We start from the raw sequence: 230,686 nt of genomic DNA on the forward strand, positions 1-230,686 counted from the left end.
CGCGATCTTGGGCTAAGGGACCGCCAGAATATACTGGGCGTTGCAACGAGGGGCTATTATCAGGCACCACGATTTCTAGTTTGGTGAGTAAATCTTCCACACTAAGTTCAACCGGCTGATTAATCACCAAACCCATAGCCCCGTCTTTATTGTGCTCGCAAATATAAGTCACTGAGCGGGCAAAGAAAGGGTCGTCCATGGTTGGCATGGCAATTAAAAAGTGATTCTGTAAACTCTCTAGTGTTTCCATGAACTCACTACTCCTCAACACAAACCTAGCTGGCGCTCAATAGCATCAAATACTTTGGCGGCGATGTTAATAGAATATGCGTCCTCAATTTCGCGCATACAAGTGGGGCTGGTGACATTTATTTCTGTAATACGGTCGCCAATCACATCTAGCCCAACCAGCAATAAGCCACGGCGTTTTAGTTCAGGCCCCACGGCTTTGGCTAGTTCCCAATCGGATTCACTCAAAGGTTGTGGTCGACCGCTACCTCCGGCGGCAAGATTACCGCGAGTTTCGCCGGCTGATGGAATCCGAGCTAATGCGTATGGCATAGGCTCGCCATCAATGATAAGGATGCGCTTGTCGCCATCTTTAATAGCCGGTAAATAACGTTGCACCATGGCAAAGCGTTTGCCGTGGTCGGTGAGGGTTTCGATAATGACCCCAAGATTATTACCGTCAGCACCGACTCGGAAAATAGAGGCTCCACCCATGCCGTCCAGTGGTTTCAGGATGATATCTTGATGTTGCTGATGGAAGGCCCGAATCTGCTCCGCTCGCCGGGTGACTATCGTAGGAGGAGTTAACTCATTAAACCAAGCTGTGAATAGCTTTTCGTTACAATCGCGCAAGCTTTGTGGTTTGTTGGCAACCAATACGCCACGTCGCTCAGCCAGTTCTAGAATGTAAGTTGCGTACACATATTCGGTATCAAAGGGCGGATCTTTGCGCATCAAAATGATATCAAACTCAGCCAACGGCACCTCTTTAGCTGGTTCAAGATCGTAAAAATCTTCGGCTTGGTCGCGTACCGTCACTTGTCGAACAGTGGCCATGGGCTCGCCGGCCACAATCGATAGGTCACTCATTTCTAAATAAAAGCATTCATACTCACGAGCTTGAGCCTCCAGCAAGAGCCGAAAGCTGGTGTCTTTATATGTCTTGACCTGGGCGATTGGGTCCATAATCATGGCTAGTTTCATAAAACCTCCATTAACAGCAACACCGGCGTTAGGCCAGGTCACCAAATTGGTATTGAATAACGGTGATGGCAGCTAAGGCTGCGGTTTCAGTACGTAAAATTCGTGGTCCTAGTTTTACCGGTTGGAATGTATAAGCTTGTGCGACACCAACTTCCGTTTCCGTGAGCCCGCCTTCGGGACCTATCAGCAAACTCACATCAGTCGTTGCTGTCGGATTTAACTGCGCTAACGGAGTCGTAGCGTAGGGGTCTAAAGTTAACCTAAGGCCAGCGGTAAGTTGCTCACACCACTGCGCTAGTGACAGCGGTAAACACACCTCGGGTATGCTACTACGGCCACTTTGTTCGCAGGCAGCGATAACGATCTTTTGCCATTGCTGGCGCTTTTTTTCCAAACGCTCGCCACTGAGCTTAACACCGCAACGCTCGGTAAACAGTGGCGTGATTTTAGTCACTCCCAGTTCGACTGATTTTTGTAGCACAAAATCCATCCGGTCGCCGCGTGAAATACCTTGCCCTAGATGGATCGAAACCGCCGACTCGCTAGGATTGGGCTGCACCGCCTGGATTTCTGCCTGTACTTCTTTTTTGCTTACCAAAGTGAGAGCAGCCAGGTAGTTATTGCCATCGCCATTAAAGAGCTGCAACTGCTGGCCTACGGTCATGCGCAGGACTTTACCTACATGATGAGCCGCATCTTCTGCTAAGGTAATAGCGTTGCCAACCGTCCACGGCTGCTCGCTAGAAGTATAAATTCGCGGAATGCGCATAGGTCGCTGGTATCCTAAACTATCAAAATAAAATCATCTGGCGGTTATCTTAGCACTGCAAAAGCGCCATTGGCAGCGGGAAAATATTTGATTTTGTTGGCTGCGCAGTCGATCATGAAGCACGTGTGATTATTGGAGAGTTATCTATGTTGTTTAGTAAGCAATGGTTTTTGTTCATAGCTATGGCTATTGTCGGGCTATTTTCAAGCACTGCAGCAGCCGAAGATGCGCACAGTTATGCGCGTTTAGATGAAGTATCGACCCCACATTTAGAACTTGATTTAGCGATAGATTTTGATCGTAAACAGCTACGTGGTTTTGCTGAGTATAGTCTGCAACGTCATAGTAACAGTAACTTGCTGTATTTAGATTCGAGCCAGCTCACTATCGACAAAGCAGAAATTTGGCAACATGATCAGTGGCAGCCAACCAAGTTTAGTTTGGGCGACGTTCATCCAAGCCTTGGACAAGAATTGATCGTTGATATCGGTAGCACTGCCACTAAGGTTAGAATTCACTATCACACAGCAACCACTGCCAGTGGTCTACAGTGGCTCACGCCAGCACAAACGGCAGGGAAAAAGCATCCGTTTATGTTTAGCCAATCTCAGCCGATTCACTCACGTAGCTGGATTCCTATTCAAGATACTCCAGCGCTGCGACTCACCTACAATGCCCGCTTAACAACGCCAGCAGGTTTGCTAGCAGTGATGAGTGCAGACAATAGTTTGAGTGATAATCGCGACGGTGAGTACTTTTTTAGTATGCCGCAAGCTATTCCGCCTTATTTGATTGCGATTGCTGCCGGTGATCTTGCTATTCAAGCCATTAGCGACAAAGTCGCGGTGTTTGCAGAGCAATACATTGTCGACCAAGCTGCATGGGAATTTGCTGACACCCCTGCCATGATTGAAGCTACGGAAGCCATGTACGGTCCGTACCGCTGGGATCGCTATGATTTATTGATTCTACCGCCAAGTTTTCCCTTCGGCGGGATGGAAAACCCACGCTTATCTTTCATAACACCCACGGTAGTTTCTGGCGATCGTAGCCTCATCAACCTGATTGCGCACGAATTGGCCCATTCTTGGTCAGGTAATTTAGTGACGAACGCTAGCTGGCGCGACTTATGGATTAACGAAGGTTTTACCAGCTACGTTGAAAACCGCATTATGGAAGCTTTATTCGGTACTGAGCGAGCAGTGATGGAACAGGCTTTAGGATACCAAGACTTGTTGGCAAACTTAGAACTGCTGGAGCCGAATGACACCATTCTTAATATCGATTTAGGTACTCGCCATCCAGATGATGTGTTCTCGCAGGTACCCTATGTGAAAGGCCAATTGTTTTTGATGTATTTAGAAGAACAGTTCGGCCGCGAAACCTTTGATAAGTTTTTACGCCAGTATTTTGATGACTTTGCCTTTCAGAGTATTTCTACGGCGCAGTTTAAGGCTTATCTACAACGTGAGCTGCTGGCAAAGCATCCGCAAGTGGTAAGCATGGATAAAATTAATGAATGGATCCATCAGCCAGGGTTACCGGAGGATGCACCTAAACCGCAGTCAGATGCCTTTGCGAAAGTTGAGCAGCAAATGAATCGTTGGCTCAAAGGCGGCGCATTACAAACCGACAGCTGGACCACGCATGAATGGTTACATTTTATCAATAACCTGCCGCTCGATATTTCTGCTGACAATATGGCGCGCTTGGATCGTCAGTTTAATTTAACCAGTATTCAAAATAGTGAAATTGCTCATGCTTGGTTAAAGCTCTCCATCATTAAAAAATATGAACCAGCTCGCGATAGATTGCGTAGTTACTTGCTAACTATTGGGCGCAACAAATTAGTCAGCCCGCTTTACCGTGAGTTAGCCAAAACACCGGATAACTTAAAGTGGGCTAGAGCCGTGTACGAGCAAGCTAAACCGGGTTATCACCCGCTGACGCAAACCGTTAACGAAGCCTTGCTTTACAACAAAGATTAGGAGTTTTACATGCCAAAAGCTATTGGATATGCAGCAAAAGCCGCTGATCAAGCCTTAGAATATTTTGAATTTGAACGCCGTGACCCAACCGCAACTGATGTTGAAATTGACATCTTATACTGTGGCGTTTGTCACTCAGATTTACACCAAGCCCGCAATGAGTGGGGTGGGACAGTTTTTCCGTGTGTACCGGGACACGAAATTGTCGGTAAAGTAACACGGGTGGGTAACCAAGTTAGTAAATTTAAAGTGGGCGATACCGTAGGTGTCGGCTGCATGGTCGATTCTTGCCAAAGTTGTGCCAATTGCGATGCGGGTTACGAGCAGTATTGCGATAACGGGTTTGTAGGTACTTACAATGGTGCAGACAAACATTCCGGTGGGCAAACTTTTGGTGGTTATTCAAATCGCATCACAGTCACCGAGAAGTTTGTGCTTAAAGTAGCTGACCATCTTGATTTAGCCGGTGTTGCACCCTTATTGTGCGCAGGTATCACAACCTACTCACCGTTGCGCCACTGGGGCGTAACTGAAGGCCATCGGGTTGGCGTAGTGGGCTTAGGTGGCTTAGGCCATATGGCTGTTAAAATTGCCAAAGCCATGGGTGCAGAAGTGGTGTTGTTCACCACGTCGCCAAGCAAGATTGATGATGGCAAGCGCCTAGGTGCCGATCATGTGGTGATTTCCAAGGATGCAGAGCAAATGCAGGCTTGGACCAATCAACTTGATTTTATTCTTAATACAGTAGCGGCGCCCCATGACTTAGACGCGTATCTAAGTTTATTACGCTTAAATGGCACCATGACTTTAGTTGGGGTTCCAGCTGAAGCGCACCCGTCACCAGCCGTTTACAATTTAATTGCGAAACGTCGTAGCTTAGCCGGTTCGTTAATTGGCGGCATCGCGGAAACTCAGGAGATGCTGGATTTTTGTGCCGAGCACAACATCATTTCTGATATTGAAATGATTGATATTGATAACATCAACGAAGCTTATGAACGGATGTTGAAAAGCGACGTGAAGTATCGTTTTGTTATCGACATGGCAAGTTTGAAACAGAAATAAAGACTTTTAGACGTCTAAATGTGGAAAAGTGGGCGAAGCTTAGGTAAACTACGCCCACTTTTTTGTTCAGTTTTGTATATCGTCCACTTATAGAGAAACGTAGCAATGGCACAGCACTTATTTACATCAGAATCAGTTTCTGAAGGTCATCCAGATAAAATCGCAGATCAAATTTCAGATGCGGTATTAGACGCGATTTTAACGCAAGATCCGCGTGCACGCGTGGCCTGCGAAACCTTCGTTAAAACCGGTATGGTGTTAGTGGGTGGTGAAATTACGACCAGTGCCTGGGTGGATATTGAAGAAATTACTCGTAATACCGTACGTGAGATTGGCTATGTTCACTCAGATATGGGATTTGATGGCTCATCTTGTGCTGTATTAAATGCCATTGGTAAACAGTCACCTGATATCAATCAAGGTGTTGACCGTGCGAACCCAGAAGAGCAGGGCGCTGGTGACCAAGGTTTAATGTTTGGTTATGCATCCAACGAGACGGATGTGTTGATGCCAGCACCTATTACCTACGCACACCGATTGGTACAACGCCAAGCAGAAGTTCGCAAAAGTGGTGAGCTTAGCTGGCTACGTCCGGATGCCAAAAGCCAGTTAACCTTTATTTACGAAGACGGCCGCCCAGTAGGTATCGATACCGTGGTGTTGTCTACTCAGCATGACGAACAAATCAGTCAAGCTGAGTTACGCGAAGCGGTGATTGAAACTATCATTAAGCCGGTGTTGCCCGTCGAATGGTTCCCAGCCAGCCAAGAACGAATTTTTATCAACCCCACGGGTAAATTTGTGATTGGTGGCCCGATGGGTGATTGTGGTCTTACAGGGCGCAAGATTATTGTTGATACCTACGGTGGTATGGCACGCCATGGAGGTGGTGCGTTCTCGGGTAAAGATCCTTCTAAAGTGGATCGTAGTGCCGCTTACGCCGCTCGTTACGTGGCGAAAAATATTGTCGCAGCAGGCTTGGCTGAGCGTTGCGAAATCCAGATTTCTTATGCTATCGGTGTGGCTGAACCAACCTCTATTAGTTTGGAGACCTTTGGTACCAGTCCTTACAGCGAAGAGAAACTGATTGCCTTAGTGCGTAAGCATTTTGATTTACGTCCGTATGGGTTGATTCAGATGTTAGATTTAGAGCGTCCGATTTACCAAGCTACCGCTGCATATGGACATTTTGGCCGCGCGGAGTTCCCGTGGGAGAAAACCGACCGCGCTGAAGCCTTACGCGCTGATATCTAATTTGCTTACAAGCCCCGAATTGTGGACAATACGCGCACCTTTTGTGCAAATATTCTTACCAGCTAATTCGGGGTTTTGTTATGACTACAGCAGTATCTGAGCGTAAGCACCTTGCCAATGCTATCCGTGCCCTTAGTATGGATGCGGTTCAGCAAGCAAATTCAGGCCATCCTGGCGCACCTATGGGTATGGCCGATATTGCTGAAGTTCTATGGCGCGACTTCCTTAAACATAATCCAGCCAACCCCAATTGGGCCGACCGTGACCGCTTTGTGCTGTCTAACGGCCATGGCTCGATGCTGATCTACTCGTTGTTACACCTCAGTGGCTACGATCTCAGCATTGACGATCTTAAGCAGTTCCGTCAGTTACATTCAAAAACGCCGGGCCATCCTGAGTACGGTTATGCGCCTGGAGTTGAGACCACAACAGGGCCGCTGGGACAAGGGATTACCAACGCGGTAGGTATGGCTTTAGCTGAAAAAGTTTTAGCGGCACAATTCAATCGTCCACAGCACCACATTGTCGACCACTACACCTATACCTTTTTAGGTGACGGGTGCTTAATGGAAGGTATCTCACACGAAGCCTGCTCGTTAGCTGGTACTCTCGGCCTGGGTAAGTTGATTGCTTTTTATGATGATAATGGCATTTCTATTGATGGCGAAGTTGAAGGCTGGTTTACGGATAATACTGAGCAACGTTTTCATGCGTACAACTGGCATGTGATTGCCGATGTTGATGGTCACGATGCCGAAGCTATCAAAGCGGCTATTCATGCTGCCCAAGCGGTAACAGATAAACCTACGCTAATTATTTGCAAAACCATTATTGGTTTTGGTGCGCCCAACAAACAAGGCACAGAAAGCTGCCACGGCGCGCCATTAGGTGCCGATGAAATTACTGCGGCACGGGAGCAATTAGGTTGGTCGTACGGGCCGTTTGAAATTCCCGCCGATGTGTATGCTGCATGGTCTGCTAAAGCATCAGGTGCGGCCGCCGAACAACAATGGCAACAAGCCTTTGCTGCGTATGCACAAGCCTACCCTGAGCTGGCGGCAGAACTAGAACGTCGTTTAGCGGGCGAGTTACCGGTCGATTTTGCCGCCCAAGCGGATGCCTATATTGCTAGTTTACAAGCGGAGCCAGCTGCTATCGCTAGTCGTAAAGCTTCGCAGAATGCATTGAATGCCTATGGCCCTATGCTGCCAGAATTGCTTGGTGGTTCAGCAGATTTAGCTGGGTCAAACCTGACGCTTTGGAGCGGCGCTAAAGGTGTGAGCGCTGATGATGCCGCGGGTAACTATGTCTATTACGGGGTCCGTGAGTTTGGCATGTCGGCAATCATGAATGGGATTGCGTTACATGGTGGTTTTGTACCTTATGGCGCTACCTTCTTGATGTTTATGGAATATGCACGTAATGCGGTGCGTATGGCTGCGCTAATGAAGCAACGCAGTATTTTTGTTTACACTCACGATTCAATTGGTTTAGGCGAAGATGGCCCAACGCACCAACCGGTAGAGCAAACAGCGAGTTTGCGCATGACCCCAAACATGAGTACCTGGCGCCCGTGTGACCAAGTTGAGTCTGCGGTTGCTTGGAAAGCGGCTTTATTGCGTACCGATGGCCCTAGCGCTTTGATTTTTAGTCGTCAAAATTTAGCTCAGCAAATTCGTACCGAGGAGCAGGTTGCGGCGATCGAGAAAGGCGGTTATATCCTCCTTGATAGCGCTGGTCCGGCTGATTTGATTTTGCTGGCGACGGGCTCAGAAGTTGAACTAGCGATGCAAGCAGCACAGCAATTACAACAGCAAGGAACACAGGTACGCGTAGTATCTATGCCTTGTACCGACCTGTTTGACGCACAAAGTGCCGATTACAAAGAGTCGGTGTTACCTGCTCGGGTAACCCGTAGAATTGCTATTGAGGCAGGTATTGCTGATTACTGGTACAAGTATGTAGGGCTGCAAGGCCGCGTGGTTGGCATGACCAGCTTTGGCGAATCTGCTCCAGCCGGTGATTTGTTTAAGTTCTTCGGTTTCACGGTAGAGAATATTGTGAACCAAGCACAAGAGCTATTATCTGCATGAGCCAACCCCTAACCGAGCTGTTGAACGCATCGGCAAGCCAGCCTAAACGCATTGCTATCAATGGGTTTGGGCGTATTGGCCGCAGTGTGTTGCGAGCTTTGTACGAGCGCGGCTATCGTGACCAACTGCAGGTGGTTGCCATCAATGAATTAGCACCAGTTGCCAGTATGGCTCATTTACTCAAATATGATACCAGCCATGGCCGGTTCAGCGAGCAGGTTAGTGTTGCAGAAGATCAAAGTTTGCAGGTGGCCAAGGATCGAATTGAGGTTTCTTCTGCAGCTCAGTTAGAACAGCTCGAGTGGCAAGCGCTGCAGTTAGATGCCGTGCTTGATTGTACTGGCGTATTTGGTACCCGAGACGATGGTGCTGCGTATCAACAGCAAGGCATTCCGCGGGTACTGTTTTCACAGCCTGGTGCTGCAGATCTCGATTTTACTGCTATTTATGGCGTGAATCATCAAGCCATCAAGGCAGACCATCAGTGGGTCTCGAACGGTTCTTGTACGACCAATTGTATTGTGCCGGTCATTGCTGTTTTAGATCAGGCCTTTGGTATCGACAGTGGTGCAATTACCACCATTCACGCAGCCATGCATGATCAGCAAGTGATTGATGCTTACCATACTGATCCGCGTTTAGCTCGAGCTGCTGGGCGCTCGATTATTCCTGTCGATACTCGATTAGCGCGCGGCATTGAACGGATCTTGCCGAAATTTGCCGGACGGTTTGAGGCTATTCAGGTACGGGTGCCAACCACTAACGTAACAGCTATGGATTTGAGTGTAACTGTGCATGCTGAGGTGAGTATAGAGCAGGTTAATCAAGTATTAGCAGAGGCCGCACAGGGCGCTTATGCTAACGTGCTAGGTTACACCGATGAGCCGCTGGTATCGATCGATTTTAATCACGACCCGCGCTCAAGCATTGTTGATGGCACCCAAACTCGGGTCGCCGATAAACGTTTAATTAAAGTGTTGTGCTGGTGCGACAACGAGTGGGGCTTTGCCAACCGCATGTTAGATACAGTGCAAGTGATGTTAGCAACAGATTCAAAATAATTAAGAAGGATTTTTTTATGGCTGCAGTCATTACTATGTCAGATTTAGATTTAGCCGGTTTACGGGTACTGATTAGAGAAGATCTGAATGTTCCAATTCAAGCTGGCAAAGTTAGTTCAGATGCACGTTTGCGTGCTGCGTTACCAACCATTCAAGCAGCCGTAGCGGCTGGCGCAAAGGTGATGGTGATGTCGCACTTAGGGCGCCCGGAAGAAGGTGTCTACGACGCCGAGTTTTCATTGCAGCCGGTGGTAGATTGGTTAAACGAACATCTTGATGTACCGGTTCGTTTAGCCACTGATTATCTGAACGGCGTAGACGTGGCTGTAAATGAAGTTGTGGTGTTTGAAAATATTCGCTTTAATGTAGGTGAGAAGAAAAACGATGATGCTTTAGCACAAAAGTTAGCCGCTTTGTGCGATGTCTTTGTGATGGATGCATTTGGTACCGCGCACCGTGCTCAAGCATCTACTCACGGTGTTGCTAAATACGCTGATGTGGCTTGCGCCGGACCGTTACTTGCAGCCGAATTAGATGCGCTAGGTAAAGCATTAGCAAATCCTGCGCGGCCGTTAGTGGCTATTGTTGGTGGCTCGAAGGTTTCGACCAAGTTGACGGTATTAGAATCGTTATCTACGGTAGTAGATCAATTGATTGTCGGTGGTGGTATTGCCAATACCTTTATTGCCGCAGCCGGACACGGGGTTGGCAAATCTCTGTATGAAGCCGATTTACAAGCAGAAGCTAGTCGCTTAGTAGCTGCGGCACAATCCAAAGGTGGTGATATTCCACTTCCTTCAGATGTGGTTACCGGTAAAGAATTTAGTGCCACTGCAACAGCAGAAACCAAGCCGGTAACAGCTATTGCAACGGACGACATGGTGTTTGATATTGGTCCGGATACCGCTCAAGCTTTTGCCAAGATGTTAGAACAGGCTGGTACCATTGTTTGGAATGGCCCCGTTGGCGTATTTGAGTTCGACCAGTTTGGTGAAGGTACGCGAGTTTTAGCTGAAGCTATTGCTAACAGTAAGGCATTTTCGATTGCTGGCGGTGGTGATACTCTAGCTGCCATTGATAAATACGGAATTGCCGACAAAATCAGCTATATTTCTACGGGTGGCGGCGCATTTTTAGAATTTTTAGAAGGTAAAGAACTGCCGGCTGTGGCGATTTTGGAAGAACGCGCACAACACGGCTAAGCAGCTATCTATAAGCCAAATTACACAAAAATATTAGGAGAGATATTACATGGCTTTGATTTCATTACGTCAGTTGCTCGACCATGCAGCTGAGCAAGGCTACGGGGTACCGGCCTTTAACGTCAACAACTTAGAACAAATGCGGGCCATTATGATGGCAGCTGATGCTACCGATAGCCCGGTAATTGTACAAGCGTCTGCCGGTGCTCGCAGCTACGCTGGTGCACCTTTTTTGCGTCACTTGATTTTAGCCGCAATTGAAGAATGGCCACATATTCCTGTTGTTATGCACCAAGATCACGGCACCTCACCGGCGGTTTGTCAGCGTTCGATTCAATTGGGTTTTAGCTCAGTAATGATGGATGGCTCATTGCGCGAAGACGGTAAGACTCCGGCGGATTACGACTATAACGTACAAGTTACTCAGCAAACGGTAGCTATGGCGCATGCCTGTGGCGTATCGGTTGAAGGTGAGTTGGGTGTATTGGGTAGTTTAGAAACTGGTGAAGCTGGTGAAGAAGATGGCGTAGGTGCTGAAGGCAAGCTCACACACGACCAGCTGTTAACGGACCCAGAAGAAGCAGCACAGTTCGTTCGTGCCACTAATGTAGATGCGTTAGCTATTGCTTGTGGTACGTCGCACGGTGCCTATAAGTTTTCACGCCCACCAACCGGTGATATTTTAGCGATTGATCGAATTAAAGAAATCCACAAACGGATTCCAAATACCCACTTGGTCATGCACGGTTCGTCGTCAGTACCGCAAGAATGGTTAAAAGTTATCAATGAATTTGGTGGTGAAATCCCAGAAACTTATGGGGTTCCGGTTGAGCAAATCGTTGAAGGTATCAAACACGGCGTACGTAAAGTAAATATTGATACCGATTTACGTTTGGCATCAACGGGTGCTATCCGTCGCCACTTGGCACAGAACACCAGCAATTTTGACCCACGTAAATATTTAAAAGCTTCGACCGATGCTATGTACGAGATTTGTAAAGCTCGCTATGAAGCCTTTGGTTGTGCCGGTCAAGCAAGCAAAATCAAGGTTATTTCGCTAGAAGATATGTTCGGGCGCTACGAACGGGGCGAATTAGACGCTAAAGTAAATTAATCCAGGGTTTAGAATGCCATATCAAGAGGTTATACTAAGGGTATGGCTTTCTTTAGGATTGAAGTACTACCAAAAGGGGAAAATATGCGCTTAACTCAAGCTACTATTGCGATAATTAGTTTATTTGCCGTTGCTGGAACTGCACAGGCAAGTATTTTTATGTACGATGATGCCAGTGATTTAGATACCACGGCAAAAAAAGAGTGGGATGCAAGTGCTGAGTTAGGTCTGTTATTCACCTCTGGTAACACCGAAACTGAAACACTAAAGGCTAAATTGAATTTAGCCCGCGATTTTGAGAACTGGCGTCATAAAGGCGTGATTGATTATTATCGCTCGGAGCAAGTTGATCAAAATACTGGCGATACCATCACGACGGGTGATAAAACCTTTTTGTCCGGCCAAAGTAACTATAAATTTAGTCCTGAAAGCCGTTCTTCGTTATTTGTGTTCGGCTCTTACGAAGAAGACAAGTTCAGTGGTTATGAATACCAAGGCACGTTAGCTATTGGTTACGGTGCTCGTTATCGTTACAACGAAAAAATTTATGCCGACTACGAGGTAGGTCCTGGTTACTCGATGAGCAAGCCTATTGTTGGCGGCTTACCACAAGAACAAGAAACCAGCGCAATTTTGCGTTTGGCTGGTAACTTGGTGTGGGATGTGAGCAAAAACTCTAAATTCAATGCATTGGCTTCTACGGAAGTGGGTTCTGATAATACTAAAACCCGTGCCGAGGCTTCTATTTCTGCCAATATTAATAGCTCGTTGGCACTGAAGCTTTCTATCGCAGGTACTCATAACTCATTTTTAGAAGACTCTACGAAAGAAAAATTAGATACCGAAACTGCTGTTACTTTGGTTTATACCTTCTAACTTAGTTGTACTAAGTGATTATAATGGCGTGAATAAGACTGGGCCTTGATTAACTATCATCGCCCAGTCTTTTTTTGAGGTGAACCGGCTCTCGCGCTTTTCTTATTTTAAGGTTAAGTAGCTCCACCACCAAACTGAATGCCATAGCAAAGTAAACATAGCCTTTAGGAACATGAAAGCCGAGTCCTTCCCCCGTGAGCGTGAAGCCAATTAAGATCAGGAAGCTTAGTGCTAACATTTTTATGGTTGGATGATTATCCACAAAATCACCGATAGCTTTGGCGGCCACCATCATTACTAACACCGCAATAATAATAGCAATAATCATCACGGTCACGTAATCAACTAAACCGACCGCAGTAATGACTGAATCAAGTGAAAAAACGATATCAATCAGTGCAATTTGCACAATAATGGCACTGAAAGTAGCAGCTTTCGGAGTTTTTGTTTGATCGTGAGTGCCTTCTAGCGAGTGATGTATCTCAAGGGTACTTTTGGCTAATAAAAATAGGCCGCCACCAAACAAAATAAGATCTCTTCCTGAAAAACTTTGCCCGATGAGGCTGAACAGAGGTTCAGTTAACCCCATCACCCATACAATAGCTAGGAGCAAGGCAATACGCATGCCCATGGCCAGCATAAGTCCTAATTGCCTCGCGCGTTGTCGCTGCGCTGGCGGCAATCGACCGACCAAAATTGAAATAAAAATGATGTTATCTATGCCCAGAACTATCTCTAAAGCTGTGAGCGTGATTAGGGCGAGCCATGCCTCAGGTAGTAAAATCCATTCGAACATGATGAATTCTCTTTGTTGATTTGTTTTTAAATTACCATAAATCGGTTACTCTTTAAGCACAACTTTAATTTTTGCTTTGCGTGTACGAATAATCTTCGTTAGTATTCGCGCACCTCAAAGAGGTTGTATAAAACGTTTATTTCAGCAGCAACAAAGGCGAACTTTTATGTCTGCAAATTCGTTTCTTGGTATGTTTGCCAAGTCTCCGATCAAACCTATGATCGATCATATTGAGCAAGTGCACGATTGTGCCATGACGCTTAAACCCTTCTTTCAAGCCGTGTACTCAGGAAACTGGGACGAAGCAGAAATTCATCGCAAAGAAATCGTCAAAAAAGAGAAAGCAGCTGACGATATGAAGCGTGATATTCGCTTAAACCTTCCTAGCGGTTTGTTTATGCCGGTGGAACGTACCGATTTACTTGAGTTGGTATCGCAACAAGACCGCATTGCTAATAAAGCAAAAGATATCTCAGGCCTTATGACCGGCCGTGAAATGCAAATCCCTGCAGCTATGATAGAAGGCTTTGATGCTTATTTATCACGTTGTCTAGATGCTACCGATAAAGCAAAAGAAACCATTGGTGAATTTGACGATTTATTAGAAGTAGGCTTTAAAGGTCGTGAACGTCAAATCGTCGATAAAATGATTTCTGAGCTTGATGAAATTGAACAAGATACGGATGCCCTACAGGTGAAGTTACGTCGTCAATTGCGTGCTCTCGAAAATGAAATGAGCCCGTTAGATGCAATGTTCTTGTATCAAATTTTGGATTGGGTCGGTGACCTTGCAGATCTTGCTGAGCGCGTGGGTGCTCGCTTTGAATTGATGCTAGCCCGCGTCTAAGCCGGAGAATAATCAATGGATATTTTAACAACGTATAGCACGACGTTGATCTTGCTCGCCGCCGGTTTCGGCTTTTTTATGGCGTGGGGGATTGGTGCCAACGATGTCGCAAATGCGATGGGTACCTCGGTAGGTTCTAAAGCTTTAACCATCAAGCAAGCCATCATTGTAGCTATGATTTTTGAATTTGCTGGGGCTTACTTAGCTGGTGGTGAGGTTACCTCAACCATTCGTAAAGGTATTATCGACTCCGGTTATTTTGTCGATACACCAGAACTTTTGGTGTTTGGTATGATCGGCTCTTTGCTGGCAGCGGGAACCTGGCTACTTATCGCCTCTTGGGCCGGTTGGCCTGTATCAACCACTCATTCTATTATTGGCGCTATTGTTGGCTTCGCCGCAGTAGGTGTTGGCGTAGATTCAGTCTCTTGGGGCTCGGTGGTTGGTATTATCGGTAGTTGGGTTATTACCCCGATGATTGCCGGTTTAATTGCATACTTTGTATTCTTGAGTGCGCAAAAGCTTATCTTTGACCAAGAAAATCCGTTAGCTATGGCAAAACGCTATGTGCCTTTCTATATGGCTCTCACCGGTTTTATGATTTCGTTGGTGACCATCAAAAAAGGCTTAAAGCACGTTGGTATCGAAATGACCAGTACCGAAGGCTACTTAACGGCAATAGCCGTGGCAGCGGTGGTTGGGGTGCTAGGTAAAGTTGCCATTAGCCGCTTGAAATTTGATCCTGCTGCAGACAGGAATATGCATTACACCAACGTTGAGAAAGTCTTTGCGTTGTTAATGGTTGTTACTGCCTGTGCTATGGCCTTTGCCCACGGCTCAAACGATGTAGCCAATGCTATTGGTCCTGTTGCTGCAGTAGTAAGTATTGTTTCTAGTGGTGGCGAGATCTCCTCAAAAGCTGCATTAGCTTGGTGGGTGCTGCCGGTAGGTGCTGTAGGTATCGTGCTAGGCTTGGCCATGCTGGGGCGCCGTGTTATTGCGACTATTGGTAAAGGGATCACCCATTTAACCCCAAGTCGTGGCTTTGCGGCTGAGTTAGCTGCAGCTACCACCGTGGTCATCGCATCGGGTACTGGCTTACCTATTTCTACTACGCAAACTTTAGTTGGCGCAGTATTAGGGGTAGGCATGGCGCGTGGTATTGCGGCACTTAATTTAGGTGTGGTGCGCAATATCGTGGTGTCATGGGTAGTGACGCTACCTGCTGGTGCTATTATGTCGATTATTTTCTTCTATATTATTAAAGCTGCATTCGGCGCTTAATACTATTTTGAAAATAAACTGATAATCAGGTGATCTAATTGAATTGCCGTGAGCGTAATTAAAGCAACCGGTCTTGTATCGGTTGTCATCTCGTTTTAGCGCATCCTTAGTGATGCGCTTTTTTTTGCCCTGTTTGCAATGGCTAATAGTATGTCGTTCAGCCAAGGTTTGTGCGCGCTAAGTACCCGCCCGAGTTTTTTTTCTGCGATAAAAACGGTAAAGTACGCGCAATCTTAAACCGCCGTTCTTGATTGACGACGTATCGCCAAGGGTTTGGCCTAACTTAAATAAGTAACAGCTATGAATGTAAAAGATTTTGCCTTTGAATTACCCGATGAGCTAATCGCACGCTATCCACAACCCGAACGCAGTGCCAGCCGTTTGTTATGTTTAGATGGTCCTACGGGGCAAGTGCAGCACCAGCAGTTCAAGCAGATTGTAGAGCAACTGCAAGCCGGAGATTTACTGGTTTTCAATGATACTCGAGTTATTCCGGCACGGTTACTGGGCGAAAAAGTTTCGGGTGGCAAAGTTGAAGTCTTGGTTGAGCGCATTATCGATGAGCATCGAGCCTGGGTGCATTTGCGAAGTAATAGGTCACCGAAAGCGGGCGCACGAATGATTTTAGAAGGTGCGGTAGAAGTAGAAATGCTAGGGCGCAACGATGCCTTATTTGAATTGTACTTTCACACCGAGCAGCCGTTGTTAGAAGTGCTTGAGCAGTTCGGTCATATGCCCTTGCCACCTTATATTGATCGGCCTGACGAAGCGAGTGATAAAGAGCGCTATCAAACGGTCTACAATAAAAAGCCAGGAGCGGTGGCGGCGCCTACGGCTGGCTTACATTTTGATGAGACCATATTGCAGCAACTACGTGCTAAGGGAGTCGAGTTTGCTTATGTGACTTTGCACGTTGGGGCCGGAACTTTTCAGCCAGTACGAGTAGACAATATCACTGAACATCATATGCATAGTGAGTATGCCGAAGTGCCAGAGCAAACAGTGGCAGCGATTGCTGCTACCCGAGCTCGTGGTGGCCGTGTGATTGCCGTAGGTACCACCTCGGTACGGTCCTTAGAATCGGCAGCGCAAGCAGCAAAACAAGCGGGTACAGAGTTAGCGCCATTTTTTGCGGATACCGATATTTTTATCTATCCAGGTTATGAATTCCAACTAGTAGACGCCATGATTACGAATTTCCATTTACCGGAATCGACCCTGATCATGTTGGTTTCGGCATTTGCTGGGCAAGCTCAGGTGATGGCCGCTTACGCCGCAGCAGTAGCGGAAAAATATCGCTTCTTTAGCTACGGTGATGCAATGTTTGTGACCCGTCGCACCAGCTAAGGTATACTAAGCGCCTCGGACTGTTTTTCCGTGAACTACATAGATAGCGGTGATTAAATGAAATTTGAATTGTTAACAACCTCGGGCAAAGCGCGTCGTGGGCGTATGGTGTTTGAACGTGGCGTGGTGGAAACCCCAGCTTTTATGCCAGTAGGTACTGCCGGTACCGTTAAAGGTATGACCCCAGAAGAAGTTAAAGCAACAGGGGCCCAAATCTGTTTGGGTAATACCTTTCACTTAATGTTAAGACCAGGTACCTCAATCATCAAACAGCATGGTGATTTGCACGATTTTATGAATTGGGACAAACCGATTCTGACCGATTCTGGCGGCTTTCAGGTATTTAGCTTAGGTGAATTGCGCAAAATTACTGAAGAAGGTGTCACCTTCCGTTCGCCCATTAACGGTGAGAAAATTTTGCTGACCCCAGAAAAATCGATGGAAGTACAGCGTGATCTAGGCTCGGATATTGTCATGATCTTTGACGAATGTACTCCGTACCCAGCTACTCAAGCCGAAGCCCGTTCTTCGATGGAGCTGTCATTGCGCTGGGCTGAGCGCTCAAAAGCTGCGCACGGTGATAATCCTTCGGCGTTATTTGGCATCATTCAAGGTGGTATGTACGAAGAGTTGCGTACCATTTCACTTGAGGGGCTTACTGATATCGGTTTTGATGGCTATGCCATTGGCGGGCTATCGGTTGGTGAGCCGAAAGAAGATATGATGCGGGTGTTAGATTATATTACTCCTGCGATGCCGATTGATAAGCCTCGTTATTTGATGGGTGTTGGTAAGCCTGAAGATTTAGTTGAAGCTGTTCGTCGTGGTGTCGACATGTTTGATTGCGTGATGCCAACCCGTAACGCTCGTAACGGTCATTTATTTATCAGTACCGGAGTGGTAAAAATTCGTAACGCAGTGCATCGCACCGATACCGGGCCATTAGACCCTGAGTGCGATTGCTACACCTGTAAGAATTATTCTCGCGCCTACTTGCATCATTTGGATCGTTCCAATGAAATGTTAGGTGGTCGTTTGAATACCATTCACAACCTGCATTTTTATCAAAAAGTAATGCAGGATTTACGTGATGCTATAGAAGCCGATCGGCTAGAAGAACACGTCGCTGAATTTTATGCTAAGCGTGGTCTACCTGTCCCAGAGCTCAAGTAAGTTGGTTTTGTAACCGCTTCTTGTAAGCTAAAAGAAAGCCCCGCCAGTGTCACCACTGCGGGGCTTTTTAGTTGGTGCTTCGCGCATCAAGCACTAGATAGCGCGCGCAATATCTAAGATATAAGGCTTGATACCGGCAAAGAAGAATTCAACAGCAATCAGCATCACAATCAGGCCCATCAATCGCATCAAAATCTTACTGCCACTGCGTCCGAGTTTTGCCATAAATTGACGCCCACTAGCTAGAACGAAAGCAGTGAGAATACAAACTGCAACGATAGCAGCGAATAAGCTAATGGTGTTGCTAGTTGCGGGACTTTCCTGAATAAATAGAATCACCATGGTAATGGCGCCCGGGCCAGCAACCATGGGAATGCCGATTGGAGTTACCGCAACGTCAGAACCAAAATCAGCTTCGCTTTCACCATCAACGCGTTTAGGTACAGTGCGCCCACGCAACATTTCAAAGCCCATCACAAAGAATAAAATACCGCCGGCTACGCGCAATCCGTTAACAGATATATTAAAAAAGCTAAAAATAGCTTCGCCCACTAAGGCAAAAGTACAAAGTGCGATACAGGCTGTTATTGAGGCGCGCATGGCTACCCACCGAGCAGCCTTAGGTGTCATGGCTTCAGTTAAAGCAATATAAATGGGAATCGCCGCTATGGGATTGATCATGGTAAATAGCGAGGTAAACTGAAAGAGAAAGGTTTCTAGCATGGTGGCACTCCGGCAAATGGGTTGAGCTATTCTACCTGTTGCTCACAAAGTTAACAAAAAAATCATTCAATTCAGCAGGATTATCTTTGCTCCGACATTGTGTGTCGTAAGCTGATGGCATACTAACACGCAAGTCAGTTCTTTGGAGGTGGTAGGTTAAACTTCACCAGCTTTGTTCAGCCTTCGCTGATGAAACTACCACTTCCAATCCTCCCAAACGGTCAGCTGTGATTTAAATGCCAGATAGGCTTTACATCGCGATCTTAACTCGCTACAATTCAGCACCAATTTTGATCATCGTGGTTATATTTTAACCAGTACCGATAACCAACAACCGAATTTTCATTGAGGTGAGATTTTAATGCCAGTTGTTAAAGTAAAAGAAAACGAGCCGTTTGACGTAGCTTTACGTCGTTTTAAGCGCTCTTGCGAGAAAGCAGGTGTATTGTCTGAAGTACGTAGCCGTGAATTCTACGAGAAGCCTACTTCAGAGCGTAAGCGCAAGAAAGCCGCTGCGGTTAAGCGTCACGCGAAGAAATTATCTCGCGAGAACGCACGTCGTACTCGTCTGTACTAAGTAACTGGTACCGTAGCGGCGCAGCCGACGGCGGTGTCACTACAGCACAGACCTCAAAAGCCGGATTGAGTCTTCTCAGTTCGGTTTTTTTGTGGGCGTCATTCTCGAAGCTCTAACATCTAGATAAAGCGATTCAACCGTTACAACGAGTTAGTAGTTGGGGTACACTGACGCCATGATCTGAACTACCTCCACAGCAATGGTGTGCAGTACTTTTTACCTACTATGCTGTGCTTTAGGTGATGCCCAAATGGAACCTTTATGGCTGGTCTGATTCCCAAAAGCTTTATCCATGATCTATTGGATCGCGCTGATATTGTCGAGATTGTCGATAGCCGAGTGCCACTTAAGCGGGCTGGTAGAAATTACCAGGCCTGTTGTCCCTTTCATAGTGAAAAAAGCCCCAGTTTTACGGTGGCTCCAGACAAACAGTTCTATCACTGTTTTGGCTGTGGTGAACACGGTAATGCCATTGATTTTTTGATGAAATTTGATGGTCTCGAGTTTCCTGAAGCGGTTGAAGAACTAGCTGGAATCATGGGGGTTGAAGTGCCTCGCGAAACCAGCGCTAATCCACAAGCTGATGCCCGCCAACGAGCGCAAGCCGCTGATGATTATCAGCAAATGGAACAGGCGGCAAAGTATTTTGCGCATCAGTTACGTCATCATGCCAAGAGTAGCCAAGTTATCGACTACTTGAAAGGTCGTGGTTTAAGCGGTGCTGTGGTGAAAGACTTTCAGATCGGTTATGCCCCTGATGGCTGGGATGGACTACTACTCAGTTTGGCGAAAAATCACAAAGATCGTCAGCAGCTATTTGATCTTAAATTAGTGAATCGTAATGAAAACCAGCGCTACTACGACTTTTTTCGGGACCGCATTATGTTTCCGATCCGCGATCGTCGTGGTCGGGTGGTCGGTTTTGGTGGACGGATCATCACGGGTGACGGACCGAAATATTTGAACTCGCCAGAAACACGAATTTTTCATAAAGGACGCGAACTCTATGGCTTTTATGAAGCCAAGAAAGCGCACAAACAATTAGCTCAGGTGGTCATAGTTGAGGGTTATATGGATGTGGTTGCCTTGGCTCAAGCCGGAATCACTTACGCGGTAGCATCCCTCGGTACGGCCACAACAGCAGACCAGTTACAGCTGTTATTTCGTGCCACCACACAAGTCACCTGTTGTTATGACGGTGATAGAGCTGGCCGAGATGCTGCTTGGCGGGCGCTAGAAAATGCACTGCCATTATTAAACGATGGCTTAGCGTTAAACTTTTTGTTTTTACCCGATGGTGAAGACCCCGACACTATTGTGCGTAAAGAGGGAGCGGAGGCATTTAGCGCACGCTTGCAACAAGCACAGAGCTTCATAGACTACTTTTTTAGTCACCTCACAGAAACTATTGATGTGAGTAGTGATGCCGGCAAATCAATGCTATTGAAGCAAGCAACACCGTTGATAGAAAGAGTAGCAAGCGAATTTTATCGGGAAGAATTACTGAATCGATTGGCACGTTTGTTACGCCGCGAAACCTCGCAGCTTAAACAACAAATAAAAGCACCTACCAGCCAACACCGCCGCCCCGAGCAGCTTAAAATGACGCCTATGCGGCGCGCTATCGGGTTATTGGTACAGCACCCGCAGCTAGGGCGAGAGATTCCTTTGCATAAAGAGCTGATTGAATTAAAGCAACCAGGTATTGAATTGTTATTAGCCCTGCATGAACAGACACAGCAGCAACAGTTAACTACTGCGCAGTTACTCGAGTTGTGGCGCGATCAGCCCGAAGAAAAAGCATTGCGACAATTAGCAAGTTGGGAACATCACCTAGATGAAGAGCACGTTGCGCAAGAATTCTTTGATACCTTTCTCTATTTTATTGATCAATATATGGAACAGCGTGCTAGTGAGTTACTGGCCAAAGAGCAACAAGCACCGCTAAGCAAAGAAGAAAAGCAAGAGTACATGGTGTTATTGCAATACCGTTCGGATCGTGGAAAACGCTAATAAGTGGTGGAATAGCCTATTCCATGGCTCTTTATTTTAAACAAAAACGATGAAAAACAAAATGTTATTAGAGTTGGCACAAGCTTTGCTTTAGTTATCAAGTCAGTTTGACTTACTCACTTTATTAATAAAAAACAGATTACTAGGAGATGTTATGAGATCTTTTGTGGCACCTAAGCAGGTCGTTGCTTTGATGACTGTCGCGGCACTAAGCCTTGGTTTAAGTGGTTGTATTATCGTGACTGAAACCGAGCACCGGCAGAGTTCATCTGAAGTTGCAGATAAAGAGCAGCGTAATCGCCAGATTATTGCTTCATTGCAAGAAAATACCAGTGTGGCTACCGTAGAAGCTGAGCTAGGTGTACCGGAATTTTCAGATCTAGTGACTCGTGATGGTAAGCGCTATCGAGTCCTTTACTATCGTACTCAACGGGTTCATGCTGATGGTAATACCACCCGCGATGAGTGTACTCCGCTGGTATTTAAAGATGGCCAGTTAATAGGCACAGGGGAACTCGCTGTCGCACAAATCCCCACAAACAACTGATTAATTTCTGGCTCAAAACGACAGTATCTGCTACAATTTCCGGTCTTGAATTTTACACCTCACGCACTTATTTAATTAAGGTAGTGGTCATACATTAATTAAGTTGCCGAAGTGAAGACCGGTTACTTTTCTATTTAATAACAGGTGGTAGATCTGTATGCAGCAGAGTCGTCAATCACAACTCAGACTTCTTATTGCCAAAGGCAAAGAGCAAGGGTATCTCACTTTTTCAGAAGTGAATGATCACCTTCCTTCTGAGATCGTTGATTCGGATCAAATCGAAGACATCATCGGCATGATCAATGATATGGGTATTCAGGTGTTCGAAAGTGCCCCTGATGCCGATGAATTGATGATGAGCGAAGATACCGCCGACGAAGATGCGGCAGAGGCTGCTGCGCAAGCTTTAGCAAGCGTTGACGGCGAGCTTGGTCGCACCACTGACCCCGTACGTATGTACATGCGTGAGATGGGTACCGTTGAGCTGTTAACTCGTGAAGGCGAGATTGACATTGCTAAGCGTATTGAAGATGGGATTAACCAAGTTCAGTGCTCAGTAGCAGAATATCCTGAAGCCATCAACTTCTTGCTAGAGCAATGGGATTCGTGTGAAGCGGAAGAAATGCGCTTAACCGATATTATCTCTGGTTTTATCGATCCTAACGAAGTGGATGCAGCGCCGGTTAGTGCTACTCACATCGGCTCAGAATTAAGCGAAGACGAGCTTGAAGACGATGATGATGATGCCGATGAAGACGACGATAGCGATGACGATAGCTCTGATAGCGGTATAGATCCTGAGTTTGCTCGTCAAAAGTTTGCCGAATTACGTGAACAGTACGAAAAAACTCGTACTGCTATTAGCAAGCATGGTCGTGAGCACGCCAAGGCCCGCACTGAAATTGAAGCCTTAAGTGAATTGTTTAAGCAGTTCCGCTTAGTGCCTAAGCAGTTTGATCGCTTAGTTAAAGACATGCGTGACATGATGCATCGAGTGCGAGTGCAAGAGCGCTTGATCATGAAGATGTGTGTAGAGCAAGCGGCTATGCCAAAACGCTCATTCATGAAGGTTTTTGCCGGTAACGAAAATAGTACCAGCTGGTTAACAGCAGCGATTGCAGAAGGTGAGGCCTACTCGGCCGTCTTACAAGAGCTACAACCAGAGGTAGAACGTTGTATTCATAAGTTAGCCGAAGTTGAAGTTGAAACTGGGTTAACTATTGCCAAAGTAAAAGATATTAATCGTCGCATGTCGATTGGCGAAGCCAAAGCGCGTCGTGCTAAAAAGGAAATGGTTGAAGCTAACTTACGTTTGGTTATTTCCATCGCGAAAAAATACACCAACCGCGGTTTGCAGTTCCTTGATCTCATTCAGGAAGGGAACATCGGTTTGATGAAGGCCGTTGACAAGTTTGAATATCGCCGTGGTTATAAGTTCTCAACTTACGCTACATGGTGGATTCGTCAGGCGATTACTCGTTCAATTGCTGACCAAGCCCGTACCATCCGTATTCCTGTGCATATGATTGAGACTATCAATAAACTCAATCGTATTTCACGTCAAATGTTGCAAGAGATGGGACGTGAGCCAAGTCCGGAAGAGCTTGCCGAACGTATGGTGATGCCTGAGGATAAGATTCGCAAAGTTCTGAAAATTGCGAAAGAGCCGATCTCAATGGAAACTCCTATCGGTGATGATGAAGATTCACATTTAGGTGATTTCATCGAGGATACTACCCTTGATTTACCAGTGGACTCGGCTACTTCAGAAAGCTTACGTAATGCCGTTCGCGAGGTGCTAGGTGGTTTAACTCAGCGCGAAGCGAAAGTTCTACGGATGCGTTTTGGGATTGATATGAATACCGATCATACCTTGGAAGAGGTAGGTAAGCAGTTTGACGTAACTCGTGAGAGGATTCGTCAAATAGAAGCTAAGGCGCTTCGTAAATTGCGTCATCCAAGTCGTTCAGAACAGTTGAAATCCTTCTTGGACGAATAACACGGAACGACTGAGATTTATATCGGTCATAAGAAGCTCTAGAGCTAGCTCTAGGGCTTTTTTTATTTTTGCGGCTAAATTTGCTAAAATAGCGGCAACTTCGCTGAAAAGGATGAATCATGATCGATATAGATCAGAGTAAAACCGTAACCCAGCAACCAGGACGCATTGTTGATGCGCACTTTCATATCTACAATGACGCATTTCCTTTAATCGAGAATCAAGGTTTTTTGCCATCGCAGTTTTTGATTGAAGACTACCTGCATCGTACTAAGCATTTTAACATCGTAGGTGGGGTGATTGTCTCTGGCTCGGTGCAAGGTTTTGACCAGAATTACTTGAAGGCCGCTTTAGCAGCCATGGGACCGAATTTTGTGGGTATCACTAATTTACCGAGTTCAGTCTCCGATGCCGAAATTTTGAAACTGCGTGAGCATCGTATTCGCGGTATCCGTGTTAATTTAAAACGTGGCGTGGTCAGTGGTTTAGATAATCTAGTAGATTTTGGGAAGAGGATATGGGATCTCGCTGGCTGGCATCTTGAAATGTATGTTGATAGCCGCGAACTCGATGAAGTGGTGCCGAAATTGATCAAATTGCCGAAGGCCTCGATAGACCATTTAGGTATGGCTCGGTCAGGTTTGTCGCAAGTGCAAAAGCTCGCCGAGCATGGGGTTAAGATTAAAGCGAGTGGTTTTGGTCGCACTGAAGTAGACGTAGCCAAAGCTGTTAAGGCTATTTATAGCGTTAATCCAGACAGTTTAATGTTTGGTACAGATTTGCCTTCAACCCGAGCAGAACGGCCATTTAATGTGCGCGATATTGAGACTGTGTGTGAAGCCCTAGGCGATACGAAAGCTATCGACAAAGTCTTTGCTCAAAACGCAGCTGATTTCTACCATTTAACCTTATAAAAAACTCGGCAAGGGTCATGACAAGCGGGTCGAAATTTCATATACTTGCGCCCGCTTTGTTAATCGCATAGGTTAACAACCATGTCTCGTATGGCCCCTTAGCTCAGTGGTTAGAGCAGCCGACTCATAATCGGTTGGTCCCCAGTTCAAATCTGGGAGGGGCCACCATTTTTAAAGCCTTTATGGCTGATGTTATCCGCGTACTTCAAATGCCCAGACTACTTTCGTACCACAATGGTGCTGTAACCATTTGTGCATGGCCGCGCTAACGAATAGTGGATTTAGCGTTGCAAACTCAAATGCGTCCATTCATTCGGCGGCGGGAGGCCAAGTAGGAGGGTGTTCAATATTCTGTGTCAGCGAAGTTTTCATACCCGAACCTCACCGGGCAAGATAATTGTCGCTGAGGTGAACCTGTTTTACTCCGTTGCCACCGTATTCATGCTTAACGAGATATTCCACGGTAGTAGGTGCTCAAGATCATCTCCATCGCTTATCAGTGGTAATTGCTTGAATAGAGCCATAAGGTAATCTACCAGTATCAGGCCGTTGGCTTTGGCGGTTTCTAGTACGCTGGAAAGCGAAACCTTGACCGTACCGGGGCACAGTCAACCGTTCACCGTTGATTATCGCTATAACAACGGCCTTGACCGACTCATTGGTACGTCGGGCAACCGTAAGGCGGGTAATGCATCAGTTGACTATGATGCACTGGGCAACATCACCAACAACAGCCATGTTGAGATGAGTTACAACCTAGCCAACCAGATGACCGCAGCGCTTGGCAAGAGCTATACCTACGACGGCCACAACCGCCGCGTTAAGGTGGCGGGCGATGGTGATACCCGCTACTATCTCTACAGCCAGTCGGGGCAGCTGTTATTGAGCGAAGATAACGGCGTTCAAACGAACTACATTTACCTTGGCAATAGGCTTATCGCTGAAGACCGCCAGGCAACAACCACCTTTATCCATACAGATAGGTTGGGCAGCCCGGTAGCACGAACTAACAGCGCAGGAAGGGTAGAGAGTCGCCGGCATTACCAACCTTTTGGTGACACTTACGAAGCGCCAAGCGACGACATCGGATACACTGGCCATAAGTACGATAATGACTCAGGCCTGAGTTATATGCAGGCACGATACTATGATCCAGTTATAGGGCGGTTTTATTCGAATGATCCGGTTGGATTTGATCCTAACAATATCGATAGCTTTGGCAGATATACCTATGGGAATAATAATCCCTATAAGTACAATGATCCTGATGGAAGAACTGCACACCCCGTAATTGAATTACCTGACTTAAGTACGATGATGGCTAAAGCATTTGGTTATGAGTCTACTACACAAGGGAACCAAAATTTTGCGAAAGATATGGGAAATGCTGCACAGCAAATAGGAATGGATGTTGCACACGGAACTACTGATATTTTAACTAGTAAACCTGTCCAGAATCTGGGTGATAAACTAGGCTATGTACCAATACCTCAAGCGCAAGCAGTTTCAACGGCTATTAACACTGCGGCTCTAGTTTTTGATGGAGATGCGGCTGGTTTATCGGGTGATTTGGCTGGTAATGCTGCTGGTGTTCAGGCTGAAAAGACTCACGCAGGTAGAGGCGGGAGCCTCAAAGCTCAAGCGTACAATTATGTTGTCGATAAAGCTGTCGGGACTGTTGTTAGTTCAGGGGTTGAAGTACTTCAAAACAATGACGACGAAAGGCAAAAATAGTTATGAGCTCAAAAAAATGGGTTTCACTAATAGCTTCAATTGTATTAGTAGGCCATGCAATTTTAGGACTTATTAATGGCGAGTTAATGCTTAAAGGTGGAGAAACCATTGAGTTTGATGCTGAACCATTATCGTTTTTGGCAATTGTAGCAATAGAAATCGCTGTTTCAATATATGTAGTGTGGGCATTTTTAATCGCAAAAGACGATAGTAGTAAAGAAAAAGAGTAGAGCGCAACATTAAAGTTAAAACATTTGAATCCAAAGCCTCGCCTCGCGGGGCAGGCAAAGTACCAAGTTTACAATTGGACATGAATCTTTGCACAATGCTGGATTAACACACCCTAAACATATCGGATTTGTGCCTTATCGGTTTGGTAGTTTTGGTCAAAGAATGTCCTACAAAAACCTACCAAAACACAAACAAGTTACAAATCCAGATCACGTTATGAGTCAGGTATTCCCATGATTAAGCTTACTTTTCTAATTTTAGTTAGCCTTATTAGTTTCGGCTGCAATGCAACAAATTGTGTAATTAGTGAGAAGTCTGTTTTCGAACAAAGCAAAAAGTACAAGAGTCTTGTTCAAATAGAAATTACTAAGAATGACGCTTTGCTAACCGTCGTTTTAAATGCGCCCCGTGAAATTGAGGGGGAAAGACTAGAAAGTGTTATCTTGCACAAGGAAATAAGTGACGACGGCGATGCTGTTTTTTCTATTCCGTTAAGAGCCACAGTTGAAGAGAGCAAAGCAGTGGCTTGGTTTAACATTGATGAAAAAACGGCAAATCATACTTTTTTGTCATTAGATTATGGCGAAGGATGTGGGACATCAATACGGTACAATATTTCCAATTAATTTAAATCCAAAGCTTCGCCCTCGTGGAGCTTTTTTTCTCACATCAAGACAAGTAGCAGATCAATATTCAGATGAAATGATGCAAGGTTTGGTGTCAATGCCATGCTTGGTGGCAAAAGCCATCAGTTTCTTATCGTAAAAGTTCATATCCCGTTGGTAGCGGCAAAAAAATTTAACGAAGGTGTTTTCTTGGTCATAGATAGCCCGAATATCATTTTCCCCGGCATCAATGGAGTAAGAGCCATCGTCTAGCTGATAAGCTGCACGGCCACCGACAAAGCATTCTCTCGTGAAAGTAGACAGCACGTTTTTAACCTGCTCTGGCTTCACAAGCTTAAATTCGGTGCGGCAGTAAGGCATGACTCAGGTCTCTTTTTATACTTATACTTGAGTATAGCAGAAGGAAATATTGCTCGGTGGATATGCGGAGCTTTTGGAACATTCTGTGAGCGAGACGGAACGCGCCAATGAGTTTTGCCGGAACATTTGAAGAGTTCAGGTGAACGTTTTCATGAGCGTAATCATGTGAGTAGGCTTCTCGTTTGTCCCGTCTGGGCTTTTTTTCATACGCCACCAGACTTTTTTGTACGTTCCGTTTAAATTCTGAAATGTTCCACGTCTGCTATGGTTAGTGGCGGTGATAAGAAGCGATTAAGCCCAATTCGATAGATTGCCTTTGGGAAGAGAGCGTGATGAGTTGGAAACAGATACTTGGCCCTTTCCTGTTTGAAGTCTTATACCGTTACCCGTTGCCGCAAGTAGTGCGAGTAATCCTGACTTGCTCTGGAAATCGTGTGAATCCCTCATTCCGTAAACAAAATCAAGATCCGCTATTAGCTCGCTCATATCGACAAAAAATAAGCTCAGGCGAAGGCAATTAACCTATGAGCTGGAACGCTCTATTGATTACGCACCCGACAGGATTTTAACGGTTATTGACAGCACTTAGCCGTTGCTCATCTTTTTTTCTTTGATAACTATCAAACAAGTCTATTCATTCGTGCAAAAAATCTCTAAAGTGTAGCCTCAATAAAGCGCAGTAAGCACTGCCATGCACATAATAAATACAATAATAAAGAGTTGATAGCTATGACGGTAATGACTGATAACCGCGGATCTTGGGGATCAAAAATAGGATTTATCTTTGCTGCAGCGGGGTCTGCGGTGGGCCTAGGCGCCATTTGGAAGTTTCCATACATTGCCGGCCAAAATGGTGGCGGGGTGTTCTTATTGGTCTATTTGGCCTGCGTCTTTACCGTGGGTGCCGTGATGATGCTCTCGGAGATGATGATTGGCCGTCGCGCTAATAAATCAGCCACCTCAGCCTATCGAGCTTTAGGCGGCGGTTATTGGCATGTAGCAGGGTGGATCTCGGTACTCTGTGTCTTTTTGATTCTTGGCTTTTATTCAGTAGTCGGTGGTTGGACCATTGCTTACGTTTTTGAAGCCGTGCGAGGCGATGTACTGACAACTGACGGGGCTGCACTTGAAGCCGCCTTTGGACAATTTATTGGCGACCCTTTGCCTGCACTAGTTTATACCTTCTTATTCCTATCTATTACAGCTGGTATTGTTATTGCTGGGGTACAATCTGGTATCGAACGAATTTGTAAGATATTGATGCCAACGTTGTTTGTATTGATGTTGTTTTTGGTGGTGCGCAGTTTAACATTGCCCGGCGCTATTGACGGGTTACTCTATTTAATTACACCTGACTGGAGCAAACTGAGCATCCGGATGGTGTTAGACGCCCTCGGTTTGGCGGTATTCTCATTATCGGTAGGAGCTGGCTTAATGATAGCTTATGGCTCTTATTTAAATACAGAAACACGGGTGATCAACTCAGGCCTGTGGATTGCTTTTTTAGCTATCTTAGCATCGGTTTTAGCGGGCTTGATGATTTTGCCGGCGGTCTTTGCCTTTGATGTGGACCCAGCTGCGGGTCCAGGCTTGACCTTTATTACTATGCCAGCATTATTTGCACAGATGGCAGGTGGGCAGTTCCTTGCCATTATTTTCTTCTTATTGTTGTTATTTGCAGCAATCACCTCAGCTATTTCTATTCTAGAGCCGGTAGTGGCGTTTTTGATTGATGAATACAAGGTGTCGCGTAAGAAAGCCACTTTGTGGGTTGCGGCCGTTAATTTCATTTTACTTGGAGTGCCGGCGGCGTTGAGTTTTGGTGGCGCAGCAGATAACTTAAGTCTGTTTGGCAAAACACCTTTTGATTTAATGGATTTTATCGCATCGAATTTATTGATGCCTTTAGGTGGTATGTTAGCTGCAGTGTTTGTTGGCTGGCGTATTTGGCCGGTTATTCGAGCTGAGTTAGAAAAAGAATGCCCGAATTGGTGTATTAAATTATTCCGCTTTGTTGCCGGTATACTGTCGCCGGTACTCATTGCAGCTGTGGCTTATTTCTTGATTTTGTCTTAGCTTAGCAGCTAAGCGATAGCTCTATATGAGTTAACAAGGCCCTTAATCTAAATAGGTTAAGGGCCTTTTTTGTGGTGCTTTCTGTAACAACTTTTACAAATGGTTACCATGCGCACCTGTATGCCTTGTGGCCTAAATGCTACATTGTTGCGTAATCGTTAGCATCATCAGTAACCAAAAGGTTTGCTCCTATGTCTCGTGTGTTATTAGTCACCGTAAGTTCGCTAAGTATCCTAGCTAGTCAATTTTGGTTCAGTGCAGCTTCCGCTGTGCCTCGGGTTGATGGCCAAGCTGCCTCCACTGAAGCTGTTTCTATCTGCAAAAGCGGTGATTGTGATAAAGAGCTCTCGGAACTTGAGCGTTTGGCCCGAAAAGGTAGTGGCGATGCGGCAGCTGTCGTTGCTTTAGCTTATGCCAGTGGTGATGGAGTCGAGCAAGATTTCGGTAAAGCTAAAGAGTTTATCGAGCATGGTGTACGTAAACGGAATCCATTGGCGATGTTTGTGATGGCTGATTGGTATGCGCGTGGTTTTGTGTTACCACAAAATACTGAGCAAGCTCAGCTGTGGTTAGATAGAGCTGCAGAAAAAGGCTATGCACCAGCCCAATATGATAAAGCCGTTAAGCTACTGGGCAGTACTGATAATGCCGAACAATTACAGGCATTACCGCTGTTACAAGCAGCTGCCGAGGCAAATTTAGTGAGCGCTATGTATGCACTGGCAAGGTTGCAGCATACTGGTACGTTGGTTGAGCAAGATCTTCCTGCAGCGGCAGAGCTCTATGCAAAATTAGCGCGCACAGGCCATACGGAAGCGCGTAACCATTTAAAACAAGTGAACCAACAGCTACAAGGCACCGAACTGATGAATTCCGCTAAAGGCAAAAGCTTATTAGCGGCAGAACAAGCTATGGAACGTATTAGCGTCACAGCCGAAGCAAATCGTTATCGTAGTCAGTTAGGTCGTTTGATTGACCAGATTGATGCTTCTGGTAGCTATGATAATCGCTCCATTGGTTCACGCATTAACGGCGTAGGTTGTGGTGACACTGGTAGCCCTTGTGGTATTAGTAAACCTAGCCGTGGCCAAGGTAGCCTCAATGATGTGTTAACGGGCGGCCAAGGTAATAATTAATGACGTGACTCGGCGCTGGTGGGTAATGCTGCCAGCGCTTTAGCTAAAGCCGGTTCAAAATTGCTAAACACCGAAGTAGCTCCTACTAAAGTAACAATCCCAGCTCGTTCAAGTTTCTTAAGCACCCGTTCATTAGTGCCCGAAATGAGTACTTGGGTATGTTGACGTTGAAAGCGCTGAATGACTTCTTCTAAGGTTTGTAGTGCCGTAATATCCATAAAGGGCACCCACTTAAACCGAAGGATCAATATATGTGGGCGTGCATGAATCGCGCCAAGGGTGCGCTCAAAGGTTTCTGCTGCAGCAAAAAAGAACGGTCCTTCAAGGGTATAAACTGAAATTCCTGGGGGTAATTCGGTTAATTGATGCTGCGCCAAAGCGGGTGCCAATTCTGGTTGAGTCTCAGCTTTCACTTCCACACTGCTAGCCATGCGCCGCACAAAATGTAACATGGCAATGATGACTCCAATGTTCACAGCTACCACCAGATCTGCAAACACGGTGAGTGAGAACGTGATTAATAAAATGGCGATATCAGCGCGCGGAGCACGGCGCAGCATTTTAAGAAAGTGAGGAGCATCGCTCATGTTCCATGCCACTACAAACAAGATGGCACTGAGCGCTGCTAAAGGGATAGCATCTGCCAGTGGCGCTAACGCCAGCAAAATGATCACCAACACTAGGCCATGTACAACACCTGCAATCGGACTATTACCGCCGTTACGAATATTAGTTGCCGTACGGGCAATGGCACCCGTTGCAGCAATACCGCCAAACAAGGGAGCAATGATGTTAGCAGCACCTTGGCCCATCAATTCTTGGTTAGAGTGGTGCTTGGTTCCTGCCATGCCATCAGCTACAACCGCTGATAATAGAGATTCAATCGCACCCAACATGGCGATGGCAAATGCTGGCCCAATAAGTGTCACTATCTGGCTGAAACTTAACTGAGGCAAGCTAAATTCTGGTAACCCCTGCGGAATGCCACCAAAGGCGGAGCCAATAGTTCGTACGCTGGCAAAATTGAATATCAGCTGTAGCAGGGTAGCCAGCACCAGAGCGATTAAAGGTCCGGGAACTTTTCTTAAATATGGAATTTTGGGAGTCACCAGTACTGCTAGAAGTGCGGCAATCGCGATACCAGTGGTGGCTAGGTCAAGCTGAGGTAATTGCTGTAGCAAGCCCCAGATCTGTTGATGGAAATGTTCAGCAGATACAGCGGTCACCCCAAAAAACTCTTGCCACTGTCCTACAAAGATAATCATTGCAATGCCGCTGGTGAAACCAATAATCACTGGGTCCGGAATATAACGAATGATGCTACCGAGTTTAGCTGCTCCTAAGATGAGCAAGATCACACCAGCCATCATCGTGGCCACTTGTAAGCCAACGATGCCATGTTCAGCGACGATTCCAGCCAAAATAACAATAAAGGCCCCGGTAGGGCCTGCTATTTGTACCCGAGAACCACCGGCTAGGGAGACGATGATGCCGGCAATGATCGCGGTGTAGATACCTTGCTCGGGTTTAACTCCACTAGCGATAGCAAAGGCCATCGCTAGCGGCAACGCCACAATACCAACAATAACCCCAGCCAGAATATTCTGTGGCCAATGTCTAGCTTGCAATAATCCGGCTTGGTAGGCCTCTTTGATCGCGAACATGGGGTATTCCTTTGGTTAATTCCCTTGCTGGCCTCAACTCAGTTTAGCAGCAGCAGCTGCGCGTGCGTTATGCAGTTTTTGATAACTTTCTAGGAGGCGTAAATGACGGTCTAACCCTTCTAATTGAGAATTAGTTGGGGTGAGGCCGTAGAAACGCACGGTGCCATCGACACTACCGACAACCGCAGCCATGGTTTCTTCACCAAACATGCGTTGTAGATTTGGTAAATAATCGGCCAGCTCTAACTCATCATCTAAAGTGATATCTAACACGGCACTTACAGCGCGATAAAAGAGACCGCGGGCCACGGTGTTGTCATTGTACTGCAAAAAGGCTTCAACCAAATCATAAGCTTCTTCTGAACGGCCTAATGCTAAGTAGATCAAGATTTTTAGCTCTAAAATGGTTAATTGACCCCAGACTGTGTTTTCATCAAATTCAACCCCAATTAGGGTAATGATATCAATGTAGTTGTCTAATTGGCTTGCTTCTAAACGATCCACTAAATCGGTTAATTCAGCATCACTTAAACGATGTAGATTTAGAATATCATGACGATAATCTAGCGCTTTATTGGTGTTGTCCCAAATTAAATCTTCAATGGCGTAAACTTCAGAATAACCGGGCACTAAGATGCGACAGACTGGAGCACCAAGATCGGTATGCACCGCCATGTACGCCTCTAGTCCTAATTCAGCTAAAATACCAAATAACGCTGTAACCTCTTCGCTATTGCTGCCAGAAAAATCCCATTCAACAAACTCGTAGTCACTGCGGGCACTGAAGAAGCGCCATGAAATGACCCCAGAAGAATCGATAAAATGCTCGACATAGTTATTGGGTTCAGTTACCGCCATCGAATTGAAGGTAGGAGGCATAAAGTCATTCAGGCCCTCAAAACTACGCCCTTGCAACAACTCGGTAAGGCTGCGTTCTAATGCCACATGCAAACTAGGATGGGCGCCAAAGGAGGCAAACACACCACCAGTGCGGGGGTTCATTAAGGTGACACACATGACCGGGAATTGTCCGCCCAGCGATGCATCTTTCACCAACACAGGAAAGCCTTGTGCTTCTAATGCTTGAATACCTTCAACAATCGCTGGATATTTAGCCAGCACTTCAGCGGGCACATCAGGTAGCGCAATTTCCTCTTCTATAATGTACTTTTTGACCGCCCGTTCAAAAATCTCAGATAAGCATTGTACTTGAGCTTCTGGTAACGTATTGCCGGCGCTCATACCATTACTTAGGTAGAGATTTTCAATTAAGTTTGAAGGGAAATAAACAGTCTCACCATCACTCTGGCGCACATAGGGCAGAGCACAGATACCACGATCACGGCGTCCTGAGTTTGTGTCAATTAGATGAGAACCAAGGAGTTCGTCATCTGGGTTATAAATCGTTAAGCAATACTCATCAAGTAGCCCTTCTGGCAACTCATCGTTTGGTCCTGGCTGAAACCATCGTTCATTGGGATAGTGCACAAAATCTGCGTTAGCAATGGTTTCACCAAAATATTGGTCGTTGTAAAAGAAGTTGCAATTCAGACGCTCAATAAATTCACCCAAGGCTGAGGCTAGGGCACTTTCTTTGGTGGCGCCTTTACCATTGGTAAAGCACATAGGAGAGGCTGCATCGCGAATATGTAACGACCAAACATGCGGTACTATATTGCGCCACGAGGCGATTTCTATTTTCATACCCAAATTAGCAAGGATCTGGGTCATATTCGCAATGGTTTGCTCTAAAGGTAGATCTTTACCTTCAATATAAGTCAGGCTGCCACCCTCTGGGGCACCCATTAATAAGGCTTGAGCATCTTCATCCAGATTCTCCACCACCTCAATTTGAAACTCAGGCCCAGTTTGCACTACTTTTTTGACGGTGCAACGATCGATAGAGCGTAAAATACCTTGGCGATCTTTGTCTGAGATATCTTCTGGTAGCTCAACTTGGATTTTAAAAATTTGGTTGTAGCGATTCTCAGGGTCAACAATATTGTTCTGTGATAAACGAATATTATCGGTCGGAATATTGCGGGATAGGCAATAAACTTTCACAAAATAGGCAGCGCACATGGCTGAAGAGGCAAGAAAATAATCAAAGGGGCTAGGAGCTGAACCATCACCTTTGTACCGTATCGGTTGATCGGTCACTACGGTGAAGTCATCAAACTTCGCCTCAAGCCGTAAGTTATCGAGAAAGTTAACTTTAATTTCCATGGGTAGCCACCTAACCAACAAAAGAATGTATTTAGGTGGCTATTATCCCTTATTTAGCAAGTTTTGCTATGTTCAAGCTAGAATTAAGCTGAACTAATCAGCGTTGTTCGGATCCTTGTCGGCATAGCCGCTACCAATGGCACTGAAGGGTAACTGCAAGCCAAGCTCGGGTACTTGTTTCGCAATCCAAGCCGGAAAGGTATTACTATTAGGTCCAGGCACTGCGGTGTATTCATTGGCCCATGGATAACGCTGTGCCGCTGCGGCGATTTGCGGTATCAACTGAGCTGCATTAGCACCTCTTAGTTCTAATAATTTTTCTGGCTTAGCACCGTACCAATAACGATCTGGGGTAGGGGTTTGATAGCTGTAGAGTGCCGGTTGCCCTCTATCCACGCGCCAGCCCACTACTTCATGTACGGTATACTCACGGGCATTTTCTGGCTTCACGGCAATCCAGGTATGCACGGCAAACCAGCCGCGCCAACCAAAAGCATCAGCCGCGTAAACTTCGATCACAGCCTCTGGATGTTGAGTTGGGTCGACAGCCAATCCGGCTGGCTCACGTGATGCGGTGCGCCAATCCGACCCAGAACAGCCAGCTAATAGCACAGTCAAAACTAGTAGCGTAATACGTAACAACATGATTCACCCTTGATCTCAGCTTTAATAACAATCAATCTATCAGCTATCTTATACGGTGATAACAGCATAAAGGAGTAGGAGCCGATGAAAAAAGTTGCAGTGATACTAGCTGGTAGCGGTGTTTTTGATGGCAGTGAAATTAATGAAGTGGTGTTAACTTTGCTGCATTTAACGAAAGCTAGCGCCAGCTACCAATGCTTTGCCCCTGATAAACCCCAGCATCATGTATTAAACCATCTGACAGGAGCTACCGAAGCTAGCTCACGGAACGTACTACAAGAATCAGCAAGGATTGCCCGAGGCGAGGTGCAGGCATTGACAGAATTGCAGGCAGAGGAATTTGATGCATTGATTATTCCAGGAGGCTTCGGGGTGGCGAAAAACTTGTGTGATTTTGCGCTGCAAGGCGCTGCTGCAACCCTTGATACTGAGGTAAAACGCGTGTGTACTGAGTTTGCGGAGCAAGGCAAGCCGGCTGGATACATGTGTATTGCCCCTGCGCTGCTTCCTCTAGTTTATCCGGCTGGAATTAAGTTAACGATAGGTAACGATGCTGATACTGCGGCTGCCTTGCAGCAAATGGGAGCTGAACATATTGAATGCACAGTAGATGACATAGTGGTGGATGCGGACCACAAGGTAGTAACGACGCCTGCTTATATGCTGGCGCAATCGGTCGCTGAAGCTGACGTGGGCATTGGTAAATTGGTCACGCAAGTACTGGCTTGGAGCTAATGTAATAGGTCATTTATGAAGATTGATTATTTCAGCCGTACCGCGGCCGCAGCCGTGTATATCACTATTACCAGTTTGTTCTGGATCGTCGGCTTGTTGGGCTTGGTCGAAGCGCTGGTTTATCAATGGGATCTGCTCCTCCATCTTATCCCTTTACCGTTAGCAACAGCTTGTTTGTTAGTTTCCTTTGGGTTTTTCTTTACGCTGCTGCAATGGCGTTGGTGGGCGCGTTTAAGTGGTATTTTATTGTTAGCAACTGGCGCTATCAGTTTCTACTTGGTGATTGCGGGAGATAATCAATTATTAGCTAGTGCCCCGATGGGGCTGATCATCAGTTTAATCATGGGGGCAGCAGTGTCCTTTGTGGTGCAAGCAACAAGTGCTAGCGGTCGTATGATTTGGCGCCTTACAGCCGTGGCGGCGATGCTTGGTGGTTGCTACATGCAACTGCAATTGTGGTTTCCTATCCTGGCGCTTAAACCAGCTAATCCAATTACTATCTCGATTCTAAGCGTGGTGGTGCTATTAGGCGGAGTAGCGCTATGGATTCATTCACGATACAAACTATCAAATAAGCAGCAGCGTTTATCCAAAACTGCATTGATAGCAGCCTTGGTGATGCAGGCTGGCTATGCCATTTGGTTTGTGTTAACGCTCTTTAATGTGCAACATGAAACGACCCAAGCCGAGCTGAAAATTGCGACTGTATCGCAAGCTATTGTGGATAGATTAGAGTCAACCACACAGATGTTCCGCCGCGCCCAAGAGCGTTGGCAACAAGCCAGTGCCACTGAATTGCCAGCTATTATCAGCCGTGATGGTGAAGCTCTTAGCAGTGATTATCCTCTAATTGATGGGGTGTTATTACTTCGTCAAAATGGTGAACTAGTGCAAGTTCATGGTTTGAGTGATAGTGCGCTCGAACTGGATATGTTTAAAACCGATATGTTTGTAGGTTGGTTGCAGGATGCTGATAATAGTGTGCAACGAACCCTTCATGGCGGTTCTCTGCAAACTCCCCAGCCGTTGTTATTAATCAAGGTTCCGTTGCCAGCAGTAGCTGCCGAACCGCTGGTGGTGGTGGCGTTGATAAATGTTCAAAGGATTACAAATTTAGATTATTTACGCGGTTTTTCTGGGTTAAATACATATATCCAATTAACTCAAGATGTGTTGGTTCCTCTTGATGCGGCTAGCTTCAAAACTTTCACTTTAAATGAATTACAGCAACAGTTTCCTTATTATCTGAGTAGGTTAGCCCCCGTCACTTACAACGCCGAACTGAATTTTGTTGCTTTTTTAACAAGCCAAGCAAGCGTGCGTGGCTTTGCCCAACTAAACCAACTAATTTTGTGGGCTAGCTTGGCATTCTGTTTCACTTTTATTTTAGCGGCAGATAGGTCCAAACAATTACGTCATGAAAAAAGTCGGTTTTACCAGTTAGCGCGCTACGACGAAATTACGGGGCTATTGCGTCGTGATGCCCTGCGCGAAACTATGAACTCGAGTTTTGCGCAAGCCAACAATCAAAGCATGATTTTATTTATTGATCTTGATGGTTTTAAACCAGTTAATGACAGTTTAGGCCACTCGTTAGGTGATCAAGTATTAAAGATTATCGGCGCTCGGATCAGCCAGCAGTGCCCAAATAACTGTTCTATTGCTCGTTTCAGTAGTGATGAATTTATTGTATTTTCGGACCAGTTAGACGAGCAACAAACCCAACACCTAGCAGAAAATTTACTAGCTGCAGTGCGTCAACAAATTGATGTGGAAGGATTTGAATTACATCTTACCGCGAGTATTGGGATTGCTCATACAGCCATTGCCGCTCAGTCGCAACAACAGCTGATTCAATTAGCCGATGTAGCTATGTCGGCAGCCAAGCAAGCAGGTGGCAACACCTATCGCTTTTTTGTGGAAGAAATGGCAGATAATTATCGCACCATAGTATCCATTCGAAATGAACTTCAGAAAGCCCTGGATAGACGCCAGCTGAAAGTAGTTTATCAACCGATTATTGATCTCCAAACAGGAGCCATCGTTAGTGTTGAAAGTCTAGTTCGTTGGCAAACCGACACCGGTAGCCATATTTCACCCGCTGTATTTATTCCTATTGCAGAACGAACCGGTCAAATCATCCAACTAGGTGAATTAGTGGTACAGCAGGTATTAGCCGATATAGGGAGCCATAGCTGCTTACAATTACTGACTGTGGCGATAAACGTATCATCGCAGCAATTAAAGCGTTATCCATTTGCTGATTTCTTGGAGGTTCAGCTGCAGCGCTATGGAGTTAACGCAAACAAGCTAGTGCTTGAGCTCACAGAAAGTGACTTTATTGAGCACTCGGCAGGTTCGCAAACCAGCTTAGCATCGTTAACTGAGCTGGGATGTAGTATTGCTATTGATGATTTTGGTACCGGTTATTCAAGTCTATCTTATCTGTACCAGCTACCGGCTGATTGTATTAAGTTTGATCGGTCGTTCACGCAAGATGTTCTGGTAGATGCTAAACAGGCGCGAATTGTTACCATGCTGGTTACCATTTGCCAGGAAATTGGCAAACAAGTGGTCATAGAAGGCGTTGAGACGGCGGCTATGGCTAATTACTTTCGTGAGATTGGTTGCAACCGGGCTCAAGGTTATTTTTATGCGCGCCCAATGCCCATTAACGAACTTGAAGTCTTTTTGCAGAACCATTCAGCAGCAGCCGGGGGATCGTCGAGCTGATGCTGACATTCCCCTTTGCAGTTACGAGCTGAATCTTGCCTCAATGGCCTGATGCAGTGGTTTTTTTAAACCGAGCATGAAAACCACTTCAGCAACGACGAATAAAGGCCCGATAGCTAAGCCCATAATATCGTCTACGAATGCTGGTTTGCGTCCTTCGTAATAATGGCCAATGAACTGAAATACCCAGCCGATCACAAATAAGCCGATGCCCCAGCTGAGCCAAGCACTGGTAGGTAACAAGGCAACATGGCTGCCTAACCATACGGCTAAGCCTAGCAGCAACGTCATCAGTATTCCTAAAAACACATCTAATTTAAGATAGAAGAGTGCAGCTAGGGCACTGACAAGAATAGCAGGGGAGAGTGGTACCCCCATGATGATACCGCTGGGTCGCGACAGTAAGATCTCGATAGCGATAACAATCATCGGAATCCCTACCAAGTGAGTGTATATGTTTCTGCGATCGCGATGGTACGCAGCATAGCCGGCTAAATGGTCTGTTATTGTTTTCATAGCTTGCTCATCTCAAGGAATATTGCCAATATTAACTGTATTCTTTTACCCAACAAGGCGCAACCATGCGAGAAAAATTAGAATTTAGATCCTTTATTATTTTACTCATAGCAGTGACCTTCGCCTTTGGTATTATTCTCGAACCCTTTTGGTCCGCTATTTTTTGGGCTTGTGCCGTTGCTGTTATTTTTTCTCCGTTGCAGTTGCGCTTACGCGCTAAATTTGGTCATTATCCTAATACCCATGCATTTATCACCCTATTGATTTGCATGACCATAGTGGTGTTACCGTTGGTTTTTTTAGCTACTGCGTTTGTACAAGAAGGCCTCAAGTTTTACCAGCAACTAGATTCCGGTGAAATTGACCCGCGTGCTATCTTGCAGCAGCTGCGGGATGCTTATCCGTTTGTAGACCAAGCGCTAGAAGAGCTGGGTATTAATCCTAATGATATTCGGGAACAAGTGGTCAGTGCTATCCAAGCGGTAAGCAAGTATCTTGCCAAAGAATCGTTGGTGATTGGGCAAAACACCTTTAGCTTTTTAATCAGTACTGCCTTAATGATGTACTTAGCATTTTTCTTATTACGAGATGGCCGTAAGTTACGGCGTTTGTTAATTAAAGCCTTGCCGCTAGGGGATGAACGTGAGCATCAGTTATTTCAAAAGTTTGTTGAAGTAACGCGAGCAACGGTAAAAGGTAATCTGGTGGTGGCCATCGTACAGGGAGCACTTGGCGGCATTATCTTTTGGATTTTGGATATTCCTGGCCCCTTGTTGTGGGGCGTTATTATGGCGTTTTTATCGCTGATTCCTGCGGTCGGAGCAGCACTTATTTGGCTGCCGGTTAGCCTTTATTTATATGCCACCGGAGCTTGGATAAGCGCCACCATCTTGCTTGCCTATGGCGCCATTATTATTGGCTTAGCGGACAATGTGTTACGCCCCATTTTGGTGGGCCGAGATACCAAGTTACCAGACTACATTGTGTTGTTTTCTACCCTAGGCGGAATTACTCTGTTTGGTATTAATGGGTTTGTGATTGGGCCACTCATTGCTGCTTTGTTTATGGCAACTTGGCAGATTTTTATGCAAGACTATAATAACAATACCCTGTAGGAGAGCTCCTACAGGGCGTTATCGTTACTTGGTTTTGCCGTAAACAAATTCAGGGTAGGCCTCAACTCCGCAATCAGCAATATCGGCGCCGCTGTATTCGTGTTCGGCACTTATCCTAGTACCCATGGTGACCCGCAATAGCCACCAAATAAGTAGGCTTAGGCTAAACACCCAAACAAAAATCACCGCAATACCGTACAGCTGAGTTAGTAGAGTGGCTTCAGGATGGGTCATGCTGACCATCAGTAGGCCGTAGATGCCGCAAACCCCATGAACAGAAATGGCACCAACGGGGTCATCAATATGAGCTCGGTCAAGCCCAATGATGGCAACCACAACCAACACCCCAGCACCCAAGCCGATGAGGCTAGCGGTTATCGCTGAACTGGCACTTGGCTCAGCAGTGATAGCTACTAACCCAGCGAGAGCGCCGTTTAAGATCATAGTCAGGTCTGATTTACGCCAGATGATACGCACCAGCAGAAATGCGGCAAGAGCTCCCGCTGCTGCCGCAGTATTAGTATTCACAAAAATTTGAGCTACCGCAGAGCTGTTGTTTTGGCCGACAATACTTAGTTGAGAACCACCGTTAAAACCAAACCAGCCTAACCACAAAATCAAGGTTCCAAGGGCTGCAAGAGGCATATTGGCACCAGGAATGGCATAAATATTGCCGCTGTGTCCGTATTTACCTTTGCGTGGGCCGAGTAGTAACACCCCAGCTAGAGCAGCTGCGGCGCCGGCAAGGTGAACAATACCCGAGCCAGCAAAATCAATAAAGCCAGCGTTAGCTAGAAACCCGCCACCCCAACTCCAAGACCCTTGAATAGGATAAATGAAGCTAGTCATGACGACTGCAAAGAGTAAAAAACTAGTTAATTTCATTCTCTCGGCAACTGCACCAGATACAATCGACATAGCGGTTGCCACAAAAACGACTTGAAAGAAAAAGTTCGCCTGTGGCGCAAAGTCGGTGACATCTGGGCTGCCGTACATTAGCGTATAACCGACAAGTAAATAGCAGAGGCAGGCAATCGCATAAAGTAGGATGTTTTTTACTAGAATCTCGGTGGTGTTTTTGCTGCGCACGAGGCCAGCTTCGAGCATGGCAAATCCAGCTGCCATCCACATGACTAGGGCAGCACTTACCAGTAGATAAAAAGTATTAAGAGCGTAACTTAAATCGGTGACTGTCATTGTCGGTTTCTCCTAAATAGCACTGCGGTCAGTTTCGCCAGTGCGAATACGAATCACATGGGTCAGTGGGCAGACAAAAATTTTGCCGTCGCCAGTATTACCGGTAAAAGCTGCATCACGGATGGTTTCCACCACGTTTTCTAGTTGTTCGTCGGTCACGGCAAGATCAATCCGTAATTTGGGTAAAAAATCGATGCGGTATTCAGCGCCCCGATATAATTCGGTATGCCCTTTTTGCCGACCAAAGCCTCGCACTTCGGTAATGGTCATGCCCTGACAACCAAGCTCAGCTAATGCTTCACGCACGTCGCTTAGCTTAGCGGGCTTGATGATTGCAATAACAAGTTGCATGGTGTAGCTCCTGTTTAGGTGAATAAAGGTTTACTGAGTTCATACAGCCTGTTGCAAGCCATGTGCCAAGTTTTAGAAAACATCAGCGCGTGCTGTTGCGGTGGGGCGTGGCGAGAAATAGTGAGGTGCAGATGAAGATAAAGGAAGATAACGCGTTGCTCACAAATCGAGCACGACTACCCGGAGAATAGGCGAATTCGCACCATTACAGTGCAGCGATCCGCTTGCCAACAGGTCTTTGTTAGTAGTGATTGCACTAAGATATAATCAAATAAACTAGATTAATTTAGCCGCAATGACTGTATGCGCTGCGTAGCTCACGTTATGATAAGTCAACAGATTTGGTTGCAAACTAACTTACTCGTATAGGAGTAGTGATGAATATCATTCATGCCATAGGGTTAAGCTTGATGCTGGCGCTAGTCGTTGCCATCAGTGGTTGCGCCGCACCCGTCCCTGATACCACAGCACAGCAGCAACAGCTGCAGGATACGGTTGAGTTTATTCGACCTTACGAGTTATCTCGCACTGATGTTAGTTTTACGAGTTTAGGCGCTGTTGCTGGCGAATCTTGCCAAGCGCATTTTTGGAACCAAGAACCGAGCCAGCAGCAAGCTTTGTTGCAGTTAAAGCAAGCGGCTGCGGAGTTAGGAGCCAATGCACTAGTATTAAAGCAATGCATCAAAGCCGAATCAGCACAGTGTCGCTTGCGTTGGTTGTGTGAGGGTGACGCCTATCAAATGCAGCCACTAAACTAAAAGTGAAAAGAAGTAAGGAGCCATCATGAAAGTAGCAAAACGTAATGCTGATTTGATTGGACAAACCGATATGCTGCGTTTGAATGGTCTATCCGAGTTAACCGGCTGTGAGATTTTAGTGAAATTAGAATCACAAAATCCGGGTGGCTCGATAAAGGATAGAGCGGCATTGCAGATTATTAAAGATGCCCTAGCCAGCGGCGAATTACAGCCGGGTATGACTATTGTTGAAGGTACCGCAGGTAATACCGGAATCGGCTTAGCATTGGTTGCTAGTTCGTTTGGTTTGAAAATGTTGGCAGTGATGCCAAACGACCAGTCGAAAGAAAAAGAACGCATGATTACTCTACACGGCGCCCAGTTAAAAACCGTGGACCCAGTGCCTTTCAAAAATGACAATCACTTTTATCATACGGCGCGTCGCTTAGCTGAAAGCCGTGAGGATTATTGGTGGGCTAATCAGTTCGAAAATACGAGCAACGCCAGAGCGCATTACCTGATGACCGGGCCCGAAATTTGGCAGCAAACTCACGGGCAAGTGGATATTTTTGTTTCGGTAGCCGGTACCGGTGGCACCATTGCAGGTAACTCCATGTACTTAAAAGAGCAAAATCCAGATCTGCAAGTATGGTTAGCGGACCCGGATGGCTCAGGTATCTACAGCTATTTAAAACAAGGTGAGTACATCAGCCAAGGAAGTTCATTTACCGAGGGCATTGGTATCATGCGTTTGGTCGAAAACTTCAAGCAAGCACGAATAGACGCTGCCGTAAACTTACCTGACCAAGACCTCGTGAGCTTATCGCGCTATATTCGGGATACGGAAGGCTTAGTACTGGGTAGTAGCTCTTGTTTGAACGTTGCCGGCGCTTTGCAAGCTGCGGCGTTGCATGGTCCAGGTAAAACCATCGTAACTTTTGCTTGTGATTTGGGTGAGCGTTCAGCGAGTAAGTTGTACAACGATGATTATTTGCAGCAGCGTGGACTCGCGCTGCAGCCTGAACCTATCCATGAGTTGTTAGCTCGCTATCGCGACCAGGGAGATAAGGTATGGTATCGACAAGCGTGAAAGCATTGCCAGCTTTGGCAGTCACTTGGATGGGCCTTCTGAGTCTTTTTATTCTGCCTAGTTATGCCGCGATTTATGAAGCTGAGAATCAACCGCAAGCAGCGGCCGAGTCAGTTAAGAAAGGTGCGCCTTTAACCATCATCGCTCATCGCGGTGCATCTGGTTACGCACCGGAGCATAGTTTGGCTGCGGTTGCCATCGCATTTGCCCAGGGTGCGGACTATATTGAACAAGATGTGGTTTTAACCCGTGATCATGTGCCCGTGGTATTACATGACTTGCAATTAGACGCGGTGAGCAATGTTGCTGAGGTTTTTCCAGATAAAAAGCGCCCTAATGGTCACTACTATGCATTAGATTTTACCTTCGCAGAACTGCAGCAGCTTAATTTTCATGAACGTAGTGAGCATACTAAAGCCGGCGCAAAAGGCTCCGCTAAGCAACAATATCCTGCGCGCTTTCCTCACAATAAAGGGCGCTTTAGGGTGATGTCATTAGCTGAAAGTATTGAATTGGTGCAAGGCTTAAACCATAGTTTTAAGCGCAATACCGGCATCTATGTTGAACTAAAGAATGCGCCTTGGCATCAGCAACAGAACTACGACCTACCCGCGGCAGTGATGCAAGTGCTAGGTAAGTACGGTTATACTGATCCTGTACCCGCAACTCCCATTTATTTACAAAGTTTTGACCCTGAAGTTTTGCGCCGCTTGAAGCGCGAATTTTTGACTGAGATTCCGCTGATTCAATTGATTGCTGACAATCGTTGGAACCAAAGCTCGGTCGATTACAATCTTATGCTAACGGCTGCTGGCCTAGAAACATTGAGTTCGTACGCCGATGGTGTTGGCATATGGCTTGACCATTTGTATCAAGGGCCAGCGGTGCAAAGCACGGATGCGTTAGCACCGGCCGCCACTGCACAATCCTCAACAGCTCAGTCGTCATGGTTAGCAGCTGCCCAACGCTGGCGTTGGCGAGAAGTGGTGCCACACGCTCATCAAGCAGGTTTAAAAGTGCACGTGTATACCTTGCGAGCAGATCAACTGCCATCAGGGTTTGCTTCCTATGAAGAGCTAAAAAAAGCGTTGACTGAACTGGGTGTAGACGGGATTTTTACTGACTTTCCTGATTTATAGATCTATGAAAACTTGGCTGACACAGAATATTGACCACCCTCAGGGTTAATCCGCTAATTCGGCAAAAGTCACTTGCATTCGGTAGCCGTCGTTGCTGGCCTCAGTGCTGTCACCATCATCATAGTATCCCGGCAGCACATCAACGACCGCAAAGTGGTGCGCTTGATAGAGCCCGATAGCTGCATGATTATCGGTACGTACCTCAAGACTCAGCGCACTAGCGCCGGCTTGCTGCGCTAAGTGCATGGCGTGACGGAGCAAGGCTTTGCCAAGACCCGTACCACGTGCAGCTGCCGCAGTGGCAATAGAATAAATGCGCCACTTGCGGCTGTTCTTGCGAGTTAACAACAAATAATATCCCAACAGTTGCTGGCCATCATTGTAAGCAACATAGACTCGAGCGCTAGGGCGCTGAACCAAACGTCGAAAACTAGCTCGACCAATTCTGCTATAGTCAAACACTTGATGTTCTAGGGCGACTAGAGCAGGTACATCAGCCAACAGTGCTTGGCGAATGTGCCAAGCGCTGCTGTTGCGTGTGGTCGCAGCCGTCGCGGTTGATTTATTTTTCATCTAAACGCCGGGCAAAATCGCGCATAATAAGATGATATAACTCATCACCAAGCAGAAGATCCTCAACTCCCGAGTCGATGGACGGGTTATCGTTAATTTCTATTACTACCGGCCCTTTGTTGCTGAGTTTCATATCCACTCCATACAACCCATCCCCAATTAAGCGTGTTGCTTGCAGGGCTGTTTTGACCACATCCCGAGGTACTTGATGCACGCCTACGGTCTCAAAACCACCCGATTTAGCACGACTGGTGCTACTGGCATGGTTGTAAATTTGCCAATGATTACGTGCCATAAAGTATTTGCAAGCATAAATCGGGCGATTGTTGAGGACGCCAATGCGCCAGTCAAAATCGGTTTTGACAAATTCTTGAACCAGCAAGATGGTCGATTTTTTAAACAGTTCTAGCGCTACACGCCTAAATTCTTCAGCATTTTCTGCTTTTTCGACACCAATAGAAAACGACCCATCTGGAATTTTTAACACCACCGGATAGCCCAAGCGCTCACCGATCTTCTCGTAGTCAATCGCTTGTTGGCTCAATAATAGTTCAGTGCGAGGCGTAGGTATCTCGTGCTTATCGAGTAATTCTTTTAAAAACACTTTATTGGCGCACTGCAAGATGGAGTGGGGTGCATCAATAACCACCATGCCATTAGCCTCTGCTTTCTTGGCAAAGTGATAGGTGTAATGGTTGATCCGAGTCGTTTCTCGAATAAACAAAGCATCAAACTCTAATAGCCGATTAAAGTCATTAGCAGTAATCAACTCAGCTTCAATATCGGCATCTTTTGCCGCCCGAATAAACTTTTGCAGCGCCTTTTTATCGCTGGTAGGAATAGGCTCATCAGGATCGTGCAAAATAGCTAAATCGTAGCGATATTCTTTACGTGTGCGGGCTTTGCGCCAGACGCGCTTGCTAAAGCTATCAAGTGAATTACCAAAAAATGTCTGTTGCTGATCACTTAAATCAGCCAAGCTACCGGCATGTAACTGATTAATAAACCAACGGCCCTGATAGCTAAACTCGACCCAAATAATCGGACATGGGTAACGGTCAAATATTTGCCGCGCAAAATTATTAAGCAAGCTATGCTCGCTTTGTCCAAAGCAAATCAATACTTTAAAGGAACTGCTGCTGTCAGCTTTAGCTAAGAACTTATTGAGTTGTTTATCAGTATTGGCCAACAGCAATTGGTAATGAGAAAAGTTCGCTAGGTCGTTAATGGTCATCACTGAAGGTAAGACTCGCTGACCGCGTGCTTCAGCCAATAGACTAACGTAGTAACCGGTTGATAAATAGCTCAGGTCACCACATAAATTTAGAATTTGCGTGCGCGTTTTACTTGACTGTTGAAGTAAGTATTCACTAGCGGTAACAGTTGATTGGCTAGGGTAGTAGGGTTGCCAATCAGTAATATCATCAAGGATGATTAAAGCCGAGTTTTGCATGATAGCTCCAGTGCGAATTTGCTGCGCATATTTAGGCTTAATTTAGCAAAAATACAAGAGGTAAAAATGGGTATTTTTGGTAAATATTGTTTGTTTCCTTAGCTCTTAGATTTTAGTTAAGCTATTCTTGAGATTACCAATATAGCTTGGAGCTTAGATTATGTTGACGTTGTTAGCGAAATTTTTAAAGGCGCTCAACTCTGAATCGGGAGTATGGGCGCTCGCCTTCGCTTTTGTGTTAGGGATGATGATGGGGTTCACACCATTGTGGCGGGTGCATAATTTAGTGATTTTACTGATCGCTTTAATCTTTCGAGTAAACCTCACCGGTTTTATTTTAAGTTTTATCCTGTGTTCAGGCATTGCCTTTTTGCTTGATCCCCTGTTTCACCAATTTGGTTATTATTTACTAGCTCACGAAAGCTGGCAGCCACTTTGGCAAGCCATGTATCAATCGGCCTTTTGGCGGGTCGTACAATTCCAGCACACCATTACCTTGGGTAGCTTGTTACTCAGTTTAGCTTTTGCGCCAATTTTAGCCGTGGTTAGCGCTGTAATTGTGACCCAGTACCGGCATCGTATTCAGGCTTGGTTTAATAAGTTACGCATTGTGCAACTGCTGAAAGCAAACAAGTTCTGGACCATTTACGCAAACTTGCGAGGGTAAGCTGATGACGACTAAAACAACTGCCAAACCCGTTCGTAAAAGTGCTATTCGTTGGCCTGGCTTAGCTGCTTTCGTGGTCATTTGTGCGCTGCTGGTGGCCTTTTCGTGGCTGCTGCTAGATACCATTTTGCGTTGGACATTGGAACGCACGGTGGGCACTCTCAATGGCGCAGAAGTGAATATTGCTAAGGTCGAACATAGCTGGTCACCGCTCGGTCTAACAATAACTGGGATTGAAGTGACGGATCCTGGTCAGCCAGAGTTCAACCGTCTGCAAATTGGCCAAATCAGTGGCAATTTGAATGTCGAGCAATTGCTGTTGGGGCGGTTTCATTTTGAAGAAGTGGTGAGCAGTGGTATTCGGGTTCATCAACAACGAGCTAGTGCCGGTGAAGTTTACCAAGCACCAAGTAAAGATGAGCTGTCTACGTGGGCGAAACAAGGCTTAGACTCGCTTAATGTGAAATTGCCAGACGTTGACGAGATAGTGGCGCGGGTCGATTTACAGACACCGGCTGCGATTGCTGCAGCCAAGACAAACTTCGCTGAGCAAAAGGAGCGAGTCAAACAGGCGCAAGCTAATATTCCCAGCGAAGAAGACTTAAAGTCTTACCAAGCAGAACTAAAAGCACTTACAGATACCAAGGTCGAGACGCCCCAGCAATTACAACAATTGCGAGATAAATTAAAGGCGTTACAAGCTAGGTTTAAGGCCGATCGTGAGCGCTTGGTAGAGTTCAAAGCGGTAGTTGAGCAATCGGTAGAGGTGTTAAAAGCCGATGTTGAGCGCGTTAAAGATGCACCGGAACAAGATTTAGCGCGGGTTGAGCAACTGATTCAGCTCAATAGTGAAGGGTTGAATGAAATTACCGCAGTGTTATTTGGTGAACAAATGCGTCAGTGGAGCCAATATATTTTATTAGCTTACGAACAGTTGGCGCCGATGTTAGCCAAATCAGCAAATGAAGAATTGGTTAAACCACAACGAGGTGAGGGAATTTGGTTTGAGTTTACGGATAAGTCAGAGCCACCAAGCTTTTTAATCAAAAAAGCTATCACCGAATTTGTCTGGAATGACACCCTACTCGACGTGAATTGGAGCAATATCACGCATCAACATGAACAATTGGGACAGCCTACCACCTTTATTGCTCGAGCTGATAACTCGGCCTTGTGGCAAGCACTTAGTCTTAATGGTGAAATGGCCTTTACTGCGGATGGATTAGATGCCAAACAACAATGGCAAGTGCAAGGGATTCAACTGCAGCAATTGGCGCTGAGTGAGCGTAGTGAATTTATCGCTTCTATTGCATCAGCGTTGCTTGATAGTGAGGGCTCTATTGGCTTGCGTAATAATCAGTTTGATGGGGGCGGGGTCGTTAAGTTAACCCAACTTGAGGTGCTCGCTGAAGCTGATAATCGCTGGACCCAAGTGGTTGCTGACGCACTGAAGACTTTACAACGGTTGGATATTCGTGCGGATATCAGTGGTGAATTATTGCAGCCGTCGTTTAATTTAAGCTCAGATTTAGATCGTCAGTTAGGCGATGCGCTCAAGAGCTCAGTTATGGCCGCTGGTAGAACCCAATTGGCTGAGTTTAGTGGAAGCTTGCAGCAGCAAAGTGATGGATTTTTAGGTGAGAATCAGGCGGATCTAGAGCAATTAATAGGCCTGCTTGGTGATGCCGAGCAACGTGACCAGCAACTGCAAGAGATGCTACAGGCCAAAGTGGAAGACAAGCTCAAAGATTCGGTCAAGGATAAGCTAAAGGGCCTGTTTGGCGGCTAATGCCTTAACTAAGCCAGAAGTTTGTGACAATAAAAAGCCAGCTTGCCTGATGAGCTCGCTGGCTTTTTTATTGCGCATCTACTCTTTAGTTGCTAGTTGCGGTTGGAGAATTAATAAACTCAGCGAGCAGGTCTGCTTTACTGCTAATACTGTAAATACCATCTAAGTGTCCCCAAATACCTTCGATTTCAGCATACTGAGGATCTTTGCCTTGCGCTTGTAACAATTTAACGCTCTGCTGCGCCATATACGGCTGTAATAGCAAATCATTTTTGGCCGGTAAGAATAAGGTTTTAGCTTTGATTTTGGCCAGCCCAGTTGCTAAATCTTGTTCGTGCCCAGCTACAAACAATTGGTTAGCTCGTACAAGATAGAGAATATGGTTAGCATCGGCTAAGGGTGCTTGCCCAGCTGCAGCATTAAATAGAAAATCTAAGGCCGGTAAACTGTTGGTTACGCTGGCTAGACCTGCCTCAGGTAACACTGGCTGTTGTGGTGCTCGCATGTTCATACTTAGTGGATGCATGGCTTGCTGAGTGATCATAGCTAAGGTACTGGTGAGCCCTACTAGGGGTTTCTCGCCTTCATAATAGTCGCCTTGGTTCCAGTTTGGGTCCGCTTTGATCGGACGCGCCCAATGTTCAAGGGCTGTTATGGTCCAAGCATCCATAGCTCCGGTACCAATCACCGAAACCATACGTTCAACCATATCTGGATAGGCAGCTGCCCACTCAATCGCCTGCAAAGAGCCCATCGAGGCACCAATTACTGCGTGCAGCGAGGTTACTCCGAGGCTCTCTAATAACGCATGTTGTACATTAACAAAATCACGAATGGTGACCACCGGAAAATCTAAACCATAGGGCTTACCGGTAGCAGGGTTAAGCGAGGCTGGGCCGGTAGTAATCACATGGGGCAAGCCCGGAAAAGCATTGGCTAAAGTATCTGAGCTAACCACATAATACTTATTGGTATCAATGGCTTTGCCTGGGCCTATGATAGCGTCCCAATAACCCGGTAGGGGGTCTTCAGGAGTGTATTTGCCGGCGGCATGACTGTTACCTGAAAAAAAGTGGGTAATAAGAATCACATTGTCTTTGGCTGCATTGAGTTCGCCGTATGCTTCCCAGCCTACGGTTACTTCAGGAATCACCTCACCACTTACTGTAGCAAAATTGCGAGTAGTAAAGCTTTTCTTTTCAACCAGTAATGGCTCCGCAGCATCGGCGTTTGGGCTAACAGCGAGTAGCGCAACTGTTAGTAGCAAACCAACTACCGCAGTTAGGGGGGAACTTACACGTATACTTGCATTCATCATGAAGATTGCTCCATTAAGTAATATTGATACTGTCTGCGTAGCTCATTTTTAACGAGCTTGCCGGTACCGGTATGGGGTAGCTCTGTAACAATCAGAATATCATCAGGCAGCCACCACTTGGCAATGCGGTCTTGTAAGAATTGGTAAATGTCTTGCTTGTTCAACTCAGTATTGGCTTTGGGGACCACCAGCAATAACGGCCGTTCATCCCATTTCGGATGCTTGACGCCGATCACACAGCTTTCGTTGACGGCGGGATGTTGGCTGCAAATGTTTTCAATTTCTAATGAACTGATCCACTCACCGCCACTTTTGATCACATCTTTTTTGCGATCCACTACCTTCATGTAGCCATGCGGATCTATTACTGCGATATCGCCGGTGGCTAACCAGCCATCAACAAACACCTCAGGGTCTTCGCGTTGGTAGTAGCTAGCAGCAATCCAGGGGCCACGCACCCGTAACTCACCGCTACTTTCGCCGTCGTGAGGTAATGGCTTGCCGTCGGCATCGACGATGATCATATCAACCCCAAAACAGGCTCTACCAGCAGTGGTCTGAATGGCATAACGTTGCTCTTTGGGTAATGCCATAAGCTCCGGCTCTGGTGGTGCCGAACAAGCTAATGGACCCGTTTCAGTCATCCCCCAAATAGGTTGCCAGTAAATGTTATACCGCTCTGCGAAGGTTTTTACTAAGCCCAAGGGTGATGCAGCACCACCAACACAAACTCGCTGTAGTGATGGTACCGAGGCTTGCTGCTCGGCAAGATAATTATGCAAGGTTAACCAAATAGTAGGCACCCCGAGACCAAGCGTAACCTGTTGCTCAGAAATAAGCTCATACATGGCTTCGCCGCTCATGCCAGCGCCAGGGAGGACTAATTTACAGCCGGCTAGCGGAGCTGCGTAGGGCGCACCCCAAGCCCCAGCATGATACATGGCTACCATCGGCATCAGTACGCTGTCACTTCGCAAGTCTAGCAGTTCATGGCTGACGGTAGCTTGGGCATGCAGCACCATAGCGCGATGAGAATTAAGCACGCCTTTGGGATTGCCTGTGGTGCCTGAGGTGTAACACAACAAAGCAGCACTATCTTCATGCAGCGCTGGCCAATCAAACTGGTTGGGTTGCGGTTGGATCAGTTGCTCGTAGTTGAGGACCTGTTGCGGTACTTTGGTGAGCGCAGGCTGGTGGGCGCTATCGGCTAATACGATAATCCCTTTGATACTACTAAGCTGGCTGGCTATCTCAGTGACTAAATCGATAAAGCTCAAATCAACAAACAACCAAGTATCTTTAGCATCATTGATAATCCAGCTGATTTGTTCAGCAAACAGGCGTGGGTTAACAGTATGCAAGACGGCACCGATACCACTAACACCATAATAGAGTTCGATATGCCGATAAGTATTCCATGCGAGGCTCGCAATGTTATCGCCTGGCTGCACACCTAATTCGGTTAAAGCATGAGCCAACTGACAACTACGCTGATAACAGTCGACATAAGTGTAGCTATGAATATCTCCTTCTAATCGGCGCGATACAATCTTTTGCTGTGGATGACGCCGACAGGCGTGCCGGAGTAGATCGATAATAAGCAACTGGCTGCGTTGCATGGCAGCTGGGTGTTGCGGGGTTGCGTGAGTTGTTGTTTCAAACATAGTTATTCCTGCTTATCCTACCACCAAATGAATAAACCAATAGCCACCGCTAGCCCCATCAACGGCACCGCCACAGTGACGGCGGCAACCGGCCAATAGGCAGCTTGATGAGTTTCTTTACAGATACCGCGAATGGTCGTGACCACGTAACCGTTGTGTGGCAAAGAGTCGAGTGCGCCAGAAGAAATCGCAACAATCCGGTGGAGTTGATCCGGATTAACGCCAGCGTCGATGTAGTGGGGGCCTAGTACCGGTAACGCAATAACTTGGCCACCAGAGGCAGAGCCTGTTAAGCCAGCGATAACACTGACAGCTACCGCGGCACCCACCAGTTCGTTGCCGGGTAAGTTGGTCATGATGGCAACTGCTTGGTCAAAAGCTGGGGTGATTTTTGCAATGCTACCAAAGCCCACCACAGCTGCCGTGTTACCGATAGCTACCAGAGCGCCGGTTGAAGCTTCACTGATAGCATTGGAAAGGTTCTGAAAGAATTTACGATTGATGATAGCAATGCTTAAGACGCCACCGGTAAGGGCGATGATTAACGCATTTTGTTTAAGCTCATCATGAAAAATAAAGCTTAACGTCAATACCACAATTAAGGGCACTAAACCGCTCAGCGGTGATGGTAATTCACGCTCTTGTTGCTGTGGGTCATCAGCGCGGCTATGAAAGGTTTCACCATTAGCAACGGCTTTGTTGATCAGGCGATTGAGCCACCAATAACCAAAGCTTGCCATCAACACGGCTACTAATAAGCTCACTTCCCAAGCGGCATAGGGAGAGGTGCCAAGGTATTGAATCGGGATCCAGTTTTGAATTTCTGGTGAGCCGGCCGAGGTCATGGTGAAAGTAACCGAGCCAAAAGCTAATGCTGCGGGAATAAATCGGCGCGGCAGATTGGCATCTTTAAACAGTGATAGAGCCATCGGATAAACCGAAAAGGCAACCACGAACACACTCACACCACCGTAAGTTAAAATAGCACAAGCCAGCACCACTGCCAGCATAGCTTGCTTGCGCCCGAGTTTGGTGATGATCCATTTGGCCACACTATCGGCGGCGCCGGTATCTTCCATGAACTTACCGAACATTGAGCCCAATAAAAACATAAAGAACCAAGCAGCGACAAAACTAGCGAAACCACTCATATAGGCGCTAACAAAGTTTACCTCGCCTTGAAACAATGGCACATTGCTGCACAAGGCCACGACCACCGCGCACAAAGGTGCGCTGATAAATAAATTCATTCCCCGCAGGGTGAGAATAATAAGCAGAGCGAGCCCGCCTACTAAACCGATCATGCTTAACATGCAGTTACCTCGTTATCGAGTGAGCTATCAGGAAGGCCATGACCTGATGGACTTTGCACTTATGTGGCTGATGATGCGATATTGCCTTACTAAATAACATAGTACTAACGTACAGAATACAAAGCTCAAACTTTAAGCTAGTTTAATCAGGCCATGACCTAACAATGCATACAAGCATCAGGTTGTAGCCAGCTTTCGCTCAACGGAGCCAGCAGCTACCACCGGGTAAATAAAATAACAATCTATCAATACAGCAACATAGACAACCGGGAGATCGACATCATGAGTCAACCCAAGTTTCGCCGCTCATTAGTAGCAGTCGCCATTACATCGGTGATGATGATGCCAGCTATGGCACAGCAAGCCGATACCGCTGCTAGTGACGAGTTTAAAGGTTTAGAACGTATAGAAGTAACCGCACGTCGCAAGACAGAGAACCTGCAAGAGGTGCCCGTTTCAGTAAGTTCATTTAGTGCGAACGACTTAGAAGAGGTTGGTGTCGAGGATATTACCGAGCTCCAACAACGAGTTCCGAACGCTACCATACAGGTAAGCCGTGGTACTAACTCCACTCTAACTGCTTACATTCGTGGGGTGGGTCAGCAAGATCCGTTGTGGGGATTTGAGCCTGGTGTTGGCGTCTACATCGACGATGTTTATGTTGCGCGTCCACAAGGTGCGGTGTTAGAAGTGTTCGATCTTGAGCGTATTGAAGTATTGCGCGGTCCCCAAGGCACTTTGTACGGTAAAAACACCATCGGTGGTGCGGTGAAATATGTCACTAAAGAGTTGACTGGCTACAACGAGCTCAGCGTGCAGGGTACTGTGGGTAGCTTCAATCAACGTGACTTAAAACTATCCGGACAAACCGCCCTAAGCGATAATTTCTTTGTTGGTGGCGCACTAGCTTCGTTGCAGCGCGATGGTTTTGGTGAATTCCGCAATACTGGTGAAGAAAACTATAACAAAGACTTAATGACGGGGCGCTTGAGTGCGAAGTGGCTAGCCACCGAAGATTTGAGTGTGAAGTTTTCTTACGACAAAACCAAAGATGAATCAAATTCTAAAGGCGGCCATCGCCTAGTGACGAGTTTAGTGACCGGGCAAACTCCTTACGATAACGTGTATGATTCAAATACCGCTATGCCTACGGATAACTTGGTTGAAACTGAAGGTTACTCGATGGTTGTTGATTGGGATATCAATGCCAATTGGGGCTTTAAATCAGTGACAGCCCGCCGTGAAGGCTACACTAATACCAATATTGACTTTAACTCTACCGGCGAGCCGATTTTCATGGTGCCTGCCATTTATGAAGATGACCAAACCACGCAAGAGTTTCAGTTAAACTACAGTAACAATGATAATTTTGACTTTGTGGGTGGAGTTTATTTCTACGATGGCGAAGCCTGTGGTGTGTTTGGTACCGTACTCCCCATGTACTTAGCCGCGTTGGGTGGGGTTACCATCGATAACGGCGGTTGTGTACAGACTGATAGTGTGGCGCTGTTTGGTCAAGGTAACTATCGCTTTACCGACCAGTTGACTCTGACCTTGGGTGGCCGTTATACCAAAGATGAGAAAGAGGCTGATGTATCACGGATCACCTACCTAGGTGTGCACTACATTAACCGAGATGACCAAAATATTGGCACACCTTTTGCCGTTAACTCAGACTTTACCACTAAAGCTGACTGGAGCCGTTTTTCACCGCACGTAGCGCTTAATTATAAGCTCAACGACGATATGATGGTGTACGGTAGCTACAGTAATGGCTTTAAGTCTGGTGGTGTTGACATGCGTGCTGACCAATCGCTAAACCCAACCATTTCTGAGCCTTATGATCCAGAAATCGTAGATACCTTTGAAGTAGGTATGAAATCTGAGTTAATGGATGGCATGATGCGCTTGAATGCCTCCGTGTTCTATTCAGATTACCAAGATATGCAAGTGACAGTGCAGCGCGTGGTGCCATCAGGGGTATCTTCGCAAGTGCTTAATGCTGGTCAAGCAACGGTGCAAGGTTTTGAAGTGGAGAGTGTGATTGCGCTTTCTGACACCTTCAATATCACTGCTATGTTGGGTCATATCGACGCTGAATTTGATTCAGTCGTCTATACCGAGCCAGCCACGGGTGATACCACCGATGTTACCAATGCTTGGTCATTTGCCAATACGCCTGAATGGACCGGTAGCTTAGGTTTCAACAAGACCTTTGATACGGAAGTGGGCCAGATCGTGTGGTCAGCTAACTATTCTTATCGTGGCAAAACCCAAATGTTTGAAGCGCCATCAATGTTAGACCAAGGCAGTTACAGCTTAGTTAACACCAGCCTAGTTTGGTATCAGAACGGTGGTAACTGGCATGTGGGGCTACACGGTAAGAACCTAACCGATGAAGAATATCGTGTTGGTGGTTACAACTTTGGGCCAACCTTTGGCGATGATGCGATTGTTGCCTATTACGGCGACCCAAGAACAGTCTCCCTGACTGTGGGATACAAATTCTAATCCCACTTGGCGGTTATCAGTAGATAATTACTGGTAACCGCTGACTTTTTTAGCAGGACGCGCTAGCATGAGTGATTCTCTTTTGGTAACTGATAACTTAGCTATGGCTCGCGCAATTATTGCTGATGATCACCCTTTGTTTCGTGCGGCGTTAACTCAAGCCCTGCGTGATACCCTCTCAGATCCTATTTTAGAAGCCGCAAATTTTCAGCAACTACTGGAGTTACTGGCAAAAAACCCACAAATTGAATTGGTATTACTCGATTTAACCATGCCTGGTAACCGTGGTTTAACGGGGTTGGTGTCGTTGCGACATCGTTATCCAGAAGTGCTGGTGGTCGTGGTTTCAGCCAACGAGCAGGTTACCGTGATGCGCCAAGCGATGAATTATGGTGCTAGCGCTTATATCCCCAAATCCTTACCTTTAGTTGAATTACAGCAGGCTGTGCAAGTGGTGCTTGCCGGTGAAACCTGGTTACCAGAACACTTATTAGCTGCTGTGAGTGCTGATGAAACTGATGCCAGTGCTGATTTTGCGCAGCGCCTCGAGCAGCTCACTCCACATCAATACCGGGTGCTAGAATGTTTGGCAGACGGCATGTTGAACAAGCAAATCGCTTATGAACTGAATGTGCAAGAAACGACGATAAAGCAGCATGTGTCAGCCATTTTGCGTAAGCTGAATGTGATTAACCGCACCCAGGCTGGGGTCGTCTTTAAACAAATGCTTTATTCACCCGATGAACAGGATCATTAAGGTAGCAGGCGCTTAATCAGGCGTTTTAGAGCTGCAATCTTGGTTGGTTTACTAATAAAAAAGGCCTGTTCTGCGAAAACTTGCTCACGTAACACGTCATCTGGGTCGGCGGAGTTGATAATTGCCGGCAGGCTAGCATCTCGATAATGCCCTCGTAACCACACCAGTATATCGATTCCGGTATCGCCTTGGTCTAAATGGTAATCAAAAATAACTAAGTCGGGTGCTGTCTGGTTAAGTGGTAGCTCACTACGTTTACTCGCCGCTAAGACAGTAGCCCCCCAACTGCTGAGTAATTGCTGCATCGCGCTTAACACTTGAGGTTCGTTATCAACTAACCAAATATTACGTCCGCGTATAAATTGTTCGTTTAACGAGGCCGGAGTTGCGACTGGATGAATGTTAGCTGGCTGCCAACTTTCTAATGCTAAAGCTAAGCTAAAACACGTGCCTTGCCCCTCGCGCGAGTATAACTGTAACGGGATCTGCAAAAGTCGACACATCCGCTCAACAATCGCTAAACCTAAGCCAATGCCTGGATTATCGCCGGTTTGGTTGCCTTGATGAAACTCTCGAAAAATATCTGCCTGTTGGTCAACAGGAATACCACGACCAGTATCAATTACTTGAATATTGATCTGTGTCCCAGCGCGCTTAATACCCACTAACACCTTTCCCTGATCGGTGTACCGAACCGCGTTTGAGAGTAAATTTTGGAGAATTCGGCTCAGCATTTTACGATCGCTTACCACTACCGCAGAGCTTGGTACGTAACGAACTTCTAATTGTTTGTCGGCAGCAATCACCCGCTGATTATCAATCAGAGGTTGAATGATATCGTGTAATACTACGCGCTGCTTGCTGACCGGCAGGTTACCAGCTTCTAGGCGAGTCATTTCTAACAGCATGGTGAGTAATTCTTCTGCGTTACGCAACGATTGCTGTAGCTGTTGAGCCAACTGAGCCAGCTCAGTTGGAACCCGCTGCGACAACATATCGGCGAATAGGGTGGCCGCATTAAAAGGTTGCATCAGATCATGGCTTACGGCCGTAAAAAACCTTGTCTTACTCTGGTGAGCTCGCTCTTCAGCTTGCTTTGCTTGTAACAACTCAGCAGTACGCTCGTTGACACGCTGCTCTAATTCTTGGTTGGCTTGTTGCAGGGCGCGCTGTGCAGCAACGAGTTCGGTGATATCGGTATAAGTGGTGACAAAACCACCACCGGGCATGGGCGCACCCTGTAATTCAATTACTTGGTCTCCCTGTTCACGCTGGTAGCGATAGGCACTTCCTTGTCTCAAGTAATTCAGGCGTTTTTCTACTTCGTTAGCGATGGCTTGTTCATCTGCAACATTTATCAAGCCTCGTTCGGCGTTGTAGCGCAACAAATCAGCTACTGGCATTCCTGCTTGTAATAACCCCGGTGGGTATTTAAAAACTTCTAAATAACGTCGGTTCCAGGCAACGAGACGCAATTCTTGATCGATAACACTGATCCCTTGCGGAATGTTTTCTACCGAGGCCTGCAATAGTTCGCGATTGAATTTATACAGCTGTGAGGCTTGGGTCGCCCAGGTTACTACTTGCGCAATTGGAACGCCCGGTTGTTGTGTTACTGCATCTAACAAAATGCGGCTAGCCGCGCTACCAATAACGGCCGATAGCTCACGTTCAATACGTGCTAATAACGCGCCAGGGACGAGTTCATCAGCAGCAGCCAAGCTTAGATCTTGTTGTAAACGCTCGCTCAAGCGTTCCAGTTCTAGGGCATCAAAAAACCGTGCCAACAGTTGCCGCATTCGACCCCAAGTAATGGGTTGGTGTTGGTATAACTCAGGATGACCGCCAGTAGGGTCGGTAAACTGACGACGTTGTTGGTGCTCAATCGTTGATGCTTTAAAAAGCCACGAGGCCACAACGTAGAGGAGCAAGTTACAGGCTAAACTTAAAAATACGCCATAACTTAGATCGCTATCGCTCAGGCTACGGTGGCTTTGGATGGAGGGTAGCAATAGGGCAAAAGCCCAAACCAGTGTACCTGCCAAAATACCAGCGCCGGCACCGATCCGGTTGCCCCGTTGCCAGAGCATCCCACCTAATAAAGCTGGCGCTAATTGAGCCAGTAAGGCGAGCGATAATAAACCGGCGTTAACTAAGGGCAAATTAGCTTCGGTGAGCTTATGAAATCCATAGGCTAAACTAATAATCACAATGATGGTACTGCGACGAATACGTAACACCCGCGCTGGGGTAAAGCTAAAGTTACGCAAGCGTTGATGAGAAGCCTTCAGCCACAAAGGCATCACCACATCGTTAGACATCATGATACTCAGAGCCAACGTGGCAATAATCACCATGCTGGTTGCTGAGGCTAGGCCACCAATAAAAGCTACCATAGTTATCAAAGGTTGTTCTGCTTGTAATAACAAGCTAATCATAAAGGTATCACTGCGACTCGCTTCTGGCACTAATAAAAGCCCCGCTAGAGCCACCGGTAGAATAAAAAGATTAATTGCGAATAAATACAGCGGAAAAGCCCAGCGAGCGGTGCGAAGTTCTTCTGGGTCGGTATTTTCGATGTAGCTGACATGAAATTGTCGGGGTAAACAAAACATCGAGATCGCACCCAACAACACATGGGTAACGTAAACGAAGCCGCCTTCGGGTTGTCCTTGCAGAATAGGTTGAATGGCGGGGCTTTGCGCTGCCTGCATGACGATGTCGCTAACCCCATCAAACATCACATAGCTAACGTAGGCGCCCACGCCCATAAAAGCTAACAGCTTAACCACGGATTCAAACGCCACGGCATCCATGAGCCCCGAATGTTGCTCAGCTAAGCTCATGCGCCGAGTACCAAATAAAATAGCAAAGATCATCATGGCCAATGCAACTAAAGCGGCAACATCGCCAAACCATGGAATCGGCCGTTCTGCCAGACCTGTTACAGCGGCAAAGCTACCAGTAACGGCACGTAATTGCAGTGCAATATAGGGCACAATTCCGATCAATGCGATGCTGGCAACAGTAACTGCCAGCCACGATGACTTGCCGTATCTATGACTGATAACATCGGCAATAGAGGTTAAATTTTGTTGTTTACAGGCATGTAATAAACGCAATTGAAGGCGGTGTGCAAACAAGAACACCAGCATGGCACCGACGTAGGTTGGCGCCATGGCCCAACCAAAATAAGCCGACTGCGTAATGGTGCCGTAAAACGCCCAGGTCGTGCAGTGGATGCCCTGCGCTAAAGCGTAGCGATAAGGTTTAATTTGGTTGGGGGGTTTACGCTCGCCACGGTAGGCAATGCTATATAACACAGCAATATAGGTAATGGCGATTAAGATAGCGACGCTGGTGCTAAGCATGGCTAGCGATGCCCATCATGGTGCTCGTGAAACACAACCAACGACCAATGCCAGCGGATGGCGCCTAAGCGTAAGAGTAAAGTGGTGAGCAAGCCCAACACAATCGCAATGCTTTGTGAATAATTAGCCACCAGCACAAAGATTGAACCACCGGCTAAACAGGTGAATGCATAAAGTTCACCTTTTAAAAGCATCGGGACATCGCGGGCAAGGACATCACGTAGCATGCCACCAAAGCACGCACTTACGGTACCCATAATGATGCATATTAAGGGATCAAAGCCGGCTTGCATGGCCTTTTGTGCGCCCATCACGGTAAAAAACGCCAACCCCACCGCATCCGCAATCAGTAAGGTCTTTTGATGAATGTAATCACGAAAACGTAACCACAGAATAGTTAATAATGCGGCCGTTAGAATCGTGTAGAGATAATAGGTATCGTAAACCCAGAACACGGGTAGATCTAAAATCAAATCGCGCGTGGTACCGCCACCGATAGCAGTTACGGCAGCCAAGACAATAACGCCAAAGCCATCCATGTTTTTACGAAAGGCCAATAAGGTTCCAGATACTGCGAAAACAGCAATACCCATGTGGTCTACCCAGTAGAATAATGTGTTGATATCCATTGCTTTAGCGCATAGTAATTGATTAATGAACGAATCTTAGCGATAGAGTGTACGCCAATTTACTCCCTATTTAAGCAGAAATTCGTTAGAATGCCTGCCATTCGTTAAAAATTGCCGAGTAGGGCTTGTTTGCTATACATTTAGCCCCATCTCTAATCAGATTCACTACAACTATAAACAAAGAGGGTTTTATGGATTTCTTGATTCCTACTGCTTATGCACAAGATGGCGCAGCTCCACAAGGTGGCGGCATGGAACTTATCTTCATGTTGGTCATGTTTGGTTTAATCTTCTATTTCATGATCTACCGCCCACAAGCAAAACGCGTAAAACAGCATAAAGAACTAATTAGCAGCATCAGCAAAGGTGATGAAGTACTGATGAATGGTGGTTTTGTTGGCCGTATCAGTAAAATTTCTGACGACAAAGATTTTATGGTGATTAATGTTGCCGAAGGTATGGAAGTTACCGTACAGAAATCTGCTGTCACAGCTGTGTTGCCAAAAGGTACGATGAAATCTCTGTAAGCAGAGATTAAGGATACAACGTGTTAAATAAGTTTCCGCTCTGGAAAAACCTGCTGGTTGTTGTCATTTTGGCGATAGCCGCAGTGTACGCATTGCCAAACTTGTATGGTGAAGATTATGCCGTACAAATTTCAGCAAGCCGTAATGCCACGGTTGATATGAGCACGCTAAAAGAAGTCGAAGAGACGCTAGCCGAACAAGCTATTAGCCCCAAAGGGGTGGTGCTTGAAGATAGCCAGATTTTAGTACGCTTAAATTCAGACCAAGAACAGTTACAAGCTCGTGATGCTCTACTTAGAGCGTTAGGCACGGATTATATTGTTGCCTTGAACCTAGCGCCTGCGACTCCTGATTGGCTAGAAAGCCTAGGAGCTTCGCCAATGAAGTTAGGTTTGGATTTGCGTGGTGGGGTGCACTTCTTGATGGAAGTAGACATGCAAGAGGCCATGCGCAAAATTCAAGATCAACAACGTGATACCGTGCGGAGCGAGCTGCGCGAAGAGCGGATTCGTTATAGCAGTGTAGTGCGTGATGGTAATGATGTCGTCGTTACCTTACGTACTGCCGATGATTATGCGGCAGCGGAACGCTTTATCAACAATCGTTACCCTGGCTATACGGTACTTGATAACGAAGCGACGCAAGAGCTGCGCTTACGGATGACCGAAGCGAAATTGAAAGAAACGCAAGATTACGCGATTTCACAAAACGTAACGATTTTACGTAACCGGGTTAATGAACTTGGGGTAGCTGAACCGCTGGTACAACGTCAAGGCGCTGAACGGATTGTGGTGCAATTGCCCGGGGTACAAGACACTGCTCGTGCCAAAGAAATCTTGGGTGCTACGGCCACTCTAGAGTTCCGGTTTGTTGACGATGAAAACAGCATCCGTGATGCTGAAATGGGTCGTGTACCTTTTGGTAGCGAGCTATTCAGTAACCGCAACGGTGGTAACGCCTTATTAAAACAAGACGTTATCCTTACCGGTGATCATATTATTAATGCCACCTCAGGCTTTGATGAGAACCAGCGTCCGCAAGTGAGCATTTCGCTTGATGGCCCGGGGGGTGACAAGATGTCATTAGCCACCCGCGATAACATTGGTAAACCAATGGCCACGCTGTTTATTGAGTTTAAAGCTACGGGCGAACGCGATGAAAACGGCCGTGCTAAGCTTGAGCGGTATGAAGAAGTTATCAACATTGCTACCATTCAAGCGCGTCTAGGTAGTAATTTCCGCATTACCGGTATTAGTTCGCAACAAGAAGCGCAAAACCTAGCCTTGTTATTACGCGCAGGGGCGTTGATTGCACCTATTCAAATCGTTGAAGAACGCACCTTGGGCCCAAGTTTGGGTAAAGAAAACATTGCCTTAGGTACTCAAGCTATCGTTTGGGGCTTCCTCTTGGTGGTGTTGTTTATGGTGATCTACTACAAGAAATTCGGCATGGTCGCAAACTTAGCCCTGACCGCAAACTTGGTGCTGATCATTGGGGTTATGTCGATGATCCCAGGCGCTACCTTAACCTTGCCAGGTATGGCCGGTATTGTCTTGACAGTAGGTATGGCGGTAGATGCTAACGTGCTGATCTTCGAGCGAATTCGAGAAGAAATCAAAGACAAACGAAGTCCGCAGCAAGCGATCCATCATGGTTACGATAGTGCGTTCTCGACTATTCTAGACGCTAACATTACCACCTTGATTGTCGCGATTATTTTATTCGCGGTAGGTACAGGGCCAGTTAAAGGCTTTGCGATTACGCTAGCTATCGGGATTATTACCTCGATGTTTACTGCGATTGTAGGAACCCGTGCTGTGATTAATGCAGTCTGGGGTGGCAAACGAATTGATAAGTTGTCGGTGTAAATTGTCGATGCAACAAGGTCGGCAATAGGAGGCCACACGAATGCATGAATTAATAAAAACTCATAAAACCATACCCTTTATGCGGTATCGTAAACTCAGCTGGTTATTTAGCGGATTGCTGCTGCTAGCGTCGATTTTTTCACTCAGCACCAACTCGCTGAACTGGGGATTGGATTTTACCGGTGGTACCGTAATCGAAGTAGGTTACGACCAGCCTGCTGATTTGTCTTCGATTCGACAAACACTAGATGCCAATGGTTTTGGCGGAGCTGTGGTCCAGAACTTTGGCACCCAGCAAGATGTGTTGATTCGGATTGAGCCGCAAGAAGGTGTAAAGGCTCAAGAATTAGGTAGCCAAATACTTAATTTATTGCAAGCCGAGAGCTCGGGTTCGGTAGATATGCGCCGAATTGAATTCGTGGGTCCAAACGTAGGTGATGAGCTTACCGAACAGGGCGGTTTAGCTATGTTAGCGGCCCTACTCTGTATTCTTGTCTATATTGCGTTGCGCTTTGAGTGGCGCTTAGCCTTGGGCGCTGTCGGGGCATTGGCTCACGATGTGATCCTAACCTTAGGATTATTTTCGGTACTTGGATTAGAATTTGATTTAACGGTATTGGCAGCATTGCTAGCGGTTATCGGTTACTCCATTAACGACACCGTGGTGGTCTGTGACCGGATTAGGGAAAACTTTCGTAAATACCGTAATAGCACTTCAGAAGAAACCATTGATGGTGCCTTAACGGATACCATGAGCCGTACTGTGGTGACCTCGTTAACGACCATTTTAGTGCTGTTAGCCTTGTTCTTTATGGGTGGACAACTGATTCATGGCTTTGCTACAGCATTGCTGTTTGGGGTTGTTGTTGGTACTTATTCATCGATTTACATTGCCAGCTCGTTAGCATTAGCGTTGGGTGTAAGTCGTGAAGATTTGATGCCACCAGAAATCGAGAAAGAAGGTGAAGACCTCGAGCCAATGCCTTAGAGCATTGGCTTTACCCTAGTTGCTGAACGGATAGCAGAAAGCTAAGGAGCTACTTATGCTGGTTGTATTATCGCCCGCTAAAAACCTAGATTATGACAGCGTCTTACCAACGACTGAGCACAGTCAGCCACGCATGCTTGAACGTGCGCAAGAGTTGGTGGATCGTTGCCAAGCACTGTCACCGCAGCAACTGAGTGAGTTAATGAAAATTAGCGATAAATTAGCTGGCTTGAATGCTGCGCGTTTTGCCGAGTGGCACACGCCGTTTAACAGCAGTAATGCACGGCCAGCAATTTATGCGTTTGACGGCGATGTATACACCGGTTTAGCTGCAGAAAAACTTGATGCTGAGGCAATTGCATACGCTCAGGAACATTTACGTATCTTGTCTGGTCTATATGGAGTATTGCGGCCGTTAGATTTAATGCAACCCTATCGTTTAGAGATGGGGACCAAGTTAGACACGGCCCGGGGTAAAAGCCTTTATGAGTTTTGGGGGGATGAAATTACCGACCAACTCAACGAAGATTTAGCGGCGGCAGGCGATGACGTCTTAATCAACTTAGCTTCGCAAGAATACTTTGGTAGTGTTCAACCTAAGCGCTTGCACGCTCAGGTGATTACCCCAGTATTTAAAGATGAGAAAAACGGCACCTATAAAGTGATTAGTTTTTGGGCGAAGAAAGCACGCGGTATGATGGCGCGATATATTGTGAGTAAGCGTCCGCAATCAGTTGCTGAGCTAAAGCAGTTCAATGAGGCGGGTTACCGTTTTAATGCCGATCAATCTAGCGCTACCGAATTGGTATTTTGCCGCGCCGAGCGTGATCAACTATAACCTGACCATGTTAAAGCCAAATAGGGAAAGTAAATGACAGACACAAACCAACCACCTCAAGATCACAAAGGCAAAATTATTGTCGGTTTGATTATTGCGCTCGTGGTAGCGCTTGTAGTTGTCTTTTGGTTGGTTCGCGATGCTGATCAGCAGACCGTGGTTGCGCCACCGGTGCAACCCCAACCTGTGGTTACTGAGCCGGAAGTAATGACCCCAGTTGAGCCAGAAGTGGAGCCAGAACTCATTCCTGAGCCGAGTGATACGGTAGAATTAGAGCCCGAGCCAGAAACGCCGCCAGCACCACCTTTACCAGCCTTGGCCGACAGCACAGCTCCGGTAGTTGCTGAATTGTCAGAAGCGGGTATTGATGTAGCACCACTAAAATCACCACAACTGATTCGTGATGCTGTGGTGTTTATTGATAACTTGCGTAATGGCGCAGTGATTCGTGATAAAGCAGTGATTGAAGGCCCGACAGCCCAGTTCAAAGTGCTAGAACAGAATGGCAAATTGTATATCGACCCTCGTAGTTATGATCGTTACAACACTCTGGTAGATTGGTTTGTAAGTTTAGACGGTGTGGTACTGACGAATATGATGCAGACCTATGAGCCACTGATTCAAGAGGCGTTGGATGAAATTGGTTACCCCGATCAATACCCACAACAAGTATTGTTAGATGCGATTGATACGTTGCTCGCAACTCCGTCGGTAGGCACTGTGATTGAATTGAATGATGACTCTGTGATGTACCGTTATGCGGACCCAACGCTTGAGGCCCTGCCTGATGCACAAAAACAGATGCTGCGCATGGGGCCTGATAATATCCGTCGGGTTAAGCTCAAGTTAGAGAGCTTACGCACGGCGTTGTTAGCGAAGGATTAAGGCAAAGGCCTTGGCATGACCGACCTGACAGTGACTAAGCCAACTTCGGCTGATGAGCAACAAACGTCAATCCCTGCGTCAATACGTGGGGATTTTCCGTTGCGTGGTAATGGTTTTAGCCGTTGGGTAGGGCGTGTCGGTTTGCACCTATTGGGGGGATGGCAAGTGATTGGCGATTTACCCCAAGTGCGCAAAGGCATTTTTCCTGTCGCCCCACATACCTCTAACTGGGATTTTTTTATTGGGGTATTTGGGATGTTGGCGTTGGGTTTAAATTTAAGCTACCTCGGTAAACACACTATTTTTCGATTTCCTGTGAATGGCATGCTGCGCTGGTTAGGGGGCATCCCTGTCGATCGCCGAGCGGCGCACGGGGTGGTTGGCGAAATGGTCGAACAGTTTCAGCAACGCGAGCATCTGATATTAGCTTTATCCCCAGAGGGAACACGCACCAAAGTCACAGAATGGAAAAAAGGCTTTTTACATATGGCCAAAGCAGCGCGAGTACCGGTAATCCCTGTGGCCCTAGACTTTTCTCGTAAAGTGATTGAGATCACTCCGGCCTATATGGTGACCGGAGATATCGACAGTGAACTTGCTAAGGTCAAAGCAAAACTTGCTCACGCCGTTGGCAAGAATCCTCAACATGCTTGAAACTAATTTTTGTGCTATTATCGCGCCAAAATTTGTAAAGGACAGCTCCCTATGAAAATCATTGAAGGTGGTATTGCCGCACCGGGTAAGAAATTCGGTATTGTGGTTTCTCGGTTTAACCATTTTGTTGTTGATAGCCTATTAGAAGGCGCATTAACCACGTTGAAACACTACGGCCAAGTAAGCAGCGATGACATTACTGTCGTTCGCGTACCCGGTGCCTATGAAATTCCTTTAACAGTCAAAAAGTTAGCTAAAAGTGGCAACTTTGATGCAGTTATTGCGATTGGTGCTGTGATTCGCGGTGGTACGCCACACTTTGATTTTGTTGCCGGTGAGAGTAATAGCGGTTTAGGGCGAGTCGCGCTGGAGCATGAAATTCCGGTAGCTTTTGGCATTATTACCACAGATAGCATTGAGCAAGCGATTGAGCGTAGTGGCACCAAGGCTGGTAATAAAGGCTCTGAGGCTGCACTAAGCGCCCTTGAAATGGTCAATGTATTAGACCAGCTTTAAGCTTTACTATAAGCCCACGCAGGCTATTTATTCCTATTTAAAGGTTCAGTTAACGTAACCAGTTAACCCACAGAGAGTTAAAGTAATGAAACCAGCTGCACGCCGTAAAGCCAGAAAACTTGCCATCCAGGCAATTTACTCATGGCAGTTATCACAAAATAGTATGAGTGATATTGAGGCGCAATTTTTAACGGATAACGACACCAGCAAGATAGATGTAGATTATTTTTTAGCATTGGTGCGCGGTGTTGCCGGTCAGTCCAACAGCTTAGATCAAGCCGTTGAGCCCTTCTTAGATCGTCCATTAAAAGACTTAGATCAGGTGGAACGTGCGGTTTTACGTTTAGCTGCGTACGAATTGCGTGAACGTTTGGATGTGCCCTACAAGGTAGCTATTAACGAAGCGATTGAATTAGCTAAGTCCTTCGGTGCTGATGATAGTCATCGCTTTGTTAATGGTGTGCTTGATAAAGCCATTGATAGCCTGCGCCCCGCTCGCAAATAAGATATTTTATGGCCTTTGCTGAGTTTGATCTGATCGATACCTATTTCAGTCAACGCATGGAGCAACGAGATGACGTTGAGCTAGGCATTGGTGACGATGGGGCGGTGGTAACTGTCGATGCCGGCAACCAATTGGTGGTAGTTACCGATACCATGGTGGCCGGTGTGCACTTTGACCAAGATACTCCTGCGCGCGCTATTGGTCATAAAGTGGTAGCGGTGAATCTTAGTGATTTAGCTGCTATGGGGGCTGAGCCTACTTGGATCAGCCTTGCTCTAACCTTACCGTCTATTGATCAAGATTGGTTACAAGGCTTTACCCATGGCTTGCGCGAAATTTGTGAATACTACGGTTGTCAGTTAATCGGCGGTGATACCACCCAAGGCCCATTAACGGTAACAGTCACTGCTCACGGGGTGTTACCTCAAGGCAGTGCCATCAAACGAACCGGTGCCAAGCCCGGCGATTGGTTGTATGTGACCGGAACTTTAGGCGATGCTGGCTTAGCCTTAGCTGCACGACAACACCGCCAGCAGGTCTCCGACGCACATTATCGCCGGATTACCGAACGCTTGTATTTTCCGTCGCCACGGGTTGCCTTAGGGCAATCGCTGCGGGGCGTAGCCAGTAGTGCCATTGATGTCTCTGATGGCCTGTTAGCGGATCTAAAGCACATACTCAAAGGCTCCCGCGTGGGTGCCAAAATCAGCTTGGATGAACTCCCTCTGTCGTTAGCTCTCACTGAAACGCTGACGCAAGACCAAGCCTTAGCCTATGCGCTCACCAGCGGTGACGATTATGAGCTTTGTTTTACTGTGCCAGAAAGCCAACGTGGTGTGTTTGATACCTTAGTGGCTCATACTGCAAGTAAACCTGTCTGCATTGGCCGAATCACTAACGAAGCTGAAGCATTGCAGCTGACCTTGCAAGGTGAACCTTGGCAGTTACCTGAAACAAATACCGGCTACGAGCACTTCGCTAGCCCTTTAGAGCCTAGTGTGTAACCATCATGAGCCGCGCTGTTTCTGGGCAATTACTTAAACATCCTGTTCATTTCTTAGCGCTTGGCTTTGGTAGCGGTTTGCTGCCCAAGGCGCCTGGCACCTTTGGTACACTAGCAGCCATTCCGTTAATATTGGCGATGCAGTATTTGCCGAGCTGGGGCTATTTGGCGGTGATGCTACTGGCTGCTTGGTTAGGGATTTATATCTGCCAGTTTACCGCAAAAGCGATGGGTGAACATGATCATCCAGCGATTGTGTGGGATGAAATTGCTGGGTACATGATTGCCATGTATGCGTTGCCCGCAACTTGGTATAACCTATTGGCTGCGTTCGTGCTCTTTAGATGGTTTGATATTCGCAAACCTACTGTTATCGGCTGGTGCGATCGTCATCTGCACGGCGGTTTAGGCATTATGGCTGATGATTTAGTGGCTGGACTGGCTAGCGCCGCAGTTATCCATTTAAGTTATCTGGGCTGGGCGCTAGTAACTTAGCTGCTAATTAGTCACCTAAACAGCGTTTGATTTGAGCCATCATACCAGCTGCATCTAAGCCTAATTCGGCCACGATTTCAGCTTGCGTACCATGCTTAATAAACTCATCTGGTAAGCCTATTGGTAATACTTGTGCACGCTGTTGGTTGCTACTCACGGGCTGCGCGGCAAAGTATTCAAGGATGGCTGAACCGGCACCACCGGCCACGACGTTCTCTTCGACACTCACTAAAAGATCATGGCTGGCGGCTAACTCATCAAGCAGCTCGGTGTCTAGTGGTTTGACAAAGCGCATGTCAGCAACCGTTGCATCTAACTCCTCAGCACAGGTCATGACTTCGGCTAATAAGGTGCCAAAATTCAACAAGGCAATGCGTTTTCCAGAACGAACAATTCTGCCTTTACCCAGAGGTAACTGCTGCATGCTCTCGTCCATGGCAACGCCAGTACCATTGCCGCGGGGATAACGTACAGCGGCTGGTTGTTGCAGTAAATGGCCGGTATACAGCATATTACGGCATTCATTTTCGTCACTTGGGGTCATGATCACCAAGTTAGGAATACAACGCATAAAGCTGATGTCAAAAGCTCCTTGGTGAGTAGGGCCGTCAGCACCAACAATGCCGGCTCTATCGATAGCAAATAATACCGGTAACTGTTGCAGGGCAACGTCATGAATAAGTTGGTCGTAGGCACGCTGTAAGAAGGTTGAGTAAATAGCTACTACCGGATTGTAACCACCGATAGCTAACCCCGCAGCAAAGGTCACCGCGTGTTGCTCGGCAATGGCTACATCAAAATACTGATGTGGATAACGTTGAGAAAAGGCAACCATGCCTGAACCTTCGCGCATCGCGGGAGTGACCGCCATCAGCTTGTCATCCTGTGCGGCCATTTCGCACAGCCAATCGCCAAAAACTTGTGAATACGATGGAGTTGAGGCTGGCTTGCTCGGTAAAGAGGTTTGACTCGGGTCAAACTTAGGCACGCCATGATAGCCAATAGGATCTTTCTCGGCCGGCGCATAACCTTTGCCTTTACGAGTTACCACATGCAAAAACTGTGGCCCCTTAAGGTTGCGCATATTCTGTAGGGTTTCTACCAGTAAGTTAACATCGTGACCATCAATAGGCCCAATGTAGTTAAACCCTAATTCTTCAAAAATCGTGCCGGGTGCGACCATGCCTTTCATATGTTCTTCGGCTCGGCTGGCAAGATGCTGAATGCCAGGCATGCCTTGCAGAAGCTTTTTACCGCTTTCACGAATAGAGGTATACACCTTACCCGAAAGCACTCGTGCTAAGTGATTATTCAGCGCACCCACGTTTTCTGAAATAGACATGTCGTTGTCATTCAGAATCACCAGCATATCAGGTTTGATATCACCAGCATGATTCATGGCTTCAAAAGCCATACCGGCAGTCATGGCGCCGTCACCAATAACCGCCACCACTTTTTGATTATTCTGCTCGCGCTGAGCTGCAATCGCCATGCCTAAGGCCGCACTAATAGAAGTACTAGAGTGCCCGACACTTAAAGTGTCGTATTCACTTTCAGGACGCCACGGGAAGGGATGCAAACCGTCTTTTTGGCGAATGGTCGGCAATTGCTGTTTGCGGCCGGTCAGAATTTTGTGCGGATAGGCTTGATGACCAACATCCCAGACCAATTGGTCGTAGGGCGTTTGATAGACATAGTGCAAGGCTACTGTCAGTTCTACCGTGCCTAACCCTGACGCTAAATGGCCGCTACTTTGACTCACTGAGTTAAGCAGGTATTCACGTACCTCAGCACACACTTGTGGCAGTTGCCGCGGGCTTAATAGCCTTAAATCGGCAGGCGTGTCGATGTGATCTAACAAACTAGCAGCCCCAGCGCGCTGGCTAGCTGCTGGTGCATTAGGTGATGCTGGCTTACGTGAAGACGTCATGATGTTAATGATTCCGGTTTAGCAGGTGATCTGCAAATGCTTCCAATACTTCGGTATTGTAAGGGATTCTCGCCAAGGCATGAAGTGCTTTCTGATGCAGTTGGTCACGTCGTTCAATCGCACCCTCTAGACCCAACAGGCGGACATAAGTCGCTTTATCTGCAGCTACATCACTACCTTGCTGTTTACCTAGCGCGGCGGTATCACCAATCACGTCTAAAATATCATCCTGAACCTGAAAAGCTAAGCCGAGGTTATAGGCGAATTCGTCAAAATCGGCCAAATAGTGCTGTGCGGCAGGGCTGCCACACAGCACCCCCAGTTTTACCGCTGCTTGAATCAATGCACCCGTTTTATGAATGTGAACCTGAGCTAATTCGGTTTCGCTGAGGGCTTTACCGGTAGCACTTAAATCGAGCGCTTGACCACCGCACATACCTAAGTCGCCACTAGCCTGCGCAAGCATCTGTACCATTTGTAATTGTTGGGCTGGCGTTACTGCTGCATCAGCCTCACTAATGAGCTCAAAAGCTAAGGTTTGCAGGGCATCACCGGCTAAAATTGCGGTAGCTTCATCAAACGCAATATGGCAGGTAGGATGGCCACGGCGCAGGGCATCATCGTCCATCGCCGGTAAATCATCGTGTACTAATGAATAGGCATGGATGCATTCAATAGCTAAACTGGCTCGTTGTAGCATCGCCATTGGCGCCCCGCAGAGGGCTCCCACCTGTAAGGTCAAGAAAGGTCGTACCCGCTTGCCACCTAGCACCAAAGCATAGTGCATCGCTTCATTTAATGGTGCCGCAACCGCTTGGCGTTGTTGTAACAACTGTTCGAGTTGCTGATTAATATCAGCCCGTGTTTGTGCTAACACTTGGCTAAGGTTCACACATTATCCTCTTGCGGTTTGAATTCAGCTAATTGCTCCTGACCTTGTTGGGCAAGTAGTTGACTCACTTTCTGTTCGGCTTGCTGTAATTTTTGTTGGCTTAAACGGGATAATTTTACCGCTTGCTCAAACTGCGCTAAGGCTTGTTCTAGAGGCAAATCGCCTTGCTCAAGTTGCACAACTATTTGTTCTAATTGTTTTATCGCTTGCTCAAATGAAACGTCGCTCATGGTGATTCATCGCTGTTGCTGGTGATAGAAGTATGGCGCACAAGTTACCTTGATTCCGCAGTAGGGTCAAATCAGGTATAATGCCCGATTTTTAAGCTTAGGCCCCCAAAAATATCATGAAATTTATTGTTCGACTGCACGCTGAAATCACCATCAAAAGTAAAGGCGTTCGTAAGCGCTATGGCAAAGTTCTGGTAAATAACCTGAAAAGCATCTTGCGCCGTAATCAACTAGACGCCAAAGTGATTTGGTGTTGGGATCGTATCGAAATTGTGGTGGCCGAAGGCGTAGCCGATGAACAGGCTGTGGCCGAGCACATGAGTCAGCTGCTGCAATGTGTGCCAGGAATTGCCTGGTTTAGTCGCTCGTACGAGCTACCTCTTAGTGAAGCAGACGGACAGGCTGATTTTGCCGCCATGGTGCCAACCGTGTTGCAAGTTTGGGGGCAGGAATTAGCGCACAAGAGCTTTGCGGTGCGAGTTAAGCGCAAGGGCACTCATAGCTTTCGTTCGATCGATTTAGAACGTTACATCGGTGGCGCCGTATTACAACAGGTGGCTGGTACCAAGGTCAATTTAGGTCGGCCTGACATTGATGTGCGGATTGAAGTAGACCAAGATATCGTACGGATTTTTGGTACTAAACAAGCTGGCTTAGGCGGCTTTCCGTTACCCACCCAAGAAACCGTATTAAGTTTGTTATCAGGGGGCTTTGATTCTAGTGTCGCCAGTTTTCAATTATTACGGCGCGGTGCACGGGTCCATTTTTGCTTTTTTAATCTTGGTGGCGCTCAGCATGAAACTGGGGTACGACAAACGGCCTATTACCTGTGGCAAAAATACGCCAGCTCTCATCCATTAAAATTTATCAGCATCGATTTTGCGCCTGTGGTAGAGGAAATTTTAACCAAGGTCGACAACGGCTTGATGGGGGTAGTGCTTAAACGCCAAATGTTACGTGCAGCTGAGCTGGTCGCAGATAAACTCAATACTGCGGCTATTGTTACCGGTGAAGCTTTAGGGCAAGTTTCTAGCCAAACGCTGAGTAACTTAAGTGTCATTGATGAGGCGACCCAGAAGTTGGTGTTGCGCCCATTGATTACCATGGACAAACAAGAAATCATTAACATTGCGCAACAAATTGGTACCGCCGATTTTGCCAAAAGTATGCCAGAATATTGTGGTGTGATTTCTAACAAGCCGACAGTGAAAGCACAGCGCGATGCATTAGTAGCGGCAGAAGCCGAGCTCAACCCCGAGTTGATTCAGCAGGTAGTGCGCCAGTCGGGAGTGCTTGATGTGAGCACCATTGGCGAGCAAGCTGCGGCAGCAGTGACCGCAGTTGCGAGCTTAACCGTAGCAGCCGCTGGGCAGTGTGAGATCATCGATATTCGTGCCGCCGATGAAGCTGAGTTGAAACCTTTTGTGGCGACGGATGCCAGTATCACTGTACGACATATTCCGTTTTTTAAGTTAGCGACTAAATTTGCTGAGCTTGATCCGGATATCACCTATTTGCTGTACTGTGAGAAAGGCGTAATGAGTCAGCTACAGGCACTTTATTTACAGGAGCAAGGCTACCAAAACGTAGCTATTTATAAACCTTAAGAGTCTAAGGATAGGATGCATGACAACAAAATTAGTGGTGGCCAGAATTGTCTTTATGATGGTCTTAATTGCTTTGTCGATGGCTTTTTTGATGCAGGTATCAACGGGCGGAATACCGCGCTTTGAACATGCCGATAAAGTCGTGCACTTTGCTGCATTTTTTGTGTTAGCACTGACCTTTCATCGTGCTTTTCCTATTCCTATTGGTGCCGCCTTAGTGGTCCTTACGCTGTACGGGTTAGCCATTGAGTGGGCGCAACACCTGTTGCCTTATCGTAGTGCCAGTGCTGGCGATTTATTAGCTGATGCGGCCGGAGCTGTTAGCTATTACGGCTTATTTTGGTGGCGTTTTGAGCGCAAACGCAAGCGCAACAAACAAGTTAGTTCTTAGCATAAAAAAAGCCCTTAACTTGGTGGTTAAGGGCTTGTTAATTATTTCTTCTTCGTTGCAGCGGCTTTCTTCTTGGCCTTCTTCTTCTTGCTCTTACCTGGCATCGGAAACTTAAACTGAGGGCGCAGATCGTCAAACACCCGCCGTTCCATCTTCACTTTCTGATAGCGCTCAATCCTACCTAGTAAATCAGCATCATGAGCCTCAACAATAGCGATAGCTAAACCGCTCTTACCGGCACGACCGGTACGACCAATCCGATGCAGGTATACATCGGCTTGTTTGGGTAAATCTAAGTTAACTACCAACTCGATATCTTCAATATCAAGACCACGAGCAGCTACATCAGTCGCTATCAAAATACTGTCGTTGTAGGTTTCCATGCGTGCAATAATCTGCTGGCGTGCATCTTGAGGCATGTCGCCACGCAGGGTCATCACTTTAAAACCTTGTTGCTGTAGCTTACCGGCTAGCTCTTCTACTTTTTCACGAGTACGCACAAAAATCACCCGCCGCCCCGGTGTCGTTTCTAAAATACGAACCAGCAGTTTAAGTTTATGTGCCGCATCATCGGCTTGATACCAGCGCTGTAGAATTTTACCTTTTTCGCGTTTGGGCGGCTCAATGGTTAAGAGCTCCGGCTCTTTTTGAATTTCCGCAGAGAACTTGGTCACTCCTGGGCTTTCAAGAGTGGCTGAAAACAACATGGTTTGTTGTAGTTGACGCGCTTCGTTAACCAACTGCTTCACTGCAGTACTGAAGCCCATGTCCAACATCCGGTCGGCTTCATCAATAATCAGCCACTCCACGTTATCGAGTTCGTATTGGTCAGCCCCAATAAGATCAAGTAAACGCCCAGGTGTTGCTACTAAAATGTCATGGTTAGCTTCGAGTTGGGCATGTTGACTACCGTAATTGACGCCGCCAGTAATTAATACGGTGCTGAGCTCTGTGGTTTCATTAAATGCATCGGCTTGCTCGGCAATTTGTTGAGCTAGCTCACGAGTGGGCGCTAAAATAAGCACTCGCGCCGAGCCCGGCTTACGGCGTGGAAAATCCAGGAGATGTTGCAAAGCCGGCAGCAAAAATGCAAGGGTTTTGCCGGTGCCCGTAGGCGAACTTACGAGTAAGTCTTGACCACGTAAGGCGGCTGGAATAACTGCTTGCTGTACTTTTGCAGGCTTGTTAATGTCTGCGGCACGCAGCACATCGATGAGTTCGTCATCGAGTTCGAGTTGTTCCCAATCGGGTGTCATGATCCTATCCTGTGCAAAGCGCCTTAGCGCGGAGTCAAAAAGACAAATGAGTTTTCAATGCCGACAATTTTACCTCAAAGATGATCACTGTGCGATGAAAGTTAGCACTGATAGTCTTTTACTAGGATCTTGGGCTGTCGTTCAGCCCCATGAAGCCACCTTAGATCTTGGCTGTGGCTGCGGTATTTTGGCGTTGATGATGGCGCAACGAGGGGCTGCACCTGTGGTGGCACTAGAACTAGATGCTGCTGCTGCAGCGCAAGCACAAGCCAACGTGGCAGCTAGCCCATGGCCGCAAGTCGTGCAAGTAGAGCAGGCCGAGGTGGTGAACTGGTGTGCTCATCACGCTAGCTATGCCGTAGCTATTGAACAAGATGATGCTAGCAAGCTGCCGGCACAATTTGCTCATGTGATTTTTAATCCACCTTATTTTGCAGCTCACTTGGCTAGTGATGATCAACAGCGACGCTTGGCGCGCCAAGGGCAAGGAGCGGTTTGGTCAGATTGGTTACAGGCGGCGAGCCACGTACTAACGGCAACGGGGCGAGTCAGCTTCATTGCCCCAGTGCTAGCCTGGTCGGCTATTCTAACGGCAGCTAGCGCGGTGCAACTGCAGGTGAGCCGTTATTGTGAAGTTCAAGCAACGCCGAATAAGCCGGCACGCTTGCTGTTGATTGAATTGCAGCGGGGGAACCAAAGGGGCTTACCCCCGCCACAGCAGCTTTGTATTCGTAATCAAACCAATCAATACACCGATGAGTTTAAACAACTCACCGGTGCATTTTACTTGAACTAATTCAAGCCAAGCACATGATTACCTTGATTAAAGGTGATATCTACTGGAATGGCAGCAGCAGCCAGCCGGTCTAAATCAGCTTGTAATTGCGGGCCTACGTTACCCATGGTGTCAAATAACTCACCCACCCCTGCGTAATCGCCATCACCTTGCAAGGTCAGAATTTTCTCTGAAAGGCTGTTCATGGCGCTGCGCATGGCATCCATATTGACCGAATACAAACCATCGGCATTACGGCTAAAGGCACCGGCTTGCTCAAAGTAATTGAAGCGAATCATATTGGCTTTACCATGAGCACTCGAAGCACCAAAGCGAACCGAACGGAAAATACCCGCTAGGAAAGTGGTGTAATAATCCTCGAGGGCCCCTTCCGTAATCACACCAGCTTCAAGCAACTGAGTGACCATATACAAACCAAGAATATCGGCTTTGCCTTCTTCGAGCGCTGATGCATGCTCTTTCAGTGCTTCACGAACAGTACCCGAAGCATTAACTAGGTTCTTAATCCCTAGTCCGTGTGCCACCTCGTGGAACATGGTGTTGGCAAAAAACGCATCAAACGTGATGTGTTGGCGTTGCTCTGGCACAATCAACTGCTCAGCAATAGGAACCAAAATGGCGTCAAACTTGGCGCGCATTGCATTTTTTAGTTGTAACCGCCGGGTGCCTTTTTCTAACTGAACTTGCTCATCGTTCGGTAAGTTAATCGCGATGGTTTTGCTACCGGCATTAGAATGACCGGCATAATACACCACGTCATAGGCATTCAGTTGCGCACCTGCGCCGGGTACTTCAGCTTTATAAGCAGCTGGTACGGGGAGATTACGTTGTAATTCTGGCAAATGCTGAGCGTAAATGGCTAAACGCTCACTCCAAGCTAAGTCTTTGATCAGTACATATGACTCAAACGCAGCACGATAGCCGTACAGTTGATCTTCGTAGCTCTCGATAGGGCCGATAACCACATCAACCATGTTCTCGGTCATATCCATCCAAGCAAAATCAGAGGCTTGATACTCGTTACTTAAAAAAGCGTCGGCGCGCATTTCTAGGTATTGCTTAAACTGAGGGTCTTGGGCAAATTCAGCCGCTTCGCGCAGCAGTTCAGCGGCTTGCGTTAACTGATCGCGGTACGCTTCATGGTAAGGTAGCGCATAGAGTTTACCTGCAGCATCGCGACGAATCAGCGTGTATAGGTCTATCTTGCCAGCGAAGTCCGCCGCCTCAAATTCGGCTTTCGTCATGTCGGCAGGATAAAAGTTAGCTCCAGCAGGTTTATCCGCATACCCAGTTAGAAAAGGTTGGTCGTTATTTAATCTATCCCAGGGGCCATAGTTGATTTCAGTAAAACGTTTGACCTTGCTGTCATCCAATTGGCTTAGTAATTGGTCCTTATCACCGGCGTAGGCTTGTTGCCAAAATAAGTCATCCATGATCTCAGATGCTTCAATAAGCAGTTCCACCATATGACGTTGGCGGTCGGTTAAATGACTCAAATCCGCGGAGAGGTCCATCGGGTAATAAATATCTAAACGCTGCTCGGCGCCGCTTACTAGGCTAGCGGTAACCTGGTCACTATTGGCTTTTTTTACTGGCGCTGGCTCGCTGCAGCCGGCCAAAGCTAGGCTGGTGGCAAGGGCTAAGCTAGACAGAGCAAGGGTGATTGGTTTCATGACTGGTCCTTGATATATGTTATTTAAATAAACCGACTAACTGCGGGAATAACGCTTTAATTTCGCCACTTAATAGCGCAAAGTCTGCGTCAATCTTCTGCTCTGCAGTGGCATCTACCAGTTTATCTTGTTCATCCAACATCAGGTCGGTAGGTTTAAAACGTTTGATTGCTAGATCTTGTTCCAACACAAAGTTGACCCGCTGTTGCCATTCTAGCGCTATTTTAGTGGCTTGTTTACCATGTGCCAAATGGGTCTCGATTTCAGTTCCGGTTAGTTCGTGTTGACGGTAACGCACAATACCATCGTCGCTATCACGCAGCTCAACTTCAGCGCCGAAAGTAAAGCCGGGTGCAATTTCAGCTTGCTTTAACCATTCGGTAAAGTAGAGCTCCGTTGGCTGTTCACAAAACCAAGGTTTTACCGGTAAGCTACCTAAGCTACTGCGCAGCAAGCCAAGGAAATCTTCTGCTTTGTTGGCTGCTGAAGCATCTACCACCACAATCCCTAAGTCGGTATCCAACATCCCCCAAGTATTGCGAAAACGGCTAAAGGCTTGAGGTAACAAGCGTTGAGTAATGTCTTCTTTGAGATTCTGTTTTTCTTTGCCGACAACTTTACGGCCTTGTTCTGCTTCAATGTGCTCTAAAGCTTCTTCTAGTTGGGCCTGAATAACTGCGCTGGGTAGCACTTTTTCTTCTTTGCGGGCACAAAAGAGATAGCTGTTGCCAATTTGGTGCGATAGCACCTCATGCGCGGTGCCAAAGGGGGAGGTCCAGCCGAAACTGGCGAGCTCTTGGCGGCCGCAAGCACGAAATGGATGCTGCTGCAGACGCTCGTCAAGGTTGTCAGGAAGGCTAAAATCATCGCCTAAGGTATAAATCCGTAAGTTACGGAACCACATAATAGATCCTTGTATGTATTAGGTTACTCGGTGGGGTCAAGAAACGTCAGCGGAAACTCAATAACGTAGCGTAAGCCTTGGTTAGGAGCGCTTTCAGCACGAATCTCACCGGCTAACGTTTGGGTTACTAAATTGCGCACAATGTGCGTTCCTAACCCACTACCACCTTGCTTTTGCTTGGTGGTAAAGAAGGGGTCGAACAATTGTTTTAACTGCTGCTGATCAAGGCCCTTACCGTTATCTTGGTAGATAACATGCAAGCGATCTTGGCTGCGGGCAATAGTAATGTCTATGTTTCCTTTGGGTTTGGCCTCAAAGCCATGAATAACTGAGTTCATGATTAAATTAGTAAAGATCTGCGCCAGAGCTCCGGCGGGGCAGCGCGCTTCTAAATGTTCTGGGCAAGAAACGCTGATCCTGTGCTCGGTATGACGTAATTGTGGCTGTAAGGCCTGTATCACATCAGTTAGATACGCTTTAATATTTATATCACGAGTGGCTTCAGAGGTTTGATCTACGGCGACCTGTTTGAAGCTAGAAATCAAGTCAGAAGCTCGGGCTAAGTTGCGTTCAACCACGTTCAATGCTTCTTTACCTTGCGCCAAGAAGGTTTCTAGTTGTGTTTGCGTGAGTTCACGATTGTGCAACGCTTGCTCGGTATCTAGCAAGCGATCGCGAATTAAGGTAGCAGCTGTTACCGACACCCCAATGGGGGTATTCACATCGTGTGTGATACCCGCCACCAAGCCTCCTAACGAAGCCATTTTTTCAGATTCTAACAGTTGATCTTGGGCTCGTTCTAGAGCGCTTAATGATGTTTGTAGACGCTGATTGGTTTTTCGTAACTCAGACTCGACCGCTTGACGTTGACGAATTTCGTTTTCCAAAGAATCTTGGCGGGTCTCAAGTTCATGTTTGCGTCGCTCTAAATCAATCACAATACGCGTAATGTTGCTGGTTTTGCGGGCGACTTCTTGCTCTAGAATATTGTTTTGCTCGTCTAGCTTCTTGTTTGCTTGCAACAGTTGCTGTTCGGTTTGCTGTAGACCCTCTTGATAATCGTAAAGGGTATCAATGAGTTGATTATAGGCTTGCTCTAATAAAACAAACTCAGTGTTGCGTTGATCACGTAGGTGAACTTTTGAATGCTCGAGGTCATCCAGGCGGAAGTTTTTAATTTGATCGATTAAATCTGCCATAGGGCGGTTGAGCATGCGGCTAAAAGCTAAGCTGAACAGTAAGATCAGAAAAGTACTCTTAATCAAGGCACTGCCAATAATAAAGTACAAGCTGACTTTGATACGTTCGATGGCAATGTCGCGCGTTGAAAACAAAGTTACATCACCGACCAGCGTTGAATCGCCAGAAAATTCAAAAACTAGGGTAGAAAAATAGCCAAAGACGCCATCGCGTTCATTCAGTTCAAAGGCTTCAGTAGGGCCATTTGGCAATTGTGAGATAGGGATGGTTTGGCCGAGCTCAATCACCACTTTGCCAGTGTCGTCACGAATAATTAGGCCCGCAATGGCTGGAATATTGATAAGGCCGTCAGCAATGGCATCAATTTGTGGCGAGTTATATTCCCACAAGGAGCGTGCCAAGGGATAACTAAAGGTGCTCTGCTGATTCTGTAATTCTTGGATTAACACCGACTTAGTATCAAAATATTCACCCACCACTTGGATAGAGGTGACCAGCAATGTCAGTACAAAGTACACAGACAAGACGCTGGTTAACAGTGATTTTGAAATACTTGATGTTGACATGCAGGGTTCCGAGAATGCTTTCCTTCAAGGTAAATGATCTGGGTTGGTTTCGCAATCCTAAGTGACCCCTACGGACCTAGCTTTTTGCACTCAGTTTACAGTTACAGCCGGGGGTTGGCTTGCTAGTCTGTGTGCTTTGCGGAATACTATCAATATCAACTAACCAGACAGGAAGGTTCCACCATGGAGAAATATTTAGAGCAGATACAAACTTGGCTAACGGAGCATCCAGACATGGATACGTTAGTGAAGTTGAGCTTGCTTTTAATCGGTGCCTGGTTAGCTAATTTTATTGTCAAAAAAGTACTGTTACGCGGTGTGCTTACCGTGATGAGTTATACTCCCGCCGGCAAAGATAGGGAGTTGTTAGAGCGAAATGTGATTGCGCGTATTTCGCATGTGGTGCCAGCGTTGGTGTTGTCTTACGGTATCTTTTCGGTGCCGGGATTACCTGAGGCGGCCGCCATAGTCGTCAGTAATGTCAGCAAAGCCTTTATTGTATTGACTATAGCGCGTGCCATTAGTGGCGTACTCAATGTGATTAATACGCTGTATGAGCGCCAACCGGATGCACACGAACGCCCCATCAAAGGGTATTTGCAGGTTGTTACGATAGCTATTTATGCCATTGCCACTATTTTAGTGATAGCAGCGTTGATTGATAAATCCCCAGTGATCTTGCTATCGGGCTTAGGCGCCATGGCCGCGGTATTGATGTTGGTGTTTCAGGATACCTTGCTGTCACTGGTGGCAAGCGTACAAATTTCTTCAAACGACATCATTCGCGTCGGTGACTGGGTAGAAATGCCTAACTTGAATGTCGATGGTGATGTGATTGACATCGCTTTGCATACGGTTAAGGTTCAGAACTGGGATAAAACCATATCGACTATTCCTACCAAGCGCTTTATTTCGGATCCCTTTAAAAACTGGCGTGGCATGCAAGAATCCGGTGGGCGGCGCGTTAAGCGTAGTTTGATGTTGGATCAAAACAGCGTGCACTTTTTAACAAAAGATGAGTTACAGGGGCTGCGCCGCTTCCGTCTCTTGAAAGACTACCTTGCCAATAAACAGCAAGAGATTGATGAGTGGAACCAAAAGCTCAAAGAAGAAGGCAAAGAGCCGGTCAACACCCGCCGCATTAGTAACATAGGTACCTTTCGAGCCTATTGCTTAAACTATTTGAAGAATCACCCGCGTATTCATCAACAGATGACGCTAATGGTGCGCCAACTCAATCCAACCGCAGATGGCTTACCGTTAGAAGTCTATTGTTTTACAGCAACCACCGAATGGGTTGCTTATGAAGGCATTCAGTCCGATATTTTTGACCATTTGATTTCGATCCTGCCTGAATTTGGCTTACGGGTATTTCAACATCCTAGTGGGGTGGATATGCGCGAAATGGTCACGCAACTTAAACAAAACCGTCACACTGAAACATAAGTGACATATTAGAGTCACTAAGCTGTCATATTTTTGCAGTATCTTGCGCCCATCAATCCTGACATGCGCAAGGTACTGTTATGAAACTTTCCTTTGGTCTTTCGGTGATTGCAGCAGCTCTCCTCGCTGTACCTGCAATTGCCCAAGATAAATCTCTCGAGCCGGTTGTTGATGCTGCTAATGCCATTAACTCAGCCGCTAAAAATTCTCAACTTACCATCGAAAAGATTGCTGATACCACGCAAGAGCGTATGGCTCAGTATAAGCAGATTAGTCGCCAAATAGAGGGACTAGAGGTTTATACCATGCAGTTGGAAAAGCAATTGCGAGCGCAACAGAACGAACAAGCTGAGCTGAATGCTTCTATTGATGAAGTAAGCGTGGTTGAACGACAAATTACTCCGTTGATGTTACGCATGATTGATGCCTTAGCTGCTTTTGTTGAGCTTGATGTGCCATTTTTACCTACCGAGCGAGCTGAACGGGTGGCTGGCTTGCGTGATTTGATGGACCGCGCTGACGTGGATGTTTCTGAGAAATTTCGACGGGTGATGGAAGCCTACCAAATTGAAGCAGATTACGGCCGTAATATTGAAGCCTACAATGGTGAAATGGACGTAGCTGGACAGGTGCAAGACGTTGAATTTTTGCGTATCGGTCGCACCGCACTGATCTACAAAACTCGTGATGGCAGTTCGTTAGGTTTATGGAATCAACAGCAACGCCAGTGGCAACCGCTTGATTCAAGCCATCAAAGTGCCGTGCAAGAAGCCTTACGTATTGCGCGTAAACAGCTAGCCCCAGACTTACTGATGCTTCCTATTTTTACCTCTGAATTAGCGGCGGGAGAATAAGCCATGATGAAACATTTGCTTGGCGCCGTAGCGCTATTGTTATCAACATCGTTAGCGGCGGCTCCAATCGTTAGCCCACAAGAGCCGATTAACTTAGACCAGTTGTTGCAGCAGTTGCAGCAAGGACAGTTCTCGCAGTCAAAAGAAAACCAAGAACGCGAAGCGCGTTTTCAAGCACAGGCAGATCAGCAAGCACAAATCTTGCGAGAAGCCATAGCGAAACGAGATCAACTTGAACGTTTAAGTGAGCAATTAGAAACCAACTTTGAACAAAACGAAGTCGCGTTAGCCAATCTAACCGATACCCTTACTCAGCGGATGGGGTCATTGCGAGAGCTGTTCGGGGTGTTACAGCAGGTTGCCGGCGATGCCAGCAGTAAATTGCAATCCTCTTATGTGTCCGTTGAATATCCAGGGCGCAGTGATCAATTAGCCGATTTAGCGCAAAAAATGGGATCAGCATCTAAGTTAGCATCTATCGAAGAAATTGAATCGGTTTGGTTAGCTTTACTACAAGAAATGACTGAAACCGGTAAGGTGAGTCAGTTTGAAACCAGTGTCACCTTAGCCAATGGTGAGAAAGTGGTGAAGCCGGTAGTTCGGGTGGGCGCTTTCAACATGGTTGCTGATGGCAAATACCTAGAGCTTGTGCCGGGCACTGACACAGTCGCAGAACTAGTTCGTCAGCCGGCAGCGCGCTATTTATCAAGTGCGGAACAGTTGCAGCAAGCGCAACAAAACCCAGTTACCTTTGGTTTAGATCCTACCGGCGGAGCTATTCTTGGGCTGTTAGTCCAAGCCCCTGATTTACAAGAACGTATCGATCAGGGCGGCACTGTGGGCTATATCATTTTGGCGCTAGGTGCAATTGGCCTACTAATTGCGCTGGAGCGCTTCGTTACCTTAACCCTGGTTGGCGGCAAAGTTAAACGTCAGTTAAAGCAGTCGGCACCGCAACAAGATAATCCGTTGGGCCGCGTGATGGCGGTACAGCAGAAATACCCTGATGTTGATACTGAGACCTTAGAGCTCAAACTCAGCGAAGCGATTTTACGCGAAATTCCGAAAATCTCGCGCAACCTAACCTTTATCAAGATTATTTCAGTGGTCGCGCCTTTAATGGGCTTACTAGGTACGGTAACCGGTATGATTAATACTTTCCAAGCCATTACCTTGTTTGGCACCGGCGACCCGAAACTGATGGCGGGCGGTATTTCGCAAGCCTTGGTTACCACCGTATTGGGCTTAGTTGTGGCAATTCCGATGACGCTATTATTTGCCACCCTTAACACCCGTAGCCGCAACATTGTGCACGTATTACAAGAGCAGGCGTCAGGCATTATTGCGGAGCGTTCTGAGCGAGGCCAGTAATCATGTTTATGGTTGAGTTCTATAGTGCAATCCAAGACTTTATCGAGACCGGCGGCCAAGTGTTGCTGGTTATCGGGGTCCTGATTTTTGTGATGTGGTTGATGATTCTGGAACGGATCTTTTACTACAGCAAAGGCCATCGTCAGCAAGTTAAACAGGCGGTGCAAAACTGGCAACAACGAAGTGATAAGTCGTCTTGGAATGCGGAACAAATACGGCAAGCGATGATTTCTCGAGTATCGCTGGCGCTAGGAGGCAATCTTGCCGTGTTACAAGCCATGGTGGCCCTGTGTCCGCTATTGGGCTTGATGGGTACTGTGACCGGCATGATTGAAGTTTTTGATGTGATGGCAGTGGCTGGCACCGGCAATGCAAGGTCGATGGCCGCTGGGGTATCGAAAGCAACCATACCTACCATGGCAGGCATGGTTGGGGCACTGTCTGGGGTTTTTGCGACCACCTGGCTTCAACGCACGGCAAAACGCGAACGTTTAAAGCTTGAAGACCGACTCTTGCTGGAACACCACTAAAGGTAATTTCTGATGAAACAACATTTTGCTAATTTGATGGATGAAGAAGAAGCGCAGATTGATATGACCCCGATGTTGGACGTGGTCTTTATTATGCTGATTTTCTTTATTGTGACTGCCAGCTTTGTAAAAGAGTCAGGGATTGATGTGAACCGCCCGGAAGCAGCCACAGCGGTGCAAAAAGACCGCGCTAATATTCTGGTAGCTATCAGTGATAGCGGTGAAATTTGGATTAACAAGCGCCAGGTAGATGCACGTGCTGTGCAAGCTAACATTGAGCGTTTATATGCTGAAAATCCGCAAGGTTCGGTGGTGATTCAAGCTGACAAAAAAGCTACTACTGAAACCTTGATCAAGGTGATGGATGCAGCTCGTGCTGCTGGTGTTTTTGATGTTTCAATTGCAACCCAAGAAGAATAGTTATGCTTAGATTTTTCGCAGCATTGTTGGTGGCGTTGGCGGTAACTGCGGGCTTGTTTTATCTGATGCAGTCACTCATTGCCGGTGGTGAGGGAGCCATGAGCGAACCACCTAAAGGCAGTGTGTTGGACTTTGTCCGCGTCAAACCTGACGAAGTGGTGGAACAGAAAGAACGTAAGCCCAAACGACCACCAGAGCCAGAGCAACCACCACCGGATATGCCTCAGCCGCAATTATCTAGTAGCGATATGGATAGCAGCGCCGGCGCGATGGATTTCTCGACAGATATTCAAGCTGATACCGGCTTGTCGGGCGGTATTGGCTTAGATACCAGCGATGGTGAGTACTTACCGATAGTTAAAGTACAAGCTGTGTATCCACGCCGGGCTTTGCAACGAGGGATTGAAGGCTACGTGGTGGTGGAATTTACTGTCACCAAACAAGGCACGGTGCGCGACCCTTATGTGGTTGAAGCCAGTCCTGAAAGTATTTTTGATCAAGCTGCTTTAGATGCAGTGCTGAAATTTAAATACAAACCCCGAGTCGTTAATGGCGAAGCAGTGGAAGTTGCTGGGGTGCAAAACCGCCTAACGTTTGCGATTGACCGATAACTAAGGGCATGGTGAGGATAGTTATTATGGGTAAATTATTAAAAGTAGCCATTATTGCCACGGTGCTGTTAGCCGCAGTAAGTAATCAAGCGGCCTGGGCTCAAGAGCGTAAGAAAACACCTGCGCTAAGAGAACAGGTCTATAGTCAACTTGCCCGTGCCCAAGAACTCGCAGATGCAGGTGATGTTCCAGCAGGTTTGCAAGTATTGCAAGCGGTGGAGCAAAAACTAAGCAGCATGAACAGCTATGAACGTGCCATGTTGTGGAATTTTTATGCCTACATGCATTATGGCCAGGATAATATCGATCAAGCTATCGTCTATTTTGCCAAAGTTGTTGATGAAGAAGCACTGCCGCTAGCGCTCGAGCAAAATACCCTTTATAGCTTGGCGCAGTTGGCACTGGGGCAAGGTAACTATCAGCAAAGTTTAGGCTATCTAGAGCGCTGGCAGCAGTTGGTGCCGGTTGATCAGCATAGCAAAGCTTTTGTGTTAAAAGCCCAAGCGCTTTATCAGGCGGGCGATTATGCGGCGGCTTTAATGCCTATCACTCAGGCGATAGACGGAGCCGTTGCTAAGTCTGTGATACCTGACGAAAACTGGTTGGTGTTACAACGCGCCATTTATTTTGAGTTGAAGCAAACAGACCAGGTGGCCAAGGTCTTAGAGCAGATGGTGCGCTGGTATAATAAGCCGGAATATTGGGTTCAGCTAGCTGGAGTTTATGGTCAGCTAGGCGAAGAAGCCAAGCAACTGGCGATGTTAGAAGCAGCCTATCAACAGGGCTTCTTAGTGAAAGGCACCGACTTATTGAACCTGGCACAAACTTATTTCTTCAGTGATTTACCCTATAAATCGGGTCGAGTGTTAGAGCAAGCGTTAGCAGACCAGAAGGTTGAGCGCAACCTACGCAATTTGAAAATGTTGGCGCAAGCTTGGGTAGCAGCGCGTGAAACTGACAAAGCGGTAGAGGCCTTAGCTGCGGCAGCTGAGCTTAGCGACGACGGTGAATTAGATGCTCAACGTGCCACTGTGCTGCTCAATGCCGAGCGTCATCAAGCAGCGATTGCTGCGGCGCAAGCTGCGCTAACCAAGGGAAATCTGCAACAACCTGGCACCATGCACCTTGTGATAGGGATGGCTGAACTTAATCAGGAAAATTACAATGCGGCGTTGCAAGCTTTTGCACGTGCTAAAGAATTTGAGCAATCACGGCGCACCGCAAGCCAATGGCAACGTTATGCAGAAGCTGAACTTGAACAAGCGCAGCGGTTAGCTGAAATAAATCGGTCATGATTATTTCATAAAACTGACATACGGTAATGAAACTGTCATAAAGCTGACATAACATAGCTCTCCAGGTCGAAGATATGCTATATATCTTGTGTGAATCATCACTAAACTGGCGAGCTAAGTTATGGCAATCGGTGCTAAAGCAAACGTTATCTTTCCTTCTCTAGCATTAACTGCAATGCTAATTCATCCTCTTGCGCAAGCTCAGGATGAGCCTGTTACTTTTGATTTTTATGGAAAAATCAATGTATCCCTACAAAGCAACGATCTTGATGATGGCACTCCCAGTGATACTGAAATTATCTCTAATGCGTCCCGTTTTGGCATTAAAGGCGGCGCTCAGTTAGATGGCGACCTTGAGGTCATTTATCAATTAGAATGGGAAGTCGACGTTGCCGATTTAGGTGGTGATGACAATATTAAGGCGCGAAACCAGTTTATCGGGCTCAAAGGTAACTTTGGTGAGTTTACTGTGGGGCGTCGCGATACGGCGTTGAAGTTGGTACAAAGTGGCTTTGATCCCTTTTCTAACTATGCCGCAGACATGAAACATATATTTGCAGGTAAAAACCGCACTAAAAACACGTTAAGTTATTTCTCGCCTAAGTTTAATCAGTTTCAGGTAGCGGCAAGCTATGTGTTTGCTGAAGATGACTTCGTTGACGATGGCATCTCGCTAAGCTTGGCTTATGGCGATAAAAAACTGAAACAAACCCAGTTTCATGCAGCCATTGCCGTAGACGATAGTGTTAATGGACGCGATATCGTGCGTGCCATGGGGATGACCAAAGTAGGCGATACTCAGCTTGGTCTGTTGTGGCAAGATCAAGAAAATGTCGATGGTACTGGTCAAGCCGATGGGTGGGTCGCGAATGTGATTCAGCCGTGGCAGAATTTCAGTTTTAAATTCCAATATCAAATGATGGATTTTGACGATGGTGAAAAATCAGCCATTGCCGCTGGCGCTGACTATAAACTCGGCGACAACACCACAGTTTACGCTTGGTATACCGGCCGTGATCTCGATAATATCGATGCACAGCAACGATACCTGGCGATTGGTATCGAGCACAAGTTTTAACTAGCAGCAAAGCAAGGTAAACTAATGCCATCAATTCCAACAGATGCAGATGATGGCGAACTTTATCTTTATCGCCGGCTACGTAGTCATTGGTCTACTGCTACAGCGTAGTCGGCAATTTCCACAAAATACCGGTCAAATTCTTAATGCCTACGTGATTTATGTGGCACTACCTGCCGTGGTGTTGCAGAAAATCCCTAGCCTAACCTTTGGCAAAGAGCTGCTTTACCCAGCCATTATGCCGTGGCTGTTATTAGTACTAACGGTGCCACTTATAATGTGGTTAGGTAAGTTGTTTAAGTGGTCACGCAATACCTTGGGTGCTATGTTAATTGTCATCCCGCTTGGCAATACCTCGTTTGTTGGGTTTCCTATGATTGAGGCTTTTTTTGGCCCCGAGGGGATCCCATACGCACTGCTTTATGACCAACTAGGGTCATTCTTTATTCTCTCCATTTATGCCACCATTATAGCTGCGGTCTATGCTCATGATGAGGGGCAAGCAGCACAGCGACCTTCCTTGGCACAATTATTGATGAAAATCGCCAAATTCCCGCCTTTTGTTGCGCTTGTTGCAGCCTTTGCTCTAAGGCCCTTTAGTTATCCAGAAGTAGTGAGTAGTTTTATTGATTCGCTCGCCATTACCTTGGTGCCAGTAATCATGGTAGCGGTTGGTTTTCAGCTGAAATTCAGATTGCCACAAGAAGATCGAGGGCCATTGTACTGGGCTTTAGGTATAAAGTTAGTGCTTACTCCAATGATTGCCTTATTAGCTTTGTGGGCGTTTGATTTGCAGCAACTGGCGGTTCAGGTCACCATCATGGAAGCAGCCATGCCGGCGATGATTTCAGCCGGCGCGCTGGCTATTATGGCCGGCTTAGCGCCGACCTTATCAGCCGCAGTGGTGGGCTACGGAGTATTGCTGTGTTTTATCAGCTTGCCACTCTGGTTTTATCTGCTGCAATGGCTGGCTCAATCAATTTAGTCTCCAACTTTGGTGGCCTTAAACTCACCTTTGGCGACACGGACGTTAAACACCTGTTGTGGAGCAAGCTCAGCCGGGTCACGAATCACTTGGCCTTGGTCGTTCTGCAGCACCGCATAACCACGCGCAATAGTCTCTAAAGGGCTAACCACTTGCAGTGTTTGAATGGTGCTTTGTAGTCGCAGATGGGCTTGTTTTAGCACGCTGCGCATGGCGGTTTGTTGGCGCTGCTGCAATTGTTGCAATTGTAATTGCGCAGGCGCCAGTAACCGTTTTGGATGAGCTGCTAGCAAACGTTGTTGCAGTTGTTGTTGATGTTGCTGATGCAATTTAGATTGCCGCAGCAGGGCAGATTGGGCACGATTGCTGAGTTCATCTAAGCGTTGACTATTTTGCTGTAGCTGACGTTGGGGGTGTTGTTGCTGTAAACGTTGCTGTAAATACCGTTGCTGGTGTTGCCAACTCGTCATTTGGGCCTGCCAAACGCGGGCTAAACGATGCTCTAAGTGAGTAATTACTTGCATGGTTTCGCGCTGATCACGGGTTACTAACTCAGCCGCTGCCGATGGTGTAGCTGCGCGTACGTCGGCGACAAAATCAGCAATAGTAAAGTCGACTTCATGCCCGATTGCCGCAATGGTCGGAATCGGGCAGGCAAACAACGCATGAGCCAGTTGTTCGTTATTAAAACACCATAAATCTTCTAAGGAGCCACCACCGCGACTCACAATGAGTACATCAACCTCGTTCCGTGCGATTGCCCGTTGCAACATCTGTAGCAGCTCTTGCGGAGCACTTTGGCCTTGTACGCTAGCAGGGTAGATGATCACCTCTACCGCTGGGTCGCGGCGTTTCATTACGGCTAAAATATCGCGCACGGCCGCTCCTGTGGGGGAGGTGATCACGCCTACCCTATTAATGCGGGGCGGCAGTGCTTGCTTGGTTTGAGGATCGAACAAGCCAGCTGCTTGGAGTTTGGCTTTAAGTTGTTCGTATTGTTGCTGCAGTAAGCCGGCCCCAGCGTCTTCCATATGTTCTATGATCAGCTGATAATCGCCGCGCGGTTCATACACGGTCAATTTGGCCCGTACTAAAACCTGCATGCCTTGTTGCGGCTGTATCCGTACCCGTTGATTAGCATTGCGAAACATCGCTGCTTTAATTTGCGCACGTTCATCTTTTAAGGTGAAATACCAATGGCCAGAGCCAGGAGCGGCAAAGTTTGAAATTTCGCCAACCAGCCAAACCGAGCCAAAGCCCTGCTCTAATACTTGCCGAACTTCGCTATTAAGGCCATGTACGGTAAAGATGTGCGACTGCTGCATGATAAAACCCACTGGAAAGTTGAGAAATCAGTTTACTGAAAAGCGCTTTGCGAGTAAAATCTGCACGCAACATTAAGTCAGCCAGTGAGATGTTGCCATGCTACGAATTGCCCAAGAAGCTCTTACCTTTGACGACGTTCTACTCGTCCCAGGACACTCCACCGTTTTACCCCATACAGCCGATTTGCGCACGCGTTTAACGCGCTCGATTGAATTGAATATTCCCCTTGTGTCAGCGGCCATGGATACGGTAACCGAAGCAGCATTAGCCATTGCTCTAGCGCAAGAAGGCGGGCTAGGCTTTATCCACAAAAATATGACCATTGCTGAGCAAGCCGCACATGTCCGTAAAGTTAAAAAATACGAAAGCGGTGTGGTTTCAGACCCAGTAACAGTTACTCCCGACACTACTTTAGGTGAAATCAGAGCGCTAGCCATCGAGCATGGCTTTCATGGATTTCCTGTGGTTGCAGAAAGTGGTGAGCTAGTAGGTATTATCACCGGTCGAGATACTCGCGCTGAAAAAGATGATAGCCGCTTAGTTAGCAGCATCATGACCCCTAAAGACAAATTAATTACCGTGAAAGAAAATGCTGGCAGTGATGAAATCTTAGGTTTGATGCATCAACACCGCGTAGAAAAAATCTTGGTCGTAAACGACGACTTTCATATGCTTGGCATGATTACCTTGAAAGATTTCACCAAAGCTGAAAACAAGCCTAACGCCTGTAAAGACGATTTAGGGCGGTTACGAGTGGGTGCTGCGGTAGGTGTGGGGCCAGGTACAGAAGAACGCGTAGCGGCATTGGTTGAAGCCGGGGTAGATGTACTGTTGATTGATACCTCTCATGGCCATTCACAAGGGGTTATTGACCGAGTGATGTGGGCACGCAAAACTTACCCAGACTTGCAAATCATCGCAGGTAACGTGGCAACGGGTGCTGGGGCGAAAGCCTTGGCTGATGCCGGGGTAGATGCGGTAAAAGTTGGGATTGGTCCTGGCTCTATCTGTACCACGCGCATTGTTACCGGTTGCGGTGTGCCGCAAATTACGGCTATTTCAGACGCCGTAGACGCACTTAAAGGAACCAACATTCCGGTTATTGCTGATGGCGGGATTCGCTTCTCTGGAGATATTGCTAAAGCTATCGCTGCTGGAGCTGATTGCGTGATGGTTGGCAGTATGTTGGCGGGTACTGAAGAGTCACCTGGTGAAGTAGAGCTTTATCAAGGCCGCTATTACAAATCCTATCGTGGCATGGGCAGTATTGGTGCTATGAATCAGCGTCACGGCTCGTCGGATCGTTACTTTCAAGCAACGAACGAAGCAGAAAAACTGGTGCCTGAAGGGATTGAAGGCCGCGTTGCGTACAAGGGGCCGATTGCCACTATTATTCATCAACAAATGGGCGGTTTACGTTCAGCCATGGGCTTAACCGGCTGTGCCACCATGAAAGAAATGCGCACCAAACCGCAGTTTGTCAAAGTAACAGCGGCGGGTATGGGTGAATCCCATGTGCACGATGTGCAAATCACCAAAGAAGCACCTAACTACCGGATGGGATAAGCAATCATGCAAGATATTCATGCGCATAAAATATTAATTTTAGATTTTGGTTCGCAGTACACTCAGCTGATTGCTCGCCGTATACGTGAACTAGGTGTCTATTGTGAACTTTGGGCTTGGGATGTGAGCGAAGCTGATATCCGCGAGTTTAAGCCGAACGGTATTATCTTGTCAGGGGGGCCCGAATCTGTCACTGCAGCTGACTCTCCGCGCGCACCTGATTACGTGTTTAACGCTGGGGTGCCGGTATTTGGTATCTGTTATGGCATGCAAACCATGGCGGCCCAGTTAGGTGGTCAAGTGCAAGGCTCTAGTGAGCGTGAATTTGGCTATGCGCAAGTAGAACGTATTGCGCCCTGTCCACTGTTTCATCACATTGAAGATAGCGTTCACGAAAGCGGCAATCCTAGCATTGACGTCTGGATGAGCCACGGTGATAAAGTGATTGAAATGCCACCGGGTTTTACCCTTGTGGCGCAAACACCAACCTGCCCGATTGCGGCTATGGCCGATGACACCCGCGATTTTTATGGTGTGCAGTTCCACCCTGAAGTAACTCATACGCGCCAAGGGATGCGGATGCTAGAGCACTTTGTGGTAGAAATCTGCGAGTGTGAACAAAACTGGACGCCGGCACACATTATTGATGATGCAGTTGCTCGAATCCGCGCCCAAGTAGGAACCGGAAAGGTGGTGTTGGGCTTATCCGGTGGGGTAGATAGTTCGGTTACTGCCATGCTGTTGCACCGTGCCATTGGTGACCAGTTAACCTGCGTCTTCGTTGATAACGGTCTGTTACGCTGGCAAGAAGCAGAGCAAGTTATGGAAATGTTTGGTGACCACTATGGTCTAAATATTATTCATGTTGCTGCCGAAAATCGTTTCTTAGATGCCCTTGCTGGTGAGCAAGAGCCCGAGGCTAAACGTAAAATTATTGGTCGTGTGTTCGTTGAAATATTTGATGAACAGGCGAGTCTAATTAAAGACGTATCTTTCTTAGCCCAAGGTACGATTTATCCGGATGTGATTGAATCGGCTGGCTCGAAAACGGGTAAAGCCCATGTGATTAAATCTCACCATAACGTAGGTGGTTTGCCGGCCGATATGAAGCTGAGCTTGGTGGAGCCATTACGTGAATTATTCAAAGACGAAGTGCGTAAAATTGGTCTTGAGTTAGGGTTGCCATATGACATGCTTTATCGTCACCCCTTCCCAGGACCAGGCTTGGGCGTAAGGGTCTTGGCTGAAGTTAAGAAAGAATATTGCGACTTGTTGCGTCGTGCTGACCACATCTTTATTTCAGAATTACGCAAAGCTGGTTTGTACCATGAAGTAAGCCAAGCTTTTGCGGTCTTCTTACCGGTACGTTCAGTTGGCGTTATGGGTGATGCTCGAAAATACGATTGGGTGATTGCACTACGCGCCGTAGAAACGATAGATTTTATGACCGCACGTTGGGCACACTTGCCATACACGCTGTTAGAAACCGTATCTAATCGTATTATTAACGAAATTGATGGTATCTCACGGGTGGTATACGATATTTCCGGCAAGCCGCCAGCTACCATCGAGTGGGAATAGGCTAAGATGCTGCGAGTTCTGCTTAGCTGTTGCTGGTTGTTATTGATAGTTGGCTGTACGCCAGCTCCAGAGCCCAGTCAGCTAGAGCAAATCAAAGCCCGTGGCGTATTAAAGGTAGGGACCTTGATGGGGCCCTCAACCTATTACCTTGATGCCAATGGCGAAGCAGGCATTGAAGCGGCCTTGGCGCAGCAATTTGCTGATGAACTCGGCGTAGCCCTAGAAATGGTGCCGCGCTATAACGTCAAAAACTTACTCGATTTACTGGCTAACAACGAAGTAGACCTGTTGGCAGCTGGGTTAGATCGTACTCCTCAACGCGACCAACTGTTTCGTTTTGGCCCTCCTTACCTTGAGGTAAGCCAGCGAGTCATTTATAAACAAGGCTCGCGTGATCGGCCGCGCAGTTTAACCGAGCTAGATGGTGAACTGGTGGTGGTGGCTAACAGTAGTCACCACGATTGGCTGCAAAGTATTAGTAGTGATTATCCTGAGCTGAAATGGCGCGCCACGGATGATCAAGACACCCAAGAGCTTCTGCGCCGCGTCATGTTAGGTGAGATCGACTTTACCATCGCGGACAGCAATACACTTGATATCCAACGTCGTTATTACCCCAATCTAAGCGTGGCCTTTACGGTACGAGATCGAGTTGATGTGGGCTGGATGCTAGCATCCCAGGTGGATGGCTCTCTTTATGCTGAAGTGATTGATTTTTTTGGTGAACTGCGTGCGTCAGGCCAGTTGGCACAGTTGATGGACCAGCATTTTGGCCATGTTGCTAACTTTAATTACGTGGATGCTAGTTTGTTTATTCAAGCAGTAGAAACTACCTTACCGCGTTACCGCGAGATGTTTGAACGCCATGCAGGTAGTCTCGATTGGCGTTTATTGGCCGCTATCAGCTACCAAGAAAGCCATTGGAACCCGCGTGCTTTGTCGCCAACTGGGGTTCGCGGCATGATGATGCTGACCCTGCCTACGGCTAAGGCTATGGGCGTAACCAGTAGACTTAACCCAGAGCAAAGCATTCGTGGCGGAGCACGCTATTTTGAGCGAATGCTGCAGCGAATTCCGGCCCGTATTCAACATCCTGACCGCATTTGGTTTGCGTTGGCTGCCTATAATATTGGCTTTGGCCATCTTGAAGACGCACGGATTTTGACTCAGCAGCAGGGCGCCGATCCTGATCGCTGGATAGATGTGAGAAAACGTCTACCTTTATTACGACAGAAAAAATATTACCGACAAACCAAGTATGGTTTTGCTCGAGGTGATGAACCGGTGCGGTATGTAGGAAACATCCGTCGTTATTATGATACCTTGATTTGGCTTGATAGTCGTGGACGCATTCCAGCCAAACCCATGCAAATTCTGCTTCCGCAAGGTAGTGGTGACGAGATGAACTAATGCGTAGAAACCGTCGGTTGGTGTCGCCTGAAAGACGCCGTGCTTTGCTAAGAAAACGTCATCGATTACAACTGGAGCGCCGCCAAAAGTGGTTCCGGTTGTGTGAGAAAACTGATAATTGACCCTCGATAATTTGGAGAGAGATCTGTGGAAATAGTACGTGGCGCTCCGGCCTTGTCAGAATTTCGTACCGAAAAGCTATTGCAACGATTACAGGCTGCTGAGCTTCCGGTTACTGAAGTTTATGCAGAGTTCATGCATTTTGTAGATGTAGCCCAAGCGCTCGACGATGCGTCGCGTGAGGTATTGGGGAAATTACTCAGTTATGGCCCTTCGATGGCGCAGCACTTGCCTGAGGGTAGCTTACAAGTGGTGGTGCCACGCCAAGGAACTATCTCACCTTGGTCTTCAAAAGCAACGGACATTGCGCATAACTGTGGGTTGACCCAAATTAAGCGCATCGAACGCGGTATTGCCTACTACCTCAGTGGTGAGCTGAGTGTTGAGCAATTAGCTCAGGCAGCCGCTTTGTTGCATGATCGTATGACCGAAATGGTGTTGGCAGAATTGCAGCAAGCAAGCATCTTATTCGAACATGCCGAGCCGGCTCCACTGCAAAGTATTGATATTTTAGCTGGTGGTCGAGCAGCCCTTGCACAAGCCAACGTGACCATGGGGCTAGCGCTTGCGGATGATGAAATTGATTATTTGTTTGAAAATTTTAGCGCGTTAAAGCGCAATCCAAACGACATAGAACTCTATATGTTTGCACAAGCAAACTCTGAACATTGTCGTCATAAAATCTTTAATGCTGACTGGACTATTGATGGTGAGCAGCAGCTTAAATCATTGTTCAAAATGATTAAGAATACCTACGAAACGCACCCTGAAAACGTATTGTCGGCATACAAAGACAATGCTGCGGTGATGGTAGGGTCAGAAGCCGGTCGTTTTTACCCATACCCAGCCGGCAGCGCCGCCGCAGGCGAATACAGCTATTTCCATGAGCCTATTCATATTTTAATGAAGGTGGAAACTCACAACCATCCTACTGCCATTTCACCTTATCCGGGTGCCGCCACGGGGTCTGGGGGCGAGATTCGTGACGAAGGTGCAACGGGGCGCGGCTCTAAACCTAAAGCCGGTTTGGTTGGCTTTACCGTATCTAACCTGCGTATTCCAGGCTTTGAACAGCCATGGGAAGAAGACTTTGGTAAACCAGAACGGATTGTTACCGCACTGGATATTATGCTCGAAGGGCCGTTAGGTGGCGCTGCATTTAATAATGAATTTGGCCGCCCAGCTTTAACAGGTTATTTCCGTACCTATGAAGAAAAAGTAACCAGCCACAACGGCGAAGAAATCCGTGGTTATCATAAGCCTATTATGATTGCCGGCGGTATGGGGAATATTCGCGAGCAACACGTTGAGAAGGGTGAGATTCCGGTCGGCGCCAAGCTTGTGGTATTAGGCGGCCCGGCCATGAATATCGGTTTAGGTGGTGGTGCGGCATCATCGATGGCATCAGGTACCTCGACTGAAGATCTCGACTTTGCTTCGGTTCAGCGTGATAACCCAGAAATGGAGCGGCGCTGCCAAGAAGTGATTGACCGTTGCTGGCAACTGGGCGACAAGAACCCCATTGCATTTATTCACGATGTGGGCGCTGGTGGTTTGTCGAATGCCATGCCAGAGCTGGTGGGTGATGGTGGCCGTGGTGGTATTTTTGACTTACGCAAAGTGCCCAACGATGAGCCAGGTATGTCGCCGCTCGAGATTTGGTGTAACGAATCGCAAGAACGCTACGTGATGGCTATTGCACCAGAACATATGGATGTTTTTGAACAGATTTGTCAGCGTGAGCGGGCACCATTCGCAGTGATTGGTGAAGCCACTGAAGCGCAACATCTAACCATGACAGATCCGGTATTTGCGAATAAGCCCATTGATTTGCCACTGAACGTGCTACTTGGTAAACCACCGAAAATGCATCGTGACGTAAGTTCAGCGCAAGTTCAGGGACAAGCGCTTGAAACCAGCTCAATCAAGCTTAACGACGCCGCCAAGCGCTTGTTACGATTGCCAGCGATTGCAGAGAAAACCTTCTTGATTACCATTGGTGATCGGTCTGTGACTGGTTTGGTTGCGCGTGACCAAATGGTGGGACCATGGCAAATACCTGTAGCCGATGTGGCGGTAACTGCTGCTAGCTACGATACCTATGCTGGTGAAGCTATGGCCATGGGGGAACGCACACCACTGGCGTTATTAAACTACGGCGCTTCTGCACGGATGGCCGTGGGCGAGGCTTTAACTAACCTTGCTGCCGCTGATATCGGCGATTTAAGTTTTGTAAAATTATCGGCAAACTGGATGGCTGCTGCTGGTCACCCAGGCGAAGATGCTGGTCTCTATGAAGCAGTCAAAGCGGTCGGTGAAGAACTTTGTCCAGCGCTTGGAATCACCATTCCGGTGGGTAAAGATTCGATGTCGATGAAGACTCGCTGGCAGGATAGTGCCGGTAATGAACAAGCAGTAACCGCACCGCTGAGCCTTGTCATTACAGCCTTTGGTCGCGTACGTGATGTGCGTCGTACGCTGACCCCGCAGCTGCGGATGGATAAAGGCGACTCTAAATTAGTCTTGATTGATTTGGGGCAAGGACAAAACCGTCTGGGTGGTTCAGCGTTAGCCCAAGTTTATCGTCAGTTAGGTGATGTCACGCCTGACGTGGATGACGCCGCCTTGCTGAAAGGCTTCTTCAACGCCATCCAACAACTGGTGCACAACAAGCAATTACTGGCCTATCATGATCGCTCTGATGGTGGTTTGTTTGTGACGGTGGCAGAAATGGCCTTTGCTGGTCATTGTGGGGTTGAAGTAGCACTTGATGAGGTTGGTACAGACGATCTTGCGGCACTCTTTAGCGAAGAATTAGGCGCTGTCATTCAGGTAACTGTTGAGGACTTGCCGGCAGTGCAGGCAGTATTTGCTGAACATGGGTTAGCTGATTGTGTGAAGGTTATCGGTCAGCCTGTGCGCGAAGATGTGGTGCGATTTAATCGCAATGGACAAGAAGTGCTGTCTCATTTGCGTAGTCACTACCGTGCTGTGTGGGCAGAAACTACCCATCAGATGCAGCGTTTACGAGATAACCCAGAGTGCGCTGACGAAGAGTTTGAAGCTAAGCAAAACCTCAATGATCCTGGTTTGTTTGCCGAACTGACGTTTGATGTGGCTGAGGATATTGCGGCTCCGTACATCAATACAGGGCGTGATCCTGTGGTGGCTATTTTGCGTGAGCAAGGGGTGAACTCGCACATGGAAATGGCCGCAGCTTTCGATCGTGCCGGCTTTGCTGCGATTGATGTGCACATGAGTGACATTTTAAGCGGTCGCATCAGCTTAGATAAGTTTGATGGTTTAGCTGCTTGTGGCGGTTTCTCCTACGGTGACGTACTAGGTGCTGGCGAGGGTTGGGCGAAGTCGATTTTATTTAATGGCCGTGCCCGCGATGAGTTCAGTGCTTTCTTTGAACGCCAACGCACGTTCGCGCTAGGGGTGTGTAATGGCTGTCAGATGTTATCCAATCTGAAAGAACTGATTCCTGGTGCAGAAGCTTGGCCACGTTTTGTTACGAACCGTTCAGAGCGGTTTGAAGCGCGTTTTAGCTTGGTTGAAGTGCAGCCTAATGACTCGTTGTTCTTCTCTGGTATGGCTGGCTCGAAAATGCCAATTGCGGTATCTCATGGTGAAGGGCGGGCTGAATTTAGTGGCAACAACCTAGAGTTAGTACAGCAACAGCAATTAGTGACCTTGCGCTACATTAATAATAAGGGCCAAGTTGCTAGCAGCTATCCGGCTAACCCCAATGGAACCCCAGCAGGGATCACCGGGTTAACTACCAGCGATGGTCGAGTGTCTATTATGATGCCGCATCCAGAGCGGGTATTCCGAACTGTGGCTAATAGCTGGCATCCGGAAGAATGGGGTGAAGATAGCCCGTGGATGCGTATGTTCCGTAATGCTCGGGTCTATCTAGGCTAAGATAGTCCTGCGTAGGACACCAGCAAAACCCGAGATCATGTAAGCAGCTGTAGACGCTTACTTGGTCTCGGGTTTTTCGTTATTGGATCGGTGTAATTTCTCAGCCGCTTGTTGCGCGCGGCGTTGTTTAAAAAAATCCTTTAATTGCTGCGCACAGCTATCTGCTAGTACACCACCTATAACCTCAACCTGATGATTCATACTGCTGTGGTTTACTACTTGGATGGCGCTACCCGTTGCGCCTGTACGCGGATCGCTGGCGCCAAACACGAGAGTTTTGATGCGGGCATGAGTGATCAGCCCAGCACACATTGCGCAGGGCTCTAGGGTCACATATAAAGTCGTGTCTACCAGGCGATAATTATTTAGTTTTTGACCAGCTGCGCGAATCGCCATCACTTCTGCATGGGCGGATGGATCGTGCAAATGAATCACTCGGTTAAAGCCTTCACCGATGATTTCACCTTGTTGTACTAAGACAGCCCCCACGGGGACTTCACCCAAGGCTTGAGCCTGCTCGGCTAGTTGGCGTGCACGTTGCATAAAATGCTGGTGCTGTTGGTTGGAGTCGAGCATAGATAGAAAGACGCTTCGTTGTAAAATGATGGTCTATCATAAAAAAAAGCCCCCGCAGATGCGAGGGCTTGTTTCAACTATAGCGTTATTAGGCTTAGAAATCGTATTTAAAGCCTAAACGGATGCTCCACAATGATGGTGCACCTGAACGACCTTGTACGCCGTCAATACGTGAGCTCAATGACTCAAATACATATTGGTTTTGGTCGTTAATTGATACGTTAGCTACGCCAATTGAACGAGGGAAGCTTGCTTCATACAACACGCCCCAATCATCGTTTAACAGGTTAGTTAAGTTATCAACCACAAAGTACAGGCTTGATTTGTGACCATCGGCAAAACCAGGTAGGTCTTGTTCGAATTTGAAGTCAACTTTGTGCCACCAGCTGCTGTAGAACTCGTTACGAGGTGCAATACCACCAGCGTACTTGTCTAAGCCAGCTTCTTCGATAAAGGCAAAGAATTTGTCAGTATCAAAGCCAGCAGCAAAGATTGCATTCGGGTCAGTTAAACCAGTTGGTACGTATAACAATGCACGAGCAGAGCTAGTGATATCACCGAACACGTTACCGTTCATAGTGTAGCTGTACGGACGACCTTTGTTAGCGCTACCGAATAAGCTGAACTTAGTATCGTAACCATCTAACCACTCAGTGGTGTAGGTAGCACGGAAAGTAAAGCGGTGTGGAATTTCGTAGTTAGAAGTTGCCACGCCTGGGTTTTGTAAATCAGCAGCCGCTACGTTGGTGTAGTTTGAGTAAGCTACCGAGCTGGTCATTGGGTTAACGTCTTCAGCTTTGTTCCAAGCGTAAGCCAAGGTCCAGTCTAAACCAAAGTCATGGGATTTGCTTACCGCCAATGACAATGAGGTTTGCTTACCAGAGTCACCATCAACGTTGGTTAACAAGAAGGCATCAGAGCCTGAACCAGCATAGATTGGACGACCGTCTGGAGCTGTATCCACTTGCGTACGGCGTAAGTCTTTGATGATTGCAGCATTGTCTTTTTCAGTGTGCAACAAGTCAGCCATGAAAACATAGCCGTTATCAAAGGCGTAGGTGGCACCAATGGCATATTTCCATTCTTTAGGTAATTCAAAGTTAGGATCTAATGCGTTAACCGGGCCAACACCAGCAGCGTTTGCTACTTCGTCATACATGGACTGTGGAATGTCGATTAATGGATTACCAGAGCCAGTGTGAGGGATATCAAACAGGCTGCCACCATTTAAGAACAGGTTTGATTCGTACAAGCTCACGCCGTTGTTTGAGTAGTTGTTAGACAACCAAACGTTCGGGTTACCGCCAGAATACAAACCAATACCACCACGTACTTCAAGCTCTGGGCTTACTACCCAGTTCACGCCTAAGCGCGGCTGTACTAAACCTTCACCGTCTAAGGTAGCGGTGTTGGCGTAGCCATAAGTGCTTTGGAAGTTAGCGTTCAGCGCTGGCTCATCACTGGTGGTGTACCAGTCATAACGTAAACCAGCAGTTAAGGTTAAATCTTGGTCGATAAAGTAGTATTCATCTTGTGCATACAAGGTGTTTACTGAGTACTTGAATTGACCAGCACCATCATTTGGATCGTTACTACCAGCGGCGTTTTCATAGATCACGCGGCTAGGAGTACCAGCTTCAAAGGCATCGATAGAGGCAAACCGGAACTCACCTTGTGCTTCTTGAATAAACAAGTTGTACACATCGTAACTTTCGCGCTCATAACCGAAGGTGAAAGTATGATCTTCATACAAGTAAGTACCAGCAACTTTGAAGAAAGTTGTGTCGTAGTACAACTTGTTGGCATGACGAGAATCGTCAGCACCAAGATAAATGGTGTTGCCATTGTGGCTAATTTGAACTTCACCTACTTCAGTACCGCCAAGTGGGTCAACGCGAGCGTCTAACTCAGAGTAACCAGCACGAATTTCGGTAGAGAAGTTGTAGGTCCAGTCTGAGTACAACTGTGCTACATAAGAAGTGAATTTAGAACCGCGCTCATAGTAGTGGTTAGAGAATTCTAGTTCGTTGTCATCACCGTCAGACTCAGCGATAGAGTAACCATCGTTGTAGTTGTAGGTAAAGGCCGCACGATGCTGGTCATTAATGTACCAGTCTAATTTCGCTAAGAACTTCTCGTCTTCTACTGGAATGCTAGCTGGGAAACCGCCTGGCTCGAAGCCGTAAACATCACGGGCGATGTTAGCAATTCGGTCAAGATCTGCTTGCGTAACGCCTAGTACTGGCGTGGCTGCAGAGCCATCTTCTGGGCCGCGATCGAACGTATCAGCGCCTTCTAGTTTTTCATAAGCAATGAAGGCGAAAAGTTTATCATCAATTAACGCGCCACCACCGTTGAAACCGTAACGACGTTCGTTGAAAGCACCCACGTTAATCGAGTCACCTTCAAGCTTATCGCCTTGCAGGCTGTCGTTGGTGTAATCAAAGAAAACGCTACCAAATAGCTCGTTTTCACCTGATTTGGTTACGGCGTTGATGTTACACGCAGTAAAACCACCGTATTGCACGTTAAAAGGAGCTAACTCTACTGCTACCTGCTCAATAGCATCATAAGAGAAAGGCATCCGCTCGGTAGGGTAACCGCTTGAATTCAAACCAAAGTTATCGTTCATGCGCACGCCGTCAACAGTCAAGCTGTTGAAACGCGGGTTAGCACCGGCGCACTGAATGTCACGTGCGTTGGTTTCGTTGATATAGATACGCGGGTCATTACGTACAATATCTTTGATATCACGGTTTACTGTAGGAGCGCTTTGCAAATCAGCTAGGCTGAAGGTTGCAGTTGGACCATTAGTACCAGAAGTCGTAGTGAGTTGCGAACCCGTTACAGCAATACGTTCTACGGACTGCTGCGGCACTGCCACGCTTAAGTTTTCGGTCTCGCCCAAGGTTAAGAAGACGTTCTCAATAACCTCGCTGTTACCCATCGCATCGGTCACAGTTAACGTGTATGGACCACCTACGGCAAGGCCGCGGGCAGAGAACAATCCATTGTCGTTAGCTGAAAGTGTACTAGTAGTACCGGTGCGTTCATCCTTTAACGTTACCGTTGCATTGGCGATAGCTTGTCCGGTTGCTTCGCTCGTTACCACACCACGAATACTTGATGTAGTTTCTTGCGCAATGGCCGCTGAGGAAATCCCGATAGCCAAGGCAACTGCGGCGGCTATACGGCTGGGTTTACTATTGAACATGATGTTGTTTCCCTAGTTGTGTTAAACAAACAGTTTTATCAATAAAAAAGTTGGGTTGCGAAGTGTAGGTAATAACTATGACAAATTGATGACTTTGTCGTTTAAAAAAAGCCCCCGCATTGCTGCGAGGGCTTCTGTATTGCTAAATTAGAAACGATAGCGAACACCAATCTTGGCCTGCCATGATGAGCGAGTAGGCTCATAACGGGTAGGCGATTGGTTCAATACGTCCCAGCCGTCGCCACTGTTATATGGCTGACCATAAACGTAACGGCCTTGATCGTCGATATTAACAGAGGCGATTTGACGCGCGTTATCACCGTAAGGTAAGACGTGCTTTTGGCCTGCATCTTTATCGAACAGAGCAATCAGGTTACGAACGTTGATGTAGAACTCGCCCTTATGGCCGTCAACAAAACCTGGAATCTCTTGCGAGAATTTAAAGTCTAGGTTGGTGGTCCACGGAGCACGACGGGTGTTACGTGGAGCGTAACCGCCAGCATATTGGTCAAGACCAGTTTCTGCTAAGTAACCAGCAAAAGTGTCATAGTCTAAACCGCCGGTGTATACCACGTTCGGGTCATCGGCACCTGTTGGAATGTACGGCAAGTAACGAGCAGTACTTTCGAAGGTTGATTGGTCACCAAACTTGTTGAAGCGGAAAGTGTCTAGCACATAACCCCATGGACGACCTGAGTAACGTTCCCAGAACAAGCCAAAGGTAGAGGTGTAGCCACTGAACAATTCAGTTTTGTAGGTGATATCGGCCATCAAACGGTGTTCAACCATGTACGATGCAGTACCGGCTTCAACATTGTTCGGGTCGATAGCAACTGGGTAACGGAAGTTAGATACCGCAGTGCTTGAACTACCTGCTACTGCTTCTTGTACGTCTTGGTTGGTGTAGCTAGTACGTAAGCTTAAACCGTTGTCCCAAGCTTTACCAAGAGTTGCAGTAAAGATACGGCTGTTACCACCGTCACCATTGGTCAACATCAGGTCATAACGCTCAACGCCGTTATCATCGCCTGGAGCCATTGGTTCGTGGTCATCTAATGGATCGTCAACAACATAAATTGGACGGCCGCCGTCAGCAGTAGTTACCGGGTTACCGTTTTCGTCAAGTAATTGACGACGCGCTAAATCTACCCACTGCACGTCATCTTTACGACGGCTGTAGATGTATTCTGCACTCGCAAACCACTCTTCTCCCATGAATGGGATATCGAAGCTTTCGAAATCAACTGCTAAGCTGGCGCGCCAGTCGGTTGGTAACTCGAAGTTTGGATCGATAGCATTTACGTAACCGTCTTGAGTTAATGATTGTTGTACTAACTCAGGAACAGTCGTTGGGTCTACGTTGTTGCTGTAAACCGAAGATGGCAAACTGCTGGTATTGAACTGCGAGAATGCCATACCGCTGTTGGTATACGAGTTGGATACCCATACGTTTGGACGACCACCGCCGTAACGACCGAAGCCACCACGTACTTTGATATCGTCAGCTGCTTGGTATTTGAAACCAAAGCGCGGCAAAATTAAGTCTTTACCGTCTAAGTTTTCAGTGTTGGCGAAGCCATAACGCTCAGCGAACAATGGGTTATAAGTTGGCTTATCTTTTGCGAAAATACGCTCGTAACGCACACCAAACGTTAACTCAAGATCCCAAGTAGGAGCCCAAGTGTCTTGCAGGTATAGCGCTTGATAACCTTGAGTAAAGTCAGCAGCAGCGTCGTTTACGTCACCGGTTAAGCTGCCCGCGTAATAGAAACGGTTAGCAGTTTTGTTACGGAAGTTATCTAGGCTCCAGAATTCCCATGAACCCAACGCGTTCTGTACGAACAAGTTGTAGATATCAGTAGAAGAGTACTGGTAACCAAATGACAACGCGTGGTCGCCAATTAAGTATTCACCGTTTAATTGCAATTCTAGGGTGCTGTTTTCACCATAGTTAGCGTGGCGTGAGTAGTCAGGACCAAAAGTGATTTCGTTACGGTCGCCATCTACTTGGACAGTAACAGAACCCATGGTGCGGCCGTTCATTGGCTCTTGCAAAGCTTCAACATCTTTGTACGACAATTTCATGTCAGTTGAGAAGTTAGAGCTCCAGTTTGAGTACAGCTGCAACGCGTAAGCATTTAAGGTTTGCTCGTTGTTGTACCAGCTAGAAGATAAAGCTAATGAGCTATCGCTACCGTAATGGCCACGAATTGAGTTACCTTTGGTAGCCTGATAAGTAAAGGCTGCACGGTGCTCATTGCTGATGTTCCAGTCTAATTTCAACAACAATTTTTCGTCGTCTTCTTCAGCTGGCATGTTCCAGTCGCCAAGTTGGCTATCGGTTAAGCCGTATACGTCACGAGCGATAGATAAAACTTCTTCTAAAGCTTCTTGAGATACATTGGCAATGTTAGATGCATTTGAGCCGATAGGACCACGATACGGGCTTTCTGATTCGCTCGATTTTTCGTAGTTAGCGTAGAAGAATAAGGTGTCTTCGATGATTGGACCGCCGATACCGATACCGTAGGTTTTCTCATCATAATCTACGTTTGGTACGCCAGAGCCTGGCTCATAAATAGATTCGCTAGGGTTACCAGCTAAAGAATCGCTAGTGTACTGAACGAATACGGAACCTTTTAATTCGTTGGTACCAGATTTGGTTACCGCGTTAACTTTAGCACCAGTAAAGTTGCTTTCTTTTGCGCTAAACGGCATCACATCAACGTTAATTTGTGCAATAGCGTCGATTGAAATAGGTGAACCTTGGGTTGGGTAACCGTTGTTGTTCAAACCGAAATCATCGTTCTGGCCGATACCGTCGATAGTGATTGAGTTGTATTTTGGGTTGTTACCAGCAACAACTAATTGGTCGCCGTCGCCAAGCTGAGTGGCTAATGGGTTCAAACGAACGATTTCTTTTAAGTCACGGCCGTAAGTAGGCAGTGATTCAATTTGTTCTTGACCAAACGAGCTTGAAGAACCGTTGTTCATTGAAGCATAGTTGATGGCGCGACCAGTAACGCTGATACGCTCAGCAGCTTGAGTCTCAAGTTGCGCATTCAAACGGTAAGTTTCGCCTAATTTCAGGTAAACTTCTTCGTAGGTGGCGTCACGGTATACGTCTGAGTCTAAGGTTACACGGTAAGGACCGCCAACACGCAGACCACTGGCAATAAATGAACCTGATTCGTCAGTCGTTACTTCTAAACGACTGCCTGAAGGCATGTGTTCGATTACTACTTTGGTGTTGGCTGCGCCAGCACCTTGTGGACCGACAATAGAACCACGCATTGCTGCAGAGGTATCTTGTGCAATAGCAGTTGCTGAGACTAAGCCCAATGCAACGGCGATAGCACTGGCGGTGCGTGTTAATCGCATAGATGTACTCATCTTTATTTCCTGGGTTGGTTGCTTTTAATAAAAATCGAGTTAAGGCATAACCGCTTGTTTTGACGCCTTAATGACATTCGTGCGCATTTATAGCACGCAGATATGTCAAAAATGTGACAATATTTTACGCAATTTTCTTTTCAATTGCATCGTTAAATTAGAACCTTTATTGTTTTTATTTGTCTCAGTTCTCCCACTAACGGAAATCATCAAGTGAAAAAGTCAATCTTAGTGCCTGTTATAGCGGCATTTGCAGTAGTTTTGACCGGATGTGATATGGCCAAACCAGAACCTGTTGAACCGGTAAGCTTACGCGTGGCAACCTTCAATGTCAGTATGGATGCTTCCAATTATCTACCGAACGACAAATTGGTCGCGGAAGGGGCCGGTGCATTAACCCATGCGCTTGCTGCCCAACATCCACAAATTCAAGCAATAGCCGAGATCATTCAACATGTTCGGCCTGATATTTTGGTACTCAATGAATTTGACTATGTGCCAGCTGAGCAAGGCATAGAGGTATTCTTAAAAGACTATCTGGCGCATAGCCAGCGTGGTGAGTCTCCGATCGATTATCCATACTATTTCATTGCCCCAGTGAATACCGGTGAACCAAGCCCCTTTGACTTGGATCAAGATGGCCATGCTAGCGGTGTAGGCAACGATGCTTGGGCGTATGGCAATTATCCAGGACAATACGGGATGGTGGTGCTGTCAAAGTATCCTCTTGCGGATGATGCGATTCGTACGTTTCGCAATTTCAAATGGAAGGATATGCCGGGCGCGCTGCAGCCGCTTAAACCCGGAACTCAAGAATCTTGGTACCCAGCCGAAGCTTGGCAAGAGTTTCCGTTAAGCTCGAAGTCTCATTGGGATGTGCCGGTTATGGTCGGTGATTTTGCGTTGCACCTATTGGTGAGCCATCCTACGCCGCCGGTGTTCGACGGGCCTGAAGATCGAAACGGCCGTCGCAATCATGACGAAATCAGATTCTGGGCTGATTACCTCCAGCCGCACCTCAGTGATTACATCTACGACGATCAGGGTCGCAGCGGCGGTTTAGCTCCACAACAGCGGTTTGTGGTAGCGGGCGATTTAAATGCGTCAGTGGAGAGCACCGATAATTATCCTGGCACTATTGCGCAGCTGTTGCAGCACCCGGCGGTTCAAGCAGAGCCCACGCCAACCAGTGCTGGCGGCAGCGCTCACACCCCGAACAATCCTCATGCCGCAACTCATACGGCCGGATGGCGTAAGCGCGCTGATTACGTGCTGCCATCAGTTTACGGTACGCGGGTAATTCAAAGTGGCGTGTTTTGGCCGACAGTAGGACAACCCAAGGCAGATTTAGTGAGTGAACGGCAACGCTCTTCAGACCATCGATTAGTTTGGGTGGATCTGCAACTTATTGCCGCAGAATGAAATAAATGTCATCTATTTGCAGCATTTTCATAAAAGTGTCATAAAGTATCTGAATAATTGGCGCTGTTGGAAAATAACAGGTAACGCACATGTCTAGAAAGATACTGATTGTTGAAGATGAAGCTCCGATTCGCGAGATGCTGAGCTTCGTCATGGAGCAGCACGGCTATCAAGCTGTGGAGGCGGGTGACTACCAAACAGCCCTAGAAAAAGTGGTTGAGCCCTTCCCTGATATGATTTTGCTGGATTGGATGATTCCTGGTGGGTCTGGTATTCAGTTAGCGAAAAAGCTAAAAGGCGATGATTTTACCCGCTCGATCCCGATCATCATGCTAACGGCACGAGGCGAAGAAGAAGATAAAGTACGTGGGTTAGAGGTGGGTGCCGATGACTACATGACTAAACCTTTCTCGCCAAAAGAGTTAATGGCCCGCATGCGGGCGGTGTTCCGCCGTGTCGCGCCAACTGCGTTAGATGAGCCGCTCGAGGTAGAACATTTGAAGTTAGACCCAGTATCGCATCGCGTGAGTGCTTTTAATGACCGTTTAGAAATGGGCCCCACCGAGTTTAAATTACTGCACTTTTTTATGACTCATCCAGAACGGGTTTATAGCCGTGAGCAACTGCTAGACCATGTGTGGGGCACCAACGTTTATGTCGAAGACAGAACCGTTGATGTGCATATACGACGTTTGCGCAAAGCGTTAGAATTGCATGGTCATGATCGCCTCATTCAAACCGTACGGGGCGTCGGTTATCGGTTTTCAAAAAACTAAACAGCGATAAACAAGCGGATGCGCACCAATGGATAGACGCTACTCGGTTTTCTTTATTCTACGGGGCTTACTGTGGTATGTGCTGCCGTTAGCGGTCGTTGGTGCGTTGTTTGATGTGTTTTGGCCATTGATGGCCATCGCTTTGTTTATGCTGGTGGCTTGGCATTATTATTATCAATACAAATTGGTGGATTGGCTGTGGCATCGACGCACCTTGTTACCGCCAAATGCTCCCGGCAGCTGGAGCTATATCTACGATGGCATTTATCGAACCCAGCGTCGTAGTCAGCAACGCCGCCGCGCCCTCGCTAGGTTACTGCGCCGTTTTCGTGAAGCCTCAGAAGCCATACCCGATGCTGCTATAGTGTTTCGTAAAGATGGTAGCCTCATTTGGTGTAACAAGTTAGCGCAATTCTATTTCGGCCTGAAATGGCCGGCCGATACCGGTATCCGTTTACCTAACTTAATTCGTCATCCTGAGTTTGTTGCTTATTTGCAAGCAGGCAAGTTCAACGAAGATATGCACCTTGCCTCGCCTGTTCGTGAAGAAGTTGAGTTAGAAGTTCGCATCATGCCGTACAGTGATGATCAGTACTTACTGATGGCGCGCGATGTAACTCAAATTAAGCGCTTAGAACAGATGCGTAAAGAATTTGTCGCAAACGTATCGCACGAACTAAAAACGCCACTGACCGTATTGCAAGGTTATCTCGAGATGCTTGAGCAACCAGAGGCAATGCCGCCAGCCATGCTTAGTAAAGCTGTACGAGACATGGACGCGCAAAGTACGCGCATGCGCAACCTAGTTGACCAATTGTTATCGATGTCGCGCTTAGATGTTCATCGGACGGATATTTTTGAGCGCAAAGTGGATGTTCCAGCCATTTTTCGGCAGCTAAAACTCGATGCCGAACGTCTTAATCAAGACAAGCAGCACAGCATCGAATTTGATATCGCAGAGGTGAGCATGTTTGGCATTGATGATGAGATGCGCAGCGCCTTTGCCAATCTAGTCACCAATGCTATTCATTACACCCCACCGGGCGGGCACATCAAAGTGCGTTGGCAGCCAGTGGCTAACAGCATGGAGTTTAGTGTTACTGATAATGGTCCTGGGATTGGTGGTGAACATATCCCGCGTTTAACCGAGCGCTTTTATCGAGTAGACAAAGATCGTAATAGCAAAAAGGGTGGTTCAGGGCTAGGTTTAGCCATAGTGCAGCAAGTGCTTGAGCATCATCACAGTAAGCTTCAAATAGATTCGCAGCTAGGGCGAGGGTCTAAGTTCTGGTTTCGGATTTCAGAAGAGCTTGTCATAAAATCATCATAATTTCGTCATACTTGTCATTAAACTGTCACATTGACGACTTAAACTCTCCGGTATGAACTCAATAAACGAGTCTGACTTAGGTCGACTATGATGAATACAAGACAACTCTCGGAGTTATTATGAAGCTTAAATCTGCAATGATTGCCCTCAGCCTTAGCGCTGTAGTGAGTGCTGGAGCTTACGCACAAAAAGCCACAGATAATCTGCCTGAATATGAAAAAGTAAGTGGCCTATCAGGCAACTTATCATCGGTAGGGTCAGATACGTTGGCGAACATGATGACCTTTTGGTCGGAAGAGTTTAAGCGCATGTACCCTAATGTAAACATGCAAATTCAAGCGGCCGGATCTTCTACTGCACCACCAGCGCTGACTGAAGGTACTTCAAACTTTGGCCCTATGAGCCGTGCTATGAAGGCGAAAGAAATCGAGGCCTTTGAAAAACGTCATGGCTACAAGCCAACCCCAGTGCGCGTTGCTATCGATGCGCTAGCGGTGTTTGCGCACAAAGATAACCCGATTGAAGGTTTAACTATTGCTCAAGTTGATGCGATTTTCTCAAGCACTCGTTTATGTGGTGCCAACGAAGAAGTTCGCCGTTGGGGCGACCTAGGTTTAACTGGCAGCTGGGTGAACCGTGATTTGCAAATTTACGGTCGTAACTCAGTATCGGGAACCTACGGCTACTTCAAAGAGGTTGCCTTATGTGATGGCGACTTCCGCAATAACGTTAATGAGCAACCAGGTTCTGCGTCGGTAGTACAATCGGTATCAACATCGCTTAATGCCATTGGCTACTCAGGTATTGGTTACATGACCTCTGGTGTTAAAACGGTGCCTTTAGCTGTTGAAGAAGGCAGCGAATATGTGGATGCAACCACTGAAAATGCATTAGCCGGTAAATATCCGTTAGCACGCTTCTTGTATGTTTATGTCAACAAGCATCCAAACAAGCCGCTTGACCCAGCAACCGCCGAATTCTTAAAAATGGTTCTATCTAAGCAAGGCCAAGAAATCGTTGATAAAGACGGGTACATTCCAGTACCACGTGTGGTGGTAGAGCAAGAACTTGAGCGTTTAGGCTTAAATTAAGCATTGCCCAAAAATCCCTCAGCCAAGGCTGGGGGATTTTTTTATGTCCGTAACAAAACTCCCTTTTAAATGGAAAGGTTACGCATGATGGGTTGCTGCAGAGAGATTAACGTTTCAGTGGCTTGAACTTCCGCGATGGCCTGAATTTTATTGATCAATAAATCTTGCAGTTCGCTGATGGATGGCACCATCACTTTAATAAAAATACTGTATTGGCCTGTGGTGTAGTGCGCTTCCACCACCTCCGGTAAAGCCTGTAATTGCTTTAATGCGCTTGGGTAATCGCCTGCTTTAGCTAAATTAATACCAATAAAGCAACAAACATCAAAGCCCAACTGTTTGGCATTAACATGCACGTGAGTGCCACTAATAATGCCGGCTTGGCGCATTTTTTCAACGCGTACGTGCACCGTTGCAGGGCTCACCTGTTGCTGCTTAGCGATTTCCGCATAACTGGTTTTGGCGTTCTGTTGCAAAGTACGCAAGATGTCTTTGTCTAAATTGTCGATCATTTATTTGGCTCTTAGTTAAAGTATGCAATATTAGATAATATCTATTAAAAATGGCTTTTAATCAATGCTATCTATCACCTAATGCAACTTTGATTAAAGGCTATTGAGCTTTGTGAGTTTTGTGGTGATTATTGTTTACCTCTCTCATACTTAGCCGAAGGGTTAATGTAACTAGGATAAATAAAATGACCGGATATTCAGAACAACTCAAATTACAACAGCAAATTGCTAAGCTATATGCCTCTATCACAACTGCATTGGCGCAAAGCTTAAGTTTAACTGAAGTGCAGGCGCCGCTGATGGTTGCTAGTGGCTCTGGCTTGCAAGATAACCTCAGTGGGATTGAGCAGCCGGTGCGGGTCTTTGTGAAAGCGCAACAGCAAGATTACGAGGTAGTGCACTCCCTAGCCAAATGGAAGCGTAGTGTGTTAGCGCTACTCGAGTGCCCGGTTGGTACCGGCATCCTAGCTGATATGAAGGCCTTAAGGCCGGACGAAGAGGCGCTGACAGCGCGGCATTCAGTGTTGGTCGAACAATGGGATTGGGAGCAGGTGATCCTGCCACAGCAGCGTTGTGTTGCTTATTTACAGCAGTGTGTGCAACACATCTATCAGGTGTTACGCAAGGCGCATCAGGCGTTTGCACCCAGCCCGATAAGTCTGCCCGAACAGGTCACGTTCATTCATGCAGAGCAGCTCCGCCAAGCCTATCCGCAGTTAGCACCGAAGGCCCGCGAGCGAGCTATCACGCAGCAACATCAGGTGGTGTTTATTATGGGAATAGGCACCACTTTAGGTGATGGTAGTCAGCATGATAAGCGCGCTCCAGATTACGATGACTGGAGTACGGTCGCCAAAGATAGCCAAGGCTTGGCTGGGCTTAACGGTGATTTATTGGTGTGGCATCCACAGCTAGATGATGCGTTAGAATTATCATCGATGGGAATACGGGTGGATGCTAGCGCGTTGCAGCAGCAGTTAAGCCTGCACAGTTGTGAAGAGTATGCGCAGCAGGCTTGGCATCAACAACTGTTGCAAGGTGCTTTACCCTTGTCCATTGGCGGCGGTATCGGACGTTCTCGCGTAGCCATGTGGATTTTACAGCAGCATCATATCAGTGCGGTGCAGGCTCCAGCTATTGAACTGCTGCCGTTATGCGGTACCCAGGCTGCATGACAGAAAAGTGTCAGTTATATGACAGCGCTGTAACATAACTGTCATAGAAGCCGTCTATACTATGTCGTAGATAAAAATGGTAGTTAACCTAAATCAACGAGGCAGCAATGGCGGCATCACCACGCGGACAGTTGGGAGCCAGTAATGTGCGTTTATTTAAAGACCGAGCAGCACGCTGGGGGGTAACCTTTGGTGGCGGCTTGGTGTTAATCGCACTTCTCCTAATTTTCTTTTATCTCTTGTATGTAGTCGAGCCCATTTTCCGTGGGGTTGATATAGAACAACAGCAGTCTTTTGCAATTCCTGGCCAAGGCGAAACCGTGGCAATGGGCATGGAAGAACAATCTGAAATAGGCTATCGCTTTGATAACCTGGGCGGCTTGAGCTTCTTTGCGTTAAAGCAAAAACCAGGTACTGATTGGCAGCCAGGGCAAGTGTTGTTGCAGCAGCAGGTGGCGGAGCAGCCCACCGCCTTTGCGGCAACACAGCCACAGAATAAGCGTTACGTCTACGCTGTTGCCGATGGCAAGGCTCGCGTCATCGAGCCGAAATTTCGTACCCAATTCAATAATGGCCGTCGCTTAACCACTCCGGTCGTTGATTTTGCCAATGACGGTGAGTTGTATCAGGTAGATCCGCAAGGGCGGCAGCTACAGCAAATTGCCTATGAGTACGACGGCGATTCATCGCTGTTTGCAGCGGTCACCTCAGATAATGTAGTGGTCGTTAATTACTTACAAGCCACCAAGAGCTTCTTGACGGGGGCAGTAGAGTTAAAAGCAAAAGTGAGTGAATTACCAACCACAGGTAACGTAGATAACCTGGTGGTAACGCCCGATTTGCGCCAAGTATTTGTGCGCCAAGGCAACCGTTTTGCGGTTTATGATGTGTCGCGCACTGGTAGCGTGAGTGAGCGTCAAGTGCTCAATGTTGATAAACGGCGTTACGGTGCTATCACCAGCATGCAGTTACTAGCTGGTGCTAGTTCTGTGTTATTTGGCCATGACCAGGGGTTAATTACCCAGTGGTTTGAAGTGGCTGGAGAAAATGGACGTCAGTATCAATACATTCGCGAATTTAAGGCCGGCAATAGTGCTATTACCGGTTTGGTTGCTGAGTATTATCGTCGTACTTTTTATGCGCTCAATAGCGAGGGACAAGTTGGCGTCTTCCATACCACCTCGCAAGCGGACCTTTATTTAGCAAAACCAGAACAGTTGCATGCTGAACAGCTGGTGATAGATCCTCGAGCAAACACCTTGCTGATGCAAAGTGGCAACCAACTGCACAGCTTTAAACTCGATAACGAGCACCCTGAGGTGAGTTGGAGCGGAGTCTGGCAAGAGGTGTGGTACGAAGGTTACCCAGAGCCGCAGTATGTGTGGCAATCCACCTCAGGCTCAGATGACTTTGAGCCTAAGTTTAGCTTGGTTCCTATTTCTTTCGGTACCATCAAAGCCGCTGCCTATGCGATGTTATTTGCCGTACCTATTGGTTTAGCAGCCGCCGTCTACACCGCCTATTTTATGTCGCCTGGGGTGCGCAAAGTAGTGAAGCCCACGGTTGAAATCATGGAAGCGTTACCCACGGTTATCTTGGGCTTCTTAGCAGGGTTATGGCTAGCGCCGCTCATTGAGACTTATTTGCCGGGTATTGTGGCGACCCTGATTTTAATTCCTACATCGATTATTTTAATGGCGTTAATCAGCTCCAACTTACCTAAAGCATGGCGCAGCAAGTTTACCGATGGCAGTGCTGCCTTAGTGCTGATTCCGGTGGTGCTCTTAGCTGGTTGGTTATCATTTGAATTATCGCCATGGATAGAGTCCACCTTGTTTGGTGGTAACGTGCGCCAATACATCACCAACGAGTTAGGCATCACGTTTGATCAGCGCAACTCGCTTGTTGTGGGTATCGCCATGGGCTTTGCTGTGATTCCAACGATTTTCTCGATTGCCGAAGATGCGGTGTTCAGTGTTCCTAAGCACCTGTCTAATGGTTCGTTAGCCCTAGGTGCAACCACCTGGCAAACCCTCACCAAAGTCGTGTTGTTAACTGCCAGCCCAGGTATTTTCTCGGCGGTCATGATGGGCTTAGGACGCGCAGTAGGTGAAACCATGATTGTGTTAATGGCAACCGGTAACACGCCCATCATGGATTGGAACATCTTTGAAGGAATGCGCACCTTGTCGGCCAACATTGCGGTAGAAATGCCAGAGTCTGAAGTAGGTAGTTCGCACTATCGCATCTTATTCTTGGCGGCATTTGTGTTATTCATTTTCACCTTCGCGTTTAACACGGTGGCAGAGCTCGTGCGCCAGCGGTTACGCGATAAATACAGTTCAATGTAAGTATGAGGATTTCCATGAATACTTGGTTTAAATCAGGAAAACCCTACATTTGGCTCACCGCTGGTGCAGTAAGTGTGAGCTTAATTGCGGTCTTAGGTTTGCTTGCATTGATTGCGTGGCGTGGGCTTAGCTTCTTTTGGCCAGCGGCCATTCATGAAGTAGAAGTGCAAGCCAATGACGGCTCGAAGCGGGTCATCATTGGTGAAATCTACGACCGTGAAGAGGTGAGTCTGGAGCGTTTGCAAGAATCAGGCGTGGCGCTAGATGGCTATCAGGAAGATACGTTAGAGCGATTGCTGTTTAAAGTAGGTAATCGTGAGTTTGTCTCCCTTGATTTTATGTGGGTGATGGAACCTCAAATTATTCGTAACGAGACGCCTAGCGATTTAGCCGTGATTGAGCGTTCAAAAGATGGCAACTTCTATGGTTATGTGGTTGATGTTATTGAAAATGGCCAATCAGTAGCCACAGCTGAATCCATTCGTACGGTATTGTTCGAGCGAATTGAACGAGCGGTTGCGTTAAATGAGCAAGCTGCTGATTTACAGCAAGGCGAGATTGGTGCCATCAACTATGAGTTGAACCGATTACGCTTAGAACGTCGAGCGTTAGAACTCGAAGGCCAGTTAACCGCAGCTGAAGAACAGCGCATAGCAGCAGCCGAAGAAGCCCAGCGAGCGGCGTATCAGGAACTGGAGCAGCAACTCTTTGCTTATCGTGATCAAGCAAGCCGCGATAGCGTAGTGATGCGCGACATGCGCGGTGAAGAAGTGACCATCCCTATGTATCGGGTGCTGGATGCGACTTTCCCCAACGATATGGGATGGTTTGCAAAAGTAGCGCACTTCTTTACTCAGATCGGTAAATTTATTACTGAAGATCCACGTGAAGCCAATACCGAAGGCGGCGTCTTTCCAGCTATTTTTGGTACCGTATTTATGGTGCTATTAATGTCGGTGATTGTGACCCCGTTTGGCGTTATCGCAGCGGTTTATTTGCACGAGTACGCGGGCAAAAATGCTATTACGCGTTTGATTCGTATCGCCGTGATCAACTTGGCGGGTGTGCCTTCGATTGTGTATGGCGTATTCGGCTTAGGCTTCTTTGTATACATGGTGGGTGGTTCACTAGACCAAATCTTTTATCCAGAGGCCTTGCCTAGCCCCACTTTTGGTACTCCAGGGGTGATGTGGTCTGCTATTACCTTGGCTATTTTGACGCTACCTGTGGTCATCGTTTCTACCGAAGAAGGTTTATCACGTATTCCTAGTACCTTGCGTGAGGGTAGTTTGGCCCTTGGAGCCACCAAGGCAGAGACCTTGTGGCGCATCATTTTACCGATGGCATCGCCAGCGATCATGACCGGCTTAATTTTGGCGGTAGCGCGAGCGGCCGGTGAAGTCGCGCCATTGATGTTAGTAGGGGTAGTAAAATCAGCGCCAATGTTGCCCGTTGATGGAAACTTCCCGTATTTTCATTTAGACAGAAAATTTATGCACTTAGGCTTCCACATTTATGATGTTGGCTTCCAAAGTCCAAACGTAGAAGCGGCGCGACCGCTGGTTTATGCAACCTCATTTTTATTGGTGACTGTGATTGTCGGTCTCAATTTGACCGCTATCAGTGTGCGTAACCACTTACGTGAAAAATATCGTTCGCTTGAGCACTAATTAGTGTTTGTAGCCATAAAATTTAAGCGCAGAAGGTTGATATTATGATTTCGGTAACTCCGACCAATACCCAAGCAGGCTCGTTAGATTTAGCTAATTTGAGTGCTGCAGATACTGCTTTAGAAATTCAGAATTTAAATTTGCACTACGGCGAAGCTCAGGCTTTGTATGATATTTCAATGAAGATCCCGAAAAACCGTGTGACTGCTTTTATCGGGCCGTCAGGTTGCGGTAAGTCAACGCTGTTGCGTTGTATCAATCGGATGAACGATCTCGTTGAAATTTGTAAAGTGAGTGGTGAAATTCGCCTCCACGAGCAAAACATCTACGCTAAAAATGTCGATGTTGCAGCTTTGCGCCGCCAAGTTGGCATGGTGTTCCAGCGCCCGAATCCGTTTCCTAAATCTATTTATGAAAACGTGGTTTACGGGATGCGCCTACAAGGGGTGAACGATCGTCGCCGTTTAGATGAAGTGGTAGAGCGTTCGCTAAAAGGAGCGGCGCTCTGGGATGAAGTGAAGGATCGTTTGAACGAATCAGCGTTCGGCTTATCAGGCGGTCAGCAACAACGTTTAGTGATTGCTCGCGCGATTGCCATAGAGCCAGAAGTGTTGTTGTTGGACGAGCCAACCTCAGCCCTAGATCCTATTTCTACGCTCACGATTGAAGAGCTTATTACCGAGCTTAAAGAGCAGTTTACGGTGGTGATTGTTACTCACAATATGCAACAAGCGGCACGGGTGTCTGATCAAACTGCCTTTATGTACATGGGTAAGTTAATTGAATATGCTGATACCAACACCTTGTTCACGACCCCACAGAAAAAACAAACGGAAGATTACATCACTGGACGTTACGGTTAATTAGGAGCAGCCCATGGATAAAGTAAATATGAGCCGGCATATTTCCGGCAAATTTAATGAAGAATTAGAAGCTGTTCGTAACCAAGTATTGAGTATGGGTGGGCTGGTTGAGCAGCAACTGCGCGACTCATTGATTGCCATAGAAAAATCAGATCATGATATGGCGCAGCAAATTTTGCAGCGCGACTATAAAATCAACGCACTCGAAGTGCAGATTGATGAAGCCTGCGTACAAATTATTGCAAAACGCCAGCCAGCAGCGAGTGATTTAAGATTAATCATCGCAATTTTTAAAACCATTTCAGATCTTGAGCGAATTGGTGACGAAGCAGAGCGCATTGCGCGTGTGGCACTAGAAAGCTTTAACAATGACCAGCAGCAATTTTTGGTGAGTTTGGAAAATCTTGGCCAGCAAGTATTGTCCATGTTGCATGGGGTGCTTGATGCCTTTGCGCGGATGGATCTAGACTCGGCCTACGAGGTTCACCAAATGGATGCCCAAGCCGACCGTCAATACGAGGCTCTTACGCGGCAGTTGATGACCTATATGATGGAAGATCCGCGCGGTATTCCTAAGGTCATGAATGTCCTTTGGTCAGCCCGTTCACTCGAGCGTATCGGTGATCGCTGTCAGAATATTGCGGAGTACATTATTTTCTTCGTGAAAGGAAAAGACGTGCGCCATGTGTCACCCGAGTCGATGGAACAAACGGTTAAAGGAACACGTTAACTCGTTTCTTAAAGACACAAAAAAGCCGGTGGCAGTGATGCGACCGGCTTTTTTATTGAATAAAGCTTGTTAGTAAAGAACTCGTGCCTTAATGGTGCCATCAATACTGCGGATCGCAGCGAGGAGGTCGTCGGCGATACTGCTCTTCGGCGGCGTTTCTATGTCAATGACCACGTAACCTACCTCACTGTCGGTTTGTAAGTATTGACCCGCCACGTTGATATTGTTGTCCGCCAAAATTTGGTTGATGCGGGTTAGCATACCTGGGCGGTTGTGGTGAATATGCAACAAGCGGCGCGCCTTGTCATGAGTTGGTAAAGCAACCTCAGGAAAATTAACCGCAGACAACGTGGAGCCATTATCTGAGTAGCGGACTAGCTTTCCGGCAACTTCAATACCGATATTCTCTTGTGCTTCTTGGGTTGAGCCACCAATGTGCGGGGTTAAAATACAATTGTCTAAGCCACGCAAGGGCGACTCAAACATTTCGTCATTGCCTTTGGGCTCCACCGGGAAAACGTCAATCGCAGCACCTGCGAGGTGACCGGATTTGAGTGCATCAGCCAAGGCGTTGATTTTCACAACCGTGCCTCTGGACGCATTAATTAACACCGCGCCAGGTTTCATCTGCGCTAATTGCTCAGGACCGATCATCCATTGTGTTTGCGGTGTTTCGGGTACGTGTAGGGTTACTACATCAGCTTGCGCTAACAGCTCGGATAAACTGGCTAGCTGCAGGGCATTACCTAAGGATAATTTGGTTTCGATATCGTAATAACGTACTTGCATGCCCAATTGCTCGGCCAGCACACTTAATTGGCTGCCAATATGACCGTAGCCTATGATACCAAGAACTTTACCGCGTGCTTCAAACGAGCCTTTGGCGGCTTTATCCCAGCCACCACGATGGGCCGCTGCATTTTTCTCAGGAATACGGCGTAACAGCATGATCATTTCTGCTAGCACTAATTCGGCAACACTACGAGTATTAGAGAAGGGCGCGTTAAAGACCACCACCCCATGCTGGCGCGCAGCAGCTAAATCAACTTGATTGGTGCCAATACAAAAACAACCGACAGCTACCAGTTTTTCTGCTGCTGCGAAGACTTTAGCGGTGAGCTGGGTGCGCGAACGAATCCCAATAAAATGGGCCTCTTGGCATGCTTCAATTAGTTCAGCTTCAGCCAGTGACGTTGGCAGCGCGCGAATATTGGTGTAACCATGTTGCTGTAACACTTTGATGGCGCTGTCGTGCACGCCTTCAAGCAATAAGATATTGATCCTATCTTTCGCCAATGACACCTGTGGACTCGCTAAATGAGACATTGTTACTCCAGAATTTGTAAACCGTCGCTACCGGCGATAATGGCAATGTTAGCGCCACGCTTAGCAAATAGGCCGTTGCTAACAACGCCTACGATATTATTCAATTGTAGCTCTAGTTGAACAGGGTCTAGGATATCAAAGTTGTGAATATCCAGAATGATGTTGCCGTTGTCAGTGACAAACCCTTGACGCCAGACGGGGTCACCACCTAGTTTCACGATTTCACGTGCGACATATGAGCGCGCCATGGGAATCACTTCAACGGGTACCGGGAACTGGCCAAGTCGGCCTACTAACTTGGATTGGTCGGCAATACACACAAACTGTTGGGCAACTGCGGCAATGATTTTTTCGCGGGTAAGAGCGCCACCGCCCCCTTTAACCATGCGTAAGTGCTGGTCAAGTTCGTCGGCACCATCAACATAAACGGGTAAATCTACACAGTTATTGAGTTCAATCACCTCAATGCCGTGAGCTTTTAAGCGTGCTGTTGAGGCTTCAGAACTAGATACCGCAGCTTCAATATCTTGTTTGATGGTAGCGAGAGCATCAATAAAATAATTAACCGTAGAGCCGGTGCCAACACCAACCACAGTATTGGGTTGAATGTACTTAAGTGCGGCTTCGGCGGCTTGTTTTTTGAGGGCTTCTTGAGCGGTAGACATGGTAGATTCCATAGTGAGTTAGCTATGGCTTTTCAGTATACAGTTTTACCGCAAAAAGTCCCAAACTTTTGCTGCAGTGATCACCTTATTTAAGGGGATATCCCAAGGGTTAACCGGCAGCTTCGGGGTTTGCTGGCAGGTCAGCGCTAGCCCAATCACTTGCAAGTGCGGATATGCTCCGCGATGCCAAGCCGCAAGGGTACGATCGTAAAAGCCACCGCCCATGCCTAAGCGATTGCCTTGGTGGTCAAATCCCACCAGTGGCACCAGCAAAATATCTAAGTGAGCAAGTGGGGTGATATCTGCTACCTGCAACGCGGGTTCGGGAATGTGGTATTTATTGGGAACCCATAAGGTCTTCGGATGCACTTGTAAAAACAATAAGTGCCCGGTGTTGATTGGATGCAACACGGGAACCGAGAGTTGGTGTCCCATGCTTATCAAGCGTTGGTTCAGTTGAGGGGTCGGCAATTCCGCTTTGATACTGATGTAACTACCGATACGCTTGGGTGTTTGCAGCTCTGGTAGCGCCAGTAAGTGCTCGCTTACTGCCGCAGCTTCTGCAGCTCGATCGGGAGCAGAGATAGTTGCACGTTTAGCCAGAAGTTGTTGACGCAATTGCTGTTGTTGCACGGCACTGATATCCTTGGCTTAATAACTAGAGCTCAATAACTAGCCAACCCATAACTAGCCAATCCATAACATAATAAAAAGAGTTATATCATGAAGCCTGTTCTGTTCGCCACGTTACTTACTTGTTTCTTGTTGGGAGCTACCGCAGCTCCTGCCCAAGCTGATTCAGCGAAAGCACCACCGCGCGCAGAGCAGGGCGAGGGGCCATTTCAGCGCTTAATTCTACGCGGAGTGACGCTCGTTAACGGTGAAGGCGCTCCGGCCCGAGGCCCAGTTGATATCGTGGTGGAGCAGGACCGCATCGTGCGTATTGTGAGTGTTGGTCATCCTGGCGTTCCGATAAAAGCACAGGGCCGACCGCAAGCACAACCGGGTGACCGTGAACTGGATTTAACCGGCAAATATGTTTTACCAGGCTTTATTGATATGCACGGGCATATTGGTGGCTCTGCTGACGGAATACCAGCGGAATATGTGTTGAAGCTGTGGTTGGCTCATGGCATTACGACGGTGCGTGAGCCGGGTAGCTTTAATGGTCTAGCCTGGACTAAATGGCACCAACAGCAAAGCCAGAACAACCAAATCGTCGCACCGCGGATCATTCCATTTGTTGGTTTTGGCATGGGTGCCGAAGAGCCTATCTTTACTGCAGAACAAGCACGTACGTGGGTGCGTCAAATCAAACAACAAGGTGCCGCAGGCATTAAGTTTTTTGGCGCCACGCCCAAGGTGATGGCGGCTGCACTGGATGAAGCTAAACAGCAACAGCTGGGTTCGATGATGCACCATGCGCAACTGAATGTGGTGCGCACCAACGTGGTGGACTCGGCGCGTTTGGGTTTAGGAAGTATGGAACACTGGTATGGCTTGCCGGAAGCGCTCTTTAGTGGACAGGTCATTCAGGATTACCCAGCAGATTACAATTACAACGATGAGCAAGATCGGTTTCGGGCCGCGGGACGGTTATGGCAGCAAGCCGCGCAGCCTGGTTCAGAGCGTTGGAACCAAGTGCGCGACGAATTGATAGCCCTAGACTTTACTATCAATCCTACCTTAACCATCTATGAGGCTAGCCGTGATCTGATGCGTGAGCGTCAAGCTATCTGGCATGAGGAATACACCTTGCCGCAATTGTGGGACTTCTTTACCCCAAGCCGTTATGCCCATGGCTCTTATTGGTTTGATTGGACCACCGATGATGAAGTGGCATGGCGCCAAAATTACCAGTTGTGGATGACTTTTCTCAATGACTTTAAAAACCATGGCGGTCGTATCACCACGGGTTCAGATGCTGGCTATATTTATAAAATTTACGGGTTTGGCTTTATCCGCGAATTAGAATTACTGCGTGAAGCCGGCTTTAACGCATTAGAAGTGATTCAGGCTGCAACCTTAAATGGTGCACAAGAACTGGGTTTAGATGACGAGATTGGCAGCATCGTGGTTGGTAAAAAGGCCGACATGATCGTTGTGGATGAAAATCCATTAGCTAACTTTAAAGTGCTATACGGTACTGGGCACTATAAGTTAGACGACAATAATCAGCCGATGCGCACTAAGGGCATTCGCTACACCATTAAAGACGGCATCGTCTACGATGCCCAAGAGCTGCTTGCCGACGTTCGCCGTATCGTGCAAGAGCATAAACGCACGAACAGCATCGCGGATGAATAACGAAGCGTACGAATAACGAACTATCTTTGAGAAGGGTGACTACCCAAAATGCCGCTGCGTGCCTTGGCCCTTGAACCCACTGGTTCAAGGCGGGGCGCAATTGAATCGACCGCAGGCTTCTCGATACGAGTCGAGCTTGCACAATAGCCGCTCAGTGAGCCCCTATACTACTAGCATCGGCTCAGGGACATCGGCGTGCTGGCGAACATTCCAGGTAGTCATTGTCTTGCATGCTTAACTGCACTCATTGAGTCAGCGAAGCGAACTTGGGTATTCTAACGTTTTGGGCCTTGCTCTGTCATGACCTGTTCTAAGGTTTCTTGCAGTAATTTTAGCTTTTCTTCCAAATCTTCGACCTGTTTGCGCAATTGTTGTTCAACTTGTGCGCCTTCGTGCACAAGATTGAGCGCAGCCATCACGGCAATTTGCTCCGCATGGGTTAAGCGCTTGTTGCTACGAATTTGCTCAAGTTTGTGGTTGAGTTTGTCGGCGGCGCGCTGTAACGCAACTTCTTGCCCAACTGGACAATTAATTTTGTAGTTGCGATCCATAAGTTTTATTTCCATTGCACGCTGGCTCATGCCTCTTCCTCATTTTTAATGCTACTGCGTTAGAGTGATTATGGCATGCCGACCGGGGTTTTGTCAGCTAGCCTGAAAGGGCCTGTGGTGATAGGATGGCAGCATAAATCATGATAGAGATGACGCTATGACAGATCAAAGCAGTGGTGCCAATAATCCATTCGCCTACGAAACTTTAACAGAATATTTTGAAAGCCAAGGTTTGCTCTCTAATGCCGCCGAAATTCATGGCATTTTAACCGGTATGATCGCTGGCGGGGCCAGTATTGAAGGGCAAGACTGGTTGTTGTTACTCAGCGACTTGGTTAACGAAGGGCAATCCTTTAACCCGCAGTTACGTGAACGCTGTACCGAGCTGGCACACTCCATCTGCGCCAGCTTGCGCGACCCCGATTTAGGTTTTCACCTGTTGTTACCAAGTGATAACGAATCTTTATACGAACGCTTAACTGGTCTAATTAACTGGGTGCAATCGTATTTAGTAGGGTTTGGTATTAATCAAACCAACCTGGCTGGCTTATCGGAAGACTTGCGTGAAGCCATTGAAGATATGGTTGAAATTGCCAAGTTAGATTTTGAAATTGAAGATGAAGAAGAAGCAGAGCGAGCTTACTTTGAAATCGTTGAGTATTTACGAGTATCAGCCATGTTGTGCTTTGGTGAATTAGGCCAGGCAAGCGGGGGCGCTTGTAAAACCAACAAAACGCTCCACTAAAATAGCGTTCACCTCAGTTCGTTTTACCTCATTCAAGTATTGAGAGCGAAAACCTTATATGCAGCAGTCTATTAGTTTGGCGGAATATCAGCAACGTCGGCAGCGAATTTTAGATCATGTCAGCAGCCATGCAGACCATGGGGTAGCAGTGATTGCTGCCGCTAGCCTACAAACACGCAGCCGTGATACCGAATATCCATTTCGGCAAAATAGTGATTTCTTTTATCTCACGGGGTTTAACGAGCCCGACGCCTTATTGATTCTAGCGCCGGGTAGAGCGCAACAAGTGATTCTGTGTTGCCAACCTAGCGATCCGGCAGCCGAAGTATGGCACGGTCGTCGCTTAGGTATTGATCGAGCAGTTGCCCACCTTGGGGTTGATGTGGCGCACAGTATCGAAGATGCTGAAGAAGTATTATTAGATGTGCTTAATCAAGCCGATGTGGTGTTTTCCAGTCATGAAGATAGCAGCTTGCTAGAGCAGCTACATGATGTTGCCAGTGCTCTGCGCCAAGCGCCAAAACAAGGTTATGTTGCGCCCTCAAGCTGGCAAGATTTGAGTCCATTCATGGCCGATATGCGTATCATTAAAAGTGCCGCAGAGCTCGATTTAATGCGTGCCGCAGCAGCCATTAGCGTAGCTGCCCATAAGCGCGCGATGCGCTTTACCAAACCTGGCTGCTATGAGTTTCAGGTAGCGGCAGAGTTGCACCATGAATTTGCGCGCCAAGGCGCTCACCACCCAGCTTACGGCAGTATTTGTGGGGGTGGCGACAATGCCTGTATTTTGCACTACACCGATAACGCCGATGAGTTGCACGATGGTGATTTAATCTTGATTGATGCTGGTGCCGAATATCAAGGTTATGCGGGCGATATTACCCGTACCTTCCCAGTAAACGGCCGCTTTAGCGAAGCCCAAGCTGCGCTCTATAACGTGGTGTTAAAAGCGCAGTTAGCAGCCTTAGCAGCGGTAACCCCAGGGTCATCGATGCCGCAGGCAACCCAAGCTATGGCACTGGCGCTCACGGAAGGCTTGGTCGAGCTCGGTCTATTAGCGGGCACGCCAGCGCAGCTAGTCGCTGAGGGCGCTTATAAAACCTTTATGATTCATGGTCTGGGCCATTGGCTGGGTTTAGATGTGCATGATGTGGGCACCTATTCAGCTGCCGGTAAGAACCGTCCGTTTGAGCCGGGTATGGTATTGACCATAGAGCCTGGGGTGTATATTCCGCACGGCATGGCTGGGGTAGATAAAAAATGGCATGGTTTAGGCATTCGGATTGAAGACGATGTGATTGTAACCGCCAACGGCCACGAAAATATGACTGCAGCGGCCCCTAAAACCGTCGCTGAAATAGAAACTTGGATGCAAGGGTAACAGCAATGGCAGCAGCGCCACGACCAGCTGACACACTAAAACCTATAGTGATTGCCGGCGGCGGCCTCGTTGGGGCGTTAACGGCTTTATTAGTAGCACGGCAGCGGCCGGATTGGATCGTAACAGTGCTTGAGCCACAGGCCAGTGGGCCGGCGCAAGATAAACGCACCATAGCGCTGGCGGCCGCTACCATTGACGTATTACAACAACTGCAAGTGTGGCCAGAAGTAGCGTCTGCCGCCTGCGCAATTGAGCATATTCATGTGAGTGACCGAGGTCATCTGGGCATGACGCAACTGCATGCTGAGCAACAAGGCGTGCCCGCGCTTGGCTATGTGATCGCGGCGGCACAACTCAACCAAGCGCTTTATCAGGCTTGCCTAGCGCAACCTAATATTGAATGGCTAGCTGGCGCTTGGTTTAGTCATTCACAACCAGAACAAGATAGTATTGCAGTGCATTACCAAGTTGCAGATCAGCCGCACGTTTGCCATGCCCAGCTGTTAGTAGGTGCAGATGGCTCACGCTCACAAGTGCGCAGCTCGGCTGGTATTCAGATGCAGCAAACGGATTATCAGCAAGTGGGCATAATTGCCATGCTTGAACTGTCTGAGCCGATGCAAGGCTGGGCTTATGAGCGCTTTACTGATACTGGGCCACTGGCGTTGTTACCGGTTAGTGACCAAGTCGCTTCGTTAGTTTGGAGTCTGCGTCCAGCAGAAGCCGAACAGATGATGGCTGCTAGCGATGATGAATTTATGGCCAAGTGCCAACAAGCCTTTGGCTATCGCGCGGGGCGGTTGCGTAAAGTCTGGGACAGAGTGCAGTACCCATTGCAATTGCATTTAGCCGAACAACATATTGCTCAGCGTTTGGTGTTAATAGGTAACGCCTCGCATACCTTGCATCCGATTGCCGGGCAGGGATTTAACTTGGGTGTGCGCGATGCAATTAGCTTAAGCCAACAGCTAGCGACGGCAGCCGATGCCGGGCAGTATCGTGTGTTGGCAAGTTACCAGCGTGAGCGCCAGAGCGACTATAAAGCCATTATTGGCTTAACTGATAGCTTGGTTCGAGGCTTTTCTAATCAACTGTTGCCACTGGTGATTGGGCGCAACATCGCCTTGAGTGCCTTGGCGTGGTTGTTGCCACTGAAGCAGCAATTTGCCCGTAAAACCATGGGTTATAGAAATTAACGAGACGATAGGATAACCATGCAGCCATTTACCTTTATTGTCGCTGGGGCCGGTATGATCGGGCTGGCTACGGCCATTGGCCTGCAACAAGCTGGGCATAGGGTTATTGTGATTGAACGCGGTGAGCGGCCCGAGTACGGCAGCGCGCCAGAACTGCGGGTAAGTGCGCTAGCTCATCGTAGTAGGCACTTACTTGAGCGGTTAGGCAGTTGGCAGCGGATGCCAGTGTCACGCCTTGGTCCTTATACAGGGATGCGGGTGTGGGACTATGATAGTTTTGGCCGAATCGAGTTTGATGCCAGCGAACTAGCACTGGCCGACATCGGCGCCATTGTTGAAAACAAAGTGCTTGAACAAGTGCTGTGGGACCAAGCTGTGGCGGCAGGGGTGGCGATTATGGCGACCACTGAGTTAGTGCAACAACAGGTTGATGATCAGCGAGTACAGGTAACGCTAGCCAATGGGCAAACATTAACTGGCGATTATCTGATCGCAGCCGATGGTGCTCGTTCTACCGTGCGGGCACAAGCAAACTTGCCGCTTACTTTTTGGGACTATCAACAACAGGCCCAAGTAGCAGTGCTTACTACCGAGTTACCACATCAAGGCATTGCGCGCCAAGTGTTTTTGCCGACCGGGCCGTTAGCCTTGTTGCCTTTAGTGGATGCCCATCAAGTATCGATCGTGTGGTCGGCGGATACCGAACGAGCGCAGCAACTGAGTACCCTTAGCGACAGTGATTTTATTCGGCAGTTACAAGTAGCCAGCGATAATTGCTTGGGGTTGCTGCAGCTAAAATCAGCGCGAGCTACTTTTCCGCTGCGTATGCAGTACTGTCAACGTTGGGTGCAGCAGCGTCTGCTGGTGCTAGGTGATGCTGCCCATAGTATTCACCCCTTGGCCGGTCAAGGAGCTAACTTGGGCTTTGCTGATGTGGCTGACTTATTGGCTATTTTTGCACACCCAGAGCTTCAGGTCGCAACCCTGCCAAAACAATTACGCCAATGGGAGCGGCAGCGTAAGGCCGCAGCGGTAACCATGATTGGCGCGATGGAAAGCTTTAAACGTGGGTTTGCCGGCAGTGCGTCTTGGGCCAAGTTAGGGCGCGGCTTAGCGTTGCAGCTCGCGCATCGAGTGACGCCGTTAAAGCAACAACTGATGCGCGCAGCTCTGGGCGCATAAGCCTATATACGTTCTTGAATAAACTGAGCCAATTGAGTGGCGGCCGGGTTATCACTATCGGCCTGCCACATCACGACGCTCACATTACCCAGCTCAGGCAAAGCATGTGATCCCACATGGCGGACGTGAATGAGATTGTCGGGCAACGTACTTTGCGCTAAGACCGTAATCCCCAAACCGCTATCGATGGCCGCAGTCAGCCCAGAAAAATCCGCATTGGTGTAGCTAATACGCAAAGGGATGGTGTGCTGGCGCAGTACTTGTAAGGCGCGACGCCGATAAATACAGCCTTCTGGCGCGACCACCAGCGGCACTGCTTCGGCGGCGCTATCGGTTACCGCCGCTAATTGGTTGCTGGCAATACTACTCACCCACACCAGTGAATCTTGCTTGAGCAGCACTAAACCAGCACGGGTAAGTCGCTTATCAGGTTCCTTGAGGGCAATCACTAGATCAAACTGCTGCTGTTCTTGGGCGAGTAATTCTTTGCTTAGCGCAGAGGTCACCGACAAGGTTACGTGGGGATAAGATTGTGCAAATTGTCCTAATACCTGAGGCAATAACTTACTGGCAAACTCACTGGGAATACCAAGCCGTACCACGCCGGTCAGCGATGGCTCAGCGATTTTAGCAAAGATTTGGTCGTTAATATTAAGCAGATGTTTAGCTTGCTCCCAGAGCTCACGACCGGCTTCGGTAAGATGAATGCGACCACCGCTGCGCTGCAATAGCTGGCTACCAAGCAACTCTTCTAGTCGTTGCAATTGCAAACTAATGGCTGGCTGCGAGCGACTGAGCTGTTGCGCAGCGGCAGTGTAGCTTTGCAACTCGTACACGCTGATAAAGGCGCGCAGAGCTTCTAACGATAAATGTTGCATGATGATCAGCTCGGCTGGTTGATGCGTATTAATAAATAATATTAATAGCTAGTTTAACCATATTAATATTTTAAATAAATGTATAAGTAATATTCATTTGTTGCCTTGCCCTTAGGGTCTTATAATTAGGGCCACAAATTTTAAGAAGTAACTAACCCAACAGGATACTTTGGTCATGGCTCAACGCACTCCTTTGTACGACGCACATGTGAAAGCAAATGCGAAAATGGTGGATTTTCACGGCTGGGATATGCCGCTTAACTACGGCTCGCAGATAGAAGAACACCAAGCTGTACGTAATGACTCTGGCGTTTTTGATGTATCGCACATGACGATTGTGGATGTTGCCGGTACCGAAGCAAAAGCTTTCTTACAGTACTTACTAGCCAACGATGTCGCTAAGCTAACCGTCTCAGGTAAAGCTTTATACAGCGGCATGTTAAACCAAGCTGGTGGCGTGATTGACGACCTGATTGTGTATTACTTTACCGATGAGTCTTACCGTTTGGTGGTTAACTCTGCCACGCGTGAGCAAGACATGGCTTGGATTAACGCGGTAGCTGCAGACTTTCAAGTAACTATTACTGAACGTCCGGAGTTGGCCATGCTTGCGCTGCAAGGTCCAAAGGCGGAAGAAAAGCTAAAATTGGTGATGGGGGCTGACAAATTTACAGGTGTAGCCAGCATGAAGCCCTTTATGTCGTTGCAAGTAGGCGATTATTTTATTGCAACTACGGGCTATACCGGCGAAAAAGGCTACGAAATTGCCTTACCAGCTGAGCAGGTGGTCGCACTTTGGGATGCGCTACTGAATGTTGGGGTACAGCCTTGTGGTTTAGGTGCTCGTGATACCTTGCGTTTAGAAGCCGGCATGAACTTATACGGCCAAGATATGGATGAAACCGTGACTCCGCTTGAATCCAATATGGGCTGGAGTGTGGCTTTTGAGCCAGCTGAACGCGATTTTATTGGTAGAGCAGCACTTACTGAACAAAAAGCACAAGGCCACGCCAAGTTGGTGGGCTTAGTGATGAAAGAGAAAGGCGTTCTGCGGCATGGCCAAAAAGTGATTGTAGGTGATAGCGAAGGCGTGATCACGTCAGGTACCTTCTCACCTACCTTAGGTTTCTCGATTGCATTGGCGCGAGTGCCAGCAACCGTGGGCGCTACCGCCGAAGTGGAAATTCGCAAAAAATTAGTTACAGTAAGCGTGGTTAAACCAAGCTTTGTTCGTAACGGTCAATCCGTACTTTAGTCAGTTTTACAGAATCATCGAGGACACAATAATGAGCAATATCCCAAAGGAATTAAAATACGCATCAACCCACGAGTGGGTTCGTAACGAAGGCGATGGCATTTTCACGGTTGGTATTTCTGAGCACGCACAAGATTTGCTAGGCGACATGGTGTTTGTAGAACTACCTGAAGTTGGCGCCACTGTTGCAGCAGGCGATGATGTTGCCGTAGCTGAATCAGTAAAAGCGGCTTCAGATATCTATGCACCTATTGCTGGTGAAATTGTGGCGGTAAACGAAGAGCTAGAAGACGCTCCAGAAACTGTTAACAATGACCCGTACGGTGACGGCTGGTTATTCAAAATTAAAGCTGACGATGCCAGTGAAGTTGAAAGCTTGCTAGATGCAGAAGGTTATCAAGCAGTTATCGATGAAGAATAAGAAGAGATAAAATGCTCAAGCCCCGGTTGTTCGCACCGGGGTTTTGCGTTTCTTATCTCTGTAGTAACGCGCAATTTACCTGTAATCGCGTAATTAACCCGTAATTAAACCCGTAACTAGGGGATTTGAAGTAAATGACTACGACCACGCTGAAGCAGTTAGAAAATCATGGTGAATTTATTGCCCGCCACATTGGCCCTAGCGCTGATGAAACTCAGGCTATGTTGGCTGAGTTAGGGGTGAGCTCATTGGCTGAATTAACCACAGACACAGTACCTGGTGCGATTCGACGCGAGCCGTTTTTGTCGATTGGTGAGCCCATGACAGAACGCGATGCGTTGGCCAAGTTGAAAGCCATCGCCAGCAAAAACAAGGTCTTTAAGTCATTTATCGGTATGGGTTATTACGATACTCTAGTTCCGAACGTGATTTTGCGTAACGTGCTAGAAAATCCAGGTTGGTATACCGCTTATACTCCGTATCAGCCAGAAATCGCGCAAGGCCGCTTAGAAGCTATTCTTAACTTCCAACAAATGACCATCGATTTAACGGGCCTAGAGCTAGCTAGTGCGTCTTTGTTAGATGAAGCGACTGCAGCTGCAGAAGCTATGGCGATGGCTAAGCGCGTCAGCAAAAGCAAATCAAATGCATTCTACGTAGCAGATAACGTCTACCCGCAAACCATCGATGTCGTCAAAACACGAGCAGAAATGTTTGGCTTTGATGTGATTGTTGGGCCAGCTCGTGAAGCCGATAACCACGATGTGTTTGGTGCTTTGTTACAGTACCCCGATCGCAACGGCGAAATTCATAACATCGAAAAACTAATTGCTGACATTCAAGCCAACAAGGGTGTGGTTGCCGTTGCCGCCGACATCATGAGCTTAGTGTTGCTGAAATCACCCGGAGAGATGGGTGCAGACATGGTGTTAGGTTCAGCCCAGCGCTTTGGTGTACCTATGGGTTACGGTGGCCCACACGCCGCATTTTTTGCAACCCGTGACAAATACAAACGGTCGTTGCCAGGTCGTATTATTGGCGTCTCAAAAGACAGCCGCGATAACCAAGCATTACGTATGGCGATGCAAACGCGCGAGCAGCATATTCGCCGCGAAAAAGCCAACTCAAACATCTGTACTGCACAGGTATTGTTAGCCAACATGGCTTCGTTTTATGCTGTGTACCATGGCCCGCAAGGCTTGAAAACTATTGCTGCACGCATTAACCGGTTAACCGATATTGTGGCTCTTGGCTTACAAGAAAAAGGCGTGAAACTGGTCAATAGCCACTGGTTTGATACCTTAACCTTCAAACTAGAAGGCGACGTCAGTAGCGTGATAGCACGTGCTGAGCAAGCCCAAATAAACCTACGTGTTGATGGTAATGGCCAGTTTGGGGTAAGCCTTGATGAAGCTAAATCACGTCACGATGTTGATGTGCTGTTTATGGTGCTCTTTGGTGCCGACCACGGCCTAGAAATCGAAGTGTTAGACTCACGAGTTGCTTCTGGTGAAGTCGAATCTATCCCAGCTGCACTGCGCCGTGAAAGTGAGATTTTAACTCACCCAGTATTTAACAGTTATCATTCTGAAACTGAAATGCTGCGTTATATCAAGCAGTTAGAAAACAAAGATTTGTCATTAAACCACAGCATGATCTCGTTAGGCTCGTGCACCATGAAGCTGAACGCCACCGCAGAGATGATTCCAGTCACTTGGCCAGAGTTTGGCCAGCTGCACCCGTTCTGCCCAGTAGAGCAAGCACAAGGTTACGCTGAATTACTAAGTACCTTATCAGGCTGGTTAGTGGACATTACCGGCTATGATGTGATGTCAATGCAGCCTAACTCAGGCGCACAAGGCGAATACGCCGGCTTGTTAGCGATTCAAAAATATCACCACAGCCGTGGCGACGTGCACCGTAACATTTGCTTAATCCCTAGCTCAGCGCATGGTACTAACCCAGCCTCAGCACAGATGATGAGCATGCAAGTGGTGGTGGTAGATTGCGACAAGAACGGTAACGTAGATATTAACGACCTGAAAGCTAAAGCAGCTGAAGCCGGTGATAACCTGTCTTGCATCATGATCACCTACCCATCTACCCATGGTGTGTATGAAGAAGGTATCAAAGATATTTGTGAAATCGTGCACGCTCACGGTGGTCAAGTGTACCTAGACGGTGCCAACATGAACGCCCAAGTAGGGGTAACCTCACCAGGCTACATCGGTGCCGACGTATCGCACCTGAACCTGCACAAAACCTTCTGTATTCCACACGGTGGTGGTGGTCCTGGTATGGGCCCGATTGGTGTTAAACAGCACTTAGCACCTTTCTTGCCTAACCACAGCGTGATTAAAATTGACGATACCGCGGCCGATAACGGTGCCGTATCTGCTGCGCCTTATGGTAGCGCCAGCATTTTACCTATCTCGTGGATGTACATTGTGATGATGGGCTCGCGTGGCCTGCGCGAAGCTACCGAAGTAGCCATCTTAAATGCCAACTACATGGCGAAGCAGTTGAGCAAGCACTACCCAATCTTGTACAAAGGCCGCAACGACCGTGTTGCGCACGAGTGCATCATTGATTTGCGCCCACTCAAAGATAGCTGTGGCATTACCGAAATGGACGTAGCAAAACGCTTGCAAGACTACGGCTTCCACAGCCCAACCATGAGCTTCCCAGTAGCCGGAACCTTAATGGTTGAGCCAACGGAATCTGAATCTAAGGCAGAGCTAGACCGCTTTATTGAAGCCATGATCAGCATTCGTGAAGAAGCCAACCGTGTTGAGCAAGGTGAGTGGCCAGCAGATAACAACCCGCTGCATAACGCACCTCATACGCTAGCCGACATCGTTGACGCGAACTGGGACCGTCCATACAGTCGCGAACAAGCCGCTTACCCTGTAAGCGCGGTGAAGGTAAACAAGTTCTGGCCAAGCGTGAACCGTATCGATGACGTGTACGGTGACCGCAACTTGATGTGTAGCTGCCCGGCGGTGGATAGCTATCGGTAATTGGTGTTGATGGGATGAGAAAGGCGAGCTTTTTAGCTCGCCTTTTTTGTGGCCAATAAAGTCGTATTTTTTAAAATGTCACTTTCCGTGGTGGATTATTGAATCCTTAGATCAACAAGCAGCCCTTATCGGCGTCACGTTGTCTTCACTGCATTCCCTTCAAAAAAGCGACCACGCTGCGGCCGAGCGAGCTGTGTTCATAACCACCTTCAAGCATGGCCACGATGCGGCCCTCACAATGCTGTTCGGCGAGTTTTTTAAGCTCGGCGGCCATCCAGTGGTAATCGATTTCCGTGAGCTTAAATTGTGCCATGTCGTCTTCTAAGTGCCCATCAAATCCAGCTGAAACTAAGATCAGTTGGGGCGCGAAAGCATCAATGGCTGGCAACCAGCGATCGCGCACGGCGGCCTGCCACGTAGGGCCATCACAGCCCGCTGGTAATGGAATGTTGATCACTTCGTGGCTGATGGTTTGGGTACCGGTGTTGGGGAAGAGCGGATGTTGAAAAGAGCTGCAAAATAACACGCGTTCGTCATTCAAGAAGATATCTTCGGTACCATTGCCGTGATGCACATCAAAATCGACAATGGCCACGCGTTCTAAGCCGTATTGCTGCATGGCGTATGCGGCGGCAACAGCGATGTTGTTGAAAATACAAAAGCCCATTGCGGCGTCCCAACTGGCATGATGGCCTGGGGGGCGAATGGCACAAAAGGTGCGTCTATTGTCGGCGGTCATCACCTCGTCTACAGCACAAATGCCGCTACCGGCTGCGTACAGGGCAGCGCGTAAGGTACCGGCTGTCATCATGGTGTCGGGATCTAACCAAATGTGTTCACCGGGCTCGGTTGGAGCGCGCTCAAATACGTCATTAATGTAATTGGCTGAATGCACGCGATAGAGGTCTTCCTTGGTGGCTGGTTTGGCGTCTTTTTGAGTGAGCGCAAATTCCATCCCCGACCGAATGATCTGATCGTTAATGGCGGCAATTCTGGCTGGCTCTTCTGGATGCACTTCAGAAACCCGATGCAGACTGCAATAATTGTGGCTAAAAACCGTGATCGACATACTAAGCACTACCTAAATCTAATTGTAAATAAACTTCACCTGGTTCTTCGGAGGGCTTGCGCACAAACCCTGCTTTTTCAAACACGGCTAACATTTTGCCATTTTCGGCTCGTACGTAAGCTAACATGCGCTCGAGCCCGCGCTGTTTGGCTATGTACTTCATTTCACTTAATAATCTGCTGGCCATGCCCTTACCGTGTTGGTTCTCACGGGTTACAAAGGCCACCTCGCAGCTTTTTTCATCATGCAGTAAATAGTATCTGCCAACCGCCTGAATTTGTGCCATTGAGCCTTTTTGCCTGACGATACAAAGAGCTAAGTCGCGAGATTGATCGACGCTCACCAAGGTACAGGATTTTTCCCGGCTCATTTGCGTGGGCACCGTGTTGTAGCGCATCTGTAAGGTTTCTTTGGTATGCGAATAAAAAAACTCTTGTAAGCGGCGTTCATCACTGGGGTTGAGTGGTCGTAAATCAAAAAACTCGCCATTAATGGCAATTTCTTTAAAGCCTACGGCACCTAATTCAGGTACTTCTACCGAGTGCAGCACCTGGTAATGAGGCACCCAGTAGTGTTTACGAATGTCTTCTAATAGCTGTTGGCGGAACTTCGGATGCGCCACGCGGATGAGTTCTAGGGCGCGTTCGCGAATGCTTTTACCGCGCAGTGAGGCTACGCCAAATTCGGTAACCACATAGTGTACATGAGCACGTGAGGTGGCCACGCCGGCACCTTGCGAAATATGCGGTACAATGCGCGACACGGTGCCGTTCTTAGCGGTTGAGGGTAGGGCAATGATGGGTTTACCGCCGGCACTCATGGTAGCGCCGCGGGTAAAATCAACATGTCCGCCAATGCCGCTATAAAAATGATGGCCAATTGAGTCTGAAACCACTTGCCCGGTGAGGTCCACCTCGATGGCGCTATTGATGGCCACCATTTTATCGTTGCGGGCAATATTGGCGGGCGAGTTCACGTACTCAGATGGATAGAATCCGATATGTGGGTTGTTATTCACAAAATCGTACAGTTGTTTACTACCAATGCAGAAACTAGTCACGGCTTTATGTTGGTGATAGGTTTTCTTGCGATTGTTGATCACGCCACTTAGCATCAACTCCATAATACCGTCAGTAATAAGCTCGCTATGCACGCCAAGGTCTTTGTGATTCACCAGATACCGTAAAACGGCGTCGCAGATTTTGCCAAAGCCAATTTGTAAGGTGGCGCCATCTTCTACCAGTAAGGATACGTACTGGCCAATCCTCTCGGTTACAGCATCTAAAGCGGGCGCTTTGATTTCAGGTAAATCTTGCTCGGCCTCAAAAAAGGCATCAATTTGCCCTTTGTGAATAAAAGCTTGGCCAAAAGTGACGGGCATTTTGGGGTTCACTTGGGCAATCACTTTTTTGGCTGATTTTAAAGCGGAAGAAACAATGTCTACGGATACCCCAAGGCTATGATAGCCGTACTGATCCGGTGGGCTGACCATAATTAAGGCGGCATCGAGCGGTAAAATATCATCACTAAAGAGCGACGGGATATCCGACATAAAGGCTGGAGTATAGTCGGCACGGCCTTCGGCTACTGCTTGACGAACTTTTTCACCACCGATGAACAGGGTATTCACCTTAAAGGTTTGCGAGAACTCAGGATTCACCCAATGGTTATCGCCGAGTGCGTAAATCTGTACGATTTCGATATCATGCAGATGTTGGCTTTGGTCGGCGAGGTGGTGCATCAAAGCATGTGGCACGGCAGCATGGGTACCAATAAAAATGCGGTCGCCTGATTTCAGCAACTGGTTCCATTTCACGGGTTTACCATCAACCAACAGGTGTCGATTGAGTGGCGGGGTAACGTTGGTATCGATAGTGTGCATCTGCGACTCCTTCTGCAGCTATGCTGGCAAAGTAACTCACACAAGGCTATGCGCTTTTAGTCTAATGTGCTGGCGGTTGATAGGTTTTAACGCAATTGCGGCCTGCTGCTTTGGCTTGATAAAGGGCTTGGTCAGCTTGAATTAACAAACTGCTGGCGCTACTGAGTTCTGCTTGTTCTGGGCTGTAAGTGGCTAAGCCAATACTGATGGTGATAGAGCGGTCAATAAGATCAGCCGGTGGCGTGGCGGCAGCAATACTTTGCCGTAGTCGCTCGGCAATATCTAAGGCTGCTGCAGCTTCGGTTTGTGTCATTAACAGGGTGAACTCTTCGCCACCCCAACGCGCAATTTTGTCGCCAGAGCGAAGTTCTTGCTGCATTAATTTGGCAATCCAGCGTAAGATTTGATCGCCAACAGCGTGCGAGTAGGTGTCATTGATGGTTTTAAAGTGATCGATATCAATCACGGCTAAACTCAAAGGTAACTGATGCTGTTGGGCGGTTGCTACGGCTGCTTCAAAATCGCGATTAAAGCTGCGTCGATTAGGTAGCTCGGTGAGCTCGTCGTATTGCGCTAAGTGAGCAAAACGCTGGGCTTGCTGTTGCAGTGCTTGAGTTTTTTCAGCGACCTGTTGCTCTAATTGTTGGGCACGACTTTGTAGCACCCTAACGCGCATGCGAACAAACAGCCAAAGACTAAGTGCTAACAGCACCGCTAAGGCTACCCAGAAGCTGGCGCGCTGATAAAGTTTGGGCGGCACGCTAAAGTCAAAGGTCGCAGCTGTTCCCTGCAGGTCTGAATTGCCGTAATAGGCGGTGACCACAAATTCATAGGTGCCCGGTGGTAAGTTGGTGAATTCGGCGAAAGTTGCTTGAGTATGACGTGGTTGTTGCTCGTAGCCAATCAGCTGGGTACGGTAGCGAATTTGATTGTTCATACTAAAACCCAAGCCGGCATAATGGATGCTAATGCGATTACCATCGAACTCAGCTAGGCTCACGGTGTCACTGAGTGAATTGCCATTAATAACGACCTCTTCAATGGCTGAAGGGGGAGCATACTCATGAAAACGTCCCAGTTGGGCAGGGTCGATCACTGCGACGCCATAAGCTGTGGGTACCCATACATGACCTTCGTCATCAAGCAGTAAGGCTGGATTAGAGCCACCGTTCGCTTGGCTACTCACCAACCCGTCAGCTTCTCTAAACGTATCAAGCACAAGAGGTTGCGGCGCTGGGTCAGTTGCTGTTAGTACTAGGATCGAACTTAATGAGGTGCGCATGATGCCACGATTAGAGCTCATCCAGACGTTGTCATAGGGGTCTACGGTCACTTGGAAAATTTTTTCTGCGCTTAGGCCATGCTTACGCCCTACCACCTGTCCAGTCTGGCTGGCAGGATCATAGATAATTAAGCCGCGGTCGGTGGCAAACCAAAGGTGACCTTGATAAGGGAAAATATCAAACACATATTCGGCTTGATTAAAGGCGCTTAAATCTACTTTTTCGAAGCGATCGTCGCTCAGCACGAAAAGACCGCGCGCAGTACCTAGCCAAAGCCGCCGCTGCTGGTCTTGGTACAAGCTAACACTAAAGCGGGCTTGGTCAGCTTGGGGCGCAGCTTCAATGCCTGTAGCAGGGTGATAGCGGTTGAGGCCATTGGGCGTCGCAATCCATACGTAGCCATCGTGAGTACCAGTGATAGCCCGGATTTCATTGGCCAGCAGCCCGTCGTCACGAGTCCAGACTTGTTGTATTTTGCCATCGCGCCATAAGCCTAAACCATGAGTATAAGAACCAATAAACACGCCGTATTCAGGATGCTCATACAAACTGAGAATAGAGTGGTGAGTAAAATCGTCGTTAAAGCTTTGCCATTGGCCCTGTTTAAAGCGATTGAGCCCACCAGCCGAGCCCACCCAAATACTGCCATCACTATGCTGGATCAGCGTGCGAACAAAATTATCAGCGATGCCATTGGCTTGCGTGAAGGTATCGAACGGGGTATCACGCAGCCTCACCATGCCACCATTGGTGCCAACCCAGATGCTGCGTTCATGGTCTTCATAAATACTGATCACGCGTGCGTTGGGTAACCCATTGTTGGTGCTGAGATGTTCTAGGCCTCGAGAACTTAAGCGGTACAGGCCATCATTGATGGTGCCAAGCCAGAGGTTTGCGCTACTGTCGGTATAAAGCCGAATGACATTTTTATTGAGTAGCTGAGGATGCAGCGGCGCAAAGGTGTTACCGTCGCCAATAAAAACGCCTTGTTCACCGGCTACCACCACTTGGTCTTGGTACTGAGTTACCGCAAACATACTGGATTCGGGTAAGCCGTGCTGTTGATTCAAATAGATGACTTTGGCTTTGGTGACACTAATGAGTCCGCGATCAGACGCGACAAACAGCTGAGTTTGGTCTTTGCGCAAAATATCGTAAGCGTGCATGGCTCGTGAGCCACGAGTCTCTAAATAGGGTTCGACTTGGCCATTGGCTTGCTGTTTCAGCAAACCGAATTCTTCGGTGGCTAGCCAAATGGTGTCATCAGGATTAGCCACAGCTTTGTTGATGAGGGTCGATGGTACCTCATAGTTTTGCCAGTAATAACGGCCTTGTGCATCTTGTTTGCGCATCACAAAGGTACCGCGGGCACCTACCACCACTAACTCACCCGCATCGGTTACAGTGACGTTCTGTACCCCTGCGTCAGCTAAACCTATGTCACTGTATAGATCGTAAACTTTAAATTCAGCGCCGTTAAAGCGTACCAGACCTTCCCAGGTGGCTAACCAGAGATAGCCGTCAGGTGTTTGCGTGATGCCATTGATGGTGTTGTGGGGGAGGCCATCACGACTGGTCCACAACTCTTGAAAATAGGAACTGAGCGCTGGCGTGCTCGGTGCATGAGCTGTGGAAGTTTCGGTTGCGGCGCTAATAGGAACCCATGCAGAAAAGCATAAGCTGCACAGCAACATGACCATACGCATGATGCTAGTAGTACAAGATCTATGTTGACCTTTCGTTGGGAACACGGCGACTGGCTTTAAGCGTATTAGCATAGTTGTTAGGCTTTTAGCTCGTTAAATGCTACTAGCTTTTATAGCACAACTAAGATACTCGGTGCCATGACCAAATCGATATTATCGCCGAAAAGATAAACTTGGTCGCAGGGTGGTTGTAGTTTGGTCATAGATTGCTTTTAATGGGGGTAAGTCTAATACAATCAAAATCAAGGACTACCTATGAATCCGATGAAACATCTCCTATTGGCCTCGGCGCTGGCGGTAAGTTCAGCCGCTCTGCTGCCAACCGCTGCAGTGGCGGCTACAGCAACAGAAAGCAGCGTGCAGGCAAAAATTGCGGCAGACCAAGTGGTGGTTACTGAACATCGTGCGCAAATTAATGGCGAACGCTTTAAATACACGGCAACCACAGGTACCCAGCCGGTGTTTAATGAGGCTGGAGAGGCTACTGCAGCTTTATTCTTTACTTACTACGAACGCCAAGATGTTAAAAATCGTGAGCAACGGCCGTTGCTGATCTCTTTCAATGGTGGTCCTGGCTCTGCATCGGTATGGATGCATATTGCCTATACTGGGCCCAAAGCGCTGCGAGTAGATGATGAAGGTTTTCCTATCATGCCGTATGGCGTGAAAGATAACCCTCATTCAGTATTAGACGTGGCTGACATTGTATTTGTGAACCCAGTGAATACCGGTTATTCACGGGTGTTGCCAAAGGCCGATGGCAGCATGCCGTCACGAGATGAGCAGCAGCGGATGTTTTTTGGCGTGAACAGCGACGTAAAATATCTAGCCGATTGGATTAATACTTTTGTGACTCGGCATGAACGCTGGCGCTCACCTAAATACTTAATTGGTGAGAGCTACGGCACCACGCGTGTATCAGGTTTGGCGTTAGAGTTGCAAAACCGTCAGTGGATGTATTTAAACGGCGTGATTTTGGTGTCTCCAACGGATATCGGAATTGAGCGTAATGGTCCGGTTAAAGCTGCTAACAGACTCCCTTATTTTGCTGCTGCCGCTTGGTATCATAAAGCTTTAGATGCAGATCTACAGCAGTTAGATTTGTTGGAGTTGCTGCCACAAGTAGAGCAGTACACGCTTGATACTTATTTGCCTGCGCTAGCTAAAGGAGCCATGTTATCGGGTGCTGAGAAGCAACAAGTTGCTGAACAAGTGGCGCGTTTCGCTGGTTTAGACACGCAAACGGTATTACGAAGCAATTTGGATATTAGCACTAACTTTTTCTGGAAAGAGTTACTACGCGAGCGCGGTCAAACCGTCGGTCGCTTAGACTCACGCTATTTAGGTATTGATAGAAAAGATGTAGGTGATAGCCCAGACTACAATGCCGAGCTTACTTCGTGGCTGCATTCGTTTACCCCGGCTATTAATTATTACCTGCGTGAAGAGCTCAATTATAAAACCGACGTTAAATACAATATGTTTGGGCCGGTGCATCCGTGGGACCGCTCGAATAACAATACCGGTGAAAATTTACGTCAAGCAATGGCACAAAACCCTTACTTGAATGTCTTAATTCAGTCTGGCTATTATGATGGTGCCACGAATTACTTTGATGCCAAATACAATATGTGGCACATTGACCCTAGCGGTAAAATGAAAGATCGCATTGGTTTTAAAGGTTATCGTAGCGGTCATATGATGTATTTACGGGCAGAAGATTTGCGTTTATCGAACCAAGATTTACGTGAGTTTATTCTGCAAACTGTGCCTGCTGCAGGGCAGGCTGCTAAATATTAATCCTTTACTTTGGGTAATCCACAAGGAGTGTTGTGATGGGTGATTTATTAAGAATTATAATCGCGATTTTGTTACCTCCACTGGGTGTATTTTTACAGGTGGGGCTGGGTAAGCACTTTTGGATAAATATTGTTTTAACCCTGCTTGGCTATATTCCTGGCATCGTTCATGCGGTGTGGGTTATTGCTAAAAAGTAAGGCGCAGTTGTAATTGGCTCCTTGTATTCACTCGGTGGATACAACTAATGTCGCATGCAACAAAAAGTGTAAATCAGAGCAATCCTGTCTATAATCCCGCTATATTTTTTTAGCGGGATTTATTTTTTCTATGAATAATATAAAAGATATTGATCTGAACCTCTTGGTTTACCTCGATGTGCTGCTGCGCGAACGTAATGTTACCAAAGCGGCGGCTCAGCTCAATATTACCCAGCCGGCGATGAGCAACGGCTTGAAGCGTTTACGGACGCTGTTAAATGACCCCATTTTAGTGCGTACCAGCGAAGGCATGTTACCCACAGAAACAGCACTACGGATGCAAGAACCAGTACGGCAAATTCTGTATTCGGTAGAAGAAATGGTGCAACCGGCACGAGATTTTGATGCTGCCACCAGCGATCGCGTGTTTCGCATCATGGCATCAGATTATGCCGCATCAACTTTGATGCCAAGACTCTTAGAAAAATTGAAGCGTCAGGCTCCTGCCGTAGCTCTAGATATCATGACCCCTAGTGATATTAGTTTTCACGATGTCGAAAATGGCAAAGTTGATCTAGCGATAAACCGTTTTGATAAGCTGCCGCAATCGTTTCATCAAAAGAACCTTTGGGAAGACGACTTCAGTTGTTTAGTGCGAAAAGATCATCTTCTGGTACAAGACTATACCCTTGATAATTACCTTGGTGGTGAACACGTTTGGGTGAGTAAAACTGGCTTTGGGGTAGGTGTGGGAATGGACCCACACGACGTCCAGAAACTTGGCTGGGTTGATGAAGCTTTGGGGCAGTTGGGCCATAAGCGCAAGATTCGAGTGTTTACGCGTAATTACCATGTAGCTATGCACCTGGCCCGCCAAGGACTGATTGCCACCTTGCCCACACAGGCCGCCACCTTGTACCAAGATGACGACGAGCTGGTAATGCTACCGCCGCCGTTTAAGATAGAGCCGCTTGAGCTGACGATGATTTGGAGCCCGTTACTGCAACACGACGCTGGTCATCGTTGGTTCCGACAGTTGATTGTAGAGACCGCTGAGCAAAAATAGCCAAGATGACAACGACCGATTTGCCAACCTTATATGCGCGTAAAATTCTGCAGGGATTTCATCGCCATTACAGTGTTTTTCAAGAGGTAACGGCCGCAGCGCGGCAGCGTTTCGCTGATGGCGATTGGCATGCCGGCCAATATGCTGCCACCGCCCGGATTAGTTTTTATGATATTCGGGTGCGAGAAACCACCAAAGCTTTGGCTGAGTTAACCCAGTTACAACTCGATGAACAAGTCTGGTTGGCGACACGGCAGTTGTATCAGGATTATCTGCAATTTCATCCGCAAGCAGAGTTAGCTGAAACCTTTTATAACTCGGTCTTTTGTAATCTATTTCATCATAGGTATTTTAATAACGCTTATATTTTTGTTGAAACCACCTTGTCGGATGCGATTCCGCTTGCCGTAGAAACAGAATATCGATCTTATTTTCCGGTAGTGACGGGCATGCATCGTACCCTTGCACAGATCATGCAGGAGGTTGATTTAGGCGCGCCCTTTGCTGATTTATCAGAAGACATTCGGCTGCTGCGTAAGGCATTTAGTGAGCAAGCAGCATCACAGCAAGTGAATGCTTACCAACTCCGTATTGATGTTTTAAAAGCCCCGTTCTTTCGAAACAAAGCGGCTTATGTGGTGGGCCGTATTGTCAGTTCACAGCGCAGTTACCCTTTTATTGTCCCGGTGTTGCGAGATGAGCATGGGCATTTATATCTCGATGCCTTGATCACTGATGTGGACCAAATGGCGATCATTTTTGGCTTTGCCCGATCTTATTTTATGGTGCAGACCAAGGCACCTTCGGCATTGGTGCGCTTTTTAAAAGATTTAATGCCGAAAAAGACCCTCGCTGAGCTTTATTCTGCGATTGGCTTGCATAAGCAAAGTAAAACCGAATTCTACCGTGATTTCTTACACCACTTAGCGGCCAGCGATGACCAGTTGGTTGCTGCTGCGGGTATCAAAGGGATGGTGATGACGGTATTCACACTACCTAGCTATCCTTATGTATTCAAGGTGATTAAAGATACTTTCGGTGGTGGTAAATCCATAGATCGGCAGACCGTAATTGACCGCTACCGAATGGTTAAGCGGCACGATCGAGCTGGGCGCATGGCTGATACTTATGAGTTCGCCAACGTGGCAATTCCGTTAGCCCGCATTGCACCCGATCTCCTACAAGAGTTGCAGTCTACCGTAGCTGGTAGTCTTAGTATGGATGGTGAACAGTTAATTATTAGTCAGCTGTTTGTTGAACGCCGCATGACGCCGCTGAATATCTTTTTAGATTACGCCAGTAACGCCGAGATTGAAGCTGCTATGAAAGATTATGGCCAAGCGATTAAAGACATGTTGGCGGCGAATATCTTCCCGGGCGATATGCTGTTAAAAAACTTCGGTTTAACGCGCCATAAGCGGGTGGTTTTCTATGACTATGACGAAGTGCAATATCTCACTGAAATGAACTTTCGGCAGTTACCTAAACCACAAACTTATGAGCAGCAGCTTGCCGCAGAGCCATGGTATAGCGTGGCTCCCAATGATGTCTTTCCTGAGCAATTGACCACCTTTGCGGTGCCGCAGCCGCACCTACGTAGCATGTTAATGAAGCATCATCCAGAATTAGTAGATGCAAGCTATTGGCAGCAGCAACAGCAAGATATTCGAACGGGTGTGATTAGTGACGTGTTTCCTTATCCTGAAGCGGTTCGCTTTGTGCGTTGCGTACGAACCGCTGCAGAACAAGATAAGCGCTAAGGTTAGTGGTTAAAAACCTCAAATAAAGCGCTATTTAACCAAAGGTGAGCATAGATACTAACAATGTAACCTAGGGCAATTACTGGGGTCCATTTTAAGTGGCTAGCAAAAGTATAATAGCCACGAGCTTGGCCCATTAATGCTACCCCTGCAGCTGAACCAATCGACAGCAAGCTACCACCAGTACCGGCGGTAAGGGTGATTAAGAGCCATTGGCCGTGTGACATATCGGGGGTCATGGAGAGCACCGCAAACATCACCGGAATGTTATCAATAACGGCTGACATGAGGCCCAGAGCAACGTTGGCATACGTTGGGTTCCATTGGGTATAGAGGGTATCTGACAGCATGGCGAGGTAGCCCATAAAGCCTAAACCACCCACACAAATTACCACACCGTAGAAGAACAATAGGGTATCCCACTCGGCCCGTTGTACCCGGCTAAAGACATCGAATGGTACCACACTACCTAACCGCTCTAATCGTGCCATATCGCCGGCACGTTCAGCCATGGCGCGTTTGCGAGCCAGTGAACCGGGTAGCGTCATGCGTAAGAAGTAACCAAAGAATTGTAAGTAACCTAAGCCCATCATCATGCCCAGCACCGGCGGTAAATGCAGCCACATGTGGCACGCTACTGCGGTAGCAATGGTGAATAAGAATAGGAAGGTAATGCGTAACGCTCCGCGCTTGAGTTCAACTTCTTCGTTTAGAGCCGATGGCTTACGGTTTTCAATGAAGAAGCTCATGATCACAGCTGGTACTAAGTAGTTAAGGAGTGATGGGATAAACAGTACGAAGAATTCTTGGAATTCAACCATGCCCGCTTGCCATACCATCAGGGTGGTGATGTCACCAAAGGGGCTGAAGGCACCGCCAGCGTTAGCTGCGATGACAATGCTCACGCACGAGATGCTGATGAATTTCTTATCGCCATCGGCAACTTTCATCACCACCGCACACATCAATAATGCTGTGGTTAAGTTATCGGCTACGGGCGAGATAAAGAAAGCTAAAATACCGGATAGCCAAAACAACTGTTTGTAGCTAAAGCCTTTCTTAATCATCCAGGCTCTTAAGGCGTCAAAGAGGCGGCGCTCTTCCATCGCATTGATGTAGGTCATGGCAACCAATAAGAACAACATTAGCTCGGCAAATTCGAGCAAGTTGTGACGAAATGCCTCTTCGGCAACGCCAGGTAAGCCTTGGTCGGCGTACACCCAGCCGATCATGATCCAAATCAAGCCTGCGGCAACCAGTACCGGTTTTGATTTACGCATATGTAGGCGTTCTTCGCCCATGACCAACATGTAGGCAATGGTAAAAATAACGATAGCGGTAATGCCAACAGCACTATAGGTCAGGTCTAGTTCACCAGGTGCAGCTAAGGCTGCGGGCGAGAATAGGCCAACGGCCAAAACAAACAGTATGAGCTTCCACATGTGCTTTTCTTCCTTCAACACAAATACGGAGAGGGGGGATGATTAATGCGCGCGCATACTAACATAAAAAAGCCGCGTGGGGCTTAGACCGCGCGGCTTATACTCACTATTTTTTGGAGTAATTCTTAGGTGGTAGTTGTAAACACCAGCTTACGCTGGTTTTTTGAACTGATCTTCTTCGGTAGAACCGGTTAATGCAGTTACTGAAGACTGACCACCTTGAATGACATTGGTCACTTCATCAAAGTAACCGGTGCCAACTTCTTGTTGATGGGCAACAAAGGTGTAACCTCTGTCGGCCGCAGCAAACTCTTGTTGTTGTAGCTTCACATAAGCAGACATATCGTTACGAGCATAGTCGTAGGCTAGTTCGAACATGTGGTACCACATGTTGTGCACGCCAGCCAGAGTGATGAACTGGAACTTGTAACCCATTGCCGCTAGTTCACGTTGGAACTTAGCAATGGTGGTATCGTCTAGGTTGCGTTTCCAGTTAAAGCTAGGTGAGCAGTTATAGGCCAGCAACTTGCCAGGGTACTTAGCATGGATAGCCTCAGCAAATTTACGTGCCTCGTCTAGATCGGGTTTAGCTGTTTCGCACCAGAGCAAATCAGCATACGGAGCGTAGGCTAGGCCGCGTGAAATCGCTTGATCAATACCAGCATTGACTCGATAGAAACCTTCTGCAGTGCGCTCACCAGTGCAGAAAGGTAGGTCGTTGGCATCCACATCAGAGGTTAATAAGTCGGCCGCATTGGCATCTGTACGAGCTAGAATCAGTGTGGGTACGCCAGCCACATCGGCTGCTAAGCGTGCCGCAATCAGTTTCTGGACAGCCTCTTGCGTGGGCACCAGAACTTTACCGCCCATGTGACCACATTTTTTCACCGAGGCTAATTGGTCTTCAAAGTGCACCCCAGCGGCACCGGCACGAATCATCGCTTGCATCAGCTCATAGGCATTCAAAACGCCACCAAACCCAGCTTCTGCATCAGCAACAATCGGCGCAAAATAATCAATGTAGCCTTCTTGCTCTGGCCCAATTCCTTTTGACCACTGGATCTGGTCCGCGCGTGCAAAGCTATTATTAATTCGCTCTACCACCGTAGGTACTGAATCGACCGGGTACAAGGACTGGTCTGGGTACATGCTGAGGCTGCTGTTATTGTCAGCAGCAACTTGCCAACCAGAGAGGTAAATCGCTTGCAGGCCAGCTTTAACCTGTTGAACCGCCTGACCGCCGGTTAGGGCGCCAAGAGCGTTCACGTAGTTTTTGCCAAACTTCTCTTGAGCGGCACCGTTAACTAAGCGCCATAGTTTGTCGGCACCGTTACGAGCAAAAGTACATTCAGGTTGCACGCTGCCGCGTAAACGCACCACGTCGAGAGCGCTGTAGGTGCGTTCTACGCCCTGCCAACGTGGGTTAGTATCCCAATCTTGCTGTATTTGTTTAGCCATTTCGGCTTGTTGAACTGATGCAGTAGTCATGTCGGTTGTCCTGTTTAAGTTAAGGTTTATTATTTGAATTAATCAATCAGTTGGTAGCCAGGTAGAGTTAAAAACTCAACCAATTCTGGGGCTGTGGTAATCTCTTCAAGTAGTGCTGTGGCGCGTTCAAAATGCTCTTGCTGCCAGCGCTCTTCGCCAACTTCTTGGCGCACCACTTGGGCTTCTTCTGTTAAGTATTGTTGGAACAGAGCCGTGGTGACTACGGCACCGTTATCGAGCGTTTTACCGTGCTTGATCCATTGCCAAATGGAGGTGCGAGAAATTTCTGCCGTAGCGGCGTCTTCCATCAAGCCATAAATCGGCACACAGCCTTTTCCGGAAATCCATGCGGCGATGTATTGCAACGCCACTCGGATATTAGTGCGCATCCCAGCTTCGGTGCGTTCGCCTGGGCTTGGAGCAAGCAGCTCAGCGGCGGTGATAGGAGCATCTTGCTCACGCAATACAGCTAATTGATTCACGCCTTCTAAGCCATCCACAAAGACTTCGCGTACGGTATCAGCAAGACCCGGGTGAGCAATCCAAGTACCATCGTGGCCATTGCTACGTTCGAGTTCCTTATCGGCTTTGACTTTAGCCAGAATAGCGGCGTTTTCCGTGGCATCTTTACTCGGAATAAAGGCTGCCATTCCGCCCATCGCCAGAGCACCGCGGCGATGACAGGTCTTTACAAGTAGGCGTGAGTAAGCGTTCAAGAAAGGCTGGTTCATGGTCACGACTTGGCGATCTGGAAGCACTCGATCAGGATGATTTTTAAGGGTTTTGATGTAGCTGAAAATGTAATCCCAACGGCCGCAGTTAAGTGCTGCAATGTGTTCGCGCATGGCGTACAGAATCTCATCCATCTGGAAGACGGCCGGTAAAGTCTCGATGAGGATGGTGGCTCTGATGGTACTGCGTGGTTGCTTAAAATAATCTTCGGTAAAGCTAAATACATCCGCCCACCATTGGGCTTCTTCAGCATGCTCAAGCTTAGGGACATAATAGTAGACGCCAGAACCTTGGCTGGTGCGGGTTTGATAGTTCAAGTAAAAATACAAAGCAAAATCAAACAAGCCGCCAGGAATCACCTCGTTATCTACCATCACGTGTTTTTCTGGTAGATGTAAACCGCGCACTCGGGCAATGAGAAGGGCAGGGTTATCAGCGAGTTGATAGTGCTTACCGCTCGTTGGATCTCTGTAGTCGATGTCCTGACGATTGGCATCGTATAAATTCACCTGACCTTGCAGCACACCGTCCCACGTGGGTGATTGTGAGTCTTCAAAATCGGCCATGTAGCAATCAACATTAGCGTTAAGTGCATTGATGACCATCTTGCGATCGACCGGCCCGGTAATCTCTAAACGGCGCTTGGTTAAATCTTTCGGCAGTTCGGCAATACGCCAGTCGCCTTCACGAATAGCAGCGGTGTTAGCATCAAAGTCAGGCAATTGGCCGCCATCAATCACCGCTTGGCGCTGCTGGCGATGGGCAAGAACTTGCTGGAGTTGTGGTCTGAATTTACGCACCAATTGCACTAAAAATTGTTGCGCATTGGTGTCGATGAGGCTTGCTGCTTTGCCGCTTAGCGGCGGCATTTGTAAGCCATCTATAAAAGAGTTGGTGGTGGTCATAATCTACCCAGTTGTTGTTGGTTAGTTAACAACAACAGAGTAGACTGGTCAGACCGTATTAATCAAGAATATGATTGTGTATTGCGATCATTTCTTTTGTGAATGTATCAGTCTTTGATACCAAGTGCGGGGTAACCATCGTTTGGCGTACCAAGCGATACGACCCTGCCGGTGGGGCAGTACATGAGATTTTTTCTTATCGAGGGCGCGCATGATTTGTCGGGCGATATCTGCTGCGTTTAATTTACTGCCAGCCATCAGCTTATCTAATTTGCTTTGCATGCCGGTAATGGTTGAGCGCATGCCTTGGCCCAAATTGGTGCGAAAAAAACTCGGGCAAACCACGGTTACCGCAATATTGTGTGGCTTTAATTCGTTCTGCAGAGTTTCGCTAAGGCTCACCACAGCTGCTTTACTGGCGTTATAAGCGGACATATTAGGCACATCAAGCAAACCAGCCATCGAGGCGACATTAACAAAGTGGCCGTGGCCTTGCTGCTGGAACAGCGGGGTGAAAACTTTGCAGCCTCGTACCACTCCCATCAAATTAATATCCATAATCCATTGCCAATCGCTCAGCGGGGTATCACTGATACTGCCGACTTGCGCTACTCCCGCGTTATTAACGACCACATCGACGCCGCCCCAAATTTCTTGCAGCTTAGTGGCTGCTGCGTTCAAGTCGTCAAATTGGGTGACATCGCAGGGCATGAAAATGGTTTGTGGCTGAATTTTTTGGAGGCTGCCAAGCACAGCTTCACCACGCTCGACATCTCGGTCAGCAATACAAACCCGCCAGCCACCTTTGGCGCAGATAAGCGCTAGGGCATAACCTAAACCGCTGGCGCCACCTGTTATAAAAATACGTTGTGGTTTCATGATGTTCCTATCGTCAAACAAAAGGGTTAAACAGATTAGATGAAGTATATTGGCATAAAATGCCTTAAATGAAACGCAGCAATCACCGCTTTCGATTTGTTACAGCCCCATGAATCTTTTATGACCATTGTGTTTTGTCACAAATCTGTCACTCACCCTCATTACTCTTGCCCCGTTGTTTTTATAACCCAAACCAGTTCCTATCCGGGAGAACACAATGAAATTGCATACTCTTTTCAAAGTTACTGCTATTGCATCAGCTTTGGCTCTTGTTGGTTGCGGCGGTGATATCGAAATCAACCCAAGCGTTGTCGATAACAGTGTTAACAACTCAAACAACTCAAGCGGTGGCGGCAGTGGCGGCGACGATAACGGCGATAACACTGCAGAAAATATTTGTGCGGTTAACAACGGCGTACAAGGTGCGTTTGATGGCCGTGATTGTGAGTACAATCTTGAATTTGCTAGCCGTAACATTGAAATCACCGAAGACTTAACTTTCGTTGAATTACCGGATGGTGGTGTACACGTATTTGACGGTGCGTTATTGGTTGGTGAAGACTGTGATACCACCACCAGCTGCACGATTGGTGAAGGCCCAACTGTAACAGTAGAGCCAGGCGCAACCTTAGCTTTCACCAGCGGTGAAGCCATTGTACGGGTAGCTCGTGGTGCTAAATTAGACGCTATCGGTACCTTCGACAAGCCTATCACTTTTACTTCGGCTAACGCCTTTACTCGGTTCGACGTAGTCGGCAATGGTCCGCGCTTTGCAGATTGGGGCGGCATTATCGTTAATGGTCATGGTATTACTAACCAGTGTACCGATGCGCAGCGTGATGCAGGCACCTGTAACGTGGCTTCAGAAGGTATCGTGAGCTACTACGGTGGTAACGACAATGCTGATGATAGCGGCTCGATGAAGTACGTAAAAATTTGGTATGCGGGTTCAGGCCCACGCGCCGGTGGTGATGGTGACGACTTAAACTCATTAACGTTGAACGCTGTTGGCTCTGGTTCATCGTATGAGTTTGTGCATATTCACCAAGGTTATGACGACGGTATCGAATTCTTCGGTGGTGCTGCTAACGTTAAAAACGTGGTCTTTACTGACACCCAAGATGACTCGATGGATATCGATTCAGGCTGGCAAGGAACTGCCCAATTCTTATATATCAAACACGGTACTGTGAACGTGGATGGCGAACAAGTATTCATGGGTAACGGTGGTTTTGAAGCCGATGGTGAGAAAAACGCCGGAGCAGAATACTCACAAGCCCCAGCATCACGTCCTACCATTGCTAACGTGACTGTGGTGACTACCGATGGCTTATCTACTCGTGATAACGATCCATCTATTGCGATGAAGTTTGACGATAACTTCTTGGGTCAGATGTACAACTTCTTGTTGGTGAAAGAAGATGTATCAACCAACGACTCGCGCTGCATTTTGTTTACTGGCGACGGTGAGAAAGGCGTGGTTGACGGTGACTTGAACTTCTACAGCTCAGTGATGGCTTGTGTTGCTGAAAACGAATTCACCTCAGGCAACTTATTCGCTAATGGCGTGAGCCGTCAAGAATGGTTCGACAATGGTGGTGAAAACGCACGTATTGGTGGTAACGCAACAGTATTTGCAGCGGATGGTTTCGCTACTGATATGAGCTCTAGTGACATTACCGTCACAGCGAACGACCTATCGAGCTTGGGTAACCCCTATTTAGAGCCGGTTGACTTTATTGGTGCAGTATCTAGCGATGATACTTCTTCTGAGTGGTACCAGTGGGTTGAAGCTGCTTTAGCGGCGGCTGAGCAAGATTAATCAACTGTTCTGATTAAGCCAAGATTAGGGGGCCGTTGTTATCGCAACGAGCCCCCTCCTTCAGACCTCGCAGGAGTTGATTATGAGCACCCAACATACCCTTAAACCGTTAGCTGTAGCGGTTAGCCTTGCCTTGCTGGCAAGCAGCCAGGCCTACGCTCAAGACCAATCTGCAGAACAAGAACCGGTTGCTGCAGCAGATACCACCATTGAAGAAGTTGTGACGACCGGAACGCGTTTACAAGGTAGTGCCGCAGCGGTCGTGGATGAGCGCAAAAATCAAGCTTTTGTGGCTGACATCCTTGGTGCTGAGCAGTTATCACGTACTGGTGATAGTGACGCGGCATCAGCCCTTCGACGGGTCACTGGTTTAACGCTAGTGGATGGTAAGTTCGTTTATGTGCGTGGCTTAGGTGAACGCTACTCTAGTGCTCGCTTAAACGGCGCCAGTATCCCTAGCCCAGACTTAACCCGTAACGTTATTCCACTCGATATCATTCCTTCAACTATCATTGAAAGCTTAGCGGTGCAGAAAGTGTTTTCTCCATCCATGCCGGCGGCTTTTGGTGGCGGTAATATTGATATCCGAACCAAATCTTTGCCGACTGATTTTCAAGCTAGCTTCGAAGTTGGTATCGGGCAAAGTGATAACGCCAGTAGCGGTTACACCTACAATCGTAACGAAGCTGGAGTTCCGCAAAATATTCGTGATGCTATCGTCAAATATCGTGGCGACTTTAGTTTACGTAACATCATTAGCAAAGACGGTTTAGTTGCCAATGAGTTGGGCTCAGCTAGTGACCAAGCTCGTGCTATTAATGCTGGTTTGGCGCAAGCCTTACCGCGTGACATTAGTCTGCAGCACGAATCGCTAGACCCTAACTACAGTATTAAAGCTAGTATTGGTAATAGCTTCGAAGAAGATTTCTTTGGGGGCAATATCGGCGTGCTGGCAGCAGCGGCCTACGACACCAAATGGAACGTTTCGGATCGTAAAAACGCAGTGTTAAGTGAAAATGCGGAAGCTGGCTGTGCTACCACACTAAACAGTGCTGAAGAGGTTGCTAATTCTTGTTACAACACCGTCAGCGAAACCACGCAAACAACTGAAACTGAGCGTTTAAATGGTGTGTTTAGTATCGGCTATGAGCTAGATACCCATAGCGTTAGTTACACCAAATTGTATTTGACCGATGCTGAAGACGAGTCTGAATTTGGCATCATGCAAAGCCCTAACGGTAGTAACTTAAAAACTATTTATGGTTCAGGTATTGCCAACCGCGAGCATGAGTTTAAATACGAAGAGCGTACTCTCGATATCGATCAAGTGCGTGGTCAACACACCCTGTTAGATTGGTGGGGTATAGGTTTTGATTGGCAGTACACTGAATCTAAAGCAGAAACAGATATCCCTACGGATATTTCCTATCGCTTTGATGATTTGTTTAACGGCCAAGGCGATTACCTGAGTACCGTCGTTACCGGTGATGACAACCGTGCGGTATTCCAATACGTGGGCATGCAAGACCAAGTGAAATCTTACAGCGGTAACTTCTCATTGCCAGTTACCTTTGCGGGCTTAGACATTGAGTTTAAAGCCGGCTATGACTTTACTGATAAAGCTCGTTATTACACCACGGACCGCTTTGCTATGGATAATGGCTCTGGTTTGCGGGTAACGGTAAATGACGATCCGAATGGTATTTTGGGGATCACGGATTATCTAACCAATGACCGTATCAACGATAGTAACTTCTTATTGTCGTATCGTGAACCAACTTCACCGGACGCCGATGATTACTTAGCCGTTCAAAAAACCGATGCCTTGTACGGTGCCTTTGATATGTTCTTGAATAATCATTGGCGTTTGGCAGGTGGTGTGCGTTGGGAAGAGTTCAAACAGGTATCGTTGGCTACTTCTAGCTTGATTTTTGATCGTAACGATATCGAAACCTTCTATTCAGAAGAGCGAATTCTAAACGGTACCACGTTAGAAGATGATTTCTATCCTGCCTTGTCATTAACCTACATCAGTGATGATAATTATCAGTTGCGCTTTGGTTTTTCTGAAACCGTAGTGCGTCCAGATATCCGTGAAACAGTGCCTGTTGCCTACTACGACCCTATCACCGATATTCGGACCATTGGCCGAGCTGGTTTAGCTAGCAGCCCAATGACCAACTTTGATGCACGCTTTGAGTACTTTGCTGATAACGGCGATAACTACACAGTGTCTGCGTTCTACAAGGATATCGATAAGCCAATCGAATCGGTCTTGAGTGTCGGTGACGAAGAATACACCCTGAATTATGTGAACGGTATTTCGGCTGAAGTATACGGGATTGAGTTTGAGTGGTTACACGACTTAACCTATGTACATGACGGCTTATTTACCACCGGTAACTTAACTTGGAGTGATTCAGAAGCGGTGATTGATCCGGCGTTAGCAGGTAACTTAACTAATCCTACTAAGCGCTTAACGGGTCATTCTGAATACGTTGCTAACTTACAGCTAGGTTATGATTCGATGGATGGTAATCATTCTAGCTCGTTAGTGTATAACGTGTTTGGCGAGCGTATCTTGGCTGCGGGTATTGGTGGCCGCGGTGATGCTTACGAACAGCCGTTCCACTCATTAGATTTGGTTTACAACTTCTACCCAGACTTTAATTCTAAAGTTAGCTTTAAAGTACAAAACGTATTGGGCGAAGACCAAGATGTAACTCAGTCTGGTATTACCGTGCAATCACGTGAAGTAGGGCGAGTGTTCAGCCTAAGTTACAGCTACGAATTCTAATCGTTTGTCGCAGGTTTAACTCGAATCAAAAAGGAAGCTCCATGAGCTTCCTTTTTTTATCTGTTTCTACTTGGCTTTGATGGTAGCCGTTTCATAATTTAAGACAAAGCGAATTTCGTTGCGGCCATCAATACTTACTTTGCTACTTACCACAGCGACTGGCCTAGGTGTCGCAGAGATCATACCCCAGGTAAACTCTTCCGTGGCTTGCGCAAGGTGAGCGGGGTATTCAATAACGCCTGCGCAAACATTACGATTACATTCCAATGCAGTAGGCACAAACTCAGGATGCTGGTCTAAATGCTGATTAAAGCTATCTCTGAAGTCATATTCAAAGTTGCTTGTAATTTCCGAGGCAATACTCAGTTGGTCAATAAAATCATTGAACGCACGAAGGCTTAGTGCATTACTTGCGGCTTCTCCTGATAACCCACCAGGTTGGTCTAACTGCTCAATTAAATAAGCCATCTGCTGAGCTTCAGTTAGCTGCTCAAAGGGGACGCTGGTAGGCACAGCTTCCTCGCTTACCTTTGGTTCAGTGTAGGGCGCTGTAGGAGGCTTTTCAGGGCTGATTATTGGTGTGACTGAGGGAGCTCTAGCGCTGTTGCTATGAGGCTGATTATTCTCGTCCACACGCTCATCGGTGTGAGATGGTTTAGGTTGGGACAAGGGATCAGCGATATACCAGTAGCCGCCTACTGCAACTAGACCCGTGATGACCAACCATCTTAGCTTCATGTTTTATCTCCGTTGTTTAACTCCATGCTTAGATTAGCAGAGCTAAAACGAAAAAACCCCGCTATTTCTAGCGGGGTTTTCGGAATAATGGTGCCCAGAGGCGGAATCGAACCACCGACACGGGGATTTTCAATCCCCTGCTCTACCGACTGAGCTATCTGGGCAACGGGGCGTATTAAACGAGTTTTTGAGTCTTGAGTCAACCGATTTTTTATAGAAAATCACTTAAACAGGACCGTTTGCTCAGTAAATACGCAGATTGCTGGAAATTACACCTTCAAGTAGGTGCTTCCGGCTAAACACTTCTCGTAATAGTCTGTCCATCGTACACCTTCGCGTGGCGCAATGTGACCCTTACGAACTTCACGATCAATCGACTTCTTCACAGTCTTTGCCATAAAGTCAGTGTTGTACTGCATGGTTTCAAGCACTTTTTCAGCGGCCGTGCCTGGTACCACTTCTTCAATATAGAAATCACCTGGCTCGTCATCGTGACAATAAATGTGCACTTCAGTTAAGCGGCCAAAGAGGTTATGCATATCGCCCATAACGTCTTGGTAAGCACCGGTTAAGAACATGCCAACATGATAAGGCTCGTTTTTACGCAGTGCATGCATCGGGATGTTATCACTAATCTCGGTACCTTCAATGTACTTGCTTAATTTACCATCGCTATCACAGGTGATATCAACAATAGAGCAGCGTACTTCTGGTTTTTCGTTTAGTCGTGTAATAGGAACAATCGGTAGTACTTGCCCAATCGCCCAAGTATCTGCGGCTGACTGAAAAATCGAGAAGTTACAGAGATACTGACTTGCCAGCATATCTTCAAGCTCTTCAAGTTCTTGGAATACGAAACTTTCGCGATCTAACGATTGATGAATGTCGCTGAGAATACGCCAATACATGGTATCTAGCTTGGCCATCTCTTCGAGCGATAAAATACCCAGTTTAAAAGCTTCGTATGCGCTTTGTTTGAATGACGCAGCATCGTTGTAGCGTTCTTGTGGGTGCATGTCGTTCGCATTCACCAGTTCCCGCATATTACTAACTAAAATATGTTCGTTGCTGCTGGCGCTGATATCAAACTGGGCACCGGTATTCTTAATTTCGCCAACAATATTGGTCACCACACAGCTGTGGTGAGCTGTGATGGCACGGCCACTCTCGCTTACGAGGTTAGGGTGGGGCACCTGCTCTAGGTCACAAATTTGCTTTACGCCGTAAACCACGTCTGCCACGTATTCATCGGTAGAATAGTTACGTGATGAATCTGTGGTAGAGCTAGTACCGTCGTAATCAATACCTAGGCCGCCACCAATATCGAGGTACTCAAGCGGAACTCCAAGCTGTACCAGTTTGGCATAGAGTCGAGCACCTTCAGATACCGCTTCTTTAACCTTACGGATATCAGACATTTGGCTACCGATATGAAAGTGCAGCAGCTTAGCGCAATGCAGCATATCTTCTTTCTTTAGGAGTTCAACAATGTTTAAGATTTCGGTAATACTTAGGCCAAATTTAGCTCGATCGCCGCTTGAGCCAGCCCACTTACCTGCGCTACGCACCATCATTTTGCTGCGCAAGCCGATCATAGGTTCTACCCCAAGCTTTTTCGCGAGCGGTATCAACATTTCTAGTTCACTGAATTTCTCAATGACGATGATCATTTTACGGCGTAATTGACGGCCAAGTAGGGCCAGCGTTAAATAATCTTCGTCTTTGTAGCCATTCAACACGGTTAACGCATTGGGGTTTTCGTTGTAGGCCAATACCGCCATCAATTCAGGTTTTGAACCTGCTTCAAGGCCGTAATCGTAGGGTTCGCCGGCATCGATGATCTCTTCAACCACTTCGCGCATTTGGTTTACTTTAATCGGGAACACGCCTACATAGCGACCTTGGTAGTCGGCATCAGTAATCGTTTTTGCAAAGGTTTCGTTTAAGATCTCTACTTGCGAGCGCAAAATGTCGTGAAAACGAATAACCGCTGGTAATTGAATACCTTCAGCTAAAATTTCATCCACTACTTCTTGCATATCGATGGTGACATCGGGGATGCGATGATTGGGGGCAATCTGAATGTTGCCATTGGCACCGATCGAAAAGTAGCCCGCGCCCCAGCGCTTTACACCGTAGAGTTCTTCGGCGTCATCAATACTCCATGGTTCAGCCATTAGCGAACTCCTTTTTCGTTTAAAATAATTAATAACTCGCGCACGATTTTGGCAGCGAACACATCTGAGTTGCCCGTTGGGTCGATTTCTGGAGATAACTCAACCACATCGGCGCCAACCAGATTTTTCTCGCGTAAAATTTTCATTAGGCTGACGTACGAATGGAAATCTTCACCACCCGGTTCTGGTGTACCTGTGCCCGGTAAAAATGCCGGGTCAAAATAGTCTAAATCCAAGGTCAAATAGACTGGCCGATCTGCTGGTATCGCAGCAACGCTGGCTAGAAAATCTTGGCGTGACTTGCGTACCGTGCCATGGTCGTTCATGTATTGATATTCTTCACGCGTACCTGAGCGAATACCGTACTGAATTAACTGATGTCCTGGGCCGAAATGATCTAAGCTACGGCGAATGATAGATGCATGAGAATAGTGATAGCCTAAAAAACCATCGCGTAAATCTGCGTGAGCATCTAAATGCAATAACACCATATCTGGGTACTGAGCTAAATATTTACGAATAGGCGCATAAGAGATGGAGTGCTCGCCCCCTAGGGTTAGCACGCGCACGTTGTTAGCGGCTAAATCGATAGCACCAAAAGCTTCATCAAACTGATCGGTGGCGAACTGCCATTGCGCTTCGACATCGTCACTATCGCCTAGCGATAGATTACCTAAATCTACAAAAGGTAAATCAAACAAATCAGCGTCTAAGTAGGGCGAATAGCTTTCGATATCTTCAGAAACTGCGCGAAGACCATCTGGACCGTTTCGGGTACCTTTTCTGAAACAGGCGGTACCGTCAAAGCCGAAACCTATAATATGAGTGCCATTAGCATAAATAGCTTGCTCTACTTGGGCCCCAAAAAACTCGCGTACCGGTTGTTCGGTCGCAATAGTTAGGGTTGCGATTTGTTTAGGTTGATGTGTGCTCAATGTCACTCACCTCCATTAGTAAAAAAAGAGGCTGCGCAAGCGCAGCTATGGGTCTTTGAAAAGGGCGCATATTATCTGCGCAATTGGCTTAAATTGCCACTATTGCGACGGCTTGTTAGCACTCTTTTTTACTGGATTAAAAATCTCATGTTGAATTCGTAATAAATTCTCATCCAGCGGGTTTTTCTTGGTCCAAGTATCTACCAGTGGCACGGCCACCATTTGATTCGCTTTGATCCCTGCCATAACGCGCGTGGCGCCTTGTAAGATCAATTCGATGGCATGCACACCCAATTGCGATGCCAAAATTCTATCACTGGGAGCCGGCGCACCACCACGTTGAATATGGCCCAGCAAACAAGGTCGGCACGGCATATCAAACTCTGCTTCGAGTTGTTCCGATAGGGCTACGGCACCGCCTGGCCATTGATGTTCGCTAAGCACCATCACATAACTGCCAGGGCCGCGCACCGCTTCTACGCGCTTGATATGTTTAACTAAGGCCGCCACCGTTAGCGGCTTATCGCGTTGCAGCTCTGGTAAAATCATCCGTTCTGCACCAGCAGCCATGGCACTGCTTAAACCAATAAAGCCAGCATGACGTCCCATGACTTCAACGATAAATACCCGATCCATCGCATCGGCCGTATCGCGAATTTTATCCAAGGCATCCATGGCAATTGCGACCGCGGTGGCATAGCCAATGGTGGCATCGGTACCATACAAGTCGTTGTCGATGGTGCCTGGCACCCCAATAATTTGGCCCTGCCAATACTGACTCAAATGTTCAGCACCGCGAAACGAACCATCGCCACCAATCACCACCAGCGCAGAGAGCCCCAGAGCATCAAGATTCTCGGCTGCTAATTGCGCTGCTGCTACTTCTTTGAACCGCGGGCAGCGGGCACTTTTAATGATGGTTCCTGAATATTGTAAGACGTGCAGGACATCGGCTGCCTTTAGCGATAAATATTCATTGTTTAACAAGCCTTCGTAGCCATGACGAAATGCAATAACTTCCATATCATAATGCTCAGCGGCTAAAACTACGGCGCGTAATGCGGCATTCATGCCGGGGGCATCACCACCACTGGTGAGTACGCCAATCCTTTGTCTTGATGTTGTTGCTGACACACATTTACTCCTCTTGTCATTTATTTGATAAGCTTAACCAACTCACATCAATTTACAACGAAGAACCGCATGACAGAGCAAAAAAATCCACGAATCGATGCAAAATTAATGCAAGCTTGGGCGCAACAGTGCTTGCAACAGGCTGGAGCCACTGAACCTGTTGCTGCAGCTATGGCTCAGCACTTGGTTGCTGCCGACTTGCTGGGGTTTCGGACCCATGGTTTGATGCGCTTAAAATACAATGTTGATTGTTTGCAACAGGGCCAGACTAAACCAAGCGGTGAGCCGCGAGTGATAAGTCAACGCGGTGCGCTGGAATTGTGGGATGCCGACTTGCTCTCGGGGCTATACGTGATGCCGCAAGCAGTGGCTCGAGCCATCGCGATGGCGCGTGATTATGGAACCGGCACTGTGTTGGTGCGCCGTACCCAACATGTTGCCGCTTTGGCTGTGTATTTAGAACAGGCGGTAGCTGCCGGCATGCTGATTCAAATGATGTGTGCCACGCCTGGGCAAGCGGTGGTGGCGCCACATGGCGCTAAATCAGCTTGGTTTTCACCAAACCCTTTTGCGATCGGGGCACCAACGCTGAGCGATCCGGTCCTGTTTGATGTGAGCTTATCCATGACCGCCGCCGGTAAGGTTCGTAAAGCCTTGGCGGAGCAACAACAGCTGCCGTATCCTGCGTTGATTACTGCTGCGGGTGATTACACCTGTGATCCTGCTACCTTTGTGCAAGATCCGCCCAGTGTTTTGGCCAGTTTAGGTGGTGAATTGTTAGGTTATAAAGGCTCTGGGTTGAATTTATTTAGCGAACTGTGGACGCTCGCCTTGAGTCAATGGGGACGACATCAGGAACAAGCGGGTCTGGATGCCAATACCGTGTGGATTCAAGTGATCGACCCAAGTGCTTTGGGCGCTTCAGAAGCATTTCAGGCGCAAGCGCAAGCGTTGGTTGATGGGATTCATCAATGTACGCCGATTACAGCATCCCAGCCGGTTCGAATTCCGGGGGAAGGTGCGCTGGCACGGCGAAAACAGCAACTACAACAGGGCATAGAATATAGCCCTCAACTGTTACACCAGTTGGCTAAATTGGGCGACAAGCTAGGTTTAGACTTGCCGCCATGCCTTTAAGGCTGCAGGCGTTGGACGTTCCAGCCATGCTTGCCCAGCTGGTAAACAAAGCGGTCGTGTAAGCGATAACGGCCGCCTTGCCAGAATTCAAAGCGTTGCGGCTTAATCAGGTAGCCGCCCCAATGCGCAGGCATGGGAATGGTTTTTCCTTCATATTGCTCGGTGAGTTGATGATAGTGCTGCTCTAATTCACTGCGGCTTGCAATGGGGCTACTTTGGCTAGAGGCCAGAGCGCCTAATTGGCTCTCACGTGGGCGTTGGTAAAAATAGCTTTCGCTTTCTGCCTGACTGATTTTTTCCGCATGCCCTTCAATGCGTATTTGCTGCTCCAACGCTAGCCAAGCAAAATGCATGGCTACTTTGGGGTTGTGCGCAATGTCTTGCCCTTTAGCACTGTTGTAATTGGTGTAAAACACAAAGCCATCGGTCCGCACTTCTTTTAACAGCACCACGCGCTGATGAGGTTGCCCATCAGCGCTGACGGTGGCTACAGTAAAAGCAGTTGGGTCCGTTTGTGAAGGATGATCTTTGGCCGCTTGAAACCAATTCGCAAATTGCTGCATCGGGTCCTGCTGCAGCGAATCACGAGTTAACCGGCCTTGCGTGTAATCGCGCCGAACATGTTTAATATCTAAAGAATTTTCCGGTACATCAGCTTGGCTCATTATCATCCTTCCTTATGACTTACTTGGTCGTTGCTTGGTGATACACGCGTTCGCCAGCAACGTAAGTGGCTTGCACTTGGTTCTGCCATAGTATAGCGGCATCACGCGCAAAGGGATCATGATCCAACACAATGAAATCAGCCCATTTACCCGGCTCTAAGGTGCCAAGGATCTGTTCCTGACCTGCGGCATAAGCGGCATCTAAGGTAAAAGCTTGTAACGCTTGCGTTAAGGTCAAGCTTTCGTGAGCGTACCAGCCCCCTTGGGGTTGGTTATCACGGTCTTGGCGGGTTACGGCTGCATGTAAACCAAAGAAGGGGTTAGCAAGTTCCACTGGGAAATCTGAGCCAGCGGCAATAATAGTGCCTTGCTGGGCAAGTGTTTGCCAAGCATAGGCGCCTTTCATTCGGGCTTTACCAAGCCTATCTTCTGCCATGTTCTTATCGCTAGTGGCATGGGTAGGCTGCATCGATGCAATAATATTGAGTTGTTTGAACCGCACCAAATCATCCGGGTGCACCACTTGTGCGTGCTCAATTCGATGGCGCAGGTTGGTACCGCCAAAGAGCTCAAAGGCATGCGCAAACTCATCTAACACGATACGGTTAGCGCGGTCACCAATGGCATGAGTATTGATTTGAAAGCCATGGGGAATAATCAGCTGATATAGAGCGCGCATGTCTTCTTGTGAGGTAACCATCAAACCATGCTGATGAGGCGAGTCTGAGTAGGGTTCGAGCAACGCCGCACCGCGACTTCCTAGCGCACCGTCGGCATAAATCTTGACGCTACGAACGGTGAGTTTATCGTCATCGCTAACAATAGCTCCTTGCGCTAAAAGTTCAGCTAACTTGGGCTCGCTACCAGATAACATCGCGTAGACTCGCAAGGGCATGTTTTGTGCAGCAAGGTCTTGATAAGCCTTTAAGTTCAAAGCGTCAATACCGGCATCATGAACGCTGGTAATACCCTGCGCTAACAAATGGTCAAAGGCTAATTGTAGGGCTTGTTTAGTTTGTTCAATACTCGCAGCCGGTAGCTTCTGTTCGATTAAAGCCATGGCATTATCAATCAATACTCCGGTCGGCTCACCGTTGCTATCACGAATGATGTCACCGCCTTCGGGGCTTACCGTGGCAGCAGTAATGCCAGCTAGTTCTAACGCTTTGCTATTCGCCCACGCGGCGTGGCCGTCTACCCGAGTTAAATAGACTGGGCGGTCGGTTATCGCCTCATCTAAACTGTTGCGTTGCGGAAATTCTTTACTTGGCCAATTTTCTTGATTCCAACCGCGTCCTATCACCCATTCTAATTGCGGGTTCTGTTTAGCAAAGTTGTTAACTGTAGCAACGGCTGCCGTTTCCGAGGCCGCGTCGCGTAAGTCTGCTTGCATCAAGTTCTGGCCAAGGCCCAATACATGGCCGTGGGCGTCAATGAGTCCAGGCAAAATAGTTTTGCCTTGTAGATTAATTTGATTAGTAATATCAGCTAGATTAAGCCTCTTGGTCAGTTGTTCATAATCGCCAACTGCGGCTACTTTGCCGTTAATGATAAGCAAGGTATTAAACTGCTTAAGTTGTGCATCTGTGCCTGGTTCACCGGTAAGGGTGTAGCCGTTTGCATTAGTAAAGAGTATTGTTTTAGCTGTTACCGATGTACACAACAAAAATAAAACAATTGTGCATAAACGAAGGATGGTCATTATTTACTCCAATGTTGGCTGTTTTATTGCCATCTCGGCTAGTTATTAGAATTATTGTTGTTTAGAGCATTTCAGCGGTCTTTGCACTTTTTACATATATTTACAATTCAATAACACTGAAACTTCAAACATTCGTTAAACAGTGTACAATAGCTTCATTAATAGGGAAATGTTGCTGCACGTGGTATGCCATGAAAATACTCATTATCGATTCTCAATTTTTTGTGCGGGCAGGTCTAATTCAGGTATTAACTAGTTTTTCTGAAGACCTAGCCATTTACGAAGCGCCATCTTTCGAGATAGCGCAGGAATATTTGCGCCATCAAAGTGACTATAACCTGATCTTCTTCGACATGGATATTCCTGACGCAGAAGTACGGCCTACTTTGCAAACGCTGAAAAAAATGGCTCCGACAGCGCATGTTGTGCTGTTTAGTTGGGCGCGTCCGTTGTCTGAAGTACGCCAAGCTCTGAGTAACGGCGTGCGTAGCTATTTGCCTAAAGATGCCACGGCAGAAGAAGCTAAGTTAGCTATTCGAGTGTTGCTCAATAACGACCGTTACTTGCCGGATGAGTCACGACTAGCTGGTAGTGGTGCGCGCCAAGGTAGTGCTGAACATTTCTTATCGCCACGCCAATTAGAAATCATGCAATTATTGGCACAAGGTTTATCAAACAAAGAGATTGCTACTATTCTTGGTATTACTGAAGGAACCATTCGAGTTCATTTATCAGCAATCTTCAAAGCCATTAAAGTGTCTAATCGCACGGAAGCAACGCTCTGGTATTTATTGCGGCAGAAGCGTTTAGTTAATTAATGAATTGAGGTGGGTATATGCAGTTAGAGCAGTTATTAAAATCGCTCGAACAACGTCAACAGGCACCCACCCATTTATGGAACCCTCCTTATTGTGGCGAGTTGCCCATGCTAATTGATGAGCATGGGCAATGGCATTATTCTGGTTCGCCGATTCAACGTGCAGCTCTGGTTAAATTATTCGCCTCGGTACTAGTGAAGGAAGGCGAAGATTATTTCTTGGTAACTCCCGTTGAAAAAGTCAAAATTACCGTAGTTGATGTTCCTTTTATGATCACCACCTGGCAACGCCAGCAACATCAACAAGACCAAGTCATTGGTGTGACTACCAATATCGGTGAAAGCTTCCCGTTATCCACAACCCATCCGGTACAGATGCGTGGCCAAGTACCTTATGTGGATTGTGGTCGCGAACTTTGGGCTAAGGTGCACCGCAATGTGTTGTATCAATGGGCAGAGATTGCGGAGCCTGAGTTGTATACTAATGCTTTAGGTGAGCAGCGTGAACGCTTAGTGCTAACCAGTGCTGGGCAGAAGTTTACGTTAGCTGAGCTTGAGCCAGATCCCAAGTCCGAGTAAGTGTGCTTTAGTGAGAAAGTATGGCTAATAGGGCGCTAAAGCGCAGATTATTTGCGCACACGCCGACGCTGCTCTATTATAGCCGACCTCGATTTAGTTACTTTATAGAGACCAATGAATGCGGCCACTTAAGTTAACGCTGGCACAATTAGACTTTACCGTCGGTGCACTCAATCAAAATTTAAAAACTATTTTGGCGACCATGCAGGCTCATCAGGATAGTGACATCATTGTCTTTCCAGAATTAGCTCTTACCGGTTATCCGCCGGAAGATTTATTGTTTCGTGAAGACTTTGAACAGTTGGTTGCACAAGCTATCACGACAATTGCCACTGCCGCGCAGCACAGCGTCGTAGTTATTGGGCATCCGCAACGGGTTGGTAATGAGCTTTTTAATAGCGTGTCAGTGCTCTACCAAGGTCAGTTATTAACACGCTATCACAAGCAACGCTTGCCTCAGTACGGGGTGTTTGATGAGCAGCGTTACTTTATCCCGGGTCATCAAACAGGCTTTTTCGATTATCAGGGCTATCGCATTGGCTTGCTCATTTGTGAAGATATTTGGCATGCCGAACCTTGGGCGGCACTACAACGCGAAAAGGTAGACTTGGTGTTGTCGTTAAATGCCTCACCTTACGAGGTTGATAAGCATCAGCAGCGTTTGCACATTCTGCAACAACGTATCCATGAGAAGGCTTGTCCGGTTATCTATGTTAATAATTGTGGTGGCCAAGATGAGTTGGTGTTTGATGGCCATTCGTTGGTGCTTTCAGCTACCGGCGAGTTAGTGGCCGAGTTACCCCATTGCGAACCTTGCTGTGCGACTCTTAGCTATAGCTCCGACGCCGGTTTTAGTGGGATAGATGATTGGCGGCCGTACGCTAGTGAGCCGCTGGCGCTGATTTATCAAGCGTTGGTTCTGAGTGTGCGTGATTATGTGCAGAAAAACGGCTTCAAAGGCGTCACCTTGGGGTTATCTGGGGGCATTGATTCGGCGTTAACTTTAGCGATTGCAGCAGATGCTTTGGGTGCTGCGCAAGTTCATGCCGTAATGATGCCATTCAAATACACGTCGCAAATGAGCCAAGACGATGCGCAACTGCAAGCCGAGCGCATGGGCGTAAACTATGATGTGGTTGCCATAGAGCCTATCTATGATAGTTTCATGCAGCAACTGAGCCCGTTATTTGGCGATGATGCGCTGGGCACAACCACCGAAAACTTGCAGGCGCGAAGTCGTGGAGTGATTGTGATGGCGTTGTCTAACAAGACGGGTTCGTTGGTGCTTACTACCGGTAATAAAAGCGAGTTGGCGGTAGGTTACTGTACATTGTATGGTGATATGTGTGGTGGTTTTGCGCCTTTGAAAGATATTCCTAAGACCTTGGTGTTTGCTTTAGCTCGCTATCGTAACCAAGCGCAAGAGGTGATTCCTGAGCGGGTGATCACGCGTCCACCATCGGCCGAGTTAGCTCCGGATCAAAAGGATGAAGATAACCTTCCGCCCTATGAGGTGCTGGATAAAATTCTGACCTTGTATGTTGAGCAAGATTGGTCGGCAGCAGCTATTATCGATTGTGGTTTTGATCGGGCTGATGTCTTGCGTGTGATCAAATTGGTTGATATTAATGAGTACAAACGTCGGCAAGGAGCGGTTGGACCGAAAATTACATCGCGTAATTTTAGCAAAGATCGCCGGTATCCAATTACCAACCATTTTCGTTATGAAATAGAACGTCAATTAGAAGGCAGCAGCAAACCATGAAGAAAATAGAAGCTATTATCAAGCCCTTTAAACTAGATGACGTACGCGAAGCTCTGTCAGAAATTGGTATTGCCGGTATGACGGTCTCAGAAGTCAAAGGTTTTGGTCGGCAAAAAGGCCATACAGAACTCTACCGTGGTGCTGAGTACATGGTCGATTTTTTACCTAAGGTAAAACTTGATATTGTGGTGGCTGATGATCAAGTGGATCGTTGCATTGATACTATTTTAGAAACAGCACAAACTGGAAAAATTGGCGATGGTAAAATCTTTGTGACCAACGTTGAGCGGGTTATTCGGATCCGTACTGGCGAAGAAAACGAAGATGCCGTTTAGCAGGGTTGTTGGTTAAGCATTAAAAAAGCCCTAGTTAATGACTAGGGCTTTTTTATAGTGACGATAGCTTTTAATCTTGCCCAAGACCGCGGCGGAAGTATCGGCTATTCGGAAAGTTTTTCTGCAAGGTAGCAACTGTATCTTGCTGTAACTGGTCCAGATTTAACTGCTCGTATGAGTTGGCCATAATGATAAGTGCAGTTTCAGCTTCGGCAGTATCAGGGAAGTTCTCCAGCACGTATTTACCTCGGTTAGCAGCGGATAAAAAAGCTTCGCGCTTCACATAATATTGAGCAACCGCAAGTTCGTACTGAGCCAAGGTGCTTTTAATAGCGACCATACGCTGGCGCGCATCTGCAGCATATTTACTGTCAGGAAAACGACGAACCAACTCGGCAAAATCATCAAAAGCTTCACGAGTTTTAGTTGGGTCGCGGTCTGCACGATCAACTCCGAAAAACTCTTGAATAGTATTCTCGGCAGTACGTTGGTTGGTTAAACCACGCATGTATAGCGCATAGTCATAATCTTGATGATTGGGGTTTAAGCGCACAAAGCGGTCGATGGTTGCCAACGCTTTATCTAGATTACCAACCTTGTAATAAGCGTAGATTAGGTCTAATTGTATTTGGTGCGTCAATGGCCCGAACGGATAGCGCATGTTAATCGATTCTAAAATTTGTAGCGCGTTGTTAATGTTACCGTTCGCTAAACTTGATTTAGCTCGCTCGTAGCCTTTTTCTACGTCACTTAGCCGGCTATCATCAAATTGGTCATCAGGTGTTCCTGAGCATGCGCTAACTGCAATTACTGCTGCGCAAGCTAAAATAAGTCGTAATTTCATAATTAGTTTTTTTAATCTCTGTTGATTTAACTTTGGTGCAGCGGACCAAACAGGTACACTATATACATTCAATGCATTCTAGCGCAGCAACGGCTGCTTTCACAGGTCCTATTTATAATTTATGAGTGAACACATTTCTTTATCCGGCACAGTGCCACAATCTGCCAACGGTAAGCGCTTGGACCAAGCAGTAGCTGAGATGTTCCCTGACTATTCACGGTCACGGTTAAAAACTTGGATAACTGATGGGCAAGTACGCATAGATGGTGAGGTCGTCGATCGGCCGCGAGAAAAAGTTTTGGCCGGTATGGATATTGAAATCGATGGCGTGCTAGTTGAAGTAAAACGCTTTGAAGCGCAGCCGATTGAGTTAGATATTGTCTACGAAGACGATGACATTATGGTGATCAATAAACCCGCGGGCTTAGTTGTTCATCCTGGTGCCGGTACTCCGGATGGCACTTTGTTGAACGCGTTGTTACATCATTTTCCTGCTATCGATCAAGTGCCGCGAGCAGGTATTGTGCATCGTTTGGACAAAGACACCACCGGATTAATGGTGGTGGCAAAAACCATTCCGGCGCAAACACACTTGGTTGCGGCCATGCAAAATCGTGAAATCACCCGCGAATATGAAGCTGTGTGTAACGGCCCCATGACTGCGGGCGGTACTGTTGAAGAAGCCATTGGCCGTCATCCAACGAAGCGTACGCATATGGCGGTAGTGGCGCTAGGCAAACCGGCAGTAACACACTATCGAGTGGTTGAACGGTTTCGTGCGCACACGCATTTGCGGCTGCGCTTAGACACTGGCCGGACCCATCAAATACGGGTGCACATGGCACATATTCGTCATCCGTTAGTAGGCGACTTTACTTACGGCGGCCGGCCTCGACCTCCGCAAAAAGCTGGCGAGCCTTTGTTGGAAATGCTCCGCGGCTTTCGTCGGCAAGCGTTACATGCCGCACGCCTATCGTTGCACCACCCCATAACGGGTGAATGGTTAAGTTGGGATGCGCCAACGCCGGCCGATATGGTGGAGCTGCTGGCAGTGCTACGCGCAGATCGTAAAGAGTTTCCCATCGATTAACCATGCTTATCCCTAACTGGACATTATCTGCGGGTGTGAAAGCTGCGGTTACCACAACCGCAGCTCCGGGTAATGTGGCGGTTCATGTTGGGGATGATCCTGCTCAAGTCTTGCTTCGGCGCCGTCAGTTAGTGCGCCAATTAGCCTTACCCAGTAGTCCTCGTTGGCTACAACAAACCCATAGTACTCGTGTGCTAAACCTCTCAGCATTGCACTCAGATACGCCAATGACGGGGCTGAACGCCGATGCTAGTTATACCAATCAGGCGCACCAAGTCTGTGCGATATTAACTGCAGATTGCTTACCCATTTTAATAGCAGCTAACGATGGCTCAGAAATCGCCGCTATTCATGCCGGATGGCGTGGCTTAGCACAAGGGATTATCACCAATACCTTAGCTAACTTTGCAACGCCAGCAAGCCAGCTCACAGCTTGGATCGGGCCCGCTATTTCTGCAACCGCCTATGAGGTAGGTGCTGATGTTCGCGAGCCATTTTTATCGCAAGGCCTTGTTGATGAGATTAGTTTTCGTCCCCATATTGCAGGTAAGTGGTTTGCTGATTTACCTGTTTTAGCGCAACGAATTCTTGCTCAGCAAGGAGTAGAACAGATAACTCAAAGCGGTTGCTGTACCTTTTCAGACCAAAGGTTTTATTCTTACCGCCGCAATCCACTGTGTGGGCGAATAGCGACGTTAATCTGGAAAATTTAATTTCCCCCTTGAATTTGTCGAAATAATACCCACATTAAATGTCAGGATTAATGATTTTTTAAGAGGGTTATCATGCGATTCGATAAATTAACCAATAAATTTCAGCAGGCAGTGGCAGAGGCGCAATCTTTGGCGCTAGGGCGTGACCACGCCTACATAGAGCCATTGCATTTAATGCAAGCTTTGTTACAACAAGATGGCGGCAGCTTGCGGCCGTTATTTACGTTAATGCAAGTAGATTTGGCGGCTTTTCGTTCAGACTTAGCCGCAGCATTAGATAAATTACCCCAGGTAGAAGGTACCGGCGGCGATATTCAGGTATCGCCAGCCACAGCAAGTCTGTTAAATCTATGCGACAAATATGCACAGAAACGCAAAGATCAATTTATATCATCTGAGCTATTTGTGCTTGCTGCAACGGAAGATAAGGGTGCCTTAGGTGAGATTTTCAAGCGCCACCGAATCGCCAGAGCTGCGGTTGAACAAGCTATCGAACAAGTGAGGGGCGGAGAAGCTGTGGATGATCAAAACGCAGAAGAGAAACGCCAAGCGCTAACAAAATACACGATTGATTTAACTGAACGAGCAGAATCGGGCAAGTTGGATCCTGTCATTGGCCGTGATGAAGAGATCCGCCGCACCATTCAGGTGTTACAGCGTCGCACTAAAAATAACCCGGTGTTAATTGGTGAGCCAGGTGTAGGTAAAACTGCCATTGTTGAAGGCTTGGCGCAACGCATCGTCAACGGTGAGGTGCCGGAAGGCTTAAAACACAAACGAGTGTTGTCCCTTGACCTAGGTGCTTTGCTGGCTGGTGCTAAGTATCGTGGTGAGTTTGAAGAACGATTAAAAGCGGTGCTTAATGAATTAAGTAAAGAAGAAGGGCGTATTATTCTCTTCATTGATGAGCTTCACACCATGGTCGGCGCCGGCAAAGCTGATGGCGCCATGGATGCCGGTAACATGCTCAAACCAGCGCTGGCGCGAGGAGAGTTGCATTGCGTAGGCGCAACCACCCTAGATGAGTATCGCCAATACATTGAGAAAGATGCAGCGTTAGAACGCCGTTTTCAAAAAGTACTGGTGGATGAACCATCGGTGGAAGACACCATTGCGATCTTGCGCGGCTTGAAAGAACGCTACGAAGTGCATCACTCAGTGCAAATCACTGACCCTGCAATTGTGGCTGCCGCAACGCTTTCGCATCGTTACATCAGTGATCGGCAATTGCCAGATAAAGCGATTGATTTGATTGACGAGGCTGCATCTAGCATTCGGATGCAAATCGATTCTAAGCCGGAAGATTTGGACCGACTCGAGCGCCGTATCATTCAGTTGCAGTTAGAGCAAAAGGCGCTGCAGAAAGAGCAAGATGAAGCGAGTAAAAAACGTCTTACCATACTAGAGCAGGAGTTAACCGAGCAGCAGCGTAAATACCAAGAGCTGGAACAGGTATGGTTAGCTGAAAAAGCGGTAGTGCAAGGTGAGCAAAACATTAAGGCTCAACTAGAGCAAGCCAAAACAGATCTTGAGATAGCGCGCCGAGCCGGCGATCTTAATCGTATGTCTGAACTGCAATACGGCAAAATACCTGAGCTTGAGCGTCAGCTCAAAGCGGCAACTGAAGCCGATGAGCAGGGTATGAGCTTGCTAAAAAATAAAGTCACCGACGAACAGATTGCTGATGTGTTGTCGCGTTGGACTGGAATCCCGGTAAGCAAGATGCTTGAGGGAGAACGTGAGAAATTGTTACAGATGGAGCAACAATTACACCAGCGCGTGGTAGGACAAGACGAAGCGGTTACTTCTGTTGCTAACGCTATTCGCCGATCGCGTGCTGGTTTATCCGACCCGCAACGGCCACTTGGCACATTCTTATTCTTAGGCCCAACCGGTGTAGGTAAAACGGAATTGTGCAAAGCTTTGGCTAACTTCATGTTTGACACTGATGAAGCCATGGTACGGATTGATATGTCCGAGTTTATGGAAAAACATTCCGTATCGCGCTTAGTGGGAGCACCGCCAGGATACGTTGGTTACGAAGAAGGTGGTTATTTGACCGAGGCGGTACGCCGCAAACCTTATTCGGTGGTCTTGTTAGACGAAGTTGAAAAGGCACACCCAGATGTCTTCAATATTTTGTTACAGGTCTTGGATGATGGTCGTTTAACCGATGGCCAAGGTCGCACTGTTGATTTTCGTAATACGGTTATCATCATGACATCGAACTTGGGCTCTGATGTTATTCAGGAAAAAGCTCAGCAGCAAAGTTATGATGAAATGAAGGCAGATGTGATGGGTATTTTACAACATCACTTCCGTCCAGAGTTTCTTAACCGGGTAGACGAAACGGTGGTGTTCCATCCATTAGCCCAGGAACATATTAAGAACATCGCTAATATTCAATTGCAGCGGTTATATCAACGTTTAGCTGAGCGTGATTACCGTATGGAGTTAACTGAAGCTGCCTTAGCCCATTTAGCTAAAGCCGGTTTTGACCCAGTGTTTGGTGCCCGACCACTGAAACGAGCCATTCAACAGGAGCTTGAAAATCCGTTGGCGCAACAAATCTTGGCGGGTAAGTTACTGCCGCAACAATTAATAAAAGTAGATGTAGAGAATGAGCGGTTGGTGATATCTCAGTAAATCATACAACAGCAATGGGTGGAACAAACAATAGCCGAGTACCACAATACTCGGCTATTTATTGCCCCATATAAGCTATGCTATGCTGTGCGACCATTTTTGAAAGGACGAAGACGTTATGCCCAATAAATCAGACACAGCGAATACCGCAAAAGCGCGAGGCATTTATTTATTGCCTAACTTGTTAACAACAGCCGGTTTGTTTTCAGGATTCTTTGCGATTGTCGCGTCAATGAACAATATGTTTGAGTCTGCTGCTGTGGCGGTGTTTATCGCTATGGTATTTGATGGGTTAGATGGACGCGTTGCTCGTATGACTAACACTGAAAGCGCTTTTGGTGCCGAATACGACAGTATGGCCGATATCGTGTCGTTCGGTATGGCGCCTGCATTAGTAATGTATAATTGGGCGCTCTCTGACTTAGGTAAATTAGGTTGGTTAGCTGCCTTTATCTTTGTGGCTGGCGGTGCATTACGCTTAGCCCGTTTCAATACCAACCTTGGCACTGCCGACAAACGTTACTTTCAAGGTTTAGCTATTCCTAGTGCTGCCGCAATTGTGAGTGGTTTAGTATGGGTGGGTAGTAAATATGAAATCGATCCAACCAGCATTAATTATTTGGCTGCCTTTATTACAATCGCTGCCGGTCTATTAATGGTAAGTAATTTCCGTTACCACTCGTTTAAAGATGTCGATTGGCGCGGACGCGTTTCATTTATTGCTATCTTAGCTATTGTGTTGGCTTTTGTTATAGTAGCCACCGAGCCATCACTAGTTTTGTTCTCTATTTTTATGCTTTATGCCATTTCAGGCCCTATCACTACGTTCCGGACTGTTAAAAATATTAAGTTAGAGCATGTTGTTGGTGATACCGATGACTGTGATGGTGAAGCATCAGTAAAGCCAGCGCAGCAAGCGCAATCGAACGAAGTAGAGCTGGATAGCGCAAAAAGCGAGCAGATGAAGGGCGATAAATAAACGATCGAACAAAAAAGGCGCAGTCAGCACAAAAAAGTGAAAAAAGATCTTGCGCCTTTGAATATGATCCTTATAATTCGCCGCCGTTGTCACCGAGAAGTTAGCGGCAGGGTTAAACCGCCAAATAACGAGTAGGAAATCAACCAAGGTTCAACTCAGTAAAAACTGAAAAAAAGATCGAAAAGGATCTTGACCTGAACCAGGGAAAGCGTAAAATACGCATCCCGCTTCACTGAAGAAGCGAACGCTCTTTAACAATATACCAAGCCAAGCAAACTGTGTGGGCACTTACCGGATTCAGGCAGAGAAGCATCTTCGGATGCAACAAAGGTCATTAACTTGACCACCTGACTGATTGGAAAAGTGCTTAACAAATTAGATTTTATTAAGTCATTGATTCAATGGGTCGATTAAACACTTTAAATTGAAGAGTTTGATCATGGCTCAGATTGAACGCTGGCGGCAGGCCTAACACATGCAAGTCGAGCGGCAGCGGGGAGTAGCTTGCTACTTTGCCGGCGAGCGGCGGACGGGTGAGTAATGCTTGGGAACTTGCCTTTAGGAGGGGGATAACCACGGGAAACTGTGGCTAATACCGCATAATGTCTACGGACCAAAGCAGGGGATCTTCGGACCTTGCACCTAGAGATAGGCCCAAGTGAGATTAGCTAGTTGGTGGGGTAAAGGCCCACCAAGGCGACGATCTCTAGCTGTTCTGAGAGGATGATCAGCCACACTGGGACTGAGACACGGCCCAGACTCCTACGGGAGGCAGCAGTGGGGAATATTGCACAATGGGGGAAACCCTGATGCAGCCATGCCGCGTGTGTGAAGAAGGCCTTCGGGTTGTAAAGCACTTTCAGTGGTGAGGAAGGCTTGTAGATTAATACTCTACAAGATTGACGTTAGCCACAGAAGAAGCACCGGCTAACTCCGTGCCAGCAGCCGCGGTAATACGGAGGGTGCAAGCGTTAATCGGAATTACTGGGCGTAAAGCGTACGTAGGCGGCTTGTTAAGCAAGATGTGAAATCCCCGGGCTCAACCTGGGAATGGCATTTTGAACTGGCAGGCTCGAGTTCTGAAGAGGGTGGTAGAATTTCCAGTGTAGCGGTGAAATGCGTAGATATTGGAAGGAATACCGGTGGCGAAGGCGGCCACCTGGTCAGAAACTGACGCTGAGGTACGAAAGCGTGGGGAGCAAACAGGATTAGATACCCTGGTAGTCCACGCCGTAAACGATGTCAACTAGTTGTTCGTGTCATAAACGATGTGAGTAACGCAGCTAACGCACTAAGTTGACCGCCTGGGGAGTACGGCCGCAAGGTTAAAACTCAAATGAATTGACGGGGGCCCGCACAAGCGGTGGAGCATGTGGTTTAATTCGATGCAACGCGAAGAACCTTACCATCCCTTGACATCCAGTGAATCATCTAGAGATAGAAGAGTGCCTTCGGGAACACTGAGACAGGTGCTGCATGGCTGTCGTCAGCTCGTGTTGTGAGATGTTGGGTTAAGTCCCGCAACGAGCGCAACCCTTATCCTCAGTTGCCAGCACGTCATGGTGGGAACTCTGTGGAGACTGCCGGTGATAAACCGGAGGAAGGTGGGGACGACGTCAAGTCATCATGGCCCTTACGGGATGGGCTACACACGTGCTACAATGGCGCGTACAATGGGAAGCAAGCTAGCGATAGTAAGCGGATCTCAAAAAGCGCGTCGTAGTCCGGATCGGAGTCTGCAACTCGACTCCGTGAAGTCGGAATCGCTAGTAATCGTGGATCAGAATGCCACGGTGAATACGTTCCCGGGCCTTGTACACACCGCCCGTCACACCATGGGAGTGGGCTGCACCAGAAGTAGATAGCTTAACCTTCGGGAGGGCGTTTACCACGGTGTGGTTCATGACTGGGGTGAAGTCGTAACAAGGTAGCCGTAGGGGAACCTGCGGCTGGATCACCTCCTTATGAAAAAGCCTTGAAGAAGTTAAGTGCTCACACAGATTGCCTGGTTTGGTAGATGTAACGGATAGAAACTGGGTCTGTAGCTCAGCTGGTTAGAGCGCACCCCTGATAAGGGTGAGGTCGGTAGTTCAAGTCTACTCAGACCCACCACTTCTGCGGTTATGCTGCGTTGGAAAGCCACTCACATACTGATGTATGCTTCGTGTCTTCCCGCCTTGCCTAACCTTGAAGTTAGTCTTATCGGTTTGTTGGTTTGGTTATTGTGTTTGGTTTATTGTTTTTACGAATAACGACGAACGAATAACGAACAACGACAGGCCTGCGGCCTGTGGGGCCATAGCTCAGCTGGGAGAGCGCCTGCCTTGCACGCAGGAGGTCAGCGGTTCGATCCCGCTTGGCTCCACCATTTCTTAGTTGTCGAACAGCGAAGCGTACGAACAGCGCAGCGCACGAATAACGAATAACGAATAACGAATAACGAATCACGACTAACGAATCACGTTTCTATCCAAAGTTAGCGATAAACATTCTCACGAGAATCTTTATCAGTAACTTGATGTTACACCGCTCTTTAACAATATGAACAAGCTGATTGTAATAAAGTAATGAAATGCCACTCTACTTGAATCCAAAAATGGTAGAGGCGTATCGAACTTGTGTACAGCAAAGAAACAGCCCATAGAGCTCGAATAAACATTTTCGGGTTGTATGGTTAAGTGACTAAGCGTAGACGGTGGATGCCTAGGCAGTTGGAGGCGATGAAGGACGTACTAACTTGCGATAAGCCATGATGAGGCAGTAAGAGCCGCTTGAGTCATGGATTTCCGAATGGGGAAACCCAGTGTGCATGCACACTATCTTGCACTGAATACATAGGTGTAAGAAGCGAACCCGGAGAACTGAAACATCTAAGTACCCGGAGGAAAAGAAATCAACCGAGATTTCCCTAGTAGCGGCGAGCGAACGGGAATTAGCCCTTAAGCAATCATGGTTCTAGTGGAATGAGTTGGAAAGCTCAACGATACAGGGTGATAGTCCCGTACACGAAGGAAGCATGAAGGTGAAAACGAGTAGGTCGGGACACGTGTTATCTTGACTGAATATGGGGGGACCATCCTCCAAGGCTAAATACTCCCAACTGACCGATAGTGAACCAGTACCGTGAGGGAAAGGCGAAAAGAACCCCGGCGAGGGGAGTGAAATAGAACCTGAAACCGTCTACGTACAAGCAGTAGGAGCACCTTCGTGGTGTGACTGCGTACCTTTTGTATAATGGGTCAGCGACTTATATTTTGTAGCAAGGTTAACCGAATAGGGGAGCCGTAGGGAAACCGAGTCTTAACTGGGCGTCTAGTTGCAAGGTATAGACCCGAAACCGGGCGATCTAGCCATGGGCAGGTTGAAGATTGAGTAACATCAATTGGAGGACCGAACTCACTAATGTTGAAAAATTAGGAGATGACCTGTGGCTCGGAGTGAAAGGCTAATCAAGCCCGGAGATAGCTGGTTCTCCCCGAAAGCTATTTAGGTAGCGCCTCGGACGAATACCACTGGGGGTAGAGCACTGTTTGGGCTAGGGGGTCATCCCGACTTACCAACCCCATGCAAACTCCGAATACCAGTGAGTACTATCCGGGAGACACACGGCGGGTGCTAACGTCCGTCGTGAAGAGGGAAACAACCCAGACCGCCAGCTAAGGTCCCCAAGTCATGGCTAAGTGGGAAACGATGTGGGAAGGCTTAGACAGCTAGGAGGTTGGCTTAGAAGCAGCCATCCTTTAAAGAAAGCGTAATAGCTCACTAGTCGAGTCGGCCTGCGCGGAAGATGTAACGGGGCTAAGCCATGCACCGAAGCTGCGGCAGCAAACTTGTTTTGCTGGGTAGGGGAGCGTTCTGTAAGCCGTTGAAGGTGTGTTGAGAAGCATGCTGGAGGTATCAGAAGTGCGAATGCTGACATGAGTAACGATAATGGGGGTGAAAAACCCCCACGCCGGAAGACCAAGGTTTCCTATCCCATGTTAATCAGGGTAGGGTAAGTCGGCCCCTAAGGCGAGGCCGAAAGGCGTAGTCGATGGGAAACGGGTTAATATTCCCGTACCGACATGAACTGCGATGGGGGGACGGAGAAGGCTAGGCAAGCCGGGTGTTGGTTATCCCGGTGAAAGTATGTAGGTTGGTGGTTTAGGAAAATCCGGACCGCTAAGACTGAGATACGAGACGAGCATCTACGGATGCGAAGTTGTTGATGCCATGCTTCCAGGAAAAGCCTCTAAGCTTCAGGTTCATGTTGACCGTACCCCAAACCGACACAGGTGGTCAGGTAGAGAATACTAAGGCGCTTGAGAGAACTCGGGTGAAGGAACTAGGCAAAATAGTACCGTAACTTCGGGAGAAGGTACGCCAGAGCTGGTGAAGTCCACACGGACGGAGCCGGAGCTGGCCGCAGTGACCAGGTGGCTGGGACTGTTTATTAAAAACACAGCACTCTGCAAAATCGAAAGATGACGTATAGGGTGTGACACCTGCCCGGTGCCGGAAGGTTAATTGATGGGGTTAGCGTAAGCGAAGCTCTTGATCGAAGCCCCGGTAAACGGCGGCCGTAACTATAACGGTCCTAAGGTAGCGAAATTCCTTGTCGGGTAAGTTCCGACCTGCACGAATGGTGTAACCATGGCCACGCTGTCTCCACCCGAGACTCAGTGAAATTGAAATCGCCGTGAAGATGCGGTGTACCCGCGGCTAGACGGAAAGACCCCGTGAACCTTTACTACAGCTTGGCACTGAACATTGAACCTCCATGTGTAGGATAGGTGGGAGGCTATGAAGCGTTGGCGCTAGTTGACGTGGAGCCATCCTTGAAATACCACCCTTGTATGTTTGATGTTCTAACTTAGCCCCATTATCTGGGGTGAGGACAGTGCCTGGTGGGTAGTTTGACTGGGGCGGTCTCCTCCCAAAGAGTAACGGAGGAGCACGAAGGTTGGCTAAGTACGGTCGGACATCGTACGGTTAGTGTAATGGCACAAGCCAGCTTAACTGCGAGACAGACACGTCGAGCAGGTGCGAAAGCAGGTCATAGTGATCCGGTGGTTCTGAATGGAAGGGCCATCGCTCAACGGATAAAAGGTACTCCGGGGATAACAGGCTGATACCGCCCAAGAGTTCATATCGACGGCGGTGTTTGGCACCTCGATGTCGGCTCATCACATCCTGGGGCTGTAGTCGGTCCCAAGGGTATGGCTGTTCGCCATTTAAAGTGGTACGCGAGCTGGGTTTAGAACGTCGTGAGACAGTTCGGTCCCTATCTGCCGTGGGCGTTTGAGAGTTGAGAGGGGTTGCTCCTAGTACGAGAGGACCGGAGTGAACGAACCGCTGGTGTTCGGGTTGTCATGCCAATGGCACTGCCCGGTAGCTACGTTCGGAATCGATAACCGCTGAAAGCATCTAAGCGGGAAGCGAGCCTCAAGATAAGCTCTCACTGACATGTAATTGTCCTAAAGGGTCGTTGGAGACTACAACGTTGATAGGCGGGGTGTGGAAGCGTAGTAATGCGTTGAGCTAACCCGTACTAATTGCCCGTGAGGCTTAACCATACAACACCGAAGGTGTTTAGGGCTGTAGCCAAGACATAAGTTCGAGCTTCTACTAGGCTCAACTAGAGTGGTGCATTACTGGCACGACAATCAGCGAATTCATATTGTACAAGTTTACGCCTGGCGGCAATAGCGAAGTGGAACCACCTGATCCATTCCGAACTCAGAAGTGAAACGCTTCCGCGCCGATGGTAGTGTAGGGTCTCCCTATGCGAGAGTAGGTCACCGCCAGGCACCAAATACGAACAACCCCTAGCAGCCATGCTAGGGGTTTTTTCGTTGCGTGGTCGAAATCACAACTCATCAATAGTGCAACACCCGCCACCCGCCACCCGCCACCCGCCAACAGCTAACAGCTAATAGCCAACACCCGCCAACAGCCAACAGCCAACAGCTAACAGCCAACAGCTAATAGCTAATAGCTAATAGCAGTAGCCAATGCTAATAGCCAATCTAATAACCAATACCGAACAACTAAATGCCGTCACTTCTCAATAGTATAAAAAATATCGCCGCCCTGAGCTTCGCCACTAGCAGTTGACTCAATTAAGATATTATCAGTTAAGAAATAACGAATCAGGAACGTATTGGTGTTTTCAAACAGTCCCACTCCGTACTTAACGTATAGCTTAGGTGATAGATATTTGCCTATGTAAAAGGAGGTGTCTTGAGGATTCATGGTCGAATCAATCCCAAATTCATCTAAGCCAAAGATCTCTTGTAATGGCTGACCAATAACCTCAGTACCTTTGGAGCCTAACATGATCAATGCCTGTAACTGCATATTATCACCGCTGCCACTGGTAGTTCCCGAGCCGCGGCCTAGTATCAAATAGGAAAGGACCTCGCTATCAGGCATTGCTGGTGTTGAGAACATTTGGAAGTCTGGTTCGGTTAGAGTTCCAGTAATTTGCGCTCCGACAGTCACATTTTCCGTAGACATGATGTTTTCTTTAGCCCTCACCACTCGCAAATCTAGGCCAGGATTATCAACAGAACCGCCATTGTAGATGAGAGAGCCTCGATCGATTTCTAAACGTTGCCCATAGAGCTCATAAAAACCCTCAGTGACACGCACACTACCACTGGCTGTTAGTGCTCGATTTGGTTGTTCAATGAGTCGCAAGCGACCTGCTAAATTACCCTCAAAACCGAACGCGCTTACGCTAATCTGTTCACTTAGATTGACGCGAATATCTGCATAAAGCGGATAAATGGAACTCTCATCGGTTACAACAGGCTTGCCATCCTTATATAATTTAATGTCTTCAGATGGGGTATCTATGCTTTCACCTAATTCCGGCTGCTCAATGTTTGCATAAGGAATGGTTACTTCGCCCTTCACGTCGATACGCTTATCGATAAGCGAAATGGTGATATTGGGAGAGACATCGACGGTAATTTCTGGTGTCTGAATGGTGCGAAATTTTTCGCCATCAATATCAATAGCTAAACGTTCGAGTTTGGGTTCAATTAAGCCACGGATGGTGATCCAGCCATCGCCTGAATAAGCTTGGCCATCTAGCAGAATATTATCAGGTTGTTGTTTGGCTGTTTGCGCATTAACCCGAACACCAGTTAACAAGAGTCCGCTTTCAGCAAAACCAATTTCATCGGCAGCAAGCTCGATTGAGCCGATTAATTCGGGTTTGGCTAGTGGTCCTGAAAACTCAATACTACCCAGTGCCGTGGCATTTTCATAACGTAAATCTGGTAAGAACCACTGCAACAAGGTTAAATCTTCTAGGCTTAATAAAACAGAGCCTGATAATTGTGGTGCATCCGCTAAGTTGGTTATTTCGGCATCGCCAATAAGAACACCCGCATCCTTGTTCAACTCTGCGGTGATCTCACTCGTGATTAAATCTAAATTACCTGCCCAACTTAATCCCCAAAATTTAAAACCTGTACTTACTTCTTCGTCTAGCGCAAAGAGAAAGGTTCGATCGCTACGGATATCACCTTCGGTGCGCACAATACTCCAACTGTTAGTATCAACAATCAGGCTCGCATCTGCGTCAACCAAACCCCATACGCGCTCGGCTACGTCAGCTTCACGAAAACGATTGAGCAAGGCTAGTGGTAGGCTACGTGCAGTTATAGTGGTCGTTTGTTGCTGATTGCTGTATGCGGTTTGTAAACAGATCTCGGCTGGTATGCGGGCATTAGATTGGAGACAGAGATCATCAGCTGTTAGAGCTACAGGCTGGGCCAAAGGAACTTCTAGTTTGCCGTTCTTATTGGTTGCCCAATCACCAAAATCTGGATGTTTAATACTTAACTGAGCGATATCAAATACGACCGCTTGGTTAGTGTTTAATGCCGCTGAGGCTTGCAGGATTAAGTTTCCTTGTGCGTATGGACTATTTGATAATTCTGAGATATCAGGTACTTGAATATCGATAAGTAGCGGTTGGTCGCTGCGCATGGCACCATCTAGTTGCACTTTGTTTGAGCGCCATTGAAGATTAAATTGTTCAGCACGAACTCGGTTATTGCTAAAAGCTAAACCACCTTCTGCAGTAATTTGCTCAGTTAAACTCGCATCTATAAGTTGGCTATCCAAGGTAAACTGCTGGACATCAAGATGGCCTTCAACATTTTCCTTCCAATTCAGGCGGCCCGCAAGTAGTGCGTTAAAGTTTGGCGCAGTCAGGCTTAGGCTCTCAATGGCGAGATCATGAAGGCTACCAGTGCCATGGAGATGAGTAGAAACTGTCTCGGTTAAAGGATGGGTAACATCGGCCGCTAGTTCATAGCTAAATTTACTGAGATTATCTTTAACCTTTAACGCCAGCTGCTTGATCAGGAAGTTTTGTTCAGTGTGCTCTATCGCTACGTTATCAATAGCTAAATCAACATTAAACTCAGTTTGATTTGGTTTTACCATGGCATCGAGATAATTAGATACAACACCTGTTGCATTGATGCTGCCACCAGCCATCTGCTTGGAAGCCGATTGGATGTCATTAATTTGGAGTTGATGTAGCTGCAACCGGGTTGGGTCGGCATCAAGGGTAGCGGATAGCTTGGCATCATTGAATGACGTTAACCAAGCAGCCGCTGCGCTATCTTCTAGTAACGGAAAGCCGAGGCTGAGAGGTAACTGGTTCAGAATTAACGAAGCCTGCCAAGAAAAATCAGTTAACAGCTGTTCTGCATGAATCGTCATTTGCTGCTCAGGTATTTGTTCGGCTTCAAAACGGGTCACCGCGTTTAGACTATTTAGGTTGCCGACTAATTCTGTACTTCCAGTAAGTTCGGTTAATGCTACTGCAGAGATAGGTAACTGTGATAATTGCCAAGTTGCGGTCACGGATGATTGATAGGGGGCAGTAGTATCAAGTTGGGCGTCCATGACAGCATCCATGTTGTCGTAGCTGATTTTTACCTCAGTTAGAGTTAAATCGTTTTGATGCCAGTTTAAAGCTAAGCTAACGTCAGGTAATGTTTCTAAACCTTCCGCTAATTGTATTTGAGTATTCTCAGTTCTGAATTGCTTAACTTGCAGCTCAAAGGGCAAGCTAATGTCAGGTAATTGCAGTGGTTGAGTTTCCTCTGTTGGCTCTGTTGTTGTGGCTTGATAACGTACGATCAGATCTGCTGTGATGATTTGGTTAATGACGAGCTGCTGGTCAATGAGTGCACTTGGCTGCCAGTTAAGTGCTACTTTCTTAGCACTGATTTGTAATGTTGGGCTTTGATAATCAACACCCGATAAGGTTAACTCTGAAAGTAAATCACCTTCAATTTTGGCTATGGTTAGGGGTTGCCCACTCCATTTAAGTGCCTGTGACAGCACTAAGTTCGAACCTTTGTTGGTTGCGACTAAACCATAGATAACGCTTGGCACTAGCACAAACAGAATAACTATGACCCAAGCAAGCAGTTTAACCCATCTCATAAATCAGGCCCCAGAGTAAAATGAATCCGCCATGGTGTGTCAGGTTCATCAATAGCATTAGCGATATCTAATCGCACTGGACCAATCGGAGAAACCCACCGAACTCCGATACCTACCGTTTGTTTTAGGCTCTCCTGCCAATCCCTCATACTGTTACCAAGATCAGTAAAGATAGCAACGCGCCAATTAGGTTGAAAAGCATAGTCTAGTTCAAGGCTATTGGCCGTCATGAAACGTCCACCAACGACCACTCCCTCTTCATTGAGAGGTCCTAGCTGTTGAAAGCCATAGCCGCGCACACTGTGGTCGCCACCTGAGAAGAAACGCAAGGTAGGCGGCAATAAGTCAAAATTGTCAGCTTCTAAGGCTCCCACTTCAGCGCGGGCAAGAACTCTCCATTTATCATTTAACCGATGCACCCATTTGCCACTTACTTTGAGACTAATAACATTCGTATCAGCAACGAGACTTTCATGGGCGCCACGCAGAAGAACTGAAATCCGGTAGCCATCGTCAATAATATTGCGACTGCCTTCAAGGGCGGTGCTCTCAATTAAACTCCATTCGATAGAGGGAATAAAGAAATTTGAGCGCTGCCGCGGCTCGTCACCAAAGGCGAAGTCTTCGCGCTGATAAGATAACTCGTAGGTTCGATGCCAGCGATCATAGTGACGAATATCACGTACCGAAGCTTTGGTGAGAGTTGAGCGCTGTTGCTCAAAGGAGCGATCTGAAACTTCTGCATTAAAGCTATAAGAGTCTCGGGCCGGATTACGACCGGGAATAATATAACTGATGTAGCCGGTGTTCTGTACTTCAGAGAGACGCACAACGCTACTTAGCTTATGCCCTCGATCATTTAACCACCGACGATCAAATCCAAGCGTTAAACGAGCCCCAGTGTCGGTACCGTAGCCCGGACCAATTTGATATCGGTCGCGCTTGTTTGGAGTCAGAGTGACCTCAATAGGTACTTGTTTATCACTCGCTTCTGACCATAACGGAGAAATTTCAACGGAATTAAAGTAATCACTAGCAGCTAGCCCTACTTGAAGGTCGAGCAGGTCTCGAGTATTGAAGCCACTGCCTTGCTGGTATTGGACAAATCTATCTAACAGCTCAGCGCCTATGGTGGCGCAGCAAAACAATGTATCGCCGAATAAATAGCGCGGGCCAGCGTTAAATTCTATGGTGAGGTCGGCGCCAAAGTTAGCGCTATCGATAGCTACCCCGCTGCGGCTAAAAAATGCGTCGTAATAACCGCGTTCGGCGGCGAGGTTACGTAATCTACTTTTAAACGCCTCATAGTCACGGTGGATAACAGGGGCACCGATGGTTGGGGCCAAATCACCGATTAATCGAGTAAAAGCAGCGTCTTGGTCCGCTTCACCAAGCAGTGTTACAGTTACGGTTTGATAGGTCGAAATCGGCCCCGCATTCACCTGGTAGCGCACCGTCCATTGCTGGTCTTCTTGGAGTAACTCGTAGCTGACTTGTGTTTGGTAATAGCCATAGGGCATCAGCGCTGTTTTCAGCTCTTGTTCTCCTTGGCGCATCAGGTAGCGCACTCTAAACACCGAGGGAACAGTTTGTTGATGGAGTGCATAAATAGCGAGATGGGCTTTTGCATTGGTCAACAGTTGATCGTCGAGGCCTTCAATAATGACCTGTAATTGAGGCCGTTCCTCGCTGGTTGCATCTTGTGGCGCAGCCAGCGACGCAGGTGCAATCAGCACTGAACTGAGAGCAAGCAAAGATAACCACAGACATACTACCGCACGAAAAATCATGAAAGCCCTTATGATCCCTATGTGGGGTTCAGTATATCACTGCTTTTTAAAAGGATTGATGAAAAAAGCTGCAACTAAACCTAAATCACGAATAAATCACTTGCCAGCGCAAGCGATGCCAGTATAATTCTGAGCCTAGCTGCAGGGGTGTAGTTCCAATTGGTAGAACAGCGGTCTCCAAAACCGACGGTTGGGGGTTCGAATCCCTCCACCCCTGCCACTTCCTTATTTTAATCGTTTAGGCTAATCTAAACGCATGACCAAGCACCAAGTTCCGCAATTTACTCAATCACAACAACAAGCGCTAGCTGCTCTTGGGTTACCTCTTTGGCGACAGCGAATCGAATCAGCTCCAGCAGTTCCCCAAGAGAAAGAGGCTGAGCCGGTTGCTCAGTACTTTTATAAAGTAGGCGCTTGGCTGATTGTTACTACTATGCCGATGCCAGTTACATTGCCCCAATGGCTCCGAGATTTATTTTCACTCTTTAGCAAAAATCCTGAAACAGAACTCACTGAATTATCAGCAGCCAGCGTGGTAAGTTGGCCTCACACCAAAAGGCTCAGTTTTACGGGCAGTGATCTAGTTCAGCCATCCCCAGCTACTAAGCAAACTACTTGGCAAACATTGCTTGCCAGTAAAGCTAGTAGCTAGCTCCTAAGTGGCATAATCGCTGTGATGTTGCAGATAGCCCCCCTTGATTGGCAGCCGGAGATTGTTGTGGTTGAACAACAAGCTCATGCGTTAGCTTGGTCGGAGCGTTTGTTGCAATCCTGTTTTGGCAGTGGTTATAAAAACTGGGGAGCGTGGGTAGATCAGCACTTGGCTGCTTTTCTGATTGTGCAAGAAGTGCTAGATGAATGGACTGTCATGAATATCGCAACTGCTGCTCGCTTTCAGCGCCAGGGCGTTGCAACGCAACTTATTCAGCACTTACAAAAGCAAGCCAGCCAGCAACAAGCAATTATTTGGTTAGAAGTTAGAGCATCTAACTTAGCTGCTATTCAACTCTATTTAAAGTGTGGTTTTGTCGAGCGCGGTAAACGCGCTCAATATTACCGCAATGCCGATGATACTCGAGAAGATGCGATTGTTATGAGTTGGCAGGCTTAACTTAAATCCGGACAGAATTTGGTTTTCAGTAACTGGATAAAGGCAAGCGTGTCAGGATCTTGAATAGAATAGTAAATCGTTTGGGCTTCTTTACGAAACTTCACCAATCCTTGCTCTCGTAATACCGCCAAGTGCTGTGAAAATGCCGAGGCACTTAGCGGGAAATGACGATTTAAATCACCGACACTGCGTTCACCGTTGGCTAAATGACATAAGATTTGCAAACGATGCTCGTTAGCTAACGATCTTAAAAAGCCAGCAGCCATGTTCGCTTCATCTTGCTGTAGCTCAGTTATTTGCGTGTCGGTCATAAAAATATCTCTTAGTTACGGGTGGCAAGTTCTCGCTCTGTTTTCAGCTTAAACACTTTACGCATAAACATACTGGCAGGGCAAAAACCGGTAAAGGATTGTTGGAATAAGTTAGCACCAACAAACACAGTTAACCAGACCCAATTTGGATGAACCCAAACGGTTAGGGCTACAGATAATAACACCATAAAGCCAGCAAAGGCAGTCAAAGCTCGTTCAACGCTCATGATTCATTCCTCGTATGAAGTACATCTAAAAGTACTAATTTAGCTAACTACGAATTTAGTCTTGATTTAAGCAAAAGTCCAGTTTATTTCGTGAACGACTAAAATAAATCTGTTGGGCTTGGCTACTTGGATTCAAAGGCCGAAAAGAGTAAGCTTTAAGGCCATAAATAACGAAGAAATACCATGAAAAATACTAGCTCATCATTAGTAGCTATGGCGCAAAGCGCCGCCCAGCAAGCTTATGTGCCTTATAGTAAGTTTAAAGTAGGGGCTGTGTTGAGTTTTGCCAATGGTGCTACAGTAACTGGCTGTAACATTGAGAATGTCTCTTATGGCCTCACCAATTGTGCCGAGCGCACGGCTATTTTTAGTGCTATCGCACAAGGATTTGATCCTCGTCAAATTAGTTCGGTGGTGGTCTTTACACCAAGTGACCAAGTTTATTCGCCTTGTGGCGCCTGTCGTCAAGTGATGACAGAGTTTTTAGCTCCTGACACTAAAGTGATTTCAGCTTGCTATCAGGGCCAACGTGAATGGACTCTAGCTGAATTACTCCCAGACGCATTTCATTTTGATATTAACGAATATCGGGACTAACCCATGATGACAGCACAACAAGCAGCGCAACGTGGCATTGCGCTGATGGATTTAACGACGCTGAACAATAGCGATGATGTGGCAACCATTACTCGGTTGTGTGAGTCGGCTCGCACAGATTTTGGCCATCCTGCGGCTCTGTGTGTGTTTCCAGAATTGGTGGTGTGGACCAAACTAGAACTAGAACGGCTTGGTTTGACGGCAATCAAAGTAGCCACGGTAACCAACTTCCCTGAGGGTCACGCCAACGTTGAGCGTGCTGTTGCTGAAACCGAACGCGCAGTCGCAGTGGGTGCCGATGAGGTTGATGTGGTGTTTCCTTGGCGAGCGTTACAGGCAGGTGATAGTGATTTAGGTTTTGCATTAGTGCAATCGGTAAAACGAGCGTGTGGCGAAGTGCCGCTAAAAGTTATTATAGAAAGTGGTGAGTTGAAAACTCCTGAACTAATCAAACAAGCTAGCGAGATTGCCATTGCAGCTGGGGCTGATTTTATTAAGACCTCGACTGGCAAGGTGCCAGTAAACGCAACTCTAGAAGCAGCTGAAGTGATGCTGACAGCAATAAAAAACAGCGGTCAGCAGGTTGGTTTTAAGGCGGCCGGGGGCGTTCGTAGTGCCGCCGATGTTGCCGCCTATCTTACTCTAGCCGAACAGATCATGGGTGCCGACTGGGTTACCGCTGAGCATTTTCGCTTTGGTGCGAGCAGCTTGTTAGGCAATTTAGTTGGTACGTTAACGGGTGGTTCCAGCCCGGCGGAAATAAAGGGATATTAAATGTTTTTACCACAAGAGGTGATTCGCACCAAACGCGATGGACATGAACTAAGTAAAGAACAAATCGATTACTTTGTGCAAGGCTTAACTGCAGGTGATATTTCTGAAAGCCAAATCGCAGCATTAGCTATGGCTGTCTACTTTCAGGGCATGAGCGCAGATGAGAGCGTTGCTTTGACCCTAGCCATGCGGGATTCTGGAGATGTACTGCAATGGCACGATTTAGAACTAGGCGGCCCCATTTTAGATAAGCATTCTACGGGTGGGGTTGGTGATGTAGTCAGTTTGATGTTAGGGCCGATTATTGCTGCCTGTGGTGGCTATGTACCGATGATCTCAGGACGCGGTTTGGGCCACACCGGTGGTACCTTGGATAAAATGGATGCCATTCCAGGTTACCAAACCATGCCAGACCTGGCGTTATTTCGTCGGGTAGTTAAGGATACCGGTGTTGCTATCATTGGGCAGACTGGCGATTTAGCGCCGGCAGACAAACGTTTTTACGCTACCCGCGATATTACTGCAACAGTTGAATCTATTCCGTTAATCACAGCCTCTATTTTGTCGAAGAAGCTGGCTGCAGGATTAGATGGTTTGGTTTTGGATGTAAAAGTTGGTAACGGAGCCATGATGCCAACTGAAGCTGCCGCACAGGAGCTTGCTGAGAGTTTAGTTCGGGTAGCTAATGGCGCAGGTCTCAATACCTGCGCAATCTTAACGGATATGAATGAGATATTGGCTCACTCAGCCGGTAACTCGATTGAAGTCATTGAAGCTATTCGCTATTTAACCGGTGAATACCGAGCCCCTCGATTGCATGAAGTTACTGTAGCCTTATGTGCGAAAATGCTGCAGTTGGGCCAGCTTGCAACCTCGGCCGAAGAAGCGGTAGCAAAAGTTGAAGCTGTTTTGGCTTCCGGCGAAGCCGCTGAGCGTTTTGCGAAAATGGTACGTGCGTTAGGTGGACCCAATGACTTGCTAACTCAATATCAACAGCATTTGCCGTTAGCAGCTTTTGCTCGTCCGGTGTTAGCTGAGCGCACGGGTGTGGTGCAGGCAATTGATACGCGCGCAGTTGGTATGGCAGTCGTTGCCTTAGGTGGTGGCCGTCGTCGCAGTAGCGACCAGTTAGATTTTAGTGTTGGCTTGGATCAGATTATCGGACTTGGTGCAGCAGTAGACGCACAGCAACCGCTGGCGATGATTTATGCACGCAACGAGGATGACTGGCTGCAAGCGGCACAGCGAATCCGTGCTGCATACAAGATTGGCGATAAAGCTGCAGCAACCCATCCGGTCATTTATAAAACGATTGGTTAGGCTTGTTGTTGCGGGGATGGCAAGCAACTACGCCATAGCCCGTTGATAATGCGAAGGAGAGACCCATGGCACGAGCCATTGTAATAGTTCTAGACTCATTTGGTATTGGTGCCGCCGCAGATGCCGATAAATTTGGTGATGTGGGTGCTGATACCTTTGGCCATATTGCAGAGCACGTGGCATTACAAGGTAAAGGGTTAGCTATTCCGAACCTAATGACATTAGGTTTGGGCGAAGCTTATTATGGAGCCACAGGTGAACAACCAGCTGGTATCTCTCCAGCCGCTGAAATCCTCGGTAAATTTGGGTGGGCGCAAGAGCTTTCATCGGGTAAAGATACCCCATCGGGACATTGGGAAATGGCAGGCGTACCTGTGCTGTTTGATTGGGGATATTTTCTGGACCAGCAAAACTCATTTCCAGCTGAACTACTAGAGCAACTGATTGAGCATGCTGAATTGCCCGGAATACTCGGCAATTGCCATGCTTCAGGTACCACTATCATTCAGAACTTGGGCGCTGAGCACATGCAATCGGGCAAGCCGATTGTCTATACTTCGGCTGATTCTGTGTTGCAAATAGCTGCACACGAGCAAAGCTTTGGCTTACAACGACTCTACCAAGTTTGTGAGCTTGCCCGAGAGTTATTAGAGCCTTATAACATCGGTCGAGTGATCGCTCGCCCCTTTACTGGCTCGGATGCGAGCAATTTTGTGCGTACCGGCAATCGGCGTGATTATGCCGTGCCGCCGCCAGCCCCAACCTTGCTAGATAAACTCTCGCAAGCAGGTGGCGAAGTGATCAGTATTGGCAAAATTGCCGATATTTTTGCTCATCAAGGGATTACGCAAAAATACAAAGCTACCGGAATTGAAGCCCTTATGGCAAAAACTCTGGAAGTAATGACAACAGCACCTGAACAAAGTCTTATTTTTACTAACTTGGTTGATTTTGATAGTGACTTTGGGCACCGCCGTAATCCACAGGGTTATGCTCAAGCATTGGAATTGTTTGATCAATTATTGCCTCAGATCACTGCGCAAATGCAGCCAGACGATATACTCATCTTAACTGCGGACCACGGCTGCGATCCTACATGGCCGGGTTCAGACCATACTCGCGAATACGTCCCTGTGTTAGCATATGGCGCACAGCTCGCTCCCGGTTCAATCGGTCGTCGTGAAACTTTTGCCGATATTGGACAGTCGCTAGCTGAGCTGTTTGGATTAGAGCCAATGGCTTATGGACGCTCGTTTTTAAAGGAATAGTTTAATCATGACAACCCCTCACATCAATGCAGAAGCCGGTGCTTTTGCATCTACCTGTTTATTGCCTGGCGACCCTTTGCGGGCGCAATTTATTGCCGAGAACTTTTTCACTGATGCGAAACAAGTCTGTGATGTGCGCAACATGTTTGGTTACACAGGTACCTACAAAGGGCAAGCTGTATCCGTGATGGGTACAGGTATGGGGATCCCGTCTTGTAGTATTTATGCCACCGAGCTAATCCAGCATTATCAAGTTCAGCGCTTGGTACGGGTAGGAAGCTGCGGTGCTGTATTGCCTGAAGTGCAACTACGCGACATTATTTTGGCCCAAGGCGCAAGTACCGATTCAGCTGTCAATCGTCAACGCTTTGGTGGCTACGATTACGCTGCGCTTGCTGATTTTGAATTGCTGAGTAAGGTAGCCAGCTATGCTCAACAACATGGGCAGAAGGTGCGCGTTGGCAATGTATTTTCTGCTGACTTATTTTACGGCGTGAATGATAACCTGACGGATTTACTAGCCCGCTACGGCATTCTTGGCGTGGAGATGGAGGCGGCTGGGCTCTATAGTGTTGCGGCAGCCCACGGTGCTCAAGCATTAACCGTATTGACCGTTTCAGATCATTTACAAACTCATCAGCAAATGTCATCGCAAGAACGGCAAACGGGCTTTGCGGATATGGTTGAGTTAACTCTTAATAGTCTTTTTAGCTAATGCAAAAACCATTTTTGCATTAGAAATATTAATTAATCATCCTTTTTTACCTCCCTCGATTAAGGTAGCTACCCTACAGTAGGTAGCTACCTGTTACTCCCTCATTTCACTCGAAAAACCGCGTCAATACGGTAACCTATAGTCATCTAATTTAGCACTCCCATTGAGGTGACAACATGAAAAACATGAATAAATTTAAATCAGGTGTACTTGCTAGCGGTTTAGCCGTAGTCGCACTTTTTAGTCAAGCTGCCGCCGCAGATGCTGGCGCTAGCGTTTATCAGAAAAATTGTGCTGCTTGCCATCAAGCCAACGGCACTGGTATGGCAGCAGTATTTCCCCCATTAGCAGGCAACTCAAATATCAAGGACAAAGGTCTCTACATTGCCGAGACTATTGTCAAAGGCAAATCAGGCAAATTGACTGTGAATGGCGCTGATTATAACGGCATGATGCCACCGATGGCTTATCTGAGTGATGCCGACATTGCTGCCGTGGTCAACTTCGTGAATAAGAAGTTTGCTGGTGGCTCAGAAGAAATTAGTGCAGATGCGGTTAAAGGCATTCGTTAATAAATTTACCCTAGAAGGTTTGGAGAAGTCGTTATGAAAAAGCTCGTTTTATCTGCAATTGCTAGTGCCCTTGTTGTTGCTTGTGCTGGTGCACCTCAGTCTGGTTCTGCTGGATTAACTCTAAAACACGACAGCGAATATGTGATTGATGGCAAAATCTACGGTTTGCCTGAAGCAAAAGTTTATCGTGAAGATTACAACGGCCCTGCGGTGGTTGGTGATTACCTGACCATGGCGCCGAATTTGGCCAAGCTTGATTATGAAGGCAATAAAGAGCACGAAGTGCGAATGGATGTATTTTCGCAAAAAGTTGAAGTAGCTCCGGGTGTTAGTTACAACGCATGGACCTTTGGCGGCTCGGTTCCTGGTCCAGTTTTACACGTACGTGAAGGCGACCGTGTGGTTTTCAAAATGAAAAACCGTTCAGACGAAGAGGTTGTCATTACTGAGCCATTAAAAGGCCAAGCACCTTACCTAAGCCAAATTCAAGCGTCAGAATTACAAAAGCATGAGGCCGTTATTGCGCCTATGCCACACTCTATGGATTTTCATAGCGGTACTGTCGCAGCAGAAGATAAGTGGCGTACCATTGCTCCGGGCGAAACTATCGAATTTGAATGGATAGCGAACTATGCCGGTACTTATATGTATCACTGTGGTACTTCAAGCGTACTGATGCACACTGCGATGGGCCAGTACGGTGCGGTTGTGGTATCGCCCAAAGAAGGCTATCCAACTGATGCTGAAGTAGACCAAGAGTACGTGATTGTGCAGTCAGAAATGTATTTGTCACAAATGGGTGATAGCTACATTTACGACCACGGTGCAGCGTTAGCTCGCGACCCAAGCCACGTTGTGTTTAACGGCCACGTGAGCTCGTTAAGCGAAAATCCATTACGTGCTGATGAAGGTGACCGCGTCCGTATTCACTTCTTGAATGCCGGGCCATCTGGAACTTCAAGTTTTCACGTGATTGGCGCTATCTTTGACCAAGTTTGGGTCGAAGGTGATCCACGTAACACTTGGTATGGCATGCAAACTGTCTTGTTAGGTGCCAGCTCTAGCGCAACCATCGAGTTTATTGTGCCAGAAGAAGGGATCTACAAATTGGTAGATCACGAGTTTGCTGATGCTGAGCGCGGTGCTGCCGGTGCCTTAATCGCTGGCCCACGTAAAGCTAAGTAAAGTTTGCTAACCCAAATAAGGTTTGATTATGAAGTATTTAGTAGGTGTTCTAGCCATTGCAGTAAGTGCTCAGGTTCTCGCTGAACCCGTGCTGGTAGAAGGTGGTCAATATGTTCCTGTAGTCGTCCTTGATAAGGAGCTTGAACAACTCACCATGCCTAACTTTATGCTCGATGCAGCACCTGTTACTCATGCTGAATATCAAACCTTTGTGTTGGCCCATCCGAAGTGGCGGCGGGATACCATTCCCGCCATCTTTCACGATGGTCACTACTTAAAAAGTTGGCAAACAGCTGATAGCCATGCTGTTGATGATGCCGACAAAGCAGTAACTCAAGTATCTTGGTTTGCTGCACGAGCTTATTGCAAAGCCCAAGGTGGGCGTTTACCAAGCCTAGAAGAATGGGAATATGCATCGGCACAATATCGGCAGCAACAAGGCTTAACGGATCATGAGTACGCTCGGATGTTGTTCTCATGGCATACCAACCCAACTACTTACGCTCAATTACCGTTAGACCCTGTGGCTGGTAAATTGAATCATATGCATGATCGCGTTAACGAATGGGTAGAAGATTTTCAGTTGTTACTCACTAACGGTGATGACAACGATGTGCTGTCTGGCTCTTGCGGTGACAGTGCCAGATTTATGGCTGACTTTGGCGAAGCCAGTTATGCCACCTTTTTTAGATATCAGTCGCGCAGTAATTATCGAGCGCAAAGTACTACTAGCACCTTAGGTTTTCGCTGTGCTTACGATGTGGAGTAACCCTTATGAACGCCATGATTAAATTATTAGCAGGTATTGGAGTTGCAGGTCTGTTGGCCAGTGGAGCTTTGGCTCAAGACCATAGCCATCATCATAATCACGCTAACCATACTACCCTAGGGGCGGCGGAAGTACGCCAAGATGACTCCATTTATCACCTTGATGCTAACTGGCAAGCCCACACTGGACAGGAGCTGACGTTGGCTCAATTGCAAGGGCAGCCGGTCGTTATTTCGATGATCTATGGTAGCTGTACCACCGCATGTCCGGTGTTAGTAAATGATGCACGACGGGTCTATGAGGCCTTACCAGAAGCGTATCAGCCTTATGTGAAGCTGGTGATGGTGAGCTTTGATGAAGATCGAGATACTCCCGCAGCGCTTGCTGAATATGCGGCCAAATATAATCTTGGGGACGACACTTGGTTGTTCTTACACGGCGAGGATAGTGATATCCGGGCGATGGCAACCATGTTAGGGGTGCGTTATCGTAAGCGTCCCGATGGTGACTTTGACCATAGTAACTTAGTTACTGTGTTAGATACCCAAGGACGCATCGTACAGCGCACTGAAGGACTCAATCGGCCGGTCGATGATGCCGTGAAAGCTCTCATGAAAGTGATTGATGATAACCACTTAATGCATCACTAATTCTTGTATTCTGTTGTTCTAGCGCATGTTGTAGCTGTTTGCGTCACCAATGAGGTGGCGCTTTTTTTGTATTCCCTCTATCGCCCTAGCCATCAAGTTTTACTCCAAATCGCACATAGCGGCAACACAGTACAAAAGCCCACTGAGACTAAATGGCAAGCATTGATTGTTTAAACAAGCAAGATCAGCGAAAATAGCAGCTATTGACGATCAACCCGATGGATTGACCAGTACCAGCACATTACGTGCTTGCAAACTGGTGTACAAATCCGTGTACAAACTAAAAGAATTTATACATGGCAAACCAAGATTTTCTCAATGAAATCAAAAAGCGTCGCACTTTTGCGATCATCTCTCACCCTGATGCCGCCCAGCCTTTCAACGCTTAAAATCACCTTTCATTGCACACCACAATCACATCTCTACGTACTGAATTTAAAGGCTTTTTGTCTTTTTCTCGTTTCTTTGCTTTTCAATGATGTTCAAGCGTAACCTCGGAAAGTGTGTACAAACTTGAGTACAAATTCCGTTTTAGAGGCCTTTGGCGAAAATTCCATGACACAAATCTGGCTGTAGGCCTTGTGGCTACTGGGTTTGACGTAAAAAGTACTACCGTTAAAAAGAGTCTCTTTTTTTGGTAAATGTTTTCTTCTGTACCAAATTACAAAATTTAATGAGGGAGTTTATTATTGGTGTAATTTTTGCTTTAGTGTTTGTTTTTGAAGATGCTTGAAGCGAACCAATACGGTTATTTCTAATTGAGATATCAGACTTACCTTCAAATTTAGTTGCTGTTAACACCATCATTTTGCACTTTATTTTCGACCTGTGTGTACAAAATTTCCTGTAACTGTGTACAAACTTCCTCTTTGTTGCACTTATCTTCTGGCGATTTGACGCGAGTTCTTCTGTAGCCCATGCTGTATAAGGGCTGAGCGACAAAAGTACTTAGGGAGTTTGATGCGTCAGTTCGCGATTATCAGCGAGAGTATCGCTCTTTTGTCGATGACAAAAATCTCCTTCTACTTATATGTAATTATGTATCAGGTCATGGCTTTTGATATGTAATGGCTAATCGAATTTGTGTTATTTGAGTTACTGTGATATGTTTTTGTATATAATTATTCTTAAGTGATGCATTAAGGCGTATCGAAATGAGCTATGTAACAGAGCAGATACTAGAAAGTCTTCGAGAAGCTCGGGTACGAAAGGGGTTTAGCCAGAGAGAGTTAAGTGCTCGTTCGGGTGTGCCTCAAAGCCATATTTCGAAAATCGAGTCTGGCAGTGTTGATTTAAGAATATCCAGTTTGATTGCACTTGCCCGTGTACTAGACCTAGAGCTATTGGTTGCGCCTAAAAAGTCTGTACCTGCCATCAAGTCGATCATTCGAAGTGGCCAAGGTATTAACGGCATCAGCGATGAGGGTGAGCCAATGTCGCCCGCGTATCAGTTAGAGGAAGACGACGATGACTAACCATGTCTCTACGCTCAACGTATTGCTCTATGGTGAACCGATCGCAACGATCACCAACGTGGGTAATGACAGAACACTTTTTGCCTTTATGGATTCGTACATTAATGACGAATCGCGGCCTGTGTTAGGGCTTGGCTTTAAAGATTCGCTCGGTGGCCTGCTGACTAGCTTCAAACCTACCCAAAATAAGTTAACCCCGTTTTTCTCCAACCTTTTACCAGAAGAAACCATGCGTAATTACCTGGCTGAGCGTGCTGGTGTGAACCCAGCACGGGAATTTTTTCTATTGTGGGTACTGGGGCAGGATCTGGCTGGAGCGATCACGGTTGAGCCTGCGGATGGTGAAGCCTTACCACCTAATGTGCATCAAGGTATTGAAGATAAAACGAAAATAGATGCTCCAATGCGTTTTTCATTGGCGGGTGTGCAATTGAAGTTTTCAGCCGTGCAACAGGCTAACGGCGGCTTGACCATTCCAGCAACTGGTAAAGGTGGCTCTTGGATTGTGAAGTTGCCGTCATCTCGATTTGACGCTGTGCCAGAAAATGAATATTCGATGATGGAACTGGCTCGATTGCTTGGGATGGATGTGCCAGAGACTCAGCTACTTTCCATTAACCAGATTGCTAATATCCCAGATGGTATTGGTAAATTTGGTGATGCTTTTAAAAATGCTCAGGCGTTTGTGATCAAGCGCTTTGATCGTGCAGGTGATCAAGCCGTACATATTGAAGATTTTGCGCAAGTGTTTGGCGTCTATCCTCAAGATAAATACAAAAAAGCGAGTATGCGCAATATTGCTCAGGTTATCGGCATCGAAGGTCAAGACGAGGACATCGCAGAATTTACACGCAGATTGGTGTTCAATACGTTAATTGGTAATGCCGATATGCATTTGAAGAATTGGTCTGTGATTTACAAAGACAAGCGCACCGCATCGATTGCGCCTGCTTATGATTTTGTCTCGACTATTCCTTATATCCCCGATGATAGTGCATCGCTGAAGGTGAGCCGTAGCAAGAAATTCAGTGATTTCACGCTGGATGAGCTGTCACACTTAGCGGCTAAAGCCATGTTGCCAGAAAAATTGGTGTTAGATACCGCAAAGCAAACTGTAGCATGCTTCCATGAGGTATGGGCGAAAGAAAAAGCGCATTTACCCCTTACTAAGTCAGTGATTGAAGCCATCGAAACGCACTTACGAAGCATACCGCTACGCTAAATTCCTAGTAGCTAGAGCGTGCATATCTATAAAGATGGTTTAACTTAATGCGATTTTACGGCGCTTTTCGCCGTAAACTGGAAATTTGGTAAACTGCACAATGATACCGGTGTCATGATAAGGCTGATCTTCTGAACAAATCATGCATCTTTCTGACCATCAACAAGTGATGAATCAGGCGATGATAGCTTTACATTGATTTTCAGGAGAATGCAGATGACAGCAGTAGCGCACCAGGTAACCCCTTTTCTAACATCTTACGAAGTGATGGCTCGTTACCACATTAGCTATACGACGCTCTGGCGAAGAATAAAAGATGGCAGCTTGCCGCAACCTCGTATTAACCGAAATACGCGAAATAAGCTGTGGCACATTGAAGACTTGGAAGAGTATGAGAAGAAAGAGGACTGAGCCTCTTTCTTTTACTGTCCGAAACGCCAGTTGAACGGAAAGCCTGTCGGCTCGATGATGGTTTCTAGCTGTTGATACCAAACGTCGTAAGCATGACGCATTTCATCCAGGTACTGATATTGGTTGTAGATAGCATCCAACCCTTTTTTGCTGTGGCCAATCATCAACTCGGCAACTTCTTGCGTCGTGATGGCAGACATTCGCGTTCGCATCGTTCTGCGAAGATCATGCATAGACCAGTGTTCCATCTCAATGCCAAGTGACCTGCGAGCCCAGATTTTCACATTGTTAGGAATAGTGGTATCAAAGCCATTTGTGGCAAGCTTTTCTTGTCCGTTCGCGGGAAACAAGTAAGTTGATTTGCTCATCTGCATCGCCAGTTCAATCAGCTCGATAGCAGGCCTAATCAATGGCCGCATGATCGGCGCTCCAATTTTCTCACCTTGTTTGCGGATCTCTATGGGCACTGTCCACATTGCAGATTGCAAGTCAAAGTGATGCTTTTCAGCTTGAATGAGTTCGCCCTTGCGCCCTCCCAATAAGAGAAGCAGTTTTATGTAGATGCGATTCTTCTCAGTGATTTTTGACTCATGCAAATAGCGCCAAAGTATCCTTATCTCGTTGTCATTTAGCACCCGAGTTCGTTTGCCTTTCTTACCGCCAACCTTTTTTGCTGTGATCCCAGCGGCAGCGTTAATTTCCAAAATTTGTTCATCAATCAGCCAGTCATAAAACTTGTGCAGCACAGACACCAGACGTTCTGTGTTTGAAGGGGACGACTCCGAAACCTCACGAAGACAGTTTCGCAAGGACAATTCATTGATGTCAGTTAATGGGTACTTGCCAAGTCGGGGCAGCAAATATATTTGGGTATACGGATTTAATGGTTGATGGGGCACCTTCACCCCATCAACCATTAAATCCGTATACCCAAATAAATTTGATATGCATGTCGTCCCGTCCGGGTTTGCTAAAGTGGGCAGCTGGTCTCGACACGACCAATATCCTCATCATATCAACCGCATCAAAAAGATCAATTGTTAGTATTGTCTGAGTAGAACCCTCAAAACCTTCAAAAATTCGGCATCTAGCTGACCACCGAACCTGCCAATCCCAAGGCATTCTTCACTTCTCAATTCAAACAACGAGGAGTGACTATGGAACCTGTGAGTATTCCATCCTATATCGATGACCCGCCGCACTTCCTGCTTTGGAGTGCCGATGAGATGGCTCCCATTCTGTTGGGGCTAGTGATCGGCATTTTTACCGGTAATGCCTTGGTTTTATGCCTGTTGGGGTTGGTGACAACCAAGCTCTATCGGCGTTTTCGTGATGGTCGCCCAGATGGTTTTATTCTTCACGCCATCTACTGGGCCGGACTGTTGCCAACCAAAGCCAAGACGATCCCTAACCCATTTATCAGGAGCTATCTGCCGTGAAGTTCGACGTGTTTTTAAAATCATGGCAAGGCACGCAATTAGAGAACCGATGGCAACGGTTTCTGATTGCAGTGCTGGTGCTATCTAACTTGCTGCTTGCGGTTGCGGCATTTTCTCGCAATACCGTAGTGGCCATTCAACCACCAACCTTGTCTGAAACGGCTGAAGTGTCACGAAACCAAGCCACTCAACCTTACCTGGAGTCCTGGGGGCTCTACCTGGCTGAGCTTATGGGCAACGTGACGCCGGGTAATGTGTCCTTTATCCGGGTTGCTATAGAACCACTGCTTTCTCCAGCGGTGTACCAGCAAGTGGTCGATGCACTGGAAATTCAGGCAAGGCAAATCCGAGAAGACCGAGTCACGCTCAAATTCCAACCCAGACAGGTGGAGTATGAGTATGAAACCGGCCATGTCTTTGTGACCGGTTATTCCTTGGTCTCTGGACCATCTGGAGATGAACAGCGCCAAACTCGCACCTATGAGTTTGACATCGATATTGAGCAATACCGTCCAAAGCTCAGTTGGATGGATACGTATGAGGGGCAAGCTAGAACGAAGCGCGTTCGTGAAAAGTTGACCCAAGAGCAAAACCGGAGGGTGAATGATGCGAACCAAAATTAATCGATGGATAACACCAAACTTAATCGCAATGAGCTTGAGTGGCGTCCTGTTATCTCAAGCGTCGTATGCAGACGTGGAATTGCCGATTGTGCCAGCTAGTGTGATGAAGCAGCCCGCTACAGCAAATTCGCCGGTTCAAACCAATACGGTTTCAACGGATGTGCCAACAACGTTACTGATGACACCGGGGGTTAATGAACTGATCCCTGTAGCACTTGGTCATCTGAATCGGATTGTGACGCCGTTTGAATCGCCTCAGGTGAGAACAACCAGTGATGCTCAGACGCAAATCAAGGGGAATGTTGTATATGTGGCCACGGACAAAGAATCACCGGTTTCACTTTACATCACACCGCCTGGTCAGGAAGCGCCCGCATTATCAGTCACCTTAGTACCTCGTCGTATTCCACCGCGTGAAATCACCTTAGCGATTGATGGTCAGCAGTGGCCCATTAAGGGCGTCGTGAACCGAAAAGCCGCCACTTGGGAAACGGCTCAGCCATACGTCGATAGCTTACGTGATTTACTCAGACGCCTTGCACTAAATGAGTTACAACAAGGCTATGACATCCGTTTAGCTGGCCAAACTGACACAAGCCCGAAATGTTTTCAGCCGGGCTTAAAGTTTGGTTTTAAGCAGGGGCAAATTGTGACAGGCCATTATTTCACCGTCTATGTAGGACTGGTTGAAAGCTTTGCCGATGGGCCGATAGAAGCCAGTGAAATAGCCTGTCATGCACCAGATATAGTGGCAAGCGCCTACTGGCCTCGCAATATCTTGTTGCCGGGTGAAAAGACTGAGTTGTATGTGGTTGTTCGCAATCATCGTGAAGAAGCGGTGGAAAGTCAGCGACCTTCGCTTCTTGTGGGAGGTGAATAACGATGAAAGCACAATGGGAACAAATGAGCCCGAACATGAAGCGGGGCCTATCGGTTGCTGGTATTGCTGGTGGTCTCATCCTTATGGTGATGGTGTTTTCACCTAATCCTGACGATGACTCAAGTAGTCGGAACCGACAGGAAACGATCCGGCACATTCTTACGGATACCAATACTCGTGATGTTGGGGTCGATAGTTTGGCTGCGAACGTAAAACTACTCAGTGAGCGCAATGAACAGTTACGTCGTGAAGTTGAGCGCTTGCGTCGTGACGTCGATTCAGGACGGCTAAGCCCAGGTTCGCCTTCTATACCAAGTGAAGTCAATGCGGAGCTGGCCCGCCTTAGAGCGGAACTTGATGATGTTCGCGCTGGAGGTGATGCAGCAGTTGAAGGCACAAATAGCCGCTTTGAAGTACCTTTATCTGCCATGGAATTGCCTGAAGAAGAAAAGCCATTGCCGTCTAACCCAGACGACTATTTTGCCAATGCGCCACTTCCTGATCCGCTCTATCAGCAGCCAGCCAATGGCCAAGGTACACGAGCTCGGGATGTTCCATTGCCGCCAATCACGATTCGTATGATTGAGCCTGAAGTGGTTGCTGAACCAGAGGTTGTTGTGCAAGAAGCGCCGCCTTTGTATTTACCGGCGGGCAGCATCATCTCAGGTACTTTGATCACAGGTTTGGATGCACCTACTCACGAGTCCGCAAGACGCGAACCTTTTCCTGCATTGCTGAGGATTCAAAAGGAAGCCATTTTACCCAACCGATTTAGAGCGGATATCAAAGAGTGTTTCTTGATCGCCGCAGGTTACGGTGATTTGAGCTCTGAGCGTGCTTATTTGCGAGGCGAGACCATTTCATGTGTGAGAGAAGACGGTGGCGTCATTGAAACACGACTGGATTCTTATGCTGTAGGTGAAGACGGCAAAGCCGGCATTCGTGGCCGATTGGTGTCGAAACAAGGCCAGCTGGTGGCCAAGTCGATGATGGCCGGATTCCTTCAGGGCTTGGCTGGCGCATTTGATGTAAATCCTGTTCCGACGATTCAGACGGGTAATGCCGGTGATACTCAGCTGTACCAGCAAGTCATGAGCCAAGAAGCATTACAAGGCGCTGCGATTAAAGGCACAGGTAAAGCATTGGATAGAGTGGCCAAGTTCTATTTGGACATGGCTGAAAATATGTTCCCAGTCATAGAGGTAGACGCTGCAAGGAAAATTGAAGTCATAGTCACTCGTGGTGCCTCGTTGTCGTTGGCCACTTCTCAAGGGGGTGGTGCAAGAAGATGAAAAAATCCTGCATGTTGCTAACCGATCGAAGTCCGTTTCAGACAATAAGATGTGTATCCAGAGGAGAGTTAACCATGACGACATCAATGCAGAACAACCCAAAGCACCAGTCAAAACAGTGGTCTAAAGCTGGATTACTTTTATTGGCAGTCGGCTCAACCTTATTGTCTGGCTGTAGTTCATTGGGTCTTGGGAGTAGTGAATATGGATGCCCAGGTATGCCTGACGGTGTGCGCTGTTTATCTGCTCGTGAAGTCTATGAGCTTACCAGTTATGGCGCTGCACCCAAGACGATTGATGCTGTGGCGACTCGAATTGGTTCTCCCTCTGGGTATTCACAATCTGATTTAGAGACAGGACTGCTGAGCCATCCAGCATTACCCGAGACGCAGCAATCTGCACCTATTCGCATTCCTTCAAGGGTAATGCGGATTTGGATTGCGCCTTGGGAGGATGACCGTGGAGATCTGAATTTATCCAGCTACGTGTTTACCGAAATTGAACCGCGCCGGTGGGATATTGGGGTGTCAGCACCTCGAACGGTTTCGCCAGTGCTACGTCCACTTCAGACTCAAAGCGATTCAGCCTCAGCGGGAGCTGATGGTAAGCGCGATAACTTGAGTATCTACGGAGAAACTAACGAATGACAAATGCAGTTCGCAGCATTCAGACTCAGCGCCTAATGACCATTGGTGCGCTTGGTTTAATGGCGTTAATGATTTCGGAGCCCTCATTTGCAGGCACCGGTGGTGATGCTTTCACCGATGTGTGGGATACCCTAAAAGATTGGACCCAAGGTACTTTGGGACGGATCGTAGCGGGAGCCATGGTTCTGGTGGGTATTGTGGGCGGTATCGCTCGCCAAAGCTTGATGGCCTTTGCCTTGGGCATTGGTGGCGGTATGGGTCTCTACAACACACCAACAGTCGTTGAAAGTGTCATGTCTGCAACTTTACCTGTTGTTGCTAGCACTCAAGAAGTCATTGGCACAACAATTCCAGCAATCAGCGCCGTTTTACTGGGCACCTTATAACAATAAAAAACGCCCAAGCGGCCAGATTTCTGACGGCTTGGGCGTCATCCCACCCCGTCCCCGATTACCATGACGGCGTTTCAGTTAATAGGTTTCCCATTCACTTAGCTTGATTACAAGCTGCGGCCATGAATACCGAAAAGAATGCTAGCGCCGCCACTGCAAAAGGCAGTTAGCGGGGCTTTTCTTGAGGGAGCACATTCAAACAGGCTACTAGCCTGATATTTTGAGATTTAGGCGCTCGTTTCTTTTGAGTTAGAGTTACACACTACCAAACAGCTGGATGAATATCAGGAATGATGGCGCTTCATTTGTTGTGTTCATGAGGTTAAAAATAATACGCTTGACCTTCCCATCATGGTAAGCCCTAGACTGTTTAATATCTGAACCAACAATGAGAAATACATCATGAGCATTCATAAAAACCAGCTCTCCAGCAATGCTGAAGCCCGGGTTAGCTTACCTATTGAGGGTATGACCTGTGCAAGTTGTGTAGGACGAGTTGAAGCAGCTTTAAACAAAGTTGAAGGCGTCGTAAACGCAAGTGTCAATCTTGCGACTGAGCTGGCGGATATTCATCTTAAAGCTCCTGTTGATCGACTGAAGTTAATCGAAGCAATTGAAAAGGTAGGATATGAAGTTCCTGTAACATCCGTTGAACTTTCAGTGCAAGGTATGACATGTGCTTCGTGTGTTGGCCGTGTTGAAAAGGCACTCTTAGCGGTTGATGGTGTAAAGGCGGCAACGGTTAACCTTGCAACTGAGAGGGCAACTATTCGCGGAGTGGCTGGCATAGACGATCTCATATCTGCTATTCAAAAAGTTGGCTATGAAGCCCGTGTCATCGATACCCAAAATCAGGTCAGTAATGAGTCTGAAGTAAGAAAGGACGCAGAGAAGGCTTTATTAAAGAAAGATTTAGTTATTGCAACAGCACTGGCTCTGCCGGTATTTGTTCTCGAAATGGGATCTCACATGATTCCAAGAATGCAACACTGGGTGATGAATACCATTGGGATCCAGGAAAGCTGGTACGTCCAGTTTGTATTGACATTGTTAGTCTTAGTGGTTCCAGGTCGTCGATTCTACATGAAAGGCATTCCTGCTCTTACGCGGCTTGCTCCTGACATGAATTCACTGGTCTCTGTCGGGACTATTGCTGCTTTTGGTTATTCTGTGGTTGCTACGTTTGTACCATACCTTTTGCCTGAGGGTACCGTTAATGTGTACTACGAAGCTGCTGCAGTGATTGTCGCTCTCATTCTTTTGGGACGATTTATGGAGGCGAGAGCTAAGGGGAGAACGTCTGAGGCTATCAAACGCTTAGTAGGCTTGCAGGCTAAGGAGGCGCACGTGCTCCGTAATGGCGTAATGAATGATATTCCTGTCAAAGACGTTGTGCTTGGAGACATTATCGAAGTTCGCCCGGGAGAAAGGATTCCGGTCGATGGAGAGGTAAGTGAAGGTACCAGTTTTATAGATGAATCGATGATAACTGGTGAGCCTATACCAGTGGAAAAAATCGTTGGCAGTGGAGTTGTCGGAGGGACTGTGAACCAGAAAGGAGCACTGAGGTTGCGTGCTACTGCGGTTGGTGGTCAGACAATGCTGTCACAAATCATACGGATGGTAGAACAGGCCCAGGGGTCAAAGTTACCTATACAAGCTGTTGTGGACAGAGTGACATTGTGGTTTGTTCCAGCTGTGATGTTGGCAGCACTTTTTACATTCCTGATTTGGTTAGTATTTGGTCCATCACCAGCCCTGTCTTTCGCATTGGTTAATGCTGTGGCAGTGCTAATCATTGCATGTCCATGTGCAATGGGACTCGCGACACCGACATCTATCATGGTTGGTACAGGTCGTGGTGCAGAAATGGGAATTTTATTCCGCAAGGGAGAAGCCCTACAGTTACTCAAAGATGCCAAAGTTGTTGCTGTAGACAAAACCGGAACTCTGACTGAAGGTCGTCCAGTCATGACAGATCTGGAACTAGCTCAGGGTTTTGAACGTAATGAGGTATTAGCAAAAGTTGCCGCAGTTGAATCACGTTCTGAGCACCCTATTGCTCGCGCTATTGTTGAGTCGGCAGAAGGAGACGGCATTTTACTGCCAGAGCTTACTGAGTTTGATTCAATCACTGGTATGGGAGTACGAGCGACTGTTGAAGGGAGCCTTGTAGAAGTAGGCGCTGATCGATTTATGCGTGAGTTAGCATTGGAGGTAACGTATTTTTCCCGGATTTCTGAACGCCTCGGGAATGAGGGGAAATCACCTCTCTATGTTGCTATAGATGGTCGGTTGGCTGCAATTATTGCTGTAGCTGACCCTATTAAATCAAGTACTCCAGTAGCTATAAAGGCATTACATCAGCTTGGTCTCAAGGTCGCCATGATTACCGGTGACAATGCGAATACAGCTCAGGCTATTGCTAAACAATTAGATATTGATGAAGTGGTTGCGGAAGTGTTACCTGAAGGCAAAGTTGAAGCGGTGCGTCGACTGCAAGAAAATTACGGTAAAGTTGCTTTTGTCGGCGATGGGATAAACGATGCCCCGGCACTTGCAGTTGCAGATATTGGACTTGCAATTGGTACAGGAACAGATATAGCCGTGGAGTCAGCTGATGTTGTCTTAATGTCAGGAAACTTGCAGGGAGTTCCTAATGCTATTGGATTGTCTAAGGCAACAATCGGTAACATCAGACAAAATCTCTTTTGGGCATTTGCTTACAATGCAGCATTGATTCCAGTGGCTGCAGGACTGCTATACCCAGCTTATGGAATACTGCTCTCTCCAATTTTTGCAGCAGGGGCGATGGCGCTATCAAGCGTGTTCGTTCTGGGAAACTCATTGCGTCTGCGTCGGTTCCAGCCTCCTTTGGTTGAGGACGCTGAGCATTAACGCTGAGCATTAACAAGGTGGGCTTATGAATATCGGAGAAGCATCGCGTAAATCAGGAATATCCACCAAGATGATTCGTTATTACGAGCAAATTGGATTAATCCCTGCCTCCGAGCGTACGGAGTCAGGTTATCGTAAGTATGCTCTCAATGATGTTCATAGATTGGTTTTTATTCGTAGTGCCCGAGATCTCGGGTTCTCTCTGGAAGATATAGAAGGCTTGCTTACGTTATGGAATGACAAATCTCGCCAGAGCATTGATGTTAAACGCCTGGCTCAGGAGAACATTGCTGACTTAGAACGACGTATGGAAAGTATACGTCAAATGACTGAGAAACTACGAGTTTTAATCCGGAGTTGTGCTGGGGATGAGCGGTCAGAATGTCCTATTCTTAGGACATTAACCAATGCTTCGGGCAAAGCCCGCACCGTAAACCGAGGAGGAGCGGTACAGCGCCGCTCTGGAGATAAGCTGAGCGGCAAAATGTAGTACTTTAAATTGGCCCATAATGGTGTAAGACTACGCAGTTTTAACACCATCACATTTTTTTCATTTTAAACAAGCGCGTGGCATCACTAATGCCCCCCTAAATGGTTGGTTGGTGCGGTTAAGGAAAGATCGCTATCACTTTCATCAGCTGTCAATTTTTGGACTATGCAACATTTATCTATGCTGCGGTCAGCGCTACAAAAAGCATTCAGCTCCTTACGTTGCTCTTCTAACGCTACTAATTCTTTGATTCGATGCTGAATGTGAATTAGGTGGGCGTTGATGATTGCATCTATCGGGCCACATTCTTTACCCTGATTATTGATTGCTAACAGCAAAGCGCGAATTTCCTCATGGGTCATATCGAGAGAACGGCAGCGGCGGATGAATAGTAGTTTTTCAAGACGGGTTTTGTCGTAGTGACGATAATTATTTCCTATGTCTCGTAAAGGTGCCTGCAGTGGACCTTCTTTCTAGTAGTAACGAATCGTTTCTACCGGACAGCCTGCTTTACGCGCCAACTCACCAATTTTCATATATCCCTCGTTTGAACTTGACTCTGTAGTTAGATTAGGGTCTTCAGTAGTCAGTATAGTAAACATATTGGGCAAGTGGTCCCGCAAAAAAGTAAAACTCTAGTAGGAAGGAAGCTGCTAGTTGTATTTAAAAATTAAGCTTGGTTGTGGGAGGCAAGATTCAGAAATCAGGCGAATTGAACAAGGCGAATGGTCATTTGTATGTTCATAATGATTGCAACCATTCGCATGTTGAAAAAGACCTAAATCATGATAAGCCTACTTACAAAGGTTGTGGCCATGACCATGACCAGAAATCGCATGATCAAGATGATCATGGCCTTAGTGGAGACTGTTGCGCGGCTGCGCCTACAAAGATTAAATAATCTGGGGGGGGCGAACTGAAATCCGCATTATGCAAATGGATTGTCCTGTAGAGGAAAAACTGATTAAAAAGAAATAAGGGGATGTATATGGCAGTTATGGGCCTTAATTCTAGACAGTGGCCAGAAGCTGCGATGATTATGGTGCTCTTTACTATTGCTGAACTCATTGAAGCAAAATCACTCGATAGAGCTCGAAATGCAATCGGATCTCTAATGGAATATTGAACGACAATTAACTTGTCCGGTCGGCGACAACTATGTTGGCCGGTTGATCTGATACCGTCCGTCACGGATTCCATTAGGAGATAACCGTGTCGGGCAAACCCATCACAGATCAACAAATCAGGTTATATATGAATGAACGTAAACAAGGTCAAACCCAGCTTGCCGCTTCGGCAAAGTCTGGTTTATCAGAGCGATCAGGTCGCCGCATAGACAGCGGTGAACTGAACACAGAACCAACCCCCAAGCGTCAATGGCGCACTCGCAAAGACCCGCTTGCTGAGGTCTGGTCATCGGTGCTGGTACCACTACTCGAAGCGAACCCTGAACTATTGCCGCTCACGTTGTTTGAATACCTTCACGACAACTACCCCAATCAGTATGACAACACCGTACTGCGCACGTTGCAGCGACGTGTCAAAGCATGGAAGGTCAAACATGGCCCCGCAAAGGAAGTCATGTTCCGCCAAACTAAAGTGCCTGGGCGTTTGGGTTTATCGGACTTCACGCTCTTGAAAGGGGTTACGATTACAATACTTGGGCAGGTATTTTGCCATTTGCTATACCACTATCGCCTTGCCTTTAGCGGCTGGACGTACGCCAAAGTCATTTGCGGTGGTGAAAGCTATACCGCCTTGTCTACAGGGCTTCAGAATGCCTTATGGCGCAGTGGTGGCGCACCCCTTGAACACCGCACCGACAGCTTGAGTGCCGCCTTTAACAATCTGGCCGAGAAGGAACAGCTTACCGTTCGGTACGACGCCTTATGCCACCACTATCAACTCAAAGGCAGTCGTAACAACCCCGGCAAGAGCCATGAGAACGGTACAATAGAAGCGGCACACGGGCATTTAAAGCGACGTATGACTCAGGCCTTGCTGCTGCGAGGCGATACTGATTTTACGTCCCTTGAGGCCTATCAAGCCTTCGTGGATGGTATTGTCACCAAGATTAACCAGCAATGCCGCACCCGCTTTGAACAAGAGCGGCCGTTATTGCAGACACTGCCAAAACGGCGCACTCATGATTATGCGGAGCACAGTGTTCTGATTAGCAGCAGTAGCAGCTTTGACCTCAAACGGGTGACCTATACCGTACCGTCTCGCTTTATCGGCGAGCGGCTGTATGTTCAGCTGTATGACGAGCGCTTGGATCTGTTCAGTGGGCATGAGCAGATACTCAGCTTACCGCGTGTTTATGCCACCACAACCCAGCGCGGACGCAGTGTCGATTATCGCCATGTTATCGACTCCTTGGTTAAAAAGCCGGGGGCCTTCCGTTACTCGCAGCTGCGCGATGACTTATTACCCACCCCGGACTACCACCGTATCTGGCAGTATGTTGACGGCACACTGAATCCCCATGATGCCTGCCGTTACATCGTGCGCCTGCTGCACTTGGCCGCGACAGCTCAGTGCCAAGATAGCCTTGGTCGTTACGTACTCAAAAGCATTGAGGGGGGTGAATTACCCAGCAACTTACAGTGCAATAAGCGCTTTAGTACAGACACGGCCGTGATTCCACTCATTACGGCAAAGCAGCACCTGCTGGCTGATTACGATCAGCTGTTATGTGTGGAGGTGCAACATGGCTGATCTTGCCTCCCTCCCGATTCTCTTGAAGGAATTAAAGTTAAGTAGCTTCGCCCAGCACTGGGAAGGCCTTGCACAAAAGGCGCTGGATGAACAATGGTTACCGCAAACCTACCTTGCGGCTTTGTGTGAACACGAAGTGGGTGAGCGTCATCACAAGCGTTTACAACGCTATACCCGCGAAGCACAACTGCCACCGGGTAAGCCGTTGAGCCAATTTGATTTTAGTGTGGTAGAGGGGATTAATAAAAATCAGCTTATTGCCCTGGCGGATCAACAGCAGTGGGTTAATCAAGCCGAGAACGTGTTGTTGTTTGGTGCCAGTGGTGTGGGTAAAACCCATCTTGCCTGTGGTATTGGCTATGCCTTGTTGGCGCAAGGGGTGCGAGTAAAGTTCACTAGCGCTACCCATCTTGCTCAAAGCCTTCAGCAAGCAAAAGCGGCGTTGGTATTGACTGACGTGCTGGCTCGCATGGACAAATATACGGTGCTCATCATTGATGATATTGGCTACGTCAAAAAAAGCAGCCAAGAAACACAGGTATTGTTTGAATTGATTGCGCACCGCTATGAAACGGGCAGTTTGATTATCACCTCAAATCAGCCTTTTAGTGGGTGGGATCAGATCTTCGACGACAACATGATGACGGTGGCGGCGATTGATCGGTTAGTGCATCACGCCACTATTTTAGAGATAGGTGGCGAAAGCTACCGTAAAAAGGCGTCAATGATGAGAAAGGAGATGCCTATCGCTAACGACAATTAAACATCGTCAACCGGACAAGTTAATTGACGCGAACCGGACAAGGTAGTTGACGTTCAATAAATGAATTTGACTCTCAAAACTGCAATGGTCCAACTATCAGTATGAACGATGACACCTTGAGGCTGCCCTCGCCAGAACAGCGCCATGGTCAGCACATCGCATATGATGATGATTTGGTTAAAGCAATGGTTCAATGGGTAGATAATTTTTTGAACACTAGATGATCAGTGGAGTCAGATGAATTAAGTCGGCATTTATTTTTGAACTTTAAGAATTATTTATTATTAAACCATGTGGGAAATCTAAACGATCAAGATTTTAATATCATACAAAAAATCTATCGACTTCTCTTGACCTTCCGGTTAGGGGAAGGTTTAACCTGAAGTTAGGTGGGGGCTGGTGAGATTTTTGGGAACAGGTTAATGGTTACTTGGTTCAATGGATTAGGAAATTTCCTTCAATAAATGTTACCCGAAACTATGTTACTTAAAGCTAACTACAGTATTAGTAAAAATCATTTGGGAGGTGAAGATGAACATTGGTGATGCAGCCCGCTTATCGGGAGTTTCGGCGAAAATGATTCGTTACTATGAGGAGGTTGGGCTAATACCATCAGTCTCCAGAACAGAGGCTGGTTATCGGATCTACAAAGATGCCGATGTTTATAAGTTACATTTTATACGTCGATGTCGAGATCTCGGTTTTTCTCTGTCACAGGCAGGAGAGTTACTTTCTCTTTGGGGAAATCATTCGCGTCAGAGTGCAGATGTTAAAAGTATAGTTGAATCTCATATTAATGATTTAACCTTAAAAATTGAAGAATTTCAACGTATGGCATCAATTCTTACCACACTCTCTGCTTGCTGCGCGGGAAATGAAAAACCCGACTGCCCAATACTGAAGGCTCTCTACCTCGCGGATACTTCCCATCTGCAGGACATAGAAAGCTGCCCTTAAACTTTCGACTCCCTTCAATGTTATTAGGTGATCGCCATGGGTGGGAATACGCAGTTTAGCTCGAAAGCTAGACCTTTGTCGTCAGGATGAGGTCGCATGCGGCCTGATTTTTAATTTATTAAAATTCATATGATTAAAGTCAACTTTATTTAATCAGTGCTAACAAGTAAGTTTGTGAGTGATTGGAAGCTGCTGTGGTCAAAAGTCGAAAAGAAAAAAGTACCGAAGCGAACTCCAAGTGTTTATTGGGTTTGTATAAGTCTCGGAAAATTAGTGGGTTGGTTTGATTCAAAAAGGACGGGACGAGTCGGCAGGGAGCGGTTATGGGAAGGATAGTTTTACCACAAACCATCCTTGAAGGTTACCTGTTAGCCAAGTCTCTTGATCAATGAGATGTGATCAAGAGACAGGCACCTTGGTCAGGGCGCACTCGATTCGGACGATGCAGCTCGTGCAGGTCATGCCCTCGATGGGCAGGCTGATCGCTGCTACGGTGGCACGACCAGCACTTGTTAATGGCATGCTCAAGGTGTCTTCTCAAAATTGAAATTAGACATACAGGGTACTTGAGGGTTACTATGTTGTAAGGTTAAGCCCTATTTTGAGCGCTGCTGGTTTGGACGATTTCGCTGCGCATAGACGCGGCGCGCCTTGGCTCGCAGGCTGTCTCCTGATCTTTGTCGGCGAGTGCGATCAAATTATCGCAGCCTCGTTAATTCTGAACGGCATGAGTAGCTGTTCGAGAGTTGGAATTTTTGAGAAATGACTTTACGCAAACAAGTTAACGCGCCCCGCGGTGCAAGCGACGATCTGGCTTCTTTGTCACAGAATGACGTTACGATCCTGGCCGAGACCTTCCGCCTACTGGGCGACCCGTCTCGGTTGAGAATAATGCTGTGCTGCATGAAGGGTTCCTCCTCGGTTGGGGACATCGCGGAATCCCTCGAGCTTTCGCAGTCGCTGGTCAGTCACCACCTGCGGCTGCTGCGTGGAGCCCGCCTTGTGAAGGGGGTGCGCCAGGCCAAGCAAATTTTCTATGAGGTGGACGACAAGCATGTGAACCAAGTGCTGCTGGACATGTCCACTCACATCGTCGAAGAGCACAACGACGATTAGCCGCGGGCGAAGCGCTCGTTGCGATGCGGATTGCGATCTATTACAAGCTGGGGCCGTATGACCGCCCGCGGCTACACTCAATGAGATGAATGCGGGTCCAATTCTGATCAATCAGAAGTTCAGCGCGCTTATCGACCGCAAGTGAGGCCTTATTGAATGCCATCGCGATGACCGCCTCAGCCACAAGTTCGCTGATCTGCGGGCCGACTACATGTACGCCGAGGATTTCGTCTGTCGTAGGATTTGCGATCACCTTGACGAGACCCGCTGTCTCGCTCAATGCACGCGCGCGACCGTTAGCCATGAACGGAAATGTACAGCTACGATATGCTGCGCCCGCGTATTTGAGCTGCTGCTCGGTGCGACCTACCCAGGCGATTTCCGGGCTGGTGTAGATGACGTTGGGGATCGTGTTGAAATCGACATGACCGCGATGGCCTGCAATGCGCTCGACCACAGCGACACCTTCTGCGCTCGACCACAGCGACACCTTCTTCCTCTGCCATGTGCGCTAGCATCAGGCCGCGCACCACATCGGCGATGGCCCAGATACTGGGCACGCTGGTGCGCCATTCGCCGTTCACCACGACGGCTCCGCGCCCATCCAGTTCAAGGCCGACGGCGGCCCGAGTCATAAACGCCAGACCGTTTAAGAACTGCACCTTGTTTTTTCGGAACAGATAGAGTTTGCCTTCGTTGCTCGACTTCACGACCTGATTCTTGCGCTCCAGCATCACAGCCACGTCCATGCGTAGCTCGCCCGTGGACATGATGCCGAGCGCGCCGAAGTGGTGCTTGGCTTGGTCTAAGTTTTTGGACGACTGCAGCAGCGCCTTTGACGGGATGCACCCGATGTTGTTGCATGTACCGTCTTGGGTAGGCTTGCCTTCCTTGGTTTTCCAGGCATCGACGCAGGCGACATTCATGCCTAACTGCTCGGCGCGAATCGCTGCGATGTCGCCACCAGGCCCGGCGCCAATGACGATGACGATGACGATGACGTCGAAGTTCGTGTCCATGATTGAAATCTCCTAGATGTTTTCAGGCGCTTTCCTGCGTGGTGCTCGCGCTGCGGTTTTGGCCAGCCAGCGCCCCGTCCGATCTGGCTCACGACCATCCGAACCTTCCGGCGGGTCATCCTCTATCTGCGTCAGCACTTGGATCTGGGCCAACATCATCACGACCTGATTGTGGACGACCTGCACAGGGTGTGGCCAAGAGGATAGGCGTACTAAATAGCCGCATCGCCGCCACTCATCTTTCGCAGTCCTTAGTATGGTTTGCTAAAAATACATTGCATAAACATATGTTCATGTATTATATTTTACGTACAGTCAACCACCTAATTTCTGCGCGAGGCCCTGATGTCCCAATCGCACGATGAACATGGTCACGACCATGACCACACTCCAAAAGTGACCGGCGCTAACGAACGCAAGGTCTTGCTGTCCTTCTTCCTGATCTTCGGCTTCATGATCGTGGAGGCTGTCGGCGGCGTGCTGTCGGGCTCGCTGGCCCTTCTGGCCGATGCGGGCCACATGCTGACCGATGCAGCAGCGCTGGCTCTGGCATACGCGGCATTCCGGTTCGGGCGCCGACCAGCTGACAGCAAGCGCACCTTTGGCTACCTTCGGTTCGAGGTCATCGCCGGCTTCCTGAACGCTGTGACGCTCTTTGTGATCGTGGCATGGATCGCCTATGAAGCATGGGAGCGACTGCAAGCTCCGCCCGCCATCCTTGCCGGCCCGATGATGATCGTCGCCGTGCTTGGATTGTTGGTAAACGTTCTGGTGTTGTGGATCATGACCCGCGGAGAGACCGATCACGTCAACGTGAAGGGGGCCATCCTGCACGTGATGGGCGACCTGCTGGGCTCGGTCGGTGCCATCGTCGCTGCAGTGGTCATCTATCTCATTGGTTGGACGCCAATTGACCCCATCCTGTCGGTGCTGGTGGCAGCCCTGATCCTGCGCAGCGCCTGGAAGCTCCTGGCGAAATCGATCCACATTTTGCTCGAAGGTGCGCCCGAGGACGCTTCTCCGGAGCAGGTGGAACAAGGCCTGATGGGCGCGGTGCCTGGCTTGGCGGCCGTCAGTCATGTGCATGTATGGCAGCTTACCTCTGGTCGCACGATGGCCACGCTGCACGTTCGCCCTAGTGTGGCTGAGGAAGCGCGCACCGTGGTCAAGTGCGTAGAGGTGGTGCTTCGAGAGCAATTTGGCATCGAGCACGTGACGGTCGGGATCGAATGGAACTCTCCTGGTGAAAAGAACCTTTGCAGCTTGCAGCCGACAGGTGGGCCGCAAGGGCACACCCCACATGAGCATGACACTAGCCACAGCCATGAAAAGGGTCATAAGCACGACCATTCCGTCCCGGGTCATCAACACTGATGCTGCAGCCAGCGTAGTGCTGGCAGCTCAGGGACAAGAAATCCATGACTTCTCGAAAACACGCCAATGGCGACAATGCTCAGAATTGCGCCACCAATGCTCAGCGTTCGGCCCCAGAGCTCTTGGCGCTCTCTCATAGTGACGTCGCTGTTCTCGCTGAGACTTTTCTCCTGTTAGGAGATCAATCGCGCCTGAAGATCCTGCTACAGTGCATGCGCGGATCAGTCGCGGTGGGCGACATCGCAGAAACGCTCGATCTATCCCAATTCTTGGTCAGTCATCATCTGCGGCTCCTGCGTGGAGCTCGACTTGTGCGTGGATAACGTCAGGCGAAACATATCTTCTACGGCATCGCGGATGAGCACATCAGTCAAGTGTTTCAGGACATGGTCTGTCACTTCTCTGAGGAATGATTGCGAATTGCGTCGAACGCAAAGATGCCTACTTTTTGCTGGGCATTTTCGCGATTGCGCAAGAGAGGTGCCAGCCCGTCAGCAACTGTAATGCGCCATCCCAGTCCTGAGTAAGCGCGACTTCGCCCATGCGTGATGTTTGGGTGACGGTTGTATGAATCTGACCGCACTCAATCCCCTGGGCCTCATCAGCCGACGCCAGCTTTCACTCCCCCCCATCGTGAGCGTAGAAATTAACCATGCTAACTTCATGAATTAAATAATTGAACATATCTTCATATGTGTGCTAAAATTCAATCTGCATTTTGAAAATGTGTCGAAACTGTAAGCACGTGCGCCGCACGCCGCACGCCACAACCACAGACGATCGTAAACAGAAGGACAACAGCCTTCTTTTTTAATGATTAACACATGGATGTATGTTCATGTGTTTGTTATATTTAAGCAGTATGTGCGGCGTGCGGCGAACCTAACTTGCAAAGTGTTCAGAGAACTTGGAGGTAGATATGACAAGGGAAATAACGGAGTACCAGGACAAGGCTAGGGAGCAGCTGAGCTTCCGTGTGGAGGGCATGGATTGCGCGAGCTGCGTCGGCAAAATCGAGAAGGCCCTTTCCCGAATGGATGGGCTGACGGACGTGCAAGTCAATTTTTCTAGTGAAACGCTGACGTTGACTCGCAATCTGAAAAGCCGCTTCACTGCTCGCGATGTAGCTAAGAAAATCAAAACTTTGGGGTTCGGTGTGGAAGAACTGCCAGTGTCGTCGCTCTCGATTGCGGCCGTATCGCGCCAATCGGTCCATGCACATGACCACAGCGAAGATCACAAGGATGGTCACGCTTGCGGCGGTGATCATGGGCACGGCCACACGCAAAAGACAAACGGCGGGCATGAACACGGCTCCTGCAGTGGACATGATCACACCTCACACGCTCGCCGCGAGCCCCCTGGTAACCCACCCAACGTTTCGATGCACGTGGAAGGCATGGACTGCGCGAGCTGCGTTGGCAAGATTGAAACGGCTCTTGCTCGCATGGCGGGCGTATCAGATGCCCGCATCAACTTCACGGCAGAAACGCTTGAGCTGACGCTCGCGTCTGGAAGTCCTACACATATTGGCGACATCGAGAAGACCATCAAAAGCCTGGGTTTCGGCGTCTCCGACGTGCGCCGCCTTGATGGATCCTCGCCTGCCGCGCCTGCCCGCGTGCCCTCAGCTATCACTCAACGCTGGTGGCAGACGAAGAAGGGTAAGCATGTGCAGGGCCTAGCAGCTCTCATGGGCTCGGCCTATGCAGTTGCTCAATTTATCCCCGGCTATGCCGAATGGATCTTCGCCGCTGCCGTGATCGCTGGCGTACTCCCGTTCGCGCGCAAAGCCTTCGCGCTGGCCATATCTGGCTCCCCGTTCTCCATCGAAACACTGATGGTTGTCGCCTCGCTGGGCGCGCTCGTGATTGGCGAGGCCGAGGAGGCCGCTGCTGTGGTGTTCCTGTTCGCGGTCGGCGAGCTGCTTGAAAGTGTGGCCGCTGGCCGCGCCCGCGCCGGCATTAAAGCGCTGGCTTCTCTGGTGCCTAAAACTGCTGTCTTGCTCGACGCCAATGGTGGGCAGCGCGAAGTGCCCGCTGCCTCCCTGAGCGTGAACGACCGGGTTTTGGTGCGCCCGGGTGATCGAGTGCCCGCTGACGGCAAGATCTTCCGCGGCGAAAGCAGTCTCGATGAATCTCCGATCACAGGGGAGTCCGTGCCGCGTCAAAAGGCCGGTGGCGATGACGTATTTGCCGGCTCGATCAACGTCGACGGTGTGCTTGAAGTTCTGGTTGAGAAGGCTGCATCGGACAACACCATCTCGCGCATCATCCAGCTCGTCGAGCAAGCTCAATCCTCCAAGGCGCCGACGGCACGCTTCATCGAAAAGTTCAGCCGTTACTACACCCCGGCCGTGATGGCCATCGCGGCGCTGATCGTCGTGGTTCCCCCGCTTACCATGGGTGGTGATTGGGGCACTTGGCTGTACCGTGGTCTTGCTTTGCTGCTAATCGCGTGCCCGTGCGCCTTGGTTTTGTCAACGCCGGCGGCCATTGCCTCGGGACTGGCTGTTGCTACTCGCCGAGGTTTGCTGATTAAAGGTGGCAACGCCTTGGAAACCATTGGTCGCGTTCGCACAGTCGCCTTCGATAAGACTGGCACGCTGACAGAGGGCAAGCCGCGCATCACTGAAGTCGTGCCTTTCGGGCAATCCAAGCAGCAACAGGTACTGGCGCTCGCCGCCGCCGTCGAGTCTGGATCGAATCACCCGTTGGCGAAGGCAATCGTTGCCCACGCCAAGAGCCTCGATGTGGAGGTTCCACAAGCCACCGAAGCATTCGCTATCCCGGGCAAGGCAGTTCGCGCTACCGTGAACGGCAGCAAGCTAGCCGTGGGATCGCCCGTCCATGCAGGGCAGATGGCCACGCTGACCCTCGCGCACCAGCAGGAAATCGCCAAGCTGGAAGATGGTGGCAAGACGGTGGTGGTTCTGTTCGACGAAGCAAGCAAGAATGTCATGGGCCTGTTGGCCTTGCGTGACGAACCTCGCCGTGACGCCCGCGAAGGCGTGGCCCAGCTCAAGGCGATGGGTGTGCGCTCGGTCATGCTCACCGGTGACAATCGGAGAACTGCGCAGGCCATCGCCGGCAAGCTGGATATCGAGTGGGAGAGTGAGTTGCTTCCGCAAGACAAGTTGCGCCTGGTCAACGACTTGAAGCGCGACGCGAAGGTGGCGATGGTCGGCGACGGCATCAACGACGCGCCGGCCTTGGCGACCGCCGATGTAGGGATCGCCATGGGCGGCGGCACCGACGTGGCCCTAGAGACCGCAGACGCTGCTCTGCTCAAGAGCCGCGTCACGGACGTTGCGCACCTGGTGGCGCTGTCCCGCGCGACGATGGCCAACATCCACCAGAACGTAGTGTTCGCCATTGGCCTCAAGGGCCTGTTCCTAGTCACCAGTGTGCTGGGTATCACTGGCCTTTGGGTTGCTGTGCTGGCCGACACCGGTGCCACCGCTTTGGTCACGCTCAATGCGCTGCGCCTACTCCGCTTTAAGGGTGCCCAAGAGCCAGCCGATGGCCAGAACGGAGGTCATCAAAGCTCTGTGTCCGTACAGGATGCCCATTGAGGTATTGCAGAGGGCTTGAACTGCCGTTGTTGCGGCGCCAAGCCCTTCCATATCTTCATCTGTAAATCGATCTCCGAAAACATCGATGTTAGGCGATAAACGAATGCCTTTAGAACAACGAGTTTAAATAGATGGGATGATCGGACGTGGATAATGGGCTCAGATGCGTCCCTTTCGGCCGTAACTGCATCTCATGCGTTCACCGGGAGGCCGGAAGGTTCCAGAGCTTGTAGTCCAGTCCCATGCTCGTCATGGTCATCGAAAAAGGCTTGACCTTGACGTGGTTGTAAGGGCTAGCCTTTAGAAACATATGCGAACCGCTTCGGATGGACCGAAGCCCCGTAATAAAAAAGGTAACTTCCATGCATAAAAAAATCAGGATCATTTTGGTAGCTAGCGTCATCGCGGCCGTCGGGGGGATAGCGGTGGCTGCCCGAGATGGCAAGGATGAAAGTAAACCAGCAGCACCACCAGCTGGCGCACCGATGGCACCGCAGGTGCCTGTGGCTGAGGCCATCACGCGCACAATCACGCCGTCAACTGAGTTCACCGGCTTTTTGGCCGCACCGAAGGTGGTCGAGTTGCGCTCGCGTGTGGGGGGGCCGTCGACGCGGTGAGCGTGCCCGAGGGAAGTCTGGTACGCAAGGGGCAATTGTTGTTCCAGATTGACCCACGGCCTTTCCAAGTCGCGCTCGACACCGCCACGGCGCAGTTGCGGCAGGCTGAGGTGCTGTCCAGTCAGGCTCAGGCCGACTTTGATCGTGCCGAGCGGCTTGTTGCCACTGGCGCCCTGTCTCGGAAGACCTATGACGATGCAGTCTCCGCACGCAATGCGCGTCAGGCGCAGGTACAGGCGGCAAAGGCCACAGTCGCAGCGGCGCAGCTCGACCTGTCCTACGCGCGGGTATCGGCACCAATTGCCGGGCGCGTGGACCGAGTGCTGGTGACCGAGGGCAACCTGGTCAGCGGCGGCGGTGCAGGAGCAGCCACGCTACTTACCACGATCGTGTCCATCGATCCTGTGCACGTCTATTTCGACATCGATGAGGCAACCTACGTCAATGTGGTGAGCCGCTCGAGACCTGGTTCAGGGACTCATGCTTCGTTGCCCGTTCAAGTAGGCTTGAGCACTGACAGAAACTTTCCGTACAAGGGCGTGCTCGACTTCGTCGGCAATGCGATTGATAGAAGTACCGGCACGATCCGCGCTCGCGCGGTCGTCCCCAACCCTGATGGACGGCTGACGCCTGGGCTGTTTGCGAGGGCCAAGCTCTCCACCGCAAGCTCTCGGCAGGCCGTCCTCATCGACGACCAAGCGGTTGGCACCGATCAAGGCCGAAACTATGTTCTGGTCGTGGGTGAAAACAACCAAGCTCAGTATCGTCCGATTGAGCTGGGTCCCGTAGTCGACGGTCTGCGCGTTATAAACGGTGGCCTGCAGGGTGGCGAAAAAATCATAATCAAAGGCCTCGTACGACCTGGTATGACTGTCACGCCGCGCATGGTGCCCATGCAGGGGCCGGCAGCACCGGCCGCCGGCGCTCCCGACGCGACTAAGACTGCGGCTAGTGCCCCGGCAGTCCCTGCGGAGTCTGCCAAGGCCGCTGGGGCGGCTGGGGCCGATCAGGTCAAGGCTGACAGCGCAGCTGGCTCAGCGGAGGCTCGCAAATGAATTTCCCCCGTTTCTTCATCAACCGCCCTATCTTCGCAATCGTCCTTTCGGTGCTGATGCTGATCGCGGGCGCGATCAGCTACTTCCAGTTGCCACTGAGCGAGTACCCTCAGGTTACCCCCCCAACGGTACAGGTCACGGCGAGCTATCCCGGCGCCAATCCGCAAGTGATTGCCGACACCGTGGCATCGCCGCTAGAGCAAGCCATCAACGGCGTGGAAGGCATGATGTACATGCAGTCCCAGATGTCCACGGACGGAAAGATGGTGCTCACCATCTCTTTCGAGCAACACATCAACGCCGATATCGCGCAAATCCAGGTGCAGAACCGGGTGTCGCGTGCGCTACCCCGGTTGCCACCCGAGGTCCAACGCATCGGCGTTGTGACTGAGAAGACCGCGCCCGACATCCTGATGGTTGTGAACATGCTATCGCCAGGGGATCGTTACGACCCGCTGTATGTGTCCAACTACGCGATGCTCAACGTCCGTGACGAACTGGCACGCCTGCCGGGCATCGCCAACGTGTTGCTTGGTGGTGAGGGTGAGTACGCGATGCGGGTCTGGCTCGACCCCGAAAAGGTTGCGTCTCGTGGCATGACCGCTAGCGATGTGGTCGCCGCCATTCGGGAGCAGAACGTGCAGGTTGCGGCCGGCTCTATCGGTCAGCAGCCTAACGCCTCGTCTGCCTTTCAGGTCACCGTCAACGCACTCGGGCGTCTCACCACCGAAGAGCAATTCGGCGATATCGTCATCAAGGCTGGCACCCACGGCCAGGTTACACGCTTGCGCGACGTGGCACGTGTGGAGTTAGGTGCGGAGAACTACACCATGCGCGCCCAACTTGATGGCGGCAACACGGTTGGCATTCAGATCCTGATGACGCCTGGCTCCAATGCACTAGATGTGTCTAGCGCGGTACGCGCGACGATGGATCGTCTACAAGCAAGCTTTCCAGAGGGCATCGAGTACAAGATCGCCTACGATCCTACGGTCTTCGTGCGGGCCTCGCTTCAGTCTGTAGCGGTCACGCTGCTAGAGGCGATTCTGCTGGTGGTGATCGTGGTGGTGCTGTTCCTGCAATCCTGGAGAGCGTCGATCATCCCGCTGATCGCCGTGCCGGTCTCGCTGGTCGGCACCTTCGCCGTAATGCACATGTTCGGCTTCTCGTTGAACACACTGTCATTGTTCGGCCTCGTACTCTCAATCGGCATTGTTGTGGACGACGCCATCGTCGTGGTAGAAAACGTGGAGCGCCACATGGCACTTGGCGAGTCGCCCAAGGACGCAGCGCTCAAAGCCATGGACGAGGTTACTGGCCCGATCCTGGCCATCACCTCGGTGCTGGCGGCGGTCTTCATTCCCTCGGCGTTCCTGTCTGGGCTGCAAGGCGAGTTCTATCGCCAGTTCGCGCTGACCATCGCGTTCTCGACCATCCTATCGGCGATCAATTCGCTCACACTGTCGCCCGCGCTGGCCGCCATCCTGCTCAAGCCGCATCATGGCGCGGCCCAGCCCGATCGAGTCACGCGCCTCATCGACGGCCTGTTTGGTGGCTTCTTCCGCCGCTTCAACCGCTTCTTTGACAGCGCCTCGAATGCTTATGTCGGAGGCGTGCGCCGCGCAGTTCGCGGAAGTGCTGTGGTGCTGCTGCTCTATGTCGGTTTCCTGGGGTTGACGTGGCTGGGCTTTCATAAGGTACCTGCCGGCTTTGTGCCCGCACAGGACAAGTATTACCTCGTGGGCATCGCCCAGCTTCCGACTGGTGCCTCGCTGGACCGCACCGACGCGGTTGTCAAGGAAATGAGCAAGATCGCGCTTGCCGAGCCTGGCGTCGAAAGCGTGATGGCATTCCCCGGCTTCTCCTTCAACGGCCCAGTGAATCAGCCCAACACCGCGCTGGTGTTCGCCATGCTCAAGCCCTTCAACGAACGAAAGGACCCGTCGTTGTCGGCGTTCGCCATTCAAGGCAGGCTCATGGGCAAATTCAGTCAAATACCGGACGGCTTCGTCGGGATTTTTCCTCCGCCACCGGTGCCTGGCCTGGGTTCAATGGGCGGCTTCAAGTTGCAGATCGAAGACCGTGCGGGCCTGGGGCCAGACGCACTTGCACAGGCCCAAGGTCAGATCATGGGCAAAGCCATGCAAGCGCCTGAGCTGGCCAACATGTTGGCCAGCTTCCAGGCCAATGCTCCACAGTTGCAGGTGGACATCGACCGCGTAAAGGCCAAGTCGCAAGGTGTGTCGCTGACCGAAGTTTTTGACACGCTGCAGATCAATCTGGGCTCGCTTTATGTCAATGACTTCAATCGATTTGGCCGAACTTACCGAGTGATGACGCAGGCCGATGCGAAGTTCCGTATGCAGGCTGAAGACATTGGCATGCTGAAGGTGCGGAACGCTTCGGGGGACATGATCCCGTTGAGCGCGATCGCGACGATCTCACGTAGCTCCGGTCCCGATCGAGTGATGCACTACAACGGGTTCCCATCAGCTGACATCAGCGGCGGACCAGCACCGGGCTATTCGTCTGGCCAGGCTACTGCCGCGATCGAGAAGATCGTGAGCGAATCGCTGCCGGACGGCATGACCTACGAATGGACTGACTTGACGTTCCAAGAAAAGCGGGTTGGCAACACCTCCATCTACATTTTTGCGTTGGCAGTGCTGTTGGCATTCTTGTTCCTGGCAGCTCAGTACAACAGTTGGTCGCTTCCATTCGCTGTTCTGTTGATCGCGCCCATGGCGTTGCTTTCGGCGATCGCCGGTGTTTGGCTTACGGGCGGCGACAACAATATCTTCACGCAAATTGGCTTCGTGGTGCTCGTAGGCCTGGCAGCCAAGAATGCAATTCTGATCGTGGAGTTTGCCCGTGCCAAGGAGAGTGAAGGTGTCGATCCGTTGGCGGCCGTGCTTGAAGCGGCGCGGCTGCGGCTGCGCCCGATTCTGATGACGTCACTGGCTTTTATCGCTGGCGTGATACCGCTGGTGCTCGCGAGTGGAGCGGGTGCCGAGATGCGTCACGCAATGGGTATCGCTGTGTTCGCCGGCATGTTGGGCGTGACGGCATTCGGTCTGGTGCTCACGCCGGTGTTCTACGTCGTAGTGCGCAAGCTGGCGTTGCGTCGTGAAGCCAGTCAAGCCCGCGTCGGTATGAGCGACAAGCATAACGGCCAGGAGGAATTTTGAGATGAAGAAACCTTTCGCACTCACACAACCTGCCAAGAGCTTGGCACCGGTAGCTTTCGCGATAGCGTTAGCCGGTTGTTCCATGGCACCCAAGTACGATCGGCCGCCAGCGCCGATTGATATAGTATATCCTTCGGGCGCGGCCTATGCAGAACCGGCGAAAGCGACGCCAGAGGCCCCAGTCACGGACGCGGCCGATATCGGCTGGCGAGATTTCTTCCGCGACCCGCTGTTGCAACAATTGATCGGTATCGCGCTGGAGAGCAACCGCGACATGCGCAAAGCTGCGCTCAACGTTGAGGCGGCGCAGGCACTGTACCGCATTCAGCGCGCTGAGGTGCTCCCGAACTTGGGGGTATCCGGCAGAGGGGCCGCAGAACGACTGCCAGCCGATCTCAGCAACACCGGCGCTGCCGACGTCGTGCGTCGTTACGAGGTTGCTGGGGTGACCGCTGCCTGGGAACTGGACGTCTGGGGCCGTATCCGCAGCCTCAGCAACCAAGCGCTGGCTTCCTACTTGGCTATGGACGAGACTCGCATAGCGACGCAGATGAGTTTGATCTCTGAGGTTGCTAACGCCTATCTCACGTTGCGGGCTGACCAGGAGTTACTGCAGTTAACAGGCGAGACGCTCGGCACGCAAAAGCGTTCGCATGAACTTACTGCCCAACTGTTCGAGGCTGGCAATGCCACGCAACTTGACGTGCGCCGCTCGGAAATTGTACTGCGTACAGCCGAGGCCAACTTCGCGGACTACACACGTCAAACGGCCAAAGACCGAAACGCGCTAGTGCTACTGCTCGGCCAGCCGCTGACGCTTGAGCTGTCGCAGCAACTTGACAAAGCCATAGTGCTGCCGGATGGCATCGTGCCGACCGAACTGCCCAGTGGCCTACCTTCTGAGTTGCTCGTGCGCCGACCGGATGTGCGCGCGGCCGAGCAGGTACTTCTGGGTGCCAACGCCAGTATCGGAGCAGCGCGAGCCGCTTTCTTCCCCACCATCAGCTTGACGGGTTCGGCGGGGACGGCAAGCGCATCGCTTGATGGGCTCTTCGAATCGGGTTCGCGCGCCTGGAGCTTCTTGCCGCAGATTACGGTGCCTATTTTCCGGGGTGGCGCGTTGCGCGCCAATCTGGATGTGGCGCACGTAAAAAAGCGCATCGAGATCGCCAACTACGAGAAGTCCATTCAAGTTGCTTTTAGTGAAGTGGCTGATGGCCTTGCCGGCAAGCGAACACTTGATGAGCAGATTCGTTCAGAGCAATTCCTGGTTGCTGCTAGTCAGGGCATGTATGACCTGGCCGAGCAACGTTTCAGGGAAGGTGTGGACGATAACCTCACCTTGCTTGACGCGCAGCGTACGCTGTACAGCGCGCAGCAGACGTTGGTGCGTACGCGTCTGGCTCGGTTGAGCAACCTTATCGCGCTCTACAAGGCTCTGGGAGGCGGGTGGACAGAGAGCACACCAAGTGGTGTGGCGCAAGCGAGTCGATAGTTAGTTTTTCCCTACTGGCACTGGTATTGGATATTCGTACCAAGAAATGACGCATGGTGGCAGTCGCCTCCATGCGTGTGTAGATGAGTATGAAAACCGGCGAGCTTGCAAAGCTAACGAGGACTCCCTGGGTTCTACGAGGCTCAGGGTCTTTTACCTGCTCCTGATCGTTATAGCAACAACTAAAGGCAATAAAGGCAGGAGCAAGTTGAGCGGTTGCAGCTTATACTAAGTTGCAAAGTATTAGGTATCAGTCTGGAGCAGATCCGGACTATCTCAGGGGGTAGCTTTGACCGACATTTTTGATGTATTACAGGTAAATTTGGGATCGCTTTACGTCAATGATTTTAATGGATTTGGCCGTACCTACCGTGTAATAACTCAAGCTGATGCCCCATTCCGTATGCAGGCAGACGATATTGGATTATTGAAAGTCAGGAATTCTGCTGGTGATATGATCCCTTTATAAGTATTGATCAATATCAAACTAACTTCAGATCCTGATCGCGTTATGAGATACAACGGCTATCCATCCGCTGATATTACGGGAGGTACTGCATCAGGATATTCTTTTGGTCAGGCTACAGATGCTATTGAGAAAATAGTTAAGGAAAATCTACCTGAAGGTATGGCGTACGAATGGACTGATCTGACCTATCAGGAAAAATTAGCGGGCAATTCCGCACTGTATATTTTCCCATTGGCGGTATTCTTTGCATTCTTGATTCTTGCCGCTCAGTACAACAGTTGGTCGCTTCCATTTGCTGTGCTGCTTATTGCACCAATGGCACTCCTTTCTGCAATTGGCGGTATATGGATCTAAACGGTGATAATAACATCTATACTCAAATTGGCTTCGTTGTTTTAGTCGGGCTGGCCGCAAAAAATGCCATTTTAATCGTTGATTTTGCAAGGACTCAGGAGAATTAGTGACGATCACCGCTTGGGGCCGTACTCGAGGCAGCGTACATACGTTTGCGTCCTATTTTGATGACTTCTCTTGTATTTATTGCTGGTGTGATATCTCTTGTACTAGCTAGTGGTGCTGGAGCAGAAATGCGTCACGCCATGGGTATTGCAGTGTTTGCCGGTATGCTTGGTGTAACCTTCTTTGGATTACTACTTACGCCGGTGTTTTACGTTATAGTAAGAAATCTGTCATTAAGAAAAAACGCAGAAAGTATAGTCAATCTTTAGTGAAAAGATATCAGAGTGAAATGAGTTTAGACCTTGACCTTACAACAGTGGAAAGCCCTACAATCAGAAGTACTCAAACCAAACTGGAGGTATATAAATGCAATTTCATTTAGAAAATATGACATGTGGGGGCTGCGCCCGGACGGTAACTAAAGCAATTAAGGATATAGACCCAGAGGCTACAGTTTTAACTGATCCTCCGACTCGTAAGGTGACGGTAAAAACTTCATTATCAGTTGAAAAGGTCTCCTATGCTCTAATTGAAGCAGGCTTCCCTCCTCGGGATTAGTATTTTCCTTTTACGGTTGCCTCCTGAATGAGGCAACTTTAAATTTCGCATTCAGGGCATTCATTCATAGACTGGACCTTAAGAATTAAGCCCATGCAGTATCCCATCTAACGTGATGTTTTGTTTGTCTTTTGACTGTTGGGCTTTTTGGGCGTTCTTCGTTATATAACGGGTCGCCCAATCTATCCTCTCCGCTATTTCTGACCATGCGTGCTGGCTGATGCTTTCAAGATCGGCAACAGCCAAATTTCCACATTTTTGGCGGCCTTGAATAGCTAGACTGATGGCATGATTTGAAGAAAGACGCTTCGCCGAATGATCAGAGCGAGCAGGCTTGACCATACCAAACCATCTACAATCGCTTTCTGTGCCGCCATAAATTTCTGCAAGTTTGTATGGGATTTCAACTCTTTGAATCGCAACTTCACCTGCCAGCGACAACGATAGATTGCCATAACATCATCCGCTTAGTAGGTTTCCCGCGGGAGGTTGATAAGCCAGATGCAAAATCGTATTTCTCCGGCAAAACAGAGCCTTATTACTCTGAATATCTGCTTTCCTCGACGAACTTGCAAATCGAGCGTAAGCGCCTCATAAACCGCGCATTCTAATCACCTAACACGCAGAATAAGATCAAGTCTCCAACCATAAGGAGATTTAAAATGGCAAACGATGCACCAACCAATAATGGCAAACGCTAATCAAGCAATCTGAATCGAGTTCATTATCAACACTCACATTTTGTAAGCTCAATCAACTCAATCCCTCAACGTTCTCTGCCAAGCGCCAGCAACTCAACAACACTGGCGCATCTCAAGGTTTTGTTAGAGCAGAAGTCGTTGAAAAGATAACTCAGTATCAGGCCCAAGTGGCAACCGCCAACATGACACTCTTCGTCAATGATATCGAACTGCGCAATCCCCAATGCACGCCAGTAAGTAACCTGGCTGAACTCATCGGTGCGCTATCATGAAAGGCATGCTGAGCTCACTAGAGATTTATCTGTATCGTGAAAGTGTCGATTTTAGAAAGTCCATCAACGGCCTTGCCGCGATTATCGAAAGTGACACCGATTTACCGTTAGTAAGTGGCGCATTATTCCTGTTCACCAAAAACAGCGCGATAAAATCAAAGTGTTGTGCTGGCGTGTGCCACGAACAAAAGGTTAATACCTTTTGGATCTGTATTTCTGATGAGAGAAGGCCTCTCGAAATCTACCTGTAGGGGGCGGTTTCAAAACCACCAAGTGCTTCTGTAAAGTGCGGTTTGGAGACTTATCTGATCGCTCATTCAACACTGAGTTCACCTTCGCAGGTGATCTACACTTCGGAGCAGCTATTTAGTAAGGTATTCAATTCTTCAATCTATCTAACCGAGTCCACATAGGACAACTGCATAGACTGGAGCCTCGATTTACATTAACGAGGACTCCTCATGCGAAAACTATCTCCATTTATTCTGGCGCTTGCGCTGTCTCCTTTTGTTCAAGCTGAACCTGTGTCTGAAGTGTCGCCCGTTGGCAAAATTGACGGCATGGTTTCTTTACCTGTCACGGGTATGAAAGCGGTCGAAAGCAATAACCGTATTATTTTTATGTCAGACAGTGGCCGGTTCGTCATTGATGGCACGCTCTATGATGCCTGGTCCAAAAAGCCGCTTACCAGCCTTGAAGAAATTCGAGAAGCGGGAAACACGCTGGACTTAAGTCGCCTTGGCTTAAAAATGGCTGATTTGAACCCACTGACTTTAGGCGAAGGCAAAAAGAAAGTGGTGGTCTTTGTTGACCCTCGGTGCCCACATTGCCATGAGCTTTTGAAACAAGCCCTGCCGTTAACCAAAGAATACACCTTCCAAATTCTCCCTGTGCCAGTGCTTGGTCCAGATTCAGAGCGTCAGGTTCGCCAGCTTGGCTGTGCGCGTGACAAGAAAGCGGCCACCGATGCATTGCTGAATGGCCGGATTGGTAACCTAGAACAGGATGATGCCTGCAACTTAGAACCAATGCAGCGTACCTTGGTGACGGCTCAAATTCTGGGCATTCAAGGTGTGCCTTTCATTGTCGCCAATGATGGTCGCATCAGCCGAGGTCGTCCTTATGACCTTTCTGCTTGGTTGGAGGGGCGTTAATGAAAGCCTCTTTGTATTCAGGACAACGCGCTTCAGAGCTATTGCCAGTATTGGCCTATTCAGACGATGAGCAACTGTTTTTCATGGAAGACCAAAGTGTTGGCTTTGGTTTTCTATGTGACCCATTGCCGGGTGGTGATGAGTCTGTTGCAGACAGGGTTAATGTTCTACTCAACAACGACTGGCCAAAAGACACTTTGCTGCAATTTGGCCTTTACGCCTCGCCTGATATTCAAACCGACCTTCAGCGCATGATGGGCTTACGGCATCGTCAATCTGATCCATTGCTTAGGGCGTCGATACGCAAACGTGCGGATTTCCTCGATGGGGGCACGGTTCAATCGATAGAAGAATCGACCCAGACTCAGGTACGCAACTTTCAACTGATCGTCACCTGCAAATTGCCTTTGGAAAGTCCTATTCCGACGGAGCGTGAGTTGAGTCGAGCATCCGCGCTTCGGGCTTCTTTCTCGCAAGCGCTGGCAACGGTTGGTTTTCGCGTCACTGAGATGACTGACCGAAACTGGCTCGCGGCAATAAGTGCTCAGCTTAACTGGGGAAAAGATGCTTCCTGGCGTAATCCATCACCAATCCGCAGTGAGGCAGATAAACCACTTCGGGAGCAAGTGTTGGATTATGACCGAGCTATCAAGGTGGATAGCCAAGGTCTGATGCTGGGCGATTACCGAGTTAAAACCTTATCGTTTAAACGCTTGCCTGAGCGGATCTGGTTTGGTCATGCCGCAAGTTTTGCGGGCGATATGATGACGGGCAGTCGCGGTTTACGCGGCAGCTTTTTGCTAAATGTCACCATTCACTTTCCCTCAGCTGAGGCGATGCGATCTCGTTTAGAGACGAAGCGTCAGTGGGCGGTCAATCAGGCCTATGGCCCGATGCTCAAGTTTGTGCCGGTGCTTGCAGCCAAGAAAAAGAGATTTGATGTTCTTTTTGAAGCTTTGCAAGAAGGTGATCGTCCTATTCGGGCAAATATGACTTTGACGCTGTTTTCCCCAACGGAAGAAGCGTCCATCAGTTCTGTTTCAAATGCTCGAACCTATTTCAAAGAACTCGGATTTGAGCTGATGGAAGACAAGTACTTCTGTTTGCCCATTTTTCTGAATGCCCTGCCATTTGGTGCCGACCGCCAGGCGATGAACGACTTGTTTCGATTCAAGACCATGGCGACACGGCATGTGATCCCTCTGTTGCCTTTGTTTGCGGATTGGAAAGGCACTGGCACGCCGGTGATTAACTTTGTTTCCCGTAATGGCCAGATCATGAGTGTGTCCCTTTATGACTCGGGCAGTAATTACAATTGTTGCATCGCGGCGCAATCGGGATCGGGTAAGTCATTCCTGGTGAACGAAATCATCTCCTCCTACCTATCAGAAGGCGGGCAATGCTGGGTGATTGATGTTGGCCGCTCTTATGAAAAGCTGTGTGAAGTCTATGACGGTGAGTTCTTACAGTTCGGGCGAGACAGTGGCATTTGCTTAAATCCGTTTGAAATCGTTGAGGACTATGACGAAGAAGCGGATGTGTTGGTTGGGTTATTGGCCGCAATGGCCGCACCTACGCAGTCATTAACCGATTTTCAGATGGCAAACCTAAAGCGTCAGACCCGTGAACTGTGGGAGAAAAAAGGTCGTGCCATGTTGGTTGATGATGTGGCAGAGGCTTTAAAAAATCATGAAGACCGACGTGTGCAAGACGTGGGTGAGCAGCTCTATCCGTTTACGACACAGGGCGAATATGGCCGATTCTTTAATGGCCACAACAATATTCGCTTCAAAAACCGTTTCACCGTTCTGGAGTTAGAAGAGCTTAAGGGGCGTAAGCATCTACAACAAGTAGTGTTGCTTCAGCTTATCTACCAAATCCAACAAGAGATGTACTTAGGTGAGCGGGATCGTCGCAAGATTGTGTTCATTGATGAAGCTTGGGATCTGCTGACTCAAGGTGATGTCGGTAAGTTCATTGAGACGGGTTACCGTCGATTTCGAAAATATGGCGGCAGTGCTGTAACGGTAACGCAGTCGGTCAACGATTTGTATGACAGCCCAACAGGTAAAGCCATCGCTGAAAACTCGGCCAATATGTACCTGCTTGGCCAAAAAGCTGAAACCATCAACGCGCTCAAAAAAGAAGGCCGCTTGCCACTAGGTGAAGGCGGCTATGAATACCTGAAAACGGTTCATACCGTCACGGGTGTCTATTCCGAGATTTTCTTTATTACCGAAATGGGCACCGGGATTGGCCGCCTCATTGTCGATCCGTTTCACAAGCTGTTGTACTCGTCCCGTGCAGAAGATGTAAACGCGATTAAACAGTTAACGCGCAAAGGCCTTTCTGTTGCTGATGCCATCTCTCAGTTGTTGAAGGAGCGAGGCTATGAATAAGACCACGCTTTGGCCATTTATGGCCTCTATTACTTTGTCTATTGCAGGCAGCGGTTTAATGACCAGCTGGCTCTTAATGAAAACACTCGAACCCATCCACAGCCAGTTGGCGTTAAGTACGCCCATTGCAGTCGTAGATTTTGGGGAGGCGGTGTTGTCACTGGGCCCCAATGCCAGCGAACAAGACATCGAATCCAGGTTGCTTCAGACCAATCAGCAAATTGAAAAGTTAAAAACAGCCGGTTTTATCGTGCTGGATGCCCAAGCGGTGGTGGGTGCTGATGATTCCGTATTTGTGCCAGTAGGCTCAAAGGAGGTGTCTCATGCAGATACTCCGTAAAAGAATGCCTTGGCGGCCATACCTCATCCGGTTGACTGTTCTTGCGTTAATCATGGCCTTGGTAGGCACCTACGCCATGATGCGCTACCGAATAGGTATTGATACCCAGCAAGAGCGCTGCCTGCCTGATACCACGGTGTATCTGATTGACCTATGGAATAAAGAGCCCGTTAAGGATGGTTTGTATGCCTTCCACTCAAAAGGACTTGCTCCGTTATATAACGACGGTACTCGGATGCTGAAACGCCTAACAGGGATGCCAGGGGATGAAGTCAAGGTGACGCCTGAGCATGTACTGGTGAATGGTGCTGAAGTCTCTACCGGCATGGCATTAGCCCAGCGTCTTGGTGTGGCTGAAACAGAATTTAGCCGCTCATTGACGCTGCAAGAAAACGAGTATTGGTTTTCCGGTGAGGCCGCAACGAGTTTCGACTCCCGCTATTGGAACGCCGTTAAGCGCGAGCAGATTGTCGGTCGCGCTTGGCCGCTTTGGTAGGAGGTAGATGATGCAAAGACTATGTCTCTTATTTTTGTTGGTTGCGCCATTGGCTTGGGTTCAAGTGTCCTGGGCACAAGAGCCTTTTCCGTTGTCTGACGAAGACAAAAAGATCGTCGAAATGAGCCGCAGCATTTTACAAAGTGCTGTGGATGGTTCATCTGAATTTATTGAGCCTTTTGCACCGATTGAACAACCTGCGTCGCTCAAACACAACGATGAATGGTTGATTTTTGCGTCGTCTTCACTGGGAGATTCGTCACTGAAGCAGCTATTTAAAGAGGCCAGTGCTACCGGCGCTATTGTGTTGTTTCGGGGAATTCCTGAAGGAAAGACCTTGGGGGCGGCTATCCGTGATTGGCATACGCTGATGACGGGGCTTGATCCTGTTCCTCAGGTTCGAATCGATCCGAAAGCCTTTGTGCACTGGCGGGTGACTAGCGTGCCTGCCATTTTCCGCATAGAAGATGACAAGGTGACTGCAAGTGCACTAGGGGTTTACAGCAACGACTGGTTGCAGCGTCAAATTGAAACAGGCAATACCGGTTCATTGGGTCAACGCGGTCCTATTCATTCCATTTTAGAACCGGATTTGATGCAAGTGGCGATGCAGCGTTTACAGTCGATTGACCTGGGCGCATTAAAGAAAAAAGCCATTGAGCGTTTCTGGTCTCGCCAAACTTTCACTGACTTACCCAAAGCCACGCAGTATCGGATAAGAATGGTTGATCCAACCATCGTCATGAAGCGGCCACTATTGGATGCCAATGGCCGAACATTGATCCCAGCAGGAACGCGTATTAACCCGCTAAAAGCCTTGCCGTTTACTCAGCAGCTTGTGGTGTTTAATGCGTCGAACGCTGAAGAAGTGGACGCA

Annotated in this window: 188 protein-coding genes, 5 tRNA genes, 3 rRNA genes, 1 other RNA gene and 7 pseudogenes (2 of these 204 only partly in view); 142 read left to right on the plus strand and 62 right to left on the minus strand. The window is 48.0% G+C overall.

Annotated features, from left to right (window positions below; genetic code table 11):
• The 3 genes in view from KGF88_RS00275 to KGF88_RS00285 are tightly spaced (at most 28 nt apart) and all read right to left on the minus strand, a layout consistent with a single transcriptional unit that may run on beyond the window.
• Positions 1 to 250 carry the beginning of a YqgE/AlgH family protein gene (locus tag KGF88_RS00275; RefSeq protein ID WP_110075863.1) on the minus strand. It extends 317 nt beyond the left edge of the window, so only the first 250 of its 567 coding nucleotides appear in the window; it begins with the start codon at positions 248 to 250; its stop codon lies off the left edge, out of view.
• A gap of 14 nt (positions 251 to 264) precedes the next feature.
• A complete protein-coding gene (gene gshB, locus KGF88_RS00280; protein WP_153826782.1) occupies positions 265 to 1,212 on the minus strand; it encodes a glutathione synthase in 948 nt (315 codons plus the stop codon).
• 28 nt (positions 1,213 to 1,240) lie between these two features.
• Positions 1,241 to 1,981, minus strand: a complete 741-nt coding sequence (locus KGF88_RS00285) for a 16S rRNA (uracil(1498)-N(3))-methyltransferase (RefSeq protein ID WP_153826781.1) — start codon at positions 1,979 to 1,981, stop codon at positions 1,241 to 1,243.
• A gap of 146 nt (positions 1,982 to 2,127) precedes the next feature.
• Between KGF88_RS00285 and KGF88_RS00290 the strand changes: the two genes are divergently transcribed.
• From KGF88_RS00290 to KGF88_RS00325, 8 genes are all read left to right on the plus strand, one after another.
• Positions 2,128 to 3,969, plus strand: coding sequence for a M1 family metallopeptidase (locus KGF88_RS00290; RefSeq protein ID WP_153826780.1), 1,842 nt, complete (start codon positions 2,128 to 2,130; stop codon positions 3,967 to 3,969).
• A 9-nt stretch (positions 3,970 to 3,978) separates the two neighbouring features.
• The gene (locus KGF88_RS00295; protein WP_153826779.1) at positions 3,979 to 5,034 is read left to right on the plus strand and encodes an NAD(P)-dependent alcohol dehydrogenase; all 1,056 of its coding nucleotides are present in this window, start codon (positions 3,979 to 3,981) and stop codon (positions 5,032 to 5,034) included.
• A 105-nt stretch (positions 5,035 to 5,139) separates the two neighbouring features.
• Complete coding sequence (gene metK, locus KGF88_RS00300; RefSeq protein WP_153826778.1) at positions 5,140 to 6,288, plus strand: methionine adenosyltransferase; 1,149 nt, start codon at positions 5,140 to 5,142, stop codon at positions 6,286 to 6,288.
• 80 nt (positions 6,289 to 6,368) lie between these two features.
• Positions 6,369 to 8,381, plus strand: a complete 2,013-nt coding sequence (gene tkt / locus KGF88_RS00305; protein ID WP_153826777.1) for a transketolase — start codon at positions 6,369 to 6,371, stop codon at positions 8,379 to 8,381.
• On the plus strand, positions 8,378 to 9,442 hold the full coding sequence (epd, locus tag KGF88_RS00310; protein WP_153826776.1) for an erythrose-4-phosphate dehydrogenase: 1,065 nt from the start codon (positions 8,378 to 8,380) through the stop codon (positions 9,440 to 9,442). The genes tkt and epd overlap by 4 nt, the downstream gene beginning before the upstream one ends.
• Before the next feature lie 17 nt (positions 9,443 to 9,459).
• Entirely contained in the window at positions 9,460 to 10,644 is a 1,185-nt protein-coding gene (locus tag KGF88_RS00315) for a phosphoglycerate kinase (protein WP_153826775.1), read from the plus strand.
• Between the two features lie 49 nt (positions 10,645 to 10,693).
• The gene (gene fba / locus KGF88_RS00320) at positions 10,694 to 11,758 is read left to right on the plus strand and encodes a class II fructose-bisphosphate aldolase (RefSeq protein WP_110075854.1); all 1,065 of its coding nucleotides are present in this window, start codon (positions 10,694 to 10,696) and stop codon (positions 11,756 to 11,758) included.
• 84 nt (positions 11,759 to 11,842) lie between these two features.
• Positions 11,843 to 12,634 (plus strand): DUF481 domain-containing protein, encoded by a 792-nt coding sequence (locus tag KGF88_RS00325; RefSeq protein WP_228759534.1) that lies wholly within the window; start codon positions 11,843 to 11,845, stop codon positions 12,632 to 12,634.
• 49 nt (positions 12,635 to 12,683) lie between these two features.
• On the opposite strand, the gene KGF88_RS00330 is transcribed toward KGF88_RS00325, so the two are convergent.
• Complete coding sequence (locus KGF88_RS00330; RefSeq protein ID WP_153826774.1) at positions 12,684 to 13,430, minus strand: TerC family protein; 747 nt, start codon at positions 13,428 to 13,430, stop codon at positions 12,684 to 12,686.
• A 166-nt stretch (positions 13,431 to 13,596) separates the two neighbouring features.
• Here KGF88_RS00330 and KGF88_RS00335 point away from each other — a divergent pair, with 166 nt between their 5' ends.
• From KGF88_RS00335 to tgt, 4 genes are all read left to right on the plus strand, one after another.
• Complete coding sequence (locus KGF88_RS00335) at positions 13,597 to 14,277, plus strand: TIGR00153 family protein (protein WP_110075852.1); 681 nt, start codon at positions 13,597 to 13,599, stop codon at positions 14,275 to 14,277.
• Positions 14,278 to 14,292: 15 nt separating this feature from the next.
• Positions 14,293 to 15,561, plus strand: a complete 1,269-nt coding sequence (locus KGF88_RS00340) for an inorganic phosphate transporter (RefSeq protein ID WP_110075851.1) — start codon at positions 14,293 to 14,295, stop codon at positions 15,559 to 15,561.
• A 300-nt stretch (positions 15,562 to 15,861) separates the two neighbouring features.
• Positions 15,862 to 16,908 (plus strand): tRNA preQ1(34) S-adenosylmethionine ribosyltransferase-isomerase QueA, encoded by a 1,047-nt coding sequence (gene queA / locus KGF88_RS00345; RefSeq protein ID WP_110075850.1) that lies wholly within the window; start codon positions 15,862 to 15,864, stop codon positions 16,906 to 16,908.
• A 57-nt stretch (positions 16,909 to 16,965) separates the two neighbouring features.
• Positions 16,966 to 18,081, plus strand: coding sequence for a tRNA guanosine(34) transglycosylase Tgt (gene tgt, locus KGF88_RS00350; protein ID WP_110075849.1), 1,116 nt, complete (start codon positions 16,966 to 16,968; stop codon positions 18,079 to 18,081).
• Between the two features lie 93 nt (positions 18,082 to 18,174).
• On the opposite strand, the gene KGF88_RS00355 is transcribed toward tgt, so the two are convergent.
• Positions 18,175 to 18,804, minus strand: coding sequence for a MarC family protein (locus tag KGF88_RS00355; RefSeq protein WP_110075848.1), 630 nt, complete (start codon positions 18,802 to 18,804; stop codon positions 18,175 to 18,177).
• Positions 18,805 to 19,165: 361 nt separating this feature from the next.
• Between KGF88_RS00355 and rpsU the strand changes: the two genes are divergently transcribed.
• The 6 genes from rpsU to KGF88_RS00385 all read left to right on the plus strand — a co-directional run bounded on the left by rpsU (position 19,166) and on the right by KGF88_RS00385 (position 25,022).
• Positions 19,166 to 19,381: a 30S ribosomal protein S21 gene (gene rpsU, locus KGF88_RS00360; RefSeq protein ID WP_110075847.1), complete on the plus strand. Its 216-nt coding sequence runs from the start codon at positions 19,166 to 19,168 to the stop codon at positions 19,379 to 19,381.
• Positions 19,382 to 19,642: 261 nt separating this feature from the next.
• Complete coding sequence (dnaG, locus tag KGF88_RS00365; RefSeq protein ID WP_110075846.1) at positions 19,643 to 21,394, plus strand: DNA primase; 1,752 nt, start codon at positions 19,643 to 19,645, stop codon at positions 21,392 to 21,394.
• Between the two features lie 154 nt (positions 21,395 to 21,548).
• Complete coding sequence (locus tag KGF88_RS00370) at positions 21,549 to 21,941, plus strand: DUF3192 domain-containing protein (protein WP_153826773.1); 393 nt, start codon at positions 21,549 to 21,551, stop codon at positions 21,939 to 21,941.
• A 157-nt stretch (positions 21,942 to 22,098) separates the two neighbouring features.
• Positions 22,099 to 23,940 (plus strand): RNA polymerase sigma factor RpoD, encoded by a 1,842-nt coding sequence (rpoD, locus tag KGF88_RS00375; RefSeq protein ID WP_110075844.1) that lies wholly within the window; start codon positions 22,099 to 22,101, stop codon positions 23,938 to 23,940.
• A 119-nt stretch (positions 23,941 to 24,059) separates the two neighbouring features.
• Positions 24,060 to 24,854 (plus strand): amidohydrolase family protein, encoded by a 795-nt coding sequence (locus tag KGF88_RS00380; protein ID WP_153826772.1) that lies wholly within the window; start codon positions 24,060 to 24,062, stop codon positions 24,852 to 24,854.
• Between the two features lie 92 nt (positions 24,855 to 24,946).
• Positions 24,947 to 25,022 (plus strand) — tRNA-Ile (locus KGF88_RS00385).
• Positions 25,023 to 25,273: 251 nt separating this feature from the next.
• On the opposite strand, the gene KGF88_RS13880 is transcribed toward KGF88_RS00385, so the two are convergent.
• Positions 25,274 to 25,378, minus strand: coding sequence for a hypothetical protein (locus KGF88_RS13880; RefSeq protein ID WP_238387086.1), 105 nt, complete (start codon positions 25,376 to 25,378; stop codon positions 25,274 to 25,276).
• Positions 25,379 to 25,403: 25 nt separating this feature from the next.
• Between KGF88_RS13880 and KGF88_RS00390 the strand changes: the two genes are divergently transcribed.
• From KGF88_RS00390 to KGF88_RS00400, 3 genes are all read left to right on the plus strand, one after another.
• Positions 25,404 to 26,588 carry an RHS repeat-associated core domain-containing protein gene (locus tag KGF88_RS00390; RefSeq protein ID WP_257119947.1) on the plus strand — a complete coding sequence of 395 codons (1,185 nt, stop codon included), beginning with the start codon at positions 25,404 to 25,406 and terminating at the stop codon, positions 26,586 to 26,588.
• Positions 26,589 to 26,590: 2 nt separating this feature from the next.
• Positions 26,591 to 26,818: a hypothetical protein gene (locus tag KGF88_RS00395; RefSeq protein WP_153826217.1), complete on the plus strand. Its 228-nt coding sequence runs from the start codon at positions 26,591 to 26,593 to the stop codon at positions 26,816 to 26,818.
• Positions 26,819 to 27,052: 234 nt separating this feature from the next.
• Positions 27,053 to 27,445, plus strand: coding sequence for a hypothetical protein (locus tag KGF88_RS00400; RefSeq protein WP_110075842.1), 393 nt, complete (start codon positions 27,053 to 27,055; stop codon positions 27,443 to 27,445).
• A gap of 60 nt (positions 27,446 to 27,505) precedes the next feature.
• On the opposite strand, the gene KGF88_RS00405 is transcribed toward KGF88_RS00400, so the two are convergent.
• Entirely contained in the window at positions 27,506 to 27,805 is a 300-nt protein-coding gene (locus KGF88_RS00405; protein ID WP_153826216.1) for a hypothetical protein, read from the minus strand.
• A 729-nt stretch (positions 27,806 to 28,534) separates the two neighbouring features.
• Here KGF88_RS00405 and KGF88_RS00410 point away from each other — a divergent pair.
• Entirely contained in the window at positions 28,535 to 29,881 is a 1,347-nt protein-coding gene (locus KGF88_RS00410) for a sodium-dependent transporter (protein WP_202912508.1), read from the plus strand.
• 191 nt (positions 29,882 to 30,072) lie between these two features.
• Positions 30,073 to 31,017: a tetratricopeptide repeat protein gene (locus KGF88_RS00415; RefSeq protein ID WP_153826215.1), complete on the plus strand. Its 945-nt coding sequence runs from the start codon at positions 30,073 to 30,075 to the stop codon at positions 31,015 to 31,017.
• On the opposite strand, the gene KGF88_RS00420 is transcribed toward KGF88_RS00415, so the two are convergent.
• The 3 genes from KGF88_RS00420 to KGF88_RS00430 all read right to left on the minus strand — a co-directional run bounded on the left by KGF88_RS00420 (position 31,014) and on the right by KGF88_RS00430 (position 35,552).
• A complete protein-coding gene (locus KGF88_RS00420) occupies positions 31,014 to 32,681 on the minus strand; it encodes a SulP family inorganic anion transporter (protein WP_153826214.1) in 1,668 nt (555 codons plus the stop codon). The two genes, KGF88_RS00415 and KGF88_RS00420, sit on opposite strands and share 4 nt — an antisense overlap.
• A 33-nt stretch (positions 32,682 to 32,714) precedes the next feature.
• Positions 32,715 to 34,907: an OsmC domain/YcaO domain-containing protein gene (locus KGF88_RS00425; RefSeq protein WP_153826213.1), complete on the minus strand. Its 2,193-nt coding sequence runs from the start codon at positions 34,905 to 34,907 to the stop codon at positions 32,715 to 32,717.
• 93 nt (positions 34,908 to 35,000) lie between these two features.
• The gene (locus KGF88_RS00430; protein ID WP_153826212.1) at positions 35,001 to 35,552 is read right to left on the minus strand and encodes a DUF3750 domain-containing protein; all 552 of its coding nucleotides are present in this window, start codon (positions 35,550 to 35,552) and stop codon (positions 35,001 to 35,003) included.
• Positions 35,553 to 35,636: 84 nt separating this feature from the next.
• Here KGF88_RS00430 and elbB point away from each other — a divergent pair, with 84 nt between their 5' ends.
• Both elbB and KGF88_RS00440 read left to right on the plus strand, forming a co-directional pair.
• Positions 35,637 to 36,287, plus strand: coding sequence for an isoprenoid biosynthesis glyoxalase ElbB (gene elbB / locus KGF88_RS00435; protein ID WP_153826211.1), 651 nt, complete (start codon positions 35,637 to 35,639; stop codon positions 36,285 to 36,287).
• Between the two features lie 15 nt (positions 36,288 to 36,302).
• Positions 36,303 to 39,020: a putative bifunctional diguanylate cyclase/phosphodiesterase gene (locus tag KGF88_RS00440; RefSeq protein ID WP_153826210.1), complete on the plus strand. Its 2,718-nt coding sequence runs from the start codon at positions 36,303 to 36,305 to the stop codon at positions 39,018 to 39,020.
• Between the two features lie 21 nt (positions 39,021 to 39,041).
• Here KGF88_RS00440 and KGF88_RS00445 read toward each other — a convergent pair whose 3' ends face one another.
• Complete coding sequence (locus tag KGF88_RS00445) at positions 39,042 to 39,536, minus strand: DUF962 domain-containing protein (protein WP_153826209.1); 495 nt, start codon at positions 39,534 to 39,536, stop codon at positions 39,042 to 39,044.
• 65 nt (positions 39,537 to 39,601) lie between these two features.
• Here KGF88_RS00445 and KGF88_RS00450 point away from each other — a divergent pair, with 65 nt between their 5' ends.
• Entirely contained in the window at positions 39,602 to 40,651 is a 1,050-nt protein-coding gene (locus tag KGF88_RS00450) for an AI-2E family transporter (protein WP_153826208.1), read from the plus strand.
• 24 nt (positions 40,652 to 40,675) lie between these two features.
• On the opposite strand, the gene KGF88_RS00455 is transcribed toward KGF88_RS00450, so the two are convergent.
• Positions 40,676 to 41,848 carry an ammonium transporter gene (locus tag KGF88_RS00455; protein WP_153826207.1) on the minus strand — a complete coding sequence of 391 codons (1,173 nt, stop codon included), beginning with the start codon at positions 41,846 to 41,848 and terminating at the stop codon, positions 40,676 to 40,678.
• A 12-nt stretch (positions 41,849 to 41,860) separates the two neighbouring features.
• The gene (locus KGF88_RS00460) at positions 41,861 to 42,199 is read right to left on the minus strand and encodes a P-II family nitrogen regulator (protein WP_110075831.1); all 339 of its coding nucleotides are present in this window, start codon (positions 42,197 to 42,199) and stop codon (positions 41,861 to 41,863) included.
• Positions 42,200 to 42,576: 377 nt separating this feature from the next.
• Here KGF88_RS00460 and rcsF point away from each other — a divergent pair, with 377 nt between their 5' ends.
• From rcsF to glpQ, 3 genes are read left to right on the plus strand one after another with little or no spacing between them, the layout of a single operon-like run.
• Positions 42,577 to 42,957: an Rcs stress response system protein RcsF gene (gene rcsF / locus KGF88_RS00465; RefSeq protein WP_153826206.1), complete on the plus strand. Its 381-nt coding sequence runs from the start codon at positions 42,577 to 42,579 to the stop codon at positions 42,955 to 42,957.
• Positions 42,958 to 42,982: 25 nt separating this feature from the next.
• A complete protein-coding gene (locus KGF88_RS00470; protein WP_153826205.1) occupies positions 42,983 to 44,026 on the plus strand; it encodes a cysteine synthase A in 1,044 nt (347 codons plus the stop codon).
• The gene (gene glpQ / locus KGF88_RS00475) at positions 44,008 to 45,165 is read left to right on the plus strand and encodes a glycerophosphodiester phosphodiesterase (RefSeq protein WP_202912507.1); all 1,158 of its coding nucleotides are present in this window, start codon (positions 44,008 to 44,010) and stop codon (positions 45,163 to 45,165) included. The genes KGF88_RS00470 and glpQ overlap by 19 nt, the downstream gene beginning before the upstream one ends.
• A gap of 45 nt (positions 45,166 to 45,210) precedes the next feature.
• On the opposite strand, the gene KGF88_RS00480 is transcribed toward glpQ, so the two are convergent.
• Both KGF88_RS00480 and KGF88_RS00485 read right to left on the minus strand, forming a co-directional pair.
• Complete coding sequence (locus tag KGF88_RS00480; protein ID WP_153826204.1) at positions 45,211 to 45,738, minus strand: GNAT family N-acetyltransferase; 528 nt, start codon at positions 45,736 to 45,738, stop codon at positions 45,211 to 45,213.
• On the minus strand, positions 45,728 to 47,191 hold the full coding sequence (locus KGF88_RS00485; protein ID WP_153826203.1) for a RimK family protein: 1,464 nt from the start codon (positions 47,189 to 47,191) through the stop codon (positions 45,728 to 45,730). The genes KGF88_RS00480 and KGF88_RS00485 overlap by 11 nt, the downstream gene beginning before the upstream one ends.
• 160 nt (positions 47,192 to 47,351) lie before the next feature.
• Between KGF88_RS00485 and KGF88_RS00490 the strand changes: the two genes are divergently transcribed.
• On the plus strand, positions 47,352 to 47,858 hold the full coding sequence (locus KGF88_RS00490; protein WP_110075826.1) for a TIGR03546 family protein: 507 nt from the start codon (positions 47,352 to 47,354) through the stop codon (positions 47,856 to 47,858).
• Positions 47,859 to 47,862: 4 nt separating this feature from the next.
• Complete coding sequence (locus tag KGF88_RS00495; RefSeq protein WP_153826202.1) at positions 47,863 to 49,647, plus strand: TIGR03545 family protein; 1,785 nt, start codon at positions 47,863 to 47,865, stop codon at positions 49,645 to 49,647.
• Between the two features lie 85 nt (positions 49,648 to 49,732).
• Here KGF88_RS00495 and KGF88_RS00500 read toward each other — a convergent pair whose 3' ends face one another.
• Genes KGF88_RS00500 through KGF88_RS00510 form a run of 3 tightly spaced genes read right to left on the minus strand, consistent with a single transcriptional unit; the run spans position 49,733 to position 53,942 of the window.
• A complete protein-coding gene (locus tag KGF88_RS00500; RefSeq protein WP_228759473.1) occupies positions 49,733 to 50,965 on the minus strand; it encodes an E22 family MetX-like putative esterase in 1,233 nt (410 codons plus the stop codon).
• Positions 50,962 to 52,629 (minus strand): long-chain fatty acid--CoA ligase, encoded by a 1,668-nt coding sequence (locus KGF88_RS00505; RefSeq protein ID WP_228759472.1) that lies wholly within the window; start codon positions 52,627 to 52,629, stop codon positions 50,962 to 50,964. Before KGF88_RS00505 ends, KGF88_RS00500 begins: the two co-directional genes overlap by 4 nt.
• Positions 52,630 to 52,646: 17 nt before the next feature.
• Entirely contained in the window at positions 52,647 to 53,942 is a 1,296-nt protein-coding gene (locus KGF88_RS00510; RefSeq protein ID WP_153826201.1) for a GntP family permease, read from the minus strand.
• A gap of 282 nt (positions 53,943 to 54,224) precedes the next feature.
• On the opposite strand from KGF88_RS00510, the gene KGF88_RS00515 reads away from it, so the two are divergent.
• Both KGF88_RS00515 and KGF88_RS00520 read left to right on the plus strand, forming a co-directional pair.
• Complete coding sequence (locus KGF88_RS00515; protein ID WP_153826200.1) at positions 54,225 to 56,453, plus strand: TonB-dependent receptor; 2,229 nt, start codon at positions 54,225 to 54,227, stop codon at positions 56,451 to 56,453.
• A gap of 67 nt (positions 56,454 to 56,520) precedes the next feature.
• Positions 56,521 to 57,210: a response regulator gene (locus KGF88_RS00520; protein ID WP_228759471.1), complete on the plus strand. Its 690-nt coding sequence runs from the start codon at positions 56,521 to 56,523 to the stop codon at positions 57,208 to 57,210.
• Here KGF88_RS00520 and KGF88_RS00525 read toward each other — a convergent pair.
• Together KGF88_RS00525 and KGF88_RS00530 are read right to left on the minus strand one after the other, a co-directional pair.
• Positions 57,207 to 60,581 carry a hybrid sensor histidine kinase/response regulator gene (locus tag KGF88_RS00525; protein ID WP_153826199.1) on the minus strand — a complete coding sequence of 1,125 codons (3,375 nt, stop codon included), beginning with the start codon at positions 60,579 to 60,581 and terminating at the stop codon, positions 57,207 to 57,209. The two genes, KGF88_RS00520 and KGF88_RS00525, sit on opposite strands and share 4 nt — an antisense overlap.
• Before the next feature lie 2 nt (positions 60,582 to 60,583).
• Positions 60,584 to 61,204, minus strand: coding sequence for a trimeric intracellular cation channel family protein (locus KGF88_RS00530; RefSeq protein ID WP_162014556.1), 621 nt, complete (start codon positions 61,202 to 61,204; stop codon positions 60,584 to 60,586).
• A 197-nt stretch (positions 61,205 to 61,401) separates the two neighbouring features.
• Between KGF88_RS00530 and yajC the strand changes: the two genes are divergently transcribed.
• The 10 genes from yajC (at position 61,402) to KGF88_RS00580 (ending at position 69,489) form a co-directional block, all read left to right on the plus strand.
• Positions 61,402 to 61,737 (plus strand): preprotein translocase subunit YajC, encoded by a 336-nt coding sequence (gene yajC / locus KGF88_RS00535; RefSeq protein ID WP_153826197.1) that lies wholly within the window; start codon positions 61,402 to 61,404, stop codon positions 61,735 to 61,737.
• Between the two features lie 20 nt (positions 61,738 to 61,757).
• Entirely contained in the window at positions 61,758 to 63,605 is a 1,848-nt protein-coding gene (gene secD / locus KGF88_RS00540; protein ID WP_162014554.1) for a protein translocase subunit SecD, read from the plus strand.
• Positions 63,606 to 63,645: 40 nt separating this feature from the next.
• Positions 63,646 to 64,593, plus strand: coding sequence for a protein translocase subunit SecF (gene secF, locus KGF88_RS00545; RefSeq protein WP_110075819.1), 948 nt, complete (start codon positions 63,646 to 63,648; stop codon positions 64,591 to 64,593).
• A 55-nt stretch (positions 64,594 to 64,648) separates the two neighbouring features.
• Positions 64,649 to 65,431: a peroxide stress protein YaaA gene (gene yaaA / locus KGF88_RS00550; protein WP_153826196.1), complete on the plus strand. Its 783-nt coding sequence runs from the start codon at positions 64,649 to 64,651 to the stop codon at positions 65,429 to 65,431.
• Positions 65,432 to 65,464: 33 nt separating this feature from the next.
• Positions 65,465 to 66,316 (plus strand): DUF3014 domain-containing protein, encoded by an 852-nt coding sequence (locus KGF88_RS00555; RefSeq protein ID WP_153826195.1) that lies wholly within the window; start codon positions 65,465 to 65,467, stop codon positions 66,314 to 66,316.
• Positions 66,317 to 66,331: 15 nt separating this feature from the next.
• Positions 66,332 to 66,970, plus strand: a complete 639-nt coding sequence (locus tag KGF88_RS00560) for a 1-acyl-sn-glycerol-3-phosphate acyltransferase (RefSeq protein WP_153826194.1) — start codon at positions 66,332 to 66,334, stop codon at positions 66,968 to 66,970.
• A 51-nt stretch (positions 66,971 to 67,021) separates the two neighbouring features.
• A complete protein-coding gene (gene ribH, locus KGF88_RS00565; RefSeq protein WP_110075815.1) occupies positions 67,022 to 67,486 on the plus strand; it encodes a 6,7-dimethyl-8-ribityllumazine synthase in 465 nt (154 codons plus the stop codon).
• Positions 67,487 to 67,571: 85 nt separating this feature from the next.
• On the plus strand, positions 67,572 to 67,991 hold the full coding sequence (gene nusB, locus KGF88_RS00570) for a transcription antitermination factor NusB (RefSeq protein WP_153826193.1): 420 nt from the start codon (positions 67,572 to 67,574) through the stop codon (positions 67,989 to 67,991).
• 8 nt (positions 67,992 to 67,999) lie between these two features.
• Positions 68,000 to 68,995 carry a thiamine-phosphate kinase gene (gene thiL, locus KGF88_RS00575; RefSeq protein ID WP_153826192.1) on the plus strand — a complete coding sequence of 332 codons (996 nt, stop codon included), beginning with the start codon at positions 68,000 to 68,002 and terminating at the stop codon, positions 68,993 to 68,995.
• Between the two features lie 5 nt (positions 68,996 to 69,000).
• Entirely contained in the window at positions 69,001 to 69,489 is a 489-nt protein-coding gene (locus KGF88_RS00580) for a phosphatidylglycerophosphatase A family protein (protein WP_153826191.1), read from the plus strand.
• A gap of 7 nt (positions 69,490 to 69,496) precedes the next feature.
• Here the strand turns inward: KGF88_RS00580 and dxs are convergent, their stop codons facing one another.
• From dxs to KGF88_RS00595, 3 genes are read right to left on the minus strand one after another with little or no spacing between them, the layout of a single operon-like run.
• Positions 69,497 to 71,419: a 1-deoxy-D-xylulose-5-phosphate synthase gene (gene dxs / locus KGF88_RS00585; RefSeq protein WP_153826190.1), complete on the minus strand. Its 1,923-nt coding sequence runs from the start codon at positions 71,417 to 71,419 to the stop codon at positions 69,497 to 69,499.
• Between the two features lie 4 nt (positions 71,420 to 71,423).
• Positions 71,424 to 72,311 carry a (2E,6E)-farnesyl diphosphate synthase gene (gene ispA / locus KGF88_RS00590; RefSeq protein ID WP_162014553.1) on the minus strand — a complete coding sequence of 296 codons (888 nt, stop codon included), beginning with the start codon at positions 72,309 to 72,311 and terminating at the stop codon, positions 71,424 to 71,426.
• On the minus strand, positions 72,308 to 72,541 hold the full coding sequence (locus KGF88_RS00595) for an exodeoxyribonuclease VII small subunit (protein WP_110075809.1): 234 nt from the start codon (positions 72,539 to 72,541) through the stop codon (positions 72,308 to 72,310). Before KGF88_RS00595 ends, ispA begins: the two co-directional genes overlap by 4 nt.
• 116 nt (positions 72,542 to 72,657) lie before the next feature.
• On the opposite strand from KGF88_RS00595, the gene thiI reads away from it, so the two are divergent.
• Both thiI and KGF88_RS00605 read left to right on the plus strand, forming a co-directional pair.
• Positions 72,658 to 74,148 carry a tRNA uracil 4-sulfurtransferase ThiI gene (gene thiI / locus KGF88_RS00600; RefSeq protein WP_153826189.1) on the plus strand — a complete coding sequence of 497 codons (1,491 nt, stop codon included), beginning with the start codon at positions 72,658 to 72,660 and terminating at the stop codon, positions 74,146 to 74,148.
• Between the two features lie 19 nt (positions 74,149 to 74,167).
• Entirely contained in the window at positions 74,168 to 74,539 is a 372-nt protein-coding gene (locus tag KGF88_RS00605; RefSeq protein ID WP_228759470.1) for a VanZ family protein, read from the plus strand.
• A 41-nt stretch (positions 74,540 to 74,580) separates the two neighbouring features.
• Here KGF88_RS00605 and srmB read toward each other — a convergent pair whose 3' ends face one another.
• Positions 74,581 to 75,795, minus strand: a complete 1,215-nt coding sequence (gene srmB, locus KGF88_RS00610; RefSeq protein ID WP_110075807.1) for an ATP-dependent RNA helicase SrmB — start codon at positions 75,793 to 75,795, stop codon at positions 74,581 to 74,583.
• A gap of 94 nt (positions 75,796 to 75,889) precedes the next feature.
• Here srmB and KGF88_RS00615 point away from each other — a divergent pair, with 94 nt between their 5' ends.
• Positions 75,890 to 76,591: a tRNA1(Val) (adenine(37)-N6)-methyltransferase gene (locus KGF88_RS00615; protein ID WP_162014552.1), complete on the plus strand. Its 702-nt coding sequence runs from the start codon at positions 75,890 to 75,892 to the stop codon at positions 76,589 to 76,591.
• Here the strand turns inward: KGF88_RS00615 and KGF88_RS00620 are convergent.
• From KGF88_RS00620 to KGF88_RS00630, 3 genes are read right to left on the minus strand one after another with little or no spacing between them, the layout of a single operon-like run.
• Complete coding sequence (locus KGF88_RS00620; protein ID WP_110075805.1) at positions 76,588 to 78,264, minus strand: dipeptidyl-peptidase 3 family protein; 1,677 nt, start codon at positions 78,262 to 78,264, stop codon at positions 76,588 to 76,590. The two genes, KGF88_RS00615 and KGF88_RS00620, sit on opposite strands and share 4 nt — an antisense overlap.
• Before the next feature lie 19 nt (positions 78,265 to 78,283).
• Complete coding sequence (gene rdgC, locus KGF88_RS00625) at positions 78,284 to 79,168, minus strand: recombination-associated protein RdgC (protein ID WP_110075804.1); 885 nt, start codon at positions 79,166 to 79,168, stop codon at positions 78,284 to 78,286.
• 23 nt (positions 79,169 to 79,191) lie between these two features.
• On the minus strand, positions 79,192 to 80,934 hold the full coding sequence (locus KGF88_RS00630) for a sensor histidine kinase (RefSeq protein ID WP_153826188.1): 1,743 nt from the start codon (positions 80,932 to 80,934) through the stop codon (positions 79,192 to 79,194).
• A 183-nt stretch (positions 80,935 to 81,117) separates the two neighbouring features.
• Here KGF88_RS00630 and KGF88_RS00635 point away from each other — a divergent pair, with 183 nt between their 5' ends.
• From KGF88_RS00635 to KGF88_RS00675, 9 genes are all read left to right on the plus strand, one after another.
• Positions 81,118 to 82,380 (plus strand): mechanosensitive ion channel family protein, encoded by a 1,263-nt coding sequence (locus tag KGF88_RS00635; RefSeq protein ID WP_110075802.1) that lies wholly within the window; start codon positions 81,118 to 81,120, stop codon positions 82,378 to 82,380.
• Positions 82,381 to 82,460: 80 nt separating this feature from the next.
• The gene (locus KGF88_RS00640; protein ID WP_153826187.1) at positions 82,461 to 83,234 is read left to right on the plus strand and encodes a DUF3450 domain-containing protein; all 774 of its coding nucleotides are present in this window, start codon (positions 82,461 to 82,463) and stop codon (positions 83,232 to 83,234) included.
• Between the two features lie 3 nt (positions 83,235 to 83,237).
• Positions 83,238 to 84,605, plus strand: coding sequence for a MotA/TolQ/ExbB proton channel family protein (locus KGF88_RS00645; RefSeq protein WP_153826186.1), 1,368 nt, complete (start codon positions 83,238 to 83,240; stop codon positions 84,603 to 84,605).
• An 8-nt stretch (positions 84,606 to 84,613) separates the two neighbouring features.
• Entirely contained in the window at positions 84,614 to 85,135 is a 522-nt protein-coding gene (locus KGF88_RS00650) for a MotA/TolQ/ExbB proton channel family protein (protein WP_153826222.1), read from the plus strand.
• A gap of 12 nt (positions 85,136 to 85,147) precedes the next feature.
• Entirely contained in the window at positions 85,148 to 85,555 is a 408-nt protein-coding gene (locus tag KGF88_RS00655; protein ID WP_110075798.1) for an ExbD/TolR family protein, read from the plus strand.
• A 2-nt stretch (positions 85,556 to 85,557) separates the two neighbouring features.
• Positions 85,558 to 86,166, plus strand: a complete 609-nt coding sequence (locus tag KGF88_RS00660; RefSeq protein WP_110075797.1) for an energy transducer TonB — start codon at positions 85,558 to 85,560, stop codon at positions 86,164 to 86,166.
• Positions 86,167 to 86,192: 26 nt separating this feature from the next.
• The gene (locus KGF88_RS00665; RefSeq protein ID WP_153826185.1) at positions 86,193 to 87,461 is read left to right on the plus strand and encodes a tetratricopeptide repeat protein; all 1,269 of its coding nucleotides are present in this window, start codon (positions 86,193 to 86,195) and stop codon (positions 87,459 to 87,461) included.
• Positions 87,462 to 87,582: 121 nt separating this feature from the next.
• Complete coding sequence (locus tag KGF88_RS00670) at positions 87,583 to 88,539, plus strand: porin (RefSeq protein WP_153826184.1); 957 nt, start codon at positions 87,583 to 87,585, stop codon at positions 88,537 to 88,539.
• 49 nt (positions 88,540 to 88,588) lie between these two features.
• Complete coding sequence (locus KGF88_RS00675) at positions 88,589 to 89,524, plus strand: AEC family transporter (protein ID WP_228759469.1); 936 nt, start codon at positions 88,589 to 88,591, stop codon at positions 89,522 to 89,524.
• Here the strand turns inward: KGF88_RS00675 and xseA are convergent.
• Positions 89,521 to 90,849, minus strand: a complete 1,329-nt coding sequence (gene xseA, locus KGF88_RS00680; RefSeq protein WP_153826183.1) for an exodeoxyribonuclease VII large subunit — start codon at positions 90,847 to 90,849, stop codon at positions 89,521 to 89,523. The genes KGF88_RS00675 and xseA overlap by 4 nt on opposite strands.
• Before the next feature lie 97 nt (positions 90,850 to 90,946).
• On the opposite strand from xseA, the gene guaB reads away from it, so the two are divergent.
• The 4 genes from guaB (at position 90,947) to purL (ending at position 99,454) form a co-directional block, all read left to right on the plus strand.
• Positions 90,947 to 92,416 carry an IMP dehydrogenase gene (gene guaB / locus KGF88_RS00685; RefSeq protein WP_110076102.1) on the plus strand — a complete coding sequence of 490 codons (1,470 nt, stop codon included), beginning with the start codon at positions 90,947 to 90,949 and terminating at the stop codon, positions 92,414 to 92,416.
• A 6-nt stretch (positions 92,417 to 92,422) separates the two neighbouring features.
• Entirely contained in the window at positions 92,423 to 93,997 is a 1,575-nt protein-coding gene (gene guaA / locus KGF88_RS00690) for a glutamine-hydrolyzing GMP synthase (protein WP_153826182.1), read from the plus strand.
• Positions 93,998 to 94,003: 6 nt separating this feature from the next.
• Positions 94,004 to 95,407 (plus strand): membrane-bound lytic murein transglycosylase MltF, encoded by a 1,404-nt coding sequence (gene mltF / locus KGF88_RS00695; protein ID WP_153826181.1) that lies wholly within the window; start codon positions 94,004 to 94,006, stop codon positions 95,405 to 95,407.
• A 147-nt stretch (positions 95,408 to 95,554) separates the two neighbouring features.
• Positions 95,555 to 99,454 (plus strand): phosphoribosylformylglycinamidine synthase, encoded by a 3,900-nt coding sequence (gene purL / locus KGF88_RS00700; protein WP_162014551.1) that lies wholly within the window; start codon positions 95,555 to 95,557, stop codon positions 99,452 to 99,454.
• Positions 99,455 to 99,511: 57 nt separating this feature from the next.
• Here the strand turns inward: purL and tadA are convergent, their stop codons facing one another.
• The 3 genes from tadA to KGF88_RS00715 form a co-directional block, all read right to left on the minus strand.
• Positions 99,512 to 100,030, minus strand: a complete 519-nt coding sequence (gene tadA, locus KGF88_RS00705; protein WP_153826180.1) for a tRNA adenosine(34) deaminase TadA — start codon at positions 100,028 to 100,030, stop codon at positions 99,512 to 99,514.
• A gap of 94 nt (positions 100,031 to 100,124) precedes the next feature.
• On the minus strand, positions 100,125 to 103,244 hold the full coding sequence (locus KGF88_RS00710) for a TonB-dependent receptor (protein ID WP_153826179.1): 3,120 nt from the start codon (positions 103,242 to 103,244) through the stop codon (positions 100,125 to 100,127).
• A gap of 147 nt (positions 103,245 to 103,391) precedes the next feature.
• Entirely contained in the window at positions 103,392 to 106,637 is a 3,246-nt protein-coding gene (locus tag KGF88_RS00715) for a TonB-dependent receptor (protein ID WP_153826178.1), read from the minus strand.
• A 276-nt stretch (positions 106,638 to 106,913) separates the two neighbouring features.
• On the opposite strand from KGF88_RS00715, the gene KGF88_RS00720 reads away from it, so the two are divergent.
• From KGF88_RS00720 to KGF88_RS00735, 4 genes are all read left to right on the plus strand, one after another.
• A complete protein-coding gene (locus tag KGF88_RS00720; protein ID WP_153826177.1) occupies positions 106,914 to 108,059 on the plus strand; it encodes an endonuclease/exonuclease/phosphatase family protein in 1,146 nt (381 codons plus the stop codon).
• An 89-nt stretch (positions 108,060 to 108,148) separates the two neighbouring features.
• Positions 108,149 to 108,835 (plus strand): phosphate regulon transcriptional regulator PhoB, encoded by a 687-nt coding sequence (phoB, locus tag KGF88_RS00725; protein ID WP_110076109.1) that lies wholly within the window; start codon positions 108,149 to 108,151, stop codon positions 108,833 to 108,835.
• A 28-nt stretch (positions 108,836 to 108,863) separates the two neighbouring features.
• Entirely contained in the window at positions 108,864 to 110,165 is a 1,302-nt protein-coding gene (phoR, locus tag KGF88_RS00730) for a phosphate regulon sensor histidine kinase PhoR (protein WP_153826176.1), read from the plus strand.
• Between the two features lie 137 nt (positions 110,166 to 110,302).
• Positions 110,303 to 111,256 carry a PstS family phosphate ABC transporter substrate-binding protein gene (locus KGF88_RS00735; protein ID WP_416380898.1) on the plus strand — a complete coding sequence of 318 codons (954 nt, stop codon included), beginning with the start codon at positions 110,303 to 110,305 and terminating at the stop codon, positions 111,254 to 111,256.
• A gap of 65 nt (positions 111,257 to 111,321) precedes the next feature.
• Here the strand turns inward: KGF88_RS00735 and asnC are convergent, their stop codons facing one another.
• Complete coding sequence (gene asnC / locus KGF88_RS00740) at positions 111,322 to 111,768, minus strand: transcriptional regulator AsnC (protein WP_110076112.1); 447 nt, start codon at positions 111,766 to 111,768, stop codon at positions 111,322 to 111,324.
• Between the two features lie 185 nt (positions 111,769 to 111,953).
• On the opposite strand from asnC, the gene asnA reads away from it, so the two are divergent.
• From asnA to phoU, 5 genes are all read left to right on the plus strand, one after another.
• Entirely contained in the window at positions 111,954 to 112,943 is a 990-nt protein-coding gene (gene asnA / locus KGF88_RS00745; protein WP_153826174.1) for an aspartate--ammonia ligase, read from the plus strand.
• Between the two features lie 107 nt (positions 112,944 to 113,050).
• Positions 113,051 to 115,294 carry an ABC transporter permease subunit gene (locus KGF88_RS00750; protein WP_153826173.1) on the plus strand — a complete coding sequence of 748 codons (2,244 nt, stop codon included), beginning with the start codon at positions 113,051 to 113,053 and terminating at the stop codon, positions 115,292 to 115,294.
• 14 nt (positions 115,295 to 115,308) lie between these two features.
• Positions 115,309 to 116,964 carry a phosphate ABC transporter permease PstA gene (pstA, locus tag KGF88_RS00755; RefSeq protein ID WP_153826172.1) on the plus strand — a complete coding sequence of 552 codons (1,656 nt, stop codon included), beginning with the start codon at positions 115,309 to 115,311 and terminating at the stop codon, positions 116,962 to 116,964.
• Between the two features lie 44 nt (positions 116,965 to 117,008).
• Positions 117,009 to 117,827, plus strand: a complete 819-nt coding sequence (pstB, locus tag KGF88_RS00760) for a phosphate ABC transporter ATP-binding protein PstB (protein WP_153826171.1) — start codon at positions 117,009 to 117,011, stop codon at positions 117,825 to 117,827.
• 13 nt (positions 117,828 to 117,840) lie between these two features.
• Positions 117,841 to 118,557 (plus strand): phosphate signaling complex protein PhoU, encoded by a 717-nt coding sequence (phoU, locus tag KGF88_RS00765; RefSeq protein WP_110076117.1) that lies wholly within the window; start codon positions 117,841 to 117,843, stop codon positions 118,555 to 118,557.
• Positions 118,558 to 118,626: 69 nt separating this feature from the next.
• On the opposite strand, the gene serA is transcribed toward phoU, so the two are convergent.
• From serA to KGF88_RS00780, 3 genes are read right to left on the minus strand one after another with little or no spacing between them, the layout of a single operon-like run.
• Positions 118,627 to 119,883 (minus strand): phosphoglycerate dehydrogenase, encoded by a 1,257-nt coding sequence (gene serA, locus KGF88_RS00770; protein ID WP_110076118.1) that lies wholly within the window; start codon positions 119,881 to 119,883, stop codon positions 118,627 to 118,629.
• 2 nt (positions 119,884 to 119,885) lie between these two features.
• Positions 119,886 to 120,548 (minus strand): ribose-5-phosphate isomerase RpiA, encoded by a 663-nt coding sequence (gene rpiA, locus KGF88_RS00775; protein WP_153826170.1) that lies wholly within the window; start codon positions 120,546 to 120,548, stop codon positions 119,886 to 119,888.
• A gap of 45 nt (positions 120,549 to 120,593) precedes the next feature.
• Entirely contained in the window at positions 120,594 to 121,181 is a 588-nt protein-coding gene (locus KGF88_RS00780) for a 5-formyltetrahydrofolate cyclo-ligase (RefSeq protein WP_153826169.1), read from the minus strand.
• 90 nt (positions 121,182 to 121,271) lie between these two features.
• Here KGF88_RS00780 and KGF88_RS00785 point away from each other — a divergent pair, with 90 nt between their 5' ends.
• Positions 121,272 to 122,855, plus strand: a complete 1,584-nt coding sequence (locus tag KGF88_RS00785; protein ID WP_153826168.1) for an amidohydrolase family protein — start codon at positions 121,272 to 121,274, stop codon at positions 122,853 to 122,855.
• 36 nt (positions 122,856 to 122,891) lie between these two features.
• On the opposite strand, the gene ssrS is transcribed toward KGF88_RS00785, so the two are convergent.
• Both ssrS and KGF88_RS00795 read right to left on the minus strand, forming a co-directional pair.
• Positions 122,892 to 123,075, minus strand: a non-coding RNA gene (ssrS, locus tag KGF88_RS00790) — 6S RNA.
• Between the two features lie 55 nt (positions 123,076 to 123,130).
• Complete coding sequence (locus tag KGF88_RS00795; RefSeq protein WP_153826167.1) at positions 123,131 to 123,436, minus strand: cell division protein ZapA; 306 nt, start codon at positions 123,434 to 123,436, stop codon at positions 123,131 to 123,133.
• Positions 123,437 to 123,563: 127 nt separating this feature from the next.
• Here KGF88_RS00795 and KGF88_RS00800 point away from each other — a divergent pair, with 127 nt between their 5' ends.
• The 4 genes from KGF88_RS00800 to KGF88_RS00815 are packed head-to-tail and all read left to right on the plus strand — an operon-like array spanning position 123,564 to position 127,910.
• On the plus strand, positions 123,564 to 124,151 hold the full coding sequence (locus KGF88_RS00800; protein ID WP_110076123.1) for a UPF0149 family protein: 588 nt from the start codon (positions 123,564 to 123,566) through the stop codon (positions 124,149 to 124,151).
• A gap of 58 nt (positions 124,152 to 124,209) precedes the next feature.
• The gene (gene pepP, locus KGF88_RS00805) at positions 124,210 to 125,532 is read left to right on the plus strand and encodes a Xaa-Pro aminopeptidase (RefSeq protein WP_153826166.1); all 1,323 of its coding nucleotides are present in this window, start codon (positions 124,210 to 124,212) and stop codon (positions 125,530 to 125,532) included.
• Between the two features lie 5 nt (positions 125,533 to 125,537).
• Positions 125,538 to 126,728, plus strand: a complete 1,191-nt coding sequence (gene ubiH, locus KGF88_RS00810) for a 2-octaprenyl-6-methoxyphenyl hydroxylase (protein WP_153826165.1) — start codon at positions 125,538 to 125,540, stop codon at positions 126,726 to 126,728.
• Between the two features lie 18 nt (positions 126,729 to 126,746).
• Positions 126,747 to 127,910 (plus strand): FAD-dependent oxidoreductase, encoded by a 1,164-nt coding sequence (locus KGF88_RS00815; protein ID WP_153826164.1) that lies wholly within the window; start codon positions 126,747 to 126,749, stop codon positions 127,908 to 127,910.
• Positions 127,911 to 127,912: 2 nt separating this feature from the next.
• Here KGF88_RS00815 and KGF88_RS00820 read toward each other — a convergent pair whose 3' ends face one another.
• A complete protein-coding gene (locus KGF88_RS00820) occupies positions 127,913 to 128,788 on the minus strand; it encodes a LysR substrate-binding domain-containing protein (RefSeq protein ID WP_153826163.1) in 876 nt (291 codons plus the stop codon).
• Positions 128,789 to 128,963: 175 nt separating this feature from the next.
• On the opposite strand from KGF88_RS00820, the gene gcvT reads away from it, so the two are divergent.
• From gcvT to gcvP, 3 genes are all read left to right on the plus strand, one after another.
• The gene (gene gcvT, locus KGF88_RS00825) at positions 128,964 to 130,043 is read left to right on the plus strand and encodes a glycine cleavage system aminomethyltransferase GcvT (RefSeq protein ID WP_153826162.1); all 1,080 of its coding nucleotides are present in this window, start codon (positions 128,964 to 128,966) and stop codon (positions 130,041 to 130,043) included.
• Positions 130,044 to 130,074: 31 nt separating this feature from the next.
• On the plus strand, positions 130,075 to 130,464 hold the full coding sequence (gene gcvH, locus KGF88_RS00830; protein WP_110076129.1) for a glycine cleavage system protein GcvH: 390 nt from the start codon (positions 130,075 to 130,077) through the stop codon (positions 130,462 to 130,464).
• 134 nt (positions 130,465 to 130,598) lie between these two features.
• Positions 130,599 to 133,484, plus strand: coding sequence for an aminomethyl-transferring glycine dehydrogenase (gene gcvP / locus KGF88_RS00835; RefSeq protein ID WP_153826161.1), 2,886 nt, complete (start codon positions 130,599 to 130,601; stop codon positions 133,482 to 133,484).
• Positions 133,485 to 133,629: 145 nt separating this feature from the next.
• On the opposite strand, the gene KGF88_RS00840 is transcribed toward gcvP, so the two are convergent.
• The 3 genes from KGF88_RS00840 to KGF88_RS00850 form a co-directional block, all read right to left on the minus strand.
• Complete coding sequence (locus KGF88_RS00840) at positions 133,630 to 134,553, minus strand: histone deacetylase family protein (RefSeq protein WP_110076131.1); 924 nt, start codon at positions 134,551 to 134,553, stop codon at positions 133,630 to 133,632.
• Between the two features lies 1 nt (position 134,554).
• Positions 134,555 to 136,435 carry a GNAT family N-acetyltransferase gene (locus KGF88_RS00845; protein WP_153826160.1) on the minus strand — a complete coding sequence of 627 codons (1,881 nt, stop codon included), beginning with the start codon at positions 136,433 to 136,435 and terminating at the stop codon, positions 134,555 to 134,557.
• 61 nt (positions 136,436 to 136,496) lie between these two features.
• The gene (locus tag KGF88_RS00850; RefSeq protein WP_162014550.1) at positions 136,497 to 139,418 is read right to left on the minus strand and encodes a ligand-binding sensor domain-containing diguanylate cyclase; all 2,922 of its coding nucleotides are present in this window, start codon (positions 139,416 to 139,418) and stop codon (positions 136,497 to 136,499) included.
• A gap of 261 nt (positions 139,419 to 139,679) precedes the next feature.
• Here KGF88_RS00850 and KGF88_RS00855 point away from each other — a divergent pair, with 261 nt between their 5' ends.
• From KGF88_RS00855 to aceK, 4 genes are all read left to right on the plus strand, one after another.
• On the plus strand, positions 139,680 to 141,224 hold the full coding sequence (locus KGF88_RS00855) for a S10 family peptidase (protein ID WP_228759468.1): 1,545 nt from the start codon (positions 139,680 to 139,682) through the stop codon (positions 141,222 to 141,224).
• 35 nt (positions 141,225 to 141,259) lie between these two features.
• Positions 141,260 to 141,421, plus strand: a complete 162-nt coding sequence (locus KGF88_RS00860) for a YqaE/Pmp3 family membrane protein (protein ID WP_153826158.1) — start codon at positions 141,260 to 141,262, stop codon at positions 141,419 to 141,421.
• A 130-nt stretch (positions 141,422 to 141,551) separates the two neighbouring features.
• A complete protein-coding gene (locus tag KGF88_RS00865; protein WP_110076135.1) occupies positions 141,552 to 142,487 on the plus strand; it encodes a LysR family transcriptional regulator in 936 nt (311 codons plus the stop codon).
• A gap of 5 nt (positions 142,488 to 142,492) precedes the next feature.
• Complete coding sequence (aceK, locus tag KGF88_RS00870) at positions 142,493 to 144,247, plus strand: bifunctional isocitrate dehydrogenase kinase/phosphatase (protein ID WP_162014549.1); 1,755 nt, start codon at positions 142,493 to 142,495, stop codon at positions 144,245 to 144,247.
• Positions 144,248 to 144,249: 2 nt separating this feature from the next.
• Here the strand turns inward: aceK and nhaD are convergent, their stop codons facing one another.
• From nhaD to KGF88_RS00890, 4 genes are all read right to left on the minus strand, one after another.
• Positions 144,250 to 145,689: a sodium:proton antiporter NhaD gene (gene nhaD / locus KGF88_RS00875; RefSeq protein ID WP_153826156.1), complete on the minus strand. Its 1,440-nt coding sequence runs from the start codon at positions 145,687 to 145,689 to the stop codon at positions 144,250 to 144,252.
• Positions 145,690 to 145,839: 150 nt separating this feature from the next.
• A complete protein-coding gene (gene aceA / locus KGF88_RS00880; protein ID WP_153826155.1) occupies positions 145,840 to 147,177 on the minus strand; it encodes an isocitrate lyase in 1,338 nt (445 codons plus the stop codon).
• A 38-nt stretch (positions 147,178 to 147,215) separates the two neighbouring features.
• Positions 147,216 to 148,778, minus strand: coding sequence for a malate synthase A (gene aceB / locus KGF88_RS00885; protein WP_228759475.1), 1,563 nt, complete (start codon positions 148,776 to 148,778; stop codon positions 147,216 to 147,218).
• A 123-nt stretch (positions 148,779 to 148,901) separates the two neighbouring features.
• A complete protein-coding gene (locus KGF88_RS00890) occupies positions 148,902 to 149,693 on the minus strand; it encodes an SDR family oxidoreductase (protein WP_162014548.1) in 792 nt (263 codons plus the stop codon).
• A 217-nt stretch (positions 149,694 to 149,910) separates the two neighbouring features.
• Here KGF88_RS00890 and KGF88_RS00895 point away from each other — a divergent pair, with 217 nt between their 5' ends.
• Complete coding sequence (locus KGF88_RS00895; protein WP_110076141.1) at positions 149,911 to 151,515, plus strand: hypothetical protein; 1,605 nt, start codon at positions 149,911 to 149,913, stop codon at positions 151,513 to 151,515.
• Positions 151,516 to 151,597: 82 nt separating this feature from the next.
• A complete protein-coding gene (locus KGF88_RS00900; RefSeq protein WP_153826153.1) occupies positions 151,598 to 154,312 on the plus strand; it encodes a TonB-dependent receptor domain-containing protein in 2,715 nt (904 codons plus the stop codon).
• A gap of 66 nt (positions 154,313 to 154,378) precedes the next feature.
• On the opposite strand, the gene KGF88_RS00905 is transcribed toward KGF88_RS00900, so the two are convergent.
• From KGF88_RS00905 to KGF88_RS00925, 5 genes are all read right to left on the minus strand, one after another.
• Entirely contained in the window at positions 154,379 to 155,050 is a 672-nt protein-coding gene (locus KGF88_RS00905) for a hypothetical protein (protein WP_110076143.1), read from the minus strand.
• Between the two features lie 88 nt (positions 155,051 to 155,138).
• A tRNA-Phe gene (locus tag KGF88_RS00910) sits at positions 155,139 to 155,214 on the minus strand.
• A gap of 105 nt (positions 155,215 to 155,319) precedes the next feature.
• The gene (gene speA, locus KGF88_RS00915) at positions 155,320 to 157,227 is read right to left on the minus strand and encodes a biosynthetic arginine decarboxylase (protein WP_110076144.1); all 1,908 of its coding nucleotides are present in this window, start codon (positions 157,225 to 157,227) and stop codon (positions 155,320 to 155,322) included.
• A complete protein-coding gene (speB, locus tag KGF88_RS00920; RefSeq protein ID WP_153826152.1) occupies positions 157,227 to 158,162 on the minus strand; it encodes an agmatinase in 936 nt (311 codons plus the stop codon). The genes speA and speB overlap by 1 nt, the downstream gene beginning before the upstream one ends.
• Before the next feature lie 99 nt (positions 158,163 to 158,261).
• Positions 158,262 to 159,296 (minus strand): ATP-dependent 6-phosphofructokinase, encoded by a 1,035-nt coding sequence (locus KGF88_RS00925; protein ID WP_162014547.1) that lies wholly within the window; start codon positions 159,294 to 159,296, stop codon positions 158,262 to 158,264.
• A 69-nt stretch (positions 159,297 to 159,365) separates the two neighbouring features.
• Between KGF88_RS00925 and KGF88_RS00930 the strand changes: the two genes are divergently transcribed.
• Positions 159,366 to 160,433 carry an Ldh family oxidoreductase gene (locus KGF88_RS00930; RefSeq protein WP_153826151.1) on the plus strand — a complete coding sequence of 356 codons (1,068 nt, stop codon included), beginning with the start codon at positions 159,366 to 159,368 and terminating at the stop codon, positions 160,431 to 160,433.
• On the opposite strand, the gene pdxH is transcribed toward KGF88_RS00930, so the two are convergent.
• Positions 160,430 to 161,098 (minus strand): pyridoxamine 5'-phosphate oxidase, encoded by a 669-nt coding sequence (pdxH, locus tag KGF88_RS00935; protein WP_153826150.1) that lies wholly within the window; start codon positions 161,096 to 161,098, stop codon positions 160,430 to 160,432. The two genes, KGF88_RS00930 and pdxH, sit on opposite strands and share 4 nt — an antisense overlap.
• Positions 161,099 to 161,117: 19 nt before the next feature.
• Complete coding sequence (locus KGF88_RS00940) at positions 161,118 to 162,800, minus strand: amidohydrolase (protein ID WP_153826149.1); 1,683 nt, start codon at positions 162,798 to 162,800, stop codon at positions 161,118 to 161,120.
• Between the two features lie 191 nt (positions 162,801 to 162,991).
• Between KGF88_RS00940 and KGF88_RS00945 the strand changes: the two genes are divergently transcribed.
• From KGF88_RS00945 to glnB, 4 genes are all read left to right on the plus strand, one after another.
• Complete coding sequence (locus tag KGF88_RS00945; protein ID WP_153826148.1) at positions 162,992 to 163,618, plus strand: LuxR C-terminal-related transcriptional regulator; 627 nt, start codon at positions 162,992 to 162,994, stop codon at positions 163,616 to 163,618.
• A gap of 17 nt (positions 163,619 to 163,635) precedes the next feature.
• A complete protein-coding gene (locus tag KGF88_RS00950; protein WP_153826147.1) occupies positions 163,636 to 164,196 on the plus strand; it encodes a DUF1285 domain-containing protein in 561 nt (186 codons plus the stop codon).
• Positions 164,197 to 164,314: 118 nt separating this feature from the next.
• A complete protein-coding gene (locus KGF88_RS00955) occupies positions 164,315 to 165,961 on the plus strand; it encodes an NAD+ synthase (RefSeq protein WP_153826146.1) in 1,647 nt (548 codons plus the stop codon).
• Entirely contained in the window at positions 165,958 to 166,296 is a 339-nt protein-coding gene (gene glnB / locus KGF88_RS00960; RefSeq protein ID WP_110076152.1) for a nitrogen regulatory protein P-II, read from the plus strand. The genes KGF88_RS00955 and glnB overlap by 4 nt, the downstream gene beginning before the upstream one ends.
• Positions 166,297 to 166,366: 70 nt before the next feature.
• Here the strand turns inward: glnB and KGF88_RS00965 are convergent, their stop codons facing one another.
• The gene (locus tag KGF88_RS00965; protein WP_153826145.1) at positions 166,367 to 167,140 is read right to left on the minus strand and encodes an outer membrane protein assembly factor BamD; all 774 of its coding nucleotides are present in this window, start codon (positions 167,138 to 167,140) and stop codon (positions 166,367 to 166,369) included.
• 121 nt (positions 167,141 to 167,261) lie between these two features.
• Between KGF88_RS00965 and rluD the strand changes: the two genes are divergently transcribed.
• From rluD to rrf, 9 genes are all read left to right on the plus strand, one after another.
• On the plus strand, positions 167,262 to 168,230 hold the full coding sequence (gene rluD, locus KGF88_RS00970; RefSeq protein ID WP_153826144.1) for a 23S rRNA pseudouridine(1911/1915/1917) synthase RluD: 969 nt from the start codon (positions 167,262 to 167,264) through the stop codon (positions 168,228 to 168,230).
• Between the two features lie 2 nt (positions 168,231 to 168,232).
• A complete protein-coding gene (gene pgeF, locus KGF88_RS00975) occupies positions 168,233 to 168,943 on the plus strand; it encodes a peptidoglycan editing factor PgeF (protein WP_153826143.1) in 711 nt (236 codons plus the stop codon).
• A 72-nt stretch (positions 168,944 to 169,015) separates the two neighbouring features.
• Positions 169,016 to 171,589 (plus strand): ATP-dependent chaperone ClpB, encoded by a 2,574-nt coding sequence (clpB, locus tag KGF88_RS00980; protein WP_153826142.1) that lies wholly within the window; start codon positions 169,016 to 169,018, stop codon positions 171,587 to 171,589.
• Between the two features lie 118 nt (positions 171,590 to 171,707).
• The gene (gene pssA, locus KGF88_RS00985) at positions 171,708 to 172,568 is read left to right on the plus strand and encodes a CDP-diacylglycerol--serine O-phosphatidyltransferase (RefSeq protein ID WP_153826141.1); all 861 of its coding nucleotides are present in this window, start codon (positions 171,708 to 171,710) and stop codon (positions 172,566 to 172,568) included.
• 421 nt (positions 172,569 to 172,989) lie between these two features.
• Positions 172,990 to 174,533 (plus strand): 16S ribosomal RNA (locus KGF88_RS00990).
• 70 nt (positions 174,534 to 174,603) lie between these two features.
• Positions 174,604 to 174,680, plus strand: a tRNA-Ile gene (locus KGF88_RS00995).
• 180 nt (positions 174,681 to 174,860) lie between these two features.
• Positions 174,861 to 174,936 (plus strand) — tRNA-Ala (locus KGF88_RS01000).
• A gap of 304 nt (positions 174,937 to 175,240) precedes the next feature.
• Positions 175,241 to 178,123 (plus strand): 23S ribosomal RNA (locus tag KGF88_RS01005).
• 119 nt (positions 178,124 to 178,242) lie between these two features.
• Positions 178,243 to 178,357 (plus strand): 5S ribosomal RNA (gene rrf / locus KGF88_RS01010).
• Together the 16S, 23S and 5S rRNA genes with 2 tRNA genes alongside form the textbook arrangement of a ribosomal RNA operon.
• A gap of 250 nt (positions 178,358 to 178,607) precedes the next feature.
• Here the strand turns inward: rrf and KGF88_RS01015 are convergent.
• Positions 178,608 to 182,027 (minus strand): translocation/assembly module TamB domain-containing protein, encoded by a 3,420-nt coding sequence (locus KGF88_RS01015; RefSeq protein ID WP_153826323.1) that lies wholly within the window; start codon positions 182,025 to 182,027, stop codon positions 178,608 to 178,610.
• Positions 182,024 to 183,817: an autotransporter assembly complex protein TamA gene (locus KGF88_RS01020; RefSeq protein WP_153826324.1), complete on the minus strand. Its 1,794-nt coding sequence runs from the start codon at positions 183,815 to 183,817 to the stop codon at positions 182,024 to 182,026. The genes KGF88_RS01015 and KGF88_RS01020 overlap by 4 nt, the downstream gene beginning before the upstream one ends.
• Positions 183,818 to 183,960: 143 nt before the next feature.
• On the opposite strand from KGF88_RS01020, the gene KGF88_RS01025 reads away from it, so the two are divergent.
• The 3 genes from KGF88_RS01025 to rimI all read left to right on the plus strand — a co-directional run bounded on the left by KGF88_RS01025 (position 183,961) and on the right by rimI (position 184,928).
• Positions 183,961 to 184,037 (plus strand) — tRNA-Trp (locus KGF88_RS01025).
• A 36-nt stretch (positions 184,038 to 184,073) separates the two neighbouring features.
• The gene (locus KGF88_RS01030; RefSeq protein WP_153826325.1) at positions 184,074 to 184,469 is read left to right on the plus strand and encodes a hypothetical protein; all 396 of its coding nucleotides are present in this window, start codon (positions 184,074 to 184,076) and stop codon (positions 184,467 to 184,469) included.
• Between the two features lie 24 nt (positions 184,470 to 184,493).
• Complete coding sequence (gene rimI / locus KGF88_RS01035; protein ID WP_228759487.1) at positions 184,494 to 184,928, plus strand: ribosomal protein S18-alanine N-acetyltransferase; 435 nt, start codon at positions 184,494 to 184,496, stop codon at positions 184,926 to 184,928.
• Here rimI and KGF88_RS01040 read toward each other — a convergent pair.
• Together KGF88_RS01040 and KGF88_RS01045 are read right to left on the minus strand one after the other, a co-directional pair.
• Positions 184,925 to 185,239 (minus strand): ArsR/SmtB family transcription factor, encoded by a 315-nt coding sequence (locus tag KGF88_RS01040; protein ID WP_153826327.1) that lies wholly within the window; start codon positions 185,237 to 185,239, stop codon positions 184,925 to 184,927. The two genes, rimI and KGF88_RS01040, sit on opposite strands and share 4 nt — an antisense overlap.
• 11 nt (positions 185,240 to 185,250) lie before the next feature.
• Positions 185,251 to 185,466, minus strand: a complete 216-nt coding sequence (locus tag KGF88_RS01045) for a YgaP family membrane protein (RefSeq protein WP_110076251.1) — start codon at positions 185,464 to 185,466, stop codon at positions 185,251 to 185,253.
• Between the two features lie 183 nt (positions 185,467 to 185,649).
• Between KGF88_RS01045 and KGF88_RS01050 the strand changes: the two genes are divergently transcribed.
• From KGF88_RS01050 to KGF88_RS01105, 12 genes are all read left to right on the plus strand, one after another.
• Positions 185,650 to 186,063 carry a cytidine deaminase gene (locus KGF88_RS01050; protein WP_153826328.1) on the plus strand — a complete coding sequence of 138 codons (414 nt, stop codon included), beginning with the start codon at positions 185,650 to 185,652 and terminating at the stop codon, positions 186,061 to 186,063.
• Between the two features lie 3 nt (positions 186,064 to 186,066).
• Positions 186,067 to 186,837: a deoxyribose-phosphate aldolase gene (deoC, locus tag KGF88_RS01055; protein ID WP_153826329.1), complete on the plus strand. Its 771-nt coding sequence runs from the start codon at positions 186,067 to 186,069 to the stop codon at positions 186,835 to 186,837.
• Positions 186,838 to 188,157, plus strand: a complete 1,320-nt coding sequence (gene deoA / locus KGF88_RS01060) for a thymidine phosphorylase (RefSeq protein ID WP_153826330.1) — start codon at positions 186,838 to 186,840, stop codon at positions 188,155 to 188,157.
• Between the two features lie 65 nt (positions 188,158 to 188,222).
• Positions 188,223 to 189,425 (plus strand): phosphopentomutase, encoded by a 1,203-nt coding sequence (locus KGF88_RS01065; protein WP_153826331.1) that lies wholly within the window; start codon positions 188,223 to 188,225, stop codon positions 189,423 to 189,425.
• 7 nt (positions 189,426 to 189,432) lie between these two features.
• Entirely contained in the window at positions 189,433 to 190,140 is a 708-nt protein-coding gene (deoD, locus tag KGF88_RS01070; protein WP_110076256.1) for a purine-nucleoside phosphorylase, read from the plus strand.
• A gap of 176 nt (positions 190,141 to 190,316) precedes the next feature.
• The gene (locus KGF88_RS01075) at positions 190,317 to 190,712 is read left to right on the plus strand and encodes a c-type cytochrome (protein WP_153826332.1); all 396 of its coding nucleotides are present in this window, start codon (positions 190,317 to 190,319) and stop codon (positions 190,710 to 190,712) included.
• Between the two features lie 33 nt (positions 190,713 to 190,745).
• On the plus strand, positions 190,746 to 191,897 hold the full coding sequence (locus KGF88_RS01080) for a multicopper oxidase domain-containing protein (RefSeq protein WP_153826333.1): 1,152 nt from the start codon (positions 190,746 to 190,748) through the stop codon (positions 191,895 to 191,897).
• Positions 191,898 to 191,925: 28 nt separating this feature from the next.
• Positions 191,926 to 192,666: a formylglycine-generating enzyme family protein gene (locus KGF88_RS01085; RefSeq protein WP_153826334.1), complete on the plus strand. Its 741-nt coding sequence runs from the start codon at positions 191,926 to 191,928 to the stop codon at positions 192,664 to 192,666.
• Positions 192,667 to 192,671: 5 nt separating this feature from the next.
• A complete protein-coding gene (locus KGF88_RS01090; protein WP_110076259.1) occupies positions 192,672 to 193,316 on the plus strand; it encodes an SCO family protein in 645 nt (214 codons plus the stop codon).
• A 1,154-nt stretch (positions 193,317 to 194,470) separates the two neighbouring features.
• Positions 194,471 to 194,791, plus strand: coding sequence for a helix-turn-helix domain-containing protein (locus tag KGF88_RS01095; RefSeq protein ID WP_000122829.1), 321 nt, complete (start codon positions 194,471 to 194,473; stop codon positions 194,789 to 194,791).
• A complete protein-coding gene (locus tag KGF88_RS01100; RefSeq protein WP_015066533.1) occupies positions 194,784 to 196,013 on the plus strand; it encodes a type II toxin-antitoxin system HipA family toxin in 1,230 nt (409 codons plus the stop codon). Before KGF88_RS01095 ends, KGF88_RS01100 begins: the two co-directional genes overlap by 8 nt.
• A gap of 216 nt (positions 196,014 to 196,229) precedes the next feature.
• Complete coding sequence (locus KGF88_RS01105; RefSeq protein WP_000127614.1) at positions 196,230 to 196,424, plus strand: helix-turn-helix transcriptional regulator; 195 nt, start codon at positions 196,230 to 196,232, stop codon at positions 196,422 to 196,424.
• Between the two features lie 11 nt (positions 196,425 to 196,435).
• Here KGF88_RS01105 and KGF88_RS01110 read toward each other — a convergent pair.
• Positions 196,436 to 197,296, minus strand: a pseudogene (locus KGF88_RS01110) (tyrosine-type recombinase/integrase); the annotation flags it as partial.
• A 285-nt stretch (positions 197,297 to 197,581) separates the two neighbouring features.
• Here KGF88_RS01110 and traL point away from each other — a divergent pair.
• The 8 genes from traL to cueR (KGF88_RS01150) all read left to right on the plus strand — a co-directional run bounded on the left by traL (position 197,582) and on the right by cueR (KGF88_RS01150) (position 205,085).
• Positions 197,582 to 197,863 (plus strand): type IV conjugative transfer system protein TraL, encoded by a 282-nt coding sequence (gene traL, locus KGF88_RS01115; RefSeq protein ID WP_000433891.1) that lies wholly within the window; start codon positions 197,582 to 197,584, stop codon positions 197,861 to 197,863.
• The gene (locus KGF88_RS01120; protein ID WP_000667170.1) at positions 197,860 to 198,486 is read left to right on the plus strand and encodes a TraE/TraK family type IV conjugative transfer system protein; all 627 of its coding nucleotides are present in this window, start codon (positions 197,860 to 197,862) and stop codon (positions 198,484 to 198,486) included. Before traL ends, KGF88_RS01120 begins: the two co-directional genes overlap by 4 nt.
• The gene (locus KGF88_RS01125; protein ID WP_153826366.1) at positions 198,470 to 199,366 is read left to right on the plus strand and encodes a TraK domain-containing protein; all 897 of its coding nucleotides are present in this window, start codon (positions 198,470 to 198,472) and stop codon (positions 199,364 to 199,366) included. The genes KGF88_RS01120 and KGF88_RS01125 overlap by 17 nt, the downstream gene beginning before the upstream one ends.
• 2 nt (positions 199,367 to 199,368) lie before the next feature.
• Positions 199,369 to 200,658 (plus strand): TraB/VirB10 family protein, encoded by a 1,290-nt coding sequence (locus KGF88_RS01130; protein ID WP_020745001.1) that lies wholly within the window; start codon positions 199,369 to 199,371, stop codon positions 200,656 to 200,658.
• A gap of 74 nt (positions 200,659 to 200,732) precedes the next feature.
• Entirely contained in the window at positions 200,733 to 201,305 is a 573-nt protein-coding gene (locus KGF88_RS01135; protein ID WP_015066557.1) for a TraV family lipoprotein, read from the plus strand.
• On the plus strand, positions 201,302 to 201,691 hold the full coding sequence (gene traA / locus KGF88_RS01140) for a TraA family conjugative transfer protein (protein ID WP_011788478.1): 390 nt from the start codon (positions 201,302 to 201,304) through the stop codon (positions 201,689 to 201,691). The genes KGF88_RS01135 and traA overlap by 4 nt, the downstream gene beginning before the upstream one ends.
• Before the next feature lie 408 nt (positions 201,692 to 202,099).
• Positions 202,100 to 204,595 carry a heavy metal translocating P-type ATPase gene (locus tag KGF88_RS01145; protein ID WP_011788479.1) on the plus strand — a complete coding sequence of 832 codons (2,496 nt, stop codon included), beginning with the start codon at positions 202,100 to 202,102 and terminating at the stop codon, positions 204,593 to 204,595.
• 25 nt (positions 204,596 to 204,620) lie between these two features.
• Positions 204,621 to 205,085 carry a Cu(I)-responsive transcriptional regulator gene (gene cueR, locus KGF88_RS01150; RefSeq protein ID WP_011788480.1) on the plus strand — a complete coding sequence of 155 codons (465 nt, stop codon included), beginning with the start codon at positions 204,621 to 204,623 and terminating at the stop codon, positions 205,083 to 205,085.
• A gap of 86 nt (positions 205,086 to 205,171) precedes the next feature.
• On the opposite strand, the pseudogene KGF88_RS01155 reads toward cueR (KGF88_RS01150), so the two are convergent.
• A pseudogene (locus KGF88_RS01155) lies at positions 205,172 to 205,687 on the minus strand (Cd(II)/Pb(II)-responsive transcriptional regulator).
• Positions 205,688 to 206,297: 610 nt separating this feature from the next.
• Between KGF88_RS01155 and istA the strand changes: the two are divergent.
• From istA to KGF88_RS01180, 5 genes and pseudogenes are all read left to right on the plus strand, one after another.
• Complete coding sequence (gene istA, locus KGF88_RS01160; RefSeq protein WP_063529287.1) at positions 206,298 to 207,803, plus strand: IS21-like element ISSpu15 family transposase; 1,506 nt, start codon at positions 206,298 to 206,300, stop codon at positions 207,801 to 207,803.
• Positions 207,796 to 208,566: an IS21-like element ISSpu15 family helper ATPase IstB gene (gene istB, locus KGF88_RS01165; RefSeq protein WP_063529288.1), complete on the plus strand. Its 771-nt coding sequence runs from the start codon at positions 207,796 to 207,798 to the stop codon at positions 208,564 to 208,566. The genes istA and istB overlap by 8 nt, the downstream gene beginning before the upstream one ends.
• Positions 208,567 to 209,097: 531 nt before the next feature.
• Positions 209,098 to 209,523 (plus strand): Cu(I)-responsive transcriptional regulator, encoded by a 426-nt coding sequence (gene cueR / locus KGF88_RS01170; RefSeq protein ID WP_011788488.1) that lies wholly within the window; start codon positions 209,098 to 209,100, stop codon positions 209,521 to 209,523.
• 183 nt (positions 209,524 to 209,706) lie between these two features.
• Positions 209,707 to 209,915 (plus strand): annotated as a pseudogene (locus tag KGF88_RS01175) (IS4 family transposase); the annotation flags it as partial.
• A 370-nt stretch (positions 209,916 to 210,285) separates the two neighbouring features.
• A complete protein-coding gene (locus tag KGF88_RS01180; RefSeq protein ID WP_011788489.1) occupies positions 210,286 to 210,639 on the plus strand; it encodes an ArsR/SmtB family transcription factor in 354 nt (117 codons plus the stop codon).
• A gap of 40 nt (positions 210,640 to 210,679) precedes the next feature.
• On the opposite strand, the gene KGF88_RS01185 is transcribed toward KGF88_RS01180, so the two are convergent.
• Together KGF88_RS01185 and KGF88_RS01190 are read right to left on the minus strand one after the other, a co-directional pair.
• Positions 210,680 to 211,048, minus strand: a complete 369-nt coding sequence (locus KGF88_RS01185) for a hypothetical protein (protein ID WP_223420022.1) — start codon at positions 211,046 to 211,048, stop codon at positions 210,680 to 210,682.
• Positions 210,960 to 211,658 carry an FAD-dependent oxidoreductase gene (locus KGF88_RS01190; RefSeq protein WP_015066563.1) on the minus strand — a complete coding sequence of 233 codons (699 nt, stop codon included), beginning with the start codon at positions 211,656 to 211,658 and terminating at the stop codon, positions 210,960 to 210,962. Before KGF88_RS01190 ends, KGF88_RS01185 begins: the two co-directional genes overlap by 89 nt.
• Positions 211,659 to 212,003: 345 nt before the next feature.
• On the opposite strand from KGF88_RS01190, the gene KGF88_RS01195 reads away from it, so the two are divergent.
• The 11 genes and pseudogenes from KGF88_RS01195 (at position 212,004) to KGF88_RS01230 (ending at position 224,447) form a co-directional block, all read left to right on the plus strand.
• Positions 212,004 to 213,032 (plus strand): cation diffusion facilitator family transporter, encoded by a 1,029-nt coding sequence (locus KGF88_RS01195; protein ID WP_011788490.1) that lies wholly within the window; start codon positions 212,004 to 212,006, stop codon positions 213,030 to 213,032.
• Positions 213,033 to 213,076: 44 nt separating this feature from the next.
• The gene (locus tag KGF88_RS01200) at positions 213,077 to 213,355 is read left to right on the plus strand and encodes an ArsR/SmtB family transcription factor (protein ID WP_011788491.1); all 279 of its coding nucleotides are present in this window, start codon (positions 213,077 to 213,079) and stop codon (positions 213,353 to 213,355) included.
• Positions 213,356 to 213,951: 596 nt separating this feature from the next.
• On the plus strand, positions 213,952 to 216,606 hold the full coding sequence (locus KGF88_RS01205) for a heavy metal translocating P-type ATPase (RefSeq protein WP_011788492.1): 2,655 nt from the start codon (positions 213,952 to 213,954) through the stop codon (positions 216,604 to 216,606).
• Positions 216,607 to 217,031: 425 nt separating this feature from the next.
• Positions 217,032 to 217,223 carry a hypothetical protein gene (locus KGF88_RS13860; protein WP_274380141.1) on the plus strand — a complete coding sequence of 64 codons (192 nt, stop codon included), beginning with the start codon at positions 217,032 to 217,034 and terminating at the stop codon, positions 217,221 to 217,223.
• A gap of 2 nt (positions 217,224 to 217,225) precedes the next feature.
• A complete protein-coding gene (locus tag KGF88_RS01210) occupies positions 217,226 to 218,278 on the plus strand; it encodes an efflux RND transporter periplasmic adaptor subunit (RefSeq protein WP_269464979.1) in 1,053 nt (350 codons plus the stop codon).
• Positions 218,275 to 221,466, plus strand: coding sequence for an efflux RND transporter permease subunit (locus tag KGF88_RS01215; protein WP_011788494.1), 3,192 nt, complete (start codon positions 218,275 to 218,277; stop codon positions 221,464 to 221,466). The genes KGF88_RS01210 and KGF88_RS01215 overlap by 4 nt, the downstream gene beginning before the upstream one ends.
• Position 221,467: 1 nt before the next feature.
• Entirely contained in the window at positions 221,468 to 222,961 is a 1,494-nt protein-coding gene (locus tag KGF88_RS01220; protein WP_011788495.1) for an efflux transporter outer membrane subunit, read from the plus strand.
• A gap of 213 nt (positions 222,962 to 223,174) precedes the next feature.
• Positions 223,175 to 223,267 (plus strand): annotated as a pseudogene (locus KGF88_RS13885) (hypothetical protein); the annotation flags it as partial.
• Positions 223,268 to 223,283: 16 nt separating this feature from the next.
• Positions 223,284 to 223,784: pseudogene (locus tag KGF88_RS13890) on the plus strand (efflux RND transporter permease subunit).
• A pseudogene (locus KGF88_RS13895) lies at positions 223,775 to 224,158 on the plus strand (efflux RND transporter permease subunit). Before KGF88_RS13890 ends, KGF88_RS13895 begins: the two co-directional pseudogenes overlap by 10 nt.
• A 97-nt stretch (positions 224,159 to 224,255) precedes the next feature.
• Positions 224,256 to 224,447, plus strand: coding sequence for a heavy-metal-associated domain-containing protein (locus tag KGF88_RS01230; RefSeq protein ID WP_015066565.1), 192 nt, complete (start codon positions 224,256 to 224,258; stop codon positions 224,445 to 224,447).
• 78 nt (positions 224,448 to 224,525) lie between these two features.
• Here KGF88_RS01230 and KGF88_RS01235 read toward each other — a convergent pair.
• Positions 224,526 to 225,028, minus strand: a pseudogene (locus tag KGF88_RS01235) (IS4 family transposase); the annotation flags it as partial.
• Positions 225,029 to 225,147: 119 nt separating this feature from the next.
• On the opposite strand from KGF88_RS01235, the gene KGF88_RS13900 reads away from it, so the two are divergent.
• The 7 genes from KGF88_RS13900 to KGF88_RS01265 all read left to right on the plus strand — a co-directional run.
• Entirely contained in the window at positions 225,148 to 225,420 is a 273-nt protein-coding gene (locus KGF88_RS13900; protein ID WP_071979591.1) for a hypothetical protein, read from the plus strand.
• The gene (tnpB, locus tag KGF88_RS01240) at positions 225,417 to 225,671 is read left to right on the plus strand and encodes an IS66 family insertion sequence element accessory protein TnpB (RefSeq protein WP_011788498.1); all 255 of its coding nucleotides are present in this window, start codon (positions 225,417 to 225,419) and stop codon (positions 225,669 to 225,671) included. Before KGF88_RS13900 ends, tnpB begins: the two co-directional genes overlap by 4 nt.
• Before the next feature lie 210 nt (positions 225,672 to 225,881).
• Positions 225,882 to 226,574, plus strand: a complete 693-nt coding sequence (locus tag KGF88_RS01245; RefSeq protein WP_015066567.1) for a DsbC family protein — start codon at positions 225,882 to 225,884, stop codon at positions 226,572 to 226,574.
• Positions 226,574 to 228,973: a type IV secretion system protein TraC gene (gene traC, locus KGF88_RS01250; RefSeq protein ID WP_015066568.1), complete on the plus strand. Its 2,400-nt coding sequence runs from the start codon at positions 226,574 to 226,576 to the stop codon at positions 228,971 to 228,973. Before KGF88_RS01245 ends, traC begins: the two co-directional genes overlap by 1 nt.
• Positions 228,966 to 229,313 (plus strand): hypothetical protein, encoded by a 348-nt coding sequence (locus KGF88_RS01255; protein ID WP_015066569.1) that lies wholly within the window; start codon positions 228,966 to 228,968, stop codon positions 229,311 to 229,313. Before traC ends, KGF88_RS01255 begins: the two co-directional genes overlap by 8 nt.
• Positions 229,297 to 229,809 (plus strand): S26 family signal peptidase, encoded by a 513-nt coding sequence (locus KGF88_RS01260; RefSeq protein ID WP_015066570.1) that lies wholly within the window; start codon positions 229,297 to 229,299, stop codon positions 229,807 to 229,809. Before KGF88_RS01255 ends, KGF88_RS01260 begins: the two co-directional genes overlap by 17 nt.
• 7 nt (positions 229,810 to 229,816) lie before the next feature.
• Positions 229,817 to 230,686, plus strand: partial view of a TrbC family F-type conjugative pilus assembly protein gene (locus KGF88_RS01265; protein ID WP_289108732.1) — the 5' portion only. Its footprint extends 258 nt past the window's final position; only the first 870 of its 1,128 coding nucleotides appear in the window; its start codon is at positions 229,817 to 229,819; its stop codon lies beyond the right edge, outside the window.

This window comes from Idiomarina loihiensis (assembly GCF_024584785.1).
In the GTDB taxonomy this organism is placed as follows: domain Bacteria; phylum Pseudomonadota; class Gammaproteobacteria; order Enterobacterales; family Alteromonadaceae; genus Pseudidiomarina; species Pseudidiomarina fusca.

What these genes read in the sequence shown, in the direction of transcription:
- traA (WP_011788478.1), top strand. Translation starts at nt 201,302, where the DNA reads ATGACAAATGCAGTTCGCAGCATTCAGACTCAGCGCCTAATGACCATT.
- traC (WP_015066568.1), top strand. Translation starts at nt 226,574, where the DNA reads ATGAAAGCCTCTTTGTATTCAGGACAACGCGCTTCAGAGCTATTGCCA.
- traL (WP_000433891.1), top strand. Translation starts at nt 197,582, where the DNA reads ATGGAACCTGTGAGTATTCCATCCTATATCGATGACCCGCCGCACTTC.
- phoR (WP_153826176.1), top strand. Translation starts at nt 108,864, where the DNA reads ATGGATAGACGCTACTCGGTTTTCTTTATTCTACGGGGCTTACTGTGG.
- KGF88_RS01015 (WP_153826323.1), bottom strand. Translation starts at nt 182,027, where the DNA reads ATGAGATGGGTTAAACTGCTTGCTTGGGTCATAGTTATTCTGTTTGTG.
- KGF88_RS00930 (WP_153826151.1), top strand. Translation starts at nt 159,366, where the DNA reads ATGACAGAGCAAAAAAATCCACGAATCGATGCAAAATTAATGCAAGCT.
- KGF88_RS00495 (WP_153826202.1), top strand. Translation starts at nt 47,863, where the DNA reads ATGACGACTAAAACAACTGCCAAACCCGTTCGTAAAAGTGCTATTCGT.
- KGF88_RS00940 (WP_153826149.1), bottom strand. Translation starts at nt 162,800, where the DNA reads ATGACCATCCTTCGTTTATGCACAATTGTTTTATTTTTGTTGTGTACA.
- cueR (WP_011788488.1), top strand. Translation starts at nt 209,098, where the DNA reads ATGAACATTGGTGATGCAGCCCGCTTATCGGGAGTTTCGGCGAAAATG.
- KGF88_RS00605 (WP_228759470.1), top strand. Translation starts at nt 74,168, where the DNA reads ATGACAACAAAATTAGTGGTGGCCAGAATTGTCTTTATGATGGTCTTA.
- KGF88_RS00405 (WP_153826216.1), bottom strand. Translation starts at nt 27,805, where the DNA reads ATGCCTTACTGCCGCACCGAATTTAAGCTTGTGAAGCCAGAGCAGGTT.
- KGF88_RS00325 (WP_228759534.1), top strand. Translation starts at nt 11,843, where the DNA reads ATGCGCTTAACTCAAGCTACTATTGCGATAATTAGTTTATTTGCCGTT.
- gcvH (WP_110076129.1), top strand. Translation starts at nt 130,075, where the DNA reads ATGAGCAATATCCCAAAGGAATTAAAATACGCATCAACCCACGAGTGG.
- KGF88_RS00330 (WP_153826774.1), bottom strand. Translation starts at nt 13,430, where the DNA reads ATGTTCGAATGGATTTTACTACCTGAGGCATGGCTCGCCCTAATCACG.
- KGF88_RS00295 (WP_153826779.1), top strand. Translation starts at nt 3,979, where the DNA reads ATGCCAAAAGCTATTGGATATGCAGCAAAAGCCGCTGATCAAGCCTTA.
- KGF88_RS00895 (WP_110076141.1), top strand. Translation starts at nt 149,911, where the DNA reads ATGAAATTGCATACTCTTTTCAAAGTTACTGCTATTGCATCAGCTTTG.
- KGF88_RS00315 (WP_153826775.1), top strand. Translation starts at nt 9,460, where the DNA reads ATGGCTGCAGTCATTACTATGTCAGATTTAGATTTAGCCGGTTTACGG.
- KGF88_RS00815 (WP_153826164.1), top strand. Translation starts at nt 126,747, where the DNA reads ATGCAGCCATTTACCTTTATTGTCGCTGGGGCCGGTATGATCGGGCTG.
- KGF88_RS00820 (WP_153826163.1), bottom strand. Translation starts at nt 128,788, where the DNA reads ATGCAACATTTATCGTTAGAAGCTCTGCGCGCCTTTATCAGCGTGTAC.
- KGF88_RS00660 (WP_110075797.1), top strand. Translation starts at nt 85,558, where the DNA reads ATGCTTAGATTTTTCGCAGCATTGTTGGTGGCGTTGGCGGTAACTGCG.
- KGF88_RS00890 (WP_162014548.1), bottom strand. Translation starts at nt 149,693, where the DNA reads ATGAAACCACAACGTATTTTTATAACAGGTGGCGCCAGCGGTTTAGGT.
- rcsF (WP_153826206.1), top strand. Translation starts at nt 42,577, where the DNA reads ATGAATATCATTCATGCCATAGGGTTAAGCTTGATGCTGGCGCTAGTC.
- KGF88_RS01135 (WP_015066557.1), top strand. Translation starts at nt 200,733, where the DNA reads ATGACGACATCAATGCAGAACAACCCAAAGCACCAGTCAAAACAGTGG.
- pstB (WP_153826171.1), top strand. Translation starts at nt 117,009, where the DNA reads ATGATTTCGGTAACTCCGACCAATACCCAAGCAGGCTCGTTAGATTTA.
- KGF88_RS00500 (WP_228759473.1), bottom strand. Translation starts at nt 50,965, where the DNA reads ATGATGAATGCAAGTATACGTGTAAGTTCCCCCCTAACTGCGGTAGTT.
- deoA (WP_153826330.1), top strand. Translation starts at nt 186,838, where the DNA reads ATGTTTTTACCACAAGAGGTGATTCGCACCAAACGCGATGGACATGAA.
- KGF88_RS01090 (WP_110076259.1), top strand. Translation starts at nt 192,672, where the DNA reads ATGAACGCCATGATTAAATTATTAGCAGGTATTGGAGTTGCAGGTCTG.
- deoC (WP_153826329.1), top strand. Translation starts at nt 186,067, where the DNA reads ATGATGACAGCACAACAAGCAGCGCAACGTGGCATTGCGCTGATGGAT.
- KGF88_RS01255 (WP_015066569.1), top strand. Translation starts at nt 228,966, where the DNA reads ATGAATAAGACCACGCTTTGGCCATTTATGGCCTCTATTACTTTGTCT.
- epd (WP_153826776.1), top strand. Translation starts at nt 8,378, where the DNA reads ATGAGCCAACCCCTAACCGAGCTGTTGAACGCATCGGCAAGCCAGCCT.
- KGF88_RS01200 (WP_011788491.1), top strand. Translation starts at nt 213,077, where the DNA reads ATGACTTCTCGAAAACACGCCAATGGCGACAATGCTCAGAATTGCGCC.
- KGF88_RS00620 (WP_110075805.1), bottom strand. Translation starts at nt 78,264, where the DNA reads ATGAAACCAATCACCCTTGCTCTGTCTAGCTTAGCCCTTGCCACCAGC.
- thiL (WP_153826192.1), top strand. Translation starts at nt 68,000, where the DNA reads ATGGCCTTTGCTGAGTTTGATCTGATCGATACCTATTTCAGTCAACGC.
- KGF88_RS00800 (WP_110076123.1), top strand. Translation starts at nt 123,564, where the DNA reads ATGACAGATCAAAGCAGTGGTGCCAATAATCCATTCGCCTACGAAACT.
- clpB (WP_153826142.1), top strand. Translation starts at nt 169,016, where the DNA reads ATGCGATTCGATAAATTAACCAATAAATTTCAGCAGGCAGTGGCAGAG.
- KGF88_RS00595 (WP_110075809.1), bottom strand. Translation starts at nt 72,541, where the DNA reads ATGAGCGACGTTTCATTTGAGCAAGCGATAAAACAATTAGAACAAATA.
- KGF88_RS00380 (WP_153826772.1), top strand. Translation starts at nt 24,060, where the DNA reads ATGATCGATATAGATCAGAGTAAAACCGTAACCCAGCAACCAGGACGC.
- KGF88_RS00340 (WP_110075851.1), top strand. Translation starts at nt 14,293, where the DNA reads ATGGATATTTTAACAACGTATAGCACGACGTTGATCTTGCTCGCCGCC.
- pepP (WP_153826166.1), top strand. Translation starts at nt 124,210, where the DNA reads ATGCAGCAGTCTATTAGTTTGGCGGAATATCAGCAACGTCGGCAGCGA.
- KGF88_RS00420 (WP_153826214.1), bottom strand. Translation starts at nt 32,681, where the DNA reads ATGTTCGCGATCAAAGAGGCCTACCAAGCCGGATTATTGCAAGCTAGA.
- KGF88_RS00480 (WP_153826204.1), bottom strand. Translation starts at nt 45,738, where the DNA reads ATGAAAAATAAATCAACCGCGACGGCTGCGACCACACGCAACAGCAGC.
- KGF88_RS01020 (WP_153826324.1), bottom strand. Translation starts at nt 183,817, where the DNA reads ATGATTTTTCGTGCGGTAGTATGTCTGTGGTTATCTTTGCTTGCTCTC.
- KGF88_RS01125 (WP_153826366.1), top strand. Translation starts at nt 198,470, where the DNA reads ATGCGAACCAAAATTAATCGATGGATAACACCAAACTTAATCGCAATG.
- KGF88_RS01085 (WP_153826334.1), top strand. Translation starts at nt 191,926, where the DNA reads ATGAAGTATTTAGTAGGTGTTCTAGCCATTGCAGTAAGTGCTCAGGTT.
- KGF88_RS01080 (WP_153826333.1), top strand. Translation starts at nt 190,746, where the DNA reads ATGAAAAAGCTCGTTTTATCTGCAATTGCTAGTGCCCTTGTTGTTGCT.
- asnC (WP_110076112.1), bottom strand. Translation starts at nt 111,768, where the DNA reads ATGATCGACAATTTAGACAAAGACATCTTGCGTACTTTGCAACAGAAC.
- KGF88_RS01220 (WP_011788495.1), top strand. Translation starts at nt 221,468, where the DNA reads ATGAAGAAACCTTTCGCACTCACACAACCTGCCAAGAGCTTGGCACCG.
- KGF88_RS00720 (WP_153826177.1), top strand. Translation starts at nt 106,914, where the DNA reads ATGGCCAAACCAGAACCTGTTGAACCGGTAAGCTTACGCGTGGCAACC.
- KGF88_RS13880 (WP_238387086.1), bottom strand. Translation starts at nt 25,378, where the DNA reads ATGGCTCTATTCAAGCAATTACCACTGATAAGCGATGGAGATGATCTT.
- KGF88_RS00580 (WP_153826191.1), top strand. Translation starts at nt 69,001, where the DNA reads ATGAGCCGCGCTGTTTCTGGGCAATTACTTAAACATCCTGTTCATTTC.
- KGF88_RS00715 (WP_153826178.1), bottom strand. Translation starts at nt 106,637, where the DNA reads ATGAGTACATCTATGCGATTAACACGCACCGCCAGTGCTATCGCCGTT.
- KGF88_RS00560 (WP_153826194.1), top strand. Translation starts at nt 66,332, where the DNA reads ATGACCGACCTGACAGTGACTAAGCCAACTTCGGCTGATGAGCAACAA.
- KGF88_RS00795 (WP_153826167.1), bottom strand. Translation starts at nt 123,436, where the DNA reads ATGAGCCAGCGTGCAATGGAAATAAAACTTATGGATCGCAACTACAAA.
- KGF88_RS01245 (WP_015066567.1), top strand. Translation starts at nt 225,882, where the DNA reads ATGCGAAAACTATCTCCATTTATTCTGGCGCTTGCGCTGTCTCCTTTT.
- KGF88_RS00670 (WP_153826184.1), top strand. Translation starts at nt 87,583, where the DNA reads ATGGCAATCGGTGCTAAAGCAAACGTTATCTTTCCTTCTCTAGCATTA.
- KGF88_RS01050 (WP_153826328.1), top strand. Translation starts at nt 185,650, where the DNA reads ATGAAAAATACTAGCTCATCATTAGTAGCTATGGCGCAAAGCGCCGCC.
- KGF88_RS00675 (WP_228759469.1), top strand. Translation starts at nt 88,589, where the DNA reads ATGATGGCGAACTTTATCTTTATCGCCGGCTACGTAGTCATTGGTCTA.
- phoB (WP_110076109.1), top strand. Translation starts at nt 108,149, where the DNA reads ATGTCTAGAAAGATACTGATTGTTGAAGATGAAGCTCCGATTCGCGAG.
- metK (WP_153826778.1), top strand. Translation starts at nt 5,140, where the DNA reads ATGGCACAGCACTTATTTACATCAGAATCAGTTTCTGAAGGTCATCCA.
- yajC (WP_153826197.1), top strand. Translation starts at nt 61,402, where the DNA reads ATGGATTTCTTGATTCCTACTGCTTATGCACAAGATGGCGCAGCTCCA.
- deoD (WP_110076256.1), top strand. Translation starts at nt 189,433, where the DNA reads ATGACAACCCCTCACATCAATGCAGAAGCCGGTGCTTTTGCATCTACC.
- yaaA (WP_153826196.1), top strand. Translation starts at nt 64,649, where the DNA reads ATGCTGGTTGTATTATCGCCCGCTAAAAACCTAGATTATGACAGCGTC.
- rluD (WP_153826144.1), top strand. Translation starts at nt 167,262, where the DNA reads ATGAGTGAACACATTTCTTTATCCGGCACAGTGCCACAATCTGCCAAC.
- rpsU (WP_110075847.1), top strand. Translation starts at nt 19,166, where the DNA reads ATGCCAGTTGTTAAAGTAAAAGAAAACGAGCCGTTTGACGTAGCTTTA.
- gcvT (WP_153826162.1), top strand. Translation starts at nt 128,964, where the DNA reads ATGGCTCAACGCACTCCTTTGTACGACGCACATGTGAAAGCAAATGCG.
- KGF88_RS00525 (WP_153826199.1), bottom strand. Translation starts at nt 60,581, where the DNA reads ATGCTTAGCACCAGCGTCGCTATCTTAATCGCCATTACCTATATTGCT.
- dnaG (WP_110075846.1), top strand. Translation starts at nt 19,643, where the DNA reads ATGGCTGGTCTGATTCCCAAAAGCTTTATCCATGATCTATTGGATCGC.
- KGF88_RS01030 (WP_153826325.1), top strand. Translation starts at nt 184,074, where the DNA reads ATGACCAAGCACCAAGTTCCGCAATTTACTCAATCACAACAACAAGCG.
- KGF88_RS01105 (WP_000127614.1), top strand. Translation starts at nt 196,230, where the DNA reads ATGACAGCAGTAGCGCACCAGGTAACCCCTTTTCTAACATCTTACGAA.
- tkt (WP_153826777.1), top strand. Translation starts at nt 6,369, where the DNA reads ATGACTACAGCAGTATCTGAGCGTAAGCACCTTGCCAATGCTATCCGT.
- KGF88_RS00515 (WP_153826200.1), top strand. Translation starts at nt 54,225, where the DNA reads ATGAGTCAACCCAAGTTTCGCCGCTCATTAGTAGCAGTCGCCATTACA.
- KGF88_RS01190 (WP_015066563.1), bottom strand. Translation starts at nt 211,658, where the DNA reads ATGGACACGAACTTCGACGTCATCGTCATCGTCATCGTCATTGGCGCC.
- KGF88_RS00410 (WP_202912508.1), top strand. Translation starts at nt 28,535, where the DNA reads ATGACGGTAATGACTGATAACCGCGGATCTTGGGGATCAAAAATAGGA.
- KGF88_RS01100 (WP_015066533.1), top strand. Translation starts at nt 194,784, where the DNA reads ATGACTAACCATGTCTCTACGCTCAACGTATTGCTCTATGGTGAACCG.
- nusB (WP_153826193.1), top strand. Translation starts at nt 67,572, where the DNA reads ATGAAACCAGCTGCACGCCGTAAAGCCAGAAAACTTGCCATCCAGGCA.
- KGF88_RS00785 (WP_153826168.1), top strand. Translation starts at nt 121,272, where the DNA reads ATGAAGCCTGTTCTGTTCGCCACGTTACTTACTTGTTTCTTGTTGGGA.
- aceK (WP_162014549.1), top strand. Translation starts at nt 142,493, where the DNA reads ATGACAACGACCGATTTGCCAACCTTATATGCGCGTAAAATTCTGCAG.
- KGF88_RS00655 (WP_110075798.1), top strand. Translation starts at nt 85,148, where the DNA reads ATGAAACAACATTTTGCTAATTTGATGGATGAAGAAGAAGCGCAGATT.
- KGF88_RS01045 (WP_110076251.1), bottom strand. Translation starts at nt 185,466, where the DNA reads ATGAGCGTTGAACGAGCTTTGACTGCCTTTGCTGGCTTTATGGTGTTA.
- ubiH (WP_153826165.1), top strand. Translation starts at nt 125,538, where the DNA reads ATGGCAGCAGCGCCACGACCAGCTGACACACTAAAACCTATAGTGATT.
- KGF88_RS00645 (WP_153826186.1), top strand. Translation starts at nt 83,238, where the DNA reads ATGATGAAACATTTGCTTGGCGCCGTAGCGCTATTGTTATCAACATCG.
- KGF88_RS00945 (WP_153826148.1), top strand. Translation starts at nt 162,992, where the DNA reads ATGAAAATACTCATTATCGATTCTCAATTTTTTGTGCGGGCAGGTCTA.
- KGF88_RS00615 (WP_162014552.1), top strand. Translation starts at nt 75,890, where the DNA reads ATGAAAGTTAGCACTGATAGTCTTTTACTAGGATCTTGGGCTGTCGTT.
- tgt (WP_110075849.1), top strand. Translation starts at nt 16,966, where the DNA reads ATGAAATTTGAATTGTTAACAACCTCGGGCAAAGCGCGTCGTGGGCGT.
- nhaD (WP_153826156.1), bottom strand. Translation starts at nt 145,689, where the DNA reads ATGTGGAAGCTCATACTGTTTGTTTTGGCCGTTGGCCTATTCTCGCCC.
- guaB (WP_110076102.1), top strand. Translation starts at nt 90,947, where the DNA reads ATGCTACGAATTGCCCAAGAAGCTCTTACCTTTGACGACGTTCTACTC.
- aceA (WP_153826155.1), bottom strand. Translation starts at nt 147,177, where the DNA reads ATGACTACTGCATCAGTTCAACAAGCCGAAATGGCTAAACAAATACAG.
- aceB (WP_228759475.1), bottom strand. Translation starts at nt 148,778, where the DNA reads ATGCCGCCGCTAAGCGGCAAAGCAGCAAGCCTCATCGACACCAATGCG.
- queA (WP_110075850.1), top strand. Translation starts at nt 15,862, where the DNA reads ATGAATGTAAAAGATTTTGCCTTTGAATTACCCGATGAGCTAATCGCA.
- KGF88_RS00285 (WP_153826781.1), bottom strand. Translation starts at nt 1,981, where the DNA reads ATGCGCATTCCGCGAATTTATACTTCTAGCGAGCAGCCGTGGACGGTT.
- KGF88_RS00965 (WP_153826145.1), bottom strand. Translation starts at nt 167,140, where the DNA reads ATGAAATTACGACTTATTTTAGCTTGCGCAGCAGTAATTGCAGTTAGC.
- KGF88_RS00635 (WP_110075802.1), top strand. Translation starts at nt 81,118, where the DNA reads ATGGAGAAATATTTAGAGCAGATACAAACTTGGCTAACGGAGCATCCA.
- KGF88_RS00510 (WP_153826201.1), bottom strand. Translation starts at nt 53,942, where the DNA reads ATGTTAAGCATGATCGGTTTAGTAGGCGGGCTCGCTCTGCTTATTATT.
- KGF88_RS00650 (WP_153826222.1), top strand. Translation starts at nt 84,614, where the DNA reads ATGGTTGAGTTCTATAGTGCAATCCAAGACTTTATCGAGACCGGCGGC.
- pssA (WP_153826141.1), top strand. Translation starts at nt 171,708, where the DNA reads ATGCCCAATAAATCAGACACAGCGAATACCGCAAAAGCGCGAGGCATT.
- thiI (WP_153826189.1), top strand. Translation starts at nt 72,658, where the DNA reads ATGAAATTTATTGTTCGACTGCACGCTGAAATCACCATCAAAAGTAAA.
- KGF88_RS00505 (WP_228759472.1), bottom strand. Translation starts at nt 52,629, where the DNA reads ATGTTTGAAACAACAACTCACGCAACCCCGCAACACCCAGCTGCCATG.
- rimI (WP_228759487.1), top strand. Translation starts at nt 184,494, where the DNA reads ATGTTGCAGATAGCCCCCCTTGATTGGCAGCCGGAGATTGTTGTGGTT.
- KGF88_RS00735 (WP_416380898.1), top strand. Translation starts at nt 110,303, where the DNA reads ATGATTGCCCTCAGCCTTAGCGCTGTAGTGAGTGCTGGAGCTTACGCA.
- KGF88_RS00335 (WP_110075852.1), top strand. Translation starts at nt 13,597, where the DNA reads ATGTCTGCAAATTCGTTTCTTGGTATGTTTGCCAAGTCTCCGATCAAA.
- KGF88_RS00460 (WP_110075831.1), bottom strand. Translation starts at nt 42,199, where the DNA reads ATGCAACTTGTTATTGCAATCATCAAGCCCGCTAAGCTAAGCGACGTG.
- KGF88_RS01075 (WP_153826332.1), top strand. Translation starts at nt 190,317, where the DNA reads ATGAAAAACATGAATAAATTTAAATCAGGTGTACTTGCTAGCGGTTTA.
- KGF88_RS01260 (WP_015066570.1), top strand. Translation starts at nt 229,297, where the DNA reads ATGCAGATACTCCGTAAAAGAATGCCTTGGCGGCCATACCTCATCCGG.
- xseA (WP_153826183.1), bottom strand. Translation starts at nt 90,849, where the DNA reads ATGCAGCAGTCGCACATCTTTACCGTACATGGCCTTAATAGCGAAGTT.
- KGF88_RS01215 (WP_011788494.1), top strand. Translation starts at nt 218,275, where the DNA reads ATGAATTTCCCCCGTTTCTTCATCAACCGCCCTATCTTCGCAATCGTC.
- ribH (WP_110075815.1), top strand. Translation starts at nt 67,022, where the DNA reads ATGAAAATCATTGAAGGTGGTATTGCCGCACCGGGTAAGAAATTCGGT.
- KGF88_RS00640 (WP_153826187.1), top strand. Translation starts at nt 82,461, where the DNA reads ATGAAACTTTCCTTTGGTCTTTCGGTGATTGCAGCAGCTCTCCTCGCT.
- dxs (WP_153826190.1), bottom strand. Translation starts at nt 71,419, where the DNA reads ATGACGTCTTCACGTAAGCCAGCATCACCTAATGCACCAGCAGCTAGC.
- KGF88_RS00440 (WP_153826210.1), top strand. Translation starts at nt 36,303, where the DNA reads ATGAAGATTGATTATTTCAGCCGTACCGCGGCCGCAGCCGTGTATATC.
- tadA (WP_153826180.1), bottom strand. Translation starts at nt 100,030, where the DNA reads ATGCTCGACTCCAACCAACAGCACCAGCATTTTATGCAACGTGCACGC.
- KGF88_RS00850 (WP_162014550.1), bottom strand. Translation starts at nt 139,418, where the DNA reads ATGGTCATGTTGCTGTGCAGCTTATGCTTTTCTGCATGGGTTCCTATT.
- KGF88_RS01205 (WP_011788492.1), top strand. Translation starts at nt 213,952, where the DNA reads ATGACAAGGGAAATAACGGAGTACCAGGACAAGGCTAGGGAGCAGCTG.
- KGF88_RS00430 (WP_153826212.1), bottom strand. Translation starts at nt 35,552, where the DNA reads ATGTTGTTACGTATTACGCTACTAGTTTTGACTGTGCTATTAGCTGGC.
- asnA (WP_153826174.1), top strand. Translation starts at nt 111,954, where the DNA reads ATGACCGGATATTCAGAACAACTCAAATTACAACAGCAAATTGCTAAG.
- KGF88_RS00400 (WP_110075842.1), top strand. Translation starts at nt 27,053, where the DNA reads ATGATTAAGCTTACTTTTCTAATTTTAGTTAGCCTTATTAGTTTCGGC.
- KGF88_RS00860 (WP_153826158.1), top strand. Translation starts at nt 141,260, where the DNA reads ATGGGTGATTTATTAAGAATTATAATCGCGATTTTGTTACCTCCACTG.
- istB (WP_063529288.1), top strand. Translation starts at nt 207,796, where the DNA reads ATGGCTGATCTTGCCTCCCTCCCGATTCTCTTGAAGGAATTAAAGTTA.
- KGF88_RS00520 (WP_228759471.1), top strand. Translation starts at nt 56,521, where the DNA reads ATGAGTGATTCTCTTTTGGTAACTGATAACTTAGCTATGGCTCGCGCA.
- KGF88_RS01065 (WP_153826331.1), top strand. Translation starts at nt 188,223, where the DNA reads ATGGCACGAGCCATTGTAATAGTTCTAGACTCATTTGGTATTGGTGCC.
- KGF88_RS00840 (WP_110076131.1), bottom strand. Translation starts at nt 134,553, where the DNA reads ATGTCGATCACGGTTTTTAGCCACAATTATTGCAGTCTGCATCGGGTT.
- KGF88_RS00900 (WP_153826153.1), top strand. Translation starts at nt 151,598, where the DNA reads ATGAGCACCCAACATACCCTTAAACCGTTAGCTGTAGCGGTTAGCCTT.
- KGF88_RS00455 (WP_153826207.1), bottom strand. Translation starts at nt 41,848, where the DNA reads ATGACAGTCACCGATTTAAGTTACGCTCTTAATACTTTTTATCTACTG.
- mltF (WP_153826181.1), top strand. Translation starts at nt 94,004, where the DNA reads ATGCTGCGAGTTCTGCTTAGCTGTTGCTGGTTGTTATTGATAGTTGGC.
- gshB (WP_153826782.1), bottom strand. Translation starts at nt 1,212, where the DNA reads ATGAAACTAGCCATGATTATGGACCCAATCGCCCAGGTCAAGACATAT.
- gcvP (WP_153826161.1), top strand. Translation starts at nt 130,599, where the DNA reads ATGACTACGACCACGCTGAAGCAGTTAGAAAATCATGGTGAATTTATT.
- speA (WP_110076144.1), bottom strand. Translation starts at nt 157,227, where the DNA reads ATGGCTGAACCATGGAGTATTGATGACGCCGAAGAACTCTACGGTGTA.
- pgeF (WP_153826143.1), top strand. Translation starts at nt 168,233, where the DNA reads ATGCTTATCCCTAACTGGACATTATCTGCGGGTGTGAAAGCTGCGGTT.
- pdxH (WP_153826150.1), bottom strand. Translation starts at nt 161,098, where the DNA reads ATGAGCCAAGCTGATGTACCGGAAAATTCTTTAGATATTAAACATGTT.
- tnpB (WP_011788498.1), top strand. Translation starts at nt 225,417, where the DNA reads ATGAAAGGCATGCTGAGCTCACTAGAGATTTATCTGTATCGTGAAAGT.
- KGF88_RS00470 (WP_153826205.1), top strand. Translation starts at nt 42,983, where the DNA reads ATGAAAGTAGCAAAACGTAATGCTGATTTGATTGGACAAACCGATATG.
- KGF88_RS00630 (WP_153826188.1), bottom strand. Translation starts at nt 80,934, where the DNA reads ATGTCAACATCAAGTATTTCAAAATCACTGTTAACCAGCGTCTTGTCT.
- glpQ (WP_202912507.1), top strand. Translation starts at nt 44,008, where the DNA reads ATGGTATCGACAAGCGTGAAAGCATTGCCAGCTTTGGCAGTCACTTGG.
- KGF88_RS01145 (WP_011788479.1), top strand. Translation starts at nt 202,100, where the DNA reads ATGAGCATTCATAAAAACCAGCTCTCCAGCAATGCTGAAGCCCGGGTT.
- KGF88_RS00905 (WP_110076143.1), bottom strand. Translation starts at nt 155,050, where the DNA reads ATGAAGCTAAGATGGTTGGTCATCACGGGTCTAGTTGCAGTAGGCGGC.
- KGF88_RS00490 (WP_110075826.1), top strand. Translation starts at nt 47,352, where the DNA reads ATGTTGACGTTGTTAGCGAAATTTTTAAAGGCGCTCAACTCTGAATCG.
- elbB (WP_153826211.1), top strand. Translation starts at nt 35,637, where the DNA reads ATGAAAAAAGTTGCAGTGATACTAGCTGGTAGCGGTGTTTTTGATGGC.
- cueR (WP_011788480.1), top strand. Translation starts at nt 204,621, where the DNA reads ATGAATATCGGAGAAGCATCGCGTAAATCAGGAATATCCACCAAGATG.
- KGF88_RS00845 (WP_153826160.1), bottom strand. Translation starts at nt 136,435, where the DNA reads ATGCACACTATCGATACCAACGTTACCCCGCCACTCAATCGACACCTG.
- KGF88_RS00855 (WP_228759468.1), top strand. Translation starts at nt 139,680, where the DNA reads ATGAATCCGATGAAACATCTCCTATTGGCCTCGGCGCTGGCGGTAAGT.
- KGF88_RS00665 (WP_153826185.1), top strand. Translation starts at nt 86,193, where the DNA reads ATGGGTAAATTATTAAAAGTAGCCATTATTGCCACGGTGCTGTTAGCC.
- serA (WP_110076118.1), bottom strand. Translation starts at nt 119,883, where the DNA reads ATGTCTCATTTAGCGAGTCCACAGGTGTCATTGGCGAAAGATAGGATC.
- secF (WP_110075819.1), top strand. Translation starts at nt 63,646, where the DNA reads ATGCATGAATTAATAAAAACTCATAAAACCATACCCTTTATGCGGTAT.
- KGF88_RS00710 (WP_153826179.1), bottom strand. Translation starts at nt 103,244, where the DNA reads ATGTTCAATAGTAAACCCAGCCGTATAGCCGCCGCAGTTGCCTTGGCT.
- guaA (WP_153826182.1), top strand. Translation starts at nt 92,423, where the DNA reads ATGCAAGATATTCATGCGCATAAAATATTAATTTTAGATTTTGGTTCG.
- KGF88_RS00750 (WP_153826173.1), top strand. Translation starts at nt 113,051, where the DNA reads ATGGCGGCATCACCACGCGGACAGTTGGGAGCCAGTAATGTGCGTTTA.
- fba (WP_110075854.1), top strand. Translation starts at nt 10,694, where the DNA reads ATGGCTTTGATTTCATTACGTCAGTTGCTCGACCATGCAGCTGAGCAA.
- KGF88_RS00950 (WP_153826147.1), top strand. Translation starts at nt 163,636, where the DNA reads ATGCAGTTAGAGCAGTTATTAAAATCGCTCGAACAACGTCAACAGGCA.
- KGF88_RS01130 (WP_020745001.1), top strand. Translation starts at nt 199,369, where the DNA reads ATGAAAGCACAATGGGAACAAATGAGCCCGAACATGAAGCGGGGCCTA.
- KGF88_RS00355 (WP_110075848.1), bottom strand. Translation starts at nt 18,804, where the DNA reads ATGCTAGAAACCTTTCTCTTTCAGTTTACCTCGCTATTTACCATGATC.
- rpoD (WP_110075844.1), top strand. Translation starts at nt 22,099, where the DNA reads ATGCAGCAGAGTCGTCAATCACAACTCAGACTTCTTATTGCCAAAGGC.
- KGF88_RS00865 (WP_110076135.1), top strand. Translation starts at nt 141,552, where the DNA reads ATGAATAATATAAAAGATATTGATCTGAACCTCTTGGTTTACCTCGAT.
- rdgC (WP_110075804.1), bottom strand. Translation starts at nt 79,168, where the DNA reads ATGTGGTTCCGTAACTTACGGATTTATACCTTAGGCGATGATTTTAGC.
- KGF88_RS00370 (WP_153826773.1), top strand. Translation starts at nt 21,549, where the DNA reads ATGAGATCTTTTGTGGCACCTAAGCAGGTCGTTGCTTTGATGACTGTC.
- pstA (WP_153826172.1), top strand. Translation starts at nt 115,309, where the DNA reads ATGAATACTTGGTTTAAATCAGGAAAACCCTACATTTGGCTCACCGCT.
- KGF88_RS00290 (WP_153826780.1), top strand. Translation starts at nt 2,128, where the DNA reads ATGTTGTTTAGTAAGCAATGGTTTTTGTTCATAGCTATGGCTATTGTC.
- KGF88_RS00450 (WP_153826208.1), top strand. Translation starts at nt 39,602, where the DNA reads ATGCGAGAAAAATTAGAATTTAGATCCTTTATTATTTTACTCATAGCA.
- KGF88_RS01095 (WP_000122829.1), top strand. Translation starts at nt 194,471, where the DNA reads ATGAGCTATGTAACAGAGCAGATACTAGAAAGTCTTCGAGAAGCTCGG.
- KGF88_RS00955 (WP_153826146.1), top strand. Translation starts at nt 164,315, where the DNA reads ATGCGGCCACTTAAGTTAACGCTGGCACAATTAGACTTTACCGTCGGT.
- KGF88_RS00445 (WP_153826209.1), bottom strand. Translation starts at nt 39,536, where the DNA reads ATGAAAACAATAACAGACCATTTAGCCGGCTATGCTGCGTACCATCGC.
- KGF88_RS00485 (WP_153826203.1), bottom strand. Translation starts at nt 47,191, where the DNA reads ATGCAAAACTCGGCTTTAATCATCCTTGATGATATTACTGATTGGCAA.
- KGF88_RS00555 (WP_153826195.1), top strand. Translation starts at nt 65,465, where the DNA reads ATGACAGACACAAACCAACCACCTCAAGATCACAAAGGCAAAATTATT.
- KGF88_RS00425 (WP_153826213.1), bottom strand. Translation starts at nt 34,907, where the DNA reads ATGGAAATTAAAGTTAACTTTCTCGATAACTTACGGCTTGAGGCGAAG.
- glnB (WP_110076152.1), top strand. Translation starts at nt 165,958, where the DNA reads ATGAAGAAAATAGAAGCTATTATCAAGCCCTTTAAACTAGATGACGTA.
- KGF88_RS01040 (WP_153826327.1), bottom strand. Translation starts at nt 185,239, where the DNA reads ATGACCGACACGCAAATAACTGAGCTACAGCAAGATGAAGCGAACATG.
- KGF88_RS00415 (WP_153826215.1), top strand. Translation starts at nt 30,073, where the DNA reads ATGTCTCGTGTGTTATTAGTCACCGTAAGTTCGCTAAGTATCCTAGCT.
- rpiA (WP_153826170.1), bottom strand. Translation starts at nt 120,548, where the DNA reads ATGTCTACCGCTCAAGAAGCCCTCAAAAAACAAGCCGCCGAAGCCGCA.
- KGF88_RS01180 (WP_011788489.1), top strand. Translation starts at nt 210,286, where the DNA reads ATGACTTTACGCAAACAAGTTAACGCGCCCCGCGGTGCAAGCGACGAT.
- KGF88_RS00395 (WP_153826217.1), top strand. Translation starts at nt 26,591, where the DNA reads ATGAGCTCAAAAAAATGGGTTTCACTAATAGCTTCAATTGTATTAGTA.
- KGF88_RS01230 (WP_015066565.1), top strand. Translation starts at nt 224,256, where the DNA reads ATGCAATTTCATTTAGAAAATATGACATGTGGGGGCTGCGCCCGGACG.
- srmB (WP_110075807.1), bottom strand. Translation starts at nt 75,795, where the DNA reads ATGACACCCGATTGGGAACAACTCGAACTCGATGACGAACTCATCGAT.
- phoU (WP_110076117.1), top strand. Translation starts at nt 117,841, where the DNA reads ATGGATAAAGTAAATATGAGCCGGCATATTTCCGGCAAATTTAATGAA.
- KGF88_RS01195 (WP_011788490.1), top strand. Translation starts at nt 212,004, where the DNA reads ATGTCCCAATCGCACGATGAACATGGTCACGACCATGACCACACTCCA.